Origin of the sequence: Bacillus sp. JHAA, assembly GCF_036961585.1 — a bacterium.
Lineage (GTDB): Bacteria > Bacillota > Bacilli > Bacillales > Bacillaceae > Bacillus > Bacillus velezensis.
The window spans coordinates 115,344-346,029 of record NZ_JBAMDE010000003.1; the positions used below are offsets into that span (position 1 = coordinate 115,344).

The 230,686-nt window shown below is 46.2% G+C and carries 200 protein-coding genes, 1 pseudogene, 2 riboswitches and 1 other annotated feature (2 of these 204 only partly in view); of the genes and pseudogenes, 185 read left to right on the plus strand and 16 right to left on the minus strand.

From position 1 onward, the window contains the following. From V7728_RS08135 to lpdA, 12 genes are all read left to right on the plus strand, one after another. A protein-coding gene (locus V7728_RS08135; protein ID WP_099566717.1) for an SDR family NAD(P)-dependent oxidoreductase crosses the window boundary here: on the plus strand, positions 1-2,654 show its end. It extends 9,607 nt beyond the left edge of the window; 2,654 of the gene's 12,261 nt are visible here — the last part of the coding sequence; its start codon lies beyond the left edge, outside the window; the stop codon is at positions 2,652-2,654. Beyond that, entirely contained in the window at positions 2,654-7,426 is a 4,773-nt protein-coding gene (locus V7728_RS08140) for a type I polyketide synthase (RefSeq protein WP_099566718.1), read from the plus strand. The genes V7728_RS08135 and V7728_RS08140 overlap by 1 nt, the downstream gene beginning before the upstream one ends. Before the next feature lie 47 nt (positions 7,427-7,473). Continuing rightward, entirely contained in the window at positions 7,474-16,182 is an 8,709-nt protein-coding gene (locus V7728_RS08145) for a type I polyketide synthase (RefSeq protein ID WP_099566719.1), read from the plus strand. Further along, positions 16,175-23,179 (plus strand): SDR family NAD(P)-dependent oxidoreductase, encoded by a 7,005-nt coding sequence (locus V7728_RS08150; RefSeq protein WP_099566720.1) that lies wholly within the window; start codon positions 16,175-16,177, stop codon positions 23,177-23,179. Before V7728_RS08145 ends, V7728_RS08150 begins: the two co-directional genes overlap by 8 nt. A 23-nt stretch (positions 23,180-23,202) precedes the next feature. Then, on the plus strand, positions 23,203-28,914 hold the full coding sequence (locus tag V7728_RS08155; RefSeq protein ID WP_099566721.1) for a type I polyketide synthase: 5,712 nt from the start codon (positions 23,203-23,205) through the stop codon (positions 28,912-28,914). Next, complete coding sequence (locus V7728_RS08160) at positions 28,914-36,296, plus strand: SDR family NAD(P)-dependent oxidoreductase (RefSeq protein ID WP_335371362.1); 7,383 nt, start codon at positions 28,914-28,916, stop codon at positions 36,294-36,296. The genes V7728_RS08155 and V7728_RS08160 overlap by 1 nt, the downstream gene beginning before the upstream one ends. Before the next feature lie 50 nt (positions 36,297-36,346). Beyond that, positions 36,347-40,198, plus strand: coding sequence for an alpha/beta fold hydrolase (locus V7728_RS08165; RefSeq protein ID WP_082997961.1), 3,852 nt, complete (start codon positions 36,347-36,349; stop codon positions 40,196-40,198). A gap of 32 nt (positions 40,199-40,230) precedes the next feature. Then, the gene (locus V7728_RS08170; protein ID WP_082997962.1) at positions 40,231-41,322 is read left to right on the plus strand and encodes a serine hydrolase domain-containing protein; all 1,092 of its coding nucleotides are present in this window, start codon (positions 40,231-40,233) and stop codon (positions 41,320-41,322) included. A 470-nt stretch (positions 41,323-41,792) separates the two neighbouring features. Further along, positions 41,793-42,908: a pyruvate dehydrogenase (acetyl-transferring) E1 component subunit alpha gene (gene pdhA, locus V7728_RS08175; RefSeq protein ID WP_007611171.1), complete on the plus strand. Its 1,116-nt coding sequence runs from the start codon at positions 41,793-41,795 to the stop codon at positions 42,906-42,908. Positions 42,909-42,911: 3 nt separating this feature from the next. Next, positions 42,912-43,889 (plus strand): pyruvate dehydrogenase complex E1 component subunit beta, encoded by a 978-nt coding sequence (pdhB, locus tag V7728_RS08180; RefSeq protein WP_003154528.1) that lies wholly within the window; start codon positions 42,912-42,914, stop codon positions 43,887-43,889. Positions 43,890-44,012: 123 nt separating this feature from the next. Beyond that, a complete protein-coding gene (gene pdhC / locus V7728_RS08185) occupies positions 44,013-45,341 on the plus strand; it encodes a pyruvate dehydrogenase complex dihydrolipoyllysine-residue acetyltransferase (RefSeq protein WP_015417397.1) in 1,329 nt (442 codons plus the stop codon). Positions 45,342-45,345: 4 nt separating this feature from the next. Then, entirely contained in the window at positions 45,346-46,758 is a 1,413-nt protein-coding gene (gene lpdA / locus V7728_RS08190; RefSeq protein ID WP_007409663.1) for a dihydrolipoyl dehydrogenase, read from the plus strand. Positions 46,759-46,805: 47 nt separating this feature from the next. Here lpdA and V7728_RS08195 read toward each other — a convergent pair whose 3' ends face one another. Further along, a complete protein-coding gene (locus V7728_RS08195) occupies positions 46,806-47,180 on the minus strand; it encodes a hypothetical protein (protein WP_007409664.1) in 375 nt (124 codons plus the stop codon). A gap of 248 nt (positions 47,181-47,428) precedes the next feature. Here V7728_RS08195 and V7728_RS08200 point away from each other — a divergent pair, with 248 nt between their 5' ends. Both V7728_RS08200 and V7728_RS08205 read left to right on the plus strand, forming a co-directional pair. After that, positions 47,429-48,229: a polysaccharide deacetylase family protein gene (locus V7728_RS08200; protein ID WP_082997963.1), complete on the plus strand. Its 801-nt coding sequence runs from the start codon at positions 47,429-47,431 to the stop codon at positions 48,227-48,229. Between the two features lie 113 nt (positions 48,230-48,342). Next, positions 48,343-48,462, plus strand: coding sequence for a GapA-binding peptide SR1P (locus V7728_RS08205; RefSeq protein ID WP_003154518.1), 120 nt, complete (start codon positions 48,343-48,345; stop codon positions 48,460-48,462). Between the two features lie 47 nt (positions 48,463-48,509). On the opposite strand, the gene V7728_RS08210 is transcribed toward V7728_RS08205, so the two are convergent. Then, a complete protein-coding gene (locus V7728_RS08210) occupies positions 48,510-49,982 on the minus strand; it encodes an aminotransferase class I/II-fold pyridoxal phosphate-dependent enzyme (RefSeq protein ID WP_015239787.1) in 1,473 nt (490 codons plus the stop codon). A 179-nt stretch (positions 49,983-50,161) separates the two neighbouring features. Between V7728_RS08210 and V7728_RS08215 the strand changes: the two genes are divergently transcribed. Continuing rightward, the gene (locus V7728_RS08215; RefSeq protein ID WP_007409667.1) at positions 50,162-50,428 is read left to right on the plus strand and encodes a UPF0223 family protein; all 267 of its coding nucleotides are present in this window, start codon (positions 50,162-50,164) and stop codon (positions 50,426-50,428) included. A gap of 34 nt (positions 50,429-50,462) precedes the next feature. Here the strand turns inward: V7728_RS08215 and V7728_RS08220 are convergent, their stop codons facing one another. Next, entirely contained in the window at positions 50,463-51,095 is a 633-nt protein-coding gene (locus V7728_RS08220; RefSeq protein ID WP_007409668.1) for a DUF1054 domain-containing protein, read from the minus strand. A 236-nt stretch (positions 51,096-51,331) separates the two neighbouring features. On the opposite strand from V7728_RS08220, the gene V7728_RS08225 reads away from it, so the two are divergent. From V7728_RS08225 to V7728_RS08235, 3 genes are all read left to right on the plus strand, one after another. Further along, positions 51,332-51,520 carry a hypothetical protein gene (locus V7728_RS08225; RefSeq protein ID WP_007409669.1) on the plus strand — a complete coding sequence of 63 codons (189 nt, stop codon included), beginning with the start codon at positions 51,332-51,334 and terminating at the stop codon, positions 51,518-51,520. 133 nt (positions 51,521-51,653) lie between these two features. Continuing rightward, the gene (gene suhB / locus V7728_RS08230; RefSeq protein WP_007409670.1) at positions 51,654-52,451 is read left to right on the plus strand and encodes an inositol-1-monophosphatase; all 798 of its coding nucleotides are present in this window, start codon (positions 51,654-51,656) and stop codon (positions 52,449-52,451) included. Continuing rightward, on the plus strand, positions 52,438-52,890 hold the full coding sequence (locus tag V7728_RS08235) for a GNAT family N-acetyltransferase (RefSeq protein ID WP_003154511.1): 453 nt from the start codon (positions 52,438-52,440) through the stop codon (positions 52,888-52,890). Before suhB ends, V7728_RS08235 begins: the two co-directional genes overlap by 14 nt. 51 nt (positions 52,891-52,941) lie before the next feature. On the opposite strand, the gene V7728_RS08240 is transcribed toward V7728_RS08235, so the two are convergent. Next, positions 52,942-54,507, minus strand: a complete 1,566-nt coding sequence (locus tag V7728_RS08240) for a M4 family metallopeptidase (RefSeq protein WP_025284686.1) — start codon at positions 54,505-54,507, stop codon at positions 52,942-52,944. Between the two features lie 322 nt (positions 54,508-54,829). Here V7728_RS08240 and V7728_RS08245 point away from each other — a divergent pair. The 4 genes and pseudogenes from V7728_RS08245 (at position 54,830) to V7728_RS08260 (ending at position 57,837) form a co-directional block, all read left to right on the plus strand. After that, a pseudogene (locus V7728_RS08245) lies at positions 54,830-56,766 on the plus strand (hypothetical protein). Continuing rightward, entirely contained in the window at positions 56,756-57,025 is a 270-nt protein-coding gene (locus V7728_RS08250) for a hypothetical protein (protein ID WP_007611185.1), read from the plus strand. Before V7728_RS08245 ends, V7728_RS08250 begins: the two are co-directional and overlap by 11 nt. After that, the gene (locus tag V7728_RS08255) at positions 57,026-57,547 is read left to right on the plus strand and encodes a sigma-70 family RNA polymerase sigma factor (RefSeq protein WP_099566723.1); all 522 of its coding nucleotides are present in this window, start codon (positions 57,026-57,028) and stop codon (positions 57,545-57,547) included. Beyond that, the gene (locus V7728_RS08260; RefSeq protein WP_099566724.1) at positions 57,544-57,837 is read left to right on the plus strand and encodes an anti-sigma factor family protein; all 294 of its coding nucleotides are present in this window, start codon (positions 57,544-57,546) and stop codon (positions 57,835-57,837) included. Before V7728_RS08255 ends, V7728_RS08260 begins: the two co-directional genes overlap by 4 nt. A 38-nt stretch (positions 57,838-57,875) precedes the next feature. On the opposite strand, the gene V7728_RS08265 is transcribed toward V7728_RS08260, so the two are convergent. Beyond that, a complete protein-coding gene (locus tag V7728_RS08265) occupies positions 57,876-58,493 on the minus strand; it encodes a hypothetical protein (RefSeq protein ID WP_099566725.1) in 618 nt (205 codons plus the stop codon). A 309-nt stretch (positions 58,494-58,802) separates the two neighbouring features. After that, entirely contained in the window at positions 58,803-58,991 is a 189-nt protein-coding gene (locus V7728_RS08270; protein WP_003154504.1) for a YlaF family protein, read from the minus strand. 111 nt (positions 58,992-59,102) lie between these two features. Between V7728_RS08270 and typA the strand changes: the two genes are divergently transcribed. Together typA and V7728_RS08280 are read left to right on the plus strand one after the other, a co-directional pair. Beyond that, a complete protein-coding gene (gene typA / locus V7728_RS08275) occupies positions 59,103-60,941 on the plus strand; it encodes a translational GTPase TypA (protein WP_015239792.1) in 1,839 nt (612 codons plus the stop codon). Positions 60,942-60,997: 56 nt separating this feature from the next. Continuing rightward, positions 60,998-61,318 carry a YlaH-like family protein gene (locus V7728_RS08280; protein ID WP_015239793.1) on the plus strand — a complete coding sequence of 107 codons (321 nt, stop codon included), beginning with the start codon at positions 60,998-61,000 and terminating at the stop codon, positions 61,316-61,318. A gap of 41 nt (positions 61,319-61,359) precedes the next feature. Here the strand turns inward: V7728_RS08280 and V7728_RS08285 are convergent, their stop codons facing one another. Beyond that, on the minus strand, positions 61,360-61,569 hold the full coding sequence (locus tag V7728_RS08285) for a YlaI family protein (RefSeq protein WP_007409677.1): 210 nt from the start codon (positions 61,567-61,569) through the stop codon (positions 61,360-61,362). Between the two features lie 102 nt (positions 61,570-61,671). Beyond that, on the minus strand, positions 61,672-62,295 hold the full coding sequence (locus tag V7728_RS08290; protein WP_012117484.1) for a YhcN/YlaJ family sporulation lipoprotein: 624 nt from the start codon (positions 62,293-62,295) through the stop codon (positions 61,672-61,674). A 154-nt stretch (positions 62,296-62,449) separates the two neighbouring features. Between V7728_RS08290 and V7728_RS08295 the strand changes: the two genes are divergently transcribed. Continuing rightward, complete coding sequence (locus V7728_RS08295; RefSeq protein WP_015239795.1) at positions 62,450-63,778, plus strand: PhoH family protein; 1,329 nt, start codon at positions 62,450-62,452, stop codon at positions 63,776-63,778. Here the strand turns inward: V7728_RS08295 and V7728_RS08300 are convergent. Next, on the minus strand, positions 63,773-64,249 hold the full coding sequence (locus V7728_RS08300) for a hypothetical protein (RefSeq protein WP_025284689.1): 477 nt from the start codon (positions 64,247-64,249) through the stop codon (positions 63,773-63,775). The two genes, V7728_RS08295 and V7728_RS08300, sit on opposite strands and share 6 nt — an antisense overlap. Positions 64,250-64,352: 103 nt before the next feature. On the opposite strand from V7728_RS08300, the gene glsA reads away from it, so the two are divergent. The 4 genes from glsA to pyc all read left to right on the plus strand — a co-directional run bounded on the left by glsA (position 64,353) and on the right by pyc (position 70,609). After that, complete coding sequence (gene glsA / locus V7728_RS08305) at positions 64,353-65,282, plus strand: glutaminase A (RefSeq protein WP_015239797.1); 930 nt, start codon at positions 64,353-64,355, stop codon at positions 65,280-65,282. A 106-nt stretch (positions 65,283-65,388) separates the two neighbouring features. Continuing rightward, complete coding sequence (locus V7728_RS08310; protein WP_003154494.1) at positions 65,389-65,670, plus strand: YlaN family protein; 282 nt, start codon at positions 65,389-65,391, stop codon at positions 65,668-65,670. Between the two features lie 205 nt (positions 65,671-65,875). Further along, the gene (locus V7728_RS08315; protein WP_015239798.1) at positions 65,876-67,087 is read left to right on the plus strand and encodes an FtsW/RodA/SpoVE family cell cycle protein; all 1,212 of its coding nucleotides are present in this window, start codon (positions 65,876-65,878) and stop codon (positions 67,085-67,087) included. A gap of 75 nt (positions 67,088-67,162) precedes the next feature. Continuing rightward, the gene (pyc, locus tag V7728_RS08320; RefSeq protein WP_099566726.1) at positions 67,163-70,609 is read left to right on the plus strand and encodes a pyruvate carboxylase; all 3,447 of its coding nucleotides are present in this window, start codon (positions 67,163-67,165) and stop codon (positions 70,607-70,609) included. Between the two features lie 96 nt (positions 70,610-70,705). On the opposite strand, the gene ctaA is transcribed toward pyc, so the two are convergent. Then, positions 70,706-71,632 (minus strand): heme A synthase CtaA, encoded by a 927-nt coding sequence (gene ctaA / locus V7728_RS08325; protein ID WP_099566727.1) that lies wholly within the window; start codon positions 71,630-71,632, stop codon positions 70,706-70,708. A 343-nt stretch (positions 71,633-71,975) separates the two neighbouring features. Here ctaA and cyoE point away from each other — a divergent pair, with 343 nt between their 5' ends. The 6 genes from cyoE (at position 71,976) to ctaG (ending at position 77,948) form a co-directional block, all read left to right on the plus strand. Then, on the plus strand, positions 71,976-72,893 hold the full coding sequence (cyoE, locus tag V7728_RS08330; protein ID WP_003154486.1) for a heme o synthase: 918 nt from the start codon (positions 71,976-71,978) through the stop codon (positions 72,891-72,893). 217 nt (positions 72,894-73,110) lie between these two features. Further along, on the plus strand, positions 73,111-74,181 hold the full coding sequence (gene coxB, locus V7728_RS08335; RefSeq protein WP_014417699.1) for a cytochrome c oxidase subunit II: 1,071 nt from the start codon (positions 73,111-73,113) through the stop codon (positions 74,179-74,181). Between the two features lie 31 nt (positions 74,182-74,212). Further along, positions 74,213-76,081, plus strand: a complete 1,869-nt coding sequence (gene ctaD, locus V7728_RS08340; RefSeq protein ID WP_007611227.1) for a cytochrome c oxidase subunit I — start codon at positions 74,213-74,215, stop codon at positions 76,079-76,081. Further along, on the plus strand, positions 76,081-76,704 hold the full coding sequence (gene ctaE, locus V7728_RS08345; protein WP_003154482.1) for a cytochrome c oxidase subunit III: 624 nt from the start codon (positions 76,081-76,083) through the stop codon (positions 76,702-76,704). Before ctaD ends, ctaE begins: the two co-directional genes overlap by 1 nt. Before the next feature lie 2 nt (positions 76,705-76,706). Then, positions 76,707-77,039, plus strand: coding sequence for a cytochrome c oxidase subunit IVB (ctaF, locus tag V7728_RS08350; RefSeq protein WP_099566728.1), 333 nt, complete (start codon positions 76,707-76,709; stop codon positions 77,037-77,039). Between the two features lie 24 nt (positions 77,040-77,063). Next, a complete protein-coding gene (gene ctaG, locus V7728_RS08355; protein WP_020953993.1) occupies positions 77,064-77,948 on the plus strand; it encodes a cytochrome c oxidase assembly factor CtaG in 885 nt (294 codons plus the stop codon). 34 nt (positions 77,949-77,982) lie between these two features. Here ctaG and V7728_RS08360 read toward each other — a convergent pair whose 3' ends face one another. Further along, positions 77,983-78,342: a YugN family protein gene (locus V7728_RS08360; RefSeq protein ID WP_099566729.1), complete on the minus strand. Its 360-nt coding sequence runs from the start codon at positions 78,340-78,342 to the stop codon at positions 77,983-77,985. A gap of 140 nt (positions 78,343-78,482) precedes the next feature. Here V7728_RS08360 and V7728_RS08365 point away from each other — a divergent pair, with 140 nt between their 5' ends. The 9 genes from V7728_RS08365 to coaD all read left to right on the plus strand — a co-directional run bounded on the left by V7728_RS08365 (position 78,483) and on the right by coaD (position 83,073). Next, positions 78,483-78,926 (plus strand): CBS domain-containing protein, encoded by a 444-nt coding sequence (locus V7728_RS08365; RefSeq protein ID WP_017417724.1) that lies wholly within the window; start codon positions 78,483-78,485, stop codon positions 78,924-78,926. A gap of 84 nt (positions 78,927-79,010) precedes the next feature. Then, on the plus strand, positions 79,011-80,051 hold the full coding sequence (locus V7728_RS08370) for a CAP domain-containing protein (RefSeq protein ID WP_007409690.1): 1,041 nt from the start codon (positions 79,011-79,013) through the stop codon (positions 80,049-80,051). Between the two features lie 164 nt (positions 80,052-80,215). After that, positions 80,216-80,626 carry a YlbD family protein gene (locus tag V7728_RS08375; RefSeq protein WP_025284691.1) on the plus strand — a complete coding sequence of 137 codons (411 nt, stop codon included), beginning with the start codon at positions 80,216-80,218 and terminating at the stop codon, positions 80,624-80,626. Positions 80,627-80,641: 15 nt separating this feature from the next. Continuing rightward, on the plus strand, positions 80,642-80,881 hold the full coding sequence (locus tag V7728_RS08380; protein WP_003154475.1) for a YlbE-like family protein: 240 nt from the start codon (positions 80,642-80,644) through the stop codon (positions 80,879-80,881). Positions 80,882-80,951: 70 nt separating this feature from the next. Continuing rightward, complete coding sequence (locus V7728_RS08385) at positions 80,952-81,401, plus strand: YlbF family regulator (protein ID WP_003154472.1); 450 nt, start codon at positions 80,952-80,954, stop codon at positions 81,399-81,401. Positions 81,402-81,459: 58 nt separating this feature from the next. Further along, the gene (locus V7728_RS08390) at positions 81,460-81,732 is read left to right on the plus strand and encodes a YlbG family protein (protein ID WP_003154470.1); all 273 of its coding nucleotides are present in this window, start codon (positions 81,460-81,462) and stop codon (positions 81,730-81,732) included. A gap of 90 nt (positions 81,733-81,822) precedes the next feature. After that, positions 81,823-82,032, plus strand: coding sequence for a hypothetical protein (locus tag V7728_RS08395; RefSeq protein ID WP_007409692.1), 210 nt, complete (start codon positions 81,823-81,825; stop codon positions 82,030-82,032). After that, entirely contained in the window at positions 82,032-82,586 is a 555-nt protein-coding gene (gene rsmD / locus V7728_RS08400) for a 16S rRNA (guanine(966)-N(2))-methyltransferase RsmD (RefSeq protein ID WP_025284692.1), read from the plus strand. Before V7728_RS08395 ends, rsmD begins: the two co-directional genes overlap by 1 nt. A gap of 4 nt (positions 82,587-82,590) precedes the next feature. Then, positions 82,591-83,073: a pantetheine-phosphate adenylyltransferase gene (gene coaD / locus V7728_RS08405; protein ID WP_007409694.1), complete on the plus strand. Its 483-nt coding sequence runs from the start codon at positions 82,591-82,593 to the stop codon at positions 83,071-83,073. Positions 83,074-83,091: 18 nt separating this feature from the next. On the opposite strand, the gene ylbJ is transcribed toward coaD, so the two are convergent. After that, complete coding sequence (gene ylbJ, locus V7728_RS08410) at positions 83,092-84,318, minus strand: sporulation integral membrane protein YlbJ (RefSeq protein WP_099566730.1); 1,227 nt, start codon at positions 84,316-84,318, stop codon at positions 83,092-83,094. Between the two features lie 179 nt (positions 84,319-84,497). On the opposite strand from ylbJ, the gene V7728_RS08415 reads away from it, so the two are divergent. Together V7728_RS08415 and V7728_RS08420 are read left to right on the plus strand one after the other, a co-directional pair. Beyond that, positions 84,498-85,277, plus strand: a complete 780-nt coding sequence (locus V7728_RS08415; protein WP_007409696.1) for a patatin family protein — start codon at positions 84,498-84,500, stop codon at positions 85,275-85,277. Positions 85,278-85,282: 5 nt separating this feature from the next. Continuing rightward, positions 85,283-86,305 (plus strand): SepM family pheromone-processing serine protease, encoded by a 1,023-nt coding sequence (locus V7728_RS08420; RefSeq protein WP_020955778.1) that lies wholly within the window; start codon positions 85,283-85,285, stop codon positions 86,303-86,305. 18 nt (positions 86,306-86,323) lie between these two features. Here the strand turns inward: V7728_RS08420 and V7728_RS08425 are convergent, their stop codons facing one another. After that, a complete protein-coding gene (locus V7728_RS08425; protein WP_061581563.1) occupies positions 86,324-87,571 on the minus strand; it encodes a nucleotidyltransferase in 1,248 nt (415 codons plus the stop codon). Between the two features lie 208 nt (positions 87,572-87,779). Here V7728_RS08425 and V7728_RS08430 point away from each other — a divergent pair, with 208 nt between their 5' ends. The 3 genes from V7728_RS08430 to gerR all read left to right on the plus strand — a co-directional run bounded on the left by V7728_RS08430 (position 87,780) and on the right by gerR (position 89,232). After that, positions 87,780-88,298, plus strand: coding sequence for a YceD family protein (locus tag V7728_RS08430; RefSeq protein WP_007409699.1), 519 nt, complete (start codon positions 87,780-87,782; stop codon positions 88,296-88,298). Positions 88,299-88,319: 21 nt separating this feature from the next. Then, on the plus strand, positions 88,320-88,499 hold the full coding sequence (rpmF, locus tag V7728_RS08435; RefSeq protein WP_003154457.1) for a 50S ribosomal protein L32: 180 nt from the start codon (positions 88,320-88,322) through the stop codon (positions 88,497-88,499). Positions 88,500-88,656: 157 nt separating this feature from the next. Then, a complete protein-coding gene (gene gerR / locus V7728_RS08440) occupies positions 88,657-89,232 on the plus strand; it encodes a sporulation-specific transcriptional regulator GerR (RefSeq protein ID WP_015239811.1) in 576 nt (191 codons plus the stop codon). Positions 89,233-89,271: 39 nt separating this feature from the next. On the opposite strand, the gene V7728_RS08445 is transcribed toward gerR, so the two are convergent. Beyond that, entirely contained in the window at positions 89,272-89,754 is a 483-nt protein-coding gene (locus V7728_RS08445) for an N-acetyltransferase (RefSeq protein WP_007409700.1), read from the minus strand. A 162-nt stretch (positions 89,755-89,916) separates the two neighbouring features. Between V7728_RS08445 and V7728_RS08450 the strand changes: the two genes are divergently transcribed. The 50 genes from V7728_RS08450 (at position 89,917) to V7728_RS08695 (ending at position 146,998) form a co-directional block, all read left to right on the plus strand. Beyond that, entirely contained in the window at positions 89,917-90,798 is an 882-nt protein-coding gene (locus tag V7728_RS08450; RefSeq protein ID WP_223252789.1) for a 2-dehydropantoate 2-reductase, read from the plus strand. A gap of 86 nt (positions 90,799-90,884) precedes the next feature. Further along, on the plus strand, positions 90,885-92,504 hold the full coding sequence (bshC, locus tag V7728_RS08455; RefSeq protein WP_015239813.1) for a bacillithiol biosynthesis cysteine-adding enzyme BshC: 1,620 nt from the start codon (positions 90,885-90,887) through the stop codon (positions 92,502-92,504). Between the two features lie 125 nt (positions 92,505-92,629). Beyond that, a complete protein-coding gene (gene mraZ, locus V7728_RS08460) occupies positions 92,630-93,061 on the plus strand; it encodes a division/cell wall cluster transcriptional repressor MraZ (RefSeq protein ID WP_007409703.1) in 432 nt (143 codons plus the stop codon). Positions 93,062-93,130: 69 nt separating this feature from the next. Continuing rightward, positions 93,131-94,066, plus strand: a complete 936-nt coding sequence (gene rsmH / locus V7728_RS08465; protein ID WP_007409704.1) for a 16S rRNA (cytosine(1402)-N(4))-methyltransferase RsmH — start codon at positions 93,131-93,133, stop codon at positions 94,064-94,066. A 39-nt stretch (positions 94,067-94,105) separates the two neighbouring features. Continuing rightward, entirely contained in the window at positions 94,106-94,459 is a 354-nt protein-coding gene (gene ftsL, locus V7728_RS08470) for a cell division protein FtsL (RefSeq protein ID WP_015239815.1), read from the plus strand. Between the two features lie 6 nt (positions 94,460-94,465). Continuing rightward, a complete protein-coding gene (gene pbpB / locus V7728_RS08475) occupies positions 94,466-96,610 on the plus strand; it encodes a penicillin-binding protein 2B (RefSeq protein ID WP_072589074.1) in 2,145 nt (714 codons plus the stop codon). 113 nt (positions 96,611-96,723) lie between these two features. Beyond that, complete coding sequence (locus tag V7728_RS08480; protein WP_003154438.1) at positions 96,724-98,643, plus strand: stage V sporulation protein D; 1,920 nt, start codon at positions 96,724-96,726, stop codon at positions 98,641-98,643. A 195-nt stretch (positions 98,644-98,838) separates the two neighbouring features. Further along, positions 98,839-100,311 (plus strand): UDP-N-acetylmuramoyl-L-alanyl-D-glutamate--2,6-diaminopimelate ligase, encoded by a 1,473-nt coding sequence (locus tag V7728_RS08485; RefSeq protein WP_003154436.1) that lies wholly within the window; start codon positions 98,839-98,841, stop codon positions 100,309-100,311. A 107-nt stretch (positions 100,312-100,418) separates the two neighbouring features. Continuing rightward, a complete protein-coding gene (mraY, locus tag V7728_RS08490) occupies positions 100,419-101,393 on the plus strand; it encodes a phospho-N-acetylmuramoyl-pentapeptide-transferase (protein ID WP_007409707.1) in 975 nt (324 codons plus the stop codon). After that, complete coding sequence (gene murD / locus V7728_RS08495) at positions 101,394-102,749, plus strand: UDP-N-acetylmuramoyl-L-alanine--D-glutamate ligase (RefSeq protein ID WP_015239817.1); 1,356 nt, start codon at positions 101,394-101,396, stop codon at positions 102,747-102,749. It begins immediately after the preceding gene. Between the two features lie 58 nt (positions 102,750-102,807). Further along, positions 102,808-103,908 (plus strand): stage V sporulation protein E, encoded by a 1,101-nt coding sequence (spoVE, locus tag V7728_RS08500; protein WP_015239818.1) that lies wholly within the window; start codon positions 102,808-102,810, stop codon positions 103,906-103,908. Positions 103,909-104,024: 116 nt separating this feature from the next. Next, complete coding sequence (gene murG / locus V7728_RS08505) at positions 104,025-105,116, plus strand: undecaprenyldiphospho-muramoylpentapeptide beta-N-acetylglucosaminyltransferase (RefSeq protein ID WP_003154428.1); 1,092 nt, start codon at positions 104,025-104,027, stop codon at positions 105,114-105,116. Positions 105,117-105,141: 25 nt separating this feature from the next. Beyond that, positions 105,142-106,053, plus strand: coding sequence for a UDP-N-acetylmuramate dehydrogenase (murB, locus tag V7728_RS08510; RefSeq protein WP_007409709.1), 912 nt, complete (start codon positions 105,142-105,144; stop codon positions 106,051-106,053). Positions 106,054-106,181: 128 nt separating this feature from the next. After that, positions 106,182-106,970 carry a cell division protein FtsQ/DivIB gene (locus V7728_RS08515; protein ID WP_007409710.1) on the plus strand — a complete coding sequence of 263 codons (789 nt, stop codon included), beginning with the start codon at positions 106,182-106,184 and terminating at the stop codon, positions 106,968-106,970. A gap of 549 nt (positions 106,971-107,519) precedes the next feature. Continuing rightward, entirely contained in the window at positions 107,520-108,833 is a 1,314-nt protein-coding gene (ftsA, locus tag V7728_RS08520) for a cell division protein FtsA (protein WP_003154425.1), read from the plus strand. Between the two features lie 35 nt (positions 108,834-108,868). Then, the gene (gene ftsZ / locus V7728_RS08525) at positions 108,869-110,017 is read left to right on the plus strand and encodes a cell division protein FtsZ (protein ID WP_003154424.1); all 1,149 of its coding nucleotides are present in this window, start codon (positions 108,869-108,871) and stop codon (positions 110,015-110,017) included. Positions 110,018-110,290: 273 nt separating this feature from the next. Further along, positions 110,291-114,586, plus strand: a complete 4,296-nt coding sequence (locus tag V7728_RS08530; RefSeq protein ID WP_099566732.1) for a S8 family peptidase — start codon at positions 110,291-110,293, stop codon at positions 114,584-114,586. A 215-nt stretch (positions 114,587-114,801) separates the two neighbouring features. Next, positions 114,802-115,731, plus strand: coding sequence for a sigma-E processing peptidase SpoIIGA (gene spoIIGA, locus V7728_RS08535; protein ID WP_025284698.1), 930 nt, complete (start codon positions 114,802-114,804; stop codon positions 115,729-115,731). Positions 115,732-115,788: 57 nt separating this feature from the next. After that, on the plus strand, positions 115,789-116,508 hold the full coding sequence (sigE, locus tag V7728_RS08540) for an RNA polymerase sporulation sigma factor SigE (RefSeq protein ID WP_007409714.1): 720 nt from the start codon (positions 115,789-115,791) through the stop codon (positions 116,506-116,508). Positions 116,509-116,648: 140 nt separating this feature from the next. Next, the gene (gene sigG / locus V7728_RS08545; RefSeq protein WP_003154420.1) at positions 116,649-117,431 is read left to right on the plus strand and encodes an RNA polymerase sporulation sigma factor SigG; all 783 of its coding nucleotides are present in this window, start codon (positions 116,649-116,651) and stop codon (positions 117,429-117,431) included. Between the two features lie 128 nt (positions 117,432-117,559). After that, entirely contained in the window at positions 117,560-118,357 is a 798-nt protein-coding gene (locus V7728_RS08550) for an ABC transporter ATP-binding protein (RefSeq protein ID WP_099566733.1), read from the plus strand. Between the two features lie 4 nt (positions 118,358-118,361). Beyond that, positions 118,362-118,467: riboswitch (TPP riboswitch) on the plus strand. Positions 118,468-118,543: 76 nt separating this feature from the next. Next, positions 118,544-119,824, plus strand: coding sequence for an acetylornithine deacetylase (locus tag V7728_RS08555; protein ID WP_025284699.1), 1,281 nt, complete (start codon positions 118,544-118,546; stop codon positions 119,822-119,824). 60 nt (positions 119,825-119,884) lie between these two features. Beyond that, on the plus strand, positions 119,885-120,136 hold the full coding sequence (locus tag V7728_RS08560) for a YlmC/YmxH family sporulation protein (protein ID WP_003154415.1): 252 nt from the start codon (positions 119,885-119,887) through the stop codon (positions 120,134-120,136). A gap of 154 nt (positions 120,137-120,290) precedes the next feature. Next, positions 120,291-121,127 (plus strand): peptidoglycan editing factor PgeF, encoded by an 837-nt coding sequence (pgeF, locus tag V7728_RS08565; protein ID WP_014304972.1) that lies wholly within the window; start codon positions 120,291-120,293, stop codon positions 121,125-121,127. Between the two features lie 4 nt (positions 121,128-121,131). After that, a complete protein-coding gene (locus tag V7728_RS08570; protein ID WP_007409718.1) occupies positions 121,132-121,824 on the plus strand; it encodes a YggS family pyridoxal phosphate-dependent enzyme in 693 nt (230 codons plus the stop codon). Beyond that, positions 121,821-122,279, plus strand: a complete 459-nt coding sequence (sepF, locus tag V7728_RS08575) for a cell division protein SepF (protein ID WP_007409719.1) — start codon at positions 121,821-121,823, stop codon at positions 122,277-122,279. The genes V7728_RS08570 and sepF overlap by 4 nt, the downstream gene beginning before the upstream one ends. A gap of 6 nt (positions 122,280-122,285) precedes the next feature. After that, entirely contained in the window at positions 122,286-122,564 is a 279-nt protein-coding gene (locus V7728_RS08580) for a YggT family protein (RefSeq protein WP_003154408.1), read from the plus strand. Positions 122,565-122,625: 61 nt separating this feature from the next. Further along, complete coding sequence (locus V7728_RS08585; protein WP_007409722.1) at positions 122,626-123,396, plus strand: YlmH family RNA-binding protein; 771 nt, start codon at positions 122,626-122,628, stop codon at positions 123,394-123,396. 94 nt (positions 123,397-123,490) lie between these two features. After that, positions 123,491-123,985 (plus strand): septum site-determining protein DivIVA, encoded by a 495-nt coding sequence (gene divIVA / locus V7728_RS08590; protein ID WP_003154406.1) that lies wholly within the window; start codon positions 123,491-123,493, stop codon positions 123,983-123,985. Positions 123,986-124,046: 61 nt separating this feature from the next. Further along, positions 124,047-124,275, plus strand: a binding site (T-box leader). 51 nt (positions 124,276-124,326) lie between these two features. Next, complete coding sequence (gene ileS, locus V7728_RS08595) at positions 124,327-127,092, plus strand: isoleucine--tRNA ligase (RefSeq protein ID WP_012117512.1); 2,766 nt, start codon at positions 124,327-124,329, stop codon at positions 127,090-127,092. Between the two features lie 150 nt (positions 127,093-127,242). Beyond that, positions 127,243-127,614, plus strand: coding sequence for a TraR/DksA family transcriptional regulator (locus V7728_RS08600; RefSeq protein WP_007409725.1), 372 nt, complete (start codon positions 127,243-127,245; stop codon positions 127,612-127,614). Positions 127,615-127,715: 101 nt separating this feature from the next. Continuing rightward, complete coding sequence (gene lspA / locus V7728_RS08605) at positions 127,716-128,177, plus strand: signal peptidase II (protein WP_003154398.1); 462 nt, start codon at positions 127,716-127,718, stop codon at positions 128,175-128,177. A gap of 1 nt (position 128,178) precedes the next feature. After that, positions 128,179-129,093 (plus strand): RluA family pseudouridine synthase, encoded by a 915-nt coding sequence (locus V7728_RS08610; protein ID WP_007409726.1) that lies wholly within the window; start codon positions 128,179-128,181, stop codon positions 129,091-129,093. A gap of 188 nt (positions 129,094-129,281) precedes the next feature. Further along, the gene (pyrR, locus tag V7728_RS08615; RefSeq protein ID WP_003154392.1) at positions 129,282-129,827 is read left to right on the plus strand and encodes a bifunctional pyrimidine operon transcriptional regulator/uracil phosphoribosyltransferase; all 546 of its coding nucleotides are present in this window, start codon (positions 129,282-129,284) and stop codon (positions 129,825-129,827) included. 153 nt (positions 129,828-129,980) lie between these two features. After that, the gene (pyrP, locus tag V7728_RS08620) at positions 129,981-131,291 is read left to right on the plus strand and encodes a uracil permease PyrP (RefSeq protein ID WP_025284702.1); all 1,311 of its coding nucleotides are present in this window, start codon (positions 129,981-129,983) and stop codon (positions 131,289-131,291) included. A 142-nt stretch (positions 131,292-131,433) separates the two neighbouring features. Beyond that, positions 131,434-132,348 carry an aspartate carbamoyltransferase catalytic subunit gene (locus V7728_RS08625; RefSeq protein ID WP_007409728.1) on the plus strand — a complete coding sequence of 305 codons (915 nt, stop codon included), beginning with the start codon at positions 131,434-131,436 and terminating at the stop codon, positions 132,346-132,348. Next, the gene (locus V7728_RS08630; RefSeq protein WP_033574589.1) at positions 132,332-133,618 is read left to right on the plus strand and encodes a dihydroorotase; all 1,287 of its coding nucleotides are present in this window, start codon (positions 132,332-132,334) and stop codon (positions 133,616-133,618) included. Before V7728_RS08625 ends, V7728_RS08630 begins: the two co-directional genes overlap by 17 nt. Next, complete coding sequence (locus V7728_RS08635) at positions 133,615-134,709, plus strand: carbamoyl phosphate synthase small subunit (RefSeq protein WP_007409730.1); 1,095 nt, start codon at positions 133,615-133,617, stop codon at positions 134,707-134,709. Before V7728_RS08630 ends, V7728_RS08635 begins: the two co-directional genes overlap by 4 nt. After that, positions 134,694-137,909 (plus strand): carbamoyl-phosphate synthase (glutamine-hydrolyzing) large subunit, encoded by a 3,216-nt coding sequence (carB, locus tag V7728_RS08640; protein WP_059367017.1) that lies wholly within the window; start codon positions 134,694-134,696, stop codon positions 137,907-137,909. Before V7728_RS08635 ends, carB begins: the two co-directional genes overlap by 16 nt. Then, positions 137,906-138,676 (plus strand): dihydroorotate dehydrogenase electron transfer subunit, encoded by a 771-nt coding sequence (locus tag V7728_RS08645; protein ID WP_099566734.1) that lies wholly within the window; start codon positions 137,906-137,908, stop codon positions 138,674-138,676. The genes carB and V7728_RS08645 overlap by 4 nt, the downstream gene beginning before the upstream one ends. Beyond that, complete coding sequence (locus tag V7728_RS08650; protein ID WP_007409733.1) at positions 138,676-139,611, plus strand: dihydroorotate dehydrogenase; 936 nt, start codon at positions 138,676-138,678, stop codon at positions 139,609-139,611. The genes V7728_RS08645 and V7728_RS08650 overlap by 1 nt, the downstream gene beginning before the upstream one ends. Then, positions 139,580-140,299, plus strand: coding sequence for an orotidine-5'-phosphate decarboxylase (gene pyrF, locus V7728_RS08655; protein WP_024085288.1), 720 nt, complete (start codon positions 139,580-139,582; stop codon positions 140,297-140,299). Before V7728_RS08650 ends, pyrF begins: the two co-directional genes overlap by 32 nt. Continuing rightward, positions 140,296-140,928, plus strand: coding sequence for an orotate phosphoribosyltransferase (gene pyrE, locus V7728_RS08660; protein WP_059367014.1), 633 nt, complete (start codon positions 140,296-140,298; stop codon positions 140,926-140,928). Before pyrF ends, pyrE begins: the two co-directional genes overlap by 4 nt. A gap of 101 nt (positions 140,929-141,029) precedes the next feature. After that, a riboswitch (SAM riboswitch) is annotated at positions 141,030-141,134 on the plus strand. A gap of 128 nt (positions 141,135-141,262) precedes the next feature. Beyond that, positions 141,263-141,964, plus strand: a complete 702-nt coding sequence (locus V7728_RS08665; protein WP_003154369.1) for a phosphoadenylyl-sulfate reductase — start codon at positions 141,263-141,265, stop codon at positions 141,962-141,964. 12 nt (positions 141,965-141,976) lie between these two features. Then, positions 141,977-143,041, plus strand: coding sequence for an inorganic phosphate transporter (locus V7728_RS08670; protein WP_012117522.1), 1,065 nt, complete (start codon positions 141,977-141,979; stop codon positions 143,039-143,041). Positions 143,042-143,089: 48 nt separating this feature from the next. Continuing rightward, entirely contained in the window at positions 143,090-144,238 is a 1,149-nt protein-coding gene (sat, locus tag V7728_RS08675; RefSeq protein WP_007409738.1) for a sulfate adenylyltransferase, read from the plus strand. A 13-nt stretch (positions 144,239-144,251) separates the two neighbouring features. Further along, positions 144,252-144,845 carry an adenylyl-sulfate kinase gene (cysC, locus tag V7728_RS08680; RefSeq protein WP_007611313.1) on the plus strand — a complete coding sequence of 198 codons (594 nt, stop codon included), beginning with the start codon at positions 144,252-144,254 and terminating at the stop codon, positions 144,843-144,845. A 124-nt stretch (positions 144,846-144,969) separates the two neighbouring features. Beyond that, a complete protein-coding gene (gene cobA / locus V7728_RS08685) occupies positions 144,970-145,743 on the plus strand; it encodes a uroporphyrinogen-III C-methyltransferase (RefSeq protein ID WP_007409740.1) in 774 nt (257 codons plus the stop codon). Next, a complete protein-coding gene (locus V7728_RS08690; RefSeq protein WP_099566735.1) occupies positions 145,744-146,529 on the plus strand; it encodes a sirohydrochlorin chelatase in 786 nt (261 codons plus the stop codon). It abuts the gene before it with no gap. Next, positions 146,510-146,998, plus strand: a complete 489-nt coding sequence (locus tag V7728_RS08695; protein ID WP_076424117.1) for a precorrin-2 dehydrogenase/sirohydrochlorin ferrochelatase family protein — start codon at positions 146,510-146,512, stop codon at positions 146,996-146,998. The genes V7728_RS08690 and V7728_RS08695 overlap by 20 nt, the downstream gene beginning before the upstream one ends. Positions 146,999-147,421: 423 nt before the next feature. Here the strand turns inward: V7728_RS08695 and V7728_RS08700 are convergent, their stop codons facing one another. After that, the gene (locus tag V7728_RS08700; protein ID WP_031378752.1) at positions 147,422-149,128 is read right to left on the minus strand and encodes an Rqc2 family fibronectin-binding protein; all 1,707 of its coding nucleotides are present in this window, start codon (positions 149,126-149,128) and stop codon (positions 147,422-147,424) included. A 119-nt stretch (positions 149,129-149,247) separates the two neighbouring features. On the opposite strand from V7728_RS08700, the gene V7728_RS08705 reads away from it, so the two are divergent. From V7728_RS08705 to spoVM, 17 genes are all read left to right on the plus strand, one after another. Beyond that, positions 149,248-151,920 carry a calcium-translocating P-type ATPase, SERCA-type gene (locus tag V7728_RS08705; protein WP_099566736.1) on the plus strand — a complete coding sequence of 891 codons (2,673 nt, stop codon included), beginning with the start codon at positions 149,248-149,250 and terminating at the stop codon, positions 151,918-151,920. An 81-nt stretch (positions 151,921-152,001) separates the two neighbouring features. After that, positions 152,002-152,877 (plus strand): YicC/YloC family endoribonuclease, encoded by an 876-nt coding sequence (locus V7728_RS08710; RefSeq protein WP_007409745.1) that lies wholly within the window; start codon positions 152,002-152,004, stop codon positions 152,875-152,877. 76 nt (positions 152,878-152,953) lie between these two features. Next, the gene (gene remA / locus V7728_RS08715; protein WP_003154355.1) at positions 152,954-153,223 is read left to right on the plus strand and encodes an extracellular matrix/biofilm regulator RemA; all 270 of its coding nucleotides are present in this window, start codon (positions 152,954-152,956) and stop codon (positions 153,221-153,223) included. 7 nt (positions 153,224-153,230) lie between these two features. Then, the gene (gene gmk / locus V7728_RS08720) at positions 153,231-153,845 is read left to right on the plus strand and encodes a guanylate kinase (protein ID WP_003154347.1); all 615 of its coding nucleotides are present in this window, start codon (positions 153,231-153,233) and stop codon (positions 153,843-153,845) included. Between the two features lie 3 nt (positions 153,846-153,848). Next, positions 153,849-154,052, plus strand: a complete 204-nt coding sequence (gene rpoZ / locus V7728_RS08725) for a DNA-directed RNA polymerase subunit omega (protein WP_003154346.1) — start codon at positions 153,849-153,851, stop codon at positions 154,050-154,052. Positions 154,053-154,142: 90 nt separating this feature from the next. Next, entirely contained in the window at positions 154,143-155,363 is a 1,221-nt protein-coding gene (coaBC, locus tag V7728_RS08730) for a bifunctional phosphopantothenoylcysteine decarboxylase/phosphopantothenate--cysteine ligase CoaBC (protein WP_003154345.1), read from the plus strand. Then, a complete protein-coding gene (gene priA, locus V7728_RS08735) occupies positions 155,360-157,771 on the plus strand; it encodes a primosomal protein N' (protein ID WP_039063083.1) in 2,412 nt (803 codons plus the stop codon). The genes coaBC and priA overlap by 4 nt, the downstream gene beginning before the upstream one ends. 24 nt (positions 157,772-157,795) lie before the next feature. Next, positions 157,796-158,278, plus strand: coding sequence for a peptide deformylase (gene def / locus V7728_RS08740; protein ID WP_012117530.1), 483 nt, complete (start codon positions 157,796-157,798; stop codon positions 158,276-158,278). A 4-nt stretch (positions 158,279-158,282) separates the two neighbouring features. Next, positions 158,283-159,236 (plus strand): methionyl-tRNA formyltransferase, encoded by a 954-nt coding sequence (gene fmt, locus V7728_RS08745; protein WP_012117531.1) that lies wholly within the window; start codon positions 158,283-158,285, stop codon positions 159,234-159,236. Continuing rightward, positions 159,223-160,566, plus strand: a complete 1,344-nt coding sequence (rsmB, locus tag V7728_RS08750; protein ID WP_043021074.1) for a 16S rRNA (cytosine(967)-C(5))-methyltransferase RsmB — start codon at positions 159,223-159,225, stop codon at positions 160,564-160,566. The genes fmt and rsmB overlap by 14 nt, the downstream gene beginning before the upstream one ends. A gap of 3 nt (positions 160,567-160,569) precedes the next feature. Then, positions 160,570-161,661, plus strand: coding sequence for a 23S rRNA (adenine(2503)-C(2))-methyltransferase RlmN (gene rlmN, locus V7728_RS08755; protein WP_003154339.1), 1,092 nt, complete (start codon positions 160,570-160,572; stop codon positions 161,659-161,661). A 5-nt stretch (positions 161,662-161,666) separates the two neighbouring features. Beyond that, positions 161,667-162,428, plus strand: coding sequence for a Stp1/IreP family PP2C-type Ser/Thr phosphatase (locus V7728_RS08760; protein ID WP_007409750.1), 762 nt, complete (start codon positions 161,667-161,669; stop codon positions 162,426-162,428). After that, positions 162,422-164,365 (plus strand): Stk1 family PASTA domain-containing Ser/Thr kinase, encoded by a 1,944-nt coding sequence (pknB, locus tag V7728_RS08765; protein ID WP_099566737.1) that lies wholly within the window; start codon positions 162,422-162,424, stop codon positions 164,363-164,365. The genes V7728_RS08760 and pknB overlap by 7 nt, the downstream gene beginning before the upstream one ends. A gap of 14 nt (positions 164,366-164,379) precedes the next feature. Then, positions 164,380-165,270: a ribosome small subunit-dependent GTPase A gene (gene rsgA, locus V7728_RS08770; protein WP_025284714.1), complete on the plus strand. Its 891-nt coding sequence runs from the start codon at positions 164,380-164,382 to the stop codon at positions 165,268-165,270. A gap of 1 nt (position 165,271) precedes the next feature. Further along, positions 165,272-165,922: a ribulose-phosphate 3-epimerase gene (rpe, locus tag V7728_RS08775; protein WP_025284715.1), complete on the plus strand. Its 651-nt coding sequence runs from the start codon at positions 165,272-165,274 to the stop codon at positions 165,920-165,922. Between the two features lie 68 nt (positions 165,923-165,990). After that, positions 165,991-166,635, plus strand: a complete 645-nt coding sequence (locus V7728_RS08780; protein WP_022553357.1) for a thiamine diphosphokinase — start codon at positions 165,991-165,993, stop codon at positions 166,633-166,635. A gap of 86 nt (positions 166,636-166,721) precedes the next feature. Beyond that, positions 166,722-166,802 (plus strand): stage V sporulation protein SpoVM, encoded by an 81-nt coding sequence (spoVM, locus tag V7728_RS08785; protein WP_003154329.1) that lies wholly within the window; start codon positions 166,722-166,724, stop codon positions 166,800-166,802. 77 nt (positions 166,803-166,879) lie between these two features. On the opposite strand, the gene rpmB is transcribed toward spoVM, so the two are convergent. Continuing rightward, positions 166,880-167,068 carry a 50S ribosomal protein L28 gene (gene rpmB / locus V7728_RS08790; RefSeq protein WP_003154328.1) on the minus strand — a complete coding sequence of 63 codons (189 nt, stop codon included), beginning with the start codon at positions 167,066-167,068 and terminating at the stop codon, positions 166,880-166,882. Positions 167,069-167,326: 258 nt separating this feature from the next. Here rpmB and V7728_RS08795 point away from each other — a divergent pair, with 258 nt between their 5' ends. The 69 genes from V7728_RS08795 to tsf all read left to right on the plus strand — a co-directional run. Then, entirely contained in the window at positions 167,327-167,689 is a 363-nt protein-coding gene (locus V7728_RS08795; RefSeq protein WP_003154327.1) for an Asp23/Gls24 family envelope stress response protein, read from the plus strand. Between the two features lie 15 nt (positions 167,690-167,704). After that, complete coding sequence (locus tag V7728_RS08800) at positions 167,705-169,372, plus strand: DAK2 domain-containing protein (protein ID WP_052827413.1); 1,668 nt, start codon at positions 167,705-167,707, stop codon at positions 169,370-169,372. A gap of 142 nt (positions 169,373-169,514) precedes the next feature. After that, positions 169,515-170,177: an L-serine ammonia-lyase, iron-sulfur-dependent subunit beta gene (gene sdaAB / locus V7728_RS08805; protein WP_003154325.1), complete on the plus strand. Its 663-nt coding sequence runs from the start codon at positions 169,515-169,517 to the stop codon at positions 170,175-170,177. A 20-nt stretch (positions 170,178-170,197) separates the two neighbouring features. Next, complete coding sequence (gene sdaAA, locus V7728_RS08810; protein ID WP_012117539.1) at positions 170,198-171,100, plus strand: L-serine ammonia-lyase, iron-sulfur-dependent, subunit alpha; 903 nt, start codon at positions 170,198-170,200, stop codon at positions 171,098-171,100. Next, positions 171,078-173,126: an ATP-dependent DNA helicase RecG gene (gene recG, locus V7728_RS08815; RefSeq protein ID WP_094032430.1), complete on the plus strand. Its 2,049-nt coding sequence runs from the start codon at positions 171,078-171,080 to the stop codon at positions 173,124-173,126. Before sdaAA ends, recG begins: the two co-directional genes overlap by 23 nt. Before the next feature lie 106 nt (positions 173,127-173,232). Then, a complete protein-coding gene (fapR, locus tag V7728_RS08820; protein ID WP_003154320.1) occupies positions 173,233-173,799 on the plus strand; it encodes a transcription factor FapR in 567 nt (188 codons plus the stop codon). 13 nt (positions 173,800-173,812) lie between these two features. Then, positions 173,813-174,811 (plus strand): phosphate acyltransferase PlsX, encoded by a 999-nt coding sequence (plsX, locus tag V7728_RS08825; RefSeq protein ID WP_007409758.1) that lies wholly within the window; start codon positions 173,813-173,815, stop codon positions 174,809-174,811. An 18-nt stretch (positions 174,812-174,829) separates the two neighbouring features. Then, the gene (gene fabD, locus V7728_RS08830) at positions 174,830-175,783 is read left to right on the plus strand and encodes an ACP S-malonyltransferase (RefSeq protein ID WP_007409759.1); all 954 of its coding nucleotides are present in this window, start codon (positions 174,830-174,832) and stop codon (positions 175,781-175,783) included. Further along, positions 175,776-176,516, plus strand: a complete 741-nt coding sequence (fabG, locus tag V7728_RS08835; protein ID WP_003154312.1) for a 3-oxoacyl-[acyl-carrier-protein] reductase — start codon at positions 175,776-175,778, stop codon at positions 176,514-176,516. Before fabD ends, fabG begins: the two co-directional genes overlap by 8 nt. 84 nt (positions 176,517-176,600) lie before the next feature. Then, complete coding sequence (gene acpP, locus V7728_RS08840) at positions 176,601-176,834, plus strand: acyl carrier protein (protein ID WP_003154310.1); 234 nt, start codon at positions 176,601-176,603, stop codon at positions 176,832-176,834. Between the two features lie 138 nt (positions 176,835-176,972). Beyond that, entirely contained in the window at positions 176,973-177,722 is a 750-nt protein-coding gene (gene rncS / locus V7728_RS08845; RefSeq protein ID WP_012117543.1) for a ribonuclease III, read from the plus strand. 101 nt (positions 177,723-177,823) lie between these two features. Beyond that, positions 177,824-181,384, plus strand: a complete 3,561-nt coding sequence (gene smc / locus V7728_RS08850; protein ID WP_069007005.1) for a chromosome segregation protein SMC — start codon at positions 177,824-177,826, stop codon at positions 181,382-181,384. 19 nt (positions 181,385-181,403) lie between these two features. Continuing rightward, positions 181,404-182,393, plus strand: a complete 990-nt coding sequence (gene ftsY, locus V7728_RS08855) for a signal recognition particle-docking protein FtsY (protein WP_025284720.1) — start codon at positions 181,404-181,406, stop codon at positions 182,391-182,393. An 83-nt stretch (positions 182,394-182,476) separates the two neighbouring features. Continuing rightward, the gene (locus tag V7728_RS08860) at positions 182,477-183,247 is read left to right on the plus strand and encodes a phosphotransferase family protein (protein ID WP_072589091.1); all 771 of its coding nucleotides are present in this window, start codon (positions 182,477-182,479) and stop codon (positions 183,245-183,247) included. Between the two features lie 121 nt (positions 183,248-183,368). Then, entirely contained in the window at positions 183,369-183,701 is a 333-nt protein-coding gene (locus V7728_RS08865; protein ID WP_003154299.1) for a putative DNA-binding protein, read from the plus strand. A gap of 13 nt (positions 183,702-183,714) precedes the next feature. Beyond that, the gene (ffh, locus tag V7728_RS08870; RefSeq protein ID WP_025284722.1) at positions 183,715-185,055 is read left to right on the plus strand and encodes a signal recognition particle protein; all 1,341 of its coding nucleotides are present in this window, start codon (positions 183,715-183,717) and stop codon (positions 185,053-185,055) included. A gap of 105 nt (positions 185,056-185,160) precedes the next feature. Next, entirely contained in the window at positions 185,161-185,433 is a 273-nt protein-coding gene (gene rpsP, locus V7728_RS08875) for a 30S ribosomal protein S16 (RefSeq protein WP_003154296.1), read from the plus strand. Further along, positions 185,433-185,678 carry a KH domain-containing protein gene (locus V7728_RS08880; RefSeq protein WP_007611392.1) on the plus strand — a complete coding sequence of 82 codons (246 nt, stop codon included), beginning with the start codon at positions 185,433-185,435 and terminating at the stop codon, positions 185,676-185,678. Before rpsP ends, V7728_RS08880 begins: the two co-directional genes overlap by 1 nt. Positions 185,679-185,768: 90 nt before the next feature. After that, positions 185,769-186,155: a YlqD family protein gene (locus tag V7728_RS08885; RefSeq protein ID WP_003154291.1), complete on the plus strand. Its 387-nt coding sequence runs from the start codon at positions 185,769-185,771 to the stop codon at positions 186,153-186,155. Positions 186,156-186,159: 4 nt separating this feature from the next. Next, entirely contained in the window at positions 186,160-186,684 is a 525-nt protein-coding gene (gene rimM / locus V7728_RS08890; protein WP_003154290.1) for a ribosome maturation factor RimM, read from the plus strand. After that, positions 186,681-187,412, plus strand: a complete 732-nt coding sequence (trmD, locus tag V7728_RS08895; RefSeq protein ID WP_060675461.1) for a tRNA (guanosine(37)-N1)-methyltransferase TrmD — start codon at positions 186,681-186,683, stop codon at positions 187,410-187,412. The genes rimM and trmD overlap by 4 nt, the downstream gene beginning before the upstream one ends. Before the next feature lie 140 nt (positions 187,413-187,552). Next, a complete protein-coding gene (gene rplS, locus V7728_RS08900; RefSeq protein ID WP_003154288.1) occupies positions 187,553-187,900 on the plus strand; it encodes a 50S ribosomal protein L19 in 348 nt (115 codons plus the stop codon). Positions 187,901-188,042: 142 nt separating this feature from the next. Then, a complete protein-coding gene (ylqF, locus tag V7728_RS08905) occupies positions 188,043-188,891 on the plus strand; it encodes a ribosome biogenesis GTPase YlqF (RefSeq protein WP_007409766.1) in 849 nt (282 codons plus the stop codon). A 72-nt stretch (positions 188,892-188,963) separates the two neighbouring features. Then, a complete protein-coding gene (locus V7728_RS08910) occupies positions 188,964-189,731 on the plus strand; it encodes a ribonuclease HII (RefSeq protein ID WP_094032433.1) in 768 nt (255 codons plus the stop codon). 16 nt (positions 189,732-189,747) lie between these two features. Then, positions 189,748-191,451, plus strand: coding sequence for a glycosyl transferase (locus tag V7728_RS08915; protein ID WP_094032434.1), 1,704 nt, complete (start codon positions 189,748-189,750; stop codon positions 191,449-191,451). Continuing rightward, complete coding sequence (locus V7728_RS08920) at positions 191,448-191,729, plus strand: FlhB-like flagellar biosynthesis protein (protein ID WP_007409769.1); 282 nt, start codon at positions 191,448-191,450, stop codon at positions 191,727-191,729. The genes V7728_RS08915 and V7728_RS08920 overlap by 4 nt, the downstream gene beginning before the upstream one ends. Positions 191,730-191,903: 174 nt before the next feature. After that, positions 191,904-193,061, plus strand: a complete 1,158-nt coding sequence (sucC, locus tag V7728_RS08925) for an ADP-forming succinate--CoA ligase subunit beta (protein ID WP_099566738.1) — start codon at positions 191,904-191,906, stop codon at positions 193,059-193,061. Between the two features lie 28 nt (positions 193,062-193,089). Further along, a complete protein-coding gene (gene sucD, locus V7728_RS08930; protein WP_003154281.1) occupies positions 193,090-193,992 on the plus strand; it encodes a succinate--CoA ligase subunit alpha in 903 nt (300 codons plus the stop codon). 65 nt (positions 193,993-194,057) lie between these two features. After that, entirely contained in the window at positions 194,058-194,957 is a 900-nt protein-coding gene (gene dprA / locus V7728_RS08935) for a DNA-processing protein DprA (protein ID WP_043021080.1), read from the plus strand. Positions 194,958-195,138: 181 nt separating this feature from the next. Continuing rightward, a complete protein-coding gene (gene topA / locus V7728_RS08940) occupies positions 195,139-197,214 on the plus strand; it encodes a type I DNA topoisomerase (RefSeq protein WP_007409771.1) in 2,076 nt (691 codons plus the stop codon). A gap of 64 nt (positions 197,215-197,278) precedes the next feature. Further along, entirely contained in the window at positions 197,279-198,586 is a 1,308-nt protein-coding gene (gene trmFO / locus V7728_RS08945; protein ID WP_032871468.1) for an FADH(2)-oxidizing methylenetetrahydrofolate--tRNA-(uracil(54)-C(5))-methyltransferase TrmFO, read from the plus strand. 69 nt (positions 198,587-198,655) lie between these two features. Further along, entirely contained in the window at positions 198,656-199,573 is a 918-nt protein-coding gene (gene xerC / locus V7728_RS08950) for a tyrosine recombinase XerC (RefSeq protein ID WP_032871470.1), read from the plus strand. 15 nt (positions 199,574-199,588) lie between these two features. Beyond that, complete coding sequence (hslV, locus tag V7728_RS08955) at positions 199,589-200,134, plus strand: ATP-dependent protease subunit HslV (protein ID WP_003154267.1); 546 nt, start codon at positions 199,589-199,591, stop codon at positions 200,132-200,134. Between the two features lie 16 nt (positions 200,135-200,150). Next, complete coding sequence (gene hslU, locus V7728_RS08960) at positions 200,151-201,554, plus strand: HslU--HslV peptidase ATPase subunit (RefSeq protein WP_007409775.1); 1,404 nt, start codon at positions 200,151-200,153, stop codon at positions 201,552-201,554. Positions 201,555-201,591: 37 nt separating this feature from the next. Further along, positions 201,592-202,371 carry a GTP-sensing pleiotropic transcriptional regulator CodY gene (gene codY / locus V7728_RS08965; RefSeq protein WP_003154263.1) on the plus strand — a complete coding sequence of 260 codons (780 nt, stop codon included), beginning with the start codon at positions 201,592-201,594 and terminating at the stop codon, positions 202,369-202,371. Positions 202,372-202,724: 353 nt separating this feature from the next. Then, the gene (gene flgB, locus V7728_RS08970; RefSeq protein WP_099566739.1) at positions 202,725-203,114 is read left to right on the plus strand and encodes a flagellar basal body rod protein FlgB; all 390 of its coding nucleotides are present in this window, start codon (positions 202,725-202,727) and stop codon (positions 203,112-203,114) included. Continuing rightward, a complete protein-coding gene (gene flgC, locus V7728_RS08975; RefSeq protein WP_015239851.1) occupies positions 203,114-203,566 on the plus strand; it encodes a flagellar basal body rod protein FlgC in 453 nt (150 codons plus the stop codon). The genes flgB and flgC overlap by 1 nt, the downstream gene beginning before the upstream one ends. A 10-nt stretch (positions 203,567-203,576) precedes the next feature. Beyond that, positions 203,577-203,897: a flagellar hook-basal body complex protein FliE gene (gene fliE, locus V7728_RS08980; RefSeq protein ID WP_007409777.1), complete on the plus strand. Its 321-nt coding sequence runs from the start codon at positions 203,577-203,579 to the stop codon at positions 203,895-203,897. Positions 203,898-203,939: 42 nt separating this feature from the next. Further along, on the plus strand, positions 203,940-205,550 hold the full coding sequence (fliF, locus tag V7728_RS08985) for a flagellar basal-body MS-ring/collar protein FliF (protein ID WP_012117551.1): 1,611 nt from the start codon (positions 203,940-203,942) through the stop codon (positions 205,548-205,550). Between the two features lie 12 nt (positions 205,551-205,562). Beyond that, on the plus strand, positions 205,563-206,579 hold the full coding sequence (fliG, locus tag V7728_RS08990; protein WP_003154256.1) for a flagellar motor switch protein FliG: 1,017 nt from the start codon (positions 205,563-205,565) through the stop codon (positions 206,577-206,579). Next, a complete protein-coding gene (fliH, locus tag V7728_RS08995) occupies positions 206,572-207,327 on the plus strand; it encodes a flagellar assembly protein FliH (RefSeq protein ID WP_099566740.1) in 756 nt (251 codons plus the stop codon). The genes fliG and fliH overlap by 8 nt, the downstream gene beginning before the upstream one ends. After that, positions 207,324-208,640, plus strand: a complete 1,317-nt coding sequence (gene fliI / locus V7728_RS09000; protein WP_007611430.1) for a flagellar protein export ATPase FliI — start codon at positions 207,324-207,326, stop codon at positions 208,638-208,640. The genes fliH and fliI overlap by 4 nt, the downstream gene beginning before the upstream one ends. 5 nt (positions 208,641-208,645) lie before the next feature. Beyond that, positions 208,646-209,089, plus strand: a complete 444-nt coding sequence (fliJ, locus tag V7728_RS09005; protein ID WP_003154253.1) for a flagellar export protein FliJ — start codon at positions 208,646-208,648, stop codon at positions 209,087-209,089. A gap of 11 nt (positions 209,090-209,100) precedes the next feature. Continuing rightward, positions 209,101-209,715 (plus strand): MotE family protein, encoded by a 615-nt coding sequence (locus V7728_RS09010; protein ID WP_007611432.1) that lies wholly within the window; start codon positions 209,101-209,103, stop codon positions 209,713-209,715. A gap of 6 nt (positions 209,716-209,721) precedes the next feature. Continuing rightward, positions 209,722-211,065, plus strand: a complete 1,344-nt coding sequence (locus tag V7728_RS09015) for a flagellar hook-length control protein FliK (RefSeq protein ID WP_099566741.1) — start codon at positions 209,722-209,724, stop codon at positions 211,063-211,065. Continuing rightward, positions 211,066-211,506, plus strand: a complete 441-nt coding sequence (gene flgD / locus V7728_RS09020; protein ID WP_015239855.1) for a flagellar hook assembly protein FlgD — start codon at positions 211,066-211,068, stop codon at positions 211,504-211,506. Positions 211,507-211,530: 24 nt separating this feature from the next. Further along, entirely contained in the window at positions 211,531-212,307 is a 777-nt protein-coding gene (flgG, locus tag V7728_RS09025; protein ID WP_007409783.1) for a flagellar basal body rod protein FlgG, read from the plus strand. Positions 212,308-212,346: 39 nt separating this feature from the next. Then, positions 212,347-212,562 (plus strand): flagellar FlbD family protein, encoded by a 216-nt coding sequence (locus V7728_RS09030; RefSeq protein WP_003154243.1) that lies wholly within the window; start codon positions 212,347-212,349, stop codon positions 212,560-212,562. Then, a complete protein-coding gene (fliL, locus tag V7728_RS09035) occupies positions 212,559-212,978 on the plus strand; it encodes a flagellar basal body-associated protein FliL (RefSeq protein WP_003154241.1) in 420 nt (139 codons plus the stop codon). The genes V7728_RS09030 and fliL overlap by 4 nt, the downstream gene beginning before the upstream one ends. A gap of 33 nt (positions 212,979-213,011) precedes the next feature. Next, complete coding sequence (gene fliM, locus V7728_RS09040; RefSeq protein ID WP_003154240.1) at positions 213,012-214,010, plus strand: flagellar motor switch protein FliM; 999 nt, start codon at positions 213,012-213,014, stop codon at positions 214,008-214,010. After that, positions 214,000-215,136 carry a flagellar motor switch phosphatase FliY gene (gene fliY, locus V7728_RS09045; protein WP_025284727.1) on the plus strand — a complete coding sequence of 379 codons (1,137 nt, stop codon included), beginning with the start codon at positions 214,000-214,002 and terminating at the stop codon, positions 215,134-215,136. Before fliM ends, fliY begins: the two co-directional genes overlap by 11 nt. A 24-nt stretch (positions 215,137-215,160) precedes the next feature. After that, a complete protein-coding gene (cheY, locus tag V7728_RS09050; RefSeq protein ID WP_003154238.1) occupies positions 215,161-215,523 on the plus strand; it encodes a chemotaxis protein CheY in 363 nt (120 codons plus the stop codon). 14 nt (positions 215,524-215,537) lie between these two features. Continuing rightward, a complete protein-coding gene (gene fliZ / locus V7728_RS09055; protein WP_003154237.1) occupies positions 215,538-216,191 on the plus strand; it encodes a flagella biosynthesis regulatory protein FliZ in 654 nt (217 codons plus the stop codon). Continuing rightward, entirely contained in the window at positions 216,184-216,849 is a 666-nt protein-coding gene (fliP, locus tag V7728_RS09060) for a flagellar type III secretion system pore protein FliP (protein WP_012117556.1), read from the plus strand. Before fliZ ends, fliP begins: the two co-directional genes overlap by 8 nt. A 14-nt stretch (positions 216,850-216,863) precedes the next feature. Then, entirely contained in the window at positions 216,864-217,133 is a 270-nt protein-coding gene (gene fliQ, locus V7728_RS09065; protein ID WP_003154234.1) for a flagellar biosynthesis protein FliQ, read from the plus strand. Between the two features lie 6 nt (positions 217,134-217,139). Further along, complete coding sequence (gene fliR / locus V7728_RS09070) at positions 217,140-217,919, plus strand: flagellar biosynthetic protein FliR (protein ID WP_052827426.1); 780 nt, start codon at positions 217,140-217,142, stop codon at positions 217,917-217,919. Next, complete coding sequence (gene flhB, locus V7728_RS09075) at positions 217,919-218,998, plus strand: flagellar biosynthesis protein FlhB (RefSeq protein ID WP_007409787.1); 1,080 nt, start codon at positions 217,919-217,921, stop codon at positions 218,996-218,998. Before fliR ends, flhB begins: the two co-directional genes overlap by 1 nt. Positions 218,999-219,031: 33 nt before the next feature. Then, complete coding sequence (gene flhA, locus V7728_RS09080; protein ID WP_007409788.1) at positions 219,032-221,065, plus strand: flagellar biosynthesis protein FlhA; 2,034 nt, start codon at positions 219,032-219,034, stop codon at positions 221,063-221,065. After that, positions 221,065-222,156: a flagellar biosynthesis protein FlhF gene (gene flhF / locus V7728_RS09085; RefSeq protein WP_099566742.1), complete on the plus strand. Its 1,092-nt coding sequence runs from the start codon at positions 221,065-221,067 to the stop codon at positions 222,154-222,156. The genes flhA and flhF overlap by 1 nt, the downstream gene beginning before the upstream one ends. Beyond that, a complete protein-coding gene (locus V7728_RS09090) occupies positions 222,153-223,046 on the plus strand; it encodes a MinD/ParA family protein (protein WP_015239860.1) in 894 nt (297 codons plus the stop codon). Before flhF ends, V7728_RS09090 begins: the two co-directional genes overlap by 4 nt. Further along, the gene (locus V7728_RS09095) at positions 223,043-224,110 is read left to right on the plus strand and encodes a protein-glutamate methylesterase/protein-glutamine glutaminase (protein ID WP_015239861.1); all 1,068 of its coding nucleotides are present in this window, start codon (positions 223,043-223,045) and stop codon (positions 224,108-224,110) included. Before V7728_RS09090 ends, V7728_RS09095 begins: the two co-directional genes overlap by 4 nt. Before the next feature lie 5 nt (positions 224,111-224,115). Then, on the plus strand, positions 224,116-226,137 hold the full coding sequence (cheA, locus tag V7728_RS09100; RefSeq protein WP_099566743.1) for a chemotaxis protein CheA: 2,022 nt from the start codon (positions 224,116-224,118) through the stop codon (positions 226,135-226,137). 22 nt (positions 226,138-226,159) lie between these two features. Beyond that, complete coding sequence (cheW, locus tag V7728_RS09105) at positions 226,160-226,633, plus strand: chemotaxis protein CheW (RefSeq protein WP_003154225.1); 474 nt, start codon at positions 226,160-226,162, stop codon at positions 226,631-226,633. A 15-nt stretch (positions 226,634-226,648) separates the two neighbouring features. Then, positions 226,649-227,278, plus strand: coding sequence for a CheY-P phosphatase CheC (gene cheC / locus V7728_RS09110; RefSeq protein WP_003154222.1), 630 nt, complete (start codon positions 226,649-226,651; stop codon positions 227,276-227,278). Beyond that, entirely contained in the window at positions 227,275-227,775 is a 501-nt protein-coding gene (gene cheD / locus V7728_RS09115; protein ID WP_015239863.1) for a chemoreceptor glutamine deamidase CheD, read from the plus strand. Before cheC ends, cheD begins: the two co-directional genes overlap by 4 nt. 26 nt (positions 227,776-227,801) lie before the next feature. Next, entirely contained in the window at positions 227,802-228,566 is a 765-nt protein-coding gene (sigD, locus tag V7728_RS09120; protein ID WP_025284732.1) for an RNA polymerase sigma-28 factor SigD, read from the plus strand. Positions 228,567-228,593: 27 nt separating this feature from the next. Beyond that, the gene (locus tag V7728_RS09125; RefSeq protein ID WP_012117563.1) at positions 228,594-229,061 is read left to right on the plus strand and encodes a DUF6115 domain-containing protein; all 468 of its coding nucleotides are present in this window, start codon (positions 228,594-228,596) and stop codon (positions 229,059-229,061) included. Between the two features lie 143 nt (positions 229,062-229,204). Then, positions 229,205-229,945: a 30S ribosomal protein S2 gene (gene rpsB, locus V7728_RS09130; protein WP_003154215.1), complete on the plus strand. Its 741-nt coding sequence runs from the start codon at positions 229,205-229,207 to the stop codon at positions 229,943-229,945. A gap of 99 nt (positions 229,946-230,044) precedes the next feature. Next, positions 230,045-230,686: the 5' portion of a translation elongation factor Ts gene (gene tsf / locus V7728_RS09135; RefSeq protein WP_007611455.1), read on the plus strand. Its footprint extends 240 nt past the window's final position; 642 of the gene's 882 nt are visible here — the first part of the coding sequence; its start codon is at positions 230,045-230,047; its stop codon lies off the right edge, out of view.

A 230,686-nucleotide genomic window follows, 5' to 3' on the forward strand; every position in this document is an offset into this window, starting at 1 on the left:
GTTGGAACTGGAAAGAGTTTGACGGCGATCCGATCAGGGACGTCAATAGAACAAAAATAAAAAAAGGCGGATTTATCAAAGGCGCGGACAGTTTTGATCCGTTGTTTTTCGGGATTTCTCCCGCCGAAGCAGAATTAATGGATCCCCAGCAAAGAATTTTTATGGAGACTGTATGGAAAACAATAGAAGATGCGGGCTATAAGCCGTCTGATTTGGCAGGGACGAAAACCGCGGTGTTTGCAGGGGTCGCCACAACGGATTATGCTGAACGTCTGAATGAAAATGGCGTCTCTGTTCAGGCGCAGACCGCAACCGGTTTAAATCATTGTATATTGGCAAATCGTATTTCTTACCAGCTGAACCTGACGGGTCCGAGCGAACCGATTGACACTGCCTGTTCAAGTTCGTTAGTTGCACTCCATCGTGCGGCTGAGGGGATTCAAAGAGGCGATTTTGAAATGGCGATTGCAGGCGGAGTGCATATTATGACAAGCCCTACTCTGTTTATAGCTTTTGATAAAGCAGGTATGCTTTCCAAAGACGGAAAGTGCAAAACGTTCGATAAAAGCGCTGACGGCTATGTAAGGAGTGAAGGGGCGGCTGCAGTATTGCTTAAGCCGCTCAGCAAAGCACAGGCAGACGGTGATCATATATATGGTTTGATTAAAGGGTCAGCTGTAAATCACGGCGGCCGCGCCAATTCTTTGACAGCTCCGAATCCGAACGCACAGGCGGACTTATTAACCGAAGCTTGGCGGAAGGCGGGAGTCAGCCCTGCCACTGCGGGATATATAGAAGCGCATGGCACAGGGACAAGTCTTGGCGATCCGATTGAAGTAAACAGCATCATAAAGGCATTTAAAACGTTATATCAAGACTGGGACATTCCTTTTGCGAAACAGAAATGCTGCGGAATCGGGTCTGTGAAAACAAACATCGGCCATCTCGAAACCGCTGCCGGAATAGCCGGAGTGATGAAAGTGTTACTGGCTTTTAAATATCGCAAACTTCCGGGACTCGCCCATTTTTCAGAACTCAATCCATACATCAAACTGGAAAATACGCCATTTTTCATCACAGAAACCGCTCAAAAGTGGAATCCGATAAAAGATAAAGAGAACAACGATCTGCCGAGGAGAGCGGGTGTCAGCTCATTCGGATTCGGCGGTGTGAACGCGCATATTGTTTTAGAGGAATATAGGGAACCTCAAAAAGAAGTGCCGGAAAACAACGGTAACACACATATTTTTGTTTTATCTGCGAAAACCAAAGATCAATTACTTGAGTATATCCGGCTTATGCTTCAGTACTTGGATCGCGTGATTGCCGGTGACATGACCGTTAATGCCAGTGACATGGAATTTACATTGCAAAACGGCCGGGAAGCAATGAACGAAAGAATTGCCGTATGTGCAGCGAGTCTGACTGAGCTGAGAGATAAATACGTCAGCTTTCTTGATGACAGCAAGGTGCAAAAAGGCGTATTTATAAGCGAAAACACTGAAGAGCCCACAGCTGTTTCTGAATATATGATTGAGGAGGCTCTTCAAAGCGGAAAAGAGGAGCTGCTCGCACAATGGTGGGCCAATGGAGCCGAGTTTGAATGGAAGACAATCGGCAATAAGAAATTGAATAGAGTGCCGCTGCCAACTTATCCGTTTGCAAAAGAGAGTTATTGGTTCACCCCGAAAAAGAACAAAAGTGAGGTTAAGGTTAATAGCAAAAGTCTTCACCCATTAATCAGCGAGAATGTCTCAACATTAAAGAAACAAGCATTTAAAACTGTTATTTCCGGAACTGAATTTTTCGTCACTGATCATCTTGTTTCAGGAGACTATGTGCTGCCGGGAGCCGCTTCGCTTGAAATGGCTCTTGTTTGTGCGGAAATAAGCGGAGAAAGTAAAGTATATAAAATAAAAGACGTGATGTGGAACAGACCTATATTATATAAAGGAAAAACGCTGCACATTTATACCGACTTGGAAATGAAACAAGATAAGTTGAACGTAACGATATGTAAAGAGGGTCCGGATGGCGTGCAGCAAATCTGCACACAAAGTGAGACAGTATTCGGAGACATAAACAGAAATGCTGAGTATGTCGATATTGATAAGTTCAAACGCAGCAGTAAGGCTGTCATAAGCCGGGAAGAGTGTTATCACCGCTTCAGTCGTATGGGCCTGACATATCATAGCAGTTTTCAAACGTTGAAAGCCGTATACCGCGGTGATATGGAGTTAATGGCAGAATTGGAGCTTCCGGCTCATTTAGCGAACGGGTTTTCACATTTTACACTTCATCCTTCATTAATTGACGGCGGTTTTCAAGCGGCGGCATTTTTGTTAAGAGATAATGAGAAAGACGGCTTATTTGTTCCATATTCACTTAGAGAGCTTCATATTAAGAGGGCGCTTACTGCCCGATGCCATGTCTCGGTGAGAGAAACCGGTTTTTATACGTATAACATTGATTTTATTAACGAGAGCGGCGAAATAGCCGTGAGCATGAAAGACTTTTCTGTCAGAAAAGTGACCGGGGGAGAATTAACCGCAGGACGTAAAAATGAAGATCAGGAAATTCTCTTCTTATTAGAACAATTGAAAAACGGTGAACTTTCTGCTGACCAAGTTTATCAGCTGCTGGAGGGAAAATAGTGCAGATCAAACAAATACTTTCCTTAATTGAAGAACAGCAAATGTCTCCTGATGCAGGACTGGAGCTAATTCGCACTTACAGAAAAGAACAAATGGAAAAAAAGGCGGAGCCGGAATCACAAGCTCCGTCCCCAACCATTTTTTTTAAGAACGATTGGGTAAGGACAAATAACATTGATATGCCGAATCAGCAGGCACCGGGGAATATGCTGATTTTTGATCAGGATAACCGTCTGTTTCAGCATGCCGAGATGATGAATGGAGATCATAACCGTGTCATTCTCGTAACGCCCGATTCTGATTATAGAATTGAACGGAATAGATGCACAATCAATCCTTCTGATGAAAATCATGTCGAAATGCTGCTGTCTGATTTGGCTGTAAACGGATTTACACCTGATGTCGTGCTTTATTTATGGAACGAAGAAATCAGAGAATTCACTGAAGAATCCGTTAATGAAACTCTTCGCAGAGGGATCAACTCGCTCTTTTTATTATCAAAAGCTTTAATGCGGAGAAACGAACCTGTTACATTATTGCATATTTATTGGACAAGCGGTCTGAATCAGCCGTTTCAGGAAGCTGTCGGAGGGTTCATGAAAACGGTAAACATGGAAAGCTCCAAGCTTCAAGCGAAAACCATACAGATTCGCCATGAGGATTCTGACAAAAATCCTCCGGTTTCCGAGATGTGGGATGCTGCAATCAGTGAAATACAGCGCTTTCAAACGGATGAATGTGAGATTTTAATAGACTCACATACCCGTTATGTGAAAGGGCTGCAGCATATTGATAATCCGGAACACGATAACGGATCTGTAACGTATCAAAAAGGCGGTATATATATCATTACCGGAGGAGCGGGAAAACTCGGGCTGCTGTTTGCGGAACACATCGCTAAAGAAAACCAAGCCGTGATTATACTTACAGGCCGTTCTTTTTTAACCGCTGATCAAAAAGAACGGATCAGTAAGCTTAATGAGAGCGGCTCTATTGTTGAATATCAGCGGACGGACATCACAGATCGAACAGAGGCAGAGCGATTCATTTTCGGCGTTAAACAGCGGTACGGCAGCATAAACGGGATCATTCATGCTGCCGGCATTCTTCGTGACTCATTTCTTGTAAATAAAAGTCTCAGTGATTTTACGGACGTACTGAAACCGAAAGTTTACGGGACAATCTGGCTGGATGAGCTGACAAAAGACGAAGATCTTGATTTTTTTGTTCTCTTTTCTTCTTTTTCCGCTTATGGAAATGCCGGCCAAAGTGACTATGCGTACGCAAATCATTTTATGGACAGTTTTGCAGTGCTTCGATCTCAGCTCTCCCGAAACGGAAAAACCCTTTCAATCAATTGGCCGTTATTGAAAGATGGCGGGATGAGTCTCGACAGCAGTGGAATCAACCAAATAAAAGAAAAATACGGAATGACTCCGATGCGAACTTCCTCTGTTTTGGAAGCGTTTCTAAAAATGCTGCGGTCTTCATTTACCAGCTTAATGCCTGCAGAAGGAAAGCGGGATAAAATGATAAAAGCGCTTTCTATTCAAAGAAATACAGCTGCAGCAGATCAAGATACACTCACGGCGGAACACGATGAAGAAGAGGAATATGCTGCGAAAGAAAAAGTCAATGACTATTTAATCAAGATCATCAGCGGTGTCTTGAAAATCCAAGCTCATAAAATAAATGCGAAGGACTCTTTTGAGAAATTCGGAATCAACTCACTTATGATCATGTCACTTATTTCAAAGCTTGAAGATACTTTCGGGGATCTTCCAAAAACAATCTTTTTTGAATATCAGAACATTGAAGAGCTTTCAAACTTCTTCCTAACATCTTTTAAAGAAAAAGTGCTTAAGGCCGCAGGGGCAGCTCCGGTAACAAGAGTGCCGAAGAAAAGAGAAAATCTGAGTAAAAAACAGCACCGGCAGCAGAGGGTTGCATCTGCACCGAGCATGGTTCAGCCGGGTGAGGATATTGCCATTATCGGTGTGAGCGGAAGATATCCGAATTCCGATACTCTTGAGGAGTTCTGGGAAAACATTGCCGGAGGGAAAAACTGTATTATTGAAATCCCCGAGGAACGTTGGGATTTCAGATCGAATTACAGTCCTGACAGAATGGAGAAGGGAAAAATCAACAGTAAGTGGGGCGGTTTTATCAGCGGTGTTGATCAATTCGATCCGCTGTTTTTCCACATTTCTCATAAAGAAGCTGAGCTGATGGACCCTCAGGAGCGAATTTTTCTCGAAACCTCCTGGCATACGTTTGAAGATTCAGGATATACAAAAGAGAAGCTTGACGGGATGAAAGCCGGTGTGTTTGTCGGAGCCATGTACGGACAATATCAATTATTCGGCGCAGAAGAAACTGCGCGGGGAAATCCGATTGCGCTCAGTTCCTTCTTTTCATCTATTGCGAACAGGGTTTCATACTTTTTTAATCTCTCCGGCCCGAGCATTGCACTGGATACGATGTGTTCATCATCGCTGACGGCCATTCACTTGGCATGTGAGAGCATTAAAAGAGGGGAAAGTGAAATTGCGCTTGCGGGCGGCGTTAATGTGTCCATACATCCCAGCAAATACCTTTGGCTGAGTCAAGGTAATTTTGTTTCCACCGAAGGATTGTGCAGAAGTTTCGGAGAGGGCGGAGACGGCTATGTCCCGGGAGAAGGTTCGGGCGCCGTCCTTTTGAAACCTTTGGAAAAAGCAATTGCTGATCAGGATCATATATACGGAGTAATTAAAGGAACATCTGTAAATCATGGCGGAAAAACCAATGGATTTACGGTTCCGAATCCGAATGCACAAGCTGAGCTGATTGCTGAAAATTTCAAGAAATCGGGCATCAGTCCGCGTTCCGTCAGCTACTTGGAAGCACACGGAACGGGTACCTCGCTCGGAGATCCGATTGAGATTGCAGGATTGACAAAAGCTTTTGAGAAATTTACGGACGATAAACAATTTTGTGCCATAGGTTCAGTGAAGTCTAATATCGGACATCTGGAGTCTGCCGCAGGTATAGCAGCCCTTACAAAAGTTCTTTTACAATTTAAGCATCAGAAATTGGCGCCATCCATTCACTCGGAACAGCTGAACCAAAATATCCGATTTGAAAAGACGCCTTTTTACGTTCAGCAGAACGAAGAAGAGTGGCGGAAAGAATCAGGCGCCTCCAACAGGAGAGCAGCAATCAGTTCGTTCGGAGCGGGCGGAGCAAATGCCCATGTCATTGTGGAAGAATATCAAAACCATGCGGACACACAAACAATAAGCGGTCCGTTTGCCGCAGTTCTCTCTGCCAAAAATGAAGACAGGCTGAAAGAATACGCCCGGCGCCTTCTGCAATTCACAGAGCGGGAGACAAAGGTCTCGGCAGCTGATATCGCTTTTACATTGCAGACATGCAGGGAACCGATGGAAGACAGACTTGCTGTTGTAGCTTCCGATTTGCCGGAACTAAAGGAGAAACTGAGAACTTTCTGTACTGAAGGAACAATTGGGGAGGGCGTATACAAAGGGAATGTTACGAAAGATTTTGATAAAGTCTTTATCTTTCATGATCAAAAGATGAAAGATAAATTCCTCGAGGTGATGATGGAGACAAAGGACTTGAATCTTCTTGCAAAATTATGGTCTTTCGGGGCTGATATTCAATGGAGAGAGTTATATGAAGAATATACCCCGCAAAAGGTCAAGCTTCCTTTATATCCATTTGCTGAGGAGTCTTACTGGGTGCCTGGAAGCCAAAGTGCAGTATTTCCGGAAATATTGCCGCAGCAGTCTTCACTGCACCCGCTTCTGGATTCGAATGAATCTACTCTGGAACAGCAGTTTTTTAAAACGACATTAAGAGACAAAGAGATTTGGTTAAAAGACCACATCGTAAAAAACAAGAGCATTCTCCCGGCAGCTGCTTTTCTTGAAATGGCATGCGCAGCGGGAACGCGGTCATATCGAAAGAAAAAGGTCACTCGTTTAAAAAACGTGATATTTGCCAGACCGGCCATGCTTTTGCAAGAGAGCCTGACCATTTACACTCACATTTCCGTAAAAGACGGCAGCATATTATTTAACATGTCACCTGACGAGGATGCTGCTGTAAGGACTGGATTTGTGACGGGGGAATTAGATTATGATCATCATTACAGTGATGATGATATAGAGAACATCGACAGACAAGAGATCATAAACAGAAGTGCTTTTGTCCGTGAACAAGATGAATGTTACGAGTATTTTCGGGAAAACGGGTTCCTGTATGGGCGCGCTTTTCAGCCGATTCAACGTTTATGGGGCGGAAAAACGGAAGCGGTTGCACACTTATTGCTGCCAAAAGAAGCCGCATATGCTCTTGAACATTATACATTGCATCCGTCTTTAATTGATGGGGCTCTGCAATCTTTGTTCGGCATTACGGACGGAAGAGAAGAGGCATCTGTTTATGTTCCTTTTTCAATAGGAGAGGTTACGGTTCGGAAAAAGGTTTCAGCAGAATGCTGGGTTTATGCGCGTAAAACAGGCCAAAAAGGTCAATCCGAGCTTATTTACGATATTCAGCTGCTTAATGAACAAGGAGAAAGACTTGCAGGTTTGAAGGATGTAACCATTCGTAAAAAAGAAACGTTTTCCGCGGAGGCACAGACTCGTGCAACAGCGGATTCCAATGGAAAGAACGAGAGAGTAAAAGAGCTCCTCAGACAATTAAAAGCGGGCGAACTGACTGCGGAGGAAGCAGATTATGCGCTGGAGCGTATGCAGGATTAGTTTATCATTTTGCGGCAGTGCCATTTGTAAAGGGGATGAAGATTTTTATGAAAGAAGCCCGTCATATTAGAAAAAAAGTACTTTCTGACATAGAAAGCGGCATCATTTCTTTGGAAGAAGGAGTAAAGCGGATACAGCAGCTTGGTTCTCATTCCGCAGGGGGTAGCGGACAGGCGATATATTATCAGACGGTCTGGCAGCGGACAGATCTCAGCATTCATGTAAAAGGCGGCCGACGTGAGGGCAGCCTTTTATTATTTCATAAAAATGAAGATGTGAGTAAAGAACTTGCTGCATTGCATGATACAAGGGTTATCTTGGTTAAGCCGGGGAAAGAGTTTCGAAAAACCGGGGACGGTGTATTTGAAATCGACCCCCGCTCTGAAAGAGATTACATAAACCTGTTAGGATGGCTTATAGAAGAAGAGAAGTCAGATATACGGGAAGCGGTGCATTTGTGGTCAGACATGCCGTTTGAAAAGACAGAGAGAGCGATTCGTGAACAATGCGACAGCGGAGTCTATTCTTTGTTTTTATTACAACAGGCGCTCTTCAAAAATAACTGCCGCAAACCGATCAAACTGTTATATGGATATTTTTCACATCTTTCTGGAGAACAGCCTCTTTACGCGGCGGCAAGCGGATTTTTGCGGACATTGCAGCTGGAAAATCCGTTAATCTCAGCAAAAAGCATTGAGATAGAGCAGTCAATAGCAGCTGTTCACGCAGCTGATATCATACGCAATGAGCTGAGTGATTTCCAGCCTTCAGATGTAGAGATTCGTTATAAAGACATGCAGCGTTATGTCAAACAGCTCAAAACGTATGAACCCGAAAAAAATTCCCGAAGCGGAGATGTGCCGCTGAGAGAAAATGGAGTATATATTATCGCAGGAGGCGCGGGCGGATTAGGATTTACCTTTGCGGAATATTTGGCTTTTCAAACAAAATGCTGCCTTGTTTTAACGGGGAGATCTCCGCTTTCAGATCATATAAGAAAACAGCTGAGACGATTAGAGGATGCCGGTTCTTCAGCTCTTTATGTTCAGGCTGATATTACCAATAAGGAAGAAGCCGAATATGTAGTCAAAAAAGCCAAAACTTCTTATGGAAAAGTAAACGGGGTCATTCAGGGCGCGGGAATCATCCGTGACTCTTTCCTTCTTAACAAGTCACGAGAGGAATTCGATCAGGTAATCAGACCGAAAGTATTGGGTACGATGTGGCTGAATGATGCTGTTGAGAAAGAAAATCCTGACTTTTTCATTTGCTTCTCCTCTACTTCCGCAGTGTTGGGAAATGTCGGGCAATCTGATTACGCGTTCGGAAACAGTTATATGGATCATTTCATGAATATGCGTTCTGCCCAGGATTCTGATACGATTTCTCTCTCTCTGAACTGGCCGCTGTGGAAAGAAGTCGGCATGCAAGTGGATGAGCGCACGGTAGAGACAATGAAAAAGGCGGGTTTTTATCCTTTAGAAAAAGAGGAAGGTAAAGAAGCGTTTGCAGTCGCATTGTCCTCCGGTTTTTCGCAATTTACTGTATTTTACGGAAATGAGCAAATTGACAATCATGTTCAGCAATTATATGAACGAAAAGACAATATTCAGGCAGATGAAGGAACAGGGAGAAATATCGAATCATTTGATTCAGAGAAACTGACAGCTGAAACATCTGATTTCATCATAAAAGTGATTGCTGCAGAATTCAGGATGCCTGCGGACAAAATAGATGCAGAAGAGGCATTGGAAAAATACGGACTTGATTCCGTTATGATTATCAATATGACGAATGAGCTTGAAAAACATTTCGGCGCGCTCTCAAAAACGCTGTTATTCGAATATCAGACTGCGGCAGAATTGTCACAGTATTTCGTTGAGGAGCACAGGGATACTCTTCTTCATAAACTCCGGTTAGGAGAAAACGGGAGCAGCACCCCATCACAGAAGAAAAAAGATCATGAACAGACAGCCGATGTTAACGGGAAACAGAAAATCCAGATGAAAAATCAGGTGCAGCAGGAGAAGTATCATGACAATGATATCGCGATTATCGGTATCAGCGGACGTTACCCGATGGCAAATGATCTTGATACTCTGTGGGAAAACTTATTGAACGGTAAGGACTGTATAACTGAGATACCTAAGGATCGGTGGGATTCGGGGCTGCACTATCAGCCTGCGGCGGGCGACGAAGTAAAAAACCAAAGCAAATGGGGGGGATTTATTGACGATGTGTATCATTTTGATCCGTTGTTCTTTAATATTTCTCCTGCCGAAGCTGAATTAATTGATCCGCAGGAGAGACTGTTTTTAGAGACGGTTTGGCACACCATAGAAGATGCGGGGTACGCAAAGAAAACGCTTGAACGAAAAAACGTCGGTGTTTTTGCAGGGGTTATGTACGGCCAATATCAGCTGTACAGCGTTGGTCACGAAGCGGCCGTTTCTTCCTCATATGCATCAATCGCCAACCGGGTATCGTACTTTTTTAATTTCAGCGGGCCAAGTATTGCTTTGGACACGATGTGTTCCTCATCATTAACGGCTGTTCATTTTGCCTGTGAAAGTTTAATCAGGAATGAATGTGAAATTGCAATTGCAGGAGGCGTCAATTTATCCATTCATCCTCATAAATATGAACTCCTGACTCAAGGCGGATTTTTATCCAGTGATGGCCGGTGCAGAAGCTTCGGTTCAGGAGGGGACGGCTATGTGCCGGGAGAAGGGACAGGTGCCGTGCTGCTGAAACCTGTAAAAAAGGCTATTGCGGACGGTGATCAGATTTATTCAGTTATTAAGGCAACAGCCATCAACCACGGTGCTAAGACGAATGGATATACTGTGCCGAATCCCAAAGCTCAAAGTGAGGTCATTACGAGAGCCTTAAAAAAAGGATTTATTGATCCAAACAGCATCAGCTATATAGAAGCTCACGGAACAGGCACCGCGTTAGGAGATCCGATTGAAATCACCGGTCTGACCAGAGCATTTTCAGGTGCCGAACGCGATAAGAAAACATGCGCGATCGGGTCGATTAAATCAAATATCGGACATCTTGAGGCTGCTGCAGGCATAGCGGGCATTACGAAAGTTATTCTTCAAATGAAACATAAAACGATTGTTCCGTCACTGACTCATTCTGCTGAATTGAATGAAAATATACCGTTTCAAAAAACACCTTTTTATGTACCGGACAGTGCCGAAAAATGGGAGTCATCCGTTCCCAGGCGTGCCGGAATCAGTTCTTTCGGGGCAGGAGGAGCTAATGCCCATGTTATTTTAGAAGAATTTGCGGATGAAGCTATCTCTCCTCTCGCGGCTGAAGAACCTGAACAGCTTTTATTTGTTTTTTCTGCAAAAAATGCCGACAGGCTGGCAGAATATGCAAAACGCGCAAAAGAACATATAGCAGCCAGAGATTATCCATTAGAAACACTTAGAAATACAGCATTTACTTTACAAACCGGCAGAGAAGAAATGCCGCACAGATTGGCTGTTATCGCCTCCACAAGAGATGAATTGCTTAAAAGACTGACAGACTATATTCTCGGAAACGCGACGGATCATATTTTTACAAGCGGCAAAGACACAACAGAAGCTCAAAGGATGAACATAGCTGAGATTGAAGAAGCAGCCGCAAACAGGGATCTTGTGAAGATTGCTGAATACTGGGTTGGCGGTAACGGAGTAGATTGGCCGTCACTTTATAAAGATGTCACTTTGAGACGGATTTCAGCACCCGGATATCCATTTGCCAAAGAGCTGTGCAGAATAGATGTGCAAAATATGGGAAGCCGCCGGATGAACGTTAATAACGATCTGCATCCTTACATTTCATGCAATATATCTGATTTTAAAGCACAGAAGTTTCTTATCAATGTAAGCGATACCGGTTTGTATATAAAAACAAAGTATCAAGACAAGGAAATGTTTCCGTTTCTCAGCCAGATTGAAATGGCGAGAGCTGCCGGAGCGATGGCTTCAGGGAATCCGATTATTAAATTAACAGAGCTCTCCTTTAGAGAACCGATGTTACAAAGCGGAAGCAATGAGCAGATCCGGATTGTATTAACCCCGGATAATCAGGGTGCATCGTATTCTATAGAAAAACAGAGCGACTCATCCATTTATTCCTCAGGGCGGCTCGAATTAGAAGGCGGGGCGTACGAGAACGGAAATGTTCATCTTGAGCCGTTTCTGTCTCAGCGCGCAGACCGCATACCGTACGAAGCGTTTTATCAGCGGCTTGCCGAATTCGGATACAGCTGCAGTGACAGTCTGAAAGCGGCAGAGTACTGCGTCAGCAGGAACGGACAGGTACTTTTAAAAATAAAAGCAAAGGCCGGGCCGAAAGGGTGCATAATCAAACCGGAAGTTATTGAGAGCGTATATCAAGCCGTCATATACCTTGCGGGGGAAAATGCCGGAGAGCTCCCGGAAAACATTAAGGAATGTACGATTTTTGATCATGAGACTGAACCCGTTTATGTATATGCAGAACAAACTGAAGAAAGCGATTCGGCTTATGATGTGTATGTATTAGACAATGCCGGCGGGATTTTGATGGAGCTGAGCGGGCTGGTTTTTGGCGAAAAGCCTAATAAAAATGTACGTTTTTATGAGCATAAGTGGGATCAAAAAAACCCTCTGATTGAAATCAAAGATAGGGAGCCAAAAACAATTCTGGTCTTTGCAAAAGATGAAGCATTAGCTGAAGCTCTGAAAAATCAATCAGACAGCCGTGTCATTCTCGTCACGCCGGATCAGCGGCAGACCGATCAAAATCTGCTGACATTCTGTGTAAAACCGGAAGTGACTTCAGATTACATTCGTTTATTCGAAGAATTGGAGAAAAAGGGGGTTGCTCCTGATGTCATCTTGCACACGGGAGAAACATTTTACGCGGGTGACCGCCTTCTCAGCGGCCTGGAATCAATTTTTTATTTATTAAAAGCCCTGAGCGCCCGCAGTGACGCCTCTCTTTATCTTCATTCTCTGCTTCTTGTTCACTCTTTTAAAGAAGGCGTGAATGATCCGTATACGGGCGCTCTTGCAGGCTGTTTAAAAACGGCAAATATGTTGGTGCCATCCGCAGAGAATGTGAAGTCAATCGGTTTTTCAGAACGTATATCAATTGAAAAAATGGCTGAATTTTGTCTTAACGAAATGGTTTCAGGCGCGGAACGGCAGGCTGAAGAAGTTAAATATATTAATGACAAGAGGTATGTTAAGACATTAAAAGACTATGTATTCAATCATACAGAGCACTCTCATCAGCTGAAACAGGAAGGGATTTACCTCATAACGGGCGGTTTGGGCGGTCTGGGCCTGATTTTCGCAAAATATTTGGCCTCTCAATATCAAGCAAAATTAGTATTGACGGGAAGGTCACCGTTAACAGCTGATAAACGCCATAACATTGACCGGCTGCAGGCGCTTGGAGGAGATGCGGTATATTATCAAGCTGATGCCGCAGATCAAAAGACGATGGGACGGGTCATAGAAGAAACGAAACGGACTTGGGGCTCCATTCAAGGCGTTATTCATTCAGCTGGTCATGCCGATGATCGGTTATTTACAGAGATGAATCTGGCTGATTTTTCAGATGGCATGACTGCTAAAATTGAAGGCACGGTATGTTTAGATGAATTAACGAAAGATGAGCCGCTTGATTTCTTTATCGTATTTTCTTCTATTTCTTCGGTCTTCGGAGATTTTGGACAGGTTAACTATGCGTTGGGCAATTATTTTCAAGATCAATATATAAATTGGAGATCCGAACAGAGCCGCCGGCAAGAGAGACAAGGCAAGAGCATTTCGATTAACTGGCCGTTGTGGCGTAAAGGCGGAATGCATTTAAACAAAGAAGCTGAAGAAGCATATCTTTCCGCATCCGGGTTTGATTATTTGGAAACGGAAGAAGGGATAGCGGCTTTTGAGACGATTTTGGCAAGTGACTGCCCGCAAATTTCGGTTGTTACCGGGGATGCCGAAACGACACCAGCAAGAAAAGATCTGCCGCATCAAAAAGTAAATACGCTTCCGGTTCGTCAAGAGGAAATTTCTTATACAGCACCGGCTTATACAGACAATGTCCTGGAAGAACTGAAGCAAATGGTATCGGAATTATTGAAAATTAACATTGAACAGCTGGATACGGCAGAGAATTTCGGCAATCTCGGCTTTGATTCTATCAGTTTGAAAACATTAGCTGTCCGACTGAATAAAAAATACAAACTAAAGCTGACACCTGCCGTTTTCTTTACTTACAGCCATATTAAGTCTCTTTCAGAATTTCTGAACAGTGAACTGCGTACTGTTGCAAAAGGGAATACAGATGCAGAAAAAAACATTTCTGAAAAAAGGAAAGTAGTGCACGCTGGGAAAACCACGGGGAAAACCGTGAAGCCGCCGCGAAGTTTTCCGTTTGAAAAAAAGACAACAAGACAGGCTGACCATCATCCGGAGAAGCAGCCAGTTGCCATTATCGGGATGAGTTGTGTTTTTCCGGGAGCAAAAAATGCAGATGAGTTTTGGCTCAATTTAATCAATGAAAAAGATTTGATCCAGGAAATTCCCCCGGATCGCTGGGATTGGAAAAAATACGCCGAAGGCAAAGGAAGCAACGAAGTATATTCGAAATGGGGCGGCTTTATCACAGATGCCGATAAATTCGATGAGGCGTTTTTCAATATTAATCCGCGGGAAGCAGAACTCATGGATCCTCAGCACAGAATTTATTTGCAGGAAACCTGGAAAGCGATAGAAGATGCGGGTTACAAAGCTTCAAAGCTGTCTGGCAAAAATATCGGGGTGTTTACGGGCATTCAATTTAATGATTACCGCCAGCTGCTGATGAGGCATTCGGACGGGGCGCACGCGTTTGCGGGAACCGGAAACAGCCAGGCGCTCATCAGCAATCGTGTATCCCACTATTTTAATTTCAGAGGTCCGAGTGAGTCCATTGATACAGCCTGCTCAAGCAGTCTTGTAGCAATCCACAGAGCTGTGCGCTCGATTCAAAATGGTGAAAGTGAGCTGGCGGTAGCAGGCGGGGTTTCGCTGCTTTTAGATCCAGTCACGCATATGTATACTGATAAACTCGGTATTTTGTCTAGGGACGGCCGGTGTAAGACGTTTGATAAACTTGCCGACGGTTATGTCCGCGGTGAAGGTGCAGCTGTTCTGTTATTGAAACCATTGCAAGCGGCAATGAATGACAGAGACAATATTTACGGAGTTCTGAGAGGAACCGGAGCAAATCACGGAGGAAGATCTGCTTCATTGACCGCTCCGAACCCGGAAGCTCAGGCAGAACTGTTAACGTCTGTTTACAAAAATGCCGATATTCCTGTTGATACGATATCTTACATTGAAGCACACGGAACCGGGACAGAACTGGGAGATCCGATTGAGATTGAAGGCTTGAAAAAAGCGTTTGGATCTTTTGAGCCGCATCCAGGAAAGAATCATGATCAATATTGCGGCATCGGTTCAGTAAAAACGAATATCGGTCATTTAGAGCCCGCCTCTGGAATGCCGGGGCTGATTAAAGTATTACTATCCATGAAGTATAAAACACTGCCTGCCACACTTCATGTCAAGGAACTGAACCCTTACATTCAATTAAGCGGAACACCGTTTCATATTGTCAATAAAACTATGAAGTGGGCCAGATTAATAGATCGAAAAGGAAATGAAATTCCGCGCCGTGCCGGAGTCAGTTCCTTTGGATTCGGCGGGGCAAATGCTCATGTCATCGTGGAAGAATTTGAATACGGACAAGATAAAGCAGTAACTGGCGAGCGGGAACAAATCATTGTTCTATCGGCCAAAACAAAGGAAAGACTGATGGTTAAAGCCAAAGAGTTAACAACGTTTTTACATGAAGAACTATCAGTTCAATTCAGTCAGCAAGAGGTGCAGGAACGTGATTTGCAAGAGGCGGTTCGGGAAGCGGCAGCGGGTATCCTGCGTTTAGATACCGCAGATATAGATGCAAAGACACCTCTTTCGGAATTCGGATTTGATCCGTTGGCTTATTCCGAATTAATCTCTTTTATAAACCAAATGTACGGCACAGAAATATCACTTGACATATTTCAGGAATTAAAGACACTGAGCGAGCTGTGCCGCTATATCAGCAGCATCCGGAATCGATCAGCTGATAAACCGTATAAGGGCAATTTTAGAGAGAAGTCCGGAATCAGTCTTGAAGAAATAGCATATACGCTGCAAACCGGAAGGGAACCATTTGAATGCCGCCTTGCGATCACTTGCTCGAATACAGGAGATCTTCTTGAAAAATTAAACGGTTACATCCAGGGGAGCAGGCTGCAAGGTGTTTATGAAGGAAATGTAACGGATTTTGATAGTCTGTACGCTCCTTTATTCGGCGGCCCCGAAGGTCATGCATATGTACAATCACTGATTCAGCAAAACAAGCCGGCCAAACTGGCTCAGTTGTGGACGATCGGTTGTGAAATCAGCTGGGAAGACTTGTATGAGGAGGAACTCAAACCGGTTAAACTGTCTCTTCCTCTCTATCCTTTCAGTAAGAACAGACATTGGATTCATTTAAATAAAGATGAAGCGCAGAAGGCTGAGGCTTTCTCGAACACTGAGCTTCACAACTCAAATAAAGATACAGCAGATGGAGAAATCATGTCGCTTCTTGAAAAAGCACAAACAGGTGAGATGAATACGAAAGAGACGTCAGAGCTGATAGAGGAGTTGCTTTTCCATGAATGAAAAAACGATGCAAATTGAGCAAATCGTGAAAAAGGTGAAAGAATGCAGCCTGACGCCTGAAGAAGGGCTGGAATTAATTAAGAGCTTGGGGACAACCCATCTATATGAAATGGTATGGGATAGACATGAATTTAAAGGCAGTAAAAAATTCCCGCATACGAAAGAGCCAATTTTATTTTTTTGCGAAGACGACAGCATGTATACCGTAATGAAGAGACAGCTTGAAGGTTATGAGGCGCCTTTCATTTACGTGACTTCCGGCGAGCGTTTCGAAGATTGCCGGAACGGTCGTTTTACAATGAACTTTGCAAAAGGTGAGGATTATGATGCGTTATGCGGGGTTCTGCGTTCTCAAAATATAAGACCCCGCCATATTATTCATTTTTTGGCTGCCGGGCTCTTCAAAAATACAGAAGATGCAATGAGAAAGCAGCTCAATAAAAGTCTGTATTCCTTGTTTCAAATGTTTCAGGCCTTCATGGCGAACAAACTTTGTCCGAAAGCAGAAATTTTGTATCTGTATGAAAATGCCGAGGGCGAGGTTCAGCCGATTTATAACGCGGTTGAAAGTTTTCTTAAGACCGTACAGGCCGAAAATCCGAATTTCACATGTAAGGCTGCAGAGCTGAAATCAATGTTTGACGAGCCGTTTACAAAGCAGCATATTGCAGATGTCATCTCTTTTGAATGGAACAATCAATGTAAGACGGACCACTTTACCTGTTATGAGCCGAGGCATTATTATAAAAGGCAGCTTCAAAGAGTAAAAAAAGAAGATGGGGAGAAACATAGTTTCAGTGTAAAAAAGAACGGTGTGTATTTAATTACGGGAGGAGCCGGCGGTCTCGGGTATCTGTTTGCTGAATATCTGGCGAAACAGGCAGAAGTCAAGCTGATATTAACCGGGCGTTCCCCGGCCTCCCGTGAAACGGCGCAAAAATTAAGTGCTCTTGAAAATCTCGGCGCTGAAGCCTTATATGTCCCGGCAGATATTTCAAAGGAAAAAGAGACGGACGCTTTGATTAAGCACATTAAGCAGACATTCGGAGAATTAAACGGAATTTTGCACAGTGCCGGACTTGTTAAGGATGCATTTATCATAAAAAAAACGAAAGAAAGCATAGAAGAAGTTATAGCGCCTAAAGTATTCGGAACCGTTTGGCTGGATAAAGCAGCTGAAGAAGAGCCTTTAGATTTCTTCGTTATGTTTTCATCCCTTTCGGCCGTTCTGCCTAATGCGGGTCAAAGCGACTACGCCTTCGCTAACGGATGTATGGACGGATTCACCCAGTATCGAAGCATTAAGGGACGTCCCGGGAAAACACTTTCTATTAATTGGCCGTTATGGGATGCGGGCAATATGACAGTCGGGCCGGGAGAGCTGCAGGCTTTAAGACATGCAGGGCTGGAACTTTTATCCGCCCAAGCAGGGCTTGCCGCTTTTCAGGACAGTATGAGCCGCTCTGCTTCTCAGCTGGCTGTTATCAGCGGAGACAAAGATAGAATAAGTGAATTACTCTCAACTGACCATAAAAAGATAGAGACTGTGCCTGAAAACAACAGTAATCTGCCGCAATTACATGAAAAAGATCTGAAAAAGCAAACGGTCCGTCTTTTGACAGAGATCGTCGGAGCGGAAACGGGAAGACCGGCGGACAGTATTTTACCCGAGGATACGTTTGACCGTTACGGAATTGATTCTCTAACGATTTTAGGTCTTAACTCCCGTCTGGAAAAGTATTTTGGAAGAGTGTCTAAGACTCTTTTCTTTGAATACAGCAGTGTTGAAGAGCTGTCAGAGTATTTTCTTGAACACTATCAGCATGAGTTGCAGAAGGCGTTTTTACCGGCAGCCGAACAGCGAATTGATCATTCGGCGCCGGCGAAACGGCAGAAGCTTTCCGTTTCCCGCATACCATCCGCACCTTCCGAGGAAGATATTGCAATTATCGGTATAGCCGGCCGCTACCCGATGGCGAAAGATGTGGAACAGTTTTGGGAAAATATTTCTTCCGGAAAAGATTGTATAACGGAAATACCGAAAGAGCGCTGGGATTTTCGGAAATATTATCACACAGGTGACAATGCCCGTCATGACAGCAAATGGGGAGGTTTTATAAAAGACGCTGATAAATTCGATCCGCTGTTCTTCTCAATTTCGCCTCGTGATGCCGAGTTAATTGATCCTCAGGAACGGTTATTTTTAGAGACAGCATGGCACACGTTTGAAGATGCGGGTTACACAAAGAAAAAGTTGAAACGGCATAAGACAGGTGTATTTGTCGGTGTCACCTACAGCCACTATCAGTTATTTGCAGCCGGTGCTTCAGATGATGAGGAACGTCAGGCGCTCTTGTCTTCTTATTCGTCTATCGCAAACCGGGTGTCATATTTCTTTGACCTGCACGGACCCAGCCTTGCAATTGATACAATGTGTTCTTCTTCACTTTCTGCTGTTCATTTTGCATGTGAAAGTTTAAAAAGGGGAGAATCCACCCTCGCCATAGCCGGAGGCGTGAATTTATCTTTACACCCGGATAAATATACTTTACTTTCCCAAAATCATTTTGTTTCAAGCGATGGGCGCTGCAGAAGCTTTGGAGCGGGAGGAGATGGATATGTGCCGGGAGAAGGAGTCGGGGCCGTTCTTTTGAAATCGCTTTCTGCCGCGAAGGCTGACGGGGACAGGATTTACGGTGTGATTAAGGGAACATCTGTAAATCACGGCGGAAAAACAAACGGATACACTGTGCCAAATCCGGGCGAGCAGGCAAACGTCATCAGTGAAACTCTTGATAAGGCGGGGATTGATGCAGACAGCATAAGTTATATTGAAGCGCATGGCACCGGGACATCTTTGGGAGACCCGATTGAGATTTCAGGTTTAACCAAAGCTTTGCACAGCTCGAAAAGCGATTATCGTTGTGCAATTGGTTCGGTTAAGTCAAATATCGGACACCTAGAGGCTGCGGCGGGAATTGCTTCTATTACAAAAGTGCTGATGCAAATGAAGTATAAACAGCTTGCTCCTTCCCTTCATTCCGATAACTTAAATCCTAATATTGATTTTGAGGAAACACCGTTTTACGTGCAGTCTGAACTGACTGATTGGGAGACGCCGCAAAATCAAGCCAGAAGGTCAGGCATCAGTTCTTTCGGCGCTGGAGGATCTAATGCCCACATTATCATCGAAGAGTATAAGAATGAAGAAAAGATGGAAACGGTAAAGAGCAACAAGACGCAAATTATTCTGCTTTCTGCCAAAAATGAAGAACGGCTCAGACTCTTGATTGATGCATATATAAAAGAATTGGAGCCAAAAACGTCACTAGCTGATGCTGCGTACACCTCGCAGACCGGGAGAAACGCTATGGAAGAGCGGCTCGCTGTTGAGGTTAGCAGCATTGACGATCTTCGCAATAAGCTGACGATGTATTTGCGGTCAGATCATAAGTTAAACGGTTTATATAGGGGAAAGGCCCGCCGAGGCGCTGGTCAAAAGAATGCCCTGTCAGCCGCCCACTTTAAAAGTGCAAGAGAAATGGCCATTCACTGGGTGAACGGAGGAGACGTTCAATGGGAAGAGATGTACACTGCGGAATTACCGAAGCTTGTCTCTCTTCCTGCATATCCTTTTGAACGGAACAGATATTGGGTGCCTGCCGCAAAAGCTGCACAGAAACAGAAAAAAACAGGTGCACCGCAAAGTCTGCCACACGCACCGACTGACTTATCATTTGATGTATTAAAAAAATCGTGGAAAAAACAAAAGGCTGCGCCTTCCGCTTTTACGAAAGGACAGGTGATGATCCTGGCTAATAGTGAAAGTGAGCGGCTTGCATTCGAATTGTTTGATTCAGATCCTCTGATTGAATCCGCTGTCATTTGCGCAGATAACTGGGATCATTCGGATGGAGAAGCCAAAAAAACGGCTCTAGCAGTCATAGAAGAAAATCCGGAAATCATCGGCATGATTGACCTGTCAGATTTGCGGAGTGATCAAAACGGGGCACGCACCGGCACAATCGGGAAGCTGACACTGCTGCAGGAAATCATAAAGACACGTAAACAGCTTTTCGTTTTACATGTGACCAGAGGGCTGCAGACATTTCTGAATGACAAGCCGTCGTTAGCCGGAGCCGAAACAGCCGGACTATATAAAATGCTGAGTGCGGAGTATCAAAAGATAAAATCAAAAACAATAGATGTAGACGGTCATGTCGGGACTGCGGCGGAATTGAGACAGGTAATCACAGATGAAGCTTACGCTGACGGGCTGTATAGTGAAATCTGCTACCGGAACGGTGAACGTTATATTCCATACGTCGAAAAATTACATGCAGCGGAAATAAACCGGAAACTATCCGGTCTGCCAGTATGCCGTACGGATCAAACCCTGATTATTACAGGGGGAACAAGAGGGATCGGAGCAGAACTTGCCAGACATTATGCCGGCAAGGGAGTCAAAAAACTTGTGTTGATGGGAGTAACCGACCTTCCGGAATCTGATAAAATAGCCGGCATGTTAAAAGACACCGATGAAAAGTCACCTCTTTATTCGAAATTACAACTGCTGCATGAGTTGGATCAAAAGGGAGTTCAGGTGGAAGTGTATTCCGGGCCGCTCACGGAAAAAGAAACATTACATCGCTTCTTTTCAGAGGTGAGACTGAAGTTCGGCAAAATCGGCGGGGTCATTCATTGCGCTGGTGCAGCCAATCATTCGAATCCGGCTTTTATTCATAAATCTGATCAAGAAATAAGAGAAGTATTTGAGCCAAAGGTGCAGGGGATGCAGGTACTTCATGACATTTTTATTGATGACAAACTTGATTTCTTCATTTTGTTTTCATCTGTTGCGAGCGCCTTTCCTTTATTAGGCGCCGGAACAAGTGACTATGCCGCGGCGAACGCTTTTATGGATTACTTTGCGGCGTATCAGCATGCAGCCGGCAGAACATATTATCAATCAATTAACTGGCCGAGCTGGAAGGACATTGGGATGGGCGAGGTGACAAGTCCATCATATCAGGCACTTGGTTTACTTTCACATTCAACAGAAACAGGTATTGCCATGCTGGATGAAATGATGACGATAAACGGATACCCATGCCTTATACCGGCAAAGACACATCCGGAGAAGTTCATGCTGCAGCAGCTGCTCCAGACAAGAATTCAAGCTGCTAAAAATAACCCGGATGCTGAGGAAAAAGTGATTTCTGGTCAGAGAGACAATGAAGCTATAATCAGGAAGTTAATGGAGATTTTTTCCGCGGAGCTGAAAATACCTTACGGGAATTTAGATCAGGATACGTCTTTTGCGGATTACGGAGTTGATTCAATCTTACTGGTTCAGCTTGTCAAAAAAGCGGAAGCTGCATTTCAAATAAAAATTGAACCATCAGCTTTTCTGGAGTATCCGAGTTTTTCACAACTGGGCGTCTATTTAAACGAATTATTTGCAAGTGAGGGGATCAGTCCTCAAATTGATTCAGAAAACATTGAGGTTCGGAAAAAAGAGCAACATATAAATCAAAATGCTTCCGAAGTACGGGACAGCGGATCTCAAATACAACAAACCAGTCTGAACCAAATCGCTATTATCGGAATGGGCTGTGAGTTTCCGGATGCTCCGGACACAGAAACGTTCTGGACAAACTTGAAGAAAAGACAAAATAGTGTCCGCGAAGTCCCGGCGTCGCGATGGGATATTTCTTCATACTACTCTGACACCTATGAAAAGGGAAAAAGTATCAGTAAGTGGGGCGGATTTCTTCAAGATATTGAGTCTTTCGATCCCGCGTTTTTTAATATGAACAAAAGTGAGGCATCAGAGCTTGATCCGTTAATCAAAAAATGCCTTGAGGTCAGCGTCCAGACATTGAGAGACGGCGGCTATACAAAAGAAGAAGTATCAAACAAAGAAGTCGGCGTCTTCATCGGTTCGCGGACCGGGACGTTTATGTCCAAAATAGGTTCCCCTTCAAAAAATACGATCGTGGGTATAGGACAAAATTTCATAGGCGCGCATATCTCACACTTTTTTAATCTGAAAGGACCGAATCTGGTTGTAGACACGGCTTGTTCTTCTTCATTGGTCAGCGTCCATCTCGCTTGTCAAAGCCTGATGTCAAAAGAGTCAGATATGGCGATTGCGGGCGGAGTTGACATTTTGCTGGATCAAAAGCCTTACGTCATGCTGAGTGAGGCTCGGGCGCTTTCACCTGAAGGAAAATGTCATACATTTGATGAGAAGGCAGATGGCTTTGTACCGGGAGAGGGATGCGGCGCAGTCCTTTTGAAAAGACTTGATGACGCCCTTGCCGAAGGTGACAGAATTTACGCGGTAATTGACTCATCCGCGGTTAATAATGACGGACAGACAATGGGAATGACAACACCTAATCCGAAAGCGCAAAGCGCAGTGATAAAAAAAGCCCTGAAAAAAGGCGGAATTGATGCAGATACTCTCAGTTATGTCGAGACGCATGGCACCGGTACGATGATAGGAGATCCGATTGAATTAAAAGCGCTGACAGAAGTGTTCCGGGAGGTTACGGAAGAAAGGCAATTTTGCGGAGTAGGCAGCGTAAAAACGAATTTCGGACATTTAATGAGCGCAGCGGGGATAGCGAGTATTATAAAGGTTGCCTTATCCATAAAAAATCAGATGCTCCCGCCGACATTACATTGTAAAACGCCAAATCCGCGTTTTAAATTTGATCAGTCGCCATTCTTTCCGAACACGTCTTTAAAAGAATGGCGTCCCAGAAAAGGGGTTTTGAGAGCCGGAATCAGTTCTTTTGGATTCGGGGGCACGAACGCACATATGATATTGAGCGACAGCCATCTCACATTAGGATATGGAGAGACAAAAAGACACCCGCTTTCTCCGGTTATATTCAATAAGGAACAATGCTGGATCGACAATGGAGAAACTCCAGAAAAGGAAGAGTCAGAATTGCTGATTCCTTTACTTGATTTCAAAGAATTATAAAGAAAAGAAAAGGAATGAGACAGGTGGCCAGTAATCAAAACTATCAGTTCACATTAACAATTAAACATACGGACTATATTGTCAGGGATCACCGGGTGCATGGCACCCGGATTATACCCGGTGTCACATTTTTAGATATGATATACCGTATGGCGATGAGCAAAGGTTTGCCTATTGAAGAACTTGAGTGCCAGAATATTTTGTATTTGGAACCTGTAGCAACATCGGATACCTTTGACAGAGAAATCCGCATCCGTTTTCAGGGATTGGAACAGGGATGGGAAATTCAGGCGAAGAGCAGAAAGGTAAAAGATGACCGCATCCTGGATGAAAGCTGGGATGAGAATATGACCTGCAGGCTCATGCAGAAATTCCCGGAAAGCATGAGGTCAATTCATATCGATGAAATCAAACATGCCTCCGTCCGTGAAGCCGATATGGAGATATGTTATGACTATTTAAAAAAGGTTGATATAGAGCATTTTGAATTTATGAAGAGTCTGGGGAAGGTTTATGCGTCTGATCATTCTGTACTTGCAGAGTTGTCGCTCAGCCAAATTGCCAATCAATATACCGGCTATTTTCAATTGCATCCCACTTTTCTTGATGCGTCTACCATCATATCGATCCTTTATCAGGCATGTCCCGAATATTTTACACAAGGATCTCCGGCAAGCCGGATGAAGACGTATATTCCCATCCATATTGAATCTTTCCGTATGGCGAAGCGCCTGGAAGACAGGTGTTATGTGTACATAGAGAAGCAAGACCAAAATCATGATTCAGGGGATGTCATCCAAGTAAGTTACGGTTTGTACGATGCATACGGGGAGGTGATCGCTTATTTTACGCGGCTGTCTGTGAAACATATTCGCTCAAAAGATTTAATTGAAAATCTGAAGCAGACTCGTTTGGAAACTGAAGCGGCTTCTCAGCCAAAAGACAGCCTGATCAGAAAAGATTCAATCATAAATCGAAGCGAAAGCATTGAGACACACCTTAAAGAATTAATATCCGGGGTTTCAAATATAGATCTGCGTGACATAAGGACAGACATTGGTTTTTATGAACAGGGCCTGGATTCAGCTTCTTTGCTTGCCATTGTCAAAGAACTTGAAAACAAAACAGGGGAACAGCTGTATCCTACACTCCTGTTTGAACAGAAAACGATCCGGGAACTCGCCGCGTATATTAAAGAAAATCAAAGAATGTCCAGTTATTTCTTAACGCGAAATCAACCGGCTGAAAAGCCTGACATGATAGAAAGTAAGAACGAAAATCTTTCCGCTCTTATAACAGAAGGAGACATTCAGCAGCTGATTGCAGATATCAAAGGGACTGCCCCTGAAACACTCTCTGTGGTAAAAGGTTTTTATGAACAAGGCCTCGATTCCGTAACACTTATGCAAGCCGTAAAGGCATTGGAAGAGAAAACAGGCAGGGAACTGTACCCTACTTTATTGTTTGAGTATCCGACGATTCAAAAACTTGCAAACTATTTTGCAGAGAGCGGCGAAAAAACTTCCGTTGAAAAAGACCTCCCTCTTCATCATGGAGAGAATCATACGGCTTTGACCTATTTAACGCCGCATTGGAGACAAAAGGCTGCGGCTTGGGACCCGAATTGCGGAAATAAAAAGAAAAGAACATGCCTGCTGTTTCAATATGACAGAGAGCTTTTTCATTTTATGCGGGAAAATGCTGAAAATGGATTCGAAAATACACAGATCATTCTCGTTTTATCAGGGAATCGTTTCTCCTATCACGGAGACGGTGTTTATGAGATAGATCACAGGGAGGAAGCTCACTTTGACAGGCTTGCAGCTGATCTGAAAAAAAGGGGGCAAATGCCCGACACCGTGGTTTACGGGTGGCCGGAAGGGTCATTTGCCGGCCCGGAAAAAATAAGTGAACAGCTTTCTAAGGGGGCTTACCCGCTATTCTTTTTCAGCCGGGCATTGATGCGCAGCAAGACGGAAAAAAAGGTTGTATCGCTTTTCCTTTATCCGGCGGATCATAAAAATGATCAGCCGCTTTACGCTTCAGTCCATGGCGCAGGGCAGTCTATTGTGCTTGAGAACCCGAAACTGGCCCTTAAGACAATCGGGATATCAGTTTCAGACAAGTCATCGTTGACGGAACTTACAGCTGAAATCATCAGAGTCGAATCTACGGAAGCTCATCCGGGAGAAACCGATCTTTATTATGAAGGAAATGTGCGCTGGGTCCGTGCCTTACGGGAAGCGGAACCGGCTCCAAACTCAGATTTCTCCTTTAAAGAAAACGGAGTATACATGATTACAGGAGGGGCCGGCGGCTTAGGCCTTATATTTGCTGAACATATCGCAGCCCAAACGAAAGCCAATATTATTTTAGCGGGCCGTTCTGAACTTACGGAAGACAAAAAGAACAAAATCAGCCGAATGAAAGCAGGCGGTTCTTCGGTTCAATATATAAGAGGTGATTTTTCAGATAGCCGTGATGCAGAGCGAATCATAAAAACCATTAAAAGGCAATTCGGAGAAATCAACGGTGTGATACACAGTGCCGGTGTGACGCACGACGCTTTATTGATTCAAAAATCAAAAGATGAAATTCAGGAAGTAATCGCTCCGAAAATAAATGGGACGGTCTTATTGGACAGCTTGCTGCAAACCGAACCTTTGGACTTCTTTGTGATGTTTTCATCAAGCACCTCGATGTACGGGAATATCGGACAGACGGATTACGCATTGGCCAACCGGTTCATCGATCTTTTCGCTGAGTGGCGTGAAGGAATGAGGCGGAAAAAAGAACGCTCCGGCGTCTCAGTAGCCATCGGCTGGCCGCTATGGGAAGACGGCGGCATGAAAGTGGATAAACAAACTGAAAAATGGATGAAACAAAAAATCGGTATGGTTCCTCTTAGTAAAACCAATGGGATCAAAGCTTTTCAAGATTCACTCTCTCTGAACGCATCACAGCTGATCGTGTTTGAAGGTGACAAAGAAAAATTGGAATCTGCACTTCAAGATACCTTCATAGAGGATGAAAACTGCGAGATCCAAATAAATGAGAAAGCTGATACAAGGCATGAGGACATTGCCATTATCGGATTAAGCGGAAAGTATCCGATGGCTGAAGACTTACCTGAATTTTGGGAGAATTTAAAGAGCGGAAAAGATTGTATTACAGAAATCCCGCCTGACCGCTGGAATATGGATGATTTCTTCAGCGAAGACAGAGATATGAAAGGGAAGTCTTACAGCAAGTGGGGAGGTTTTATCAGCGGAGCCGATCAATTTGATCCGCTTTTCTTTCATATTTCCCCAAGGGAAGCAGAACTTATGGATCCCCAGGAAAGGCTCTTTTTAGAAACGGCCAAACATTGTTTTGAAGACTCAGGGTACCCGAGAAACATGCTGGAAAAGATGAAAGTCGGTGTATTTGTCGGTGCAATGTGGGGCCAATATCAACTATTTGAAGGAGAAGAAAATGGAGTGGCTTTCTCGCCGGCGTCCGTCTATTCTTCAATTGCCAATCGGGTGTCTTATTATTTTCATTTAAAAGGTCCGAGTTTGGCTCTGGATACAATGTGCTCTTCATCACTGACCTCTATTCATTACGCATGCCAAAGCATACATTGCGGAGAGAGCGATATGGCATTAGCCGGCGGAGTGAATTTGTCAATACATCCGAATAAATATAAGTTCCTCAGCATGGGACAGTTTCTATCAAGTGACGGCAGATGCCGGAGTTTTGGAAAAGACGGAAGCGGTTATGTTCCCGGTGAGGGAGTCGGGGCCGTATTGTTAAAACCATTGAAAAAAGCAATAGAAGATCAAGATCAAATATACGGTGTGATTAAGGGAAGCGCCGTTAACCATGGAGGAAAGACGAGCGGATATTCCATACCGAATCCGGATGCGCAGGCGGAGGTCATTTCAGAAGCGCTTCGTAAAGCTGACATTGATCCGAATACCGTCAATTATATTGAAGCACATGGAACAGGGACGTCATTAGGCGATCCGATTGAAATTCAAGGACTGAAAGATTCCTATCAATTGAACCATCCTTGCGCCATCGGTTCGGTGAAATCAAATATCGGACATTTAGAATCTGCGGCAGGAATCGCTGCGGTAACGAAAGTGCTTCTCCAAATGAAGAATAAGCAGCTTGTTCCTTCTCTGCATTCCGATATTGTTAATCCGTTTATAGATTTTGATCAGGTTCCTTTTCAAGTGCAGCGGAAAGCGGCTGAATGGAATATTCCGCAAAACAGCAATGCTGTTCATCCTTTGAGAGCCGGGGTAAGCGCTTTTGGGGCAGGAGGAACAAACGCGCATCTTATATTGGAAGCGTATGAGCCGCCAAAAGCTTTTGATCATCAAAGCGGCCGAGTGATCTTTGTTTTATCGGCTCAAGACAAACAACGGCTGATAAAATATGCGGAGGTTATGGCTGATTTTCTATCAGAAAATGAATCGAAGGATAACAATGATAAACTGCGTCTTCAGGATATTGCCTATACACTTCAGACGGGACGCGATCATATGGAAGAACGGCTGGCGATAGTGGCAGATTCCGGGCGGGTCATTGCTGAAGAGCTCTCAGCTTATATCAGGGGTGAAAAAAGCAGCTTGAGCTATACCGGTAATACATTCGAATCAGAAGTTCACAATGAAATGCCTCACGTTTGTTCAGATTACGCCGAAGCAGCATCCAAATGGGTAAATGGAAGAAAGATAGATTGGGAGACTTTTGAGGTGAATCGGAATGCTCGCAGGATTTCTATTCCGGGACAACCGCTGATCAAACAGCGGTATTGGATAGCGGAAAAAGGGGAAGCACTTGTTTCAGCGGATATGAGTAAGCCGGGTCACCCTTTCTTGGGGAGTAACACGTCCGATTTTAATCAGTTCAGTTTCACGAAAAAAATCACCCGTAATCATCCGTTCGCACTAAGTCTGTCTGAAGGAAACGTGTCCTTTTTCCCTTATGCATCTTTGGCTGAAATGGCTATCGTCAATGCAGCGGCGGCATTTGGACAACCAGTTCATACATTGACTGATTTATTGTGGACCGAAAGCATGAACGGAATAACTGATATACGGGAACTGATGATTACGCTGACGCCTGAGCGCGACTTTGCGCGGTTTGACATATATGCAAACACAAAAGATGAGAATAAAGTACGTCTTGCCAGGGGAAATGCGCATATTGTTAAGCCTGAAAGCGGTATGCTTCCTGAAGCGCTTGATATTGCTGAAGTCAAATCAAAAATGACTGAACATCCGGCTGAAGCGCCTTTTGTCATTGAATCAGCGAAAAACAGTGACGGAATGCTGGCGCTTCATTCATTGCCGGATGAGCTTTATGCAAAAAGAGAGAATTTTACGATCTCTCCTGAAGCGCTTGAGTCCGCGATTTTTGCCAGTGCGTTTTTTGTCAGCGGAGAAACCTTCCCGGAATTGATCGGAATGGGAGCGGCGGATGTCTATCACCCTCTCGCTCAAAATTTTTATGTCTATACTCAAAAAGAGAACCGGCAGAACAGCTGTGATGTAACGTGTCATATGACGTTTACAGATGAAAACGGAAGCATTCTGGCAGAGTGCAGAGATGTGAGATTCAGATATGGTCATGAAAAAGACACTGTTCAGACGGACGACGAACTCATTCGTCTCCTGCGTCAATTGGAAACCAATGATATTGATCAGAAGGCTGTATTGAAACAATTAATGGGGGAAGAATGATGAACGGAAAACGTGAACAACTCAGCGATATTCTTGATCTGATTCAAACAGGACAAATGTCGGCTGACGAAGGCTATGCCCGTGTGACATCCATTCAGAATCAAAAATCACGGGCATCGAACCATCCGCTTTTATATTACAAGCCGGAATGGACAGAATCGTTCATTCCGAGTAAGAAGAGCGTACCCTTGACGGGATTGCTCCTGATTTTTGCAGAAAATGAACGGCAAATACAAGAATTGAGCGGTTTGTTTAAGGACTGTACTCTCTTGTTTGTTATCCGCGGAAAAGAATTTGCTGTTTTACATGATGATACGATTTGTATGAACCACGTGAAAAAAGACGATTATCTAAAGCTGTTCCGATACATTCATGATCATTATCAGCTGCCCGAAAAGATTCTTCACTTGTGGTCTGATTCTCAGGCTGACATGAGTAAGGAAGGTATACAGAAACAATTGGAAAACGGATTGTTTTCTCTTCTGTATATTACACAGGCGCTGATTGAACTAAAATGGAAAAAGATAATAAAGCTGACGCATATTTTTCAAACAGAGAATAAAGAACAACTGCCGCTGCATCATGCTCTCGGCGGATTGGTGAAAACCGTTCACCAGGAACACCCCAATTTTCACTATCAGATTATCAATATTACGCAATCAGAGGGTGCGGGAGCCGCTCTTCCAGCAATAGCGGATATATATCAGAGAGAGTGTGACGAAAAACGGGATATCCATTTTGAAGTGCGCTATGAAAACGGGAGACGTTTTACGAAAAGCTATAATAAAGCCGGCTCATTCGATTTAACCCAGCCGCTGAAACATCATGGGAACTATCTGATTACAGGAGGCCTGGGCGGTCTCGGTTATATTCTGGCAAAACATCTGTCGGAACAATGGAAAGCGAATCTCATATTGACAGGGCGCTCTGATTTAACTGAAGAGCAGGAGAAAAAGATCGAATATTTAAGAAGTTCAGGTTCAACAGTTGAATATATCCGATCTGATGTTTCAAAACAAAGTGATGCTGAACGGATGTTTGCTTTTGCAAAAGAGCAGTTCGGCACCTTACATGGAGTATTTCACAGTGCCGGCGTACTCCGTGACTCTTTTATCTTAAGAAAGACAAAAGAAGAAATTGATCAAGTCACAGGTTCGAAAGTTTATGGCACGCTGTGGCTGGCGGAAGAAATCAAAAAAATGAAAGTTGAATTACTTGTCTTGTTTTCATCCACATCGGCAGTCTTCGGCTCAGCCGGCCAATGTGACTATGCTTTCGCCAATGCCTGTTTGGATCAGTATGCAGCAGTTATGACCGCAAAAGAGTCTGCCGGAAGGGTAGTGTCAGTCAATTGGCCGCTATGGACTTCCGGCGGGATGAATATTGACGATGAAGGAATATCCTACATGAAACAGGAACTCGGTCTTGACCCGTTAGATGACGGTGACGGAATACAGGCTCTGGAGAACAGCTTGTGTCAATCATCTGAACAGCTGATTGCCCTGAAAGGCCGTAAAGAAAAGATTGAGGATGTGCTGAAGCGTGCCGGCACAATCAGCTTACATTCAGACCAGCAGGAAGATGCCGATTTGCAAAACGATGAATTAAGACAAAATATCATCAGTTATCTGAAAAATATAATGTCAGAGGAATTGAAATTACCGGCCTCACTCATAGATGAAAAACAATATCTGGAGAAATACGGCATTGATTCAGTGATGATCATGCGTCTGACCAAAAAGCTGGAGCAAAGTATCGGCAGATTGTCGAAAACATTATTTTTTGAATATCATTCAATATCGCAGTTAGCTGAATATTTCCTGAGTCATCACAGCGAACGAATGATGAAACTGCTGAAACCGGCCGGCACATCTGAACTTGTTTCATATCAAAAAAAGCCAAAAAGAAAACCAGTGGAAACAAAAGCGCCGGTACGCTCTGAAGGAGAAGATTCAAAAGAGCACATGGCGGCCGATCCCCTTTCTGCTGATATAGCCATTATCGGTGTCAGCGGCAGGTATCCGGGTGCGGAAAACATCAGGGAGTTCCAGAATGTGCTGATGAATGGACGGGATTGCGTAAGCGAAATTCCTGATGACCGGAAAGAAATGCTGGAGGGAAGCTGCTATAAGTGGGGAGGTTTTCTGAAAAATCCAGACCGGTTTGATCCTTTATTTTTCCGGATATCACCGAAAGAAGCGGCTTTTCTTGATCCTCAGGAACGTCTCTTTTTAGAGACAGTGTACAATACCATAGAGGATGCGGGTTATAAACCTTCAGATCTGACCCGCAAAAAGGTCGGAGTATTTGCAGGCGTCACATATGGAAGCTATCAATTTTTCGGCGTTGAAGAATCACTTAAAGGAAATGAACTGGCCGTCGGGTCTCCATTTTCTGCAATAGCAAACAGAATATCATATTTCTTTAACTTTAAGGGCCCGAGTATGGCGGTTGATACAATGTGTTCATCCTCTCTTAACGCCATTCACTTAGCCTGTGAAAGTATACGAAGAGGAGAAAGCACACTTGCTGTTGCGGGCGGGGTCAATCTTACGCTTCATCCGAATAAATATACATTATTAAATCAAAGCCGCTTCTTTGCAAGTGATGGCCGATGCCGGACATTCGGCGAGGGCGGTGACGGTTATGTACCGGGAGAAGGAGTGGGATCCGTACTTTTAAAGCCGGCGGCGGAAGCGGTAAGGGACGGAGATCATATTTATGCGCTGATTAAAGCGACAGCGGTCAATCACGGAGGGAGAACAAACGGTTTTACGGTTCCTAATCCAAATGGTCAGTCTGAACTGATACAGGACGCGCTTCAGAAAGCTTGTATTGATCCTCGTACAATTAGTTATATTGAAGCTCACGGAACGGGAACTTCTCTTGGAGACCCGATTGAGATCACCGGGTTAACAAAAGCGTTTCGGGAATTTACGGAGCACACTCAATATTGTTCCATCGGTTCTGTCAAATCAAATATCGGCCATCTTGAGGCCGCAGCGGGAATTGCCGGTTTGACAAAGGTTCTTTTGCAAATGAAACTGAAAAAACTGTTTCCTTCCATACATGCGGAGACGTTGAATCCAAATATTGATTTTAAAGCCTCTCCCTTTTATGTACAGCGGTCATTGCAAGATTGGAAGAAACCGAAACTGCAGGAAAACGGAAAAACAGTAACTGTTCCGAGAAGAGCGGGGATCAGCTCATTCGGAGCGGGAGGAACGAATGTTCATATCATTATAGAAGAATATGAAGAAACAAACGTCTCAACAGAACATGTTGAGAACGAACCGCATTTTGTCCTGTTATCTGCCAAAGACAATGAACGTCTTCTTGAGTATGCCGAAAACATGAGAGATTTTATCCAGCGTTCACTAAGTCCTGAAGTAAAGGATAAGCAGCCTGATATGAGAGAAAAGGTGTATGAAGTACTCAAACCGTTTGTTTCGGAATTGCTTCATATCCATCCGGAAGAAATTAATATTGCTGATCACCTGAGTGAATTTGGCGTAGGGCCTTTGGAATTAAGTCGGATGGCGGATTTTATTAACGAAATGTTTCATATTGAACTCACGATGTATGAATTAACTGTTTGCCCCTCCATTCAAGCGGTTACTGAATACGTATTGAAGGAATATGCCGGAGCGATAAGAAACCTGTTCCCGAATGAAGTGATGGAAGGCAGCCAATCGGAAAGCGTCGTTTTACGGGATCTGGCATACACTACACAATCGGGCAGAGAAGCGATGGAGGCCAGAGCGGCGATTACCGGTACCTCTCTTAAAGAAATCAAAGATAAATTATTTGAGTTTTGCCGCGGTGACAAGCACGTTCCAGGCGTATATGTTAATCAGCAATCAGCAGATGCATTTGCTGAAAAAATGAAGGCGTTAACGGAAGGCACAGCAGGTGAATTGTTTGTAAAGACTATTATTGAGAACGGTGAAGCGGAAAAGCTGGCTCAATTATGGGTTTGGGGGGCGGATATCGACTGGAAATCCGTTCATCAACATTTACAGCAGCCGGGTAAACGGATCTCAATTCCGACTTATCCGTTTGCAAAAGAACGTTATTGGGTTCCGTCCAGGACTGAGAAGACAGAGATCCCTCAGCATTCTTTTCAACATCACTTGCAAAAAAAATGGAGGGAGAATCCGTTTGTAAATTCATCCGAAACAAAAGAGTACGGACTGACAGTAGCATTTGTAAATCAAGACACAGAATCAATTGCCCGCACCATTTGTTCGGATATAGATCAGGAGAATCTGATTGTCATCAAACATCACTCTTCATTTATAAAACACTCTGATCAAATGTTTGAGTGTTCTTTATTAGATGAAAACCACGCATACGACGTTATCCGTGAGATCTTCTCGGGCGGTGAGCGGCAGGTCCAAAATATATTTGATTTCTCAGATATCGGAAACCAGAGTGACAATCAGAACGGCATCCCATATGGTAAATTCTTATTTATACAAGAAATAATTAAGCGGAGTAAAAAGGAAACACCATTATCCATTTTACAAATCACCAATGGCTTGCAGGTATTTAAAGCGGAAAAACCAAAGCTGACGGGTGCAGAATCAGCGGCTTTTCTGAAAGCCCTTTCTGCGGAATACGGCTTTGTTCATGTGAAAACAATAGATATAGACAGCATGAAAGAAACGCATGAGCTGAAACAAATCTTTGAGAATGAAAGGGCGCAATGTACCGGAGAGAATGAAGTATGCTACCGCAGCGGCGTCAGATATGTTCCGTATTTTGAAGAAGAAAGAATCCATACCGGCGAGCCTGTTTCATTTCCTGCGGATAAAGCCATCGTGATTACCGGCGGGACAGGGGGCATTGGCAGAGCAATAGCTGAAGATTTGGTGAAACGGGGAGTGAAAAAACTCGTGCTGACGGGTACGCGTCCATTACCTTTGCGAAGTGAATGGGATCATTTGCTGAAAGAGGGCAGACAGGACGAAAAGACAGTCAGCAATATAAAACTGTTTCAAAGTTTTGAAGAGAAAGGTGTCAACTATCTGTATTACAGCGGTTCTCTCACAAATGAAGAGAAGCTGCGTTCATTCTTTCACCAAGTAAGCCTTGAATTTAAAGATATAAGCGGTGTCATACACTGTGCCGGACTGCACAGCGGCGGAAATCCGGCCTTTATTCATAAAAGAATGAGTGAATTTAAGACGGTGTACGGGCCGAAAGTCACTGGACTTCAGAATTTGGAGCGGATTTTTAATAATAGGCCGCTGGATTTCTTTATTCTATTTTCATCAATTGCAGCACAGTCACCCAAACTGTCGAAAGGAATGACTGATTACGCGTCTGCAAACGCATATATGGACTATTTCGCGGTTTATCATTTTCAAAAGGGGAGAACGTATTTCACGTCCATCAATTGGCCGAGCTGGAAAGAAGTCGGAATGGGTACTGTGACGAGTCCTTTATATGATGAATTGGGATTGGACTCTCTTTCCACACGGGAAGGACTGGCGATTTTGTATCATGCACTGGAGAAAAAATCGGCCAATATCATTCCTATCGTGAAAAAAGGAACAGTGTTTCATGCAGACAGTCTCCTGAACATCAATAAAACCGGCGGAGCTTCGGTTCCAGTCCGAAGACAGGAGACTCCCGACACTTTTGATCATTCAGAAGGGCTTGTCAGTGAACTTTCTGCCGTATTTGCCGAGGAATTGAGCATTCCCCTTGAAAAGCTTAACCCAAATACGGATTTTCAGGAATACGGTGTGGATTCTATACTTCTTGTCAGCATTATACATCGAATAGAAGCAATGATTCAGAAAAAAATTGACCCTACTGTGCTTCTTGAACACAACACGGTTCATGGTCTTGCGGAATATATCGGTAAGACGGCGCCGCCGTTGAAGAAACAAATCGAACAGACTGATTCTCAAAGCAGCAATCAGCAAGATATGCAATCTGTGACGAGCCGAAATACAGAACCGCAGACGGCTTCCACTGCAAAGATAGCTGTTATCGGAATCGGATGTAAGTTCCCTGGAGCGGCTGATAAAGAGGAATTTTGGGACAATCTGAGAAAAGGGAAGAATCATATTAAAGAAGTACCTGATTCCCGGTGGAATATAGAAGAAAATTACTCTCCGGTCAAACAAAAGGGAAAAAGCATCAGCAAATGGGGAGGATTTATCAATGGAATCGGCAGCTTCGATCCGGAGTATTTCCGCATGGAAGAGGAGAAAGCCATCCAAACGGACCCGCTGATAAGACATTTCTTAGAAACGAGTGTACAGACTGTACGGGATGCCGGTTATGAAGAAACGGAATTATCGGGAAAAAAAGTCGGCGTATTTGTCGGTTCCAGAATGGGCGGTTACGGTCACAAACTGCCGAAAGAAAGCAGCAGCCACATCGTCGGGCTTAGTCAAAACTTTATTGCTTCACATGTGTCGCATTTCTTTAATTTTCACGGTCCAAGCATGGTTTCTGATACCGCTTGTTCTTCTTCATTAGTCAGCATTCATTTAGCCTGCCAAAGCATAAAAAACGGTGATTCAGAGATGGCGCTGGCCGGAGGGGCGGATCTGCTTTTGGATGAAATTCCTTACCTGATGTTAACAGAAGGAGGAGCTCTTTCGCCGGACGGTCAGTGTTTTACTTTTGATGAAAGGGCAAACGGCTTTGTACCCGGAGAGGGTTTTGGCGCTGTTCTGTTAAAACCGCTGGAGAAAGCGAAAGCTGACGGAGATCGGATATACGGTATCATTGAAGCATCAGCTATTAATAACGACGGTGCGACAATGGGAATTACGACTCCGAATCCTAAGCTTCAAGAGCAGGTTATTCAAGATGCATTTGAAAAAGCCGATATCACTCCCGGATCAGTCAGCTACGTCGAAACTCACGGCACAGGCACGATGATTGGAGATCCGATTGAGCTTCAGGCTCTGACAAAAGTATTCCGAAGAGACACAAACAAAACGCAATTTTGCGGAGTAGGAAGTGTGAAAATCAATATCGGACACTTATTAAGCGCTGCCGGAGCGGCAAGTTTCATTAAAGTGATTTTATCAATATGGCATAAGGAAATTCCGCCTACATTGAATTGTGAAACGCCAAATCCGCGCTTTGAATTTGAAAAGTCGCCTTTTTATCCGAATACAGAGCTGAGAAGCTGGAAGGATGGAAAACGGAGGGCGGGCATCAGCGCTTTCGGTTTTGGCGGAACAAACGCCCACCTTTTGGTAAGCGGCCTGGATGATTCATATCATTCCGTCAGAACTCCGCTGCCGCCTGCTGAGTTTGTCAGAAAAGAGTACTGGCCGGATTCAAATCGGAAAAAACAAATCAAACAGAATAAAAAACGGCTTCTTGAAATTATTGATGAAACAGAGTAGCACCTGCTCTGTTTCTTTACTTTGTAAAAGAAGAAAGGTTGTCGAGTTGCATGAGGTTCAGCGTATTAGTCAAACATGACGATTATATTGTTTCAGACCATGTCCTTCATCAAGTGCGTACGATACCCGGCGTAACGTATCTGGATTTAATAACACGATTTTTAGCTGAGAAAGGGATATCCCCCCGAAGTTTTGAAATCAAACATGTTTTATTCCGTGAACCTGTTGCGACGTCAGTCCATTTTGATAAAAAAGTCACCTTCCAGTTTACGGAACAAGAAAACGGCTGGCTTGTTGAAACAACAAGCAGGAAATGGGTCGCTGAAAAGGCGGAAGGTGAAGCGTCAGTCAACTTGCAGGCGGAAATCATAAGAAAAAATGCGATAAACGAAAAGACAATTTCAATCGAAGAATTAAAGAAAGGGGCCGTCCGGACTTCGGATGCTGAATCCGCCTATCGTAATTTGCGCAGAGGCGGCCTGATTCATAAAGATTTTATGAAATTGGAAGGTACGGTATATGAAGGTGAAAATTATATTCTGGGAGAGGTCGGTTTAAGCGGACTTTCAAAAGAATATACAGATGACTTTTACATGCATCCCGCATTTTTGGATGGGTCTCTCAGCTTGTTGGGAATCCTTACATCAGACTTGCCGGATGAAGGAACAAATGCGTTTATCCCAATATATATTGAGACATTCCGGGCACTGCATAAAACAACTGGGTCTTGTTTTGTGTATATTAATAAAACCAGTATAACGCAGCCGCCTTCTAAAGACATTTTATATGCGGACATAGAAGTATACAGGCCTGATGGAGAGCTTGCTTTTTATTATGAGCGATTCGGTGTGAAAAGAGTCAGAAATGAAAAATCAATACAAAGGCTGGAGCATTCCCAAAAAGCTAAAGAAGTCGGCAGCGTAGCGAACAATAAAGAAATGATCAGAAATAATTTGATCCAAGAGATAGCCGGCATGATTGAAAAACCTGCTGAAACAGTGAAGAATGATATTTCCTTTTACGAGATGGGCTTGGATTCTAAACAATTATTAGACTTATCCAAAAAATTAGAACTGATGTTAGGTTCAAAGCTGTACCCGACTTTATTATTTGATTACTCCACAATCGGTGAATTGACGGAATTTCTGCAGGAGAAATACGGAGCTGACATTACAGACTCTATCTCTGATACAGTTCAGCACCAAGACAGTCATAAAACATTAACAGATGAGCTGTCATCCATTATTGGAGAGGTTACAAACACACCGCCAAATAAAGCGGACAAACACCAATCTTTTTACGAACTGGGTCTTGACTCAAAACAGCTGCTGCATATATCGAAAATGCTCGAGGAAAGATTGGATACACAATTGTATCCGACATTGCTTTTTGATTATAACAATATTCATGATTTAGCGGCTTATTTAGAAGAAAAATATGATGTGCGTAATACGCCGGCCGCAGCTTTTAAAGAAAAAACGCAAACGAAAGAGCCGTCTGAAAAGCCGGTGTTTGATTCCTTGTATTTACAAAAAGAATGGATAGAATCGCCATTAAAGTCCGGAGAAGTACCTAAGGAAAATACATTGATTTTCGATTTCGGCAGTTCATTGAGTGATGAAATCCGAAAGTACATCGGCAGTGAAAATGTTATTTATGCGGAAGCCGCCGCTGAATATGAAATAGTAAATGAAAAGCATTATAAATTTAATCCGGAGCAGTCTGCTCATTACTCCAGACTGTTAGAAGATATGAAAAAGTCCGGAGCATTTCCGGCGTCAATCATTCATTACCTGTCAAAAAAAGCTTATACTGAGGCAGCGTTAGATTTGACTCACAGCTTTTATTCAATCCTTTATTTAAGCAAAGCGTTGATTCGTCAAAAAACAAAAGAAAACATCAACATTTTGTACGTACATGACAAGGGTCAATATACAAATCCGGTTTACGCCGCGATTGGAGGCTTTTTTAAAACGCTGAATGCGGAGCAGCCGAATATAAAGTGTAAAACGGTTGAGATTTCTTCAAGACAAACCATTGAAAAAGCACCTTTGCTTCTCAATGAATTAAGTGCCGGACATCATCAGGCTGTGAAATATGACGGCGATCAAAAAAGGCGGGTGACAGCATACAAAGACGCTTCGCCGCAAACAGGACAAAAGGCCGCAAAGTTTGCAAAAAACGGGGTGTATCTCATCATCGGAGGATTAAGCGGCATCGGCTGGATTATTTCAGCGTTTCTTTATGCAAATCACGGAGCCAGCGTTATCATTGCCGGGCGATCGAAAATGACAGCAGACATGGAAGAAAAATTAGACAGCATCCGATATGACGGGGCAAGCATTTCTTATATCCAGGCTGACATGTCAGATAAGCAGCAGGTCATCAAGTTAGCGGAAAAAATTCGTGCTGATTTTTCCGAAATCAACGGGGTCATTTACAGTGCAGGCGTGTTAAAAGACTCTCTCATTATGAATAAAACAGACGCGGAAGCTCAAGCGGTGCTGCAATCAAAGGTCAATGGTGTGATTCATTTGGATGAAGCGCTCAGAGATATGCCTTTAGACTTTTTTGTTTTGTTTTCTTCCATCTCCTCAGAAATCGGAAGTCTGGGTCAAGCCGATTACGCTTACGCCAATCGTTTTCTGGAGCATTTTGCCGAGTGGAGGGAATGTATGAGAAAGGCGGGGGGAAGATCAGGAAAAACCATCGCTGTAAATTGGCCTTTCTGGAAAGACGGAGGCATGTCAGTTGATCCCGGCATTCAAGATATTATGAAAAGGGAGTACGGACTTCACCCATTAGAAAATACTGCCGGAATCAAAGCTTTTGAACACTCGCTTCTCGGCCGAGGCCACCAGCTGATCGTGTTATACGGAGAAAAAGAAAAAATACAAAACGATTTCAAGCCGTTATCCGCCCGTTCAGCACCGCCTCTGGTAAGAGATTCAGCGATTGCAGCCGATTTTGATGCTTCGTCAGTCGTTACGGAAGAAGCCGAGAGTCCTTTCCGAATACTCGGCACGGCTTCCAATCGTCATCTCGACGATTATTTGCATTATTGGAGCAGACTGAAGAAAGGAGCCCTTCAGCACAATCAAAGCGATGCCGCAAAAAAACTCATCGCTTTTTACCAGACAGAAGAAACGGAAACCGTTCATTTTCTGGCAAACACAGAAAATGCCCGGCATATGGAAATATTGATGAGCGGTAAGGGTGAAACAATTTTACTGATTTGCGGTTTTGCTACCACTGCTTACATGTGGAAAGAACAAATGAAGGAGTGGGCAGATCAATTTAATGTAATTGTCATACACACACCGGGTTACGGGCTGAGTGAGGGGAGCGCCGATTTTACACTGAGCGGGCTGGCTCAGACTTTTATCGAAGTGCTGAACGAGATAGGGGTTGCTTGGCCGATCCACATTGCGGCAGCTTCTTGGGGAGGCATGATAGGGCAGAGGATAGCCTATGAATACCCTGAAAAAGTAAAAACGCTCATTCTTTCCGGAAGTTACACCGCATACGAAGAAGACCCTGAAAGCAGTGTCGAGGAAAAACTGAAAAATGATTTTATAGCTATAGGAAAGTCGCATGAATATGAAAGTTTATACAGTAATCAATTCTTAAATGCTTCTATTGAACGTTTTATGAAGATACATCAACAAGAAGGCTATTCTACGATCGGCTTTTTAAAAGACATTCATACAAGAACGCTTATCCTTACGGGTGAGAAGGAAAGCGTAGTTGATCAGAAAGAAACAAAAAGGCTGCAGAAACTGCTGAGCAATGCAGAATTAAAGAAAATTAAGGGAGCGGGGCATCTTCCGAACATCACACATCCGGAAGAATTTAATAAAGCGGTGTCAGAATTCATCAAGAAATCAGTAAGTAAGGGATGAAAACGATACATACAGTACAGGGGGAGAAAACAATGAAACAAACATTAAGCAATCCGGCATTTGATATGAAACAAATTAACGCTCTTAACGGCCATTATCAGACGATGATAGACAATGGAGATCTGCAATGTGCGAGTTATATGATGTCAAGAGGAGGTGAGGTTTTTGCAGCTGAGTCGTTAGGGGAATTTACCGGCGGACAAAAAGAAAAGCAAACATTTCAGCTTGATACAATCAGAGAAATCGGTTCTTTGACAAAAGTGTTTACCGCTGTAGCCGTCATGCAGCTCGTCGAAAAAGGTTTGCTCGATCTGAAAATGCCGGTCAAGCTCATTTTGCCAGCGTTTGATAAACCGGGTTTCGGAGAAATTAAAATTTTGCACCTTTTGACTCATACGGCGGGATTAAGTTTTGAGCTGGATATTCAAAAGGCTGAAGGCATTGACTTAACGAATGAGGAAGAATGGATAAACTATCTGGTTCGTACGCCTTTGGAGTACGGAGTGGATGAAGCATGGAACTATTCCAGAACCGGCTTTGTTATACTTGGCATCATTATTTCAAAAGTAACAGGCGTATCCTACGAACAGTATGTAACAAAGCATATTATTGAAGCGCTCGGATTAGAAAGAACGTATTTTTATGTGCCTGATGCTTTAAAAGAAGAAGTTTGTGTGATCAATGAGCACGAGTGCGTACAGCTGGAAAAAAGTCATCACCCGTATTTTCCGAATAAAGCGACAAGCGGTCTGTACTCTTCATTGCGAGATATTTGGAAGTTAGCTGAAATGTTTAGAAATAAAGGCAGATTGAAAGATAAGAAGCTGCTTGGAAGAAAAACAGTCGAAGCGATGCTGAGAAATCAAATAAAGCCCGGTCTTCCTTTTTACTTCTTCGGAGCGCCCAGAGAGGAAGGCGGCTTTGGTTTAGGCATTAATTTGTGGCCGGCCGGTGACCATTATTTCATGACAGAAGGCACCTTCTCACATCTTGGAATGGGGTGGTGCGGCATGTTTTCTGATCCAGCCGAAGATTTTACGTATGTATTTTTCACTCCGATTTCCGAGTTTCATCCTCATGCCGTGCTGACGCCGCTGAATATCGTGTGGGCGGGTATTGAATAATTAGACAAAAGCATCGTCCCGTCTGTTCGGCAGGCGGGACGATTGCTAACTGCCCGTTTTTATCCCGCGGCATCTTTTCAAAGCCCGCCCCTAAGTTAAATAACTTAATTTACACTTTGTAATTTTTTTTAATTATAGTACAGTAGAGCATTTTTATAATACAGTTTAAAGTCTTTTATAGTACAGTTTGGCGCAATATGATCTTAAGTTTTATAAGCGGTTTCAAAATGAGGTTATAAATGATTGACGGCTTTGTTTAATTACTGTAAACTATGGTTGTTGATCATATTGTACTAATAAAAAATCTTTTTTTATTAGTACAGTTTAAACGTCATTATCTTTGCTTAAGCGCTATGTGAATTTCTGAATGATTAATTTTAGAATTGCAGAGCATGATAAGACTGTTTTTAATACGGATGGCTAAACGGTATCCTAACCCTGTTAAATCAAAAGAAGAGGTGGTTTAAAAAATGGCTGCAAAGACAAAAACTTCAATTGTTGATAGCAAAAAACAATTTGATGCTATTCATAAGCAGTTTGAAACGTTCCAAATTTTAAATGCTGAAGGAGAAGTCGTAAATAAAGACGCAATGCCTGATCTTTCAGATGATCAGTTAAAGGAATTAATGAGAAGAATGGTGTATATCCGCATTTTAGACCAGCGTTCAATTTCTCTTTCCCGTCAAGGACGTTTAGGTTTCTATGCACCGACAGCGGGCCAGGAAGCTTCTCAAATTGCATCACACTTCGCGCTTGAACAGGACGATTTTATCCTTCCGGGTTATCGTGACGTTCCTCAGCTGATTTGGCACGGTCTTCCTTTACACCAGGCATTCCTGTTCTCAAGAGGCCATTTTAAAGGTAATCAGATGCCTGAGGGAGTAAATGCTTTATCACCTCAAATTATTATTGGTGCTCAAATTATCCAAACCGCAGGTGTAGCTTTAGGTCTTAAAAAGCGCGGTAAAAAAGCGGTAGCTATTACTTACACTGGTGACGGCGGAGCTTCTCAAGGTGACTTCTATGAAGGAATGAACTTTGCCGGAGCATTTAAAGCGCCAGCGATCTTCGTTGTTCAGAATAACCGCTATGCGATTTCAACTCCTGTAGAAAAGCAATCATCCGCACAGACAATTGCCCAAAAAGCAGTTGCCGTCGGTATTACAGGTGTTCAAGTAGACGGAATGGATGCACTTGCCGTTTACGCTGCAACCGCAGAAGCACGCCAGCGCGCAATTAACGGTGAAGGTCCGACTCTGATTGAAACTCTTACATTCCGTTACGGACCTCATACAATGTCCGGTGACGATCCGACTAAATATCGTACGAAAGAAATAGAAAATGAATGGGAGCAAAAAGACCCGCTCGTACGTTTCCGCAAGTTCTTGGAAAACAAAGGACTATGGTCTGAAGAAGAAGAGAACAAAGTGATTGAACAGGCCAAAGAAGAAATCAAACAAGCTATCAAAAAGGCTGACGGCGAATCAAAACCGAAAGTAACAGAGCTGATTGAGAATATGTTTGAAGAGCCGACGTTCAACTTGAAAGAACAACTTGAAATTTACAAAGCGAAGGAGTCGAAGTAAGCCATGGCGCAAATGACAATGATTCAAGCGATCACTGATGCGTTACGCACAGAACTGAAAAACAATGAAAACGTTCTGCTTTTCGGGGAAGATGTAGGCGTTGCCGGAGGCGTATTCCGTGCAACTGAAGGCCTTCAAAAAGAATTCGGTGAGGACCGCGTATTTGACACGCCGCTTGCTGAATCCGGTATCGGCGGTCTCGCTCTCGGTTTAGGCCTGCAAGATTACCGTCCTGTTATGGAAATCCAATTCTTCGGATTCGTATATGAAGTAATGGATTCAATCTCAGGACAAATGGCTCGTCTCCGCTACCGTTCCGGCGGACGCTGGACTTCTCCGGTGACAATCCGTTCTCCATTCGGCGGAGGGGTTCATACACCTGAACTTCACGCTGACAGTTTGGAAGGCCTTATCGCTCAGCAGCCGGGTATTAAAGTTGTTATCCCTTCCACTCCTTACGATGCAAAAGGACTGCTGATTGCCTCTATCAGAGACAATGATCCGGTTGTTTTCTTAGAGCATATGAAACTTTACCGTTCTTTCCGTCAGGAAGTTCCTGAGGAGGAATACACAATTGAGCTAGGCAAAGCTGATGTGAAACGCGAAGGTACTGACCTTTCTATCATCACATACGGCGCGATGGTTCATGAGTCGCTTAAGGCTGCTGAAGAGCTTGAAAAAGAAGGCGTTTCTGCTGAAGTTATCGACCTTCGCACTGTAAGTCCGCTTGATATTGATACGATTATTGCTTCTGTTGAAAAAACAGGCCGCGCAATTGTCGTGCAAGAAGCTCAAAAACAAGCCGGCATCGCTGCCAACGTTGTAGCTGAAATCAATGACCGCGCGATTCTGAGCCTGGAAGCTCCGGTTCTGCGTGTTGCGGCGCCTGATACAGTATTTCCTTTCTCGCTTGCTGAGAGCGTATGGCTTCCAAACCATAAAGACGTTCTTGAAACTGCGAAAAAAGTTCTTGAATTTTAATCAGGCATCATAAAAGACGGTAAAGAGAGTCCTTTTCTCTTATATGAAGGAGTCTGTTTACTAGGTTCAATGCTTGCGAATGCATAACTAAAATTTGCTTAATCAACTAGGAGGTCGAAAACTGTGGCATTTGAATTTAAACTTCCGGATATCGGGGAAGGTATCCACGAAGGCGAAATCGTAAAATGGTTTGTTAAGCCGAACGACGAGGTAGAAGAAGACGATGTTCTGGCTGAAGTGCAAAATGATAAAGCAGTGGTAGAAATTCCTTCACCTGTTAAAGGAAAAGTATTAGAATTAAAAGTTGAAGAGGGAACAGTTGCAACTGTTGGACAAACGATTATTACGTTTGACGCACCTGGTTACGAAGATCTTCAATTTAAAGGAAGCCATGATTCAGGAGAGGCGAAAACTGAGGCTCAAGTTCAGTCGTCTGCTGAAGCAGGGCAGGATATCTCTAAAGAAGAGACTCCTAAAGAGCCTGCAAAAGAAACCGGTGCAGGACAGCAGGACCAAGTGGAAGCTGATCCGAACAAACGCGTGATCGCCATGCCTTCCGTACGCAAATATGCCCGTGAAAAAGGCGTGGATATCCGTAAAGTAACAGGTTCAGGCAATAACGGACGTGTTGTAAAAGAAGATATCGACAGCTTTGCAAATGGAGGAGCGGCTCAAGAAGCGGCACCGCAAGAAACAGCTGCACCTCAGGAAACAGCTAAACCTGCAGCGGCTCAGGCTCCTGAAGGCGAATTCCCTGAAACACGCGAAAAAATGAGCGGTATCCGTAAAGCGATCGCGAAAGCAATGGTGAACTCTAAGCATACTGCACCGCACGTAACTCTTATGGATGAAGTTGACGTAACAAATCTTGTTGCTCACCGCAAACAGTTCAAACAAGTTGCTGCTGATCAAGGCATCAAGCTGACTTATCTGCCTTACGTCGTCAAAGCATTAACATCCGCTTTGAAAAAATTCCCTGTTTTAAACACATCTATTGATGATAAAACAGATGAAGTGATCCAAAAACATTACTTCAACATCGGAATTGCAGCGGATACCGAAAAAGGCCTGCTTGTGCCGGTAGTGAAAAATGCCGACCGTAAAGCCGTTTTCGAAATCTCTGATGAAATCAACAGCCTTGCTACAAAAGCGCGTGAAGGCAAGCTTGCACCTGCGGAAATGAAAGGCGCTTCTTGCACGATCACAAATATCGGTTCTGCCGGAGGCCAATGGTTCACACCGGTTATCAACCATCCAGAGGTTGCGATTCTCGGTATCGGCCGTATTGCTGAAAAAGCAATCGTCCGTGACGGTGAAATTGTAGCTGCTCCTGTCTTAGCTCTTTCTCTCAGCTTTGACCACCGTATGATTGACGGAGCAACTGCACAAAATGCGTTAAACCACATCAAGCGTTTACTGAACGATCCACAACTTATTTTAATGGAGGCGTAATGTTATGGTAGTAGGAGATTTCCCTATTGAAACAGATACTCTTGTGATTGGTGCGGGACCCGGCGGCTATGTAGCTGCCATCCGCGCTGCTCAGCTTGGACAAAAAGTAACAGTCGTTGAAAAAGCAACTCTTGGAGGCGTTTGTCTGAACGTCGGCTGTATTCCTTCAAAAGCGCTCATCAATGCAGGCCATCGTTACGAGAATGCAAAACATTCAGATGACATGGGGATCACTGCTGAGAACGTAACGGTTGACTTTACAAAAGTCCAAGAATGGAAAGCTTCTGTTGTAAATAAGCTTACCGGCGGTGTTGCAGGTCTTTTAAAAGGAAATAAAGTGGACGTTATAAAAGGGGAAGCTTATTTCGTAGACAGCAACTCTGTCCGTGTAATGGATGAGAACTCTGCGCAAACATACACATTTAAAAACGCAATCATTGCTACCGGTTCTCGCCCTATCGAATTGCCAAACTTCAAATATAGCGAACGCGTTCTGAACTCTACAGGCGCACTTGCGCTTAAAGAAATTCCGAAAAAGCTCGTTGTTATCGGCGGCGGATATATCGGTACTGAGCTTGGAACAGCGTATGCGAACTTCGGAACTGAATTGGTTATTTTAGAAGGCGGAGATGAAATTCTTCCTGGCTTCGAAAAACAAATGAGTTCTCTCGTTACCCGCAGACTGAAGAAAAAAGGCAACGTTGAAATCCATACAAGCGCCATGGCTAAAGGCGTTGAGGAAAGACCTGACGGCGTAACAGTTACATTCGAAGTAAAAGGCGAAGAAAAAACGGTTGATGCTGATTACGTATTAATCACTGTCGGACGCCGTCCGAACACTGATGAGCTCGGCCTTGAGCAAGTCGGTATCGAAATGACTGACCGCGGTGTCATTAAAACAGACAAGCAGTGCCGCACAAACGTACCGAACATTTACGCAATCGGTGACATCATTGACGGACCTCCATTGGCTCACAAAGCGTCTTACGAAGGTAAAATCGCTGCCGAAGCTATTTCAGGAGAGCCGGCTGAAATCGATTACCTCGGTATTCCGGCGGTTGTATTCTCTGAGCCTGAACTGGCTTCTGTCGGTTACACTGAAGCACAGGCGAAAGAAGAAGGCATTGAAGTCGTTGCAGCTAAGTTCCCGTTTGCAGCAAACGGACGTGCGCTGTCTCTTAACGAAACTGACGGCTTCATGAAGCTGATCACTCGTAAAGAAGACGGTCTTGTAATCGGTGCGCAAATTGCCGGCGCAAGCGCTTCTGACATGATTTCTGAATTGAGCCTGGCGATCGAAGGCGGAATGACTGCTGAAGATATCGCAATGACAATTCACGCTCACCCGACATTGGGCGAAATCACTATGGAAGCTGCCGAAGTAGCAATCGGAAGCCCGATCCATATCGTAAAATAATAATGCAACAAAGAAACAGCCCCCGTTTGTAAAAGCGGGGGCTGTTTTTATTGTGCAAGCACATGCTGCATAGGTTTGATGATATCCTCTTTTTTCTTTACGGATCCCTCAATCTTCATGACCACATGCCGATGATTGATCACCATCAGCGCAGGGAACGTGTTGATTTCCTCTTCCCATCCCTTTCTGTTGTCATAAACCTTCATTTGATCGACATGATGGGGATATTTCTTTTCTAAATCAAGAATCGCATCGTAATAAGGCACTTCTTTATCTATATGATTTTCATCGGAAAAAAACAAGATTTGAGTGTGATGAATGCTGTCGATCCGGTTTTTTGTGAATGGACTGACAGTAGAAACCGAACAGCTTGACAGAACGAACAGCATCAAAAAAAAGGGAATCACCGTACGGTAGCGCATCTATCTTACTCCTCTGTTTTATATAATATATGGGTTCATCCATTTATAAGGACTATATCAAGTGTATCACGAGAGGTGAAAAACCTAAGGCTTGTTACTGAATTGTTATATAATTGAAACCGTTTTTAATGAAGAAATAATACGTGTGACAACTTGCGCAGCCGATGTGTAAAAAAGGCACATTGTTTTTCGTGAGAGCGCTGTTTTTTCGTTATACTGGGAGCAAAACCATATCAGGAGGGATTGTCATGTATAAAGCCGCTGCAGCCGTCATATGTATGTGCTTACTCGCCGGCTGCCAATCAAATGAAAAGATGCAAACAAACAAACCCCATTCTCAAGCCGCGGCCAATCATGCCAAACGGGAAAACCACCATACAAAAGAGGAAAAACAGAAAAAACAGAAGGCGGAGCCCCGTTACTATATCAATCCGAATAGCTTTTCTGTGGAAAAAATGGATGAACAGAAAGAGAAAAAACCGATCGCATTGGTAACGATCGATGACGCGCCTGATCAGCATGCCGCTGAGATTGCGGACAAACTGCACGATCTCAATGCGTCAGCGATCTTTTTTGTAAACGGACATTTTTTGAAAAAAGATGAAAATAAGAAAGCGCTTAAGCATATTCATGAGTTAGGTTTTATGATCGGTAATCATACAATGACTCATCAAAACTTAAAAGATCTTTCCGAACAAAAACAACGGGAAGAAATCATCGGCGTCAATAAAGCGGTTGAAAAGATAATAGGAGAGAAACCCGCATTTTTCAGGGCGCCTTTCGGAAGCAATACGGACTACAGTGACAGACTTATAAAAAAAGAAGGTATGGTGAAAATGAACTGGACCTTCGGGTATGATTGGGATCAGAAATATCAATCCAAAAAAGCGCTTACCGATATCACACTGAACAGTCCTTATCTGCGGGACGGGGCCAACATATTGATGCATGACCGGAAATGGACGGCGGAAGCCATGCCGGACATTGTAAAAGGATTGCGTCATAAAGGATATACTGTGATTGACCCTCGAGCTATAAAAAGACCGTAAAAAATAAATGTGTTATACAATTTATCAGTTGACATATTAAATGTGACATAATAATATAATAACAACAAGTGAAAATTAAGCGTTTTCAAATTCTGAGAAATGGGGAATGACAGATGGGTACAATTGTTTGCCAAGACTGTAACGAAGCGATTCATTACTTTGAGGATGAGAAGGTCACGACGTTATACGGAACATGCTGCGGACAATGCCAGTGTCATCTTGAAGAAGAGTAAAAAGCGTAAAAAGGCCCGAAACGATTTCGTTTCGGGCATCTTTATGTTTATTGGATGGCTTTTTGCTCTTTGATGACTCTGATCATTTCAAGCGTTGCATCTTCGGGACCCTGCACAGGAAGGCCGGCGTCCAAGTTTTTAAAAATGTAGCTGATATTTTCTTCAGTAATGATCTCACCCGGAATAAAGATCGGAATTCCCGGCGGGTACACCATGACAAACTCTGCGATGATCCGTCCCGCGGATTCTTTTAACGGAATGACTTCCGTATTTGCGTAAAACGCGTCTCTTGGCGTCATCGCTAACAGAGGAATTTCAGGAAGCAGAACTTCGGTTTGCTGATGAGCATAGTCATTGTCGGAAGCCTGCTTTGAAATGTCTGTAAGCGCGCTTACAAGACGGTCGGCATCTCCCGCTCTGTCGCCGGGGGTGAAAATACATAAAATATTATACAAATCGGACAGCTCGACTTCGATATTATATGATTCGCGGAGCCATTTTTCAACGTCATGACCCGTCAGTCCGAGGTTTTTGACCGAAATGATTAATTTAGTCGGATCATAACTGAATGCAGCTTTAGACCCTGTGATTTCTTCGCCGACACAGCGGATGCCTTCAATTTGATTGAGGCGTTCCCGTGTCTGATCCGCCAGCAGAATCGTATCTTCAAGAAGATCGCGGCCTTCTGTAGCGAGGCGTTTTCTTGCGACATCAAGTGAAGCGAGAAGCAGATAGGATGTTGACGTTGTCGTCAGCATGCTTAAAATCGACTGTACTCTTTCTTTGGAAACAAGACCTTCTCTCACATTTAAAATGGAGCTCTGCGTCAGGGAGCCTCCCAATTTGTGCACGCTTGTGGCTGCCATATCAGCGCCCGCCTGCATGGCGGACAGAGGAAGCTTATCATGAAAATGAATATGCACGCCGTGCGCTTCATCGACAAGCACAGGCACATCGAAAGAATGCGCGAGCTTTACAATGCTGCTCAAGTCAGCTGCCACACCGAAGTACGTCGGATTTATGACAAGCAGGCCTTTTGCGTCAGGGTGCTCCGTCAAAGCCCGCTCGGCGGACTCAAGCGTAATGCCGTGAGAAATTCCGAGCTCATCGTCAATTTCCGGGTGAATAAAAATCGGCACCGCTCCGGAAAATACAATGGCCGACATAATGGATTTATGAACGTTTCTAGGGATGATGATTTTATCTCCGGGTCCGCATACGGCCATGACCATCGTCATAATGGCGCCGCTCGTCCCTTGTACGGAAAAGAAGGTATGGTCTGCGCCGAATGCTTCCGCGGCCAGATCCTGGGCTTCTTTAATGATGCCCTTTGGCGCATGTAAATCATCCAGGGGTTCGATATTAATTAAATCTATGCTTAACGCGTTTTCTCCGATAAATTGTCTGAATTCCGGATCCATTCCCGCGCCTTTTTTATGGCCCGGAATGTGGAATTGGACAGGCTGTCTGTCCGCGTGCTTTTTCAGTCCGCTGTACAGGGGTGTTTCATGTTGCGGCAATTGTTTTCCCACCTTTATCATAATACCTACGGATTAGTTTGTATTACATTCAGTTTTATTACCCGTTTTTTAAACGTAAAACAAATGAATTATATTATGAACTTGAAAGAAAGTAAAGAACAATTTATGATCTATGGAAGATGCTTATTTTGAGCATGATTATAAAGGAGTGAAGACATTTGGAATATCAATATCCGATGAATGAGGACTGGACGACAGAGGAGGCCGTGGATGTCATTGCTTTTTTTCAGCAGGTGGAAAACGCCTATGAAAAAGGAGCTGACCGAGACAGACTTCTGAATGCGTACCGCCGCTTTAAAGAAATCGTTCCCGGGAAAGCGGAAGAAAAGAAAATCTGCAGCCAATTTGAAGCTGACAGCACCTATTCCCCGTATCGGACTGTGAAACAGGCGAAACAATCAGATCAAGCGATTATCAAAATGTAGACAAAGCGAGCCGGCAATCGGCCCGCTTTTTATGTTATGAGACTTTCTGAGTCAGTGTGTATAAAAAGGAAAGCTTCCTAAAAGCATCTTCAATGGTTTGCAGGAATTCATTGTTGTTCATGTTGATCACGTCTTCTTTTTGCAGCTGAATGCCGCACAAAAGCTCTGCTTTTTTCACTGTCTGCAGACGTTCAAATAATGTTTTCAGCTGCTCCTGATCCATGTCGGACTGCTTGTACGCCCCTGGCTTCGTATGATCCGGCGACCATACAAAATGACCGGGAATCTGTTTTGTGATGTCCTCCTGCTTCGCTTCCAGCAATCTGCCGTATTCCTCTTTTATCGGAGATTCATAAATGATGGCAAACCATACAAACATATGGGTGTCCCATAAACCGATCTGAAAGTGAGGGAGTTTCTTATACCCGCGTTTGCTGTTGGCAAAGGCAACCCAGCTGTCAGCCGGCGGGTTGACAGATCTTCTCGCGTGCTTGGCGACATGCGGGAACATTTCATCGCCCGTCAATGCTGACAATGTCGGTGCGAAATGCTCTCCTAACAAGGTCAGCTTCGGGCGGACTTGTTCTTTTAACACCTCCATGCGCGGATCTAAACCTTCTATTGTAAATGTATCGAAGTCTTCTTTTGTAAAACGCATCTGAGTCATCTTTTTCCTCCTTATCGTAAGTATTCATATTTTACCACAGCCGCCGCCGGCCGCAAAAACATTGAGAACGTTTGAGCCGAGAGGATTGGTGGTAAAAAACGAATAGGTAAACACACAATTTTAAGAATGTTGTTACAGCCGAATATAAGTTTCCATACGATATAAGAAGTATCATTAATAAATTGGAAAAATGGGATGCTTTTTTAACAAATGATCTCTGGAAGGGGCGAAAGACAATGAGGCAAGTGGTGAAGGAAGGATTCAGGGAGGAAAAAAATAACCGTGTAGCTGTCTGGAGACTAGAGGTTGATTATGAATTGGCAACCCTGTATGAGGCCATGCAAAAAGAGAATGCAGATCAAATCGATCTCAGCAAAAGAAAACTGGAACGTCTCAGAAAAGAATGGATTCGGCTTAACGGATAAAGAATAGTAAAAACGAACCGCAGGAAATGGTTCGTTTTTACGTGAGAAGGCATTTTTTTCATTTTCCTTGCTTTTTCATCGCCTTTATCAGTATGCTATAGAATAAGCTATACATAGAAAAGAGGTACACGGTATGACAAATTGGACGGAAATTGATGATATCGCAAAACAATGGGTAAAAGAAGCCGGAACGAGAATCAGACAATCCATGCAGGAAAGCTTGACGATTGAAACAAAATCAAATCCGAATGATTTAGTCACAAATATTGATAAAGAGACGGAGCGCTTTTTCATTGACCGTATACAGGGAACTTTTCCCGGACACCGGATTCTCGGAGAAGAAGGGCAGGGGGATAAACTCCGCTCCCTTGACGGAATCGTCTGGATTATTGATCCGATTGACGGAACGATGAATTTTGTCCATCAAAAGCGGCATTTCGCGATCTCCATCGGCATCTTTGAAGACGGAAAAGGCAAAATCGGCTTAATTTATGATGTGATGCAGGACGAACTGTATCACGCATTCAGCGGAAAAGGGGCTTATCTGAACGACACGCCGCTTGCTCCTTTAAAAGAAGCTTCCATTGAAGAAGCCATTATTGCAATCAATGCCACATGGGTGACGGAAAACAGAAGGATTGACCCGAGTATTTTGGCGCCGCTCGTAAAACGGGTCAGAGGAACGCGTTCCTACGGTTCGGCGGCACTTGAGCTGGCCAGTGTTGCGGCCGGCCGCATTGACGCATACATTACGATGAGGCTCGCGCCGTGGGATTACGCTGCCGGCTGCGTGCTGCTGAACGAAGTCGGGGGCATTTACACGACCACAGACGGCGAACCGTTTACGTTTTTAGACAACCACAGCGTGCTTGCGGGCAATCCGGCAATACATAAAATTATCTTTGACGACTATTTACATGCTGACAGGTAGAGATTTTGAAGAAGAAGATCTCGGGTTTCTGGAGCAGCTGGCGGCATCACACCCGGTGTGGAAAAACGAAGAGTTCGGAACAAAAAATGCGGCGGAGTTTATGCTTGCATACTCCATGTACAATGGAACATGGCTCGTATGGGAGATTGACGGCGCTCCTGCCGCCGTCAGTTTTCATTTGGAATGGGCGCCTTCAAACGGAAAACCGTGGCTCGGAACCGTGGCCGTCGCTCCGGAGGCAAAAGAGAAAGGAATCGGACGCGCGGTCATTGAAGAGATTGCGGGCCGGCTGAGAGGGGAGCATAAAGCGATGTTTTCAGCTGTTCCCCTGGACAGGCAGGAATGGGTTTTGTTTTTAAGCCAATGCGGCTTTGAACAGCTTAAGCTTGAAAAAGACGATCGTGAAAAGACATATATGATCATGGTGAAGCCATTGTGAAATGTTTCAGATATAAAAAAGAGACCGGATTTCTCCGGTCTCTTTTCTTGTTTACAAGCCGACCGCATTCCAGGCCGCTTCTACGCTTGCAGCGTCTTGAGAGCCGTAAAGGTCCCGCGCTGATTGAATCAAAGCTGCTTTTGCATCTTTAAAGTTTGATGACGGAGTGAGATATACCGTTAGTGCGCGATAGTAAATCTGCTCCGCTTTTTTCACGCCGATTTTTGTAATCGTGTTGTAAGCGGCTTTGTTCGGAATTCCGCTGTTTGTATGCACGCCGCCGTAGTCGCCGGCATCAGTGTTCGGAAGGTTTTGATAATTTTTGTAATGGTCGGGCTGTCCGTATTTTGTCGGAGTGGATAAACTGCGGAGAGCCGGCTGGCTGACCGTAATATCTTCACCGATATCCCAGTCCTCAGTATCATTGAAGTATCCGAATACATCAGAGAAGGATTCGTTTAAAGCGCCCGGCTGATTTTCATAGTTCAGGTTGGCTGTTTCCTGTGTAACACCGTGTGTCATTTCATGGGCCGTTACGTCCATTGAACCGGAAAGAGGCGAGAAGAATGAGCCGTCACCGTCACCGTAAATCATTTGGTCGCCGATCCAGGCCGCGTTATTGTATTTGCTGCCGTAATGAACGGAAGATACGATTTTGCCGCCTTTATTGTCGTAGCTATTGCGTTTAAACGTCTGATAGAAATAATCGTACACTTTGCCGAGATTGTAATGCGCATCAACGGCAGCGCGCTGAGAAGAAGTTGTGAACTGGTTGGTAGTGCTTGATACGAGTGTGCCCGGCAGGTTATATTGTCGGTTTTGCAGATCGTACGTAATAATTTGCGTTCCGGTAGGTTTAGAAAGATCACGCATTACATATTTGCCGCTTTCAGAAGAAATATTTAATGAGACCGTTTTTCCTTTAAGAGTCGTACCTGTTCCGGTTGCAGCGGCATGCTCCACTTTGTTTTGCTTTTTCAGGACTTTCCCTGTTTCCGCATCAACGGTTACTTCCCAGTTAGCTGGTTCCGGTTCGATGTAGCGGATGGTTACATCATAGGCGAGGCGGTATTTACCGTCTTTTGTGGCCGCTGCTTTCAGCTCGGCTTTGTTTTTGTTTGTAACGTTGCCGTTAGAGACGGCTTCAGGTGATTTGCCGATTGCTTTAAAAGCATGATCCAGCGCCTGATTTGCAGATAATTTTTTGCTGTTTGCCGTTTTGGCAGAAGCATCGTTGTTTAATTCACCGTTAATCGCATAGACATTGTTGGATTTATCGACGTGAATAATGACTTGCGAGTCTTTCACAGGCACACCGTTAACGACAGGCACATAACGGAAGTGCTTGTAGCCGAGATCATCGGTCGTGTGGTCAATCAGCTTCAGTCTCTCAGAAGGGTTGCCTTTGAAGACTTTGCCGTTTTGTTTCAAGTATTGCTTGATTGCTTTGTCACTGACTGAAGGCAACTCAGACTGCACCAAAGAATGCTTCGGCACAAAGTTCGTCAGGTTTTCTTTAAGCTGAGGATTCTCAGCGGCCTGAACACCCGGAAGACTGATAGTTAAACTCATAAAGGAAGCGGCGACAGCAACAGACAATTTCTTACCTAAACCCACAATAAATCCCCCTTTTTGAAAATAATGAAAACTTATATTGTTATAATAAACCAGCATTCTCTCATTCTGCAATATAAAACTAGACTCCGCTGATGAATTGATAGAATCGTCCCGGAAAGGCTTCCGGCGGCCAGCATCGGGGGATAAGCCGAGAGGCACGTGTTGAATCAGACATGAGTCGAATGATGCGATTTATTCTGAAAAAAATGACAAATGAAGTCGGGAAAAATGATAGGGGAAAAATGTTCCGATCTGTAAAACTTTTTTTATAGCCGTTTGTCTAAATGGGTGAGGCCTTAATAAACGAAAAGGATTGTTTCAGATGTCAGAGATTTTCAGTCATTTTATTCAGCATTTCGACAGATATTTCATTTTAAGCAGACAGAGCGTGTTGATCATTCAGTGGTCAGCCGTCTGCCTTGCTGTTTTATACGCGCTGACTTTTCATCCGAAAATCAGCCGTGAGAGAGTTTGGTTTTATTCAGGAATTCTGTCAGGGCCGTATTATTAGCGGGCATAACAGTTGAATTGGTTCATCAGGTGCAGAGTACTTACTTTAGCGCGCACTATTTGATATCGGAAGAAAGAGAGCTTCTTCCGATCGTTCATCTCTTAATGTATGGGTATGTGCTGCTCACCGCGTTTCACTATATGCTCATGACGCGGGAGCAGAGGGGAAAGGGCATGTTTTATACGTTTGATCTCGCTGTGGTGACACTGCCCGTCATTCAGCTGATCTTCAGCTTTTTCACTTTCTGGAATATCAGTCCCGATGCGATGGCGGGGGAGGATATAGTTTCGATGCTATGTTTTATTACGATTGTTTTACTTCTGCTGATTTCTATGAATGTTTTATTCTTTAAAATGTATTGGAAACCGAGACCTGTTTTTATCGGAGTGTTTTATGTTGGAGTCATCGGGCTGTTGGTGTGGGTGCTCGCTGCGCCCTCGGCAGGTGTAACAAAAGATTACGGCAGACTTCTCCCATTTACGGTGTATTTAACGATGGCCGGTTTTCTGATGACCCATCATTTATTTCATCGGTCAGACAGGATCAGACAGCGGAAGAAAAGCTTTCTTGCGGGAGCAACGGCCGCTGGTTTTATTGTCTTTTTGAATCCGGTATACAATGCGGGAGATGCCGCTTTTGCGGTTTCAAAGCCAATGGCTGAAGATACTGTTGAGGATGTTGGTGGACATATCACTTCAGACCAAGCGGAACGGATCCTTACATCATTTTTTCCGGCAGAGAATCCGATTTATTTAACAGAAACCAATCAGGATCTCCATTACTTTTACCGTTTTAAAACGAAAGATTATGAAGCGGAAGTGGACGAGGTTTCCCGATTGATTACAAATTACCAATATCTTAAAAAACCGGAAGGCCGCACTTTAACAGAAGAGGAATACCGGAAAAAGTCGCTGGATTTCTTGTCGGCACACGGCCGAAAAATAAAAACACAAGGCATTCAGACAACAGTGAGAAAAGAAAACGGACAGTTTGTCGTGGAGATTGCGCCGAAAACACAAGGGACGAAACACGAAGATTCGGGCACAGTATTTTACTGGGAAAAAGACACCATTATGGGTTTTTCAGAAGACCCGTCTATTTATCAGCTTGAGTCACTGCCGCAGGTGCATATGACGGAAAAAGACATAGTGAAAGCATCAAAAGCCGCCTTTCGTACGCTTCAAATGCCTGATCAGACATTTGAAATCACAAATACAGATATAAACAGCCTGATCGGCAGCAGTTTGACCGTAACTGCGAATAACGGAACGGAGCTGATATTTGATGCAGTATCCGGACGTCTTATGAAAATCAGAGTCTCACCTGACAGCACCGTTTTAACAAAAACAGAACTTCAGAAGAAGCTTTTTTCATTGCTGGACGCGGATACTTCAAAGCTTAGACAAATTGATAAATCGGAAGGCAATCTCGTTTTTGAAAACTCTGAAGGCACATTCGTTTATACGCTCCGGAATGAAGAAGGCATGAAAGAGGCCTCATTCTACGGACAGGTAAGTGCCAAAACATTCCCGCATACATACAGAGACGGACAAACAGCCTTCAACAAAGTGGCGGCAGCTTATAACGGCACCATTTACAAAAAGCGGGTGAAGCCTGTCATAGCGGTGAAAGACGGCGTAACATATAAAGCATGGCTCGTCATTATTCAGCCGTTCGGTTCAAACCGTCATGACGCATATGTAGTGAACGCGGATACTTACGAGGCGGTGAACCTTTATGAACAATAAAGAAAAAAAGGCTGTCTTCTTCGATTTATACGACCTATATAAGGAGGGGGAACTTGAAGGCGGCACGCTCCAGTGGATGAAAGAACATGAGCATTTATTCGGAGCTGAGGCGGAAAACAGAAAAGGGCAGTATGAACATGGTTTGAATGCGCCGTCCGGCGATATCCGCCAGATTAAATACATGAAATGCCTGACGTATGGATTGTACGGATTCTTCATTGTGCTCTCAATCTGGATGACAGTGTGGTTTTATTTTTAAATGAAAAACAAGATGTCAATTGAACAGCTGTATCGTGAACATTATCAAGATATTATGTATTACCTTTACAGACGCACACATCATGCTGAGACCGCTAAAGACCTCGCTCAGGATACATTTATGAAAGCATTTAACGGGCTTGATTCGTTTAAGGGCCATTCGTCTATCAGAACGTGGCTCTATGCAATTGCGCATCATACCTTCATCAATTGGTACAGACGTGATAGAAAATATCAATTTTCAGATATCACCCTGAATGAAGGGCTTCAGCAAACAACATATGAACTGCCGGAGCATTACGTCGCCCGGACAGACACTCAGAATGCGCTGACCGGGCAGATTCAGCGTCTGAAAAGCGATCAGCAGACCGTTTTAATTTTAAGGGAATTTCAAGAGCTGTCTTACGAAGAGATTGCTGATGTTTTGGACTGGAGTCTTTCGAAGGTGAAGAGCACCCTGTACAAGGCGAGAATGCAGCTGAAACAGCACTTGGCGGAAAAAAGGAAGGACGGACAGATATGACTTGCTGTTTAGTGAGAGATTTACTCCCTTTATATATTGAAGGCGATTGTGAAACAGAAACGGAGCGGTTTATTTTCCGCCATCTTGAATCATGCGGTAAGTGCGGGAGTTTATATCATATGATGAAGGAGCCGCTTGACCTCGGCAGCCCTGAGATGAAGGCGCCAGCCTGTTATGCAGAAGAAGAAAGGCGGTTTAAGGAACGGTATTACGGGAAACTGCTGATAAAAGCAGCCTGTATGTTCGGCGCTGTTTTCTTTATCATGCTGATCCTTAAACTGCTGATTTAAAAAAACGCCCGGCTGAATGACCGGGCGTTTTAATCCGTTTACTCAGCCGGATGAAAGGCTGTATAAATGCCTTCAAGCAATTCCTGGGGCAGTGAATTAAAGAATCCGGCACACAGCTTTGCTTCTTTTTTTCCTGCTCCTGCTTTTTCAGCAAGTTCCTGATCAAATGTATACACACCGTCTTCTTCAATCAGCGCAGATTGAAGGATATGAAGACTTTGGGAAAAAGCGGTGAACAGCTGATCAACGATAAGGGCCTCTTTTTCCGTAAAGCCGAGCTCCACCGCTTTTTCTTTATTAAATGTATATTCGCCGTCCGTTTTCTCAATACATTGGGAAAGTACGGTTAAAAATTCGGTTGAACTGTCCCACAGCTTTTGAATGATCTGGGCTTGTTCTTGATCTAATCCCAATTCAACCGCTTTTTCGCCGTCAAAATAATAGATACCGTCTTTTTCGTAAATCGATTGGCTGATGATGTCAATGAGTTTTGCCGCGTCTTCCGGTGTTTTCTCTGCGGAAGCCTGCAGGACATGCGGTTCATTTGCCTGAATCGTTTTTGCGCCGGCAGAATCAAGCGGACTGAATGCAAGCAAGGCGGCTGAGACGGTTGCGGCGGCAGTTACAGCGGTTTTCTTCAAAAAAGGTGTTTTCATTTCGTTCTCTCCTTGTCATGTGTATTTGCTTACAGCCACAAGTATAAAAAGACAATGATGGAATTGAAATAGGAGGTATGGTATTTTCTGCATAACGATGCCGGACTATTTCAGACTGCATATTCTGAGGGAATCTGCTGATGTAACTAGAATGGGAGCTGTCATTTCCGGCTTCCTGACTAGGCGGCGGGGGAGATAAGCCTTACATCTCAGCCTGTTTTGAGGATGTAAAAAAGCCTGAATCTTTGATTCAGGCTTCATTAGATATTTTCTTTCCATGTTTACGGAATTTTGCAAAGGGTCATGCTTTTAATCAAGCAGTCCCTGTTCGCGCATTTTTTTCTTTACGGTGAAACCGCTTCCCATCATGGCGATAACGAGAACAATGCTTCCGATGATGCCCCATGCGCTTTTCTCAGCGATTGATACGCCGATCAGCATCATGCTGAAGACTGCTGCGAATGCAAATAATAATAAGAGCCAATTCAATTTTTTCATATTTCCATCCCCTTTAACGTCATACTTTCAGTTTACAGAAAAACGTAACGCTTTTAAAGAGGATGTGTGGTATAATATGAAAGTTATCTAATTTTTTTAGGAGATGAAAATGTGAAACTTCGAAACGATCTTCGCAACATCGCGATTATTGCCCACGTTGACCATGGGAAAACGACTTTGGTAGACCAATTGCTTCACCAAGCCGGAACATTCCGTGCCAACGAAAATATTGCCGAACGCGCAATGGATTCAAACGATCTTGAACGTGAACGCGGTATTACAATTCTTGCGAAAAATACTGCGATTAACTATAAAGATACACGCATTAATATTTTGGACACTCCGGGACACGCCGACTTCGGCGGAGAGGTAGAACGGATTATGAAAATGGTTGACGGTGTTCTGTTAGTCGTTGACGCATATGAAGGCTGCATGCCGCAAACCCGTTTCGTACTGAAAAAAGCTCTTGAGCAGAACTTAAATCCGGTTGTCGTCGTAAACAAAATCGACCGTGATTTCGCCCGCCCGGAAGAAGTCATTGATGAAGTGCTTGATTTGTTCATCGAGCTTGACGCAAACGAACAACAGCTTGAGTTCCCTGTCGTCTACGCTTCTGCGATTAACGGAACGGCAAGTCTGGATCCGAAAAAGCAGGACGAAAATATGGAATCACTGTATGAAACGATTCTTGAACATGTCCCTGCCCCGGCAGATAACGCCGAAGAGCCTCTTCAATTCCAAGTGGCGCTGCTTGATTACAATGATTATGTCGGCCGTATCGGTATCGGACGCGTTTTCCGCGGCACGATGAAAGTGGGTCAGCAGGTTTCATTGATGAAACTTGACGGAACGGTAAAATCATTCCGCGTAACGAAAATCTTCGGTTTCCAAGGATTGAAACGCGTGGAAATTGAAGAAGCGAGAGCGGGAGACCTCGTTGCCGTTTCGGGCATGGAAGACATCAACGTCGGTGAAACGGTTTGTCCGGCTGACCACCATGAGCCGCTGCCGGTTCTGCGCATTGATGAGCCTACGCTCCAAATGACATTTGTCGTAAACAACAGCCCGTTTGCAGGCCGTGAAGGCAAATATGTCACAGCCCGCAAAATTGAAGAGCGTCTGAACGCGCAGCTTCAAACAGACGTCAGTCTTCGTGTCGAACCGACTGCATCACCTGACGCATGGGTTGTTTCAGGACGCGGTGAGCTTCACCTGTCCATTTTAATTGAAAACATGCGCCGTGAAGGCTATGAGCTTCAAGTGTCTAAACCTGAAGTTATCATTAAGGAAATCGACGGCGTAAGCTGCGAGCCTGTTGAGCGCGTGCAGATTGACGTGCCTGAAGAGCATACCGGTTCTGTTATGGAATCAATGGGTGCGAGAAAAGGCGAAATGCTTGATATGATTAATAACGGAAACGGCCAGGTCCGCCTGATCTTTACCGTACCTTCACGCGGACTCATCGGCTATTCTACTGAGTTTCTGTCACTGACACGCGGTTTCGGTATCCTGAACCACACGTTTGACAGCTATCAGCCGATGCAAAAAGGCCAAGTCGGAGGCCGACGTCAGGGTGTGCTCGTTTCCATGGAAAACGGAAAAGCGACATCTTACGGAATTCAAGGTATTGAAGACCGCGGCGTCATCTTCGTTGAGCCCGGAACAGAAGTATATGAAGGCATGATTGTCGGCGAACATAACCGTGACAATGACCTTGTCGTCAATGTCAGCAAAATGAAACAGCAGACAAACGTCCGTTCCGCTACGAAGGATCAAACGACTACGATTAAGAAAGCGCGCATTATGTCGCTGGAAGAATCACTCGAGTACTTAAACGAAGATGAATACTGTGAAGTAACGCCGGAATCCATCCGTTTAAGAAAGAAAATCCTGAATAAAAACGAACGTGAAAAAGCGGCGAAAAAGAAAAAAACAGCAGGAATGTCTTAATCACTTGCAGAATTTGAAAAGGTAGAACCCGAACGGAAAAGGGGAGGGGGATCCTTTTGAATGAAGTAAGTGAACGGCTGTCGTTCTTTGCGGCTCTTTACCAAGTGGATGAGCATCCGCTGACGGGAATGTGGCTGTTATACGGAACGATCGTCGTGCTTTCGGTGATTGTATTTAAACTTGGCTTTGCCAAACGGCTGCCGGTGTTGAAGGCTGCGGCAGTTTATCTCTTTCTCGTGCTCGGCTGCACCGTACTGACTTTTTTCGGTGTGTTTCTGCCGGTCGGAGAAGGGCTTGTTGTCGCCGCCTTGATTTTGATCATTTACAAAATCCGTCTGCACCAGTCCAAAAAAAGCCAGTCAGCTAAACCGCAATAAAAAAATGACCTTGCCTTCCGGCGGGTCATTTTTTATTCGGTTTATTTTTTCAGTTTATCTTTTTTCGCTTTTTGTCCGGGATGAAAGGAAAAGTGTCCGGTATTCAGCCGCGCCTCCGTTTTGACTTTGATTCGGTCATGGCATTCCCGGCACATATATGTATGAATCGGACGATTGCGGAGGCGTTTGGCTGTCAGTGTTTCATCATCAATTTGTTCGATTTTGTCGCAAATGGAACATTTTACTCTCATTGATTTTTCACCTCTTTCACTATGACAAGCATTATAACATGGATGCCCCTCCTGCCAAAGGGAAAGAAAGCAGCGCCCTTCCTTTGGAGCGGGCGCTGCTTTTTACCGGCGGTTTTTCATATGATGATCCGATTGATCGTTCTGTTCGTTTTGCAGCTTGTTCTGGTCTCTTTGGTTCAGCTGATCATCATTCGATTGAGTCGGTGATTCTTTTTCATTGTCGGTCACATCATTCGGGACTTCCGGCATGACACGGCCGACGATGGCGGCAAGTTCGTCCAAAATGCCTGAAACGGGGCGGCCGGCCTTAATGTCGCTGCCCATGCCTCTCAGACGGGAAACCGTATCAGGATCAGCCACGACAACGGCATTGGCGCCGTAAGGATCGTTTTTTAACGCCTGGGCAACCGTGTATTTAATGCTCTCCACTTTGCTTCTTTCTAAATTGTCATCCACATCGATACCGACAACGGAGTATCTTCCGAGTACAACCGCGGTGGCATCTGAAATGCCGGGGATTTTTTCGGTTACCTCGACGAGATGCTTAGCGATGTCTGTCCGGCCGGGATTTTCAGCTGTCTCAGGAGCCGTATTTTTCACATGGATCGGTTTTGCATCGCGCTGATCGGCTGATTCGTTCTGAATATTGCGGCCGCGGCCGTCCTGTACAGCAGTGCAGCCGGTAAGGATAAACAAGGCTTGTATGATAATGAAAAGAATTCGCACGTCAGATTTCCTCCTTGAATGCTTTCATTTATTTTATTGTTGAATTAACCTTCTATCTTTATTCACCAAATCATATATTTTAGCAGGCATCCCCGTTATTCGCGGAAAGAGAAGCACACGATGGGCTTTGATCCTTATTTCAGGAGGCTGAGACTTGAGTAAAATTTATGTGTTAGATACGAATGTACTTTTGCAGGATCCTAACGCCATTTTTTCCTTTGAAGAAAACGAAGTTGTCATCCCCGCCGTCGTGCTGGAAGAGGTCGATTCAAAAAAGCGGTATATGGACGAGGTCGGGAGGAATGCGAGGCACGTATCTAAGCTGATAGACGGGCTCAGGGAGAAAGGAAGGCTGCACGAGAAAGTTCCGCTTGAAAGCGGAGGAACGCTCAGAATTGAACTGAACCACCGGTCATTTCACCAGCTCCAAGAAATTTTTATCGAAAAAACGAATGATAACCGCATTTTGGCGGTGGCAAAAAATTTAAGCCTTGAGGAGGAGACGAAAGAAAACGGCCGCCTCGTCATCCTGGTCAGCAAAGATGTGCTTGTCAGGGTAAAGGCGGATGCCATCGGGCTTTTGGCGGAGGACTTTTTAAACGACAGAGTCGTTGACCATGATGAAATATATAGCGGGTACAAAGATATATTTATGAATAAAGAGCGGTTTGCCTCGTTTTATAGAGACAAACAAATTTCAGTCAAGGAGCTTCAGCAGCATCAGGTTTATCCGAATCAATTTGTGCTGATGAAAGATGAATTAGGAGGATCTTCGTCTGCGGTCGGCATGACAGATAAGAAAGGCGAGACCGTAAAAAGACTCGTTTTCGATGATGAGCACGTATGGGGTATCAGGCCGAAGAACGTCCAGCAGACAATGGCGCTTGAACTCCTGCTGAGGGAAGATATCCCGCTTGTCACCCTGATCGGAAAAGCGGGAACGGGAAAAACCTTGCTTGCTCTCGCGGCAGGGCTTCTGCAGACGGAGGATCTCGGTATTTATAAAAAACTGATCGTCGCGCGTCCCATCGTCCCGGTGGGAAAGGATATCGGATATTTGCCGGGCGAAAAAGAGGAAAAGCTCAAGCCGTGGATGCAGCCGATCTTTGATAATCTTGAATTTTTATTCAATGCGAAAAAGCCGGGTGAACTTGAAGCGATTTTGGCAGGAATCGGATCGATTCAGGTGGAGGCGCTGACATACATTCGGGGGAGAAGCATTCCGGATCAGTTTATTATTATTGATGAGGCTCAGAATTTGACGAGGCACGAGGTCAAAACGCTTTTGACTCGGGTGGGAGAGGGCAGCAAAATTGTCCTGATGGGCGATCCGGAGCAAATAGATCACCCATACTTAGACAGTTTAAACAACGGACTTGCTTATGTTGTAGAACGGTTTAAAGAACAAACCGTCTCCGGCAGCGTGAAGCTTGTGAAAGGTGAGAGATCCGGCCTTGCACAGCTCGCCGCCGATTTGTTATAAAACTTCGATTTCTGTGACGCCCGTTATCGGGTTTTCAAAGTCTCCGTCCACGTAAAAATGGACCGGGCCGCCGTCTTGAAGGGGTTTCCCCGCATCGCTGAAATGCGCGATTGCGTCCATCGCCTTTTCGAGCGGCACTTCGGTTCTTTCTGATTTTGAAATAAATGCGCACAGGACAGCGCTTTCTTTCGGCTCGGCATTTGCTAAAACAGCGCCGAGCTTCATGGCGAAGCTGCCGTTCATCAGTCTTTCTTTTTCATAACGTTTTTCGCTTTTTAAAGTCGGCGGCGAAATGCGCCCTTCTCTGATCACCCGTTCCGGATCAAGCGTATGCTCCTGGGTTTCTGCAGAGCCGTCCGGATGAACAGGCTGATTTTTTTCAAACGGAAACTTACGGTCATCGAAAATCCAGACACTCGGATCAATTGTAATCGGGTATGTAACATTGCCTTTTACTTGAATAACGCTCATGGTGAAGCCCCCCTTTACTTAAAGTATAAAAGTTTTCGCATGAATTGTCACTTTGCGTCGCAAATTAGATGTATACAACGGCAGCGAAGTGAGGATGATCGACATGGTATGCCGGCATTACCAAGAGCTGGACGCATTAGTTCAAGAAGCGAAAAAAAGGACCGAAGAAGGCAAAGTGGCAGACTATATTCCGGCTCTGGCTGAATCTGAACAAGACAGCCTTTCGGTCACAATTTATCATGCGGAAAATACATGTCTGACGGCAGGAGACGCCGACCGGACATTTACGCTGCAGAGCATTTCGAAAGTGCTTTCTCTGGCGCTCGTACTGATGGATTACGGAAAGGAAAAGGTGTTCAGCTGCGTGGGTCAGGAGCCGACCGGCGACCCGTTTAATTCCATGATTAAGCTTGAAACAGTGAATCCGGGCAAGCCTTTAAATCCGATGATTAATGCGGGAGCTCTCATCGTTACGGGTTTCATTAAAGGGCATTCGCCGAAAGACCGCCTGGATTACCTGCTCGGATTCATCAGAAGACTTGCGAATAATCAGGACATTACATATTGCAGACATGTCGCGGAATCGGAATTCAGTTCATCCATGATTAATCGGGCCATGTGTTATTACATGAAGCAGTATGACATTTTTAAAGGCGATGTTGAAGAGGTCATGGATTTGTATACAAAACAGTGCGCGATTAAGATGAGCAGTCTGGATTTAGCCAAAATCGGCTGTGTATTCGCCCTTGACGGCAAGCATCCGGAAACCGGGGAGCAGGTCATTAAAAAAGATGTGGCGAGAATCTGCAAGACGTTTATGGTGACATGCGGCATGTACAATGCGAGCGGGGAATTCGCGATTAAGGTCGGCATTCCCGCTAAAAGCGGCGTTTCGGGAGGGATCATGGGCATTTCGCCGTACAACTTCGGAATCGGTATATTCGGCCCGGCGCTTGATGAAAAAGGCAACAGCATCGCGGGTGTGAAGCTTTTGGAAATCATGTCTGAGAAATACAGGCTGAGTATTTTTTGAAACATTTTTATCATAACATCTGCTTAAATCCTCTTGCAATTTCATCTGATACCCTTTATGATAAATAGAAGAATTAGGTACTCGCCTGGGGAACGGAGGGATACTTTTGGCTTCAGAGATTATAGTTGACCATCAGCAGAAAGCATTCGAGCTGTTGAAGTTAGATGCTGAGAAGATTTTGAAGCTGATCCGAGTACAAATGGATAACTTAACGATGCCTCAATGTCCTCTGTATGAAGAGGTCTTGGATACTCAGATGTTCGGACTGTCGAGGGAAATCGATTTTGCTGTCCGCCTGGGATTAGTTGACGAAAACGACGGCAAAGAGCTGCTGGACAGACTTGAAAGAGAACTGTCTGCTTTGCATGACGCGTTTACAGGAAAATAAATGATCAAACTCAAACTATTTAACGGTTTGGGTTTTTTTATAACCGTAAACCGTTTTTTTTGCATCTTCTTTTCGTAAGACGGTCTCTTAATCTGCATTTCATCCGAAAAACTATAAAGAAACTGCGTAAAATGTTTATGAATTATAGTAAAATATAATACGCAATAGGTATTAAACGTAAGCTTTAAGCAGGAAAGAGGATGTTATGTTTAAAAGAATGTTAAAATCTTACGATTATTCATTGATATGCGCTATCATTCTGCTGTGCTGTTTCGGATTGGTAATGGTATACAGCTCAAGCATGATTACCGCCGTTATGCGTTACGGCGTGAGCAGCGACTATTTCTTTAAACGGCAGCTGTTCGCCGTCATCGCGGGGTTTGTGCTGTTTATCATCGCGGCCGTTTTTCCGTACAAAGTGTTCGCCCATCAAAAGATTCAGAAATTCATACTGCTTGCGTCAGTGGCTGCGCTTTGCGCGCTGTTTGTTTTCGGACATGTTGCCGGAAACGCGCAAAGCTGGTTTAAAATCGGCGGAATGGCCATTCAGCCGGGGGAATTTGTCAAGCTGACCCTGATACTGTACCTTGCCGCGGTATACGCAAAGAAACAAAGCTACATCGATCAGCTTTTGACGGGGGTTGCTCCGCCGGTGATCGTCACCGTAGTCATTTGTGCGCTTATCGCCATTCAGCCCGACTTCGGAACGGCGATGATTATCGGTCTGATCGCGTTTTGCGTCATTATGTGTTCGGGATTCAGCGGAAGGACCCTGCTCAGGCTGGTGCTCATGGCGGGAATCGTATTGCTCCTTGTCAGCCCGATCATCTATCTGAAATGGGACGATATTTTGACACCCGGGCGTATGAGCCGGTTTGAAAGCCTTGAAAATCCATTTAAATACGCCAGCACATCAGGCCTGCAGATTATAAATTCGTATTATGCGATCGGCTCAGGCGGTTTTTTCGGTCTCGGTCTTGGAGAAGGCATTCAAAAATACGGTTATCTGCCTGAATCGCATACAGACTTTATTATGGCGGTTATTTCAGAGGAGCTCGGCATTTTCGGCGTCCTGTTTGTCATTGTGCTGCTGGCTTTTGTCGTGTTAAAAGGTTTTTATATTGCGAGAAAATGTGAAGATCCGTTCGGGAGCCTTTTGGCAATCGGGATATCCAGCATGATTGCGATTCAGACCTTTATCAATCTCGGCGGTGTCAGCGGCTTAATTCCGATTACAGGTGTTCCGCTGCCGTTTATCAGCTACGGGGGCTCATCAATGTTGTTGTTATTAATGAGCGCCGGTATATTGGTGAATGTCAGCATGCATGTCAAGTACTCAGAAAAGAAGAAAAAGAGGGAGCCCGTTCCGTCTAAGGGGGTAAAAAGACGGCAGACGGAAAAATCTGTGTATCTCTAAAAAACAAGTGTATACACAGGACGGATATTCCTTTATTATAAACTACATATTTATTAGGCCAAGGGGGAGAAAAGTTTGTCACAACAATCCATCCAAAAAGTGTTAGTAGCAAACAGGGGAGAAATTGCGATTCGGATTTTCCGGGCGTGCACAGAATTGAACATCAGAACGGTAGCCGTTTATTCAAAAGAAGATTCGGGCTCCTATCATCGCTATAAAGCGGATGAAGCTTATCTTGTGGGAGAAGGCAAAAAACCGATTGATGCGTATCTTGATATTGAAGGGATTATTGAGATCGCAAAAAGAAACGGCGTAGATGCCATTCATCCGGGCTACGGATTTCTCTCTGAAAATATCCAATTTGCGAGACGCTGTGAAGAAGAGGGCATCGTATTTATCGGACCGACGTCAGCGCATTTGGATATGTTCGGAGATAAGGTAAAGGCGAGGGAGCAGGCAGAAAAAGCCGGCATCCCCGTTATTCCGGGGAGTGACGGACCGGCTGAAACATTAAAAGATGTCGAACAATTCGCAAAAGTCCACGGATTTCCGTTTATTATTAAAGCATCGCTCGGAGGCGGAGGCCGCGGAATGAGAATCGTCCGAAACGAAAGCGAATTGAAAGAATCGTTTGAGCGGGCCAAATCAGAAGCGAAAGCCGCATTCGGAAACGATGAAGTGTATGTTGAAAAACTGATCGAAAATCCTAAGCATATTGAAGTTCAGGTGATCGGAGATAAAGAAGGCAATGTCGTCCATCTGTATGAGCGGGACTGTTCCGTTCAGAGACGCCATCAAAAGGTCATTGAGGTGGCGCCTAGTGTATCTTTGCAGCCTGAATTAAGGGACGAAATCTGTGAAGCGGCTGTGGCGCTTGCGAAAAATGTCGGCTATATCAACGCAGGGACCGTGGAGTTTCTCGTAGCGGGCGGTGAATTTTACTTTATTGAAGTGAACCCGCGCGTGCAAGTGGAGCATACGATTACGGAAATGATAACGGGGGTTGATATCGTTCAGACGCAAATCCTCGTGGCGCAGGGCCACGGACTGCACAGCCGTGCCGTCAATATCCCTGAGCAGAAAGACATTTTTACAAACGGGTATGCGATACAATCACGTGTGACCACTGAAGATCCGCTGAATGACTTTATGCCTGACACGGGTAAAATTATGGCTTACCGCTCAGGCGGCGGCTTCGGCGTCCGCCTTGATACGGGAAACAGCTTCCAGGGCGCCGTCATCACGCCTTATTATGATTCACTGCTTGTCAAGCTGTCGACATGGGCGCTGACGTTTGAACAGGCATCAGCGAAAATGGTCCGCAACCTGCAGGAATTCAGGATCAGGGGCATTAAGACCAATATTCCGTTTCTTGAAAACGTGGCAAAGCATGAAAAATTCCTGACGGGCCAATATGACACATCGTTTATCGACACAACGCCTGAGCTGTTTGTTTTCCCAAAACAGAAGGACCGCGGAACAAAAATGCTTTCCTATATCGGCAATGTCACGGTGAACGGTTTTCCGGGAATCGGGAAAAAAGAAAAACCTGCATTTGATAAGCCTCAGACCGTTACGTTAGGTATCGAAGAAAAGCCGGCAAGCGGTACGAAACAGATCCTTGAGGAAAGAGGCGCCGAGGGGCTTGCAGACTGGGTGAAAGAGCAAAAATCCGTGCTCCTGACCGATACAACGTTCAGGGATGCCCATCAGTCCCTGCTTGCAACCCGGATCAGATCCAATGATTTGAAAAAAATCGCGAATCCTACGGCTGCCCTGTGGCCTGAACTGTTCAGCCTTGAAATGTGGGGAGGCGCGACATTTGATGTAGCGTACCGTTTCTTAAAAGAAGACCCTTGGAAACGCCTTGAAGATCTCCGCAAGGAAGTGCCGAACACATTGTTCCAGATGCTGCTTCGTTCATCAAATGCCGTCGGTTATACAAACTATCCGGACAATGTCATCCAAAAATTTGTCCGGCAGTCAGCGGAGTCAGGTATTGACGTATTCCGGATCTTTGACAGCCTGAACTGGGTAAAAGGGATGACGCTGGCCATCGATGCCGTCCGTGAAACCGGAAAAGTGGCGGAGGCTGCGATTTGTTACACGGGAGATATTCTTGATAAGACCCGGACGAAATATGATTTGCAATATTATCTTTCTATGGCGAAAGAGCTTGAGGCGTCTGGTGCGCACATTCTCGGCATTAAAGACATGGCCGGTCTTTTGAAACCTCAAGCCGCATACGAACTTATCTCAGCGCTGAAGGAAACGATTGATATTCCCGTTCATCTTCACACGCATGATACGAGCGGCAATGGCGTCTTTCTCTATGCCAAAGCTGTTGAAGCGGGTGTGGACATCGTGGATGTCGCCGTCAGCTCAATGGCGGGTCTGACTTCACAGCCGAGCGCAAGCGGATTTTATCATGCCCTTGAAGGAAACAGCCGCCGTCCTGAAATGGATGTCCGGCAGGTGGAAAGACTGTCGCAATACTGGGAATCCGTCCGTCAATATTACAGTGAATTTGAAAGCGGGATGAAGTCTCCGCATACTGAGATTTATAATCATGAAATGCCGGGCGGCCAGTACAGCAATCTGCAGCAGCAGGCAAAAGGAGTCGGCCTGGGTGATCGCTGGAATGAGGTGAAAGACATGTACAGCGTCGTCAACCGCATGTTCGGCGACGTCGTGAAAGTAACACCTTCTTCCAAAGTCGTCGGAGACATGGCGCTTTACATGGTGCAAAACAATTTAACAGAACAAGATGTTTATGATAAAGGCGAAACGCTTGATTTTCCGGATTCAGTCGTTGAGCTCTTTAAAGGGCAGATCGGCCAGCCGCACGGCGGATTTCCGGAAAAACTGCAAAAGCTCGTTCTGAAAGGACAGACGCCGATCACGGTAAGACCGGGTGAGCTGCTTGAACCGGTATCTTTTGAAGGTATTAAAGAAGAATGGAAAGAAACGCATCAGATGGAATTGAGTGATCAGGACGCAATCGCGTATGCTCTTTATCCGAAGGTGTTTACTGAATATGTTAAAACGGCGGAACGCTTCGGTGATATTTCCGTATTGGACACACCGACTTTCTTCTACGGCATGACACTCGGTGAAGAAATCGAAGTGGAAATTGAGCGCGGAAAAACGCTGATCGTGAAGCTTGTATCTATCGGTGAACCGCAGCCAGATGCGACACGTGTCGTTTATTTCGAATTGAACGGCCAGCCGCGCGAGGTGGTCATTAAAGATGAAAGCATTAAATCGTCCGTACAGGAAAAATTAAAAGCAGATCGGACAAACCCGAGCCACATTGCGGCATCCATGCCGGGAACCGTCATTAAATTGTTAACGGAAACCGGGGCAAAGGTGAATAAAGGCGATCATCTGATGATTAATGAAGCGATGAAAATGGAGACGACGGTACAGGCGCCGTTCTCCGGGACGATACAGCAGATTCATGTGAAAAACGGTGAACCGATTCAGACAGGCGATTTACTGATCGAAATTGAAAAAGCGTAAAAAATGAACCTAAAAAAACCTGATCCGCCCCCGTGTGCGATCAGGTTTTTTATGTGTAAAGGCCGAAGCTCTAATGCTTCGGCCTTTTCATGTGCCTCAGATGTTCCGCTGTTTTGATTCATAGCGGAAGCGGGCGATTAATAATAAGAAATAGCATAAGACGCCGAACAGGCCGGCAATAAAGAGCGAATGGGCAAGTGCAAAGCCGGTGGCCATTTCTGAATAAACAACCATGATTCCGGAGAGCGCCTGTAATACAACAAAGGCAAGAGCCGCTATCCAGCCCCCAAGAATCTGTTTTTGGTCTTTGTAAGAGCGCACCGCATGTGCAAAAGCGACAAGAATCCATACGAACAGAAGCAGCGCTGCCGTTCTGTGGCCCATCTGCACCCATTCCTGAAAATGGGACGGAAGCCCGTGATTCAGCCTGCTGCAAAGCGGAACGTCAGGGCAGGCAAGGCTTGATTTCGTATGGCGTACATAAGCCCCCGTATAAACGACGATATACGTGTAAATCGAAAGGCCGATCATATGAAACTGCATTCTTCTGCCGATTCTGAGCGGCTTGACGAGCTTTTTGTCTGATTTATCAGCTTCGAATATGAGCAGCGTCAAAATCAGAACAGAAGCGAAAGAAATCAGCGATATGCCGAAATGAAGCGCCATAACGAGCGCATTTGATCCGAAAACAACCGCTAATGCGCCGAGAAGCGCCTGTAAAAATAAAAAGATAATGGACATAATGGCGAGAAAGGTTGTTTCACGGAAAACAGGCGTGACTTTTCTCCATGCCCAAAAAGCGAGACTCAGCACGAGAACGATTGAGACACCGCTTGCGAGTCTGTGGCTCCATTCAATGATAGAAGCGGCGTTAAGCTCCGGGAAAAACCGGCCGTGGCAAAGCGGCCACTGCCTTCCGCATCCGAGACCCGATCCTGTCTTTGTGACAAGAGCGCCGCCGATCAGCACGACGAGCATAACGAATGTCGTCAGCACGCCGAGCGCTTTCAAAGCTTTATTCATTTTACATTCACCTTCTTAACAAACTGGACAAAATGATATACGTACCAAGTGTAAGCGAATATGTGTTTTGTGGCAATTCTCAATTCTGTTTGTTCACAAAAATATAATAGAATCAGGACTTCTTAGATAATGGGGTTGATTATTCCAGATGGGTCTGATAGAAATAAAGTAACCGCTTTATTATGAAACCGGCGGATTTGGTAAAATTCATAAAAAGTTCACAAATAAATTCCTGTTTCTCGTTTAATATTTAAGAGGATGTTTTTTTACAGGTCATTATCTTGTATGATAGAGTTGCAGGTCTTAAAAAACCTGCTTTAGGTTTGTAAGGGAGGTTTACGTTATGGCTAATTCCAGAATTTTAAACGATACAGCTATAGACGGACAGATTGAAGAGACGACGGCATGGAAGGATTTCCTTTCGCTTATCAAAATAGGAATCGTCAATTCGAATTTAATTACGACTTTTACCGGCATGTGGCTTGCGTTACATATATCCGGTCTGAGTTTTTTAGGCAATTTAAACACCGTGCTTCTTACATTAATAGGATCTTCTTTGATCATCGCCGGTTCTTGTGCGGTTAACAACTATTACGACCGTGATATTGATCATTTAATGGAACGCACGAAAGTAAGACCGACGGTAACCGGAAAGATTCAGCCGAATCAAGCGCTGTGGTCAGGAATTTTACTCATTGCTTTAGGACTTATCATGCTTTTGATGACCACCGTGATGGCAGCAGTCATCGGTTTTATCGGCGTGTTTACGTACGTTGTTCTTTATACAATGTGGACGAAACGCCGTTATACGATTAATACGGTTGTCGGAAGCGTATCAGGCGCCGTGCCGCCGTTAATCGGCTGGACAGCGGTTGAAGGGCACATCGGTGTTGTCGCGTGGGTTTTATTCATGATTTTATTCATCTGGCAGATTCCGCACTTTTTAGCGCTTGCGATTAAAAAGACGGAAGATTACCGAGCTGCGAATATTCCGATGCTTCCGGTAGTGCACGGCTTTGAAGTGACGAAAAGACAGATTATCGTCTGGGTCGCATGCCTGCTGCCGCTTCCGTTTTTCCTCGGCAGTCTCGGTCTTCCGATCGTCATTCTCGGCACTTTGCTGAATGTCGGATGGCTTGTTCTCGGACTGATGGGATTCCGCATGAAAAACATCATGAAGTGGGCAACTCTTATGTTTGTCTATTCGCTTAATTACATGACCATTTATTTTGTAGCGATGGTGGTCTTTACGCTGTTTTAATTGAATAATGAGCTTGTTTGATCGCCAAAACAAACAATGACAACTAGTAAACGCCGCCTTGACCTTTTGTTTAATCAGGCGGCTTTGCTTTTATACATAGATGGAATTTTAAGTAAAAAATCTCATATTTTAAGAAATGAGGAAAAGAAGTATTTCGGCTGGAAGCAGATTTACTGCTTGTGCATCTCGTACTGATTCAAAAAAGGGGTTGGGTGAAATGTTAAAGCGTTGGCGTCTTTTATCATTATTAGCCTTAGTGCCGCTTTTATTGAGCGGCTGTGGAAAACCGTTTCTGTCCACACTCAAGCCTGCCGGCGAAGTGGCTGATAAACAATATGATCTGACGGTGCTCAGCACACTTATCATGGTTGTCGTCGTTGCGGTCGTAGCAGTTATTTTCTTTTACGTCATTGTGAGATTCAGACGGTCGCGTGTAGGGGAAGACACGATACCGAAACAGGTGGAGGGGAACCGTTTTTTAGAAATCACCTGGACCGTTATTCCGATCCTGCTTCTGATTATTCTTGTCATTCCGGTTGTCATCGATACATTGGCGCTGGCGGATACGTCGCCGATGGATAAGAAAAACCGTAAAGCAGAGGATGCGCTCGTGATTAATGTAAGGGCGAATTTATACTGGTGGGAATTCGAGTATCCTGATTACGGGTTTGTGACAAGTCAGGAGCTGATCGTTCCCACAGATGAACGCGTCTATTTCAAGCTGAAGTCCTCAGATGTGAAACACTCTTTCTGGATTCCGTCAGCCGGGGGAAAAATCGATACGAATACGGATAATGACAATACTTTCTTTCTGACCTTCGATTCTAAACGCAGCAAAGAAGCGGGAGAATATTTCTTCGGGAAATGCGCAGAGCTGTGCGGACCTTCACATGCGCTGATGGATTTCAAAGTGAAACCGCTGCCGTCAAAAGAATTTAAACAATGGACGAAAGCGATGAAAAATTATAAGCATACAACAGACTCCGGTTTAGCCGCGCAAGGAGAAGAGCTGTTTAAGGAAAAAAACTGCCTGAGCTGTCATGCGGTTGAGCCCAATGATAAACGGGCTGAAGCGGCAAGAACGGCTCCGAACCTCGCTACCTTCGGTGAACGGGTCAAAGTGGCCGGCATTAAGGATGCGAATAAAGAGAATATAAAAGCCTGGCTGAAAAATCCGGACAGCATTAAACCGGGCAATAAAATGACAGGCACTTATCCGAAGCTCTCGGACGCTGAAACGGATGCGCTGTATGAATATTTAAAAGGGCTGAAAGCGGAGAACAAGTGAGGACAGGGAGATATCAGGGGGGAGGTCGTAAATGATGAATACGCTTACAGGACAGCAAAGAAAAAGCTCTTTGCTTTGGGATTATTTGACGACGGTTGACCATAAGAAAATCGCGATTTTATATATGATCGCCGGGGGATTTTTCTTCGTCGTCGGCGGACTTGAGGCCATGCTTATCAGGATTCAGCTCTTGAGGCCGGGGAACGATTTTATGGGTGCGCAGCAGTTTAATGAAATTATGACGATGCACGGCACGACAATGATCTTCCTGGCGGCGATGCCGCTGTTATTCGGGCTGATGAACGCGGTTGTGCCCCTTCAGATCGGGGCGCGTGACGTATCGTTCCCATTTCTGAATGCGCTCGGATTTTGGCTGTTTTTCTTCGGAGGCATCTTTTTGAATCTGAGCTGGTTTTTAGGAGGCGCTCCTGATGCAGGCTGGACGTCGTACGCGTCGCTTGCGCTGAATTCGAAAGGGCACGGCATAGACTTTTTCGTGCTCGGCCTGCAAATATCAGGCTTAGGTACGCTGATTGCGGGGATCAACTTTCTCGCCACGATTATTAATATGAGGGCGCCGGGTTTGACGTATATGAGACTGCCGCTGTTTACGTGGACGACATTTGTGGCGTCGGCACTCATTTTATTCGCATTTCCTCCGCTCACCGTCGGTTTGGCGCTGATGATGCTGGATCGTTTGTTCGGAACGAATTTCTTTAATCCTGAATTGGGCGGCAATACGATAATCTGGGAGCATCTGTTTTGGATTTTCGGGCATCCGGAAGTATACATTTTAATTCTTCCCGCCTTTGGGATTTTTTCAGAAATCATTCCCGTATTTGCGAGGAAACGTCTGTTCGGTTATTCATCTATGGTCTTTGCGATCGTGCTGATCGGCTTTCTCGGGTTCATGGTTTGGGTTCACCATATGTTTACGACGGGACTCGGACCGATCGCTAATGCGATATTTGCGGTTGCGACGATGGCGATCGCGGTGCCTACCGGCATTAAAATTTTCAACTGGCTTTTGACCATCTGGGGAGGAAACGTCAAATTCACTACGCCTATGCTGTATGCCGTCGCCTTTATTCCTTCTTTCGTACTCGGAGGAGTCACGGGTGTCATGCTGGCGGCCGCAGCGGCAGATTATCAGTTCCACGATACGTATTTTGTCGTAGCGCATTTCCACTATGTCATTATCGGCGGCGTTGTGTTCGGCATCCTGGCGGGGGTGCATTTCTGGTGGCCGAAAATGTTCGGGAAGGTGCTTCATGAAACGATGGGGAAAATTTCGTTCGTCTTATTTTTTATCGGGTTTCATCTTACCTTCTTCATTCAGCATTTCCTCGGTTTGATGGGAATGCCGCGGCGAGTTTACACATATCTGCCCGGCCAGGGGCTTGATACCGGCAACCTGATCAGTTCAATCGGCGCGTTTTTCATGGCGGGCGCGGCTGCTTTACTCGTCGTCAATATTATTTATACCTCAATAAAGGGGAAATACGTCGGGAACGACCCGTGGCTGGACGGTCGTACGCTTGAATGGGCGGTCTCTTCACCGCCGCCGGAATATAATTTTAAACAGCTTCCGTTTGTCCGGGGACTTGACCCGCTGTGGATTGAAAAGCAGGCCGGAAATGAAGGGATGGCGCCTGCAGAGCCTGTAGAGGACATTCATATGCCGAACGGATCCATCATGCCGTTTATCATATCTTTCGGTCTGTTTGTCGCAGCGTTCGGGTTTTTATACCACTCCGATTATTCATGGGGGCTTCCGGTTATCTTCATAGGGCTCGGCATCACATTCTTTACCATGCTGCTTCGCTCTGTGGTTGATGATTACGGCTATCATATTCACAAAGAAGATCTGCCGAATGATGATAAAGGGGTGAAGGCGTAATGCAGCTGCAGGAAAAAATGACGGCTGAAACCTTTCCGGCTTCTCCTGAAAAAGCAACGCTGGAGGGGAAAAATAAGTTTTTGGGATTTTGGCTGTTTCTCGGCGGGGAAACGGTTCTGTTCGCCTCGCTATTTGCAACATTCCTTGCTTTACGGGAATCTAAAGCCGGAGGGCCGTCAACGGCTGAGATGTTTGAGCTGCCGATCGTATTTATCGCGACGATGCTTCTTTTAACGAGCAGCTTAACGAGTGTGTATGCGATGTATCATATGAAAAATTTCTCCTTTAAAAAAATGCAGGTGTGGCTTTTGGTTACCGTTTTATTGGGAGCAGGATTTTTAGGGGTAGAAATCTATGAATTTATGCATTACACTCACGAATTCGGCTTTACCATTACAAGCTCTGCGCTCGGCTCAGCGTTTTACACGCTCGTCGGCACACACGGAGCACACGTGGCGTTCGGGCTGTTATGGATCAGCGCGCTGATGATCCGAAATGCGAAAAGAGGGCTCAGCCTTTATAATGCGCCGAAATATTATGTGGCCAGCTTATATTGGCATTTTATCGATGTCGTGTGGGTCTTTATCTTTACCGTTGTATATTTGATGGGGATGGTGGGATAACGATGGACGATAACAAAAACAGAGTGACTGTCAGTACGGATCTCGAATATCGGAAAAAGAAAAATGCCGAGGAGATGAAATATCAGGTCATATCCTTCGGCTTGATGATCGGTCTTACGCTTGTCGCGTTTTTGACGGTGGCTGCAGACGGCATTGCCGGATGGTTTACGATGCCGTTTCTGATCCTGCTTGCGGTCATCCAGGTCATCTTTCAGCTGTTTTACTTTATGCATATGAGCCAGAAGGGGCATGAAGCGCCGTCATTATTTCTGTATTCGGGAATATTTGTCGCGTTTATCACCGTGCTTGCATTTGTCACGATTATTTGGTGGTAATCGGGACGGCGGGGAGTGAGAGATTTGATTAATTTGGAAATGTTCGGGTTTCGCGCAATGTGGAGCCCGTATCTGTTTTGTATAACTGCCGTGATAACAGGTGTTTACTTTTACTGGTGCAGCCGGCATAAAGGACGTGTGTCCGCTAAGGAGAAGGTGCTGTTTGTGCTTTCCGCGCTATTTTTTTACGCGGCTGCGGGAAGTCCGGTTGATTTATTGGGCCATGTGATGTTCAGCGCCCATATGACGCAGATGGCGGTTCTGTTTTTAGTCGTACCGCCGCTGTTGATTTCCGGAATTCCCGGCTGGGCATGGAAAAAACTGATCTTCCGTCCTGTCGTAAAGCCGCTGTTTTCGTTCTTTTCAATGCCGCTTATCGCATTAGTGCTGTTTAACGGTATTTTTTCACTGTATCACATCCCGTTTATATTTGATTTCGTCAAAACGGATTCGCTGTATCACACGCTGATGAACGGACTCATCTTTGTAACGGCGTTTTTTATGTGGTGGCCGCTTGTGCATAAGGTGGACGGTCTGCCCCGTCTCAGCGGTTTAATGAAGCTGGGGTACATTATGGCAGACGGGATTTTGTTAACGCCGGCCTGCGCGCTCATTATGTTCAGCGGGGCGCCCATGTATGCCACGTATACAGATCCGGCGGCTTGGGCCGAAGCAATGAAGCTTTGCGTTCCTTTAGATTTGCTGGAGGAGATCCCTTTATCCGGGCCGGAGATGTTTAACACGCTTCCTCCTCTGGAAGATCAGCAGCTTGGGGCAGTACTGATGAAAATCATTCAAGAGGCGGTCTACGGAACATATTTGGCTGTCATCTTTTTTCAGTGGGTCAGAACGGAACGGGAAAAAGATACGCTGTCAGAGCCGCCGTATATCGAGCATACCGTCTCATGAAAAAAAGTACAGCAGAATATGCTGTACTTTTTTATTACATTTGCACTGTTTTTAATAACTCTTCCAATTCAAGCAGTAAAGCTTTGCTTTCAGCGACGACATGTTCCGGAAATTCTTCAGCGCTGCCGTATTCTACGCCGTGCGGATAATAATGCTTTCCTAAAAGAGGGGCCTTCAGCTGAATCACGGCCCGGCTGCCGCCGACATCGCCCTCTTTTGCCGTTCCTTGAATCCGCAGATAAAATGTCCCCTCAGGTACTGAAAACTTTTTGTCGTAAGTCACTCTTTCATAATCCCATTGTCCAGCCAGAATGAGCCCTTTACCTTCCATCAGATCATTCAAGCGGCTGAGCTCCGCTGTTACCCCTTCAAGACCGCTGTTTTCAAACTTCAAACCTTCCCCCTCCTTTTAAAAATGCCCTTTCCTGACAATCATAGTATGAAAGCGTTACACTTTCAATGATTCATACGGTGAAAGTATGCAAAAAGAAAAATTTGACGACAATAGTAGCAGAAAAAAGGAGGAATTCCGCAATGACAAAGATCAATAAGCTCATGACGTCAGACTTGCAATATTGTACAGTATTAGATAATGTATATGAAGCTGCGGTGAAGATGAAAGACGCAGATGTCGGCGCCATTCCGATAGTGGATGAAGACGGCGCCACACTTGTCGGGATCGTGACAGACAGAGATCTCGTATTACGGGGAATTGCTTCAAAAAAGCCGAACTCTCAAAAAATAACCGACGCAATGACAGAGCGGGTTATCAGTGCAGAAGAAGACGCCTCTGTGGAGGAGGTGCTCCATTTGATGGCTGAACATCAGCTCAGAAGAATTCCCGTCACAAAGGATAAAAAACTGGTCGGCATTGTTACGCTCGGCGATCTTTCGTTGGCCGAGCAATCAAATGAGCAAGCAGGCCGAGTGCTGTCTGACATTTCTGAAGACGGCGGTCCGGAGGGGTTTATCCATTAAACATAAATCACGGACGATGCAAATAGGCTGTACTGTATAAGAGTAAACAAAAACAGAACGGTTTGAACATATGGGGGTGAGAGGTTGAAAAATATCGCAAGGGCTCTCGTTATCCTTTTGCTTATTTACGGAGCGTATGTTCTGTTTATACAATATGGATCGGCTCCTCAGAAAAAGACGGATCAGGAGGAGCCTCAGGTTTCCAATGAAGAAGAGAGCGGAAAACGGCTGAAAATGCCGTCATCCGGACTGCTTTCTCTCATGGGGAAATCTGCCGCCGATGTGAAAAAGAAACTTGGGGAACCGTCCCGGAAAGATCCTTCTGCCTACGATTACGAGTGGTGGGTGTACAACCAGGGGAAAGACCAATACGTACAAGTCGGTATTTTGAATGATAAAGCCGTGACTTTATACGCTTCGGGAAGCGGCATCAACGCAAAACCGTTTAAGATCGGCGAATCGACGGGCGAAGTTTTTAAAACGACTCAGGTTTCTCCTTTTGTCAATGTGACTGACAAGGGAAACACGTATCGGTTCGAGTTTTCTGAAGAAGATATCAATACCCGTCCCACCGTCAAGATAGGCGGAATGTATGTTCAGCTGTACATGGACAAATTTGACGGGAATCTGTCAAGCATCAGGGCATTTGATGCGGAAACACTTGTGAAACAAAGGCCGTATGAAGTCATGTACAGAGGAAAGCTGACAGAACCCGAGCCTGTTTCTGATAAAAAATGGAACGACATTGAACGAGCGAGTGAACAGCAGATTCTCGATATTACAAATGTCATCCGCGTGAAACACGGACTTGCAAGGCTGAAATGGGACGAAGGCGCCGCAAAAGTGGCATTCGGCCACAGCAAGGACATGAAGGATAACAAGTATTTCTCTCACGTCTCAAAGAAATACGGGACTCTGAAGGACCGCTTGGAAAAAGGCGATGTGAAATACCGGGAGGCCGGTGAAAATATTGCCTACAACTATGTGGACGGTCCTGCAGCCGTGGAGGGCTGGCTGAACAGCGAAGGCCACAGAAAGGCGCTGTTAAGCCCGGATTATACGCACCTCGGTGTCGGCGTTGATCAGAAGTATTATACGCAAAACTTCATTAAGCCTTGGCAGTAAAAAACCGCAGAGGGGCGCGTCCCCCGCGGTTTTTTTATGTTTTTTCGCGAGCGGCGCTCCTGCTGAAAAAAATATACCTGCTTTTTTTCGCAATTTAGGCGAACATTAAGGCGCATGAACCGATACATTATAGCAGGCAAAACTTTTCGGAGGGGGTGAGAATTGTGGCGAATCAGCAATCACGGCAATCAATCGATGATTTTAAACAATTCGTAAAAAAGCATCCCAAACTGATCCAAAATGTTCGCAAGGAACAAAGAAGCTGGCAGGAAGTCTATGAAAATTGGGTTCTTCTGGGCGAGGATGATCCGATATGGAACCCTTTTAAAGACGAGGCCGTTCAGCCTTCTTCCGACGCGGAAACCAAACAGGAACCAGCTGAAAAAAACGATTTCGTTTCAAAAATGGTCACTGCCGTCAAAAAGATGGATATCAACCAAATGAATGAGCAGATCAATAAAATGAGCCAATCCATTTCATCATTGCAAAGCCTTTTAAGCCAATTTTCGGGGAGCAGCACGAAGCAGCCCCGGCAAGGCTCCGGACAACATCCTTTTTCGTTCAGAAAGGATTAAAGAAGGGGATCGTGTATGCGAAAAGAGGTTCAGGAATTCATATCCGCAGATGAGGAACGGAAACGGTTTATACGGCAGCGTCCCGTCTGGTACCGCAGACTTGCGAGAAAACCGGACGATCTCAATTCCTTTCAGCTTGACATGATGAATTTTTATGAAAAGACGATACCGCATCGGGTAAGCCAATTCTCAAACGGGATTCAAATGGCGCAGATGATGATGCAGATGGTTCACGCCATGCGTTCACAGGATTAAAAAGCGTTTAAACGCCGCATTTTCCAATTGGGTGGTTTCATGGTAAACTAGCAACTGGAGGTGCGTATTTATGTATGCAACAATTGAGTCCGTCAAGCTTCAAAGTGAAGCGGAGCAGCTTGCCGGCATGATTCTGCAGTCTGAGACGGCTGAAAATTACCGCGATTGTTACAAGCGTCTCCGTGAAGATGAAGAGGCAGGGCGGATCATTCGTTCTTTTATGAGCGTTAAAGAGCAGTATGAGGATGTGCAGCGTTTTGGCAAATACCATCCTGATTATAGAGAGATTTCCCGCAAAATGAGAGAAATGAAGCGGGAACTGGATTTAAACGATAAGGTGGCCGAATTTAAAAAAGCGGAGACTGAGCTTCAGTCGCTGCTTGACGAGATCAGCATTGAACTCGGAACGGCCGTCTCGGAGCATGTAAAAGTTCCGACGGGGAATCCTTATTTTGACGGCCTGTCATCCTGCGGCGGCGGGTGCGGTTCCGGCGGCGGCTGCGGATGCAAAGTTTCCTGACGAGACGGCCGTCTCGTCTTTTACATAAAATGAACAGAAAGTCAGGCGGGTGATCATGATGGAAAATAAGCGCCAAGGCATAATCGTATATCTGCATTCCTTAAAACACAGCAAAATGCTGAGAAAATTCGGCAACGTTCATTATGTTTCCAAGCGGCTGAAATACGTTGTGCTGTATTGCGATATGGACCTAATCGAAAAAACAATGGAAAAGATTTCTTCTTATTCTTATGTGAAGAAGGTAGAGCCTTCTTATAAACCTTTTTTAAAGCTGGAATTTGAATCAAAGCTTGATAAGGCGAAAGAGTACGATTATAAAGTCGGTATATAAAAAAATCCCCGCAGATACCTGCGGGGTCCTTCTATTCCTTAACAAGTTAAGGAGAAGGAAAAGGGAGAGGAGAAACCGGAGGAAGAACTTATGGGGAAACGTAAGTCTTCTCCGCGGTTGGCAACAACATCATTCATTGATGCTGTTACACGTAGTCTTGACAGGAATGTGAATATGTATACACGTTTTTCACGTTCATTGTTTGAAAGAATGCTTTATGATAAGATAGGGATTGTTTTGATACATAACGGCTCAGCCGATGAGAAACATCAAAGTTTTCAGAAAAAGTGGTGTGAATAATGAGAGTAATTTCCGGTTCAAGAAAAGGACGAGCCTTAAAGGCTGTGCCGGGCACATCAACAAGGCCGACGACGGATAAAGTAAAAGAGTCTATTTTTAATATGATCGGCCCGTATTTTGACGGAGGAACGGGGCTGGATTTGTTTGCGGGGAGCGGCGGTCTCGGGATTGAAGCGCTGTCGCGCGGATTTGACCGCTGTATCTTTGTGGATCGTGATTTCAAAGCCATCCAAACGGTAAAAGCGAATATCAAAGCGCTTGATCTGCTGTCATCAGCGGAAGTATACCGCAATGAAGCAGAGCGGGCCCTCTATGCCGCGGCGAAACGGGAAAAAGGTTTTGACGGAATTTTCTTAGATCCTCCGTATAAGGAACAAAAGCTGAAAGCGCTTATCGAAATGATTGATGAGCAGAACATGCTGAATGAAGACGGTTTTGTCGTAGCCGAGCATGATAAAGCCGTTGCGCTTCCTGAAGCCGTCGGCGCGCTTTCTGTAACAAGAAGGGAAATTTACGGGCTTACAGGAGTGACGATATACCGAAATAGGGGGTAATGATGTGGCAAGTATAGCTGTATGTCCCGGAAGTTTTGATCCCGTCACCTACGGACATCTGGACATTATCAGACGGGGGGCAAACGTGTTTGAGCAGGTGTACGTATGCGTGCTCAATAATTCTTCTAAGCAGCCGCTGTTTACAGTTGAGGAACGATGTGAGCTGTTAAGAGAAGTGACAAAAGACATACCGAATGTTACGGTCGAGACGTCACAGGGACTGTTAATCGACTATGCGAAAAAAAAGCGGGCGAAGGCGATTATCAGGGGGCTCAGAGCCGTTTCTGACTTCGAATATGAGATGCAGGGGACTTCCGTCAACCGCGTGCTCGACGAATCAATAGAAACTTTTTTTATGATGACGAACAATCAGTACTCTTTTTTAAGTTCAAGCATCGTAAAAGAAGTCGCAAAATATAACGGGCCTGTTTCAGAGTTTGTTCCTCCGGAAGTTGAACAGGCGCTGATGCAGAAATTTAAAGGATGAGAAGCGCTGATTGGCGTCTCATCCTTTTTTTGTCCGTGCTGACAGCTTGTAACAATAAATCAATGCGTATACGGCGAGAGCTGTCAGCGTGATGGCGGGACCGGTTTCAACAAGTGTATTCCATCCGCTGACGGCAGCAGATACCGCGTCCTGATCGCGGAAAGGGAGGAATACGGACTGGTAAGGTTCGTCCAATGCAAGGTAAAGCGGCTTCCACAGTAAGAGAATAAAGAGTGCGGCATAAATGCCCTGAAGGATACGCGCCGCGAAAAACGGTTTAAAGCGGATATCTGTTTCCGATAAAATGCCGGCTACCTGGGCCTGTACGGAAAGGCCGCTGAACCCGAGAATAAAACTCACAATCATGGCTTTCGGCAGCAAGGCGGCATCAGCTTCACTGACCAGCTTGCTCCCAAGTGTAATTTCAAACATTCCGCTGATAAGAGGGATGTCCAGATTTGCCGGAAGATGAAAAAGCGAAAGCAGCGCGTTTGTAAATACAGAAAGCACATCCATGACTTGTACGATTGATAATAACCGGCTGAAAACCGAAAACAATATAATAAAACCGCCCACCATCAGCAAGGTTTGTACAGAAGAGGTGACGGCGTCGCCCAAAATTTTTCCGAGCGGCCGCTTTTCCGAAAGCCGCGCCTTGTGGAGGGCCAGAAATGCTTCCTTCAGAGAAGGGAGAGCGATCGTCTTTTTACCGGTATACGCCGCTTCTTCTTTCCGTCCGTATGAACGCATCGTCAGGCCGACGGCGATGTTTCCGAGATAGTGAGCCGATGCCAGCAGAATGCCGAGAGACGCGTTATGAAAAAAGCCGACTGCCACAGCAGCGAATATAAATAACGGATTGGATGAATTGGTAAAAGAGACGAGGCGTTCAGCCTCTACTCTGGAGATTTGTTTATCCTGGCGCAGCCGTGCAGTCAGCTTCGCGCCGGCCGGATTGCCTGAAGCCATGCCCATAGCCAGTACAAATCCGCCGACCCCCGGCACTCTGAAAATGGGACGCATAAAGGGTTCGAGTAAAAGGCCGACAAACTTGACAATGCCGAATCCGATTAAAAGCTCAGATAGAATAAAAAACGGAAGCAATGAAGGAAAAACTACCTCCCACCACATGGAAAGACCGGTTTTGGAGGCTTCGAATGAGGCCTGAGGGTGTGAAATAACCGTAGCCGTCAAAAAAATGAAAAACAATGAAATCAAAAATGTATGAAACTTAGACAAATTCATTCTTACCTCCCCGATGCTAAAATTGCACACTGACATTTATATCATGATAAAATATAGAACAGACCTTAAAGGCGGCCGGGCAAGTACCTATTTGTCATCCTGTACTAATATACGAGCATAGGGGTTCAATTTAGACCATAGAATTCATGTATAGGATGTCTATTAGGGGGTTCGTCGCGTTGGCCAAACCTACAATCGGGTTAGCGTTAGGTTCGGGAGGGGCAAGAGGCATCGCTCATCTCGGAGTGTTATCCAGTTTACATAAGCATCAGATTCCAATTGATATGATTGCCGGCAGCAGCATGGGAGCATTAGTCGGAAGCTTTTATGCGGCCGGGCATGACGTGGCCACGATGAAAAAAGTCGCTAAAGCATTTAAGCGGCGGCTGTACGCGGATTATACGATGCCGAAGCTCGGATTTTTAAAAGGAGACCGCATCAGGCAGCTCGTTCATGCCTATACGTACGGCAAGCCGATAGAAGAACTGCGGATCCCGCTCGGCATCGTGGCCTGCGACCTTCAGACCGGCGAAAAACTCGTTTTTACGAAAGGTTCAGTGTCCGAAGCCGTCCGCGCGAGCATCAGCATACCGGGCGTTTTCGTCCCGCAAAAAATGAACGGACGTATGTTAGTCGACGGCGCGGTGGTCGACAGAATCCCGGTTTCCGCCGTAAAAGATATGGGTGCTGATATCGTCATCGCCTCTGACGTATCCCGGGTGAAAAAAACGGAAAAGGCGGCACATATTTTTGATGTAATCATGCAAAGTATGGATATACTGCAAAATGAATTGGTCCGTCACCAGACCATTGCCGCAGACGTCATGATCCGCCCTTCTCTTGAATCATTCAGCTCAAGTTCTTTTGCCAACATTGATCATATGATCACAGCGGGCGAAGAAGCCGCAGACCGGATGATCGGCCGGATTAAACAAGAAATAGAGAACTGGGAGGGCTAACTCATATGAAAGCAAAACATTTTCGCTGGGTGTTTATCATCCTGATCTTATTAATCGCTGTTACATTTATTAAGCTTCCGTATTACATCACACAGCCGGGAGAAGCATCAGAGCTGAGACCGCTGATTAAGGTGGACGGAGGCTATCCTGAAAAAGGAAGCCTTTCCTTGATGACTGTCAAAGTAGGCCCCGCCAATCCGTATACATATCTTTGGGCGAAAGTGCATCCTTACGAAGAAATCGTCCCTGATGAAAGCATAAAAGAAGAGGGCGAATCGGACTCGGATTATATGAAGCGCCAGCTGCAAATGATGAAAAGCTCCCAAGAAAACGCGGTCATTGCCGCTTATCAAAAAGCCGGGAAACAGGTGAAATACTCATTTAACGGAATTTATGCCAGCTCAGTCGTCTCTGACATGCCGGCAAAAGGAAAAATAGAGGTCGGTGATAAAATCATCAGCGCGGACGGGAAAACATACGAATCCGCTGAAAAGCTGATTGATTATATCAGCAGCAAAAAAGCAGGGGGAAAAGTAACGTTTCACATTGAACGGGACACGAAAGAAAAGACCGTTGACATTGTGCTGAAATCATTCCCGGACGACCCGAAAAGAGCGGGAATCGGTGTCGCATTATATACGGACCGGAACGTGAAAGTGAAGCCGGATCTTCATTTCAGCATTGAAAACATCGGCGGGCCTTCTGCGGGTCTCATGATGTCTTTAGAAATTTACAACCAGCTGACAAAACCTGACGAAACAAAAGGCTATAATATAGCCGGAACGGGGACAATCGACGTGGACGGCAAAGTCGGACCGATCGGCGGAATCGATCAGAAAGTCGTCGCCGCAGACAAAGCGGGAAAAGATATTTTCTTTGCGCCGAATCAAAACGGAGCTGAAAATTCTGATTACAAAAATGCGGTAAAAACGGCGAAAGCAATCAAGTCCGATATGAAAATCGTCCCTGTCGACACCATGCAGGACGCACTTGACTATTTGGATCAGCTGAAAGTAAAAAGCACCTGATACAGACAGGTGCTTTTTTTACGCATTCAAAAAACGCTTTTCGTCTTCATCATAGCGGATCGGCGCTTGTGAAAATTCCTGTTTCTCAAACAATGTGCGTTCAGGTTCGTTTATCGGCAGGCTGTAAACCCGTCCCGCCAGTATGTCCAGATCCAGAGCGGGATGAGAGAAAGAAGAGAGCTTGCTGACGAGAGGTGCGGTAAGCTCTTTTTTCTTTGCCGACAGGTACGCCTGTCCTTTTTTCGTCATTCCGAGAAGACGGATATAAGGAGCGCTTGAAGGCTTTAAGAGCCGATGCATGTCTTCTTTTTTCGTCCGTGTCAGAATGTGCGTGTTTATCCGCTGCAGCCTCGTCCACGTGTATCGTTTTGTTTTCAATCGTTCCATCATTTCGCGATAGGATCGGGCTTGTCTGATGGTGCGCAGAATTCTGTGCTCAAGGCCTTCTTCCACTTCATAGATTCGGCTCAATTCTTCAGCGGAAAGAGTGCTGAGGCTGTATTTTACATATGAAAAATAGTCTTCCGTGCTGTGCCATATGCCGTATGAATTTCTGTATGCCTCCAGCTCACGCGCAGACGCTTCCGGGAGAAAGCTCCTTGCGGCCGCCGTTCCTTTTTCTATCAGCGCTTTCCGGATGCTTGTTGCGCTGGCTATCCGGCTGTTATCTCCGGGAAGCTCGGCGTCATGATATTGGGAAGCGATTCTGGCTGTCGTATAAGGCTTCATAGCGGAATCGGAGGTGTGTATCGCTCTAACGTAGTGAAAACCGAGAATATTGTTCGGCTTGGACAAATCGAGCATGTCCCGCCCTTTGAATATGTGTGAAAAAGCTTTTGAGGCGGCGGCCGGATAGCTGAGACCCTTTTTCAGCTCCTCTTTCAGAATCAGGCTGCAGTCATCTTCCTTTCGGCTGAACGCTTCAGACGCTTCAAGAAAGGATTCGATCCGCCCGTTTTCGCTGCCGAAAAACAAGCTGCTGCATCCTAAATGATGAAGAAGCGAAACGCTGCCGCGCGCGAATAATTCCGCTTTTTGTACGGCATATATATAAGGGAGCTCAATGACGATATCCACGCCGTTTTCCAGCGCCATTTTTGTCCGGGCCCACTTTGAGACGGCGGCCGGTTCCCCGCGCTGCAAAAAAGGGCCGCTCATCACCGCCGCCGCGACGCTGCTGTCCGTTTTGATTTTTGCTTGTTCCGCATGATAGCGGTGTCCGTTATGAAAGGGATTATATTCAACAACCAGGCCGACTGCTTTCATATTTGTCCCGCCTTTCTTGCTATGTTTTGCTTCGTGTGGTACATTTGCAAATGAAGTGCATATTTTAGTCCGTTTCGTTTAGTGTATGCATAGCCTATCCGGCTGTCAACGATTGCATGACGGCGGCATTATGCTGTAAAGAAAAAATATTGACAAAAACATTCTGAAAAGCTATAATCATGTTTGTTGCTTTCCTGAGGTGATACAAATGAAATGGACGATTTATCAGCTTCATCAAATGGCGAAAAAGAGCTTTGAATTTGATGAAACAGTTGAGTTAAATGAGCTGACAAAATTGAATTCTGACATCCGCCGCATTTCTCCCGTCCGGGTGAAGGGCCGCGCGGAGATTGAATCCAAGCAAGTTTCGTTTGACTTTACGATTTCAGGCGAAATGGTTTTGCCGTGCTCAAGAACTTTAGTTGATGTGCCGTATCCATTTACAATCGCGACAAAAGAACTGTTTAGATTTCATAAGTCGGATGATATAGAAGATGAGGACGTTCATTTTGCTGAAGACGATACCGTCGACTTAACTCCGATCATAAAAGAAGAGATTCTTTTAGAAATTCCTATGCAAGTCTTTTGTGAAACTGAACAAAAAGAAGGAGCCGCTCCCCAAGTGGGGAAAGATTGGCAAGTGATTTCTGAGGAAGACAAGAAAAATCAAATCGACCCCAGACTTGCGGATCTGAAAAAGCTCTTAACACAAGATGATGAATCTTAACTCTTTAAGGAGGTGGGAATAATGGCTGTACCTTTTAGAAGAACTTCTAAAATGAAAAAAAGATTGCGCCGTACACATTTCAAACTAAATGTACCTGGTATGACAGAATGCCCGTCATGCGGAGAGATGAAATTGTCTCACCGTGTATGTAAAGCATGCGGATCATACAACGGCAAAGACATAAATGTTAAAAGCAATTAATGTATGAAGAAAAGCGCGGGAATCTCGGTTCCTGCGCTTTTCTTTTTTTTGCCCCTCCAGCCTGCTCCCGCCGAAAAAATTGTGAGCCCCAGTAGTCTATCTAATCTATCAGCGGCATATGTATGAGGTAAATGAGCAAATATGGAGGGAGATACGATTGACGATAACGAGACAAGACGCGTGGACGCAAGATGAAGATTTGCTGCTGGCAGAAGTGGTGCTCAGGCATATTCGGGAAGGCGGGACCCAGCTTTCCGCTTTTGAAGAAGTCGGCAGAGCGCTGACGAGAACGGCTGCCGCCTGCGGGTTCAGATGGAATTCTTATGTCAGAAAACAATATCAGTCAGGGATAGAACTGGCGAAAAAACAGCGGAAGGAATTAAGAAAGCAGATCGGGGTGCATTCCGCCAATCTGCCGGGAACCGTCAAACAGCCTCCGATCCGCAGGGCTGAAGGAGAAAAAGAGCTGTCCATTGATGATGTCATTTTGTTTCTGCAGCAATTTAAAGAGTCGCCAGCCGCAGCGGATATGCGTCATGAAAAAGAAAAACTCACAGAACAGCTGACCGCGCTGCAAAAAGAAGTCGAGGATCTGCGTGAGGAAAATGAAAGCTTGAGAAACAAGCTGGAGATGACGGAAGAAGATTATAAAGCGTTAATTGATATTATGGACAGAGCGAGAAGGATGGTCAATTCAAAAGAAGACGACAGAAAATCGGCGCAGAGCCTGTAAAATGAACCGGCCTGGGGGCGGCGCCCCGCCGGTTTTTTATTATGCCGTTTCTCCGGATGTCATTTCACCGTCCATATCGGGATGCCAGATATAAGGATTTTCTCCTTTATCACGCGCCATATCATATTTAACGGGCTCAAAATTCATCTTATCCCAGAAATCTGCTGATTTCATGCGTGAATTCGTCCTGATCGGCATTCTGAAGGATTTTGCAAAATCAACAAGCGCTTTTCCGTATCCGTTGTTTTGATAGCCCGGAAGAACCTCAAGCTTCCAAAGTTCCAAAAAGTCCTGACGGTGATCAAAATACGGATTCGCGCCTCCGTTTACCTGATATAAACTCATTCTCGCCACTAGTTTATCCCCGAAGTAAATCCCGTAAAAAGGCGAGGTGCTGTCATTTTCAATGATATTATCCTGAAGATCTTCAAGCATCGACAGCTCCTGCATCCCGTATTCCTTAAACCTTTTAAATTCTTCGAGTGTCTTAAAGTTGATGAGCAGTCGCTCTATTTTCAACACAAACTCCCCCTTTGTTGTGTTCTACCATTATTGTAAACGCTTTAATTGAAAATTCCAACTATAATATGCTTGCCAGTCTTTTTGCTCAAAACGAAATTGAAGTAATTTGCGGCGGCTTCTGCTATGATAATATGGAAAAATGCAGATATAGGGTGTGACAGTGTGAAAATCGGAATTATCGGCGGCGGAGCGGTAGGCCTTTTATGTGCTTACTACTTATCGTCCCGCCATCAGGTAACGGTCATTACGCGGCGGACGGAGCAGGCTGATGCGATTAACTCAGGCGGTATACGGCTTTTGAAAGACGGAATAGAATGTACGGCGGCATGCAGAGCGCAAACAGGCATCACTTCCGGATTCGACCTCTTAATCGCAGCCGTTAAACAGCACCAGCTAAGTGCTGTGTTGCGGGATCTTGAGACGATAAAAGGGACGAATGTGCTGTTTTTGCAAAACGGCATGGGACACATACACGACATTAAAGATTGGCATACGGATCATTCGCTTTATGTCGGCACTGTTGAGCACGGAGCAAAAAAGATATCAGATCATGCCGTTGAACATACGGGAGCGGGAGCCGTAAGATGGAGTGTATTCAGCGCATCCCGGCCGGAAACGCTCCAAAGCATCTTTTCCGGCATGCACCGGGATTTTCCCGTATATGATGAAAACGACTGGTATCGGCTTTTAACGGGAAAACTGATCATAAATGTATGCATCAACCCGTTAACTGCATTGCTGCGCGTGAAAAACGGAGAGCTGGTAACAAATGACGCTTACAAAAAATATATGAGAAACGTGTTTGAAGAAGCGGAGACAATACTTGGCCTCGCCGATAGAGAAAAAGCGTGGAACAAGGTTTGCGAAGTTTGCAGACTGACGGAAAAAAATCATTCCTCCATGCTCGTCGATATCATGGCAGGCAGGCGGACAGAGGCCGATGCGATTATCGGCTACCTTGTAAAAGAAGCGGAAAGCCGCGGATTGCCGGCCGTTCATCTCCCATTTTTACACCGCAGCATAAAAGCGTTAGAAAGAAACTGAAACAAAGTCTTTTGAGGTTTTCCGGTAACATGCTATACTCATTTCGGAAACCTAACTATTTATTGGAGAAAGGAAGTTCCAGACAGATGCAGCTAACTGAACTTTCCATCAAAAGTCAAAATAAGTTTGTGCAGCACTATATAGATGGAGAAAACATGTCTTCATTTTTTGATTATGATATTCATTCAGAGGACGTATGGCAAAAGCGGCTTCATGACCTGTCTTCGCGGCCGTTTGCCAGAGAAGAATTAGCGGATTATTTATCCTCCTATCACGAAAAATTTCACTCCGCCGCCATGCAGGCCTCCATCGAAAAACTGAGAGATCCAAAAAGCGCAGCGGTAGTAGGCGGCCAGCAGGCCGGTCTTTTAACGGGGCCTCTTTACACCATACATAAAATTATCTCCATTATCGTACTTGCCAGACAGCAGGAAGAGGCGTTGCAGATTCCTGTCGTTCCGATTTTCTGGGTGGCGGGTGAAGATCACGATCTGGAAGAAATCAATTTTGTGCATACGTCAACAGAGAATAAAGGTCCGGTGAAACAGAAACTGCCGCAGTCGTACTGGAAAAAAACATCGGCGGCTAAAACCGAGCTTGATCAGGAAAAATGCGCGGCTTGGATTGATGAAGTGTTCGCTGCTTTTGAGGAGACGGATCACACAAACACACTCCTTCAAAACGTGAAGCGATGTTTACGCTCATCAGAGACATTCACGGACTTTTTTGAACTGTTGATCGCCGACTTGTTTCAAGAAGAAGGCCTTATTCTGATGAATTCGGGAGATCCGGGGATTAAAAAGCTGGAAACGGGTATGTTTCAGCAGATTTTAAAACACAATCATGAGCTTGCCAAAGCCGTGTCAGACCAGCAGCGTCTTATGCGGGAAGCCGGTTATCACCCGATTATTGAATCGGACAAAGATCAGGCCAATCTGTTTTACGAACACGAGGGAGAGCGTTTCTTAATTGAAAAAGAAAACGGCGTTTTTGTCATTAAGGAGCTTGATCTGAAGTGGACGAACGACGAGCTTCATACCCATATGGAAGAAAAACCGGAATGTTTCAGCAATAACGTTGTGACAAGGCCGCTTATGCAGGAGTTTCTCATCCCGACTCTGGCGTTTATCGCGGGACCGGGGGAGATCAATTATTGGGGTGAGCTGAAGCGGGCTTTCTCATTAATGGGCTTTCGCATGACCCCGGTAATGCCGAGACTGAACATTACGATTTTAGAGCGCCATATTGAAAAGAAGCTTTCAGAACGGAATATCCCGCTTCAGGAAGCGATCGAACACGGCACCGGACACCTGAAAGACACTTATTTTGAAGAGCAGATTCCGGAAGAGTTTTCTTCTGTAATGGAACAGGCGAAGTCGCAGATTGAAGCTGTCCATAAACGCGCAAGGGACGAAGCGCTGAAGGTCGATTCAAGCCTTGAGCCGCTCTTACAGAAGAATGCCGCCTTCATTCAAGATCAGCTCTTGTTTTTAGAACGGACGGTAACGAAAAGAATTGAAGAAAAAGAAGGCTTTGTGCTGCGTGACTATGAAAGAATCCAAAACAGCATCAGACCGCTCGGCGCTCCGCAGGAACGGATTTGGAATGTGATGTATTATCTGAACCGCTACGGTCCAAAATTCTTCACAACCTTCAAACATCTGCCATTTTCTTTTCAAAACCAACATCAGATTGTCAAACTTTGAAATAAAGTTTTAAAGAACCCTGAATAGTTCAGGGTTTTTTTTTATGTGTAAACAGTGTAAAATGAGGTTGTGGAGAGAAGTGGCGGATAGTGGTGAGTTTAGGGGAGAAAGTGGGGGTCCTTATCATGTTTATGGGTGAATACCGGCATACTGTTGATGCAAAGGGCCGCATGATCGTACCCGCAAAATTCAGAGAAGGCCTCGGTGAGCAGTTTGTGCTGACAAGAGGACTTGACCAATGCCTTTTCGGCTATCCGATGAATGAATGGAAGCTGATTGAAGAAAAGCTGAAGGCTCTGCCGCTCACCAAAAAAGACGCCCGCGCATTTACCCGATTCTTTTTTTCCGGTGCGACCGAATGCGAACTGGACAAGCAGGGAAGGGTTAATATTGCGTCATCTCTTCTGAATTACGCAAAACTGGAAAAAGAATGTGTTGTCATCGGGGTTTCCAATCGAATTGAATTGTGGAGTAAGGTAATATGGGAACAATACACAGAAGAGCAAGAAGATTCATTCGCTGAAATTGCTGAAAACATGATTGGATTTGATATATAATGGATCTTCGTGCATCACAACAACAACTGACAATTCAATTCATTTCTGATAAAGGTGGGACCGACACAAATGTTTCAGCATAAGACAGTACTTCTTCGTGAAACCGTCGACGGTTTAAATATCAAACCGGACGGAACCTATGTGGACTGCACCCTTGGCGGCGCCGGGCACAGTACATATTTATTGCAGCAATTATCGGAAAAAGGACGCTTGATCGCCTTTGATCAAGATGACACGGCACTTGAAAACGCAAAGAAAACATTGTCCGAATACAAAGGACAGCTCATTCTGGTGAAAAGCAACTTTCGTTATTTAAAAGAGTGTTTACATGAACACGGCATTACGAGTGTCGACGGAATTCTATTTGATTTAGGAGTATCCTCTCCGCAGCTTGATACACCGGAACGGGGATTCAGCTATCATCATGACGCACCGCTGGACATGAGGATGGACCAGTCGGCCGCCCTTACGGCGAAAGAAGTCGTAAATGAATGGCGGTATGAGGACCTTGTGAGGATTTTCTTTAAATACGGAGAAGAAAAATTCAGCAAGCAGATCGCCCGAAAAATTGAAGAGGCAAGAGAAAAATCGCCTATTCAAACAACCGGCCAACTGGTCGATCTAATAAAGGACGCGATACCGGCTCCGGCAAGAAGAAGCGGAGGTCATCCGGCCAAACGTGTATTCCAAGCCATTCGAATCGCCGTAAACGACGAGCTTCAAGTATTTGAAGAGGCCCTCTTGCAAGCGATAGAGGTGCTGAAGCCGGGCGGAAGGGTGTCTGTGATCACTTTTCACTCGCTGGAAGACAGAATGTGCAAGACGACATTCAAGGAAAAATCATCACTTCCCGAACTGCCTCCGGGTCTTCCTGTGATACCGGAAGAATTTGAACCGGAATTAAAACTGATTACAAGAAAGCCCATTACGGCATCAAAAGAGGAGCTTGAAGAAAATAACCGCGCCCGGTCAGCGAAGCTCCGCATTGCGGAGAAACGAAAATAACGGGCAGCAAATGACAACATTAAAGGAGGTCATCAGCCTATGAGCAACTTAGCTTACCAGCAGGAAAAACAACAACGGCCAGTGATAAGTCCCGAAAAAAAGGTGATTGTCAAAAAGAGGGCTTCCATTACACTCGGGGAAAAGGTGCTGCTCGTCCTGTTTGCCATTGCCGTTCTCTCCACATCAATGTTTATCGTATCAAAGGCATACGCGGCGTACCAATCCAATATTGAGGTGCAACAACTGGAGGAGAAAGTATCTGAGAAGAATAAGCAGATCGGTGATCTCGAAAAGACGGCTGCTGACTTAAGCCAGCCGCAGCGCCTGATGGATATCGCTAAAAAGCACGGTTTGAATCTGAAAGATAAAAAAGTGAAAAACATACAGGAATGATAACCCATGCCGAAAAAAAATAAGTTTATGAACAGAGGAGCAGCGATACTCAGTATTTGTTTCGCTCTCTTTTTCTTTGTCATTCTCGGGAGAATGGCGTACATTCAATTAACTGGTAAAGCAAACGGTGTAGAACTTGCAACAAAAGCGACCGAGCAGCACGAAAAAAAGCGGACGATAGAAGCGAGCCGCGGCTCTATTCTTGACCGGAACGGCAAAGTGCTTGCAGAGGACACGGCGACATATAAGCTCATTGCCGTGCTTGATAAAAAAATGACAAGTGATCCGAAGCATCCTCAGCATGTCAAAGACAAAGAGAAAACGGCGGAAAAACTGGCGACCGTTATCAATCTTGATAAAAGCGAGATTCTGGACATCTTAAACAGGGATGGCGCGAAGCAGGTGGAATTCGGTTCAGCCGGCCGCGATATCTCTTATGCGAAAAAACAAAAGATCGAAAAAATGAATCTTCCGGGTATTTCTTTCTTAAGAGATACGAAGCGCTACTATCCGAACGGCGTATTTTTGTCAAATGTTCTCGGGTATGCCGATGTGAATGAAAAAACAAACGAGATACAAGGCTCTTTAGGGCTTGAAAAAATACTGAACAACTATCTGACGGAACGCGACGGATCCGTCACTTACGAAAGTGATAAATCCGGCTGGAAACTTCCGAACAGCAAAGAAAAAATCACCGCACCTAAAAACGGTGACAATGTATATTTAACCATTGATCAGAAAATTCAAACCTTTTTAGAAGACAGCATGACGAAAGTAGCGGAAAAATATAAACCGAAAAAAATTATGGCGGCTGTCGTAGAACCGAAAACAGGCAAAGTGCTTGCGATGGGGCAGCGTCCGAGTTTTGACCCGAATATCAGAAACGTCACCAATTATTACAACGACTTAGTGTCGTACGCGTATGAACCGGGTTCAACGATGAAGATCTTTACGCTTGCCGCGGCGATTCAGGAAAATGTGTTTTCTGCAAACGAGAAATATAAATCAGGAACATATAAAGTGGGAGGCAAACCTGTTAAAGATTGGAACGATGGCGCCGGTTGGGGTATGACAAGCTTCCATGACGGCCTCATGAGGTCATCGAATGTTGCTTTCGCCAAACTGGCCAACGAAAAACTGGGGTTTGACCGGTTTAATGAGTACCTGCACAAATTCGGGCTCTATCAAAAAACAGGGATTGATCTGCCCGGTGAAGTATCAAGTAAAATTAACTACAAATATGATTTTGACAAAGCGTCTACGGCTTACGGCCAAGCATCGGCGATAACGCCGATCCAGCAGCTTCAGGCCGTCACGGCGATTGCCAATAACGGCAAAATGATGAAACCTTACGTCATTGATCATATTGTCGACCCCGATACGAAAAAAGTCGTCAAGCAGACAAAACCAGAGCAGGCAGGCACGCCGATTTCAGCCGATACGGCTAAAAAAGTCCGGAATCTGCTCGGAGAAGTCGTGACGTCAGACATCGGAACCGGAAAACCTTATAAAATTGAAGGATTTGACGTCGCGGGTAAAACGGGAACCGCACAAATTGCCGGGACGGGCGGATATTTAAGAGGAACGAGCAACTATGTGTTTTCATTCATGGGCATGGCGCCGAAAAATGATCCTAAGCTTGTCATCTATGTAGCCGTGCAGCAGCCGCAATTAAAAGCGGGGCAAAGCAGCTCTGATCCTGTCGCGGAAATCTTTAACCCGACGATGAAAAACAGCCTCCACTACATGAATATCGAACCGACGGAAAAAACAGATTCCGGTCAGGAAGAAACGAAAAGCCAAAAGATGCCTGACCTGACAGATAAGACGGTCAAGAGCGCTGAGAAGGAAGCGAAAAATGAACATCTCACACCGATTGTCATCGGCAGCGATGTTGCCGTAAAAGAGCAGTATCCGACAGCCGGAGAAGATGTGATCACCAATCAGAAAATCTTCTTAAAAACAGACGGAAAGATGACGATGCCGGATATGTCCGGATGGTCGAGGCGGGAAGTGCTTCAATTCAGCAAAGTATCAGGCATTCACATTGATGTGAGCGGTGAAGGTTACGCTTCAAGCCAAAGTGTGAAAAAAGGCAAAGAACTGAAAGGAAATACCGTGATCAAGGTGAAATTTAAAAATCCTGATTAACGGGACAGAGAAGTCCGCGGATGCCCGCGGGCTTCTTTTTTATGCGCCGCCGTTCTATGTGTCCAAGCTGAGGCATAAATTGAAACAAGCCTAAATAAGGAGTGGACGGTCCCTTGCGCGTTTCAAATGTAACGGTTCGAAAACGTTTATTACTGGTTTTGCTTTTTGGCGTAATCATTTTTTTGATCATTGACAGCAGATTAGGCTATGTCCAATTTGTGATGGGAGAAAAGCTGACTTCACTGGCTAAGGATTCCTGGAGCCGGAATTTGCCGTTTGAGCCTGAGCGGGGAGAGATTCTTGACCGAAACGGCGTGAAGCTGGCTACTAATAAAAGCGCGCCGACCGTCTTTGTCGTACCGCGCCAGATCCAAAATCCCATAAAAACGGGCAAACTTCTCGCGTCAGTTTTAAATATGTCGGAAGAGAAGGTCTACAAACACATTACTAAGAAAACCTCCATAGAAAAAATCTCACCCGAGGGGCGGAAAATTTCCAATAAAAAAGCGAAAGAAATCAAAGCGCTCGACTTAAAAGGGGTGTATGTGGCTGAAGACAGCATCCGCCATTATCCGTACGGAAGCTTTTTGTCCCATGTTCTCGGTTTTGCCGGTATTGATAACCAGGGTCTTCTCGGTTTGGAGGCTTATTATGATGATGACTTAAAAGGTGTAAAGGGATCCGTGAAATTTTATACGGATGCCAAGGGGAAGAAAATGCCTGATGAAGCGGATGATTACACCCCTCCGAAAGACGGACTTGATATGAAACTGACGATTGACGCCAAGGTTCAGACGATTATAGAAAGAGAGCTCGACAATGCAGCGGCGAAATATAACCCGGACGGAATGATTGCGGTCGCAATGAATCCGAAAAACGGGGAAGTGCTCGGCATGTCAAGCCGTCCTGATTTTGATCCGGCTGACTATCAATCGGTGGATCCGTCCGTTTACAACCGGAACCTGCCGGTATGGAGCACATATGAACCGGGTTCGACCTTTAAGATTATTACGCTTGCGGCGGCTCTTCAAGAGCAAAAAGTAAACTTGCAAAGAGACCACTTTTATGACAAAGGATTTGCCGAGGTCGACGGCGCCCGCCTCCGATGCTGGAAAAAGGGCGGCCACGGTTCGCAATCTTATCTTGAAGTCGTTCAAAATTCCTGCAACCCCGGGTTTGTACAGCTGGGGGAACGGCTCGGAAAACAAAAGCTGTTTCAATATATTAAGGACTTCGGTTTTGGAAAGAAAACAGGCATTGATCTGCAAGGGGAAGGAACGGGGATCTTATTCCCGCTTGACAGAGTCGGCCCGGTCGAACAGGCGACAACCGCTTTCGGACAAGGGGTTTCCGTCACGCCGATTCAGCAGGTGGCAGCCGTTTCCGCAGCAATAAACGGCGGAACGCTTTATACTCCGTTTATTGCCAAAGAGTGGGTTGATCCCGTTACGAAAAAAACCGTTAAGAAACAATCGCCGATTGCGAAAAGGCAAGTTATTTCCCAGGAAACGTCAAAGCAGATCAGATATGCTTTAGAAAGCGTCGTCGCTCAGGGAACGGGGCGGAATGCCTTTGTGGAAGGATATCGCGTCGGCGGAAAAACAGGTACCGCACAAAAGGTGAAAGACGGCAAATATCTCGAAAACAACCATATCGTCTCCTTTATCGGTTTTGCGCCGGCCGATGACCCGAGCCTTGTCGTGTATGTCGCGGTTGATAATCCGAAAGGCACGATTCAATTCGGGGGAACCGTCGCCGCGCCGATTGTCGGAAATATGATGAGAGACAGTCTGCCTGAGCTCGGCGTGAAACCGCGAAAAAATCAAATCGAGAAAAAATATCAATGGAACGACACAAAAACAATAGAGGTTCCGAATGTTGTAGGGATGTCTGTCTCTGATCTTGAGTCGCTGCTTGTCAATTTGAATATTGACTCCTCAGGAAAAGGAAGCAAAATTGTGAAACAATCACCTGCAGCCGGAACGAAAGTAAAAGAAGGCTCAAAGATCCGTGTTTACTTGAGTGAAGAATGAGTCTTTTTGAGGCAGCCGATTGTTTTCGGCTGCCTCTTATCATAAAGAGAAAAAAAGAAGATAACTTTTAAGATTAACTGGATGTATCCTTTTATTTACGCTAAAATATGAACTGTATGTTTAAAAGCCATTCTGACTTTTATAAACGGTTATCATGATAAAAGAATGAATAGAATTTCTGAGAGGTTTGATACAATGAAACTTACAAAGCTGCTTACATATTTAATGGCCGAACCTGTTCAAAATGACTTTCATGACCCTGACATAACTTCAATTGAGATGGACTCCAGGGAAGTGAGAAAAGGGAGTCTTTTTGTGTGTATAAAAGGGTATACGGTAGACGGACATGATTTTGCCCAAAAAGCCGCAGAAAACGGCGCAGCGGCCATCGTTGCCGAGAAAGAGCTTGACGTCGATGTTCCTGTCATTATTGTCCGCCGGTCACAGCGGGCGCTCAGCGTTCTTTCTGACGCGTTTTACGGGCAGCCGACAAAGCAGCTTCAGCTTATCGGCATCACCGGCACAAACGGCAAAACATCAACGACGCACATGGTTGATGAGATTTTCAAAAAAGCGGGAAGACAGACCGGTTTAATCGGAACGATGTACATTAAAATCGGGGATGAGACATTCCCGGTCAAAAATACAACGCCCGAAAGCGTCACACTGCAAAAAACGTTCAAGAAAATGAATGATGAGCATGTTGACACAGCTATTATGGAAGTGTCTTCTCACGCTCTGTCACTCGGCAGGGTTCACGGCTGCGATTATGATATCGCCGTATTCACGAACCTGACGCAGGACCATTTAGATTATCACAAGACGATGGAAGACTACAGACAGGCTAAAAGCCTCCTGTTTTCCCAGCTGGGCGGCTCCTTTAATCACGAAAAGCCGAAGCGGGCCGTTTTAAACGCAGATGACAAAGCCAGTGCTTATTTTGAAAAAGTGACGGCGGCGCACATCCTTACATACGGAATCGAGAATGATGCCGATGTCATGGCGAAACAAATCGAGATCTCTGCGCAAGGCACAAGCTTTGAACTTGTTACGCCAAAAGGAACAAAGCAGATCACAGTTTCACTCGTCGGCCGCTTCAACGTGTATAACGTACTGGCTGCAGCGGCGACAGCGATCGCAGCGGGTCTGCCGTTTGATACGATCACAAGCGCTCTTGAAGAGCTGCAAGGTGTCAGAGGCCGGTTTGAACTGGTGAATCATAATCAGCCGTTTCCTGTGGTTGTCGATTACGCGCACACGCCTGACAGTCTGGAAAACGTCCTGAATACATGCAAAGACATGACAGAGGGCAAGCTTTTCGTCGTCGTCGGCTGCGGCGGTGACCGGGACAAAACGAAACGCCCGAAAATGGCGGAAATTGCGGTGCGGATTGCCGACGAACCGATTTTCACTTCAGATAACCCGAGAAGCGAGGACCCGCTGGCCATATTAAGAGATATGGAAAGAGGGGTAGAAGGCACTTACTATCACAGTATCGCAAATCGCGAGCAGGCTATCTTTTTTGCCATTGCCAACGCGAAAAAGGGAGATGTGGTTCTGATTGCCGGGAAAGGGCATGAAACCTATCAGCAAATCGGCAATGAAACATTCGACTTTGATGACGCCGAAGTAGCGGGAAGAGCTATTGTTGAGCTGAATAAAAAGTAAAACAGGAAAGAGTGTTAGAATGAGGGAAATGAAAAGAATTACGGGGACACAATGTGAATATGATAAATACGTATGTCGTTTGAACGAAACGGGAGGAGAAAAGAGCAATGCTTGAGCAAGTGATTTTATTTACAATAATAATGGGATTTTTAATCAGTGTTCTGATATCTCCGATTCTTATCCCGTTTTTAAGACGTTTAAAATTCGGCCAAAGTATCAGGGAAGAGGGGCCGAAATCACATATGAAAAAATCAGGGACGCCGACGATGGGCGGGGTCATGATTATTGTATCCATCGCCATTACGGCGATTGTCATGACGCAGAAATTTTCGCATCTGAGCGCGGAAATGTTTCTTCTGCTGTTTGTCACGATCGGATACGGCCTGCTCGGCTTTCTGGATGACTATATTAAAGTAGTAATGAAACGGAATCTCGGATTGACGTCGAAGCAGAAATTGATCGGCCAGATCATTATTGCCATAGTATTTTACGGAGTATATCATTATTGCCATTTTTCAACCGGCATCAGGGTGCCGGGCACACATCTGTCAATCGATCTCGGCTGGGGATACTTTATCCTCGTTCTCTTTATGCTTGTCGGAGGTTCAAATGCCGTCAACCTGACAGACGGTCTGGACGGTCTCTTGTCCGGTACCGCGGCTATCGCATTCGGCGCTTTCGCCATCCTTGCGTGGAACCAGTCACAATATGACGTTGCGATTTTCTCGGTTGCCGTTGTCGGCGCCGTTCTTGGTTTTCTTGTATTCAACGCCCATCCCGCCAAGGTATTTATGGGGGATACCGGTTCGCTTGCGCTCGGAGGAGCGATCGTGACCGTTGCCATTCTGACGAAGCTTGAAATTCTGCTCGTCATTATCGGCGGAGTATTTGTTATTGAGACCTTATCTGTTATCTTACAAGTCATCAGCTTTAAAACGACAGGAAAACGAATCTTTAAGATGAGTCCGCTTCACCACCATTACGAATTGGTCGGATGGTCTGAATGGAGAGTTGTCGTCACATTCTGGACTGCGGGACTGCTGCTTGCCGTTTTAGGAATTTACATCGAGGTGTGGTTATAAGTGGAAAACGAACTTTTTTTGCAAAAACAAAACTTTCTGGTCCTCGGACTGGCGAAAAGCGGATATGCGGCTGCGTCGATTCTTCATGAAAAAGGCATTAACGTCGTCGTGAATGATCAAAAAGCCTTTGAAGAGAACGAACCTGCCCAAAGGCTTGCAGAAAGAGGAATTGAAGTCATCTGCGGTGAGCATCCGACGTCACTTTTTGATCAGCATCACATTACCATTCTGATCAAAAATCCCGGAATCCCGTATGAAAATATCATGGTGGAGGAAGCACAAAGAAGAGGCATCCCGGTCTGGACGGAAATCGAGCTTGCGTATTATATCACCAATGCAAAATTCATCGGCATTACAGGTTCAAACGGGAAAACAACAACGACGACCCTGATTTATGAAATGCTGAAAGCTGATTCGATAAAGACGCTGATCGCAGGGAATATCGGCACTGTCGCCAGTGAAGTGGCTTATCATGCTGACGGTGATGAATGGATCGTCACAGAGCTTTCTTCGTTCCAGCTGATGGGGACTCATGCATTCAGACCTGAAATCGGCCTGATTTTAAATGTGTTCGACGCTCATTTGGATTACCATCACAGCCGTGAAAACTATGAAAAAGCCAAGCAGAACGTGTATCTTCATCAGCTTGAGAGTGATACGGCCATCGTGAATCAGAGCGATGAAACAGTCGTGCGGCTTGCCGAAAGCGGAAAAGCCGGCACCGTTCCGTTTTCAGTTCACCAGGAACTGTCAAGCGGCGCATTCATTAAAGACGGAATGCTGATGTTCGGCGATGAAGCGATTCTGCCTGTTGATGACATCGTACTGCCGGGCGCGCACAATTTAGAAAATATTTTAGCCGCTGTAGCCGCGGCAAAAACGGCGGGCGCGTCTAATAAAGCGATTCAGAAGGTGCTGACAAGCTTTACCGGTGTCAAACACCGTCTGCAGTATGTAACTGCGATCCAGAATCGTAGATTTTATAATGACAGCAAAGCGACGAATATTTTGGCCACAAGCAAAGCGCTCTCCGCGTTCAAAGCACCGGTTATTCTGCTTGCAGGCGGACTGGACCGCGGCAACGGTTTTGACGACCTGAAACCGTATATGGACAATGTCAAAGCGGTCCTGACGTTCGGACAGACAGCGCCGAAGATAGAAAAACTGGGCAATGAGCTGGGAATACAACATGTCAAACGTGTCGATAATGTTGAACAAGCAGTATCTGCGGCGTTTGCGCTCTCAAATGAAGGAGACGTCATCCTCTTGTCACCCGCGTGTGCAAGCTGGGATCAATTCAAAACATTTGAAGAACGCGGTGACATGTTTATAGATGCCGTGCATATGCTTAAGTAAGGGCTTGTCTCTGTTCATCGGCAGCCCTAAATGACTTATGCTTGGGGTGTCGATTGCTTTGACTACTAAAAAAACAGCGCCTGATTTGTTATTAGTTATCATTACGTTATTGCTTTTAACAATAGGATTAATTATGGTCTACAGTGCAAGTGCGGTATGGGCGGATTATAAATTTGACGACTCGTTTTTCTTCGCGAAACGGCAGCTGCTGTTTGCGGGGATCGGCGTCATTGCCATGTTTTTCATTATGAATGTGGATTATTGGACATGGCGCACATGGTCGAAGCTGCTTCTGATCATTTGTTTTTTTCTGCTTGTGCTTGTGCTGATTCCGGGAGTCGGAATGGTGCGGAACGGTTCAAGAAGCTGGATCGGAGTGGGAGCGTTCAGCATTCAGCCTTCGGAGTTTATGAAACTGGCGATGATTGCGTTTCTGGCTAAATTTCTTTCTGAAAAACAGAAGAATATTACGTCATTCAGACGCGGATTCGTTCCCGCGCTCGGAATCGTGTTTTCTGCATTTATTATTATTATGTGCCAGCCAGACCTGGGAACGGGGACGGTAATGGTGGGCACGTGCATCGTGATGATTTTTGTTTCCGGTGCGCGAATCGCTCATTTTGCGTTCCTCGGACTCATCGGTTTAAGCGGATTTGCGGCGCTAGTTCTGTCCGCTCCTTATCGGATTAAACGGATTACCTCTTACTTAAACCCGTGGGAGGATCCGCTTGGAAGTGGATTTCAGATCATTCAGTCGCTCTATGCCGTAGGTCCGGGCGGACTGTTCGGGATGGGGCTCGGCCAAAGCCGGCAAAAGTTTTTTTACCTGCCGGAGCCGCAAACCGATTTCATTTTTGCTATTTTATCTGAGGAACTCGGCTTTATCGGCGGTTCGCTCATATTGCTGCTGTTCACTATTTTATTATGGCGGGGCGTCAGAATTGCCCTCGGCGCGCCGGATTTATACGGAAGCTTTGTCGCCATCGGTATTATTTCTATGATAGCTATTCAAGTCATGATTAATATCGGCGTTGTGACGGGGCTGATCCCGGTAACAGGAATTACGCTGCCGTTTTTAAGCTACGGAGGCTCATCACTGACGCTGATGCTCGCAGCGGTCGGCGTGCTTTTAAATGTCAGCCGGTACTCGAGGTATTGATCTGTATCTTGCCTCATCACTCATGATTTATTCGTTATCTATAAAAAAACAGACAACATCAATAACCCTGTCCTAAAAAACAGGGTTATCGCTATGTGATTAAGGGGGACATACGAATGCGTATTGCAGTAAGCGGAGGCGGAACCGGAGGACATATTTATCCGGCCCTGGCCTTTATTAAAGAAGTTCAGCGCCGGCATCCGGATGTGGAATTTTTGTATATCGGAACAGAGAACGGTCTTGAGAAAAAAATTGTTGAACGGGAAAATATTCCGTTCCGCGCCATTGAAATTACAGGTTTCAAACGAAAACTTTCTTTTGAAAATGTAAAAACCGTCATGCGCTTCTTAAAAGGCGTGAAGAAAAGCAAATCATATTTAAAAGAGTTTAAACCAGATGCCGTTATCGGTACAGGCGGCTATGTATGCGGTCCGGTCGTATACGCGGCGGCAAAAATGGGAATTCCGACGATCATTCATGAGCAAAACAGCCTGCCCGGCATCACAAATAAGTTTCTCTCGAAATATGTTAATAAGGTAGCAATTTGCTTTGAAGAGGCAAAATCGCATTTTCCTGCTGAAAAAGTTGTGTTTACGGGAAACCCGAGAGCCTCTGAAGTCGTCTCAATTAAGACAGGCCGCTCATTAACTGAGTTCGGGCTGAAAGACAATCAAAAAACGGTGCTCATTTTCGGCGGAAGCAGAGGCGCGGCTCCCATTAACCGTGCCGTTATAGATATGCAGGAAGAATTGAAAACGAGACCTTACCAAGTGCTTTATATTACCGGGGAAGTACATTACGAGAAGGTAACGGCTGAGCTGAAAGGCGGAAAAGCCGCTGATAATATGGTGACAAAACCGTTTTTGCACCAAATGCCGGAGTACTTACAATCAATTGATGTCATTGTGGCCAGAGCCGGAGCGACGACGATTGCGGAGATCACCGCTCTCGGCATTCCGAGCGTGCTTATTCCGAGCCCGTATGTGACAGCCAATCACCAGGAAGTCAATGCGAAGGCGCTCAGCCAGCATGACGCTGCAATCGTACTGAAGGAAACCGAGCTCAGCGGAGAAAAACTGATCGCTGCGCTGGACAAAATCGTCATGAATGAAGAAACCTTAAAAGACATGAGTGAGCGGACAAAATCACTCGGTGTTCCGGATGCGGCAGCCAGACTGTACAGTATCATGGAAGACATAAAAAAATAGAGCAAATGGAATGCGGAGGTTTATGATGGAGAACGTAATTCAGGAATTAAGAGACCGCGAAGTCGGCAAAGTGCTGGAACAAGAACCGCTCGCGAACCATACAACGATGAAAATCGGCGGTCCGGCGGACATTTTGATCATCCCCAACCGTGTGGAAGCGGTCAAAGATATCATGGATATTGTGAAGAAACATGATCTGCCATGGACGGTTATCGGCCGCGGTTCAAATCTGCTCGTGCTTGATGAAGGCATAAGAGGAGTTGTCATCAAACTGGGCGCGGGTCTGGATCATTTGGAGATTGACGGTGATCAGGTGACGGTCGGAGGCGGCTATTCGGTCGTCCGGCTTGCGACTTCCATGAGTAAAAAAGGAATGTCCGGTCTCGAATTTGCAGCGGGCATTCCCGGATCAATCGGCGGAGCCGTCTATATGAATGCCGGGGCGCACGGATCTGATATGAGTGAGATTCTTGTGAAAGCCCGTATCTTATTTGAAGACGGCACAATCGAATGGCTGACGAACGAAGAGATGGATTTCAGCTACAGAACGTCTGTTTTGCAGAAAAAACGTCCCGGCGTCTGTCTCGAGGCAGTTCTTCAGCTTGAGCAAAAGGAACGGGAAGCCATTACGGCGCAAATGCAGCAGAACAAAGATTACAGAAAAAACACTCAGCCGTATTCAAGCCCATGCGCCGGGAGCATATTCAGAAATCCGCTGCCGGATCATGCCGGAAACCTCGTTGAAAAAGCGGGATTAAAAGGACATCAGATCGGCGGAGCGAAAGTGTCCGAAATGCACGGGAATTTTATCGTCAATGCCGGCGGAGCGACTGCCAAGGACGTTCTCGACCTGATTGAATATGTGAAAAAGACAATCCGTGAGCAGTATGATGTTGACATGCATACAGAAGTTGAAATCATCGGAGGGAATCGTTAAAAGGTTCTCTGATTACATGAGCTCATGTGATATACTTTTAACAAATGTCAAACGGCATCACAGCATGCCGTTTGTTTTTCAATCAGACGAATGTCAAGCTGTTTCATTCTTAGTGAGGTGGACAGGCAGTGAACCCAAATCATGAAAGAGAAAAAATTGTAAATATTGAAGAGCGGATTCCGAAAATCAAAGAGCAGCGGAAACAAAAAGCAAACCGCCGGCTGATTTCATTCATTGTGCTCTTTTTTATGATGGTGCTGATCATCGTGTACTTGCAGATGCCGATCAGCAAAGTGTCTTCTGTCACCGTTTCCGGAAACGAAAACGTGTCTGTAAAAGAGATCAACGCGCTTTCTGATATACATAACGGACAAACCGAGTTCTGGAGTCTGAACAAGAAACAAACAGAAGAAAAGATTGAGCAGAATAAGCTGGTGAAAAAGGCGGAACTTTCAAAAGTATTTCCTAACAAAGTCAGCATTCACATTGAAGAATACAAGACGATCGCGTATCTGCAGCGACATGATGTATATTATGAAGTGCTCGAAAACGGCACTGTGCTGCCGAACGAAGTCACGCCGGATGACGCGGGCCCGATTTTGGTTGACTGGACAAACGCGAAAAAGCGGGTCAAAATGGCGGAGCAGCTTGATAAGCTTTCCGGTTCGCTAAAGCAGTCGATTTCTGAAATCTATTATACACCGGTAAAAATGGATCAGGACCGGATCAAGCTGTATATGAACGACGGGTATGTAGTTACCGCTTCTATTAAAACGTTTGCCGGCCGGATGAAGACCTATCCTTCTATCGTTTCCCAGCTGGACGGCGGGAAAAAGGGGATTATCCACTTAGAAGTCGCTACGTATTTTGAAGAATTTAACAAAGGTAAATCCGGCAAGAAAAAAGAAAATGATTAATAGTTCTAAAGAACTAATTTCAAGGTGGTTCAAAAGAATCTATTACAATCAGCGGGGCAGCCGATATAACCGATAGCGGAATCATTATGACTATGTTTGTTTTTGCCCGGGATATGGCTGCCGGACAAGCGGAAAATTCTCAATGCAATGGGCGTGTCTTCTGCAATGAGCATTGCATTTGGAATTTTCCTCCTGTTTCTTCTTTTTTCGGATGTTTCTGGCAATATCTATAGCTTTTCTGGAGGTTCATCTTAGTGTAGACTAATGGAAAGCGGGTATATTTGCATCTGGTTTGCACAGTATGGCACCGTGACAGGAAATCTTACGGTAAGGTGGGCCGTCTCTAAAAAAAATAAAAAAAATACGATATAAAAGAGGATATACATAGAATATAACGAATAGTTTCATTAAACATAAATTGTGAGAAATCAGATAAGAATTTGTTGATGCTGTTGTTTTTGTTACACACTTGTAAAGCCACATTCATTGTATTGTTGTTCCGCAAATAATAGAATAGAATTTGATCGAAATGTGAGGAGGTGCCATAGAATGAACAACAATGAACTTTACGTCAGTCTTGACATCGGTACGTCCAATACAAAAGTGATCGTCGGAGAAATGACAGATGATTCCCTTAACATTATCGGAGTGGGAAATGTACCGTCTGAAGGGTTGAAAAAAGGCTCAATCGTTGATATAGATGAAACCGTTCATTCTATAAGAAAAGCGTTTGACCAAGCTGAAAGAATGGTAGGTTTTCCGCTGAAAAAAGCCATTGTCGGCGTTAATGGAAATTATATTCATATTCAAGATACGAACGGCGTTGTCGCTGTTTCCAGTGAAAACAAAGAAATTCACGTTGAAGACGTCCGCAGGGTAATGGAAGCGGCACAGGTCGTGTCAGTTCCGCATGAGCAGCTGATCGTAGACGTCGTTCCGAAACAGTTTATCGTTGACGGAAGAGACGAAATTACCGATCCGAAAAAAATGCTCGGCGTGCGCCTGGAAGTAGAAGGCACGCTGATTACCGGCTCCAAAACGATCTTACATAACTTACTTCGCTGTGTGGAGAGAGCGGGCGTTGAAATTACTGATATTTGCCTGCAGCCGCTTGCGGCCGGTTCGGCGGCTTTGTCAAAAGACGAAAAAAACCTCGGAGTCGCCATGATTGATATCGGCGGCGGCTCGACGACGGTGGCGGTATTTGAACAGGGGCACCTGAAGGAGACAGCCGTCATTCCGCTCGGAGGCGAAAACATCACGAAAGATGTATCGATCGGATTGCGCACTTCCACCGAAGAGGCTGAAAGAGTAAAAAAACAATTCGGACATGCATTCTACGATGAGGCTTCAGAAGATGAAGTATTTGAAGTCACCGTCATAGGAACGAATCAAAAGCAATCTTTTACACAGCAGGAAATTGCCAATATTATTGAAGCAAGAGTGGAAGAGATTCTTGAGATTGCCGCAGCCGAAATTGAGCATATGGGAATTACAGATCTGCCCGGCGGCTTTGTGCTGACCGGCGGACAGGCCGCAATGCCCGGAGTGCTTTCATTGGCACAGGAAGTGCTGAGGCACAATGTAAGGGTCGCAAGCCCGAATTATATCGGTGTAAGAGACCCTCAGTATATGACGGGTGTCGGCTTGATACAATTTGCCTGCCGAAATGCCAGAATTCAGGGAAGAAAAATAGGCTTTCATATGCCGGAAGAAGCCGTGCAGGAAATCGCGGTCTCTCACGAAGAAGAACATCATCAGCGGCCAGAGGCGCAGCAGCGTCCAAAAGCAAAACAAAAAACACAAGCCGAACACAACAAACCGAGCAAAATGAAAAAACTATTAAGCATGTTTTGGGAATAGATTGATAGTCATTCGGCAGATTAGGAGGATTTAGCATGTTGGATTTCGAAACAAACATAGACGGCTTAGCATCAATTAAAGTAATCGGAGTAGGAGGCGGCGGTAATAACGCGGTCAACCGAATGATTGAAAATGAAGTGCAGGGTGTAGAGTACATTGCGGTAAACACGGACGCGCAAGCTCTTAACCTGTCAAAAGCGGAAGTGAAAATGCAGATCGGGGAAAAGCTGACCCGCGGTCTCGGAGCGGGAGCGAATCCGGAAGTCGGCAAAAAAGCCGCTGAAGAAAGTAAGGAACAAATCGAAGAAGCGCTAAAAGGCGCTGACATGGTGTTCGTTACAGCCGGAATGGGAGGCGGTACCGGAACGGGAGCCGCACCGGTTATCGCGCAAATCGCAAAGGACTTAGGCGCTTTGACTGTCGGTGTCGTAACAAGACCGTTTACATTTGAAGGAAGAAAACGTCAGCTGCAGGCTGCAGGCGGTATCACGGCAATGAAAGAAGCCGTTGACACACTGATCGTTATTCCGAATGACCGCATTCTTGAAATTGTCGATAAAAACACACCGATGCTTGAAGCATTCCGTGAAGCTGATAACGTGCTTCGCCAAGGGGTGCAAGGTATCTCTGACCTCATCGCGACGCCTGGTTTAATCAACTTGGACTTTGCCGATGTCAAAACCATCATGTCCAACAAAGGTTCAGCATTGATGGGTATCGGGATCGCTACGGGCGAAAGCCGTGCTGCTGAAGCCGCCAAAAAGGCGATCTCCAGTCCGTTACTGGAAGCGGCAATCGACGGAGCGCAAGGTGTTTTGATGAACATTACGGGAGGTACAAACCTGAGCCTCTACGAAGTGCAGGAAGCAGCCGACATCGTCGCTTCTGCATCCGACCCAGATGTCAACATGATTTTCGGTTCAGTTATCAATGAAAATCTGAAAGATGAAATCGTCGTCACCGTTATTGCGACCGGTTTTATCGAACAGGAAAAAGATGACTCAAAACCGCAGCGACCGACTTTAAACCAAGGATTGAAGTCTCAAAGTCAAAACGCTGCGAAACGTGAGCCGAAACGAGAAGAAACACAGCATCAAAACACGGTGAACCGCCATACATCACAGCCGGCGGATGATGCCCTCGACATTCCTACATTTTTAAGAAACCGCAACAAACGCGGCTGATGTAAAAAAGGACAAGACCACATGGTTTTGTCCTTTTTCTTTTTTGTGTACAGTCTTCCTTCCTATCCCCATAATCTATACAGTGAAAAAAGCAACTTTATACCTATGACGAATTGATTGTTTTTTAGTTTCATACGGCTTTCTACAGAATGCGACAATATCTGGATGGAAGATTGTCTACATTTAACGTACAGCATCGAAATGACAAACGATTCCAATTATGAAGGAGGGATACACATTTTATAGGGCGTTACCAAATAAGGGGGGATACGATTGAAGAAAAAAACAAGAAACAGATGGACAGGCTCCGTTTTAAGCGCGATTGTCGTCAGTTCCCTGTTGTTTCCGGGTGCAGCCGGAGCGAACAGCACACCGGGGGCAGTTTCTTTCACCAAAGATCTTTCTTCCTCTAAGAGCATTCAGCATAAGATTTCCGATTCAGTCAAGAAGCGTTTTGAAAAAAATGATAAAGTCACGTTTCTTATCAAATTTAAAGAGAAAGCCAATACGAAAAAAGCGGTCAAAGAAGCAGAAAAAAACGCCAAGTCTCAATCGCTTTCCGCAGCAAAAAACGAATATCAAAAGCGGTCAGCCGTCGTTTCTTCTTTAAAACTGGCGGCTCATGATGCGCAGCAGAATCTGAAAACATATTTGGAAAAACAAAAAAAGAAAGGCAAGGCTGATCACATCCATTCCTATTATATTGTTAACGGAATGGCAGTCACTGCTTCGAAAGAGGTAATGGAAAAAGCCGCCTCATTTCCTGAAGTAGAAAAAGTTCTTCCGAATGAAAAACGTCAGCTTACTCAACGACAATCAAAAGCTCCTTTTCAAATGAAGAAAAAACAAAAAGAGATCAAAGCAAAGGAAGGCATCGAATGGAATATCAGCCAAATTGATGCGCCGCAGGCCTGGGCCTCAGGATACGACGGAACCGGCACGGTTGTCGCCTCCATTGATACGGGAGTTCAGTGGGATCATCCGGCGCTTAAAGAAAAATACCGGGGTTACGATCCTGAAAATCCCGCAGCGCCGAATCATGAAATGAACTGGTATGATGCCGTGTCCCATAAAGACGCTCCCTACGATGATCTTGAACACGGCACTCATGTAACAGGGACCATGACGGGTTCAGAACCTGACGGCTCAAATCAAATCGGTGTGGCTCCGGGGGCGAAATGGATCGCAGTAAAAGCATTTTCAGATGACGGAGGAACCGATGCCGATATTTTGGATGCCGGTGAGTGGGTGCTCGCGCCTAAAGATAAAAACGGCACGCCCCATCCCGAGATGGCGCCGGATGTTGTCAATAATTCCTGGGCAGGCGGTTCGGGAATGGACGAGTGGTACCGCGATATGGTGAATGCGTGGAGAGCGGCAGGGATTTTTCCGGAATTCTCTGCGGGAAATGAAGACTTATTTACACCGGGAGGACCGGGTTCAATCGCAAACCCGGCCAATTATCCTGAAGCATTTGCGACAGGTGCGACTGACATCGACAAGAAACTCGCTGATTTCTCACTTCAAGGCCCCTCACCGTATCATGAAACAAAACCGGACATTTCGGCTCCGGGAGTGAATATCCGTTCTTCGATTCCTGGAGGAACATACGAAGGCGGCTGGGACGGAACTTCAATGGCCGGGCCGCATGTGGCGGCGACGGCGGCTTTGTTAAGGCAGGCGAACGCCTCTATTACGGTCGATGAAATGGAAGACGTTTTGACGCGCACCGCGGAAAAGCTGACAGATTCCGTTTTTCCGGAATCACCGAATAACGGTTACGGCCACGGTCTCGTTAACGCTTTTGATGCCGTTTCTGCCGTAACGGACGGAATCGGAGGCGTAGAAGGCAAGGTCTCTTCTGCGGGCGAAGATCACAATCCGCCCAGCTTTCACCATGAACCGGTCTCAGCGGCTTACAAAGGGGCAAACCTTCCGTTAACGGTTACAGCAGAAGACGATGTAAGCGTAACTGAAGTCATCCTTTCCTATCAGTTTGATGAAGGAAAGTGGAAAACGACAGCTGCCGTTCAAAAAAGCGGTGATGAAAAAAAGGGAACATACCAGGCGGAGATTCCGGATGTAACGGGAAGCAAGGTAAGTTATAAATGGACCATAAAAGATTTCGGAGGTCATTCTGTAGAATCTGATACGTACCGGGCTGACGTGAAACCGAGCATTACGGCGGGATACAAAGAGGATTTTGAATCACAGCCGGCGGGCTGGTCCAGTTACGGGACACATGACCAATGGGAATGGGGTATCCCGGGTTCAGGGCCCGGCACCGCATTTTCCGGAGATAAAGTGTATGCGACGAATCTGTCCGGCCCTTATGCCGATTCAGCCAACATGAATTTGGTGATGCCTCCGATTCAAGTTCCGGAAACAGGACGGCTGTTTTTGCAATTTAAAAGCTGGCACAAGCTCGAAGAATTTTTTGATTACGGGTATGTGTTCGTTCTTCCGGAAGGAAAATCACATTGGGAGCAGGCGGCCGTTTACAATGGTGACTCCGCAGGATGGAACGATGAAGAGGCAGATTTATCTGCGTATAAAGGCCAAAACATAAAGCTCATGTTTAATATGCAGTCAGACGAAGTACTCAATGAAGACGGATGGTATATCGATGATGTCCGGCTTTCAAGCAGCCCTCTCGGCAAGGCGGCTAAAAAAAGTAAACACAATAGACAAACACCTCCCGGCCACCTGAAGAAAAAAGCAGTCAGTCCGAAACAGGCCAAACCGGCAGTGAAATCACCCGGAAAAAGAGTAAAACGTGAAACAAACCTCCTGCCTCTCAGAGCGCAAATCAGTGTCGCCGAGACGGGGAAATCCGTATATTCCGACCCTGCAAGCGGAAGCTACAGCCTGTCGCATAAGGCGGGAAGCTATACGCTGAAAGCCGAGGCTTACGGATTTAAGTCCGCTTCGAAACAAGTTTCTATTCAATCAGACAAAACCGCACAGGCAGACTTTACACTGGAGCAAATGCCGTCCGGCACGCTAAAAGGAACCATCACCAATCAGTCAACAGGCGAACCGGTAAAAGGGGCTGCGCTTTATGTGGCTGAGGATGCCGCAATTGAACCGGCGGTGACAAACGATAAAGGGGAATATTCGCTTAAGGCGTACGAAGGCTCCTACACAATCAAAGTAGCGGCAAAAGGCTTTTACAATAGCGAATTTTCCGTTGACATCAAAGGAGATGCTGAAAAAAACGTCAAGCTTAAGCCGTATATCGGTTATGAAGGGGAAATTGCATATGATAACGGAACGGAAGAAGCCGCGCTGTCATATTTTAAAGCCGGCAGCAAATCTGCCGTTAAGATGACGCTCAAAGACGGAAAAGAACACGGTATGCTGACGGGAGGCCTTTTTAAATTTTGGGGCGCCGACTGGCCTGATCCGGGCGGTACCGAATTTCAAGCAGAAGTATATGATGCATCCGGCCCTGATGGAGCTCCGGGCAGCAAAATTGCCGGCCCGTTCCAAGCTGAAGCGCTTCGAAACGGCGAATGGACCAAAGTGGATCTCAGCTCAAAAGGAATCGCGGTCGGAAAGGATTTTTATCTTGTGTTCCGCCAGACGAAACCCGATCCTTATACACCTGCCCTGTCATCTGATGACGGCAGTCCGTACTCGAACAGAAACTGGCAATACCTTGACGGCCGCTGGTCAAAAGCCGATAAATCAGACGGAAACTTTATGATCAGGGCTTTGGTCGACTACGAAGCTTCTGTGCCAGAAATAACGTCGCCTGAAGACCGGTCATTTACAAACAAGAAGTCAATCACGGTGAAAGGAACAGCTTCACCAAAAACCGCTGTCCGTCTTACCAATAACGGTAAAACCGCCGCAGAAACGAAAGCAGATGCAGACGGCAATTTCCAGGCCGGCGTCACACTCACTGAAGATGCCAATCGGCTGACGGCGGCATCTGTGACAGACAGCGGGTCAACCGATGAGTCACGCCCTGTCACGGTCATACTGGATGAGGATAAGCCGGATGTGACGATTGACAGTCCGGCAAACGGTGATAAAACAAATAAAGAAGCAGTGACCGTAAAAGGAAAAGTGCACGACACCCATTTAAAATGGGTAAAGGTGAACGGAAAAAAAGCTGAAGTAAATAACGGTTCTTATCAAGCGAGAACTCTTCTGGAAAACGGCAGCAATGAGATCAAGGTCACGGCCTCAGATGAAGCGGGTAACAAAACAACGAAAAAGACGGTAATCGATGTCAATTACAATGCTCCCGTCATTTCCGGATTGGTTCCCGGAGCGGATAAGGAATTAAAAGCCGGAGAATCAGTGAAAATCGCTTTTTCAAGCGGAAAGAAATTAGACGCTTCCTTCGTTATCCGTCTGCCTCTGACAAACGCCCGGGCAGGGAGCCAAAACGCAACAGAGCTTCCGCTGAGAGAAATTTCTCCGGGACGATATGAGGGTTACTGGACGGCGACTTCTTCCATCAAAGCAAGCGGAGCAAAAATTGACGTTATCGCTAGAGATGACTACGGAAATGAAACGAGACAGACGGCTAAAGGAAAACTTTATATCAATGAGTAAAACAGAGCGCTGCCAGATCACGGCAGCGCTTTTTTAGTTGAAGCGGACAATAGGAAAGCAACCCTTTCGGCCCTCGACAAATAAAACGGTTATCCCTTAAAAATTGTACTTTACCCTCAACATTAATTGACAGACTTTCCCACAGAGCTTGCTTTATACTTATGAAACAAGAGAGAGATACAGATAAGTAAGACAAAAGAGGAAAGGGGTCAGATGTGAAAATCTATCTGGATGTCATTTGGCTGTTGAACTTTTGTTTTGATTCTCTTTTGCTTTTATTGACCGCCTTTATTTTAAAACGCCAGGTGAAAAAAAGAAGAGTGGCCGCCGGCGGTTTCATCGGGTCAGCCATTGTGCTTCTGATGTTTACGCCTGTTTCTCCCTTTGTGGAGCATCCGGCGGGAAAAATGGCGTTTTCAGTAGTCATCGTGCTTGCGGCTTTTGGCTTTAAACGGTTCCGATACTTTTTTCAAAATTTGTTCGCCTTTTATTTCGCGACTTTTCTCGTCGGCGGGGGAATGATCGGCGTACATTCCCTGCTGCAGACAGAATCAATTGTGCAGCAAGGCGTAATGGTCACAAGCCAGACCGGATTCGGCGACCCGATCAGCTGGATGTTTGTAGTTATCGGATTTCCGGCCATATGGTTTTTTTCGAAAAAGAGAATTGAAGACATCGAGACGAAGTCCATTCAGTACGATGAACTTGTCATGGTGCAGGCGGAATTCAGCGGACAGACAATCCGCGCGAAAGGATTGGTGGATTCCGGGAATCAGCTGTATGATCCGCTGACGAAAACGCCGGTCATGATCCTTCACATTGACAAATTCGCTCCGATTCTCAGCGAAAAGGAAACGGCCCTCATCAAATCCGCCAGTCCGCTTGAAGTGATAGAGCAGCTTGATGATTCGTTCCGCCATGCGGATAAGCTGAGGCTGATTCCGTACAGGGGCGTCGGCCAGGACAATCAATTTTTACTCTGTTTAAAGCCGGATTACGTCACGATTTTAACAAAAGACGAAATGATCGCTTGTGAAAAATGCCTGATCGGCATCAGCACGAAACCATTATCCGCGGACGGTGAATTTGACGGAATCGTTCATCCGAAGATGCTGACAGGGAAGGCTGTAAAACATGTTTCCTGACGAAAAGTCTGTTATTCATCATACTCAAAACGCGTTGTATTTAGAAGGGGGAGGAAGATGAAAAAACTTAAGCTGCGTCTGACATATTTGTGGTATAAATGGCTGATGAAACTCGGACTGAAAAGCGATGAAGTGTATTACATAGGAGGAAGCGAGGCGCTGCCGCCGCCTTTGTCTAAAGAAGAGGAGCAGGTGCTCTTATTAAAGCTGCCGAGCGGGGATCAGGCGGCGCGGGCCATTCTGATTGAGAGAAACTTACGTCTTGTCGTTTACATTGCCCGCAAATTCGAAAATACCGGCATCAACATCGAGGACTTAATCAGCATCGGCACCATCGGTTTGATCAAAGCGGTAAACACTTTTAATCCGGAAAAGAAAATCAAACTCGCCACCTACGCGTCGCGATGTATCGAAAACGAAATTTTAATGTACTTGCGCCGAAACAATAAAATCCGTTCAGAGGTGTCCTTTGATGAACCGCTGAATATTGATTGGGACGGAAACGAGCTGCTGCTTTCGGATGTGCTCGGCACAGACGATGATATTATTACAAAAGACATTGAAGCCAATGTGGATAAAAAACTTTTGAAAAAAGCGCTTGAGCAATTAAACGAAAGAGAAAAGCAGATTATGGAACTGCGTTTCGGGCTTGTCGGAGAAGAAGAAAAAACTCAAAAAGATGTAGCCGACATGATGGGGATTTCACAATCTTATATCTCCCGGCTCGAAAAGCGGATTATCAAAAGACTGAGAAAAGAGTTTAACAAAATGGTGTAAAATTTTTTCCAACTGACAGCCCTTACTGCTGCAAGGATTGCCGCAGCCGGATGTTTATTTCTGTAAAATGGCGGTGCATATTTTTCCCACCCGAGGAGATACTTAACGTTGTACAGCAGCTCCTAGTGGGAGGGAAAAACGTGTCAAGAAATAAAGTCGAAATTTGCGGGGTGGATACCTCCAAATTACCGGTGCTCAAGAATGAAGAGATGAGAAAGCTGTTTAGGCAATTACAGGATGAGGGCGATGATTCAGCGAGGGAAAAGCTTGTAAACGGCAATCTGCGCCTTGTCTTAAGCGTCATTCAGAGGTTTAACAACAGAGGAGAGTATGTTGATGACTTATTTCAGGTCGGCTGCATCGGACTAATGAAATCCATTGATAATTTTGACCTAAGCCATAATGTTAAGTTTTCAACATACGCTGTACCGATGATCATCGGAGAAATCCGCAGATATTTGCGGGATAACAATCCGATCCGCGTCTCGAGGTCGCTTCGCGATATCGCATATAAAGCGCTTCAAGTAAGAGAGCGGTTAATCAGTGAGACAAGCAGGGAGCCGACAGCAGAGGAAATCGCCAAAGTTCTTGAAGTGCCCCATGAAGAAATTGTGTTTGCCCTTGACGCCATCCAGGATCCGGTTTCACTGTTTGAGCCGATTTATAATGACGGCGGCGATCCGATTTACGTGATGGACCAGATCAGCGATGAGCGCAATAAGGATACACAATGGATTGAGGAGCTCGCTCTGAAAGAAGGCATGAGAAGACTGAACGAACGGGAAAAAATGATTTTGCGAAAGCGCTTTTTCCAAGGGAAAACCCAAATGGAAGTCGCTGAAGAAATCGGCATATCCCAAGCTCAGGTCTCAAGGCTTGAAAAAGCAGCCATTAAACAAATGAATAAGAATATCCATCAATAACGGAAAAAGCCTTTAAACCTTGTTTAAAGGCTTTTTTCATGCGATGGTTTACGTTTGCAAAAAAGTGATGTATTCTAATGTGTAAAAGTTTTTAGAAAATTTAAACAAAGTAAACGGGGGAAACTGCAATGATTTTACAGCTGGACAGTGTGTCATTAAAAAGAAACGGGAAATGGATTTTGAAAGATATCAACTGGCGCGTCGAGAAAAACGAAAATTGGGTGCTGTACGGATTAAACGGAGCCGGAAAAACGGCTTTGCTGAATATGTTATGCTCTTATTACTTCCCCACTTCAGGAGAGATGCAGGTGCTCGGCCATCAATTCGGCAAAACAGAGCTCGGTGACAGGCTCAGAAGGAAAATCGGTCTTGTTTCGGCAGGTCTTCAGCACAAATTATATGCCGCGGACTCCGCTTTTGAAATCGCCCTCAGCGGCGCGTACGCCTCAATCGGGCTGTACGCAACTCCGAGTGAGCAGGTAAGGGAAAAAGCGATCGGACTTCTGAAGGATTTGGGCGCCATCGGTTACGCCGACAGACGGTATGAAACATTATCACAAGGGGAAAGACAAAGAGCGCTGATTGCGCGGGCGCTTATGGCTGATCCGGAACTGCTGATTCTGGACGAACCCGTGACGGGTCTTGATTTTATGGCAAGGGAGCAGCTGCTGGACACGATTACGTCGATCGCCGAAAAAGAAAATGCGCCGTCCATCCTTTATGTCACCCATCACGCTGAAGAAATTCTGCCGGTATTTGATCAGACGCTGCTTTTAAAACAGGGCGAGGTGTTCGCCTCCGGGAAAATCAGGGACATGCTTTCTGACGAGCGGCTTACAGCGTTTTTCGATATGCCTGTCAATGTCTTATGGAACAATGGCCGCCCGCTTTTAACACGTGCAAAAGAGGCATCATCTGTAAAATAACATAAATTCACCCTGGGGGTGCTGCCATGCGGCTGAGAGAGACGTTTGTCTCAACCCTTAACGGACCTGATCCGGATCATGCCGGCGGAGGGAAGCGGTGAAAAAAGCGGAGGAAGATCCGTTTTTTACCCGTTTCATTTCATGAATGAAACGGGTTTTTTGATACAGCCAAAGGGGAGATTTCCAATGCATCAGATTGATATGCTGTTACACCAGGCGGAGAAACGGCGGCACGACTTCATACATATTGCTGAAAGACTGATAGCTTTTCCCACTCCGGCCCCGCCAGCAAGAAATACGGCAGAAGCCCAAAAGTGGGTGGCCGGATTTTTAAAAGAAACGGGCTGCTCGGTCGATATGTGGGATGTGTATCCGGAAGATCCGAATGTAGTCGGTGTTTTAAAAGGGACAGATTCAAGCAGGCATCAAAGCCTGATTTTAAACGGACACATTGATGTGGCAGAAGCCGGGGGCGAAGACTGGCACTCTGACCCGTTTCAGCCGCACGTAAAAGATGGCATGCTGATCGGAAGGGGTGCCGCTGATATGAAAGGGGGTTTGGCGTGTGTTCTTTTCTCTCTGAAGCTGATCCATGATGCCGGCATTAAGCTTCCGGGCGACCTCATTGTACAGTCTGTAATCGGAGAAGAAGTCGGTGAGGCGGGGACGCTGGAATGCTGCAAACGCGGCTATCACGCGGATTTTGCCGTTGTCGCGGATACGAGCAGCCTGCATATTCAAGGGCAGGGCGGAGTCATCACCGGCTGGATAGAATTGAAAAGCAAACAAACATTTCATGACGGCATGAGGCGCAATATGATTCATGCGGGCGGAGGCACATTCGGAGCGAGCGCCATCGAAAAAATGGCGAAAATCATCACTGCCTTGGGAGAGCTGGAGCGCCACTGGGCGGTAACGAAAAGCTATCCCGGTTTTGCGCCCGGCACCAATACGATCAACCCCGCCGTCATTGAAGGCGGAAGACACGCAGCGTTTGTTGCCGATGAATGCCGGTTATGGATCACCGTCCACTTTTATCCGAACGAAACGCACGAACAAGCAGCCGCAGAAATCGAAGACTATATTAATCGTGTCGCTGACAGTGATCTGTGGCTCAAAGAAAACAGGCCGGTGTTCAAATGGGGCGGATCTTCGATGATTGAAGACAGAGGAGAGGTGTTCCCGGCGCTGGAAATCGACCCGGATCATCCGGCAGTTTCTGTCTTGGCTGCATCACACTCAGCCGTCAGAAAACAGGAGCCCGTCATTGATGTTTCCCAAACCGTAACTGACGGAGGGTGGCTTTATCATGCCGGGATTCCGAGCGTCATATACGGTCCCGGCGATTTAAAAAACGCCCACTCCGTAAACGAGGAAGTGTCCGTTGATGAGCTTATGGACTATACGAAAATTATGCTGAGATTTATCCTCGGCTGGTGCAGCCGCAAAAAAGATTGCCCGATGTGACAAGGTTCAGCCCGGCCGTTCATATAATAGGAAAAAGAACGGGCAAAGGGCGTGATACGGATGATCAGCATATCTGAATTTCAAATAAAAGATGTGGTAAACGTGTCGAACGGAAAAAAACTCGGAAGCATCGGTGATATTGATATTAACGTGACAACGGGAAAAATTCAGGCGATTATTTTAGGCGGCAGCGGAAAAGTTCTCGGTTTTTTCGGAAAAGAAGAGGAAATGATCATTCCTTGGCGAAATATAGTTAAAATTGGGGAAGATGTCATCTTAGTGCGTGTAAACGAACCAAAGGGGGGAGCGTAATCCTCCCTTTACTTGTAAAAAGCCGGAAATCTCAATGTTTCCGGCACATTTATTTATCTCATTTTTCAATCAGCCGCTAAACGTATGCTCAAAATTGTGTTAAAATGAGTGGGAAATTACGCTTTTTTAATGTTTGTCGAAAGGTTGGATCTCCATGAATACATATCACCCGTTTAGTCTTACCACCCCCTCGGCACTCATGATAGAAGACTGGAACTGTGTGAATCAGCTTAACACAAAGGTCATCGCCGGATTCACAACGAAAAACGGCGGGGTCAGCAATCCTCCGTATGAGTCATTAAATACCGGATTGCACGTCCGGGACGAAGCTCATGATGTTGTGACAAACCGTGAAGTCATAGCGTCCTTATGCGGTACTGATCTGGATTCCTGGGTGTTCGCCGACCAGACACATGAAAACCGCGTCCGGCGCGTGACAGCCGGGGATAAAGGAAAAGGAGCGAGAGACTATTCTTCCGCATTCCGCGGGACGGACGGGCTCTACACGAAAGATGCGAATCTTTTTTTGGCCCTTTGTTTTGCGGACTGTGTGCCCTTGTATTTTTATGACCCGGTGAAATCCATTATCGGCGCTGCCCATGCCGGATGGAAGGGGACGGTCAAACAAATCGGACGCATCATGACGGAACGCTGGGTAAACGAAGAAGGCTCCCGTTTAACAGATATTCAGGCTGTCATCGGTCCGTCCATCAGCGCGGGAAGCTATACAGTCGACGACCGCGTCATCAATGAAGTGCGGGCGCTGCCTTTTACGGCTGAATCCGCCATATGCGAAACGGAAAAAGGCCAGTATCAGCTTGATTTAAAAGAGGTCAACCGTCTTCTTCTGATACATTGCGGCATTCCGGAAGAAAACATTTCAGTCAGCGGTTTATGCACCGAACGAGAGCGTGAACTATTCTTTTCACACCGCCGCGACAAAGGGAAAACGGGACGCATGATGTCCTTTATCGGAATGAAGGAGGCGTAAGATCTTGCGTGTTGCTGATCAATTACGACATATAAACGAAAGAATAAACGAAGCATGTAACAGATCGGGCCGAAGCCCCGAAGATGTTACCGTCATCGCGGTTACAAAATACGTATCAGCCGAAAGGGCTCAAGAGGCCGTTGATGCCGGTATTACAAGTCTGGGAGAAAACCGGGATGCCGAGCTTATCCATAAGCAGGAAGTCATCAAAGGCAGCCCGGAGTGGCACTTTATCGGCAGTCTTCAGTCCAGAAAGGTGAAGGCCGTCGTTGACCGTGTATCTTATATTCATTCCTTAGACAGACTGTCATTGGCAAAAGAGATTGAAAAACGGGCGCAGCATGCGGTTCGCTGTTTTGTGCAGGTGAATACTTCGCTTGAGCCGTCTAAGCACGGTTTGAAAACAGAGGAGGTCATCCCCTTTATCAGAGAGCTTTCTGAGTTTAGAAACATTTCTGTAGAGGGCCTGATGACGATGGCTCCCCTGACAGACGATACAGAAACGATCAGAGCCTGCTTCCGGCAATTGCGTGATCTGAGGGATCAGGTGCAAAAACTGCATCAGACAAACGCACCGTGCCGGGAACTGTCAATGGGCATGTCAAATGATTATGAAATCGCTGTTGAAGAGGGCGCAACTTTTATCAGAATCGGCTCTTCATTAGTCGGAAATGAACCGGGGGGTGTAAACAAATGAGCATGAAAAATAAACTGAAAAACTTTTTCTCAATGGATGAGGAGGAGTACGAGTACGAATACATTGAAACGGAGCAGGATCATCCGGAAGAGCATGAACAGCAGAAAGATAAACAGCCTGCTTACGCTCAGAAGCCGCAGGGCAAGCAGAACGTAGTAAGCTTGCAAAGTGTTCAGAAATCCTCTAAAGTGGTGTTGAGTGAACCGCGTGTATATGCGGAAGCGCAGGAAATCGCCGATCATTTAAAGAACAGGCGGGCGGTTGTCGTCAATCTGCAGCGCATCCAGCATGATCAGGCGAAAAGAATCGTCGACTTTTTAAGCGGTACCGTCTACGCCATCGGCGGCGACATTCAGAGAATCGGTTCAGATATTTTTCTGTGCACGCCTGATAATGTCGACGTTTCCGGCACGATTTCGGAGCTTATAAATGAAGACGAACATCAGAGGTGGTAAAGCAGGATGATTCTTTATCAAATTTTTTCCGTTCTGAGTTATTTAATTTACATCTACTCGTTTGCCCTGATCATCTATATCTTTATGTCATGGGTGCCGAGTACGAGAGAAACGGCGGTCGGACGGTTTCTCGCAGCGATTTGCGAACCGTATTTAGAGCCGTTCAGAAGGATCATTCCGCCCATTGCCATGCTGGATATATCCCCGATTGTAGCGATTATCGTGCTTCGGTTTGCCACGACGGGACTTTGGGGCCTATACCGCATGATCGCAATGTATACTTGAATGCGACAGTTTGATACGGGCTTGGCACCAGCCAAGCCTCTTTACATAGAAAGGAAAGAACATGAGCGATATTTACCAGCACTTCAGACAAGACGAGCGGCCTTTTATTGATCAGGCGCTTGAATGGAAACAGATTGTCCTGGACCAGTATCGGATGAAGCTGACTGATTTCTTAGATCCCAGAGAACAGGTCATTGTAAAAGCCGTTATCGGCGACGCCTGCGGTCTTGCGTTTTTCGGAGGATATGACAGAGCTGAGCGCAAGCGCGCGATTTTATACCCTGAATATATGGAACCTGAACAGGATGATTTTGAGCTTCGGGCTTTTGACGTTCAATACGCTGAAAAATTCGTCAGCATTGACCACCGCTCTCTTCTCGGATCATTAATGGGGATCGGCTTAAAGCGGCAGAAATACGGCGATCTGATTTTCTCTGAGGAAGCCGTGCAGCTGATCGTCTCCGGTGAAATCGCCGATTTTGTCAGCACTCAGCTGACCAAGGCGGGCAAAGCGCCGGTAAAGCTTGAGAAAATCGAGCTTTCCGCTCTTCACATTCCCGCTTCAGATGTCGAAATAAGGGATGACACGGTTTCTTCATTGCGTCTCGACGCCGTCTGCGCTTCAATGAGCAGGCAATCCAGGCAGAAAGCGCAGGCGCTTGTGAAAAACGGGCTCGTTAAGGTGAATTGGAAAGCCATTGAAGATCCGTCTTATCAGGTTGCTGAAGGGGACATGCTTTCGATTCGCGGCTTCGGACGATGCAGTTTGGCAAAAGTTGACGGAAAAACGAAAAAAGACAAATGGAAAGTTACATTTGAACGGCAAAAATGAGTCGTTTTTTCAGTTTTTTTCTCCATCTGTGCCGTATTTGTTTTATAATGTGAACTAGATAACCGTACTGAAATGTAAAAATGGAGGTGGCAATATGCCATTAACGCCGAATGATATCCATAACAAAACGTTTACAAAAGGTTTTCGCGGATATGATGAAGATGAAGTAAATGAATTTTTAATGCAGGTCAGAAAAGATTACGAAATCGCACTCCGTAAAAAAACGGAGCTTGAGGCGAAAGTGAACGAGCTGGACGAAAAAATCGGCCACTTTGCCAATATCGAAGAAACGCTGAATAAATCAATTCTCGTAGCTCAGGAAGCCGCAGAAGACGTAAAGCGCAACTCGCAGAAAGAAGCGAAGCTGATCGTCCGTGAAGCAGAAAAAAATGCTGATCGCATCATCAATGAGTCGCTTTCCAAATCAAGAAAAATCGCAATGGAAATTGAAGAGCTGAAAAAACAGTCTAAAGTCTTCAGAACACGTTTCCAAATGCTGATTGAAGCGCAGCTCGACCTGCTGAAGAACGATGATTGGGATCATCTGCTGGAATACGAAGTCGACGCGGTATTTGAGGAAAAAGAATAATTTTCTGATTTTCTTGACATTCTCCGGCCCGTTCGAATATAATACGTTCATAAATTCAGATGAAAAGACGATTGAAAGGGACCGGCATGACTCAAAACAGGCTATAAAGCGACCCGGGGAAGGTGAAAGCCCGGGATGGCCGGAATCATGCAGATCAGCCCTTTAGTTTCCTTTCTGAACCGAGAGTAGGAAAGGACGTTCCATCACGTTACGATGTTCGAGAGGAAAAGACGGATGATCCGTTTTTTCTAAAAGGGTGGTACCGCGAGATAAGCTTTCTCGTCCCTTATGGGATGAGAGGGCTTTTTTTATTTTCTGAAAAATGTTGTGGAGGAATGAAAATGGATTACAAAGATACGCTGTTAATGCCGAAAACAGATTTTCCGATGCGCGGAAATCTGCCGAATCGTGAGCCGGACATGCAAAAAGACTGGGAGGAGCAGGACATTTACCGTCTTGTTCAAGAACGGACGAAAGACCGCCCGAAATTCGTGCTGCATGACGGACCTCCTTATGCAAACGGAGACATCCACATGGGCCATGCCCTGAACAAAATCCTGAAAGACTTCATCGTCCGCTATAAATCAATGAGCGGCTACAACGCACCGTACGTGCCGGGCTGGGATACGCACGGACTGCCGATTGAAACGGCGCTGACGAAAAACAAAAAAGTAAACCGGAAAGAAATGTCAGTAGCAGAATTCCGCAAACTATGTGAAGAGTACGCTTGGAAGCAAATCGAGGGACAGCGTGAGCAATTCAAACGTCTTGGTGTCCGCGGTGACTGGGAAAACCCATACGTGACATTAAAACCGGAATACGAAGCGCAGCAAATCCGCGTATTTGGTGAAATGGCAAAACGAGGCTACATTTACAAAGGCCTTAAACCGGTTAACTGGTCACCTTCAAGTGAGTCTGCTCTGGCTGAAGCCGAGATCGAATATCAAGACAAACGTTCAGCATCTATTTACGTCGCTTTTGGTGTAAAAGACGGAAAAGGCGTTCTTGAAAACGGCGAGCGCATCATCATTTGGACAACAACGCCTTGGACAATTCCGGCGAACCTCGGAATCTCAGTGCACCCTGATCTTGAGTACAGCGTGATTGCAGTAGGTGAAGACCGCTTTGTCGTAGCAAGTGCCTTAGTCGAAAGTGTTGCATCAGCATGCGGATTTGATCAGTATGAAGTGACAAGAACGGTCAAAGGAAAAGACCTTGAGAACATTATCGCTGAACACCCGCTATATGGCAGAGACTCTCTCGTTATGCTTGGTGAACACGTAACAACTGATGCCGGAACAGGCTGTGTTCATACAGCGCCAGGACATGGGGAAGATGACTTTATCATTGGCCAAAAATACGGTTTAGATGTGCTTTGCCCGGTCGATGAAAAAGGTGTAATGACAAGCGAAGCTCCTGGGTTTGAAGGCATGTTCTATGATGATGCAAACAAAGCGATCACACAGCAGCTCGATGAAAAAGGCGCACTTGTGAAGCTTGAATTCATTACTCACTCTTATCCGCATGATTGGAGAACAAAAAAACCAACCATTTTCAGAGCGACAGCGCAATGGTTTGCGTCTATTAAAGATTTCAGATCAGACCTGCTGGATGCCATTAAAGAAACCAAATGGGTTCCTGAATGGGGTGAGCAGCGTTTGCACAACATGGTTCGGGACCGCGGAGACTGGTGTATTTCCAGACAGCGTGCGTGGGGTGTGCCGATTCCGGTATTTTACGCTGAAAACGGAGAACCGATTATTACAGATGAAACCATTGAACATGTTTCTGAATTGTTCAGACAGCACGGATCAAACATTTGGTTTGAAAAAGAAGCAAAGGATCTTCTTCCGGAAGGCTTTACGCATCCTGGCAGCCCGAACGGCACATTTACAAAAGAACAGGATATCATGGATGTTTGGTTTGATTCAGGCTCTTCACATCAAGCAGTGCTTGAAGAACGTGATGACCTCGTTCGCCCGGCTGATTTATACCTAGAGGGATCTGACCAATATCGCGGCTGGTTTAACTCTTCTCTTTCTACAGCAGTAGCCGTAACAGGAAAAGCGCCGTATAAAGGTGTGCTCAGCCATGGGTTCGCACTGGATGGAGAAGGACGCAAGATGAGTAAATCAATCGGTAACGTTGTTGTTCCGGCTAAAGTCATGAAACAGCTTGGTGCCGACATCTTAAGATTATGGGTATCGTCAGTGGATTATCAGGCGGACGTTCGCGTGTCTGACGCCATTCTGAAGCAGGTCGCGGAAGTATACCGGAAAGTCCGCAACACGTTCCGCTTCCTTCACGGCAACCTGTTCGATTTCAATCCAAGCGTCAATGCCGTGGATGTAAAAGATCTCCGCGAAGTGGATCAATATATGCTGATCAAGCTGAATAAGCTGATCGATAAGGTGAAAAAAGCGTACGATGAATATGAATTTGCGGTTGTTTATCACAGCATTCACAATTTCTGTACGATCGAGCTCAGCTCCTTCTATCTTGATTTTGCAAAAGATGTTGTGTACATCGAGCATGCGGATCATCCGGACCGCCGCAGCATGCAGACGGTCTTCTATGAAACGCTGCTGGCGTTAGTGAAGCTGACGGCGCCGATTCTCCCGCACACGGCGGATGAAATGTGGTCTCACTTATCATTTGTTGAAGAAGCGAGCGTGCAGCTGACAGATATGCCGGAAACCATTGCTGTTCCGGACAGTCAAGCGACAGAAGAAAAGTTCGACCGCTTCATGGAGCTTCGAAACGACGTGCTGAAAGCTTTGGAAACAGCCCGTAACGAAAAAATTATCGGAAGATCATTGGAAGCGAGCCTGACTTTGTATCCGAACAAAGAAAACCGCGACCTCTTGTCATCCATTAAAGAAAACATCGCGCAGCTGTTTATCGTCTCAGAACTGACAGTAAAAGACGAAAGTGAAGCGCCGGAAAACGCGCAAAGCTTCACAACAGGAAAAATGACCGTAGAAAAAGCGGAAGGCCAGATGTGTGAACGTTCCCGCGTAATTTCTAAAGATGTCGGAGCCAATCCGAAATATCCGACGTTATCACTGCGCAATGCGGAAATCGTTGAAAAATATTATCAAAAATAATAAATGAGAAAGCGCCCGGTGACAGCCGGGCGCTTTTTTTACATGCCACTAATGTCATCGATTAGAACGACAGGAAAAATCTTATGGGCTTCAAATGGCGCTCTGGGGGCAACAATAAAGCTATAACATCAAGAGCAGGAGTTGTGATGAATGAATGATCAACTGACCGCAATCCACACGGAGCTTCTCATGATGAAAGAAGAACTTCAATCAAGATTATTCGAATATTCTTGCTTTCAAATGTCAGCATCTGTTGAACCTTCAATGAACGACCAAGAAGCAACTCTGATCTATCATATAAAAGAAGAACTTCAGGACGTTCTTCTTGCCCTGTCTAAGTTTGAAAACAATACGTACGGTTATTGTGAAAAAACAGGCGACCCCATTCCGATTGAAAAACTTGCGGTGCTGCCGACGGCCAGAACCGCTGATGATTTTTATTATCCCGCTCAATTTGAAAAGAAAACCCTTCCATATTGGGAACCCGGAGATTATGCATATGATCAGGCGCTGTATGAGTGACAGCGTCTGTTTGCATGCGCTTATGATCTGCCTTTACTCTGGCATCTTTTACTGATAAAATTCATAAAGGATAAAAGTAACTGTATACTGGAGGAACGTGTGTGCTTTATTATCTAATCGCTCTTTTTATTATTATTGCCGACCAATTGACCAAATGGCTTGTCGTCAGCCATATGGAATTGGGACAAAGCATACCTGTCATCGATCAGGTGCTTTATATCACATCTCATCGCAACACGGGAGCGGCGTGGGGGATTTTAGCCGGCCAAATGTGGTTTTTCTACGTCATTACCATCGCCGTGATTATCGGAATCGTTTATTACATACAGCGTTATGCAAAAGGGCAGATGTTACTCGGAATTTCTCTCGGCTTAATGCTGGGCGGTGCGGCCGGAAACTTTATTGACCGGGCGGCGCGCCAGGAAGTGGTGGATTTTATTCATGTCATCATCGTGGATTATCACTATCCGATTTTTAATATCGCGGACTCCTCACTGTGCGTCGGTGTAATACTTTTATTTATTCATATGCTGTTTGACAGCGGGAAAAAGAAGGAGCAATAACATGAATCAATTTGAGATAACCGTTCAGCCTGAACAAAAGAGCGAACGGATTGATAAATTTTTGGCTTCAACGGGAGAAAACTGGTCACGCACTCAAGTGCAGCAATGGGTAAAAGAGGGATTGGTATCCGTTAACGGCAAATCCGTAAAAGCGAATTATAAAATGCAGCCCGGCGATCAGGTAAACGTCACCATTCCTGAACCGGAAGAATTGGACGTGCTTGCAGAGCCGATGGATTTGGACATTTACTATGAGGATCAGGACGTCTTGGTTGTGAACAAACCGCGGGGCATGGTTGTACACCCGGCGCCCGGCCATGTGACTGGGACGCTTGTAAACGGACTGATGGCTCACTGCAACGACCTTTCCGGCATTAACGGCGTCATGCGCCCGGGAATCGTCCACCGGATTGATAAAGATACTTCCGGTCTGTTAATGGTCGCTAAAAACGATATGGCGCATGAATCACTCGTTAATCAGCTCGTCAATAAAACCGTGACCAGAAAGTACACAGCGGTTGTCCACGGGGTGATTTCACATGATGACGGAACGATTGACGCTCCGATCGGGAGAGATAAAAAAGACCGTCAAAGCATGACCGTAACAAGAGAAAGCAGCAAAAACGCCGTCACGCATTTCCACGTGCTTGAGCGTTTTCAAGATTTCACGCTCGTAGAGTGCCGTCTTGAGACCGGAAGAACGCATCAGATCCGTGTTCATATGAAATATATCGGGTTTCCTTTGGCAGGCGACCCGAAGTACGGACCGAGAAAAACCATTGATTTCAATGGTCAGGCGCTTCATGCCGGAATATTAGGTTTTGATCATCCGCGGACGGGCGAATACATGGAGTTTGAAGCGCCCCTTCCTGAAGATATGAAAAAACTCATTGAAGATTTAAGAAATAGCCATTGACAGCGACTTTCTTTTCTGAAATAATAAAAACAAGCTGAATAGATTCTTTAACACAGTCCAGAGAGGCTGAGAAGGATAACGGATAGGACAGAAGAGATACACGTGTGTCTTCGTCCTGGAAAGGAACCCCTCTATGCTCTGGCAGGAGGGGTTTTTTCTTCTTATATACGAATGGAGAGGTGTCACGAGTGAATCAAAAAGCTGTTATTCTCGACGAACAGGCGATCAGGCGGGCGCTGACAAGGATAGCCCATGAAATGATCGAACGGAATAAAGGAATGAATGACTGCATTCTTGTAGGGATTAAAACAAGAGGCATTTATTTAGCGAAGCGGCTGGCCGAGCGGATCGAACAGATTGAAGGGAATCCGGTCACCGTCGGGGAAATCGATATCACCCTTTACCGTGACGACCTGACGAAAAAAACGAGCAATGAAGAGCCGCTTGTAAAAGGCGCGGACATTCCGGCCGATATTACAGACCAAAAGGTCATTGTGGTTGATGATGTGCTTTATACCGGCCGGACGGTGAGAGCTGCGATGGATGCCCTCGTTGATGTCGGACGGCCGTCATCGATACAGCTTGCCGTGCTTGTCGACAGAGGGCACCGGGAGCTGCCGATCAGAGCGGACTATATCGGAAAAAACATTCCGACCTCAAAAGCTGAAAAAGTGATGGTTCAGCTGAGCGAAGTTGATCAGACTGATATGGTCGCCATTTACGAAAATGAATAATCACCTTTTTAAATGCATTCCAGAGAGTTTGCAAAGAGGATTTTAAAACACAAAGCCGGGCGGATCGACGCGGCCGGGTTTTGTATGCCTCTTTGCGCAAAAAGCAAAGAGGTTTTTTTATACCATTTGAAAGTCAACCGGGAGGAAAACGCCATGAGTAAGAAAAAAGTAAACCTGGGAGTCAGGGACGTCCCCAATCCATTGTCCTGGCTGTCATTCAGCCTGCAGCATTTATTCGCCATGTTCGGTTCAACCATACTCGTGCCGAAACTGGTCGGAATGAGCCCGGCAGTGGCGCTTGTCACGAGCGGAATCGGGACACTCGCCTATCTCTTGGTGACAAAAGGCCAGATTCCCGCTTATCTCGGCTCATCATTCGCCTTTATATCACCGATTATCTTGGTGAAGGCGACGGGAGGGCCGGGGGCTGCCATGGTCGGCGCTTTCCTGGCGGGAATTGTGTACGGCCTGATCGCGCTGCTCATCAGGCAGCTTGGAACGGGGTGGCTGATGAAGCTGCTGCCCCCGGTGGTCGTCGGGCCGGTCATCATCGTCATCGGCCTCGGACTGGCAAGCACAGCCGTCAATATGGCAATGTATGCTGATCCGAATGCGAAGGAACTCGTCTACAGCTTGAAACATTTCAGTGTAGCCGGCGTCACTTTGGCCATCACCATTATCTGCGCCATCTTTTTACGGGGATTTTTAAGCCTGATTCCGGTATTGATCGGCATTATAGGCGGATATCTGTTTGCGCTGACACAGGGCATCGTCAATTTTCAGCCGGTCATTGATGCAAAGTGGTTCGCCGTTCCTGAATTTATCATCCCTTTCAAAGACTATACGCCGTCAGTGACATTGGGCATTGCGGCTGCGATGGTGCCGGTCGCTTTCGTGACGATGTCAGAACATATCGGCCACCAAATGGTGCTGAGTAAAGTCGTCGGACAGGATTTCATTAAAAAGCCGGGACTGCACCGCTCCATAATGGGGGACAGTGTTGCGACGATCATCGCTTCGTTAATCGGCGGCCCGCCGACGACGACATACGGCGAGAACATCGGAGTACTGGCAATTACGAGAGTTTTCAGCGTCTTTGTCATCGGCGGCGCGGGTGTGATTGCGCTGTGCTTCGGATTTATCGGAAAAGTATCAGCGCTGATCAGCTCTGTTCCGTCCGCGGTTATGGGCGGCGTTTCCTTCCTGCTCTTCGGAATTATCGCCTCCAGCGGCTTAAGAATGCTGATTGACAACAACATTGATTATGAGAACAAGAGAAATTTGATTATCACATCCGTCATCCTCGTGATCGGCGTCGGCGGTGCGTTCATTCAAGTATCAAAAGGCGGGTTCCAAATATCCGGCATGGCGCTTGCGGCAATCGTCGGAGTCATCCTGAACCTTATCCTGCCGCATGCAAATGAAGAAGACGCGATGGCATCAGAAAAACAAAATCATATGTAAAACCTTTTAAAGAAAGTCCAGAGAGGCTTGGAAGGGTTATAACGGGAAGAAGCTGTACGCTGCTTCTCTCTTTAACCGCACCCCGAGTCTATAGACCGGGGTGTTTTTTTACGGCCTTCAAGCGGAAACGGAGGAGAAAAACATGAATCATTTAACGGCGATGTCTGAACTGAGCGCAGCTGAAATTACAGAACTGCTGCGTGAGGCAAAAGCGATAAAAGAGGGAACAGTCCGCCCCGATCTCGCGGGAAAATTTGTTGCGAATCTGTTTTTTGAACCGAGCACGAGAACGCGGTTCAGCTTTGAAGTGGCGGAAAAGAAACTCGGGATGAACGTGCTCAGCTTAGACGATACGAGCACAAGCGTTCAAAAAGGCGAGTCCTTATACGACACGGTCAAAACTCTGGAATCAATCGGAGCGGACGCCTGCGTCATCAGGCACAGCACGGATGAATATTACAAAGATCTGACCGGCAGAGTCAATATTCCGATCTTAAACGCCGGCGACGGCTGCGGCCAGCACCCGACTCAGTCATTACTCGATTTAATGACGATTCAAGAGGAATTTGAGACCTTTCAGGGCCTGACGGTTTCCATTCATGGCGATATCAAACACAGCAGGGTGGCAAGGTCAAATGCCGAGGTGCTGACAAGGCTCGGCGCACGCGTGCTGTTTTCAGGGCCGCCGCAATGGCAGGATGAGAAAAACGCCTTCGGCACCTGTGTACAGACGGATGAAGCCATACAAGCTTCAGATGTCGTCATGCTGCTCCGCATCCAAAATGAAAGGCATCAGACAGAAGCCGACCAAAAAGGCTACCTGGAAGCATACGGGCTGACCGCAAAGCGGGCGGAGAGCATGAAGCGGCATGCCATCATCATGCATCCCGCACCGGTGAACAGAGGAGTCGAAATTGACACAACATTAGTGGAATGCGGAAAATCAAGAATCTTTAAACAAATGGAAAATGGTGTGTATATCAGAATGGCAGTCTTAAAAAGAGCACTGCAAACCAATGTGAAAAGGGGAGAAGCGGCTTATGTCTTATCTCATTAAAAACGGCTGGATGTTAAATGAACAGGGAGAAAAAGTGGCACAGGATATCCGGGTAACGGGTGAATTCATTTCGGAAACCGGGCTTCTGACAGCGAAAGACGGAGAAACGGTGATCGACGCTGACGGACTGTTCGTTTCACCGGGACTCGTAGACCTTCATGTTCACTTCAGAGAACCGGGCGGCGAGAAAAAAGAAACCATTGAGACGGGCTCTAAAGCCGCGGCGCGGGGCGGCTTTACCACAGTCGCAGCCATGCCGAATACAAGACCGGTGCCGGATACGAAAGAGCAGATGGAATGGCTGCAAAACCGGATCAAAGAAACCTCATCTGTCAGGGTTCTTCCTTACGCATCCATTACGATCAGACAAACCGGCGAAGAAATGACAGATTTTGAGGCGCTTCATGAAGCCGGCGCATTCGCCTTCACCGATGACGGCGTCGGCGTTCAGACGGCCGGAATGATGTATGAAGCCATGAAACGGGCGGCTTCAATGAATAAAGCGATTGTCGCTCATTGTGAGGATAACTCGCTTATTTACGGAGGGAGCGTGCATGAAGGTTCTTTTTCAAAAGCGAACGGCCTGAACGGCATACCTTCCATTTGTGAAGCGGTACATATCGCCCGTGACGTGCTGCTGGCGGAAGCGGCGGGCTGCCATTACCACGTGTGTCATATCAGCACGAAAGAGTCCGTCAGAGCCGTAAGAGACGCAAAAAAAGCGGGAATCCGCGTGACGGCGGAAGTATCGCCGCACCACCTGCTGCTTTGTGACGAAGATATCCCGGGACTTGATACCAATTTTAAGATGAATCCGCCGCTTCGCAGCAAAGAGGACAGAGAGGCGCTGATTGAAGGGCTTTTAGACGGTACGATTGATTTCATCGCCACTGACCATGCGCCGCATACAGAAGAAGAGAAAAACACGGATATGAAGCTTGCGCCTTTCGGTATCGTCGGTTTAGAAACAGCCTTTCCGCTTCTGTACACACATTTTGTGAAAAACGGGGCGTGGACGCTGAAGCAGCTGGTTGATTTCATGACGTCAAAACCTTGCGAGGCATTTGATCTTCCGTACGGAACGCTTGCACCGGGGGCGCCGGCTGACATCACCCTGATTGATCTGGAAAAAGAAGCAGCCATTGACAAAGATACATTTTTATCTAAAGGAAAAAATACGCCATTCAACAAGATGAAGTGCTTCGGCTGGCCTGTTGCAACGATGGCTGCCGGTAAGCTTGCATACGAAGAAGGGAGACTCGTCAAATGAAAAGAAGACTAGTGCTGGAAAATGGAGCGGTATTTGAGGGTGAAGCATTCGGGAGCCTGGAGCATACCGCGGGTGAAGTCGTATTCAACACGGGAATGACCGGTTATCAGGAAATTTTATCAGACCCTTCTTACTGCGGGCAGATCGTGACGCTGACGTATCCTCTGATCGGCAACTACGGAATTAACAGAGATGACTTTGAATCCATCACTCCTTTTGTAAAAGGGCTGATCGTAAAAGAACTGTGCGAGCTGCCTTCCAACTGGCGTTCGGCTTACACGCTTGACGAGTATTTGAAAATGAAAAATATTCCCGGCTTACAAGGGATTGACACGAGAAAGCTCACAAGAATGATCCGCACGGCCGGCGCATTAAAAGGAACGTTTGCTTCAAGTGAGGAGAATGTCGGAGAGGTTCTGGCAAGGCTGAAAGAAACGGAACTGCCGAGAAATCAAGTCGCTCAAGTATCTGCGAAAACGGCTTATCCGAGTCCGGGCCGCGGCAAACGCATCGTACTCGTCGATTTCGGTATGAAGCACGGCATTTTAAGAGAGTTAAACAAAAGAAAATGCGATGTCATCGTTGTGCCGTACAATGTAACGGCGGAAGAAGTGCTTCAGCTCAAGCCGGACGGCATCATGCTTTCTAACGGACCCGGAGATCCGAAAGATGTGCCGGAAGCCATTGAAATGATAAAAGGCATACTCGGGAAGGTGCCGTTATTCGGAATCTGCCTCGGCCACCAATTATTTGCGCTGGCATCCGGAGCGGAAACGGAAAAAATGAAATTCGGACACAGGGGTTCCAATCATCCGGTTAAAGAGCTTGCGACAGGGAAAGTCGCTTTAACCGCCCAAAACCACGGATATACAGTTTCTTCAATAGATGAGACAGAGCTTGAAGTGACGCACATTGCGATCAATGATCAAACGATCGAAGGACTCAAGCATAAAACATTGCCGGCATTTACGGTTCAGTACCACCCTGAAGCTTCACCGGGGCCGGAAGACGCCAATCATTTATTTGACAGATTCATTGACTTGATCGAAACAACTGAGAAAGAAGGGGAAGCGGTATGCCAAAACGCGTAGATATTAAAAAGATTTTAGTGATCGGATCAGGCCCGATTATTATCGGACAGGCGGCGGAATTTGATTATGCGGGCACACAGGCGTGTCTCGCTTTAAAGGAAGAAGGCTATGAAGTTATTCTCGTCAACTCGAATCCGGCAACGATTATGACGGATACGGAAATGGCTGATCGGGTATACATAGAACCGCTGACGCCGGAGTTTCTCACGCGTATTATCAGAAAAGAACGGCCGGACGCCATCCTGCCGACTCTGGGAGGACAGACCGGACTGAATCTTGCCGTCGAGCTGTCTGAACTCGGGGTTCTTGAGGAATGCGGAGTGGAAGTGCTCGGCACAAAGCTGTCCGCCATCCAGCAGGCGGAAGACCGCGACTTATTCCGTACGCTGATGAATGAGCTGAATGAACCGGTGCCGGAAAGTGAGATCATCCGCACTTTACAGGAAGCCGAGGAATTTGTCGGCCGGATCGGGTTTCCGGTTATCGTGCGCCCCGCTTACACATTAGGCGGAACGGGCGGCGGCATCTGCTCGAATGAAGCAGAACTGAAAGAGATCGTCGAAAACGGATTAAAACTCAGCCCCGTCCATCAGTGCCTTCTTGAAAAAAGCATTGCCGGTTACAAAGAGATCGAATATGAAGTCATGAGAGACAGCAGAGATCACGCGATCGTCGTCTGCAACATGGAAAATATCGATCCGGTCGGCATCCATACGGGCGACAGCATCGTCGTTGCCCCGAGCCAGACTTTGAGCGACCGGGAATATCAGCTTTTGCGCAATGTTTCATTAAAGCTGATCCGCGCGCTCGGCATTGAAGGCGGCTGTAATGTTCAGCTCGCGCTCGATCCCGACAGCTTCCAATATTACATTATCGAAGTGAATCCGCGGGTGAGCCGCTCATCTGCCCTCGCCTCAAAAGCGACGGGTTACCCGATCGCAAAGCTTGCGGCGAAAATCGCAGTCGGGCTTTCTCTTGATGAAATGATGAATCCCGTAACGGGAAAAACATATGCGGCTTTTGAGCCCGCGCTTGACTATGTCGTTTCTAAAATCCCGCGCTGGCCGTTCGACAAATTTGAGTCGGCAAACCGCAGGCTCGGGACGCAAATGAAAGCCACCGGAGAGGTCATGGCTATCGGACGCACCCTTGAAGAATCGCTGTTAAAGGCGGTCCGCTCACTGGAAGCCGATGTCTATCACCTGGAACTGAAGGATGCGGAAGAGATTTCTGACGGGCTTTTGGAAAAACGGATCAGAAAGGCCGGAGATGAACGGCTGTTTTATCTTGCTGAAGCGTTCAGAAGAGGCTATACAGTCGAGCAGCTTCATGAGTTTTCTGCAATTGACGTATTCTTTTTGCACAAGCTCTGTAAGCTGGTCGCTTTTGAAACAGAGCTGAAAGCGGAAAAAGGCAGCCTTACCGTTCTGCAGACAGCGAAGGAATTCGGTTTCTCCGACAAATATATCAGCCGGGAATGGAATATGCCGGAACAAGAGCTGTATCAAATGCGAAAAGAAGCAGACATCAAGCCTGTATATAAAATGGTGGATACATGCGCGGCGGAATTCGAATCAGAAACCCCGTACTTCTACAGCACATATGAGGAAGAAAATGAGTCTGAGGTTACATCAAGAAAAAGCGTCGTCGTCCTCGGTTCCGGGCCGATCCGTATCGGACAGGGCGTCGAATTTGACTATGCGACCGTTCATTCTGTCTGGGCGATCAAGCAGGCAGGCTATGAAGCGATTATTATCAACAACAATCCTGAGACGGTGTCCACTGATTTCAGCATTTCAGACAAACTGTATTTTGAACCGCTGACGGTAGAAGATGTCATGCACATCATCGATTTGGAACAGCCGGAAGGCGTTGTCGTCCAATTCGGCGGCCAGACGGCGATCAATCTTGCGGAAGAATTGAGCGCCCGCGGCGTCAAAATCCTCGGCACATCACTTGAAGATTTAGACCGTGCGGAAGACCGGGATAAGTTCGAGCAGGCGCTTGAGGCGCTGAATGTGCCGCAGCCGCTCGGAAAAACCGCCGTATCGGTGAACGAAGCGGTCAAAATTGCCGCATCCATCGGCTATCCGGTACTTGTCCGCCCTTCGTATGTGCTCGGCGGCCGGGCGATGGAAATCGTCTATCACGAAGAAGAGCTGCTTCACTATATGAAAAACGCGGTCAAAATCAACCCGCAGCATCCGGTGTTAATCGACCGTTATCTGACAGGGAAAGAAATCGAAGTCGATGCCGTATCTGACGGCGAAACAGTCGTTATTCCGGGAATTATGGAGCATATCGAGCGGGCCGGCGTCCATTCAGGGGATTCAATCGCCGTCTATCCGTCTCAGTCTTTAAGCGAAGACATTAAGAAAAAAATCGAACAATACACTGTAGCCTTGGCAAAAGGCCTTAACATTATCGGGTTGCTGAACATCCAGTTCGTACTGTCGCAAGGTGAAGTGTATGTGCTTGAGGTAAATCCGCGGTCAAGCAGAACCGTGCCGTTCTTAAGCAAAATCACAAAAATCCCAATGGCGAACCTGGCGACAAAGGTCATTCTCGGCCAAAAGCTTGCTGATTTCGGCTATCAAGAGGGGCTGCAGCCTGAACAGCAGGGGGTATTCGTGAAAGCGCCTGTCTTCTCATTCGCGAAGCTGAGAAGAGTAGATATTACGTTAGGCCCTGAAATGAAGTCGACGGGAGAGGTCATGGGCAAAGATTCAACCCTGGAAAAAGCGCTCTATAAAGCGCTGATTGCTTCTGGCATTCAAATCCCGAACTACGGCTCAGTGCTGTTGACTGTTGCCGATAAAGATAAAGAAGAAGGACTGCTGATCGCGAAGCGGTTCCACGCCATCGGCTATAAAATCTTGGCGACGGAAGGAACGGCGGCTTATTTGAAAGACGCTCAGATTCCGGCTCAGGTCGTCGGAAAAATCGGCGAAGAAGGGAAAAATCTGCTCGATGTCATCAGAAACGGCGAAGCGCAATTTGTCATCAATACGCTGACAAAAGGCAAACAGCCGGCCAGAGACGGCTTCAGAATCCGCCGCGAATCCGTTGAGAACGGAGTCGCCTGCCTGACATCTTTAGATACGGCCGAAGCCATTTTGCGGGTATTGGAAAGCATGACATTCCGGGCGGATCATATGCCTGCATCCGAAACCAATCAAAAGGCGGCAGCCACGATATGAAGAAAGCGCATTTGACTGTTCAATCCAACTTAGAAATTGCCGACCGGATTTATAAGATGGTGCTGAAAGGAGAGCTTGTCCGGCACCTTACCGAGCCGGGTCAATTTCTACATCTGAAGGTGAGTGACGCGGTCACGCCGCTATTAAGAAGACCGCTCAGCATTGCGGACGTCAATTTCGCCGCGGATGAAGTATCCGTTATCTACAGAGCTGACGGTGAGGGAACGCGTCTTTTGTCCGAGAAAAAAGAGGGCGGCAGGATAGACGTTCTCGGCCCTCTCGGCAACGGATTCCCCGTCCGGCGGATTGAACCCGGCAAAACCGCGCTGTTAGTCGGAGGCGGAGTCGGGGTTCCGCCTTTGCAGGAACTGTCAAAGCGCCTGACGGAAAAAGGCGTAAACGTCATTCATGTGCTTGGATTTCAATCAGCAAAGGATGTTTTTTACGAACAGGAATGTCGTGCGTACGGAGACACCTATGTGGCGACGGCTGACGGAACATATGGAGAGAAAGGGTTTGTCACCGATGTCATCCGTGAAAAGCAGCTCGAATTCGATGTCCTGCTAAGCTGCGGACCGACACCGATGCTGAAAGCTCTGAAGCAGCAGTACGGCCATAAAGAGGTTTATCTTTCGATGGAAGAGCGTATGGGCTGCGGCATCGGGGCCTGCTTCGCCTGCGTGTGCCGCACGGGTGAAAGCGATACATCCTATGTAAAGGTCTGCCTTGACGGGCCGGTATTTAAAGCTGAGGAGGTGGCGCTGTAATGTTAGAGGTGAATCTGCCGGGTCTCCAATTGAAAAACCCGATCATCCCCGCTTCCGGATGTTTCGGTTTCGGGAAAGAATATGCCGGATTTTACGATTTATCATGCCTCGGAGGCATTATGATTAAAGCCACGACGAACGAAGCCCGCTTCGGAAATCCGACGCCGAGAGTGGCGGAGACAAGCGCGGGAATGCTGAATGCCATCGGACTGCAAAATCCCGGCCTTGAGCATGTGCTCAATCATGAGCTGCCTTGGCTCGAACAATTTGACACGCCGATTATCGCAAATGTCGCCGGTTCTCAGGTGGACGACTATAAAGAAGTGGCCGAGCACATCAGCCAAGCGCCGAATGTGCATGCGCTTGAGCTTAACATTTCATGTCCGAATGTCAAAACGGGGGGGATTGCTTTTGGTACTGATCCCGTCATGGCGGCCGAACTGACAAAAGCGGTGAAAGAAGTTTCCGCAGTGCCTGTGTATGTGAAGCTTTCGCCTAATGTCGCAAACATAACCGAAATTGCCAAAGCGATTGAAGCGGCCGGTGCTGACGGTCTGACGATGATTAATACACTCATCGGGATGAGGCTCGATCTCAAGACGGGACGGCCGATCTTAGCAAATAAAACGGGCGGACTGTCAGGCCCGGCGATCAAACCGGTCGCCATCCGGATGGTATACGAAGTCAGCCAGGCCGTTCAAATCCCGATTATCGGGATGGGCGGCGTTCAGACCGCAGAGGATGCATTAGAATTTCTTCTTGCGGGAGCGAGTGCGGTTGCCGTCGGCACGGCAAACTTCGTCAATCCGTTCGTCTGCCCGGAAATCATAGAACAGCTCCCCCGTGTACTGAGCCAACACGGCTTTCAATCTGTAAGTGAATGCATCGGAAGGAGCTGGAAACATGAAAAACAACCTGCCCATCATCGCGCTTGATTTTGCATCAGGGGAAGAGACTTTAACGTTTTTAGACTTGTTTGAAAAGGAAAGGCTTTTTGTCAAAACGGGGATGGAACTTTTTTATCAGGAAGGCCCCGCCATCATTCACCAATTAAAAGAACGGAACTGTGATATATTTTTAGATTTAAAGCTTCATGATATCCCGACTACGGTCAATAAAGCGATGAAGCGGCTGGCCGGCCTCGGCGTTGATCTCGTCAATGTGCATGCGGCAGGGGGCGCACGCATGATGCGTGCGGCCCTTGAGGGGCTTGAAGAAGGCACGCCGGCAGGCAGAAAACGCCCGTCTTTAATCGCGGTGACTCAGCTGACCAGCACTTCAGAGCAGGTGGCGAAGGAAGAGCTTCTGCTGCATAAGCCGCTGTTAGAAACGGTCGTGCATTACGGCAAAATGGCGGAAGAGTGCGGGCTGGACGGAGTGGTATGTTCGGTACATGAAACAAAAGCCATTTATGAAGCGGTCCGGCCTTCATTTCTGACAGTCACACCGGGCATCCGCACGGCCAGTGACGCAGCTGACGATCAAGTCCGGACGGCGACTCCGTCATTTGCGAAAGAAAACGGTTCGTCAGCCATCGTTGTGGGCCGCTCAATTACAAAAGCGGAAAACCCCGTTAAAGCATATGAAGCAATTAAACTGGAATGGGAGGGCGTTCGCCGATGAAACAGGCTATCGCAAAACATCTATTACACATTGAAGCTGTCTTTTTACGCCCGAATGAGCCGTTTACGTGGGCGAGCGGTATTTTATCACCGATCTATTGTGACAACCGTCTGACATTGTCGTATCCAAAAGTGAGAAATGATGTGGCGGACGGGCTCGGCAAACTGCTGAAAGAGCATTTTCCCGAGGCGGAGATGATCTCGGGCACTGCAACGGCGGGCATTCCGCATGCTGCGCTTCTCGCAGACCGTGCAGGCGCACCGATGTGCTACGTCAGAAGCAAACCGAAAGCGCACGGCAAAGGAAATCAAATAGAAGGCGCCATTAAGAAAGGACAAAAAACAGTCGTGATTGAAGACTTGATTTCTACCGGGGGCAGCGTGCTTGAAGCTGCGGCGGCCCTTCAAAGAGAGGGCGCGGAAGTCCTCGGCGTCATTTCCATTTTTACATACGGACTGCCGAAAGCAAAAGAAGCCTTTAAAAAAGCGGGTCTTCCTTATTACTCGTTAACGGATTATGACACGCTGATTGAAGTCGCGCTTGAAAACGGTACGATTCATTCAGATGACATTGAGAAACTGAAATCATGGAAACAGAATCCCGAGTCAAAAGATTGGTTTAAAAAATAATGACAATAAAAACAGGCCTCAGGGCCTGTTTTATTATTCCTATCAAAAAACTCGGGTTGACTTCTGTTAGAATTGTGCTAAAATTTAGTACAAATCTAAAAAGCTTATCAAGAGCGGCTGAGGGACTGGACCGATGACGCCCGGCAACCTGCGTGTCATGCAAGGTGCCGCATCCAGAAAAATGCACAGCATTTTGAAGATAAGGGCTATACCGGGTCACTGTCTTTCATTCCGCTGGATTGAAAGTTTTTTATATGAAAAAAAAGATTGAGGGATAAGACAACCGGCAGAAAACAACAGCTGTTTGATTGTCTCCGGGAGGAGGAAAGGAAAAATGCTAACGTATGACACATGGGAAGAGCCGGCGATTACATTTCCGGAAGACGATTCCTATAAAGGCGCGCTGTCCGTTTTAAAATGGGCATACGGCCACTACGGAGACCAGCTTGTTTACGCGTGCAGCTTCGGGATTGAAGGGATCGTCCTGATCGATTTAATTTCTAAAGTAAAGAAAGACGCGGAAATCGTGTTTCTTGATACGGGTCTTCACTTTAAAGAAACATATGAAACGATCGAAAAAGTGAAAGAGCGTTACCCGGGACTGAACATTATCCTGAAAAAGCCAAGCCTTACTCTTGAAGAACAGGCCGAGGCTCACGGAGATAAACTGTGGGAAAGAGAACCGAACCAGTGCTGCTACATCAGAAAAATTCTGCCGTTAAGAGAAGCGCTCGCGGGACATCCGGCATGGCTGTCCGGTCTTCGCCGGGATCAAGGGCCGAGCCGGGCGAATACGAATTTCCTGAATAAAGACGACAAGTTTCAATCGATTAAAGTATGCCCGCTGATCCATTGGACATGGAAAGACATCTGGAGATATACTTCCAAGCATGAGCTGGATTACAATATCCTCCATGATCAGGGGTATCCGAGCATCGGCTGTGAACCGTGCACTTCACCTGCGTTTACCGCGGAAGATTTGCGGAGCGGCAGATGGAACGGCATGGCGAAAACAGAATGCGGACTGCATGAATAAAGGAGCTGCACGATGGAATTAGCCGCTATTTTATTCTGCCTGTTTTTTGCCATGAATATCGGAGCCAGCGGAGCCGCGGCTTCAATGGGAGTCGCTTACGGGTCCGGCGCCGTTAAAAAGAAAACGTATGCGCTGATCATCTGCGCGGCCGGAGTCCTGTCAGGGGCGGTTATCGGCGGCGGTGAAGTCGTTAAGACGATCAGCGGCGGAATTATTCCCGAACAAACCATTACGCTCACCATTGTCTGCATTATTATCGGATCGGCGGCGCTATCGTTATTCACGGCGAATGTGCTCGGCATTCCGCTGTCGACGAGTGAGGTCACTGTCGGGGCGATTGTCGGTGTCGGCGTCGCGTACAAAGTATTGTTTTTACAGCATCTTTTAGTCATCGTGAGTTTTTGGGTGCTTGTACCGTTCGTCGCGTTCTGTTTCACGTTTCTCGTCTCAAAGGTATTCAGTTCTCTGAATATTCGAGTCATTTCGAATCGGAAACAGAAGATTTTAGGGATTGTGCTGCTGATTGCGGGGTTTTGGGAAGCTTTTTCAGCCGGAATGAACAATGTCGCAAATGCGGTGGGCCCTTTGGTTGCTGCGGGCGTGCTCAGCGTGTCCAAAGGAACGCTGTACGGAGGCATCTTTGTCGCTCTCGGCGCTCTGCTTTTAGGACGCAAAGTGCTTGAAACCAACGGGAAAAAGATTACGAGATTTTCAGCCGGAGAAGGCATACTGCTTTCAGGAACCGGCGCGGGGCTTGTCATTATCAGTTCAGTCTTCGGTCTGCCGGTCCCATTGGCGCAAGTCACATCATCATCAATTATCGGTATCGGAATGGCCAAAAACGGGCCGAACGTTTTTCATAAAGAAGTCGTGAAAACGATGCTCAAAGTATGGGTCGTTTCGCCGTTTTTGTCACTGTCGATTTCGTATTTGCTTGTCTCCCTGCTGTTAAAAGGAGATTACTATTCCATCTTTATGATGGCCAGCGTGCTTTTGGCAGCTGGCGGAGCCGCCAGTCTGATGAAAGCCATCCGAAAAGAGAAACGCTCTGTCCATGAACAAGGCGGAGGCATTTAACTATTAATCTGAGTTTATTTATCTGTTAACTGGGAGGAATCATGTATTATGAGTTTAGCACCGCACGGAGGAACATTAATTAATCGGGTAAATGAGCAGTATGATCTTACATCCGTCCAAAAAGAAATTGAGCTTGATTTGATTTCGTTCGCTGATTTAGAGCTGATCGGGATCGGGGGGTACAGCCCGATTGAAGGATTTTTCACAGAAAAAGATTACGTGTCAGTCGTTGAAAATATGCGTCTGGCATCCGGGGTTGTCTGGTCCCTGCCGATCACGCTTCCGGTCGATTCAGAAAAAGCGGCTGAGCTTGCCGTCGGCGACACGGTGAAACTGACTTACGGCGGAGAAACATACGGCGTAGTCGACATCGAAGATATTTATACGCCGGATAAACAAAAAGAAGCCGTTCACGTATATAAAACCGATGATGCCGCGCATCCGGGCGTGAAAAAATTATTTTCACGCGGCGATACGTATGTCGGCGGGCCGATCACATTAGTTAAAAAAGCGTCAAAGCAGTTTCCCGAGTTTACATTTGAACCTGCCGATACAAGACGAAGCTTCGAAGAAAAGGGCTGGAAAACCATTGTCGGTTTCCAAACGAGAAATCCGGTCCACCGCGCCCACGAATATATCCAAAAAACCGCGCTTGAGACGGTTGACGGCCTGTTTTTGAACCCGCTCGTCGGTGAAACAAAATCAGATGACATTCCGGCGGATGTCAGAATGGAAAGCTACCAGGTGCTGCTCGATCATTATTATCCGAAAGACCGCGTGTTCCTCGGCGTATTTTTGGCGGCTATGCGGTATGCGGGGCCGAGAGAAGCCATTTTCCACGCGCTTGTCCGCAAAAACTACGGCTGCACGCATTTTATCGTCGGCCGCGATCATGCCGGCGTCGGTGATTACTACGGCACATATGAAGCGCAAGAGCTTTTTGATCAATTTACAGCGGATGAACTCGGGATTACACCGATGAAATTCGAGCACAGCTTCTTCTGCCAGAAATGCGGCAACATGGGAACGGCCAAAACATGCCCGCATGACAGAGAAGACCACGTCATTCTGTCAGGAACAAAGGTCAGAGAAATGCTGCGAAGCGGCGTCATGCCGCCGGCGGAATTCAGCCGTCCTGAAGTTGTCGAGGTGTTGATTAAAGGGCTGAAAACGAAAGAAGAAGCAGGCGTTTCTTAAGGAGGAAAATAGAGTGACAAATCGTGATATCGTGTGGCATGAAGCCTCAATAACGAAAGAAGAATACCAGCAGAAAAACAAGCATAAAAGCTCTATCCTCTGGCTGACGGGCTTAAGCGGTTCAGGAAAATCCACGATTGCAAACGCCGCAGCGCGCGAGCTGTTTGAACAAGGCTATCAAGTCATCGTGCTTGATGGTGATAACATCCGCCACGGCTTAAACAAGGACTTAGGTTTTTCCGATGATGACCGCAAGGAAAATATACGCCGCATCGGGGAAGTGGCGAAGCTTTTCGTTCAGCAGGGAACCATCGTCATCACGGCTTTTATTTCTCCGTTCCGTGAGGACAGAGATCAGGTGAGAGAGCTTGTGGCGGAGGGCGAATTTAATGAAATCTATGTGAAATGCGACCTCGATATATGTGAAAAGCGCGATCCGAAAGGTTTATATAAAAAAGCAAGAAATGGTGAAATTCCGTTCTTTACGGGGATCGACTCACCGTATGAAGAGCCGAAAGCGCCTGAGCTCGTACTTGATTCAGGCAAATGTGAACGCGAAGAATGCACCGGAAGACTGGTTGACTTTGTGAAAAACAGCTTAGCATAATAGGTCCAAAAAGGCCGCGCAATCAGCCGGATATCCCCCGCAATGGCGGGATATGGTAAAATAGCTGAAGTGCGGCCTCGCGGCTGTTCTGGGAAGATTTCAAAACGGATCGGGGAGACATGCTATGGGGAAAGTATTTATCGTTGGAGCCGGTCCGGGAGATCCGGACTTATTAACGGTGAAGGCAATGAAAGCCATACAGAAAGCGGACGTTATATTATATGACAGATTGGTAAGCAAAGAGATTTTACAGTATGCCGGAGAAGAAGCGGATCTGATTTACTGCGGCAAGCTCCCGGATTTTCACATTATGAAACAGGATACGATCAACCGTTTCCTTGTGAAGTATGCGAAAAAGGGGAAAACCGTTGTAAGGCTCAAGGGGGGCGACCCGTTTGTTTTCGGCCGCGGAGGCGAAGAAGCGGAGGCTCTCGCACAAAACGCCATTCCGTTTGAGATCGTTCCCGGCATTACATCAGGAATCGCGGCTGCTGCTTATGCCGGCATTCCCGTGACGCACAGAGAGGCGAGCTCCAATGTCGCATTCGTTACGGGACATTATAAACAAGAAGACGACTTTGAAGAAAAATGGAAAGCGCTGGCGACGGGCATTGATACGCTGGTGATTTATATGGGAATTAAAAATATCCGGCAGATTGAAAGAATGCTGCTGGAAAACGGCAGAGACGCCGGCACCCCGGCAGCCTTTATTCATTGGGGAACGACGGACAGGCAAAAAACAGTCGTCTGCACCGTCGGCACGCTTTCAGACACAGTGATAAAAGAAGAAATCAAAAACCCGAGCTTAATTGTTATCGGCGATGTCGTCAATTATCACTGCAAACTGGACTGGTATGCATCTGAACAGAAAAATCTGGATTTGAGCGAGGCGTTGTAAATGAAGCAGGCGATTTTATACATCGGGCACGGAAGCAGGCTGAAAAAAGCGCAGACAGAGTCGGCGGCGTTTTTAAAAGGGTGCATGCCGCACGCTGACGCTCCCATTCAGGAAATTTGTTTTTTAGAACTGCAGGAACCGTCTATTGAAGCGGGATTTGAAGCATGTGTCAGACAAGGCGCCACTCATATTGCGGCCGTGCCTTTGCTGCTGTTGACCGCTGCCCACGCAAAACATGACATTCCGGCTGAAATCGCCCGTGCGGCGGCCCTGCATCCCGATATAAAAGTGACATATGGTGTTCCGATCGGAGTGGACGATGAAGTCGTAAAAGCGGTGCATCATCGCATTGAAGATACCGGAGTGCCCATTGAGCAGGCGAAAGTGGTGCTGATCGGAAGAGGAAGCACAGATCCGGCAGTTAAGAACGCAGTCAGTGAGATTGCCGGAAAACTTGAGGCGATTACACCTGTTAAAGAAGTCATCCCTTGTTTTTTAACAGCATGTGATCCGCACTATAAAGAAGTGTTTGCCGGCTTTGAAGAGGATGACGGAGCACCCGTTTTTATCGTTCCATATCTTCTGTTTACCGGGCTTTTAATGACTGAGATTGAACGGGAAGTTCAAAAGCTTCAAACGGTCAATCAAAATGTTCATCTCGCTTCATACTTAGGTTTTCACCCGCATATTAAGCAGGCGTTTTTGAACCGTGTGTCAGAAGCTGTTCGAAACCCCGGCGGTCAGTTTGATTTTAAGGGGGGACAGTATGCTGCCTCTGCACATTAATTTAAGCGGAAAAAGAATTATCATCGCGGGCGGAGGCAATGTTGCCTTAAGAAGGCTCAAAACGGTGCTTCCGGAAGGCGCGGATATTACTGTAATCAGTCCCGATGCCCTGCCCGAAATTAAACAGCTGGCGGATGAAGGGCGCATCCGCTGGGTTTCCCGTAAAATTGAAATGAAGGATCTCGCGCCCGCTTTTTTCATCATTGCCGCGACAAATGACCGCAGCGTGAATCAGGAGATAGCCGCGAGCGCTTCTGAAACGCAGCTGGTCAATTGTGTAAGCGATGCTGAACAGGGCAGCGTGTATATGCCGAAGATCATCCGCAAAGGGCGCATTCAAGTATCCGTATCAACAAGCGGCGCAAGCCCGGCACATACGAAAAGACTGGCTGAGGACTTAGAGCCTCTCATTACTGCTGATTTGGCTGAAGAAGTGGATCGATTATTTGAGAAAAGAAGAAGACCATAAAAAACACCTTGTCTGTCATCAGGCAGGGTGTTTTTTATACTGTCCTCACAGTCCCCGAATGTGAACAATTCAAAACGAAAGCGGGCAGTTTGAACGGTATATGCCGGCAAGCGGTCAGGGTTGCGAAGTGATGCGGAATATGTATCTGATCCCAATTCCGCCTGGATTCCGCCCGCATACAAAGGAAAGGTCAGAGACCCGCCCGGATGTGCTCAGGTGCGGCGAGGGAAGGTGACAGTATCCGCCGCCAAATCAGGTGTGACCGCTTTAATCAGAGACGGCCCCCGGCGGATCAGGCAGACATGACGGGAAACTGATCAGATACTGTATAGATGGTTCTGACGGCTGGGAGAGTGTCGTCTCCGTTTATAAGTAATAAAAAACACCTCCAAGCTGAGTGCGGGTTTCAGCTTGGAGGTGCGTTTATTTTTTCAGCCGTATGACAAGGTCGGCATCAGGTGTGACAAATACGGTATGCTGGCTGTCATAGGTGACAAATCCGGGCTTTGCGCCGTTTGGCTTTTTCACGTGTCTGATTTTTGTATAATCAACGGGAACGGAGCCGGAATCTTTCGCCTTGGAAAAATAAGCGGCGATCGCAGCCGCCTCCAGTATGGATTGTTCATCCGGATCGCTGCTTTTAATCACAACGTGGGAACCGGGAATGTCTTTCGTGTGGAACCATAAATCATCCCTTGCGGCAGCTTTTGTCGTTAAGTATTCATTTTGTTTATTGTTTTTGCCGACAAGAATCGTCAATCCCCGTGAAGATTCATATTGCTCCAAAACAGGAACGTGCTGCTTCTGTTTTTTCTGTCCTCGCTGCTGTTTCGGTCGCAGATATTTGCCTTCCACAAGCTCTTCCCTTATTTCGTGAATATCCTTTGTGGAGGCGGAGGAGAGCTGCTGGATCAGCTGATCGAAATAAGCGATTTCCTCCTCGGCCAGACGGATCTGTTCTTTTACCACCTCGACGGAATTCTTCGCCTTTTGATACTTTGTAAAATACATCTGCGCGTTTTCTGAAGGTGTTTTGTTCGGATTTAAAGGGATGGTCACTGTCTTACTTTCTTCATCATAATAATTGATGACTTCCGCTTCTTTGTCACCTTTTTTCAGCATGTACAAATTCGCCGTCAGCAGTTCGCCGTATAGCTGGAATTCCTTCGCATTTTCTGAGTAGTCGAGCGTCTTTTCCAGCTTTTTTATCTTATTGGCGTTCTTTTTCCGTTCATTTGCGACAAACCGCTCGAGATCCTGAGCCTGCTGTTTGACGCGGTCGCGTTCCGCCTTGCCGAAATAAAACCGGTCCAACAGCTCACTCAGTGAGTGAAAGGTGCGCTCCTCACCGTTTACATGTGTGAGAGACAGGAGATAAAAGTATTCCTTTCCGCCGGCTGTCGTAATGTTCGGTGTAAACCTGCAATCTTTCACGGCATGGAACATTTCAATCAGCGTCTTCGGCAGCGTTATTTTGTTAGCGAGACCCGCTCTGTGCACGGCTTCTTTTGCAAACAGCGGAGAAACACCGGAGAAGTGTCTGACGATCTGCTGGTCAAGCCGTCCTTCCTGAAAACTGAGATAACGCAAAACGTCCTCTTCATCCGCGGCAAGCGGCGAAATTTTTTCCTGAGCGGGAGGAAGCTTGTAATCATATCCCGGCAGAACGGTCCGGTAGCTGTTCATCGACGGAGATAAATGCTTCAGTCCGTCGATGATGGCTCCTTCTCCGTCAGTCAGGATAATATTGCTGTGCCGTCCCATAATTTCAACATACAGTGTTCTGACGGTTTCGTCGCCGATTTCATTTCTGCTTTTTATCCGGAATATCATAATCCGGTCTAATCCGGCCTGTTCTATTTTCTCAATAAATCCGCCTTCTATATGCTTTCTGAGCAGCATACAAAACATCGGCGGCTCGCTCGGATTTTCATAGGCCTGGTTTGTCATGTGCACCCGTGAATAGCTCGGATGCGCCGATAATAATAATTTATGGTTTTTTCCGTTAGCGCGGATATGAAATATCACATCGTGCTTAAAAGGCTGATGGACTCTCGTAATCCGGCCTCCGGCGATCCGGCTGTTTAATTCATGTGTCATTCCGTATGTAAACATGCCATCAAAAGACATATAAAACACCCTTTCCTTCTTCCTGCATTCGATAATTATAGCATGAAAAGGGACGAGTCAGAATAAGCTTGTTTACAGAGTGACATCTCTAAAGCGAGGCAGGGGAGTGGACGAGAAGAATGAAGTTTCATGAAATGGGACAAACCGATTTGCTGAAAGCAACAAATACGTCCATTAAACAGGGGTTGACCGAAAAAGAGGTGAAAAAACGCCTTGAAAAGCACGGACCGAACGAGCTTCAGGAGGGCAAGAGGACACTGGCGATCGCCGTGTTTTTCGCCCAATTTAAAGATTTTATGGTGCTCGTGCTGCTGGCGGCAACCTTAATATCCGGGTTTTTAGGCGAATATGTAGATGCCGTAGCGATTATGGCGATTGTATTTGTCAATGGGGTTCTCGGTTTTTTTCAAGAGCGGCGGGCGGAAAAGTCTTTACATGCATTAAAAGAGCTGTCAACGCCGTATGTGTCAGCGTTGCGGGACGGGAGCTGGAAGAAAATTCAGTCCAAGGAGCTCGTTCCCGGCGATATCATGAAATTTTCAAGCGGCGACCGGATTGGCGCGGATGTGCGGATCGTTGAAGCGAAAAGCCTTGAAATTGAGGAATCAGCGCTGACCGGGGAATCAATTCCGGTGGTTAAACAAGCTGATAAACTGAGAAAGCCGGATGTTTCGTTAGGCGACATCAGCAATATGGCGTTTATGGGTACGATCGTAACGCGCGGCAGCGGTGTCGGCGTCGTCGTCGGTACAGGAATGAATACGGCAATGGGGAAAATCGCCGATATGCTGGAATCCGCCGGCAGCCTTTCGACACCGCTGCAGCGAAGACTTGAAGAGCTCGGCAAAATTTTAATTATCGTCGCGCTCCTTTTAACGGTATTGGTCGTTGCAGTCGGCGTCTTACAGGGACATGAGCTTTACAGCATGTTTTTGGCCGGGGTGTCATTGGCCGTCGCTGCGATTCCGGAAGGGCTTCCCGCCATTGTTACGGTGGCATTATCAATCGGCGTCCAGCGCATGATCAAACAAAAATCAATTGTCAGAAAGCTCCCGGCGGTTGAAACATTGGGCTGCGCCTCTGTCATTTGTTCTGATAAAACCGGCACGCTGACACAAAACAAAATGACCGTCACCCATATGTGGTCAGGGGGAAAAACATTTAAAGTGTCAGGCATCGGCTATGAGCCGGAGGGCGTTTTCACCCGAGATGAGCGGGAAATCAAGCCGAAAGATGAGAAGATTCTTGAACAGATGCTGGTTTTCGGCGCGTTGTGCAACACATCCGAAATCGCACTGAAAGACGGCCATTATGTACTCGACGGCGATCCGACAGAAGGAGCGCTGCTGACGGCTGCAAGAAAGGGCGGCTATTCAAACGATTGGCTCAGCGGGCACTACCGCGTGGTTGCCGAGTTTCCGTTTGACTCCGTCCGCAAAATGATGACCGTCATTGTAGAGGATCAGGAAAAAAAGCAGTTCGTCATCACTAAAGGAGCGCCCGATGTGCTGATTGACCGCTCGTCACATCTGATGTACGACGCAAGAAGCGCGCCATTTTCAGGAGAAAAGAAAGCAGAAACGGAAGCGGTTCTGAAAGAGCTGGCGTCGCAAGCTTTGCGTACGATCGCGATTGCTTATAAACCGCTTAAGCCCGGAGAAAAGCCGACAATGGAGCAGGCGGAAAAAAATCTGACGATACTCGGCTTGTCAGGCATGATTGATCCGCCCCGTCCGGAGGTCAGACAGGCGATTAAAGAATGCCGTGAAGCCGGCATTAAAACGGTTATGATCACAGGGGATCACGTCGAAACGGCAAAGGCCATTGCAAAAGATTTGCGTCTTCTTCCGAAAAAGGGGCGTGTGATGGACGGCAAGACGCTGAATGAGCTTACGGAGAAAGAACTTATCGAAACGGTCGATGATGTCTACGTCTTCGCACGCGTGTCGCCTGAACATAAATTGAAAATCGTCAAAGCGTTCCAGGAAAACGGACACGTCGTCGCCATGACGGGAGACGGGGTTAATGACGCGCCGGCCATAAAGCAGGCAGATATCGGCGTTGCCATGGGCGTGACGGGAACGGATGTGGCAAAGGAAGCCTCTTCTCTCATTCTGGTAGATGATAACTTTGCTACGATTAAATCAGCCATAAAAGAGGGACGGAATATCTATGAAAATATAAGAAAATTCGTCCGTTATTTGCTCGCCTCCAACGTCGGTGAAATTTTAGTGATGCTGTTTGCGATGCTTCTCGCTCTGCCGCTGCCGCTCGTTCCGATTCAGATATTGTGGGTGAACTTAGTCACTGACGGGCTGCCGGCGATGGCCCTCGGTATGGATCAGCCGGAAGGAGACCTGATGAGGCGGAAGCCGCGGCATCCGAAAGAAGGAGTGTTTGCGAGAAAACTGGGCTGGAAAGTCGTATCAAGAGGGTTTTTAATCGGAGCTGCAACCATTTTAGCGTTTATCATCGTCTATCACCGCAATCCTGAAAATCTGCCCTACGCACAGACCGTTGCATTCGCGACTCTTGTCCTGGCTCAGCTTATACACGTGTTTGACTGCCGGAGCGAAACGTCTGTTTTCTCCCGGAATCCGTTTGAAAATATCTATCTGCTCGGGGCCATCATTTCTTCTATCTTCCTGATGGTCATCGTCATCTATTATCCGCCGCTGCAGCCGATATTCAAAACAGTGCCGATTACGCCGGGCGATTGGATGCTGATTATCGGTATGTCGGGCATACCTACTTTTTTGCTGGCGGGTTCACTTTTGACAAGAAAAAAATAATTCCATATGATATAATCTTAGGGGTAATAGCATGTCTATTGCCCTTTTATTTTGATAACGGGAAAGAATTGGGTGTTTCATATGATACGGAGTATGACAGGCTTCGGCAGCGCAAGCAGCACAAAAGGCGATCTCTCGGCAACCGTTGAATTGAAATCCGTCAATTACCGGTTCAAAGAAGTGAACGCCCGCCTGCCACGGCCTTTGCTATATGTAGAGGATAAGCTGAAACAAACGATATTGCAGCATATACAGCGCGGAAGAGTAGAGCTGTTTCTCACTGTAAACAGTGACGCGCTCATAAAAAGAAGCCTGAACATCGATTGGGAGCTCCTTGATGAATATGTGAGCGCCGCACGCGTCATGAAAGAGCGCTACAGCCTGGCCGCAGAACCCGATGCAATGGAGTTCTTTAAATTTGAACATATTGCGCAGATACACGAAGAACAGATGCGTGATGACAAGCTTGAAGAAGTCATCAGGGAAGCCGCTGAGCTGGCTGTAAAGGAACTTTGTGACATGAGGGAAAAAGAAGGACGGCTTTTGGCGGAAGACTGCTTTCTGCACATCGAGCGGCTTGAGACGCTGTCCGAACAGGTGAAAGAGCGCGCTTCTGCCGTTGTTATTCAATACCGCGAGCGTCTTTACGCCCGAATGAAGGAATGGACGGAGGATGCGCTCGACGAAAGCAGGCTGATCACGGAATGCGCCATTTTCGCCGATCGTTCTGATATAACGGAAGAAATTACCAGATTGAAGAGCCATTTTGTTCAATTCCGTGATATATTAAAAGAAGGCGGGGCAGTCGGCCGCAAACTTGATTTCCTTGTTCAGGAGCTTAACCGGGAAGCAAACACGATCGGCTCAAAAGCCAATGATCATCAAATCACAAAGCTTGTCGTTGAAATGAAAAGTTCTATTGAAAAATTGAAGGAACAAGTGCAAAATATAGAATAGCGACTGTGCGTATTGTTTACAGACGGCCTCTTCAGGTTACACTAGAGACGTCTATTTTACAGGGGGAACGTAGAAGATGACGATTAAACTGATTAATATCGGATTTGGCAATATCATCTCCGCCAATCGGATGATTTCGATTGTCAGCCCGGAGTCTGCGCCAATAAAGCGAATGATCCAGGATGCAAGAGACCGCGGAATGCTAATAGACGCTACATACGGACGAAGAACCCGTGCAGTTGTCGTCATGGATAGTGATCACATTATCTTATCTGCCGTCCAGCCTGAGACAGTTGCACACAGACTTTCTGTGAAAGAAGAAATTATGGATGAAGGGCAGGGGTAATTGCCGCATGAAAGAAAGAGGGTTATTAATCGTTCTCTCAGGTCCCTCCGGAGTTGGAAAAGGAACGGTTCGGCAAGCAATATTTTCACAACAGGACACGAAATTTGAATACTCAATTTCAGTCACGACGAGAAACCCGAGAGAGGGCGAGGTCGATGGCGTCGATTATTTCTTTAAATCTAGAGATGAATTCGAACGCATGATTGAAAACAACAAACTGCTTGAGTGGGCAGAATATGTCGGCAACTATTACGGAACGCCCGTTGATTATGTCGAACAGACGCTTCAAGAAGGAAAAGACGTCTTCTTAGAGATTGAAGTGCAGGGCGCGCTCCAAGTGCGGAATGCATTTCCGGAAGGCCTGTTTATCTTCTTAGCGCCGCCGAGTCTTTCTGAGCTGAAAAACAGAATCGTGACAAGAGGAACTGAAACCGACGATTTAATCGAAAACAGAATGAATGCCGCAAAAGCTGAAATCGAAATGATGGACGCGTATGATTATGTCGTTGAAAACGACGATATCCAAACGGCTTGTGATAAGATTAACGCAATCGTTCTCGCCGAGCACTTAAAACGTGAACGCGTCGCTCCGAGATATAAGAAAATGCTGGAGGTAGAATAACTTATGTTAGATCCGTCAATTGACTCTTTAATGAATAAATTAGATTCTAAATATACGCTGGTGACCGTGTCTGCAAGACGCGCGCGTGAAATGCAGATCAAAAAAGACCAGCAGATTGAACATACCATTTCTCACAAATATGTAGGCAAAGCTTTAGAAGAAATTGACGCGGGCCTGCTTTCGTTTGAAAGAGAAGACAGCGAATAACAAGCACACGTAGCAACCTATCTCTACATAGGTTGTTATTTTTTTCCGTTTGGGATTTGTCCAATGCTTTCATAAAGGGGAGAAGACTTCATGAAAAACCGAAACATTTTGCTATGCGTAAGCGGAGGAATTGCCGTTTATAAAGCTTCCGCACTCACGAGCAAGCTGGTTCAGGCCGGCGCAAACGTCAAAGTGATTATGACTGAGTCCGCGCGTGAGTTTGTTTCTCCGCTGACATTTCAGGCGCTGAGCCGGAATGAAGTATATACAGATACATTTAATGAACAAAATCCGAAGGTGATATCTCATATTGATGCCGCTGACTGGGCGGATTTAATTATTGTCGCGCCCGCTACGGCAAATATCATCGGAAAGCTTGCCAACGGAATTGCTGACGATATGCTCACAACGACGGTGCTGGCGGCTGAGGCCCCGGTCTGGGTGGCGCCTGCGATGAATGTCCATATGTATGATCATCCGGCGGTGAAACGGAACATCTCTGTGCTTTATCAGGACGGGGTCCGCTTTATCGAACCGAGTGAAGGCTATTTGGCATGCGGATATGTCGGCAAAGGAAGGCTGGAGGAGCCGGAGCTTATTGTTGAGCGTGTCAGAGAGCATTTTAAGGAGCCTGAAGACGATGCGCCGCTGAAAGGAAAACATATTGTCATTACGGCCGGTCCGACGCGCGAAGCCGTGGACCCTGTCCGCTTCTTCACAAATAAATCCACCGGCAAAATGGGCTACGCCGCTGCTGAAGCCGCCGTCCGTCTCGGGGCACGGGTGACGCTGATTTCAGGCCCGGTGTCAATAGAGCCGCCAGTCGGGCTGTATCAGTTTCTTCCTGTGCAATCGGCAGCCGATATGAGAGAAGCCGTGCTTTCTGTGTTTGATTCATGCGACATGGTGATTAAGACGGCGGCCGTGGCCGATTTTACGCCGGCGGCTGTTTCTGATCACAAAATGAAGAAGAAAGACGGTTCGCTCGTGATCGAATTCAACCGTACAGCAGACATACTGAAAGAACTCGGCGAACGGAAAACACACCAGCTGCTGGTCGGTTTTGCGGCTGAAACGCAAGACGTCGAACGCTATGCGCGCAGAAAACTCGAACAGAAAAACCTTGATATGATCGTTGCGAATGATGTGAAAGCAGAAGGGGCCGGATTTGGCACGGATACGAATGTCGTCACCTTCTATTTCCGGGACGGAAGAAAACGGGAGCTTGCGCTTATGTCTAAACTTGACGTTTCCTTTGAAATGCTGAAGGAAATGACCGCTTTGAAAGCCGAGGACCGAAAACCCGTATGAATGTAGCAGAAGTCATTGTCGATGTCAGCTCCAAAAACATTGACAGACCCTTTGATTACAAAATTCCCGATCATTTAAAAGGGATGATCGAAGTCGGCATGCGGGTGATTGTCCCGTTTGGCCCGCGCAAGCTTCAAGGATTTGTGACCGGTTTGAAAGATTCGTCTGAATTAAACGGCGGCTCAATGAAGGAAGTCGAGAAGCTTCTTGATTTGACGCCCGTTCTGACTGAGGAACTGATGCAGCTGTCTTCATGGCTTTCTGACAAAACGCTGTCGTTTAAAATCACGGCGCTTCAGGCAATGCTGCCCGCCGCACTGAAGGCGAAGTACGAGAAAGAGCTGAAAGTCGTTGACGAAGAAGCACTGACACCGGACATCAAACAGCTTTTCAGGAATCAAAAAAGTCTTTTGTACTCGGATATTACCGATGAAAGCATTCTTTCGTCACTTCAGAAATTCGTGCGCAAAGGAAGCATTGATGTCACATATAAAGTCGCCCAAAAAACGAATAAAAAAATGATCCGCATGATCGAAGCGGGGGCGGACAAAGAAGAACTCGCCCGGCACGCAGATTCATTGACAAAGCAGGCTTCTAAACAGCTCGCCGTACTTACTTATTTTATCGGCGGGGGAGCAAAGATTTCCGCGGCCGAGCTTTGCAAAAAGACCGATTCCAGTTCCGCGACGCTGAAAACGCTTCTTAAAAAGGGGCTTCTTACGGAAAGCTTTGAGGAGGTTTACCGCGATCCTTATCAGGACAGAATGTTCAAAAAAACAGAGCCGCTCTCTCTTACAGAAGAGCAGCAGGCCGCTTTTGAGCCGATTAAACAAGCTGTAGCCGATCATGTCCATCACGTCTTTCTGCTTCACGGCGTCACGGGAAGCGGCAAAACGGAAATTTACCTGCAATCCATTGAGAAAGTGCTGGCAAAAGGACAAGAAGCCATCGTGCTCGTTCCGGAAATCTCGTTGACACCGCAAATGGTCAACCGTTTTAAAGGCCGCTTCGGCTCACAGGTTGCGGTCATGCACAGCGGATTATCCACAGGTGAAAAATACGATGAATGGCGGAAGATTCAGCGCAAGGAAGTCCGGCTTGTCGTCGGAGCCAGATCGGCCATCTTTGCCCCGTTTGAAAATCTCGGCATGATCATTATTGATGAAGAGCACGAATCTTCCTATAAGCAGGAGGAAATGCCGCGGTATCATGCAAAGGACGTAGCCATCCGCCGGGCCGAGCATCACAGCTGTCCGGTCGTCCTCGGGAGCGCCACGCCGACATTGGAGTCATTTGCGCGGGCGAAAAAAGGCGTTTATGAGCTGCTTCCGTTAAAACATCGCGTGAATCGCCAGCTCATGCCTGACGTTTCTCTCGTTGATATGAGAGAAGAACTGAGAAACGGCAACAGATCAATGTTTTCAAGAGAACTGATGGAACAGCTGGAAGAGAAGCTTGCAAAAAAAGAGCAGGCCGTCCTTTTTCTGAATAAACGGGGGTATTCCTCGTTTGTGATGTGCCGGGACTGCGGTTATGTGCCGCAATGTCCGCATTGCGACATTTCGATGACTTATCACCGCTACGGACAAAGGCTGAAATGCCATTACTGCGGCCATGAGGAACCTGTCCCGGGAACATGCCCGGAATGCGGCAGCGAACATATCCGCTTTTTCGGCACGGGAACGCAGCGTGTGGAGGAGGAGCTTACCAAAGTGCTGCCTCAGGCGCGCGTGATCAGGATGGATGTGGACACCACTTCAAGAAAAGGCGCCCATGAAAAACTGTTGTCAGCGTTCGGTGAAGGGAAGGCGGATATCCTGCTCGGTACGCAAATGATCGCAAAAGGGCTTGATTTTCCGAACGTGACGCTCGTCGGAGTATTAAGCGCAGATACGACGCTTCACATCCCTGATTTCAGGGCCGCGGAGAAGACATTCCAGCTGCTGACGCAGGTAAGCGGCCGGGCCGGGCGGCATGAAAAGCCGGGAACGGTGGTCATTCAAACGTATACACCGTCTCATTACAGCATTCAGCTGACGAAAACGCACGACTATGAAACTTTTTTTCAGCAGGAAATGGCGCACAGACGGGCCCAGTCATACCCGCCTTATTATTACGTGGCGCTGGTGACCGTTTCTCATGAAGAAGCGGCAAAAGCCGCGGTCACCGCAGAAAAGATTACAAACTATTTAAGAGCGGGATGCGGGCCTGATACGAAAATTCTCGGGCCGGCGGCTTCCCCGATCGCCAGGATCAAAGATAGATATCGCTATCAATGCGTGATAAAATACAGACAGGAAAACGAGTTGCAGATTCAGTTGAAAAAGATACTGGAGCACTATAAACGCGACATTGCGCAAAAGCATGTCATGATTTCAATCGATATGAATCCGTACATGCTAATGTAACATTAGTTTTTGGAGGGCAAAATTTTGGCTGTGAAAAAAATCGTCACACACCCGGCGGAGGTTCTGGAAACACCCGCTGATGAAGTGACAGTGTTTGATAAAAAATTAAAAAAATTGCTTGACGATATGTACGATACGATGCTCGAAATGGATGGCGTCGGCCTCGCCGCGCCGCAAATCGGCATTTTAAAAAGAGCGGCCGTCGTGGACATCGGTGAAGAAAGCGGCCGGATCGACCTTGTAAATCCGGTTATTCTTGAAAAGAGCGGTGAACAGACCGGAGTCGAGGGCTGCTTAAGCTTTCCCGGGGTTTACGGGGATGTCACCCGCCCGGATTACGTAAAGGTAAAAGCCTATGACCGTAAAGGAAAACCGTTTATTTTAGAAGCGGAGGGTTTTTTGGCCAGAGCCGTTCAGCATGAAATGGATCATTTAGACGGCATTTTATTCACATCAAAAATTACGGCTTACTACACTGAAGAAGAACTGGCAGAAATGGAAGGATGATTGGATGACAAGGATCGTTTTTATGGGAACGCCCGATTTTTCAGTTCCCGTCCTGCGCACGCTTATTGAAGACGGGTATGAAGTGGTTGGTGTCGTTACGCAGCCTGACCGCCCGAAAGGCAGAAAAAAAATCATGACGCCCCCTCCTGTTAAGGCTGAAGCTGAACGTCACGGCATTCCCGTGCTTCAGCCCGAAAAAGTAAGGCTCGAAGAAGAAATAGAAAAAGTGCTCAGCCTGAAGCCGGACCTGATTGTTACGGCGGCATTCGGACAGATCCTGCCCAAGCAGCTGCTGGACGGCCCGAAATACGGCTGTATCAACGTACACGCGTCACTATTGCCTGAATTAAGAGGCGGAGCGCCGATACATTATTCGATTCTCCAAGGCAAGAAGAAAACGGGCGTGACAATCATGTATATGGTTGAAAAGCTTGATGCGGGCGATATGATTTCGAAAATCGAAGTGGAAATTGATGAAACGGATAACGTCGGCACGCTTCACGACAAATTAAGCATAGCGGGGGCAAAGCTTTTGTCAGAGACCGTCCCGAACGTCATTTCCGGAAATATTAAACCGATCAAACAGGACGAATCAAAAGCGACTTACGCGCCTAACATTAAGCGTGAGCAGGAGCGGATTGATTGGGCAAAGCCCGGAGAAGAGATCTACAACCAGATCAGAGGTTTAAACCCTTGGCCTGTCGCCTATACAACTTTGAACGGTCAAAATATGAAAGTATGGGCTTCTGAAAAAGTTGCGGCAAAAACTGAAGCTGCGCCCGGAACAGTCATCCGCACGGAGCAAAACGGCATTGTCGTCGCATCAGGAAACAGCACCGCCCTTTTAATCACAGAGCTGCAGCCGGCGGGAAAAAAACGGATGAAGGGCGAAGATTTTGTAAGAGGCAAAAATGTGCAGCCCGGTGACGTGTTAGGAGAAGCAAATGAAGAAAATTAATGTCCGGGAGCTCGCCCTTGAAGCGCTTGAGAAGCTTGAGCAAAATCAGGCATACAGCAACCTGCTTCTTACATCGGTTATCAAAACGAACACGCTCAGCGATCAGGACAGAGGACTGCTGACAGAGCTTGTCTACGGAACACTGCAAAATAAAATCGCCTTAGACTACATGCTGAAGCCTTTTATCCGCAAGCCGAATAAAGTGAAGCCATGGGTGATTCAGCTGCTTCGTCTGTCCGCGTATCAAATGGAGTATTTAGAAAAAATACCGGATCGCGCCGCCATTCATGAAGCGGTTGAGATCGCCAAAAAACGCGGGCATAAGGGCATTGCGTCCTTTGTCAACGGCATCCTCCGCTCCCTGCAGCGTGAAGGGGCGCCGTCATTCGCTGAAATTGAAGACCCGGTTCTCCGTCTTTCCACAGAGACAAGCCATCCCGAGTGGCTCGTAAAAGAGTGGGTCGAGGCGTACGGCTTTGAGGCAGCTGAAAAGATCTGCCGGATTCATCTCATTCCGCCGAAGCAGACGCTCCGTGTCAATCACATAAAGAGCGACAGGGAAACGGTGCTGAATGAGATGGAGAATGCCGGTCTTGAAGCTGAAGCCGGAGACCTTTCTCCTGATGCGATTAAGCTTTTAAAAGGAAGCATCGCGAACACGGCATTTTTCCAAAACGGCCGGGTATCCATACAGGATGAAAGCTCAATGCTTGTCGCGCGGGCGCTGGACCCGAAGCCGGGCGAAACCGTTTTAGACGCATGCGCCGCACCGGGCGGAAAGTCGGCTCACATTGCGGAACTGATGGAGAACGAGGGGAGCCTCACATCGCTTGATCTTCACCGCCATAAAGTGAAGCTGATTAAAGAGGGCGCAGAACGGCTCGGGCTTACGATCATCGACGCACAAACGATGGATGCGCGAAAAGCGGGAGAGGCCTTTGGCGCAGAACGGTTTGACCGTGTTCTCGTTGATGCCCCTTGCTCAGGTTTCGGCGTCATCAGAAGAAAACCCGATATGAAATATACGAAGACGCCGGAGGACAGCAGACGGCTGTCAGAAATCCAGCTCGGCATTTTAAGGGAAATCGCCCCATTAGTAAAAAAAGGTGGCACACTCGTATACAGTACGTGTACAATGGACCGGACAGAAAATGAAGAAGTTATGCATGCGTTTATACAAGAACACCCTGAGTTTGAACCCGATTTGTCTCTTGAAAAGCGGCTGCCTGAAAAGGCGAGACCCTTTGTTCAGGATGGAAGCCTTCAAATTCTTCCGCATTATTTCGGAACAGACGGTTTCTTTATTAGCAGCATGAGAAAGAAGGGATAAAAAATGACACAATTAAAAAAGACAAGCGTACGGAAAGAGCTGCGGACTGAGCAGCCGTCCATTTACTCTTTTGAATTAGATGAAATCAAACAATGGCTGACCGAGAATGGCGAAAAGCCGTTCCGCGCAGCACAGATTTTTGAATGGCTCTATGAAAAGCGGGTTTCTTCATTTGATGAAATGACAAACCTCTCAAAAAGCCTGCGTGAAAAACTCGAGAGCAATTTTGTGCTGACAACGCTGAAAACGGCTGTAAAACAGACATCTCAAGACGGCACGATGAAATTTTTATTTGAGCTTCATGACGGTTATACGATCGAAACGGTTTTAATGAGACACGAGTATGGTAATTCTGTATGTGTAACGACACAGGTCGGCTGCCGGATCGGCTGCACATTTTGCGCGTCAACGCTCGGCGGACTGAAACGGAATCTTGAAGCGGGAGAAATCGTCGCTCAAGTCGTGAAAGTGCAAAAGGCGCTTGATGAAACGGATGAACGCGTCAGCTCAGTCGTCATCATGGGAATCGGAGAGCCGTTTGATAATTTCAATGAAATGCTCGCTTTCTTAAAAATCATTAACCACGATAAAGGGCTGAACATCGGAGCGCGTCATATCACAGTTTCCACCAGCGGAATCATTCCGAAGATTTACGATTTCGCCGATCAAAAAATGCAGATCAATTTCGCGATTTCTCTGCATGCTCCGAATACGGAAATCAGAAGCCGTCTGATGCCGATTAACAAAGCCTATAAGCTTCCTGACCTTATGGAGGCCGTCAAATATTACATCGAGAAAACAGGCAGACGGATCAGCTTTGAATACGGGCTGTTCGGCGGCGTTAATGATCAGGTCGAACATGCAGAAGAGCTTGCAGAACTGTTAAAAGACGTGAAATGCCATGTCAATTTAATTCCGGTAAACTATGTGCCTGAACGGGATTACGTCCGCACACCGAGAGATCAGATTTTCGCATTCGAAAAAACGTTAAAATCCCGCGGTGTAAATGTCACGATCAGAAGAGAGCAAGGCCATGACATTGACGCGGCCTGCGGTCAGCTTCGCGCGAAGGAGCGTCAAGACGAGACGAGGTGAAGAGGTTGATTACAGCCTTGAAAACAGATACAGGTAAAGTCCGCCGGCATAATGAAGATGCGGCGGGCATTTTCACAAAAGAAGACGCGGTGCTTGCGGTTGTCGCCGACGGCATGGGCGGTCATCTTGCCGGAGATGTAGCGAGCAGGATGGCGGTTGCGGCGATGGAAGAGCAGTGGAACCGGACCGAAACGGTTCCATCTCTGCCGTCTGCTTGCGAGGATTGGCTGAAAGACCGGATTCATGAGGCGAATGTCAAAGTACATGACCACGCTAAAGCGAATGAAGAATGCCGGGGAATGGGCACCACTGTTGTTTGCGCCTTATTCACCGGGAAGTTTGTCACTGTGGCTCATATCGGTGACAGCCGGTGCTACCTGCTTCAAGAGGGGGAATTCACTCAGCTGACTGAGGACCATTCGCTTGTGAATGAGCTGGTCAAGACAGGAGAAATTTCAAAAGAGGACGCCGAGCACCATCCGCGGAAAAATGTATTGACGAGAGCGCTGGGGACAGATGAAACCATCAGTCCCGACGCCCGTTCTTTTGAACTGTCTGACGGCGATCAGCTGCTTTTATGCTCTGACGGACTGTCAAATAAAATAGAAGATCACGAGATCAAACAAATGCTTCAAGCCGAATCTGATCCTCAGGAAAAAGTAGACCTTCTCATCAGCAAAGCGAATCAAAACGGCGGCGAAGATAACATCACGGCTGTGTTGATTGAGTTTTCCGCAGATGCAAAAGAGGGTGAAGACAAGTGCTAACCGGCAAGCGGATCAGCGGGCGTTATCATATCCTCCGGCCCATTGGCGGCGGCGGTATGGCAAACGTTTTTTTAGCTGAGGACATCATTCTCGAACGTGAAGTCGCAATTAAAATTCTGCGGTTTGACTTTGTGAATGACATTGATTTTATCAGGCGTTTCAGAAGAGAAGCACAGTCGGCATCAAGCCTCGATCATCCGAATATCGTCAGTATTTACGATATCGGGGAGGAAGGCGATATTTATTACATTGTCATGGAATATGTGGAAGGCATGACATTAAAGGAATACATAAACGCACACGGACCGCTTCATCCGAAAGAAGCGCTGTCCGTTATGGAGCAGATCGTCTCGGCCATCGCCCATGCCCATCAAAACCATATCGTGCACCGGGATATTAAACCGCACAATATATTGATAGATCATTTAGGGCATATCAAGGTGACGGATTTCGGCATCGCCACAGCGCTTACGTCTACGACAATCACACATACGAATTCTGTGCTGGGCTCGGTTCATTATTTGTCTCCGGAGCAGGCGAGAGGCGGTCTGGCAACGAAAAAATCAGATATTTACGCGCTCGGCATCGTGCTGTTTGAGCTTTTAACAGGTAAAATCCCTTTTGACGGAGAATCAGCCGTCAGTATAGCGCTAAAGCATCTGCAAACAGAAACGCCTTCCGCCAGAAAGTGGAACCCTTCCATTCCGCAGAGCGTCGAAAACATTATTTTAAAGGCAACCGCTAAAGACCCGTTTCACCGCTATGAAAGCGCCGAGGACATGGAAGCGGACATCAGAACGGCTTTTGACGCCGGCAGGCTGAATGAACAAAAATTTTCCGTGCCGGATGATGAGGAAATGACAAAAGCCATTCCCGTTATTACTGACGGCGCAAAAGCCGCGCCTCAGGCGGAAACGCCGGGGGAGACGGATGATAAGGAACAGCAGCCCGCCAAAAAGAAAAAACGGAAATGGCCGTGGGTTTTGCTGGCCGTCTGTTTCATTTTCATTATGGCGGCTGTTCTTGCGGTCACCGTGTTTCCGTCTTTGTTTATGCCTAAAGATGTAAGCGTCCCCGACGTACGGGGCATGAAGTACGAAAAAGCGGAAGCCCTGCTTGAAAAGAACGGGCTCCGGGCGGATCCTGATATAACGGATATTGAAGATGAAAAAATAGAAGAGGAATTAATGGTCAAAACGGACCCAAAAGCGGGGTCTACCGTTAAAGAAGGCTCTTCTGTAAAACTGTACAAAAGCATCGGAAAACCGAAAACCCAGCTGATCGACGTGAAAGGGCGGCAGATCGGCGACGCAAAAAAAGCGCTGAAGGAAAAAGGCTTCAAACATGTCAATGTCAAAGAAGAGAACGATGACAGCGAGGCCGGCACTGTAATTGATCAGAACCCGTCAGCCGGCACCGATATGGTCGCAAGCGACGATGAAGTCAATCTAACGGTCAGCCTCGGCCCCGCGGATGTTACGCTGAGGGACTTAAAGACTTACAGCAAAGAAGCGGCTTCAGGGTATCTTGAAGATAACGGCCTGCAGCTTGTTGAAAAACAAGCCCATTCAGATGACGTGCCGGAAGGACAAGTCATGAAGCAAGAGCCGGCAGCCGGCACTGCGGTTAAGCCGGGAAGTAATGTTGAAGTGACGTTCTCGCTCGGACCTGAAGAAAAACCGGCGAAAACGGTAAAAGAAAAAATCAGCATTCCTTACGAACCCGAACATGAAGGGGACGAGCTTGAAGTGCAAATCGCCATCGATGATAAGGACCACAGCATCTCTGATACGTATGACTCATTTAAAATAAAAGAGCCGACTGAAAAAACAATCGAACTGAAGATTGATCAGGGACAGAAGGGGTATTATCAAGTGATGGTCGATCATAAAGTCGTCAGCTACAAAACGATTGAATACCCGAAAGATAATGACTGACAAGGAGGGACCCTATGCCTGAGGGCAAAATTATAAAAGCGTTAAGCGGATTCTATTATGTCTTGGATGAATCACAGGACAAGATCATTCAATGCAGGGGCCGGGGCATTTTCAGAAAAAATAAAATAACGCCCCTGGTCGGCGATTATGCCGTTTATCAGGCTGAAAATGATAAAGAAGGCTACCTGCTGGAAATCAAAGAACGAACAAACGAGCTGATCAGGCCGCCGATTTCAAATGTCGATCAGGCCGTTCTTGTCTTTTCTGCCGTTCAGCCGGCGTTCAGCACGTCTTTATTGGACCGTTTTCTCGTCCTTGTGGAAGCCAACGGCATTCACCCGATCATCTGCATAACCAAAATGGACTTAGCTGCAGAAGGGGAATCGAAAGAGGCGATACTTTCTTACGTGAAAGACTATCAGGCGATCGGTTATGACGTATATGTGACGTCATCAAAAGAAAACAGCGGCTTAACAGGCATTGTGAAACACTTCGAGAACAAAACAACGGTGTTTGCCGGTCAGTCCGGAGTCGGAAAATCTTCGCTTTTAAATGCGATCAGCCCGGAGCTTGAGCTGAAAACAAACGAGATTTCCACGCATTTGGGACGCGGAAAACATACGACGCGCCATGTGGAGCTCATTCATACATCAGGCGGTCTGGTTGCGGATACTCCGGGGTTCAGTTCGCTTGAATTTACCGGCATTGAGGAAGAAGAGCTGGGCAGCACGTTCCCTGAGATCAGAGAAATAAGCGCCTCTTGCAAATTCAGAGGCTGTCTGCATCTTAAAGAGCCGAAATGCGCGGTAAAGCAAGCGGTGGAAGAAGGAGAGATTCAGCCGTACCGCTATGAGCATTACAAAGAATTTATGCAGGAAATAAAAGAGAGAAAGCCGAGGTATTAATATGATTAAGGTTGCGCCATCAATTCTTTCCGCCGATTTTGCTTCACTGGGCGAGGAAATTAAAGACGTGGAAAAAGGAGGGGCGGACTATATCCATATTGATGTCATGGATGGCCATTTCGTCCCTAACATTACAATCGGGCCGCTTATCGTTGAAGCCGTCCGTCCGGTGACTGATCTGCCGCTGGATGTCCATCTTATGATTGAAAACCCGGACCGCTACATCCCGGCATTCGCAAAAGCCGGTGCGGACATCCTTTCCGTTCATGCTGAGGCGTGTCCGCATCTTCACCGGACCATTCAATTGATAAAAGAGCAGGGAGTAAAAGCGGGAGTTGTGCTCAATCCGCATACGCCCGTCCAAATGATTGAACATGTGATCGAGGAGCTTGACCTTGTGCTGTTAATGACGGTTAACCCCGGTTTTGGCGGACAGCGCTTCATTCATTCGGTTCTGCCGAAAATCCGTCAGGTCAAACAGCTGGCTGAGGAGAAAGGCCTGTCTGAGCTTTTAATCGAAGTGGACGGAGGCGTTAATAAAGAAACAGCCCCTTTATGCACTGAAGCGGGCGCCAATCTGCTTGTTGCCGGGTCTGCCGTATATAATCAGCCGGATCGGAAAAAAGCCATCGCTGACATCCGAAACGCGTAATAAACATGCTGAAAAAGAGCCCGGTGAAAGCCGCCGGCTCTTTTCGCGTCTAAGAGAGAGGAAAACATATGAAGACAATCAATATCGTTGCGGGCGGCCCGCGGGAACTTATTCCCGATTTATCCGAATACACAGACGGAGATACAACGTGGGTCGGAGTCGATAAAGGGACGGTTGCTCTTTTGGAAGCCGGAATCATTCCGCAGGAAGCTTTCGGTGATTTTGACAGCATTACGGAAGAGGAGCTCATGCAGATTCAAAAAGCGGCGCCGGCCCTCCATGTGTATCAGGCGGAAAAAGATTATACCGATCTTGAACTCGCCCTTGACTGGGCTTTACAAAAAGAACCGGAAACCATTCGGATATTCGGTGTGACGGGCGGAAGAGCCGATCATTTTTTAGGGAACATCCAGCTGCTGTATAAAGCCTTACATAAGAATACCGATGTCGAGCTGATCGACCGGCAGAATGACATTCAGATGTTCGGGCCCGGCCGTTATACAATTGAAGAAAAAGCGCGCAGACGCTATATTTCTTTCATTCCGTTTACGGAAGCGGCAGACGGCCTGACACTCGACGGTTTTAAATATCCCCTTGATAATTGTCATATTCCTCTGGGTTCCACACTATGTATTAGTAACGAACTCATTCATTCACGAGGTACTTTTTCGTTTGCAAAAGGCATATTAATAATGGTAAGGAGCGCGGATTAGAAAAGCGGCTTCTGCCATATGCGGAAAAAACCATGAATCCTAAAGTGATGAACGCAGCGGATACGGGACTTATAGGAGGGGACAAAATGAAATTTTATACCATTAAATTGCCGAAGTTTTTAGGAGGAATTGTCCGGGCGATGCTGGGCTCATTTAGAAAAGAGTAAGCCCAAGAAGCTGAAATTGCCCTCTTTGAACGCATAAAAAACGCCTGCCGCATAAAAGGGCAGGCGTTCATTTTTGCTTATACACGCTCAACTTTACCGGATTTTAAAGCCCGGGCAGATACATACACTTTTTTAGGTTTGCCGTCAACAAGGATGCGGACCTTTTGAAGGTTGGCGCCCCAAGTACGCTTAGAAGCGTTCATTGCGTGAGAACGGTTGTTTCCGGCTTTTGTTTTTTTACCTGTAATAAAACATTTACGTGCCATTTGTTTCCCTCCTAACTGCGCGAAACATCTTTTCAAACATAGTGTCTCAGATGCTTTCGTTATACAATACTTTAAATAATTTACCACAGCTAAAAACCGTTTGCAACTATTGTTTCCCTTACTTTCAAGAAAAATCACTTGACATGTAAAACCAATCACATTTCCGCGCTGAAGGCCGCTGTCTGTATCTTTTCTTTTCATAATGGGATACATATAGTAGAATAATGATAACTCTATGCATCTGAAGGAGGAACCTGTGTGTCCATTGAAATGAAGACAAAATACGGACAGATTGATATATCCAACGAAGTCATCGCAATGGTTGCCGGAGGCGCTGCCATTGACTGTTACGGAATAGTGGGGATGGCCTCAAAAAACCAGATTAAAGACGGTTTGTCTGAAATCCTCCGGAGAGAGAACTTCGCAAAAGGCGTACATGTCCGTCAGGAAGCCGAACAAATACATATCGACATGTACATTATTGTCAGCTACGGCACTAAAATATCCGAAGTAGCCCACAATGTTCAGACGAAGGTAAAATACACAGTAAATCAAACAATCGGACTTGCAGTTGATTCTGTAAATATTTATGTCCAAGGCGTACGAGTAACGAACCCGTAGTGAGGAGGATGAGTATTGTCTAGACGAAACTTAGATGGGAGAGCTTTTGCGGCAATGATTCTGGCGGGGGCTGAGACATTGTCTCAAAACGCGTCCGCGGTGGATGCGCTGAACGTGTTTCCCGTGCCTGACGGCGATACCGGAACAAATATGAATTTATCGATGTCATCCGGTGCAAGAGAGGTAGAGCACATTGACTCACCCGACATCGGCAAAGTCGGCATCGCCTTGTCAAAAGGCCTGCTTATGGGAGCGAGAGGAAACTCAGGGGTGATCTTGTCCCAATTGTTCAGAGGTTTCACAAAGAGCATTGAAAACAAAAATCAAATAGACGCCCAAGAATTTGCCGCAGCACTCCAAGCGGGAGTGGATATGGCATATAAGGCGGTCATGAAACCGGTTGAAGGAACGATTTTAACCGTGGCCAAGGATGCGGCTAAAAAAGCGGTCGCCTCGGCCAAAGAAGAAACCGATATTATTTCGGTCATGGAGGCCGTTATTGAAGAAGCGGAAGCGTCGCTGAACCGCACGCCGGATCTGCTTCCTGTTTTAAAGGACGTCGGTGTCGTTGACAGCGGCGGAAAAGGTCTGCTTTGTGTATATGAAGGCTTTTTGGCTGCTTTAAAAGGAGAGGCCGTACCGAAAAAAGCGGTTCTTCCGGCACTCGATGATATGGTGAATGCCGAGCATCATAAAAGCGCGCAGAGCATGCTGAGTACAGAAGACATTGAATTCGGATTTTGTACGGAAGTGATGGTGAGGCTGGATCAAGATAAACGGACGTTCAAGGAAGAGACGTTCAGAAACGAACTGAGCCGTTTCGGCGATTCATTGCTGGTCGTGGCTGATGATACGCTTGCGAAAGTTCATATTCATGCCGAAGAACCAGGGAACGTACTCAATCTCGCACAGCGTTACGGCGATTTGATTAAAATTAAAATTGAAAACATGAGGGAACAGCATACTTCAATCATCAGCCAAGAACATGATGAAAAAAAGCCGGCCGGCGTTATGAAAGAAGCCCGCAAGCCTTTTGGCATCGTGACTGTGGCAATGGGAGAGGGCATTTCTGAATTGTTTACGAGCATCGGCGCTTCACACGTAATCGAAGGCGGCCAGACAATGAATCCGAGCACGGAAGATATTGTTGAAGCCGTTCAGTCTGTCAATGCGGAGACGGTTTTCATTCTTCCGAACAATTCCAATATTGTGATGGCTGCCAATCAGGCGGCGAGCGTGGCTGAAGAAAATGTCATTGTCATTCCGGCAAAAACGGTCCCTCAAGGCATGACTGCCCTGCTTGCGTTTAACCCTGACCAGCCGGCTGACGTAAATGAAGCTAATATGCTTGAGGCCATCCGGAATGTGAAAAGCGGACAGGTGACATATTCAGTCAGAGACACCCATATCGACGGCAAAGATATTAAAAAAGGTGATTTTATCGGCATTTTAAACAGTTCAATTATCGGCAGCGCCGAAGATCGGATAAGTGCGGCGAAACTGCTGCTGGATGAAATGATCGGGGATGAAGATGAAATCGTCACCATTTTGTACGGAGAGGACGCGACGGAAGAAGAAGCTGAGAAACTCGCTGAGTATATTGCAAGCGTCTGTGAAGATATCGAGGTTGAAATCCATAACGGCAGACAGCCTCTGTATCCATATATATTTGCGGCAGAATAGAAGGGCTTATCAGGCCCTTCTATTCTTATGCCTTTATTTACCTGCGGCAGTGCGGCAGTGTGCCTGCTTGCCAATTGAGAAATGTTCAATTAGTCTAAAGAAAAGCGCTGAATGAAGTGATGTTAAGGAGGAGCAAACCAGCATGAAGTATAGAAGCGTTTTTGATATTATCGGCCCGGTAATGATCGGTCCGTCCAGTTCACATACCGCAGGCGCCGCCCGGATCGGCAGAGTGGCCAGAAGCTTATTCAGGCGGGAGCCCCGCCGAATCGTTGTGTCTTTTTACGGATCATTTGCGGAGACGTATAAGGGTCACGGCACTGATGTCGCGATTATCGGCGGCCTGCTTGATTTTGATACATTTGATGAGCGGATTAAAACAGCGATTCAAATTGCGGAAGAGAAGGGCATATATGTAGAGTTCCGTACAGAGGATGCCGTGCCCGTTCATCCGAATACAGCGCGCATCGTCATTTCTGATGATGAGGGAGAGCTTGCCCTTACCGGTATTTCCATCGGCGGCGGAAAAATAGAAATCACGGAGCTCAACGGCTTTGAGCTGCGTTTGTCCGGAAACCATCCGGCTATTTTAGTCGTTCACAATGATAAATTCGGCACGATTGCAGGCGTTGCCAATGTGCTTGCGAAATTCTCCATCAATGTCGGACATATGGAAGTGGCGCGTAAGGACGTCGGCCAGCTTGCGCTGATGACGATTGAGGTCGATCAGAATATTGAAGAAGAAGTGCTTGACGAGCTTTCAACACTTCCTAATATTATACAGGTTACTAAGATAGCTGACTAAAAAGTCAGGAGGAAAATGACATGTTTCGTAATGTAAAAGAATTAATAGAAATCACTCAAGAAAAACAAATTCCGATTTCGGAAGTGATGATCACCCAAGAGATGGAAGTGACGCAAAAAACGCGGGAAGAAATCTTTCAAGGAATGGAGCGCAATCTCTCCGTCATGGAAGCAGCTGTTGAAAAAGGGCTGAAGGGCGTCACGAGTCAGACCGGTTTAACAGGCGGAGATGCCGTGAAACTTCAGGCATACATCCAATCTGGAAGAAGCCTGTCGGGCAATCTGATTTTAGACGCCGTTTCTAAAGCTGTGGCGACAAATGAAGTCAATGCGGCGATGGGAACGATCTGCGCTACACCGACTGCCGGCTCTGCCGGGGTCGTGCCGGGAACGTTATTCGCCGTAAAGCATAAGCTGCACCCTACGACAGAACAAATGATCCGTTTTCTGTTTACAGCCGGCGCGTTCGGTTTTGTCGTAGCAAATAATGCGAGTATTTCAGGAGCGGCAGGAGGCTGTCAGGCGGAAGTCGGGTCAGCATCAGGCATGGCAGCGGCTGCGATTGTGGAAATGGCGGGCGGAACGCCTCAGCAATCAGCGGAAGCAATGGCGATTACACTGAAAAATATGCTCGGTCTCGTATGTGACCCGGTCGCCGGATTGGTAGAAGTGCCGTGTGTCAAACGAAACGCAATGGGAGCATCCAACGCAATGATCGCGGCGGATATGGCGCTGGCCGGGATTACAAGCCGCATTCCTTGCGATGAGGTGATTGACGCGATGTACAAAATCGGCCAGACAATGCCGACAGCACTGCGTGAAACGGGACAAGGCGGTTTAGCCGCGACACCGACGGGAAGAGAATTAGAGAAAAAAATTTTCGGAGGAGCGCTGAAATCAAGTGACACACCATCAGCAAACTAGTATAGCGGAAATTAAGGGCATTGGGCCGGAAACAGAAAAAACATTGCACGAACTTGGTATCTATGACATTTCTGATCTTCTGAATTATTTCCCTTACCGTTATGATGACTATGAGCTGAGGGATTTAGAAGAAGTAAAACATGAAGAAAGAGTGACGGTAGAAGGGAAGGTTCATTCAGAACCTTCTCTTACCTATTACGGCAAAAAACGAAACAGGCTGACATTCAGAGTGCTTGTCGGCAATTATTTAATTACCGCGGTCTGCTTTAACCGTCCCTACTTAAAAAAGAAACTGACGTTAGGTTCTGTCGTCACGATATCAGGGAAATGGGATAAACACAGACAGACCGTTTCCGTGCAGGAATTAAAAAACGGTCCTCATCAAGAAGATAAAAGCATTGAGCCTGTTTATTCCGTTAAAGAAAACGTCACCGTAAAAATGATGAGACGGTTTATTAAGGAAGCGCTGCAGCATCATTTGGACAGTGCGGCCGATCCGCTTCCTGAAAAATTGAGAATCCGCTACAAGCTGCCTGATTACAAACATGCCCTGCAGACGATGCATCAGCCTGAAACGAGGGAATCGTTACAGCAGGCAAGACGCCGGTTTGTTTACGAGGAATTCTTATTATTTCAGCTGAAAATGCAGGCGTTCCGTAAAGCGGAAAGGGAACAGTCAAAAGGCATCAGCCATGTGTTTCCTGCTGAAAAACTCGCCGCTTTCACAAACAGCCTGCCGTTTTCGCTCACGACCGCACAGACGCGCGTGCTTCGGGAAATTACCGCTGATATGACATCCCCTTACCGAATGAACCGTCTGCTGCAAGGTGATGTCGGTTCAGGGAAAACGGCCGTCGCCGCCATCGCTTTGTATGCTGCGATTTTGTCGGGGTATCAGGGGGCATTAATGGTGCCGACTGAAATTTTGGCCGAACAGCATGCAGATTCTCTCGTATCGTTGTTTGCAAATGAAGATGTAAATATCGCGCTTTTGACGAGTTCTGTCAAAGGAAAGCGGCGCAGGGAGCTTTTGGAGCGGCTTGCTCTCGGAGAGATTGATATTTTAGTAGGGACCCATGCTTTAATCCAGGATGAAGTGGAGTTCAAAGCGCTGAGCCTTGTTATTACGGACGAGCAGCACCGGTTCGGGGTCGAACAGCGCAAAAAACTCAAGAATAAAGGTCAGGATCCGGATGTGCTGTTTATGACAGCTACTCCGATTCCGAGAACGCTGGCCATTACCGTCTTCGGAGAAATGGATGTTTCCGTGATAGATGAAATGCCCGCGGGGCGAAAACAAATCGAAACGTATTGGGTGAAACACGACATGCTGGAGCGGATTTTGGCTTTTATAGAAAAAGAGCTGAAGCAGGGAAGGCAAGCCTATGTTATCTGCCCGCTCATTGAAGAGTCGGATAAACTGGATGTACAGAATGCGATTGACGTATATAACATGCTGTCTGACGTTTACCGCGGTAAATGGAATGTCGGCCTGATGCACGGGAAGCTCCATTCTGATGAAAAAGATCAGGTGATGAGAGAATTCAGCGCCAATCAATGTCAGGTACTTGTGTCAACAACCGTCGTAGAAGTCGGCGTGAACGTGCCGAATGCGACGATTATGGTCATCTATGACGCCGACCGTTTCGGGTTATCTCAGCTCCATCAGCTCCGCGGCCGGGTCGGGCGGGGAGACCACCAATCTTTCTGCATCTTGATGGCAGATCCGAAATCCGAAACCGGGAAGGAACGGATGAGAATCATGTCGGAGACAAACGACGGCTTCGAACTGTCTGAAAAGGACCTTGAACTGCGCGGCCCCGGTGATTTCTTCGGAAAAAAACAGAGCGGTATGCCCGAGTTCAAGGTGGCGGATATGGTTCATGACTACAGAGCTTTGGAAACGGCCCGCCAGGATGCGGCCAATCTGGTGTCTTCAGAGGCGTTTTGGAAAGATGACGAATACCGCATGCTGCGCGGTCAATTACTTTCAAGCGGCGTCCTGGAAGGGGAGAAATTAAGCTGATTCTGCAAAATTCGGCGGCTTTCAAAAAACAATCATTGCATTCCAATCTATGAGATTATATACTACTATTAGTACCTAGTCTTAATTGTCCGGATGGTGTTTACAGATGAGAAGAAGCAAGAAAGAACGCCAAAAATTATTGCAGCAGACGATCAAATCGACACCCTTCATCACAGATGAAGAATTAGCGGGGAAATTCGGCGTCAGCATTCAGACGATCCGTTTAGACCGCTTAGAGCTCTCAATACCGGAGCTGAGGGAAAGAATTAAAAACGTGGCAGAACAAACGCTTGATGATGAAGTGAAATCACTGTCTTTAGACGAAGTGATCGGTGAAATTATTGATCTGGAGCTTGACGGCCAGGCCATTTCCATATTAGAAGTAAGACGCGAGCATGTCTTCAGCCGCAATCAAATTGCGCGGGGGCATCATTTGTTTGCGCAGGCGAACTCACTCGCCGTAGCCGTCATTGATGATGAGCTGGCGCTGACCGCAAGCGCAAATATCCGCTTTACAAGACAGGTGAAAGAAGGCGAGCGCGTCGTTGCGAAAGCCAAAGTGACGGCAGTCGAAAAAGAAAAAGGCAGAACGGTAGTTGAAGTCAACAGCTATGTGGGAGAAGAAGTCGTGTTCTCCGGCAGCTTTGACATGTACCGTTCAAAACAATCATAAAGGTGGAGCATGCATGAGAATAGCTGTAGATGCAATGGGAGGCGACAACGCACCCAAAGCTGTTATTGACGGAGTAATGAAGAGTATTGAGGCATTTGACGATCTTCATATTACGCTGGTCGGTGACAAGACAACGATAGAATCACACTTGCCAACAACATCAGACCGCATCACTGTGTTGCACGCCGATGAAGTGATTGAACCGACGGATGAACCGGTCCGCGCCGTACGCAGAAAGAAAAACTCTTCTATGGTGCTGATGGCGCAGGAAGTGGCTGAAAACAGAGCGGACGCCTGCATCTCAGCGGGGAATACGGGTGCACTCATGACAGCGGGACTGTTTATCGTCGGCAGAATTAAAGGAATCGACCGGCCTGCGCTTGCGCCGACGCTTCCGACCGTTTCAGGCGACGGTTTCCTTCTTTTGGACGTGGGAGCCAATGTCGATGCCAAACCGGAGCATCTCGTCCAGTACGGAATTATGGGATCTGTATATGCCCGGCAGGTTCTCGGAATCAGCTCGCCCCGCGTCGGATTGTTAAATGTCGGCACGGAAGAAAAGAAAGGAAACGACCTGACAAAAAAGACGTTTGAACTATTAAAAGAAACAAACGTGAATTTTGTCGGAAACGTTGAGGCGAGAGACTTGCTCGAAGGCGCTGCTGACGTCATCGTCACAGACGGCTTTACGGGCAACGTCACGTTGAAAACATTGGAAGGTTCAGCGTTATCGATTTTCAAAATGCTGAAAGATACACTGACTTCAAGTTTTGTTTCTAAGCTCGCAGCTGGAGTGCTGAAGCCGAAGCTGATGGAAATGAAACTGAAAATGGACTATTCTGAGTACGGCGGGGCGAGTCTTTTCGGTTTGAAAGCGCCCGTCGTTAAAGCGCACGGCTCTTCTGACGCACGCGCTGTTTACCATGCGCTGCGCCAGGCGAGAGAAATGGTCAGCCAAAACGTGGCCGCATTTATAGAAGAAGAAGTAAAAGAAGAAAAAACAGATGAGTAGTCTGGAGGTTACCGCATCATGAGTAAGATTGCATTTTTATTTCCCGGACAGGGATCACAATATATCGGTATGGGAAAAGACCTGTACGAACGCGAAGAAGCGTCAAAACGTATTTTTGATGAAGCGGATGAAACGCTTGAAACAAAGCTGAGCTCGCTCATTTTTGAAGGTGACGCCGAAGAATTAACCCTTACATACAATGCGCAGCCTGCACTGTTGACAACGAGCATCGCCGTATTGGAAAAGTTTAAAGAATCCGGTATCACCCCTGATTTCACCGCCGGCCACAGCCTCGGAGAATATTCGGCGCTTGTTGCGGCGGGAGCGATGACATTTAAAGATGCCGTTTACACGGTAAGAAAACGGGGAGAATTCATGAATGAAGCCGTGCCGGCCGGAGAAGGCGCCATGGCCGCTATTCTCGGCATGGATGCGGAGTCATTGAAAAAGGTGACGGATCAAGTGACGGAAAACGGTCATCTCGTACAGCTTGCAAACTTGAACTGCCCCGGCCAGATCGTAATTTCCGGAACGGCAAAAGGTGTGGAGCTGGCTTCAGAGGAAGCGAAAAACAACGGAGCAAAACGGGCAATCCCATTAGAAGTAAGCGGACCGTTCCATTCTGAATTAATGAAGCCGGCAGCGCAAAAACTCGAGGAGGTGCTCAGCGCCTGTGAGTTAAAAAATGCGGCTGTTCCCGTGATTTCAAACGTTTCGGCTGACGTTATGACAGAAAAAGACGATATCAAGAAAAAACTGATCGAACAGCTGTACTCACCTGTTCGCTTTGAAGAAACCATTAACAAACTGATTGACGAAGGCGTCACGACGTTTGTTGAAATCGGGCCGGGAAAAGTGCTTTCAGGCCTTGTGAAAAAAGTGAACCGCCGCCTTAAAACAATCGCGGTTTCTGACCATGAAACCATCGAACTGGCGATTCAAACGCTGAAGGAGGAGAATCAGGATGCTTAATGAAAAAACAGCAGTGGTAACGGGAGCGTCTCGCGGAATCGGGCGGGCGATCGCGCTTGATCTTGCGAAAAACGGCTGTAACGTAGTAGTCAACTACTCCGGGAATGAAGCGAAAGCGAACGAAGTCGTAGATGAAATCAAATCTTTGGGCCGAAACGCGATCGCGGTAAAAGCCGATGTATCAAATTCCGAAGAAGTACAAAACATGATGAAAGAGGCTGTCGCTGCATTTTCTTCAATCGACATTCTCGTGAACAATGCGGGGATCACAAAAGACAATCTTCTGATGAGAATGAAAGAAAATGAATGGGATGATGTCATTAACATTAACCTAAAAGGTGTATTCAACTGCACGAAAGCCGTGACAAGACAGATGATGAAACAGCGGTCCGGCCGGATTATCAACGTATCATCAATCGTCGGCGTCAGCGGAAACCCCGGCCAGGCAAACTACGTGGCGGCAAAAGCCGGTGTAATCGGCTTAACGAAGTCATCAGCCAAAGAGCTTGCGAGCCGAAATATTACGGTCAATGCCATTGCTCCGGGCTTTATTTCCACGGATATGACGGACAAGCTTTCTAAAGAAGTCCAAGATGAAATGCTGAAGCAGATTCCGCTCGCGCGTTTCGGTGATCCTTCCGATATCAGCAGCGTTGTTACGTTCCTTGCTTCTGAAGGATCGCGTTATATGACGGGCCAAACCCTTCATATTGACGGCGGAATGGTGATGTAAAGATTTGTTTTTAAAATTTCATCCTAGTTTCTCTAGTTTTTTAAAAACGAATCCTCTATAATACTTGAGGGGAGGTGAATTGCTATGGCAGATACATTAGAGCGTGTAACGAAAATCATCGTAGACCGCCTTGGCGTTGATGAAGCTGACGTCAAACTTGAAGCTTCTTTCAAGGAAGACTTAGGTGCTGATTCCCTAGATGTAGTTGAGCTTGTTATGGAACTTGAAGACGAGTTTGATATGGAGATTTCTGACGAAGATGCTGAAAAGATTGCAACAGTCGGCGACGCTGTGAACTACATACAAAACCAGCAATAAGCTGATGCTAAAAGTCCCGCCTGACAGCGGGGCTTTAGCCCTTTAATCGTTCGGTTACCGGCGTCTGACGCTGTACGCGCTGCCGATCCCGTTTACGGCGGGGAGCGCGGTGAACCTGATGTGCCTATGGAGGTTACTATGTCAAAACACTCACATTTTAAAGATAAAAAAAAGTTCTATAAAAAAATAGAGCAATTTAAAGAGTTCCAAGAACGGATTTCGGTTCATTTTCAAAACGAGAAACTTTTGTATCAAGCATTTACACATTCATCTTATGTGAATGAGCATCGGAAAAAGCCGTATGAAGACAATGAAAGGCTTGAATTTTTAGGTGACGCTGTTTTGGAACTGACGATCTCCCAATTCTTATTTGCCAAATATCCGGCCATGAGTGAAGGAGATTTGACGAAGCTGAGAGCCGCTATCGTATGCGAGCCGTCACTCGTCTCACTTGCCCATGAATTGTCATTCGGCGATCTTGTTCTCTTGGGAAAAGGAGAAGAAATGACGGGCGGCAGAAAGCGTCCTGCGCTTTTAGCGGATGTGTTTGAAGCGTTTATCGGCGCACTGTATCTGGATCAGGGCCTTGACCCGGTTCAGCAATTCCTGAAAGTGTACGTGTTCCCTAAAATAAACGATGGTGCTTTTTCTCATGTGATGGATTTCAAAAGCCAGCTTCAAGAATTTGTACAGCGGGACGGAAAAGGATCGCTTGAGTACAAAATTCTCAATGAAAAAGGGCCTGCCCACAACCGGGAATTCGAGGCGCTTGTCTCTCTTAAAGGTGAGGCGCTCGGTATCGGGAACGGACGTTCCAAAAAAGAAGCCGAGCAGCATGCGGCACAGGAAGCTCTTGCGAAAATGCAAAAACATCATACGAAACAATAAAATCCCCCTGTTTCCCTAGGGGGATTTCAGTATGTCTGCGCCTGATATAAGCGGGTGATTATGATAATATTGAGATACTTATACGATAAGGAGGATCTGGGATGTTCCTCAAACGTTTAGACGTTATAGGATTTAAATCATTTGCAGAACGGATATCCGTTGACTTTGTAAAAGGCGTCACGGCCGTTGTCGGTCCGAACGGCAGCGGAAAGAGCAACATTACCGAAGCCATCCGCTGGGTGCTCGGCGAACAATCAGCCCGCTCGCTTCGGGGCGGAAAAATGGAAGATATCATTTTTGCGGGAAGTGATTCGCGCAAGCGGCTGAACCTTGCCGAAGTCACGTTAACGCTTGATAATGAAGATCATTTTCTCCCGATCGATTACCACGAAGTCAGCGTGACGAGACGGGTGTACCGTTCCGGAGAGAGTGAATTTCTCATCAACAATCAGCAGTGCCGTTTGAAAGACATCATTGACTTATTTATGGACTCCGGGCTCGGAAAAGAAGCATTCTCTATTATCAGCCAGGGGAAAGTCGAAGAGATTCTCAGCAGCAAAGCGGAAGACCGCCGCAGTATTTTTGAAGAAGCGGCCGGCGTGCTGAAATATAAAACAAGAAAGAAAAAAGCGGAAAACAAGCTGTTTGAGACGCAGGATAACTTAAACAGGGTGGAAGATATTCTCCATGAGCTTGAAGATCAGGTCGAACCGCTGAAAATCCAGGCATCAATCGCCAAAGACTACTTAGAAAAAAAGAAAGAGCTTGAGCATGTCGAAATTGCCCTTACCGCCTTTGACATCGAACAACTGCATGGCAGATGGTCGGGTTTAAAAGACAAGGTGCAGGCTGCTAAAGAAGAAGAATTGGCGGAATCATCGGCTCTATCCGCAAAAGAAGCGATGATAGAAGAGACGAGAGATAAAATCCACGCGCTTGATGAATCCGTCAACGAACTGCAGCAGGTTCTGCTCGTGACAAGTGAAGAGCTGGAAAAGCTGGAAGGCCGGAAAGAAGTGCTGAAAGAGCGCAAAAAAAATGCCGCGCAAAACCGGGAACAGCTTGAGGAATCCGTTACACATTACACGAACAAAGAAGCCGAACTGAAAGCCGACATTGAAAAACAGTCTGCCGTCTATGATAAGCTGCGTGCGGAAGTGAAGCGGTTAAACGCCCAAGTGAAAGAAAAGCAGCAGGCTCTCAGTCTGCATAATGAAAATGTAGAAGAGAAAATTGAACAATTAAAAAGCGATTACTTTGAATTGTTAAACAGCCAGGCGTCGATTCGCAACGAGCTGCAGCTTTTAGATGACCAGATGTCCCAATCTGCGGTCCAGCAGGCGAGACTGACCGCAAACAATGAAAAATATCTTGAAGAACGTAACGATATTGCAGTCCGCAAAGCGACGTGCGAAGAAGAATTGGCTGCCGTTGAAGAGGATATTCACAATCAGGTCGTCCGCTTTCGCGAAGTCCAGACAGCATATGAACAGAAAAAACGCCAATATGAAAAGAAAGAATCTGCGCTGTATCAGGCATATCAATTCGTCCAGCAGGCCAGATCCAAAAAAGATATGCTTGAAACGATGCAAGGCGATTTTTCAGGATTTTACCAAGGCGTAAAAGAAGTGCTGAAGCAGAAAGAGAAGCTCGGCGGCATCCGCGGCGCCGTTCTCGAACTGATTGCCACCGAACAAAAGTATGAAACGGCGATCGAGATTGCACTCGGCGCAGCGGCGCAGCACGTTGTCACAGACGACGAGCAGGCGGCGCGGAAAGCGATTCAATATTTAAAACAGAATTCCTTCGGCCGCGCGACGTTCCTGCCGCTTACGGTTATGAAACCGCGCCAGCTCCAAACCCGTGATGAACAGACGGCTCAGAAGCATCCGTCTTTCCTCGGCACAGCGAGCGGGCTTGTCACATATGATGCCGCGTATCGGAATGTCATTCAAAACCTTCTCGGCACCGTGCTGATCACTGAAGATTTAAAAGGTGCGAATGAACTGGCCAAGCTTCTCGGGCACCGCTACCGCATCGTGACGCTTGAGGGCGATGTCGTCAATCCAGGCGGATCAATGACAGGCGGCGCGGTCAAAAAGAAAAACAATTCTCTGCTCGGCAGAAGCCGTGAGCTTGAGACGGTGACTGCGCGGCTTGCCGAAATGGAAGAAAAAACAGCTTTGCTCGAAAAAGAGGTCAAAACGCTGAAGCAGGCCATTCAAGAGCTTGAACATACGCTGAGCGGTCTCCGTGAAGACGGTGAAGCTTTCAGAACAAAGCAGCAGGATGTAAAAGGCAGGCTGTATGAACTCGAAGTCGCTGAAAAGAACATCAATACCCATCTGGAGCTTTACGATCAGGAGAAAGCATCACTGACCGAAAGCAGCCGGGAAAAAGAGACGCGCAAATCAGCTCTGGAAGAACAGCTGAGTGAGGCATCCGGCCAGCTGAAAGAGCTTGAGGAAGAGATGGAAAGGCTGACAAAACAAAAGCAGACCCTATCCTCAACAAAAGAAACGCTCTCTCATGAACTGACGGAATGTAAAGTGGCTGCTGCGAAAAAAGAACAGGCGTGTTCGAGTGAAGAAGACAACCTCAAACGGCTGAAAAAAGAGCTTGAAGAAACGCAGCTCGCTCTGAAAGAAACACGGGAAGATTTAAGCCTCCTGACCTCAGAGATGACGTCCAGCACAAGCGGTGAGGAGCAGCTTGAAAAAGCAGCCCATCACAAGCTTCACGATAAAACGAGAACGATCGAATTGATCGCCAGCCGGCGCGACCAGCGGGTGAAGCTCCAGCGGGCTCTTGATACGAACGAGCTTGAACTGAAAGAGATGAAGCGTCTGTATAAGCAAAAAACAGACATTCTGAAAGATGAAGAGGTAAAACTCGGCCGGATGGAAGTTGAGCTTGATAATCTCTTGCAGTATTTACGCGAGGAATACAGCTTATCCTTTGAAGGGGCAAAAGAACAATATCAGCTCGAACTCGAGCCTGAAGAGGCGAGAAAACGGGTCAAACTGATCAAGCTTTCAATTGAAGAGCTCGGAACGGTCAATCTCGGCAGCATCGATGAATTTGAAAGAGTAAACGAACGGTATCAGTTTTTAACAGAGCAGAAAAATGACCTGACGGAAGCGAAAAACACACTGTTTCAAGTCATTGAAGAAATGGATTCTGAAATGACGAAGCGATTCCATGAAACGTTTATCCAGATCCGTTCTCAATTCAACGACGTGTTCCGTTCTTTATTCGGAGGAGGACGGGCTGAACTGAAGCTGACTGATCCGAATGATCTTCTTAACTCCGGGGTGGACATTATCGCGCAGCCTCCGGGCAAAAAACTGCAAAACTTAAATCTTTTGTCAGGGGGAGAACGGGCGCTGACTGCCATTGCCCTTTTATTCTCCATTCTGAAAGTAAGGCCCGTGCCGTTCTGCGTCCTTGATGAAGTGGAAGCTGCGCTTGATGAAGCCAATGTATTCAGGTTTGCGCAATATTTAAAAAAATACAGCGGCGACAGCCAGTTTATCGTCATCACCCACAGAAAAGGCACCATGGAAGAAGCGGATGTCCTCTACGGTGTTACGATGCAGGAATCCGGCGTTTCCCGAATGGTTTCGGTCAAACTGGAAGAAACAAAAGAATTCGTTCAGTAACGAGGAAAGAGGTTGAAAGATGAGCTTTTTTAAAAAATTAAAAGAGAAAATCACGAAACAGACAGACTCCGTCTCTGAAAAATTTAAAGATGGTCTTGAAAAAACAAGAAATTCCTTCTCAAATAAAGTGAACGAACTCGTCTCCCGCTACCGAAAAGTCGACGAGGATTTCTTCGAGGAGCTTGAGGAAGTGCTGATTGGCGCTGACGTAGGTTTTACAACCGTTATGGAGCTGATTGATGAGCTCAAAAAAGAAGTGAAGCTGAAAAACATCCAGGATCCTCAGGAAGTGCAGTCCGTCATTTCTGAAAAGCTTGTCGACATTTATAACAGCGGCGACGAACAGATTTCTGAATTAAATATTCAGGAGGGGCGCCTGAACGTTATTCTGCTTGTCGGGGTAAACGGCGTCGGAAAAACGACAACGATCGGAAAACTTGCCCATAAGCTGAAGAATGAAGGCAAATCCGTTGTGCTCGCTGCCGGAGACACCTTCAGAGCCGGGGCGATTGAACAGCTTGAAGTGTGGGGGGAGCGTACAGGCGTGCCTGTCATTAAACAGGCTGCCGGAAGCGACCCTGCTGCGGTTATTTATGATGCCGTACACGCGGCTAAAGCAAGAGGAGCGGATGTGCTGATTTGTGATACGGCCGGCCGCCTTCAGAATAAAGTAAACTTAATGAAAGAGCTTGAAAAAGTCAAACGCGTCATCGAACGCGAAGTGCCTGAGGCTCCGCATGAGGTTCTCCTTGCGCTGGACGCGACGACAGGCCAAAATGCGATGGCGCAGGCGAAAGAATTCTCCAAAGCGACGAATGTGACGGGTATCGCGTTAACGAAGCTTGACGGCACCGCAAAAGGCGGTATCGTCCTGGCGATCCGCAATGAGCTTCACATCCCCGTGAAACTGGTCGGCCTCGGAGAAAAGGTTGACGATCTCCAGCGGTTTGATGCAGAATCTTACGTATACGGTCTCTTTTCTGATTTAGTTGAAAAAGCCGAGGATTAATGAATAAAAAACGAGTATAAAATGGACGGTTTTATACTCGTTTTTTTATACGCATTGATAGATCGGAATGGAGGGGGCAATTGTTGGACAAATGGCTGAAAGCTGAATTGGAAAGTAAGGTCGGAGCGATAAACCATATGTCGCTGCTGGATGAACAGGGAGGCACTTCAACCGTTCGAAAAATAGTGGCCGGCCAAGACGCATTTCTGCTGAAAAGTTCTTTTCAACAGAAGTATCGGGAATGGTTAATGAGAGAAGCCTTCGTTTTACAAAAACTGACGGAAACTCGTCGTCTGCCTGTTCCTATTTATTATGGGATGATACAGGAACAGCATGCCAGCCATATCATCATGTCATTTGAGGATGGAATCACCCTGACTTCGGCTTTAAGAAAAGCAAAAGGGGATACTGAAAAGAAAAAGCTGATCAAAAGTTTCGGCCAGTTTCTGCAACGTCTGCATGAAACCGAAATGGTCCCTGGTTTACAGCCGGAATCAGACTGGCTCGATCTGCAAATCAAACGAGCCGGGGAATATGTCAAAAAAGGACAGGCTGAAGGAAGTGCAGAGCTTTTGAAGGAATTGGACAGGTACAGGCCTGTTCCTGTTCAGCAGACAATGATACACGGTGACTGCACGACTGATAATGTGCTGGTGAAAGACGGAGAGGTCTATCTGTTTATCGATGCTGCGGGAATATCGGCGGGAGATCCGCGATATGATGAATCATTAGCGATCAGTCATTTTGTCACAAATGAAGCATGCCTCAATGCTTTTTACGAAGGCTATTGCCGCTATCGTGTATCAAAACAAGAATTCGAGTATTTTAACGACGGTCTATATGAATTTTTTTGAAAAAACTTATTATGTAAAAAGAGCATCATGCTTTGACAAGATAAAAACTTGACACACGCTCTGAAACCATGTAAACTAAGTTTTTGTAAAGGGATTTGACTTAACAAAGGGGAGAGCTCAAATGTCGCTCGAAAAAACGACGAGAATGAACTATTTATTTGACTTCTATCAGTCGTTGCTGACGTCAAAACAAAAGAGCTATATGTCGCTTTATTATCTGGACGATTTCTCCCTTGGTGAAATAGCCGAAGAGTATGACGTTTCAAGGCAAGCCGTTTACGATAACATCAAACGGACTGAAGCGATGCTTGAACAATATGAAGAAAAACTGCTCCTTTTTAAAAAGTTTCAGGAGCGTAAAGAAATGTTTACAAAGCTGAAAGAGCTTGCTTCCGGGTTGCAGGAAGAGGAAAAAATGACGGCTCTGATTGAAGCGCTTGAGAAATTAGATTAGGAGGCGGCAAACAATGGCATTTGAAGGATTAGCCGACCGACTGCAAAAGACGATTTCAAAAATCCGCGGAAAAGGAAAAGTCAGCGAACAAGACGTAAAAGAGATGATGCGTGAAGTTCGTCTTGCGCTTCTTGAGGCTGACGTTAACTTTAAAGTCGTAAAGGATTTTGTGAAAAAAGTAAGTGAACGGGCTGTCGGACAGGACGTTATGCAGAGTCTGACACCCGGTCAGCAGGTTATTAAAGTCGTAAAAGAAGAGCTTACCGAGCTGATGGGCGGCGAAGAAAGCAAAATTGCCGTCGCCAAACGCCCGCCGACCGTTATTATGATGGTCGGGCTCCAAGGTGCCGGTAAAACGACAACCACGGGGAAGCTTGCCAACCTGCTGCGCAAAAAACATAACCGCAAACCGCTGCTCGTGGCTGCGGATATTTACCGCCCCGCCGCGATTAAACAGCTGGAAACCCTGGGGAAACAGCTTGATATGCCGGTCTTTTCGCTTGGCGATCAGGTCAGCCCGGTGGAAATTGCCAGACAGGCGATTGAAAAAGCGAAGGAAGAGCATCATGATTATGTGATTTTAGACACCGCCGGACGGCTGCACATCGATCATGAACTGATGGATGAGCTCTCCGGCGTAAAGGAAGTCGCAAATCCTGAGGAAATTTTCCTTGTCGTCGACTCAATGACCGGTCAGGATGCGGTAAACGTCGCCAAAAGCTTTAATGACCAGCTCGGTTTAACGGGTGTCATTTTAACAAAGCTTGACGGGGATACCCGCGGAGGTGCGGCGCTTTCTATCCGCGCGGTCACCGAAACGCCGATTAAATTCGCCGGAATGGGAGAAAAGCTCGATGCTCTTGAAGCGTTCCATCCTGAACGGATGGCATCCCGGATTCTCGGAATGGGTGACGTGCTGACCTTGATTGAAAAAGCTCAGGCGACTGTTGATGAAGACAAAGCCAAAGAGCTTGAGCAGAAAATGAGAACGATGAGCTTCACATTGGATGATTTTCTGGAGCAGCTCGGCCAGGTCCGAAACATGGGGCCTCTTGACGAACTGCTGCAAATGATGCCCGGCGCAGGCAAAATGAAAGGCTTAAAAAACATCCAAGTCGATGAAAAACAGCTGAATCATGTGGAAGCGATCATTAAATCAATGACTGTTCTTGAAAAAGAACAGCCGGATGTCATTAACGCCAGCCGGCGGAAGCGGATTGCCAAAGGAAGCGGAACATCCGTTCAGGAAGTCAACCGTCTTTTAAAGCAGTTTGAGGAAATGAAAAAAATGATGAAGCAGATGACCAACATGACAAAAGGGAAGAAAAAAGGCTTTAAATTACCTTTTATGTAATCGGTTATACATGATAAAACCGTTGTTAAGAAAAAACACTTTACAAACACTTTTATCATTGTTAATATACTATCTTGTTGAAATATTTTCGGAGGTGCTAGTAAAATGGCAGTAAAAATTCGTTTAAAACGTATGGGAGCAAAAAAATCTCCTTTCTATCGTATTGTTGTAGCAGATTCTCGTTCACCGCGTGACGGCCGTTTCATCGAAACAGTCGGCACATACAACCCGGTTGCAAAGCCGGCTGAAGTGAAAATCAACGAAGAGCTTGCTCTTAAATGGCTTCAAACAGGAGCTAAACCTTCTGATACAGTCCGCAACTTGTTCTCAAGCCAAGGAATTATGGAAAAATTCCACAACGCTAAACAAGGCAAGTAATGACTGATCAGAACTTGGAAGATTTGATTGTCAGCATTGTGGCTCCGCTTGTCGACCATCCGGAAGACATAACGGTCACAAAGGAAGAGACTGATCAAAAGATTGCGCTGCGCTTATCTGTCAATAAGTCAGATACCGGTAAGATTATCGGAAAGCAAGGCCGGACTGCAAGAGCGATTCGAACCGTCGTTTTTGCAGCTGGCGCACAGTCTTCTAAGAAAGTTCAATTTGAAATATTTGACTGAAAAAGGGAGAGGGCCGGCACCTCCCCTTTTTTTACACGTAAAAAAGGCAAATGAACAGAAATATGTTGGAAGAGTGGGGAGTCTGGTCCTATGCAGATTATTCACAGGGTAACCGTTATGCAGGTTCTGACCGAGCAAAGCAAGGAAAAGCTTTTGGCCTCTTTTGCAGAAAAAAAGCAAACGCTTGAACGAGAATGCAGCCAGCTCTATTTTCAGCTTAGAAAACATGAAAAAGATCAGCAGAATCCCGATGTAGCGGAATCTTTTAAAAAAGCCATTGAGAAAAGACAAGACAAAATCAAAATGATCGATTTCCAAATAAGCCAGACAGAGTCGCTCCCGCTTGGAAGCGAAGTGAAGGAAAAGGAGATCGATGCGCTGCTTTCAATCAATGTCGGTGATAACTGGCATGAAAAAACAGCGGCAAATACCATCGTCATAAAAGACGGGGTAGTAATTGAAATCCGCCCGAGGTGATAATATGACAAACAGATGGTTTAATGTAGGCAAAATTGTAAATACCCACGGCATTAAAGGCGAAGTGCGGGTCATTTCTAAAACGGACTTTGCCGAAGAACGGTACAAGCCCGGCAATACGCTCTATTTGTTTGCGGAAGGGGCTGCGGAGCCAATCAAAGTAACGGTAAGCGCCCACAGGCTTCACAAGCAGTTTCACCTGCTGCAATTCAAAGAAATGCCGAGTCTCAATGAAGTCGAACACCTAAGAAACATGGTGATCAAAGTCCCTGAAGAAGACTTGGGAGAGCTTGAAGAAGATGAATTTTATTTTCATGAGATCATCGGCTGCGAGGTTGTGTCAGAAGACGGGGAACTGATCGGCACAGTGAAGGAAATCTTGACGCCAGGGGCTAATGACGTATGGGTGGTTGCAAGAAAAGGCAAAAAAGATGCGCTCATTCCGTATATTGCTTCTGTGGTAAAGGATATTAATATAAATGAGAAGAAAATTAAGATTCATGTAATGGAAGGGTTAATAGACGAATGAAAATCGACTTTTTAACACTGTTTCCCGAAATGTTTCAAGGGGTGCTCGGCTCCTCCATTCTGCAAAAAGCACAGGAAAAAGAGGCTGTCCGTTTTGACGTCATCAATTTCCGGGCTTTTTCGGATAATAAACACCAAACGGTTGATGATTACCCGTACGGCGGGGGAGCCGGGATGGTGTTAAAGCCGCAGCCTGTATTTGATGCGGTTGAAAAGCTGACAGCCGGTACGGACGCCAAGCCGCGCATTATTCTCGTCTGCCCGCAAGGTGAGCGTTATACGCAGAAGAAAGCCGAGGAGCTGGCACAAGAGGAACATCTCATGTTTATTTGCGGACATTATGAAGGGTATGATGAACGGATCCGGGAACATCTTGTCACTGATGAAATCTCCATCGGGGATTTTGTGCTGACCGGGGGAGAGCTCCCTGCCATGATGATTGCCGACAGCGTTGTCAGGCTTTTGCCGGGCGTCCTCGGAAAAGAAGCATCCCACGTGGAGGATTCCTTCAGCACGGGGCTTTTAGAGCATCCGCACTATACGAGGCCTGCAGATTATAGAGGCTTAAAAGTGCCTGAGACCCTTTTGTCGGGCAACCATGCCAAAATACAAGAATGGCGCAATAAAGAATCAATCAGAAGAACCTTTTTAAGACGTCCCGATCTTCTTGAAAACTATCCTCTCACTGATGAGCAAAGAAAATGGATTTCCGAGTGGGAAAACGAATAGATTCTATTGCGCAGGCGATGAAGATATGATAAGATACTACTTGTGGCTTAAGGAGGCTTATCCTTCAGAAGCTTGAAAACGATGTTCCGCTGTGCCTTGCAGTTGTGGCCAAGAGCATCTGTTGGAAGGAGTTGAAAACGATGCAAAAACTAATTCAAGATATCACAAAAGAACAGCTTCGCACTGATCTTCCTGCGTTCCGTCCTGGTGACACTTTACGTGTACACGTAAAAGTTGTTGAGGGTAACCGTGAGCGTATCCAGATCTTCGAAGGTGTTGTGATCAAGCGTCGTGGTGGTGGAATCAGCGAAACGTTCACAGTTCGTAAGATTTCTTACGGTGTTGGCGTTGAACGTACATTCCCTGTACACACACCAAAAATCGCGAAAATCGAAGTTGTACGTTACGGTAAAGTACGTCGCGCTAAGCTTTACTACCTGCGTGAACTTCGCGGAAAAGCGGCTCGTATTAAAGAAATCAGACGATAATGATAACGAACGAAAAGAGCTTGTTACCCGTAACAGGCTCTTTTTTTATATGAAATTTGTAAAAGCAGAACAAGCAACGTAAAATACATAAGAGATCATCGGAACATCCGGTTCCGGTAAATAAGGCAGGTGTCGAAGTCACATGACCATTCAATGGTTCCCAGGCCATATGGCTAAAGCGAGACGGGAAGTAACAGAAAAACTGAAATTAATTGATATCGTATACGAATTGGTGGATGCGAGAATCCCGATGTCATCGAGAAATCCGATGATTGAGGAGATTTTAAAAAATAAGCCGCGCATTATGCTTTTAAATAAAGCCGATAAGGCGGATGCGGCTGTGACTGCCCAGTGGAAGGACCACTTTCAGGAACAGGGCATTCCCTCTCTTTCAATAAACTCCGTTAACGGGCAGGGACTGCATCAAATCGTGCCGTCCTCAAAAGAGCTGCTGAAAGATAAGTTCGATAAAATGAAAGCAAAAGGTGTTAGGCCAAGAGCAATCCGCGCATTAATCATCGGCATTCCGAATGTCGGCAAGTCTACGCTCATTAACCGGCTGGCCAAAAAAAACATTGCCAAGACGGGAGACAGGCCCGGCATTACCACTTCACAGCAGTGGGTAAAGGTAGGCAAGGAATTAGAGCTGCTCGATACACCGGGAATTTTATGGCCTAAATTTGAAGATGAGCTTGTCGGCTTGCGTCTGGCGATCACCGGGGCGATTAAAGATACGATTATCAACCTGCAGGATGTGGCCGTCTTCGGGCTGCGCTTTCTGGAAGAGCATTATCCCGACCGCTTGAAGGAGCGCTACGGACTTCAGGAAATCCCTGAGGATATCGCCGCTCTTTTCGACGCGATCGGTGAAAAACGCGGCTGTTTGATGGGCGGCGGAATGGTTGACTATGATAAAACAACGGAAGTCATCATTCGGGACATCCGGACGGAAAAATTCGGCAGGCTTTCATTTGAAACACCATCAGAATAAAGACGCGCAGCGATGCGGGTCTTTATTTTTTCCGCAGAATACCGATATACATAATGTAAGGGAGAAGAGAACGTGAATACATTAACCGTAAAAAGCGTAAAAGAACGCCTGCAAGAGGTCAGGGACGAAAGCGACCCCTTCCTTGCCCAATGTGAGAAAGACCCGAGAAAAAGCGTACAGACGCTTTTAGAGCAATGGCTGAAAAAGCACGCGAAGGAAAAAGCTCTTAAAGAGCAATGGCTGAACATGACGGCATACGAAAGACTGTCATCCAAAAAGGGCTTCCGCCTGATTGCGGGTGTTGACGAAGCCGGAAGAGGGCCGCTTGCCGGACCGGTTGTCGCCGGCGCCGTCATTTTGCCGGCAGAATGCGAGATTCTCGGTCTCACGGACTCGAAGAAATTGTCTGAAAAGAAGCTCGAGGAGTATTACAGCCGGATCACGGAAGAAGCGGCGGCTGTAGGAGTCGGCATTGTCCATGCGGACGTCATTGACCGGATCAACATTTATGAGGCCGCGAGACTGGCGATGGTAAAAGCCGTCAATGCTTTAACGGAAACACCTGATTATCTGCTTGTTGATGCCATGACCCTTCCGCTTGACATTCCGCAGTCATCAGTTATAAAAGGGGATGCCAAAAGCGTGTCAATTGCCGCCGGAGCCTGCATCGCAAAAGTAACGCGGGACCGTCTCATGGCTGAGTACGCCAAAACCTACCCCCTGTACGGCTTTGAAAAAAATAAAGGCTACGGAACGAAAGAACATCTTGAAGCTCTTCAGGCATACGGACCGACAACTATTCACCGAAAAACGTTCGCTCCCGTTCAATCTTATTGTTAGAAAAGAGGCTTAAGACATGAACATAAGCGGCGAAATCCAAGCGGCTTTCAGACAGCTGACGGCGGAAATCCCTCCGGACCGGCAAGACGGCGGTAAAGACAGCGGCGCTCAAAGGCTGCTGTTAGGGAAGGTTCTCCGTTTGCTGGACGATCAAAGCGCTCTTATCCAAATCGGCGGCCGGACGATGCAGGGAAAACTTGAAACCCCCCTTCGTCCGCAGGCGTATTACTGGTTTTCTTATGACAAACAGCCGGCGGAAAAAACGGGCCGGCTTCATGTAATTGACCAATTCGAAGGAAGCCCGAAAACCGTTCAGGAAGCGGCGGGAAGACTGTTAAACGCTCTTTCTGTCAAACCAGGCCCTGTGTCTCTGCAGATTGCCGAAACGTTTATGCAGCAGAAGCTGCCGATGACGGAAAACAGCCTCAAAGCTTGCATCCGCTGGGCTGAATCGTTTCCGGCCGCCGAATTGAAAAAAGCGGCGGAAACAATCGTATTTGCGCTGAAACGGGAACTGCCCGCACATCCGGAAGTCTTGTCAGCCATTCATGCTGTTAAATATCCGGTTCCGACCCGGCGTCTCCTCTCAGGACTGCTTCAGGCAATCAATCAGGCTCCGCAATCGGCAAAAGAGCTGTCTGTGCTCAAAGAGGCGGTTTCTGACGTGTTAAACGCGGAAACGGATCTTCATGCAGAACGTCTCCTGAAGAAGCTTGCCGAGGCTGCACGCATGCCGCTCTCAGAAACCGGGCTGATGGATGAAGGAGAACGGACGGAATCAAAACAATCACCATTTGTCCGAGAGACTCGTGAAAACGGAAAGGCAGTCTCAAGCCAGCCTTCTCCTCCGAGTGCACGCACACATCCGGAACTGCCTGAAAAAACGGCAAAACAGATTATAGAGAAATTAATGACATCGGCAGAAAAAACTGAAAACCGTCCCGTAAAAGTAACGGCGGAGATCATTAAGGCTTTCATTTCTCAAGAAAAAACATTTAAAACAGCACCTGTTCTTCAAAACGCACATCTGACAGAACAGGAGGCGGCTGTTTTTGAAAAAGCCGCTCAGCTCACCGAATTGAAATATGCAGAAAAACATGATGTATTAAGCCTTTTGCAGAAAATCAAAAAAGGACTGGGCACGCGTGATGAATTATCATTCATTACAGCGCTTGAAAAAGGCGTATCTCCGCAGCCGGAGAAACAAGCGCTGAAAACAGCCCTCCAAGCCGTCCGGACGCTTCAAGAGGCGCCCCAATCCGTTAAACAAGAGGCGGAACCGCTTATTCATAAATTAAACGGCCAGCTGTTTATTGAGCAGCATAATCCTTCTTTTACGCAGATGGTGTTGTCATTTCCGCTGGGAGCGTCCGCGTATGAGAATGACATCACAGTTCTCTTTAAAGGACGGAAGAAGCCGGACGGAAAACTCGACCCGTCACATTGCAGGCTCCTGTTTTTGCTGCATCTTGAAACACTGCAAGAAACCGTTGTGGACTGCATGATTCAGCAAAATGTAATGACCATTACGGTTGAGACTGATTTTGAGCTTCAGGCGGCCATCGACCCTCTCGTACCGGCTTTAAAAGAAGCTGTAAAAGAAACGGGCTTCAGCCTGTCAGGCGTCACGGCTAAAAAACGGCGCCCGAAAGACCAGAGCGCTCTTGTGGAAGAGTTTATAGAAAAAGACGGCGGAAGAAAAGTGGATGTGAAAATATGAAAGAGCAAACGCCGTTAAGAAGAGCTGTCGCCCTGCATTACGACCGGCAGAAAGACCAAGCCCCGAAGGTTGTCGCAACAGGCAGGGGGCACGTGGCGGAAAATATTATAAAAGAAGCTGAGAAGGCTGGGGTCCCCATTCAGGAAGACCGAACCCTTGTCGAATTAATGCGCCATTTGACGGTTGACGATCAGATACCGGAGGCGCTTTATGAAACCGTTGCCGAAATTTTTTCATTTGTTTACAGACTGGACGAAACCCTGAAAAACGAAAAATAAGGACCATTCATTTCCCGGACTCCGTTTAAATTTATATTTTCAATAAAATAAAAGTTAGAATGTTTGGAAGGATATAAAGATTTTGTTTTGAACCCTAGACAATTCTTCCAGTATTATATAGAATGAAAGCGCAGTCTATTTTTAGTTTTGCTACATAAGTTAGGAGGATGGGAAATGAATATCCATGAGTACCAGGGAAAAGAAGTCCTCAGAAAATACGGGGTGTCTGTTCCTGAAGGTAAAGTGGCTTTTACAGCAGAGGAAGCAGTTGAAAAAGCAGAGGGCCTGTCAAGCTCGGTTTATGTCGTAAAGGCGCAAATCCATGCTGGCGGCCGCGGCAAAGCTGGTGGGGTAAAGATTGCAAAAACAAAAGATGAAGTGAAAGAGTATGCCGAAGAACTGTTAGGCAAGACGCTCGTCACACATCAAACGGGTCCGGACGGACAAGTAATAAAACGCTTACTTATTGAAGAAGGCTGCGATATTAAAAAGGAATACTATGTCGGGCTTGTACTTGACCGCGCTACTTCAAGAATCGTTTTAATGGCGTCTGAAGAAGGCGGAACGGAGATTGAAGAAGTAGCGGAAAAAACACCTGAAAAAATTAAAAAAGCGGTAATTGATCCGGCTGTCGGCCTTCAGGGCTATCAGGCAAGGGAAATTGCATTCGCAATTAACATCCCGAAAGAGCTTGTCGGCAAAGCCGCTAAATTTATGCTCGGTTTATATAAAGCATTTGTTGAGAAGGACTGCTCCATCGCCGAGATCAACCCTCTCGTCGTTACGGGGGACGGAAACGTCATGGCGCTGGATGCTAAGCTGAACTTCGACAGCAATGCGTTATACAGACAAAAAGACATTATGGAATACAGAGATTTAGATGAAGAAGATCCGAAAGAAATCGAAGCGTCAAAATACGATTTAAGCTACATTTCCCTTGATGGAAATATCGGCTGCATGGTAAACGGCGCGGGTCTTGCAATGTCTACAATGGATATCATTAAACACTACGGCGGAGAACCTGCAAACTTCCTTGATGTCGGGGGCGGCGCAACCGCAGAAAAAGTTACGGAAGCTTTTAAAATCATTCTTTCCGATCAAAACGTAAAAGGAATTTTCGTCAATATTTTCGGAGGCATCATGAAGTGTGATGTCATCGCCGAGGGCGTTGTTGAAGCGACGAGACAAGTCGGATTGACATTGCCGCTGGTCGTGCGCCTTGAAGGGACAAACGTAGATTTAGGAAAGAAAATCCTGAATGAATCAGGCTTAAACATCACATCTGCGGAATCAATGGCAGACGGCGCACAGAAAATAGTATCCTTAGTTTAGGAAAGAATGAAAGGCAGGGGACCAGATAATGAGTGTTTTTATCAATAAAGATACAAGAGTTATTGTACAGGGGATTACAGGTTCTACCGCTTTATTTCATACAAAGCAGATGCTGGAATACGGCACGAATATCGTTGGCGGTGTAACACCTGGAAAAGGCGGAACGGAAGCGGAAGGCGTACCGGTATTCAATACGGTCGCAGAAGCGGTTCATACAACGGGCGCAGATGCGTCAGTTATTTACGTGCCGGCTCCGTTTGCGGCGGACGCAATTATGGAAGCGGTTGACGCGGAAATTGATCTTGTCATTTGTATCACTGAGCACATTCCGGTTTTGGACATGGTGAAAGTGAAGCGCTTTATGGAAGGCAAGAAAACGAGATTAATAGGGCCGAACTGCCCTGGTGTTATTACACCTGAAGAATGCAAGATCGGCATTATGCCGGGATACATTCATAAAAAGGGTCATGTAGGCGTTGTGTCCCGTTCAGGAACATTGACATACGAGGCCGTCCATCAGCTTTCAGAAGCCGGCGTAGGCCAATCTACCGCTGTAGGGATCGGCGGCGATCCGGTCAACGGCACGAACTTTATTGACGTGTTAAAAGCGTTCAATGAAGATCCTGAAACACATGCCGTCATCATGATCGGAGAAATCGGCGGAACAGCTGAAGAAGAAGCGGCTGAGTGGGTGAAAGCGAACATGACGAAGCCTGTTGTCGGCTTTATCGGCGGTAAAACCGCGCCTCCGGGAAAACGCATGGGCCATGCGGGCGCCATCATCTCCGGAGGAAAAGGCACGGCAGAAGAAAAAGTCAAAACGATGAACGCCTGCGGAATTGAAGTCGCGGAAACCCCTTCTGTAATGGGTGAAACGCTGATTAAGGTGTTAAAAGAAAAAGGCTTGTTTGAAACGTGCAAAACTCACTGATCGAAGCAGGGGCAGCCGTAACGGCTGTTCCTGTTTTTGCTGAAAAAAAGAGGAGGTTTCCAGATTTGGATCAAGCATCGCGCTGTTTAATGGTCTGCAGTATTAATCAAATCATCTCCCCGTCTCTTCTATTAAAATGGTGGAAAGCTGATCATTCTCTGTCTTTTTTACCGGATCCGCATCCATTAACTGTTTTATCAGAAGGGAAAACAGCCCCGGAAGCAATTTTTCGGGAAATAGAGCGCAAGGATCCGGAACTTGATGAAGTTCTGTCCGATTACCGCCGCGAAGGCATTACTGCCATTCCGATTTCATCAAGCCGCTATCCAACATGGCTTAAAGCGATTTATGATCCGCCGGCTGTCTTGTATGCAAAAGGGAACCCGCTGCTTCTTGAAAAAGGCAGAAAAATCGGGATTGTAGGAACGCGGAAACCGACGGAAGACGGAATAAAAGCGGTTGGGCATCTTTCCGCCGAACTCTCAAAAAAAGGCTGGGTCATTGTAAGCGGGCTTGCATCCGGTATAGACGGATTGTCTCATAAGGCGAGCATCAGGGCAAAAGGGCTTACGATCGGCGTGATAGCGGGCGGATTCCATCACATCTATCCCCGGGAAAATCTCCTGTTAGCAGAATACATGGCTGAACACCATCTCCTACTCTCAGAACATCCTCCTGAAACAAAGCCGAAAAAATGGCACTTTCCGATGAGAAACCGCATAATCAGCGGATTAAGTGAAGGAATTGTGGTCGTGCAGGGAAAAGAAAAAAGCGGTTCATTAATCACAGCTTACCAGGCTCTCGATCAAGGCAGAGAGGTATTTGCCGTTCCGGGTTCCATATTTAATCCATATTCCGGAGGACCTATAAAACTCATTCAAGAAGGGGCGAAAGCTGTATTATGCGCAGAGGATATTGACGGAGAGCTGACCGCCCGATGCGTTCAGTATACGGAACCCTTTTGAAATATCGTTTGACAAACGGTATTGTAATATTTAATAATAGTGAGGATTTAAAGTTGCACATTATTTTCATGTATAAAATGACGTTCATCATAAAGAATGAAATGTTGAAAGCCATAAAAAGGCAGCTCTAAAATGAATTGATACTTGAAAAGAGAGAGAACACCTCTTGAGGGGGATGAAAATGTCTGATTATCTAGTCATCGTGGAATCGCCGGCAAAGGCGAAAACGATTGAACGTTATTTAGGGAAGAAATATAAAGTCAAAGCTTCAATGGGACATGTCCGGGATCTTCCGAAAAGTCAAATGGGAGTTGACATCGAACAGAACTTTGAACCGAAATATATTACGATCCGCGGAAAAGGCCCTGTTTTAAAAGAATTAAAAACAGCGGCAAAGAAAGCAAAAAAAGTCTATCTCGCGGCCGACCCCGACAGAGAAGGGGAAGCGATTGCATGGCATCTCGCACACAGTCTTGATCTGGATCTCAGCTCGGACTGCCGGGTCGTCTTTAATGAAATAACGAAAGACGCCATTAAAGAATCATTTAAACATCCGCGCATGATTAATATGGATCTTGTCGATGCGCAGCAGGCGCGCCGCATACTAGACAGACTCGTCGGATACAAAATCAGCCCGATTCTTTGGAAAAAAGTAAAAAAAGGCCTCAGTGCGGGCCGTGTGCAATCCGTTGCACTCCGGCTGATCATCGACCGGGAAAAGGAAATCAACGACTTTAAACCTGAAGAGTACTGGACGATTACCGGCTCATTTTTAAAGGGAAAAGAGACGTTTGAAGCCGGATTTTTCGGAAAAAACGGCAAAAAGCTTCCTTTAAAAAGCGAAGAAGACGTAAAAGCCATCCTTGCTCAGCTGAAAGGTAATAAGTATACAGTTGACAAGGTTACGAAAAAAGAGCGCAAACGAAATCCCGCTCTGCCGTTTACAACGTCCACTCTGCAGCAGGAGGCTGCAAGAAAGCTGAATTTCAGAGCGAAGAAAACGATGATGATCGCGCAGCAATTATATGAAGGAATTGATCTCGGCAAAGAAGGGACAGTCGGGCTCATCACGTATATGAGAACGGACTCAACGCGGATTTCCAATACAGCCGTTGAAGAAGCGTCAGCTTTTATTGATCAGGCGTACGGAAAAGAGTACTTAGCGGGAAAACGGAAACCGGCAAAGAAAAATGAAAACGCACAAGATGCCCACGAAGCGATCCGCCCGACTTCGGTGCTCAGAAAACCTGCCGACTTAAAAGCGGTGCTTGGAAGAGACCAGCTCAGATTATACAAGCTGATTTGGGAGCGCTTTGTTGCAAGCCAGATGGCCCCTGCCGTCCTTGATACGATGAGCGTCGATCTCAGCAATAACGGATTGACATTCCGGGCAAACGGAAGTAAAGTCAAATTCGCCGGCTTCATGAAAGTCTATGTAGAGGGTAAAGACGATCAGCTGGAAGAAAAAGACCGCATGCTTCCGGACCTTAAAGAGGGAGACACGGTTTTATCGAAAGATATTGAGCCTGAGCAGCACTTTACTCAGCCGCCTCCGCGTTATACAGAGGCGCGCCTGGTTAAAACGCTTGAAGAACTGGGGATCGGCCGTCCTTCGACATATGCGCCGACTCTTGACACCATCCAGCGCCGCGGTTACGTGGGATTAGACAATAAACGGTTTGTGCCGACTGAGCTTGGGCAGATCGTGCTGGATCTTATCATGGAGTTTTTCCCGGAAATCATTAACGTTGAATTCACGGCTAAAATGGAAAGAGACCTTGACCATGTTGAAGATGGCCAGACAGAATGGGTTCAAATCATTGACAGCTTCTATACCGATTTCGAAAAACGCGTGAAAAAAGCGGAAGCCGAAATGAAAGAAGTGGAAATTGAACCTGAATACGCCGATGAAGATTGTGAGTTATGCGGCTCCCGGATGGTTTATAAAATGGGCCGATACGGCAAATTTATGGCGTGCTCCAATTTCCCTGACTGCCGGAATACAAAACCGATTGTCAAACAAATCGGCGTAAAATGCCCTAAGTGCCATGAAGGAAACATTGTCGAACGAAAATCAAAAAAGAAACGCATCTTTTACGGCTGTGACCGTTATCCTGAATGTGACTTCGTATCTTGGGACAAACCGATTGAACGAAAATGCCCGAAATGTGAAAATATGCTCGTAGAGAAAAAGCTTAAAAAAGGCATACAAGTCCAATGCGTCGAATGCGATTATAAGGAAGAACCACAGAAGTAGCGGTGAGCAGAGCCTTGCTCACCTTCTTTGTGTGGAAGGGACAAACAACAGGAGATGAAAAGAAATGAACCAGCAAACAGTTAATGTAATCGGAGCAGGCCTTGCCGGAAGTGAAGCGGCATGGCAGCTTGCAAAACGAGGAATTCAAGTGAAACTATATGAAATGCGGCCCGTCAGGCAGACGGCAGCCCATCATACTGATAAATTCGCCGAACTGGTATGCAGCAACTCCCTCCGTTCAAATACACTCGCCAATGCGGTAGGCGTATTAAAAGAAGAAATGCGGGCCCTTGACTCGGCAATCATTCAATCTGCTGATAAATGCTCGGTTCCGGCCGGGGGAGCGCTTGCCGTTGACCGTCATGAATTTGCGCAAAGCGTGACGGATCTCGTGAAAAACCATCCGAACGTAACGGTTCTTACTGAGGAAGTAACAGAGATTCCGGAAGGCCCGACTGTTATCGCGACCGGACCGCTTACGTCAGAATCGCTTTCACAGCAGCTGAAAGAGCTCACGGGAGAAGAGTATCTGTATTTTTATGACGCGGCGGCGCCGATTGTCGAAAAAGACAGCCTCGATATGGAGAAAGTGTACTTAAAATCCCGTTATGACAAGGGAGAAGCGGCGTACTTAAACTGCCCGATGACAGAGGAAGAGTTCGACCGTTTCTATGAAGCATTGACGACGGCTGAGACGGTACCTTTAAAAGAATTCGAGAAAGAAATCTTCTTTGAAGGCTGCATGCCGATTGAAGTCATGGCGAAAAGAGGCAAGAAAACAATGCTGTTCGGACCGATGAAACCGGTCGGACTGGAAGATCCGAAAACAGGCAAGCGCCCTTATGCAGTCGTTCAGCTCAGACAGGATGATGCGGCGGGAACGCTTTATAATATTGTAGGTTTTCAGACACATTTAAAATGGGGAGACCAAAAAGAAGTGCTTAAACTGATCCCCGGTCTTGAAAATGTTGATATCGTCAGATACGGCGTCATGCACAGAAACACATTTATCAACTCGCCGAGCCTTTTGAATCCGACATATCAATTTAAACAGCGGAACGATCTGTTTTTCGCGGGCCAAATGACCGGCGTAGAGGGTTATGTTGAATCTGCCGCTTCAGGTCTTGTAGCGGGAATCAATGCCGCCAAACTTGTGCTCGGTCAGGATCTTGTGACATTCCCGCAGGAGACGGCGATAGGAAGCATGGCTCACTACATTACGACGACAAATCAGAAGAACTTCCAGCCGATGAATGCAAACTTCGGCCTCTTAAAAGAATTGCCTGTAAGAATTAAAAACAAAAAAGAACGAAATGAAGAATACGCTAAACGCGCAATTGAGACTATTCAAACTATTTCGAAAACGATATAGCTTTTCATTGCAACTTCGATGCATTATATGATACCATTTAAAAGCCCTTCGGAGAGGGAGGTCTTCATAATGACTGAGAATGTTAACTTTTTTTTAAAGTTATTCGTTGAATATTTACAAATTGAAAAAAATTATTCACAATATACTATTGTGAATTATGTTAATTCGATTGAAGAATTTGGGATGTTTCTGCATGCTCAAAATATAAATGGAATGAAAGAAGCTGCATATCATGATGTGAGAATATTTTTGACAGAGGCTTATGAAAAAGGCCTGTCAAGAAAAACAATCAGCAAGAAAATTTCAGCTTTGAGAAGCTTCTATAAATTTTTAATGAGGGAAAAGCTTGTTGAAGAGAATCCGTTTCAGCTTGTTCATCTGCCGAAACAAGAGAAACGGATTCCGAAGTTTCTTTATGAAAAAGAACTTGAGGAACTATTCGCTGTTTCAGACAGAAGTCAGCCGTCAGGGATGCGCGATCAGGCCCTGCTTGAGCTTCTTTATGCGACCGGAATGAGGGTCAGTGAGTGCTGTACGCTCACTGTCAGCGATCTTGACCTGTTCATGGATACGGTGCTCGTTCACGGGAAAGGCAAGAAGCAGCGCTATATCCCGTTCGGCTCATATGCCCGTGATGCGCTGGAGCTGTATATCAACAGCGGAAGGCAGTGCCTGCTTGAAAAAGCAAAGGAGCCTCATGATGTGCTGTTTGTCAATCAAAGAGGCGGCCCGCTGACCGCCAGAGGAATCCGGTATATTTTAAGCGGGCTTGTAAAAAAAGCATCCGGCACTTTACATATACACCCGCATATGCTTCGGCACACGTTTGCGACTCATCTGCTGAATGAAGGGGCTGATTTAAGAAGCGTCCAGGAGCTTTTGGGCCATTCCAATCTGTCTTCTACGCAGATTTACACGCATGTATCGAAGGAAATGCTGAGAAACACATATATGTCCCACCACCCGAGAGCTTTTAAAGAAAATTAAAAGGAGGCCCTTCTCATGTCATCTTTTCATGCGACAACGATTTTTGCCGTCCAGCATAACGGGAAAAGCGCTATGTCAGGAGACGGCCAGGTCACATTCGGTCAGGCTGTAGTCATGAAACATACTGCAAGAAAAGTGAGAAAGCTGTTTAACGGAAAGGTTCTGGCCGGATTTGCGGGATCTGTTGCGGACGCTTTCACACTTTTTGAAATGTTTGAGGCGAAGCTTGAAGAATACAACGGCAATTTAAAACGTGCGTCGGTTGAGCTTGCGAAAGAATGGCGCAGCGATAAAGTGCTGCGCAAGCTGGAAGCCATGCTGATTGTCATGAACCAGGATACCTTGCTTCTCGTATCGGGAACAGGTGAAGTGATTGAGCCGGATGACGGCATTTTGGCAATCGGCTCCGGCGGAAACTACGCCCTGTCAGCAGGAAGAGCGCTGAAAACCTATGCCGGAGAGAATCTGTCCGCCAAAGATATTGCAAAAGCCGCTTTGAAAATCGCGGGCGAGATTTGTGTGTACACAAACGATCAGATCATTTTGGAAGAACTTGAATAGAAAGGACTTGAGGCGCATGGAAAACAAACCGTTAACACCGAGACAAATCGTAGATCGGTTGGATCAATACATTGTAGGACAGCAGGATGCGAAAAAAGCTGTCGCCGTGGCATTAAGAAACCGCTATCGCAGAAGTCTTCTTGATGAAAAACTGAGAGACGAGATCGTTCCCAAAAACATCCTGATGATGGGCCCGACCGGGGTGGGGAAAACAGAGATCGCCAGACGGATCGCCAAGCTTACCGGTGCGCCATTTATAAAAATTGAAGCGACAAAATTTACAGAAGTCGGCTATGTAGGCAGAGATGTCGAATCAATGGTCAGAGACCTCGTTGAGACATCCGTGCGGCTCATTAAAGAAGAAAAAATCAGCGAAGTGAAAGAACAGGCTGAAGAAAATGCAAACAAACGTATAGTGCGGCTTCTCGTTCCGGGAAAGAAAAAACAAGCGGGTGTGAAAAATCCGTTTGAAATGCTTTTCGGAGGAAACCAGGCGGCAAATGATGATGAAGCCGACCAGCAGGAAGAAGCAAGCCTTGAAGAGAAAAGAAAGCGCATGGCGCATCAGCTCGCATTGGGAGAGCTCGAAGACCATTACGTCTCCGTAGAGGTGGAAGAGCAGCAGCCGTCGATGTTTGACATGCTGCAAGGCTCCGGGATGGAGCAGATGGGCATGAATATGCAGGATGCGCTGAGCAATCTGGTGCCAAAAAAGAAAAAACGCCGCAAAATGACGGTCAGAGAAGCAAGGAAGGTTCTGACCAATGAAGAGGCAGGCAAATTAATCGATATGGATGAAGTCGGCCAAGAGGCCGTGTTAAGAGCTGAAGAGGGCGGCATTATCTTTATTGACGAAATAGATAAAATCGCAAAAAACGGAGGGGCTTCTTCCTCAGCAGATGTATCGAGAGAAGGCGTTCAAAGAGATATCCTTCCGATTGTCGAAGGATCTACCGTCGTCACGAAATACGGCTCCGTCAAAACAGATCACGTGCTGTTTATCGCAGCCGGGGCATTCCATATGGCCAAACCGTCTGATCTGATTCCGGAGCTGCAGGGCCGCTTTCCGATTCGTGTAGAATTGAGCAAGCTGACGGTAGATGATTTTGTGAAGATTCTCGTCGAACCCGATAACGCGCTGTTAAAACAATATCAGGCTTTATTGCAGACAGAAGGTATATCTCTTGAATTTTCTGACGAAGCTATTCGTAAGATCGCCGAAGTGGCTTATCATGTGAATCAGGATACGGACAACATCGGAGCGAGAAGGCTTCACACGATATTGGAACGTCTCTTGGAAGACCTGTCGTTTGAAGCGCCGGACGTAACGATGGAAAAAGTCGCTATCACGCCGCAATACGTTGAAGAAAAGCTCGGAACGATTGCAAACAACAAAGATCTAAGTCAATTTATATTGTGAAAATTTAATAAGAGGAATTCTAGGAGGATTATTTATCATGGCTTTACTACAAAAAACACGAATTATTAACAGCATGCTGCAGGCTGCGGCAGGCAAACCCGTAAACTTTAAAGAAATGGCTGAAACGCTTCGTGACGTCATTGATTCTAATATTTTCGTCGTCAGCCGCAGAGGAAAGCTTTTGGGCTACTCTATTAATCAGCAGATTGAAAATGACCGCATGAAAAAAATGCTTGAAGACCGCCAGTTCCCGGAAGAGTACACGAGAAATCTGTTCAATGTTCCGGAGACGTCTTCAAACCTTGATATCAACAGCGAATACACGGCGTTTCCTGTAGAAAACAGAGACCTGTTCCAAGCGGGCTTAACAACGATCGTGCCGATCATCGGCGGAGGAGAGAGACTGGGCACGCTCATTCTGTCCCGTCTGCAGGATCAATTTGAAGATGATGATCTCATTCTTGCTGAATACGGAGCAACCGTTGTAGGAATGGAGATTTTAAGAGAAAAAGCGGAAGAAATCGAAGAAGAGGCGCGAAGCAAAGCGGTTGTTCAAATGGCGATCAGTTCTCTGTCTTACAGTGAACTTGAAGCGATTGAGCATATCTTTGAAGAGCTTGACGGAAACGAAGGCTTGCTTGTGGCAAGTAAGATTGCCGACCGTGTCGGCATTACGCGTTCAGTAATCGTTAATGCGCTGAGAAAGCTGGAAAGCGCAGGTGTCATTGAATCCAGATCACTGGGAATGAAGGGGACGTACATTAAAGTTCTGAACAACAAATTCCTTATCGAATTGGAAAACCTTAAATCTCATTAAGACAAAAGCAGGATCCCTAAAAATGGAGGTCCTGCTTTTTTTATGGACAATAGGTGAAAAGTTGCAGTTTAAAGTTGCTTATTGGAATCTGATCTGAGATAATCCATCTTGCTGTGTGAAAATAAGGGGAAGATACAGAAATTCGGCTATTTTCAGTCTTATATTAATCAAATATTTGTAGTCCAAATACTCTAGGACTTTATACCTATGTGTAAAATGGATACAAATGAGTACTTTTTTTTAGCCTAACTTCATAGACTTTAAGCCTGTTATTTCTTACAATAAGCATATGGTTTTACAATTCTCGACAAGGATTTTTAGGAGAAAAATATCTGAAATGGAGGTAAGTGGATTTGGACTTATTTTCTGGAACTATACAAAATCTTGAGAATGCCTTGGGGAGAGCGGACATTAAGCAAAAAGTCTTAACTAATAACATCGCCAATATAGATACACCGAACTATAAGGCAAAAAAAGTCTCTTTCCGAAATTTGTTAGATCAGGAAACATCCAATCTTGAGGCGGTAAAAACCGACTATCGGCACGTTGACTTTACGGGTTCAGGGGACGATTATTCTATCGTGTCCGGCAGTGATACATCGTACCAGCAAAACGGAAACAATGTCGATATCGACAAAGAAATGACAGATTTAGCCGAAAACCAAATTAATTATCAGGCTTTGGTTGAAAGAATGAGCGGCAAATTCAATTCTCTGAAAACCGTCTTGACAGGAGGAAAATAATGAGTGGCTTTCAAAGCTTAAATATTTCGGGCTCCGCTTTAACTGCACAGCGTGTCCGGATGGACGTCGTATCGTCCAACCTGGCCAATATGGATACAACGAGAGCGAAGCAGGTAAATGGCGAATGGGTGCCTTACAGAAGAAAGCTGGTATCTCTCCAATCCGGAGGCGAATCATTTTCGTCCCTTTTACATTCCAAGATGAACGGAACAGGAAGCGCGGGAAATGGCGTAAAGGTATCTGGTGTTACGGAAGACCCGTCCGCTTTTAATCTCGTTTATGATCCGGAGAATCCTGATGCGAATAAAGACGGATATGTACAAAAACCAAATGTAGATCCATTAAAAGAAATGGTGGATCTTGTCAGCAGCTCGAGATCATATGAAGCAAACGTAACTGCATTAAACGCCTCCAAAGGCATGCTTTTGAAGGCGTTAGAAATCGGAAAGTAAGGTGATGTAAGTGGTTAACGCTATTACTCCTTTTCAGCTTCAACAAACCCAAAATACTCAAAACGTAACGAATCAATTAAACCAAACTCAAAAAACTGATTCTTCAAACCAAACAAGCTTTTCGGAGCTTTTAAAAAACTCTATTGATTCGTTAAATGAGTCACAAGTGAAATCTGACCAAATAACGAACGAACTGGCTGCAGGAAAGGATGTAAACCTTGACGAGGTCATGATCGCTGCCCAAAAAGCAAATATTTCTCTGACGGCCGCTACCGAATTCCGCAATAAAGCCGTGGAAGCCTATCAGGAAATCATGAGAATGCAGATGTAGTGGTCAGATTGAAGAGAATGACTGGAATGACCGGGGGTTAACATGAATCGTACTCTAATGCAAATGAAAACCAAAACGGCAGCGTTTTGGAACAACAGATCAAAAACACAGAAGATACTCATGGTAAGCGGCTTGGCCGCATTCATTATTTTACTCATCGTCGTTATTATTTTTACTTCGTCTGAAAAGATGGTGCCTCTTTATAAAGATTTGTCCGCGGAAGAAGCGGGGAAGATTAAAGAAGAGCTCGATACGAAAAAGGTGTCTTCTGAACTTGCTGACGGCGGCACGGTCATTAAGGTTCCTGAGAGCCAAGTGGATTCGCTTAAAGTCCAGCTTGCCGCGGAAGGCCTGCCGAAAACGGGATCAATTGATTATTCGTTTTTCGGACAAAATGCGGGCTTCGGCCTGACGGATAATGAGTTTGACGTTTTAAAGGTTGAGGCGACTCAGACCGAATTGTCAAACCTGATAAATGAAATGGACGGTATTAAAAGCTCGAAGGTCATGATCAATATGCCGAAAGAAGCCGTGTTCGTCGGTGAAGATCAGCCGGCAGCGTCCGCATCAATCGTTTTGCAGATGAAACCGGGCTACTCGCTTGATCAAAACCAGATCAACGGGCTGTACCATCTCGTTTCTAAAAGTGTTCCGAACTTAAAAGAAGATAATATCGTCATAATGGATCAAAATTCTACATATTATGACAAAAGTGACAGCGGTGCAGGGTCCGTTTCTGACAGTTATGCTTCTCAGCAAGGTATTAAGTCGCAGGTCGAAAAGGACATTCAAAAACATGTTCAGTCACTGCTCGGCACAATGATGGGGCAGGATAAGGTCGTTGTTTCCGTGACGGCGGATGTTGACTTCACGAAGGAAAAACGCACTGAAGACACTGTCGAACCTGTCGATAAAGATAACATGGAAGGCATAGCGGTAAGCGCCGAAAAAGTTGCGGAAACGTATAAAGGCGACGGCGCGGCCAACGGCGGCACGGCCGGAACGGGAAGCAATGACACCGCGAACTATGCCGAGACAAACGGCGGTTCAAACAGCGGGGACTACGAAAAAAGCAGCAATAAAATCAACTATGAAGTCAACCGCATTCATAAAGAAATCGCGGAAAGCCCGTATAAAGTGCGTGATTTAGGCATTCAGGTCATGGTGGAGCCGCCTAATCCGAAAAATGCCGCTTCCTTATCAGCACAGAGACAGGCTGATATACAGAAGATTTTAGGAACGGTCGTCAGAACGTCTCTTGATAAAAACGAAACGCAAAATCAAAACCTGACAGACAATGATATCAACAATAAAATCGTTGTATCCGTTCAGCCGTTTGACGGAAAAACAAGCCTGAACACAGATTCGGCACAATCTTCAGGTCTTCCGATCTGGGTATACATTACAGGCGGCGTACTGCTTGCGGCCATTATTCTGCTTATTATTCTCCTCATCAGAAAGAAACGCTCACAAGAGGATGAATACGAAGAATATGAATATGAAACACCGCCCGAGCCGGTTCGATTGCCTGATATCAACGAAGAGAAAATTGAAACGGAAGAAACAGTCAGACGAAAACAGCTTGAAAAAATGGCTAAAGAAAAACCGGAAGACTTTGCTAAATTGCTTCGAAGCTGGCTGGACGAGGATTAGGGGGAATGGAAAATGGCGAAACGTGATCAGAACAAGCTTACAGGAAAACAAAAAGCAGCCATCCTCATGATTTCCTTAGGCCTTGATGTATCAGCTTCTGTGTACAAGCATTTGTCTGAAGAAGAAATTGAAAGATTGACACTCGAGATTTCGGGAGTCAGAAGCGTCGATCATCAAAGAAAAGATGAAATCATTGAAGAATTTCATAATATCGCAATCGCTCAGGACTATATTTCACAAGGCGGTTTAAATTACGCCCGCCAAGTGCTTGAAAAAGCGCTCGGAGAAGACAAAGCGGTAAGCATTTTAAACAGGCTCACCTCTTCTTTGCAGGTAAAGCCGTTTGATTTCGCGAGAAAAGCGGAGCCCGAACAGATTTTAAATTTCATTCAGCAGGAACATCCGCAAACGATGGCGCTGATTTTATCCTACCTTGACCCGGTGCAGGCCGGACAGATTTTGTCTGAGCTGAACCCGGACGTTCAGGCTGAGGTGGCAAGAAGGATTGCGGTTATGGACAGAACGTCTCCTGAAATCATAAATGAAGTGGAGCGGGTCCTTGAACAAAAGCTGTCCTCCTCCTTTACGCAGGATTATACGCAGACCGGCGGCATAGAAGCCGTTGTTGAAGTGTTAAACGGTGTAGACAGAGGAACGGAAAAAACGATCCTTGATTCATTAGAAATCCAAGATCCTGAATTGGCGGATGAAATCAAAAAACGAATGTTTGTCTTTGAAGATATTGTCACCCTTGATAACCGTGCGATTCAGCGCGTGATCAGAGACGTTGAAAACGACGACCTCCTGCTTTCATTGAAGGTTGCGAGCGAGGAAGTCAAAGAAATCGTCTTCAGCAATATGTCACAGCGTATGGTTGAAACGTTTAAAGAGGAAATGGAAATTATGGGGCCTGTGCGTTTGCGTGATGTGGAAGAGGCGCAATCAAGAATCGTGGGCGTCGTCCGCAAGCTGGAAGAAGCCGGAGAAATTGTAATCGCGCGAGGCGGAGGAGACGATATTATTGTCTAATATCATTAAACAGCAATCATCATTTTCTCCTGAACAAAAACGGCGCAAGCTTTCCTTGCAGGAAGTCAGGAAAACACATTCCCATCCAGACCGGGAGGAACCCGAAAATCCGGAGGCTCTCATGGCTTTTGCCAAAGCAGAAGCCGACAGGGTGTCTGAAGAAGCGAAAAATCAATTTGAGCACACTCTTCGGCAGATTGAAGAAGAGAAAAACCGCTGGGCGGAAGAAAAACAAAGATTGATAGAAGAAGCAAAGGCAGAAGGATATGAAGAAGGCATGGCATTGGGAAAAGCCGAGGCTCAAGCTGAATACGCCAATCTCATCAGCCGGGCCAATGCCGTTATGGAAATGGCGAGACAGTCAGTCGAGGAAAAACTGGAAAGCGCTGAGGAAGAAATCATTGAGCTTTCCGTTGCGCTCGCTAAAAAAGTATGGCGGCAAAAAAGTGATGATAAAGAGGCTTTTCTTCTGCTGGTCAAACAGGTAGTAGCCGAAGTAAAAGATTATGATGACATCTCCATCTATGTGGACCCTGAATATTATGAGACGGTTCATCAGCATATGGACGAAATTCAGCAGCTGTTATACAAAGAATGCAGATTAAGCTTATATGCCGATGAAAAAGCCGCGAAGGGAGCGTGCTCGATAGAAACTCCGTTCGGACGTGTTGATGCAGGCATAGACACCCAGCTGATGCAATTAAAGCAAAAACTTTTAACGGCGCTTGAGGCGGGAGCGGAGCAATGAAGACACAGTATTTAATAGACTCAATTGAAACAGCGGATCCGTACAAGCGCTACGGCAAGGTTAAACGGGTCATCGGGCTGATGATTGAATCAAAAGGGCCCGAAAGCTCAATCGGAGATGTTTGTCTCATTTATCCGAAAGGCCATGCGAAAAAAGCGATTAAAGCTGAGGTTGTAGGCTTCCAAGATGAAAACATTCTGTTAATGCCTTATCTGGAAGCGGCCAGCATTGCGCCGGGCAGCATTGTGGAGGCCACTGGGGAGTCGCTCCGCATCAAAGTAGGCGCGGGTTTAATCGGACAAGTTGTCGACGCGTTCGGCGAACCTCTTGACGGCCGGGCGCTTCCGAAAGGTTTGTCCCCCGTTTCGACGGAACAGCCGCCGCCAAACCCGATGAAACGCCCGCCGATACGGGAAAAGATGGGTGTCGGTGTCAGATCGATTGACAGTCTGCTGACGGTAGGAAAAGGGCAGAGAATCGGGATTTTTGCCGGAAGCGGAGTCGGAAAAAGCACCCTGATGGGAATGATCGCGAAGCAGACTGAAGCTGATTTAAACATTATCGCACTCGTCGGGGAACGGGGGCGCGAGGTGCGTGAATTCATCGAGAAGGATTTAGGCGAAGAAGGCCTGAAACGCTCGATAGTCGTAGTCGCGACCTCTGATCAGCCTGCCTTAATGCGTTTGAAAGCGGCGTATACGGCCACCGCCATTGCAGAGTACTTCCGGGATAAAGGCCGGAATGTGATGTTCATGATGGACTCTGTCACGAGGGTCGCGATGGCTCAGCGGGAAATCGGCCTGGCAGCGGGAGAACCGCCGACAACAAAAGGATATACACCTTCTGTGTTCGCTATTTTGCCCCGTTTGCTGGAAAGAACGGGCGCGAATGAACAAGGAACGATAACCGCTTTTTATACGGTTCTCGTAGACGGAGATGACATGAACGAACCGATTGCCGATACGGTGCGCGGAATATTAGACGGGCATATCGTTCTCGATCGGGCGCTTGCCAACAAAGGGCAGTTCCCGGCCGTGAACATCCTGAAAAGCATCAGCAGGGTCATGTCTAATATTTCAGACACATCGCATATAGAGGCGGCCAACAAATTCCGCGATCTTCTGTCAACTTATCAAAACTCTGAAGATCTCATTAATATCGGAGCTTACAAAAGAGGGTCATCTAGAGAAATTGATGAAGCGATTCAGTTTTATCCGCAGCTTATTCAATTTTTAAAACAAGGAACGGAAGAACCTGCTCAATTGGAAGACAGCATTGCGGCATTGACGAGTCTGACAGGAAAAGAGGAATAAACATCGTGGCATACCAATTCAGATTTCAAAAGCTGCTGGAATTAAAAGAAAATGAAAAAGACCAAACATTGACTGAATACAGACAATCGGTTTCTGAATTTGAGACAGTGGCTGAAAAACTATATGAAAATATGAGCAAAAAAGAATTGCTCGAAAAAGACAAAGAATCAAAGCTGAAATGCGGGATGAGCGTTCAGGAAATGAGACATTATCAGCAATTCGTTTCCAATCTTGAGAACACCATCTATCATTATCAAAAGCTTGTCATCATGAAACGAAATGAAATGAATGAGAAGCAGGAACAGCTCACCGAAAAAAACATTGAAGTAAAGAAATTTGAAAAAATGCGGGAAAAACAATTTAATATGTTCGCACTTGAAGACAAAGCTGCAGAGATGAGGGAAATGGACGACATTTCAATCAAGCAGTTTATGATTCAGGGGCATTAGGAGCGAATGAAATGGCCGATAAAGAAAAGAGATCTGGAAAGTTCGGTTCAATCCTGCTTTTTATCATGATCCCGCTGATTTTTCTGATCATCGTCGCAAGCATCATCCTTTGGGCTGCCGGCGTTGATGTGATGAAGCCGATTCAGGAAACAGCCGCTAAAACGCCTGTTTTAAAAGAATTGGTTCCCGAAACGAAAGAAATGAAAAGCGCGGCGGAAAAGCAGAAGGAAGACAGAACGGCTTCTCTTGAAAAGACCATAAAGGAACAAAAAAGTGAAATTAACATTTTGAATAAAGATTTAGACACAAGCAAGTCCGAAATCGATAATCTGAATCAGAAAATCCGTTCACTGAAACAGGAAGCTGAACAGCAGCAGAAAACGAAGACGGATGAAATGAAAAAAGACGCTTCGGAATCAGCCGGAAAAGATAAAATGATCAACATCTATAAAAGTATGGACAGCGGTAAAGCGGCAAGCATTATCGTAAAGCTGAAAGAAAAAGAAGCCCTCGATATTTTAAACGGATTAAGTAAAAAGCAGCTTGCTGAAATCTTGACGAAAATGACTCCTGAACAAGCGGCTAAATATACAGAAAAACTATCCGCTGACGGAAATAAGGAGTGATGTAAGTTGAAGCTGCTTGAATTAACGGGTAATCGTACGCAGACTGTGCAAAACAGCAATGTGAAGATGAATGTAAACAGCTTAGGTCTATTTCAGAACTGGCTCCTGTCGGAAATCACTTCTCCCCGGCAGCCCGGAGATGAAACAAAAACAAGTGACGCAGAGCTGAATGATGCCTTATCGAAAATCGGTGATTGGCTGAAAGCCGGCCCGGAAGATAAAGAATTGCAGCTAAAACAGCTGCTTGAGGCGGTAAAAGCTCTTGAAGGAAAGCAGACGGCTGAAACAGCTCTTCCTTTATTGAAACAGCTTGCCGAATCTGTTGAAGACATGTTAGCGGGAAAACAGCATGGAGCGAAGCCTGAAACGGATGAGCCGGATTCTTCCGCAAAAGACGGGGATTCCGTCAAGGATGCGCTTGAGAAGGGCCTGCTTTTCATTCAAGAAGCCGTATCCCAGCTCTTCACATCTCAGCAGGAACTGCCGGACAGCGCGCAGGCAAAGGCGGTTTACCAGGAAGGCGCCCGTTTATTAGAGGCATTGAAAAAACAAGGTGTCCCAGACCGCGTGATTCAAGACCTGCGGCAGACATTTTTTCCGAAAAACGAATCTGCATCTAAACTTTACTCCATGACAGCCGCTGAGCTGAAGAGCTTTCAAAGCGTCGCGGAGCAGCTTGCGGGCCTTTCTCAAAAGGGAACAAAGGAATGGGATATGGCTGAAACTGAGCTGAAAGCTTTTGTGTTATCTCAATCATCTGAATCATCCCAAGAGTCAGCCGGGAAAACAGAACAGCAAAACGGCGGCACGGTTTCTCACGCAAAGGCGCCTGACAGCAAATTGTCTGCACATATACTGTTTTCGGGAACGAGAAGCCTTGCCGGCATTCAGCAAACGTCCGCAGGAACTGAACAGCAGCCGGCAGAAAATAAACCGTTAACGGATCAGGTCATAAGCGGCTGGAAACAGATGAAATACACGCCTTTCGGGAAAACAACCGGAAGCTTTACGATTCGTCTTAATCCCGAGAACCTCGGATTTGTCACAATTAAGGTGACAAACGAAAACGGGATGTTTCAAAGCAAAATAATCGCATCCAGCCAGTCCGCGAAAGAGCTGCTGGAACAGCATCTTCCTCAGCTGAAACAATCGCTTCCGAATATGTCGGTCCAGGTCGACCGTTTTACAGTCCCCCTTCAAAGCGGGGATCAGCAGCCTGTTTACGGGCAGACGGCCGATCACAATAAACAGCAGCATCAGGGACAGAGAGAGCAGAAGAACCAGCAGCAGTCAGGCGATTTCGGAGATATGCTGGAGGAGCTTTCTCTCAATGAAATGGAGGAAGAATAGTTGACATCAGTAAACTCGGATTATGCCGCGGCGGGCGCTTCAACCACTTCAAGCGCGAAGAGCACCGCCGCAGTAAACAGCAGCACGAATTTAGGGAAAGACGAATTTCTGAAGATCTTAATGACACAGGTTCAAAACCAGGACCCGCTCAATCCGGTTGATGACAAAGAATTCATCAGCCAGATGGCGACATTTTCTTCATTGGAGCAAATGATGAATATGAATACGACGATGACTAAATTTGTAGAAAATCAAGATCCGTTTACGATGTATGTGAACTGGATCGGCAAAAATGTCACATTCAGCGACAGCGACGGGAAGGATCAGACAAGCCCAGTCAATTCAGTCAAGCATTCAAACGGCAATTACGTGCTCGTGCTTGAAAACGGCAAAGAGGTCAGTCCGTGGAATGTCACGGCCGTCAGCGAAACATCTAAATAATAAGAAACTCAGGGGGAATTTAACATGTTACGTTCATTATATTCCGGTATCAGCGGCATGAAAAACTTTCAGACAAAACTAGATGTAATCGGCAATAACATCGCCAACGTCAACACAGTGGGATTTAAGAAAAGCCGCGTTACATTTAAAGATATGATCAGCCAGACAGTCGCCGGCGGTTCAAACGTGACCAATTCAAAACAAATCGGCTTGGGTGCCGCGACTTCTTCCATTGATGTTGTTCATTCAACCGGCGCCCCGCAGGCTACACAGAATAAAACCGACCTAGCCATTGACGGAGACGGCTACTTTCAGATTAATACAGGTGCGGGAATTGTTTACACACGTGCGGGGAATTTCGGAAAGGACAATCAAGGGAACCTTGTTACGACTGACGGGTACTACCTTGAAAAAATCGGCGGCGGTAAAATCAATATTCCGACTGATGCGAAAGATTACAGCATCGGTGCAGACGGAACCGTTACATACACTGATGCAGGGGATGAGGTTCATGATGCCGGACAAATCGGTCTGGTCACGTTCCCTAACAGCGCAGGTCTGGAAAAAATCGGAGGAAACCTTTACAGAGAATCATTAAGTTCAGGAGCTGCGAGCGCAGTCACCACTCCGGGCGAAAACGGAACGGGTAAGCTTTTGGCAGGCTATCTTGAAATGTCAAACGTAGATCTGACAGATGAATTTACCGAAATGATCGTTGCTCAGCGCGGTTTCCAATCAAACTCAAAAATCATTACGACTTCAGATGAAATCCTTCAGGAGCTGGTTAATCTGAAACGGTAAGGAGGGAGGAGAGGCGGTTAGGCCGCTTCTCCGGATTGCATGATTCAAGTCACCCGTTTAAACGGCCAGCCTTTTACGCTGAACGCGCTGTTTATCGAACAGATTGAGTGCTTCCCCGACACGACGATTACACTGTCCAACGGCAAAAAGTTCGTAGTGAAAGAACCGGAAGAAGCAGTTCTCAAAAAAGTCATATCGTTTTACCATAGCATACAAATATTTTCACTGGATCAGGGAATAGAGGAAGAAGAATGAAGAAAAAATTAGTCATCATTTTGCTGATTATTTTAATTGTCATCGCCGGCCTCGGAACGGCAGCATATTTTGTCGTCAGCGGACATTCCGGCAAAGATAAAAAGCCGACAATTGACGAAGTCGTTGCAGCCACTGTGTCTGTCGACGATATCACGACAAACTTAAAGTCTGACAGCATCATCCGTATCGGCATCAAGCTTGAAACCGACTCGGCTAAAGCGAAGGAAGAACTTGAAAAACGCGATTTTCAGGTGAAAGACAACATCATTTCCATTTTAGCTGACACAAGCGCCGGAGAGATTGAGGGAGATAAAGGAAGAGAAGCGTTTAAACAATCATTAAAAGAGAAAGTAAACAGCTATCTCCAAGAAGGAAAAGTTCAGAAAGTGTACATTACCTCCTTTAATCTGCAATAAAAACAAATTTGACAGAATACGGAGGTGAAGAAAATGTCAGGAGAAGTTCTCTCCCAAAATGAAATAGACGCACTGCTTTCCGCCATTTCCACGGGTGAGGCGGATGCGGAAGAGCTGAAAAAGGAAGTTAAAGAGAAAAAAGTAAAGGTATATGATTTTAAACGGGCTCTCAGATTCTCGAAAGATCAGATACGCAGTTTAACCCGGATACATGATAACTTTGCGAGGCTTCTCACAACACACTTTTCCGCCAAGCTCAGAACGTATATTCATATATCCGTCAGCTCAGTTGACCAGGTGCCGTATGAAGAATTTATCCGTTCCATACCGAACATGACGATTTTAAATTTATTCGATGTTCATCCGATGGAAGGCAGAATCATGATGGAGGTTAATCCCACCATCGCATACGCAATGCTTGACCGCGTCATGGGAGGCATCGGCATCACTCATAACAAAGCTGACAGCCTTACGGAAATTGAAACGAATATTATTTCTAACTTATTTGAAAATGCACTGGGCAACTACAAAGAAGCTTGGCAATCGATTGCTGATATTGACCCTGAAATGACTGAATTTGAAGTGAATCCTCAGTTTGTGCAGATGGTTTCCCCAAATGAAACAGTCGTTGTCATTTCTCTCAATACACAGATAGGTGAAATCAGCGGTGTCATTAATCTTTGTATTCCCCATGTCGTACTTGAGCCGATTATCCCTAAGCTTTCCGTACATTATTGGATGCAATCAGACCGGAATGAAGCGAAGCCCGAAGAAACGAAGTTGCTTGAAAAGCGCATCATGACGGCTCAAATTCCCGTTGTGGCTCTCTTGGGCGCTTCTGAACTGACAATAGAAGAATTTTTAAGTTTGGAAGTCGGGGACTGTATAACTCTGGACAAATCAGTGACTGATCCTCTTACTGTATTGGTCGGAAACAAACCGAAGTTTTTAGGGCAGGCCGGCCGGGTGAATCGAAGACAGGCAGTGCAAATTTTAGATCACGACATAAGAGGTGAACAAGATGAACAATAGATTATCTCAAGATGAAATCGATGCTCTTCTTAACGGCACAAGCAGTCAGTCAGAGGATACAGAACAGCCTCAAGGGGCGAACTTGTCTGAACTTGAGCGCGATGCGATCGGAGAAATCGGGAATATTTCGTTCGGCAGCTCGGCTACGGCGCTGTCCACTCTTTTAAATCAAAAAGTGGACATTACGACGCCGAGTGTGACCGTCATTTCAAAAAGCAAAATCAGTGATGAATTTCCTCATCCGTATGTTGCCATTGAAGTGAACTACACAGAAGGCTTTGACGGCAGCAATTTGCTCGTCGTCGAACAAAGCGACGCGGCCATCATCGCGGATTTGATGATCGGCGGGGACGGCCGGGGCGCCGATCCGTCACTCGGTGAAATCCACCTGAGCGCCGTGCAGGAAGCAATGAATCAAATGATGGGCTCGGCTGCTACGTCAATGTCGACCGTGTTCAGTAAAAAGATTGACATTTCTCCGCCAAGGGTTGAACTTCTGGATGTGACGGAAGAAAAAGGGACTGACAGAATACCTGAGGATGACCTGCTCGTAAAAGTGTCATTCCGTCTGAAAGTCGGCGAATTAATCGATTCGAGCATCATGCAGCTTTATCCGATTACGTTTGCGAAAGATCTGATCGCAGACCTGATGACTGCAGACCAGCATGAGTCAGAGGCCGCAGAAACCGTATCAGAACCACAGGAAACATACGAAACGCCGCAGCCGGAACCTGCCATGCAGCCGGAGCCGCAGGCAAAACCCGAGCTTCCGAAGAGACAGGGAACCGCAAAAAAAGCTGCTCCTGTTCAAGTCGCTCCGGTAGAATTCCAGGCGTTTGATCATAACGAAGCGGCGCAAGGATCAAGGAATAACCTTGATATGCTGATGGATATTCCGCTTTCCGTTACGGTTGAGCTCGGCAGAACGAAGAGAAGCGTCAAAGAAATCCTTGAACTTTCTGCGGGAAGCATTATTGAGCTTGACAAGCTGGCTGGTGAACCTGTTGACATCCTGGTCAACCAGCGGATCGTGGCAAAGGGCGAGGTCGTTGTCATAGAAGAAAACTTCGGCGTGAGAGTCACTGATATTTTAAGTCAGGCAGACCGCCTTAACAATTTAAAATAAGCGAACATAGAGGAGAGAAACATTATGGCACACAGAATTTTAATTGTAGACGATGCAGCATTTATGAGAATGATGATCAAGGATATTTTAGTGAAGAACGGTTTTGACGTTGTAGCTGAAGCTTCAGACGGAGCGCAGGCAGTCGAAAAATTCAAAGAGCATTCCCCCGACCTTGTGACAATGGATATTACAATGCCTGAAATGGACGGGATTACAGCTTTAAAGGAAATTAAACAAATCGATCCGCAGGCGAAAATCATCATGTGTTCGGCTATGGGCCAGCAGTCAATGGTTATTGACGCGATTCAAGCCGGCGCAAAAGACTTTATCGTGAAACCGTTCCAAGCGGACCGCGTGCTTGAAGCTATTAATAAAACATTAAGCTAAAGGGTGTACGACTGTTGAAAAAGAGTCATGGTTTACTAGCTTTGATTTGTTGTTTCGTTTTACTCAATGTACATCCGTTCCCTGCTTTTGCGGCGGAGTCTGACAATTCCACCGTCAACGAATGGTTTGACAAACAATCAACAAACAAAACAGAGAAAAAAAGCGATACATCGAAACAAACGGCTGATCAAGAGATAGGGGATGCTTCTGCATCTTCTGTCTCCGCTTTTGATTTTGTAAAGATGATTGGGGCGTTACTATTCGTCATTCTGCTGATCTATGGATTTGTCAAACTGATGAATAGAAGAAACCGTCTGCTGAAGCCGTTTCAATATGTAGAAAATATCGGCGGAACGTCAGTCGGCCAAAACCGTTCCGTGCAGCTGATCAAAGTGGGAAACAGCGTTCTCGTAGTCGGTGTGGGCGAAACGATACAGCTTTTAAAAGAAATTGAAGATGAAAAAGAGCGCGAGGCGATTCTGAGCCAATACGAAGAGTCGATGTCTTCAAAAGTGGAATGGACCAAGCTCGTAAATCCGCGTAAGGATGGAGAAAAAAAGCCGCAAACGATGCTTCCGTCGTTTTCAAAAGCGCTGAAAGAACAGCTGAACGAGCTGAAACAAAGCCGTTCTGAAGGAAAGAAGAAAGGCCCTTATCACCATGAATGAATTCATTAATCTTTTTAATTCAAACAGTCCGACCGAAGTCAGCTCCACTGTTAAATTACTGCTGCTTTTGACTGTCTTTTCAGTGGCGCCGGGGATTCTGATTTTGATGACCTGCTTTACGAGAATCGTCATCGTCCTGTCTTTTGTAAGAACCTCACTGGCGACGCAGAACATGCCTCCCAACCAGGTTTTAATCGGCCTTGCGCTGTTCTTGACGTTTTTTATTATGGCGCCGACTTTTTCAGAGATTAATAAGGAAGCCTTAACGCCGCTGATGGACAACAAAATCAGTCTCGATGAAGCATATACAAAAGCCGAGAAGCCGATTAAAGAGTATATGAGCAAGCATACAAGGCAGAAGGATCTGGCGCTGTTTATGAACTATGCCAAAATGAAAAAACCTGAATCGATTCAGGATATTCCTTTGACGACGATGGTGCCCGCTTATGCGATATCAGAACTCAAAACCGCTTTTCAAATGGGCTTTATGATTTTTATTCCGTTTTTAATTATCGATATGGTCGTGGCGAGCGTCTTAATGTCAATGGGAATGATGATGCTACCGCCGGTTATGATCTCTCTGCCCTTTAAAATATTGCTTTTCGTTTTGGTCGATGGATGGTATTTAATCGTGAAATCTTTGCTTGACAGCTTTTAGGGTAGGTGCTAATTGTGAGTTCAGAATTTGTAATTTCCATGGCGGAAAAAGCCGTATATGTAACACTAATGATCAGCGGGCCGCTGCTTGCGATCGCGCTGATCGTCGGTTTGCTCGTCAGTATCTTTCAAGCGACAACTCAAATCCAGGAACAGACGCTTGCGTTCATTCCGAAAATCGTGGCGGTAATGCTTGGACTGATCTTTTTCGGTCCTTGGATGCTGTCGACGATTCTTTCGTTCACAACTGATCTGTTCTCTCATCTGAACCGATTTGCAGGGTAGAATCAAATGAATTCCATCATTGATTTATTTCCCGCTTTTTTATTGGTCTTTATCAGAATCTCTGCTTTTTTTGTAACGGTGCCGGTGTTCGGGCATCGGAATCTGCCGGCGGTTCACCGAATCGGCTTTGCTTTTTTTCTTTCGGTGATCTGCTTCAGCACGCTGAAACATGCGCCGGAAATAGAAATAGGGGAACAGTATATGCTTCTTGTCATAAAAGAGGCCGTTGTGGGCTTGAGCCTCGGGCTGATCGCTTTCATGATGCTGACAGCCATTCAGATAGCAGGTTCCTTTATTGATTTTCAGATGGGCTTTTCCATCGCCAATGTCATTGATCCGCAATCAGGAACGCAAAGCCCGCTGATCGGACAATTCGTTTATACGCTGGCGCTGTTATTTATGCTCAGCATAAACGCCCATTATCTTTTGTTGGACGGGATTTATTACAGCTTTCAGTATATCCCGCTTGATCAGGCATTTCCGTCGTTTGGAAATGATCACTTTGGACTTTTTATCGCAAAAAGCTTCAATGCCATGTTTATTATCGCTTTTCAAATGTCTGCGCCGGTTGTGGCCAGTCTGTTTTTAGTTGATTTGGCGCTCGGTATCGTGGCGAGAACGGTGCCGCAGCTGAATGTTTTCGTTGTCGGGCTTCCTCTGAAAATAGCCGTGAGCTTTATTATGCTGATCGTTTGTATGGCGGTGATGTTTGTCGTTGTCCGCAACATCTTCAGCCTTACCGTTGAAACCATGCGGAATCTATTGGCATTGGTCGGTGTGACATGATGAGGCTCAGACTGAATCTGCAATTCTTTGCCGGTGAAAAAACGGAGAAAGCCACGCCGAAAAAACGGAAGGATACAAGAAAGAAAGGACAGGTCGCGAAAAGTACGGATGTGAATACAGCCGTTTCTTTACTGATTATCTTTCTTTCGCTGATCGCGCTCGGTCCTTATATGCGGGACAGGCTGCTGTCCTTTATTAAAACGTTTTATACGAAATCGATATCATTACATCTGTCTGCATCTGCCGTGCATGAACTGTTCGTGGATACGGTGAAAGATATCAGCCTCATCCTCGCGCCGATTATGCTGGTCGCGCTTGTGGCAGGTGTCGTGAGCAATTACATGCAGGTGGGTTTTCTGTTTTCTGCGGAAGTCCTCAAGCCTGACTTGAATAAGCTCAGCCCGCTGAAAGGATTTAAGCGGATTTACAGCATGAGGGCGATTGTTGAACTGGTCAAATCCATTTTGAAGATTACTGTGGTCGGTTTTGCCGCCTTTATGGTGCTCTGGCTGCATTATGGCGATATTCTCCGCCTTCCGCTTTTGACTCCTGCGGAAGTGCTCACTTTCGTTTCCAAGCTCACTCTTTGGATGGGGCTTGCGGGATCAGGGGCTTTAATGCTGCTGGCCGGGCTTGATTACTTATATCAGCGTTTTGATTATGAGAAAAATATCAGAATGTCAAAACAGGATATAAAAGATGAATACAAAAAATCGGAGGGTGATCCGATAATCAAGTCCAAAATTAAGCAGAAGCAGCGGGAAATGGCGATGAGGCGGATGATGCAGGAAGTGCCGAAAGCGGATGTCATCATTACCAACCCGACCCATTATGCGATAGCTTTAAAATATGATGAAAAGAAAATGGACGCCCCTTACATTGTTGCCAAAGGGGTCGACCATCTCGCATTAAAAATCAGACAGATCGCCAAAGAACACGATGTCATGACGATTGAAAACAGGCCGCTCGCACGTGCGTTATATGATCAGGTTGACATTGACCAGGCCGTGCCGGAAGAGTTTTTCAAAGTCATTGCGGAAATTTTGGCTTATGTATATAAAACGAAACAAAAAGTATAGTGAATTTCAGATTCAAAAGGAGAGAAAAACAGCATGTCAACAAGAGATTTATCGGTTTTAATAAGTGTTGTCCTCATTGTGGCAATGCTGGTGATTCCATTCCCTCCATGGTTGTTAAGTATTTTGATCATCATTAATATCTCTCTTGCGTTGATCGTGCTTCTCACCACAATGAATATGCAAGAACCGCTGCAATTCTCGATATTCCCGTCATTGCTGCTGTTATTGACGCTGTTTCGGCTTTCGCTCAATGTGTCGACGACACGTTCGATTCTTTCTCACGGAGAAGGGGGAAAGGTTGTTGAGACATTCGGGAATTTCGTTGTCGGCGGAAATGTGCTGGTAGGGCTTGTTGTCTTCATTATCTTGATTATTATTCAGTTTATCGTCATTACAAAAGGCGCCGAGCGGGTATCGGAAGTGGCGGCGAGATTTACGCTCGATGCGATGCCCGGAAAGCAAATGAGTATTGACGCGGATTTAAATGCCGGCATGATTACGGAGCAGGATGCAAAGCACAGACGTGAAAAAGTCGCCCGGGAAGCGGATTTTTACGGCGCCATGGACGGTGCGAGCAAATTCGTCAAAGGGGATGCCATCGCGGGGATCATCATCGTGATGATCAATATTATTTTCGGAATCGTAATCGGCATGCTGCAGCAGGGGATGAGCATACAAGAAGCTGCGTCTCACTTTACAATGCTGACGGTCGGTGACGGTATCGTTTCTCAAATGCCGGCCTTGCTCATTTCAACGGCTACGGGGATTGTCGTGACGAGAGCGGCATCTGAAGGAAACCTCGGTCATGATATTACAGGCCAGCTGTTTGCTTATCCGAAGCTCTTGTATGTAGCCGCGGGAACTGTACTTTTGCTCGGTCTTCTTACACCGATCGGCATTCTGCTGACGGGGCCGATCGCCGGTCTGCTTGCATTCGGCGCTTACATGCTGTCCAAAGCGGATAAGCCGAGCGAAGAAGAGGAAGAAATTCTTGAAGAAGAGGCTCAGGCGGATGAACTGAAAAGCCCGGAAAGCGTTGTGCAGCTTTTACATATTGATCCGATTGAATTTGAGTTCGGATACGGACTCGTGCCGCTTGCAGACGCGGGGCAGGGCGGTGATCTTCTTGACCGCATCGTCATGATCAGACGTCAGCTTGCGCTTGAATTGGGACTTGTCATTCCGGTTGTGCGCATCAGAGATAACATCGCGCTCCAGCCGAATGAATACAGATTGAAAATTAAAGGCAATGAAGTCGCTAAAGGAGAGCTCCTGCTAGATCATTACTTAGCGATGTCACCGACGCCTGAAGATGACGTCATTGAAGGAATTGAAACGATAGAGCCGTCGTTCGGACTTCCCGCAAAATGGATAAGTGAAGCTGCAAAAGATGAAGCGGACATGCTGGGGTATACAGTTGTTGATCCGGCGTCAGTCGTATCTACGCATATTACAGAAAAAATTAAGCAGCATGCCCATGAACTGGTCGGCAGACAGGAAACAAAGCAGCTGATCGATCATCTGAAGGAAAATTATCCTGTGCTTGTTGAGGAAGTCACGCCAAACCCTCTTTCTGTCGGCGATATTCAAAAGGTGCTTGCCAAATTGCTGAGAGAAAAAGTTTCAATCAGAAACTTGGTGACCATTTTTGAAACTCTTGCCGATTACGGAAGATTAACGACAGATTCAGACCTTTTGACAGAATACGCGAGACAGTCGCTTGCCAAACAAATCACGGCACAATATGCGAGAGAGCATGAAACGCTGAAGGTCATCACATGCTCAGGCCGGGTGGAAAAAGCGATTGCAGACGGGGTTCAGCAGACTGAACAGGGCAATTACCTGTCACTCGACCCTGAGGTTTCAGACAGCATCATCCGTTCTGTCGCTAAAGAGGCCGAGCAGCTTTCCATCCGCCAGGAGTCGGCGATTCTTCTTTGCTCGCCTGCTGTCAGAATGTATGTAAAACAGCTGTTAGAACGGTATTTCCCTGATCTTCCGGTTCTTTCTTATAATGAGCTGGAAGCAAATGTTGAAGTACAGAGCATTGGAGTGGTGGATATTTAATGAAAATAAAAAAATTTACAGCCGCTTCAATGCAGGATGCCGCGAAGCAAATCAAAAAGGAACTCGGCAATGATGCCGTTATTTTACATTCCAAACAAGTAAAGAAACGAAAATGGCTGGGGCTGCGGTCGCAGCAGGCCGTCGAAGTGATAGCGGTTTTAGATCGTGACGTCAGGGAAGCGAGAAAAACGCCGCCGGCTGCCGCTGAAGAAGTGAAAAAGACGAAAACGGCGGAGAAAGCTGAGCCTGTTCAGCCGCCGCGTCTTCCGGATCAAAGTATTTCCGGCGAACTGGCGCATTTTAAAGAAGTGCTCCCTGAACCATTAAAAAAAGCCGAGAGACTATTGAAGCAAGCCGGGCTTCCTGATCATACGCAAAACGCCGTACTCAGTGAACTGCTCCGTTCTTCAATTGTTTCCGGAGATTTAACTGAAGATAATGTCAGCTCCAAACTGCAGGATTTGTTAGTGAAAAAACTCCCTTCGGCAGACAGGTGGCAGGAAGGGATTCAATCAAAATACGTCGTGCTTTTCGGTTCAACCGGGGCCGGCAAAACGACTACACTTGCGAAACTCGCGGCCTCATCAATGCTGACAGAGCATAAAAAAATTGCCTTTATGACGACGGATACTTACCGGATTGCCGCGGTCGAGCAGCTGAAGACATATGCGGAGCTGCTTCAGGCTCCTCTTGAAGTATGCTATTCAAAGGAAGAATGTCTGAAGGCACTGGAAAAATTCGCTGAATATGACCATGTTTTCATTGATACAGCCGGTAGAAACTTTAAAGAAGAGCAGTATATTACGGAATTACAAGAGATGATTCCGTTTGAATCAGGCTTACAATCCTTTCTCGTATTATCGGCATCTGCAAAATATGACGATATGAAACAGGTGCTGAAACAGTTTTCAGGTGTGCCGGTCAATCAATTCATTTTCACGAAAACGGATGAAACCGCCTCACTCGGCTCCGTGTTTCAAGTGCTGTCGGAATCAAGGATCGGCGCCGCCTATTTGACAAATGGACAGGATGTGCCTGAAGACATCCTATCGGCTTCACCAAAAGAGTTTGTAAGGATGCTTTTGACATGAAACCCGATCAGGCAGAGTCATTAAGAAGGAAAATGAGAGAGCGGCAAATGATCAAGCCGGAGCTTTATGAGAAAAAAGCGAAGACATTAGCCGTCATCAGCGGTAAAGGCGGCGTCGGAAAATCTAATTTAACATTAAACATGGCAGTTGCCCTGCAGGAAAAAGGAAAAAAAGCACTCATCATTGATCTTGACATCGGAATGGGCAACATTGATGTGCTGATCGGCGCTGCTTCTTCCCGCACCATTATTGATGTGATGGAGAATCGGCACGCATTGGCGCAATCACTGTCCTCCGGTCCGAAAGGCCTTCGCTACATATCCGGAGGAACGGGGCTTGAGGCGATCTATCAAGCAGACGGAGAGAAGTGGGCGGCTTTTATGAATGGTCTTTCCGCTGTATTAAGCGATTTTGATTACGTTCTGTTTGATATGGGAGCGGGACTTTCAAAAGAACAGCTGCCGTTTATTTTATCGGCGGAAGACATTCTCGCCGTGACAACGCCTGAGCCGACGGCCATTATGGATGCCTACAGCGCGATCAAACATCTCTTGCTCGCGGATGAACGGCTGACCGTAAACATTGCCGTCAATCGCGCCCGCGCCCAAAAACAGGCGCTGGACACGTACAACCGCCTTTCTCATGCAATTCACACGTTTTTAGGCGCGGAGGTGCGTTTCGCCGGCTCCATACCCGATGACCCGCTAGTAAGTCAAGCCGTCATTGACCAGGTGCCTTTTTTAATAAAAAGTCCTCAAGCAAAAGCCAGCAGGTCCGTCCGTCTTCTGACGGATGTCTTGTTTCAAACGGAAGAAAACAAACCAAGAGAAGAGAAACCGGCATTTATTGAGAGATTATCTTCTTTTTTATTGAGGAGGACTTTACAGTGATTCGTGTGCTTGTCGTTGATGACTCAGCTTTTATGAGAAAGATGATTACCGATTTTCTGGCTGCGGAAGTGCAGATAGAAGTCATCGGGACAGCCAGAAACGGGGAAGAGGCGCTGAAGAAAATAGAGCTTCTCAAGCCTGATGTTGTCACGCTTGATATTGAAATGCCGGTCATGAACGGAACGGACACATTGCGGAAGATCATCAGCATATATAAACTTCCCGTAATCATGGTATCGAGCCAGACACAGCAAGGGAAGGACCAAACGATCAACTGTCTGGAAATGGGCGCTTTTGATTTTATCACCAAGCCTTCCGGAGCGATTTCACTTGATCTTTATAAAATTAAAGAGCAGCTGATTGAGAGGGTGATTGCAGCCGGGCTGTCCTGCGCACAAAAACCTGAGGCGGCAGTGAAAGAGTCTTCTATCCCGGAACGTCCGGCTTTGGCGGGATTTGAAAGACCGAAAGCAAAATCCGCCAAGCAGGCCGTATTCATCGCGACCTCTACAGGCGGACCGCGGGCTCTGCAAAAGGTGATTCCGAAACTGCCGAAGGATTTAAAGGCGCCTGTATTTGTCGTTCAGCACATGCCTGAAGGCTTCACCGCTTCACTTGCAGACAGACTCAACCATTTGTCAGATATTCAGGTCAAAGAAGCGGAAAACGGTGAAGAAGCGAAAGACGGATGGGTGTACATCGCGCCCGGCGGAAAAAATATGACGGTTGCAGAGGAAGGCGGAAGGCTCCGCATCATTCTTGACGTTCATGATACGGAAAGCCGGCATAAACCGTCAGCCGATTATTTGTTTCGGTCGGCAAGCCGCTTATCCGATTACGAAAAGGTAGCCGTCATTATGACCGGCATGGGCAGCGACGGAACCGAGGGCGTAAAAGAAATGCTCAGAACAGGCGGCGTTAAAACGATTGCGGAATCGGACGAATCCTGTGTTGTGTTCGGAATGCCGAAGTCAGCGATAAAGGCGGGTCTCATTCATGAGATTAAACATGTGGAAGATATCGCGGCATCCATCACCGGATGTGTGAAAAAAGAGAGGGTGTGAATCAATTGGATATGAATCAATATTTAGATGTCTTTATTGATGAAAGTAAAGAGCACTTACAGACATGTAACGAAAAGCTGCTGCTGTTGGAAAAAGATCCGGCAGACCTTCAGCTTGTGCATGACATCTTCAGAGCTGCCCATACGCTGAAAGGCATGAGCGCAACGATGGGATATACAGATCTGGCGCATTTAACCCACCTGATGGAAAATGTGCTGGACGCTATCCGCAATGGAGAAATGCCCGTTACATCAGATTGGCTGGACGTGCTGTTTGAAGCGCTTGATCATCTTGAAGAGATGGTGCAGTCCATTATTGACGGAGGAGACGGCAAACGTGATATTTCTGAAGTGAGTGCGAAGCTCGACGTAAATGCGGTGGTGCATGAAACTGCGGCTTCAGCCGAAACAGCAGAACCGCCGGTTTCAAAACAACAGGCTTCAACTGAATGGAATTATGATGAGTTCGAACGGACTGTTATTGAAGAGGCGGAAGAGCAAGGATTCAGCCGCTATGAAATAACGGTTTCCCTGAATGAAAGCTGCATGCTCAAAGCCGTGCGCGTGTACATGATATTTGAAAAGCTGAATGAAGCCGGGGAAGTCGCAAAAACGATACCCGCCGCGGAAGTGCTTGAGACGGAAGATTTCGGAACGGATTTTCAGGTGTGTTTCTTAACAAAGCAGCCTGCTGAAGAAATTAAAGAACTCATCAGCGGCATTTCAGAAGTGGAGAATGTCGAAATTTCTGCCGGTGCGCCGTTAAAAACGGCCGAAAAACCGCAAGCGGCTGAACCGGTGAAGGAAGCTCCGGTTAAAAAGGCTGAGAAACAGCCTAAGCCGCAAGCGAAAACGGAAGAACAGCCGAAGCATCACAGCGGCTCGAAAACGATTCGCGTCAACATTGAAAGACTGGATTCTTCAATGAACCTTTTTGAAGAACTTGTCATTGACCGCGGACGTCTTGAGCAGATCGCCAAAGAGCTTGACCACAATGAGCTGACTGAAACCGTTGAACGCCTGACCAGAATCTCGGGCGACCTTCAGTCTATTATTCTTAATATGCGGATGGTGCCGGTAGAAACCGTCTTTAACCGTTTCCCGAGAATGATCCGCCAGCTTCAAAAAGAATTAAACAAGAAAATCGAATTGTCCATCATCGGAGCTGAAACGGAGCTGGACCGCACGGTGATTGATGAAATCGGCGATCCGCTTGTTCATTTAATCAGAAACAGCATCGATCACGGCATTGAATCGCCTGAAGTACGGGTGAATAAAGGAAAACCGGAATCAGGTCATGTTGTGCTTAAGGCATATCACAGCGGCAACCACGTCTTTATTGAGGTTGAAGATGACGGGGCCGGCCTGAACAGAAAGAAAATTCTTGAAAAAGCGCTCGAGCGGAGTGTAATCACCGAACGTGATGCTGAAACGCTTGAAGATAATGAGATTTACGAGCTTATTTTTGCTCCGGGCTTCTCGACTGCCGATCAAATTTCTGACATTTCAGGGCGGGGCGTCGGCCTGGATGTCGTAAAAAATAAACTCGAATCACTCGGCGGCTCTGTCAGTGTCAAATCCGCGGAAGGTCAAGGTTCTCTTTTCAGTATCCAGCTTCCGCTGACACTTTCAATTATATCCGTTCTTCTCATTAAACTGGAAGAAGAGACGTTTGCGATACCGATTTCTTCTATTATAGAGACGGCTGTTATTGATAAGAAAGATATCCTGCAGACGCATGACAGAGAAGTGATTGATTTCAGAGGCCAAATCGTTCCGATCGTCTATCTGAAAAAAGAATTCGGCATTACGGATTCAAAACAGGATGCCGATCAGTTCCATGTAATCGTCGTGAAAAAGGGCGATAAATCCACTGCTTTTGTCGTGGACTCTTTTATCGGACAGCAGGAAGTCGTACTGAAATCACTCGGCGACTATTTAACAAGCGTCTTTGCGATTTCCGGCGCTACGATTCTCGGAAACGGAGAAGTGGCGCTGATTATTGATTGCAATGCGCTGATCTACTAAAACGACACGAGGAGGTGCCCGAATGACTGCTGAAATCAAAACAGGTGAAAAAATGATTGTGTTTATGATAAACGGGAAAGAATACGCTATCTCAGTTTCCCAGGTGAAATCAATTGAAAAGTGGCAAAAACCGACGAGGGTCCCGGGTGTGGAATCTTATATCCGCGGTGTTATCAATCTGCGCGGAGTGATTACCCCGGTTCTTGATTTAAGAAAACGTCTGAATCAGCCTGAACAGGACATCACAGAAGAGACTCGGATTATCATCATTTCTTACCGTGACGCCGATGTCGGATGGGTCGTGGATGAGGCCAATGACGTCATCACCGTGCATGAAAATGAAATCGAATCCGCGCCTGAAAGCCAGACAAAGGAAACGGATGTGTGGATTAAACAGATCGTCAAGCAAGATAACAGGCTCCTCAATATTATCGATGCGCATGCGGTGCTGGATAAAGGTGCTTCGGCATCTGCGTCCGGAGAGCCTAATGCTTAAAGGGGAAAAGACAACATGAGTAAGTTTGAAGCGATCAAAGAAGAGCAGATGGATATTTTGCGGGAAGTCGGAAATATCGGGGCGGGTCACTCGGCTTCTGCAATGGCTCAGCTGCTGAACAGAAAGATAGACATGGAAGTGCCGTTTGCGACTTTATTGACATTTGATGAGCTTGCTGATTTTTTCGGCGGGGCTGAAACGCCGGTCGCCAGTATCTTTTTAAGAATGGAAGGCGACATGACCGGCTCTATCTTTCTCATCATGCCTTTCCATCAGGCGGAACAGTTTATCAGAGAGCTGATCGGAAATCCGGATTTTGATATTGACCAGTTGGGCGAAGATCATTTGAGTTCTTCTGCTTTACATGAGTTCGGCAATATTTTAGCAGGTTCCTATTTAACGGCATTGGCTGATTTGACAAAACTTGAGATTTACCCGAGCGTGCCGGAAATCTCACTTGATATGTTCGGCGCGGTTATCAGTGAAGGGCTGATGGAGCTCAGCCAAGTCGGAGAGCATGCCATTGTCGTGGATACTTCTATTTTTGACCAGGGCAGCCGGCAGGAGCTCAAAGCTCACATGTTTATGCTCCCGGACTATGATTCTTTTGAAAAGCTCTTCGTCTCATTGGGTGCGGCTTTATGAGCCGTGCGGAAGCCGCAGTCGTTAAAGTGGGGATTGCGGATGTTCAAGTCGCGCGTTACCCGGATAAAATCCGGACCTCGGGACTCGGTTCATGCGTGGGGCTGGTTTTATACGATAAAGACAAACAAACGGCAGGACTCGTTCACGTCATGCTGCCGGACTCCGGTTTATCAAAAACGGCGGAGCTCAACCGTGCAAAATACGCGGACACCGCCGTTAAGATGACGATTGATATGCTTTTGAAAGCCGGCTGCCGCAAGTTTGCCCTGAAGGCAAAACTCGCCGGGGGAGCGGAGATGTTTAAGTTTAAAATGACAAACGACCTGATGAAAATCGGTCCGAGGAATGTAGCGGCCATCAAAGAGCAGCTTTCATTGTATAACATTCCGGTCATCAGTGAAGATACGGGCGGCTCAAGCGGCCGGACGATTGAATTTGAGCCAAGGTCCTGCATGCTGCACATTCGAACTGTTAAACAAGGTGAAACAACGATTTAATAAAGGTATGAGGTAGGGGGATAACAATGCAATCCTTGAATTATGAAGATCAGGTGCTTTGGTCGCGCTGGAAAGAGTGGAAAGATCCTAAAGCCGGTGATGATTTAATGCGCCGTTACATGCCGCTGGTCACATATCATGTCGGCAGAATTTCCGTCGGACTGCCGAAATCGGTGCATAAAGACGATCTAATGAGCCTTGGTATGCTTGGTTTATATGATGCCCTGGAAAAATTTGACCCCGGCCGGGATTTAAAATTTGATACCTATGCCTCGTTTAGAATTCGCGGTGCAATCATCGACGGGCTGCGTAAAGAAGATTGGCTGCCCAGAACTTCACGGGAGAAGACAAAAAAAGTCGAAGCGGCGATCGAAAAACTTGAACAGCGCTACCTTCGGAATGTGACGCCTTCAGAGATCGCAGAAGAGCTGGGGATGACGGAGCAGGACGTAGTATCAACGATGAATGAAGGGTTTTTTGCCAATCTCTTATCAATTGATGAAAAGCTTCACGACCAGGATGACGGTGAGAATATTCAAGTGATGATCAGAGATGACAAAAATGTGCCGCCGGAAGAAAAAATCATGAAGGACGAGCTGATCACTCAGCTTGCGGGCAAAATTCACGAGCTCTCCGAAAAAGAGCAGCTTGTCGTCAGTTTATTCTATAAAGAAGAACTGACTTTGACCGAAATCGGACAAGTCCTGAACCTTTCGACGTCGCGGATTTCACAGATTCATTCAAAGGCGCTGTTTAAATTAAAGCATCTGCTTGAAAAAGTAATTCAATAATGAACTCATGGTTAGCGAGTGAAAAACATGTCAACACTATTATGGCTTTTAAGCTTTGTGCTTCACGGCGTACTGCTTTATGCCGTCATTATTCTGTACACGAGGTTTTCAGCCCTCAAGGAGACGGAGCGCCAGCAGAAGAAGATTCTTGAAGAGACGGAAAACACCCTTGCAGCGTTTCTGCTTGAGCTGAAAGAAGAAAATGAAAGACTCGAAGACGCAAAAAGCCGTCAAGCGCCGGACGCAGAAGACGCCGAACCCCTGGCGGAACCGAAAGAAGAGCCTGATATTCCGGACCACATGGAAAAGCTCATCAGTGCAACGGAACGGGCTGAAAGTGATGAAAACAACGGCGCGCATTCGTTTGAAGAACGTGTTTCAGAATTATATGAACAAGGGCTCACCCCCGCGGAAATCGCCAAACGGATGCAGAGCGGAAAGACAGAAATCGAGCTGTTTTTAAAATTTCGCGGCAAAGCTGTAAAGGATTCTTGATTGTCGCATAAAGCTGTGTTATATTATGTCTTGGTGTTAAATACACACGCTTAACGATTTATGCAGAGGGTGCTGCAAACGGCAGTTCTGCACAAAAATGACCTAAGCGGAGGAAAAAAACCATTTTATTAGGAGGAAATCACATGTCAGTTATTTCTATGAAACAATTGCTTGAAGCTGGTGTTCACTTCGGCCACCAAACACGCCGCTGGAACCCAAAAATGAAGCGTTACATTTTCACGGAGCGTAACGGAATCTACATCATTGACCTTCAAAAAACAGTGAAAAAAGTAGAGGAAGCTTACAACTTCACGAAAAACCTTGCTGCTGAAGGCGGAAAAATCCTTTTCGTCGGCACAAAAAAACAAGCTCAGGATTCTGTTAAAGAAGAAGCTGTACGCTCTGGCATGTACTATGTCAACCAACGCTGGTTGGGCGGTACACTGACAAACTTCGAAACAATCCAAAAACGCATTAAGCGTCTGAAAGACATCGAGAAAATGCAAGAAAACGGTACATTTGAAGTACTTCCGAAAAAAGAAGTTGTTCAATTGAAAAAAGAATTAGAGCGTCTTGAAAAATTCCTCGGCGGAATTAAAGACATGAAGGATCTTCCTGATGCATTATTCATCATCGATCCTCGCAAAGAGCGCATCGCTGTTGCGGAAGCTCGCAAATTGAACATTCCTATCATCGGAATCGTAGATACAAACTGTGATCCTGATGAAATTGATGTCGTAATCCCTGCAAACGATGACGCAATCCGCGCTGTCAAACTTCTTACTTCTAAAATGGCAGATGCTATTCTTGAAGCGAAGCAAGGCGAAGAAGAAGCGGAAGCTGCTGAAGAGACTGCACCTGAAACAGAAACGACAACTGCGTAACCTAATCAAAAGGTGATAAGAGGGACTGCCTTTTATCACCTTTTTTCAAGAAAAATGTATCTATACATATCTTGTTTACACATATAAGGAGGAATTCAAATGGCTATTACTGCACAGCAGGTAAAAGAACTGCGTCAAAAAACAGGCGCTGGTATGATGGACTGTAAAAAAGCATTGACTGAAACTGACGGAGATATGGACAAAGCAATCGACCTTCTGAGAGAAAAAGGAATTGCGAAAGCAGCTAAAAAAGCTGACCGTATCGCTGCTGAAGGTTCTACTCTTATTAAAACTGACGGCAACAAAGGCGTTATCTTAGAAGTAAACTCTGAAACTGATTTCGTTGCGAAAAACGAAGGCTTCAAAGAGCTTCTGAACACGCTTGCTGACCACCTTCTTGCAAACGCTCCTGCTGATCTTGAAGAAGCAATGGGTCAAAAGATGGAAAACGGTTCTACTGTTGAAGAATACATCACAAGTAACGTTGCTAAAATCGGAGAGAAAATCACTCTTCGCCGTTTTGCTGTTATTTCAAAAGAAGACAGCGAAGCGTTCGGTGCTTACCTTCACATGGGAGGCCGCATCGGCGTATTATCCGTTCTTAGCGGAACAACTGACGAAGATCTTGCAAAAGACATCGCGATGCATGTTGCAGCGGTAAATCCTCGTTACATTTCCCGCGACCAAGTGTCTGAAGAAGAAGCAAACCATGAGCGTCAGATTCTGACTCAGCAAGCTCTT

Bases quoted from the DNA above. Each gene is read 5' to 3' on its own strand.
- V7728_RS08145 (WP_099566719.1), top strand. From the start codon at position 7,474: ATGAAAGAAGCCCGTCATATTAGAAAAAAAGTACTTTCTGACATAGAA.
- V7728_RS08150 (WP_099566720.1), top strand. From the start codon at position 16,175: ATGAATGAAAAAACGATGCAAATTGAGCAAATCGTGAAAAAGGTGAAA.
- V7728_RS08160 (WP_335371362.1), top strand. From the start codon at position 28,914: ATGAACGGAAAACGTGAACAACTCAGCGATATTCTTGATCTGATTCAA.
- V7728_RS08165 (WP_082997961.1), top strand. From the start codon at position 36,347: ATGAGGTTCAGCGTATTAGTCAAACATGACGATTATATTGTTTCAGAC.
- V7728_RS08170 (WP_082997962.1), top strand. From the start codon at position 40,231: ATGAAACAAACATTAAGCAATCCGGCATTTGATATGAAACAAATTAAC.
- pdhA (WP_007611171.1), top strand. From the start codon at position 41,793: ATGGCTGCAAAGACAAAAACTTCAATTGTTGATAGCAAAAAACAATTT.
- pdhB (WP_003154528.1), top strand. From the start codon at position 42,912: ATGGCGCAAATGACAATGATTCAAGCGATCACTGATGCGTTACGCACA.
- lpdA (WP_007409663.1), top strand. From the start codon at position 45,346: ATGGTAGTAGGAGATTTCCCTATTGAAACAGATACTCTTGTGATTGGT.
- V7728_RS08195 (WP_007409664.1), bottom strand. From the start codon at position 47,180: ATGCGCTACCGTACGGTGATTCCCTTTTTTTTGATGCTGTTCGTTCTG.
- V7728_RS08200 (WP_082997963.1), top strand. From the start codon at position 47,429: ATGTATAAAGCCGCTGCAGCCGTCATATGTATGTGCTTACTCGCCGGC.
- V7728_RS08205 (WP_003154518.1), top strand. From the start codon at position 48,343: ATGGGTACAATTGTTTGCCAAGACTGTAACGAAGCGATTCATTACTTT.
- V7728_RS08220 (WP_007409668.1), bottom strand. From the start codon at position 51,095: ATGACTCAGATGCGTTTTACAAAAGAAGACTTCGATACATTTACAATA.
- V7728_RS08225 (WP_007409669.1), top strand. From the start codon at position 51,332: ATGAGGCAAGTGGTGAAGGAAGGATTCAGGGAGGAAAAAAATAACCGT.
- suhB (WP_007409670.1), top strand. From the start codon at position 51,654: ATGACAAATTGGACGGAAATTGATGATATCGCAAAACAATGGGTAAAA.
- V7728_RS08235 (WP_003154511.1), top strand. From the start codon at position 52,438: ATGCTGACAGGTAGAGATTTTGAAGAAGAAGATCTCGGGTTTCTGGAG.
- V7728_RS08250 (WP_007611185.1), top strand. From the start codon at position 56,756: ATGAACAATAAAGAAAAAAAGGCTGTCTTCTTCGATTTATACGACCTA.
- V7728_RS08255 (WP_099566723.1), top strand. From the start codon at position 57,026: ATGAAAAACAAGATGTCAATTGAACAGCTGTATCGTGAACATTATCAA.
- V7728_RS08260 (WP_099566724.1), top strand. From the start codon at position 57,544: ATGACTTGCTGTTTAGTGAGAGATTTACTCCCTTTATATATTGAAGGC.
- V7728_RS08265 (WP_099566725.1), bottom strand. From the start codon at position 58,493: ATGAAAACACCTTTTTTGAAGAAAACCGCTGTAACTGCCGCCGCAACC.
- V7728_RS08270 (WP_003154504.1), bottom strand. From the start codon at position 58,991: ATGAAAAAATTGAATTGGCTCTTATTATTATTTGCATTCGCAGCAGTC.
- V7728_RS08285 (WP_007409677.1), bottom strand. From the start codon at position 61,569: ATGAGAGTAAAATGTTCCATTTGCGACAAAATCGAACAAATTGATGAT.
- V7728_RS08300 (WP_025284689.1), bottom strand. From the start codon at position 64,249: ATGAGCGTTATTCAAGTAAAAGGCAATGTTACATACCCGATTACAATT.
- glsA (WP_015239797.1), top strand. From the start codon at position 64,353: ATGGTATGCCGGCATTACCAAGAGCTGGACGCATTAGTTCAAGAAGCG.
- V7728_RS08315 (WP_015239798.1), top strand. From the start codon at position 65,876: ATGTTTAAAAGAATGTTAAAATCTTACGATTATTCATTGATATGCGCT.
- ctaA (WP_099566727.1), bottom strand. From the start codon at position 71,632: ATGAATAAAGCTTTGAAAGCGCTCGGCGTGCTGACGACATTCGTTATG.
- cyoE (WP_003154486.1), top strand. From the start codon at position 71,976: ATGGCTAATTCCAGAATTTTAAACGATACAGCTATAGACGGACAGATT.
- coxB (WP_014417699.1), top strand. From the start codon at position 73,111: ATGTTAAAGCGTTGGCGTCTTTTATCATTATTAGCCTTAGTGCCGCTT.
- ctaD (WP_007611227.1), top strand. From the start codon at position 74,213: ATGATGAATACGCTTACAGGACAGCAAAGAAAAAGCTCTTTGCTTTGG.
- ctaE (WP_003154482.1), top strand. From the start codon at position 76,081: ATGCAGCTGCAGGAAAAAATGACGGCTGAAACCTTTCCGGCTTCTCCT.
- ctaF (WP_099566728.1), top strand. From the start codon at position 76,707: ATGGACGATAACAAAAACAGAGTGACTGTCAGTACGGATCTCGAATAT.
- V7728_RS08365 (WP_017417724.1), top strand. From the start codon at position 78,483: ATGACAAAGATCAATAAGCTCATGACGTCAGACTTGCAATATTGTACA.
- V7728_RS08380 (WP_003154475.1), top strand. From the start codon at position 80,642: ATGCGAAAAGAGGTTCAGGAATTCATATCCGCAGATGAGGAACGGAAA.
- V7728_RS08385 (WP_003154472.1), top strand. From the start codon at position 80,952: ATGTATGCAACAATTGAGTCCGTCAAGCTTCAAAGTGAAGCGGAGCAG.
- V7728_RS08390 (WP_003154470.1), top strand. From the start codon at position 81,460: ATGGAAAATAAGCGCCAAGGCATAATCGTATATCTGCATTCCTTAAAA.
- V7728_RS08395 (WP_007409692.1), top strand. From the start codon at position 81,823: ATGGGGAAACGTAAGTCTTCTCCGCGGTTGGCAACAACATCATTCATT.
- rsmD (WP_025284692.1), top strand. From the start codon at position 82,032: ATGAGAGTAATTTCCGGTTCAAGAAAAGGACGAGCCTTAAAGGCTGTG.
- ylbJ (WP_099566730.1), bottom strand. From the start codon at position 84,318: ATGAATTTGTCTAAGTTTCATACATTTTTGATTTCATTGTTTTTCATT.
- V7728_RS08420 (WP_020955778.1), top strand. From the start codon at position 85,283: ATGAAAGCAAAACATTTTCGCTGGGTGTTTATCATCCTGATCTTATTA.
- V7728_RS08425 (WP_061581563.1), bottom strand. From the start codon at position 87,571: ATGAAAGCAGTCGGCCTGGTTGTTGAATATAATCCCTTTCATAACGGA.
- V7728_RS08430 (WP_007409699.1), top strand. From the start codon at position 87,780: ATGAAATGGACGATTTATCAGCTTCATCAAATGGCGAAAAAGAGCTTT.
- rpmF (WP_003154457.1), top strand. From the start codon at position 88,320: ATGGCTGTACCTTTTAGAAGAACTTCTAAAATGAAAAAAAGATTGCGC.
- bshC (WP_015239813.1), top strand. From the start codon at position 90,885: ATGCAGCTAACTGAACTTTCCATCAAAAGTCAAAATAAGTTTGTGCAG.
- mraZ (WP_007409703.1), top strand. From the start codon at position 92,630: ATGTTTATGGGTGAATACCGGCATACTGTTGATGCAAAGGGCCGCATG.
- rsmH (WP_007409704.1), top strand. From the start codon at position 93,131: ATGTTTCAGCATAAGACAGTACTTCTTCGTGAAACCGTCGACGGTTTA.
- ftsL (WP_015239815.1), top strand. From the start codon at position 94,106: ATGAGCAACTTAGCTTACCAGCAGGAAAAACAACAACGGCCAGTGATA.
- pbpB (WP_072589074.1), top strand. From the start codon at position 94,466: ATGCCGAAAAAAAATAAGTTTATGAACAGAGGAGCAGCGATACTCAGT.
- V7728_RS08485 (WP_003154436.1), top strand. From the start codon at position 98,839: ATGAAACTTACAAAGCTGCTTACATATTTAATGGCCGAACCTGTTCAA.
- mraY (WP_007409707.1), top strand. From the start codon at position 100,419: ATGCTTGAGCAAGTGATTTTATTTACAATAATAATGGGATTTTTAATC.
- murG (WP_003154428.1), top strand. From the start codon at position 104,025: ATGCGTATTGCAGTAAGCGGAGGCGGAACCGGAGGACATATTTATCCG.
- murB (WP_007409709.1), top strand. From the start codon at position 105,142: ATGGAGAACGTAATTCAGGAATTAAGAGACCGCGAAGTCGGCAAAGTG.
- ftsA (WP_003154425.1), top strand. From the start codon at position 107,520: ATGAACAACAATGAACTTTACGTCAGTCTTGACATCGGTACGTCCAAT.
- ftsZ (WP_003154424.1), top strand. From the start codon at position 108,869: ATGTTGGATTTCGAAACAAACATAGACGGCTTAGCATCAATTAAAGTA.
- sigE (WP_007409714.1), top strand. From the start codon at position 115,789: ATGAAAAAACTTAAGCTGCGTCTGACATATTTGTGGTATAAATGGCTG.
- V7728_RS08550 (WP_099566733.1), top strand. From the start codon at position 117,560: ATGATTTTACAGCTGGACAGTGTGTCATTAAAAAGAAACGGGAAATGG.
- V7728_RS08555 (WP_025284699.1), top strand. From the start codon at position 118,544: ATGCATCAGATTGATATGCTGTTACACCAGGCGGAGAAACGGCGGCAC.
- V7728_RS08560 (WP_003154415.1), top strand. From the start codon at position 119,885: ATGATCAGCATATCTGAATTTCAAATAAAAGATGTGGTAAACGTGTCG.
- pgeF (WP_014304972.1), top strand. From the start codon at position 120,291: ATGAATACATATCACCCGTTTAGTCTTACCACCCCCTCGGCACTCATG.
- sepF (WP_007409719.1), top strand. From the start codon at position 121,821: ATGAGCATGAAAAATAAACTGAAAAACTTTTTCTCAATGGATGAGGAG.
- V7728_RS08580 (WP_003154408.1), top strand. From the start codon at position 122,286: ATGATTCTTTATCAAATTTTTTCCGTTCTGAGTTATTTAATTTACATC.
- V7728_RS08585 (WP_007409722.1), top strand. From the start codon at position 122,626: ATGAGCGATATTTACCAGCACTTCAGACAAGACGAGCGGCCTTTTATT.
- divIVA (WP_003154406.1), top strand. From the start codon at position 123,491: ATGCCATTAACGCCGAATGATATCCATAACAAAACGTTTACAAAAGGT.
- ileS (WP_012117512.1), top strand. From the start codon at position 124,327: ATGGATTACAAAGATACGCTGTTAATGCCGAAAACAGATTTTCCGATG.
- V7728_RS08600 (WP_007409725.1), top strand. From the start codon at position 127,243: ATGAATGATCAACTGACCGCAATCCACACGGAGCTTCTCATGATGAAA.
- V7728_RS08610 (WP_007409726.1), top strand. From the start codon at position 128,179: ATGAATCAATTTGAGATAACCGTTCAGCCTGAACAAAAGAGCGAACGG.
- pyrP (WP_025284702.1), top strand. From the start codon at position 129,981: ATGAGTAAGAAAAAAGTAAACCTGGGAGTCAGGGACGTCCCCAATCCA.
- V7728_RS08625 (WP_007409728.1), top strand. From the start codon at position 131,434: ATGAATCATTTAACGGCGATGTCTGAACTGAGCGCAGCTGAAATTACA.
- V7728_RS08630 (WP_033574589.1), top strand. From the start codon at position 132,332: ATGTCTTATCTCATTAAAAACGGCTGGATGTTAAATGAACAGGGAGAA.
- V7728_RS08635 (WP_007409730.1), top strand. From the start codon at position 133,615: ATGAAAAGAAGACTAGTGCTGGAAAATGGAGCGGTATTTGAGGGTGAA.
- carB (WP_059367017.1), top strand. From the start codon at position 134,694: ATGCCAAAACGCGTAGATATTAAAAAGATTTTAGTGATCGGATCAGGC.
- V7728_RS08645 (WP_099566734.1), top strand. From the start codon at position 137,906: ATGAAGAAAGCGCATTTGACTGTTCAATCCAACTTAGAAATTGCCGAC.
- V7728_RS08650 (WP_007409733.1), top strand. From the start codon at position 138,676: ATGTTAGAGGTGAATCTGCCGGGTCTCCAATTGAAAAACCCGATCATC.
- pyrF (WP_024085288.1), top strand. From the start codon at position 139,580: ATGAAAAACAACCTGCCCATCATCGCGCTTGATTTTGCATCAGGGGAA.
- pyrE (WP_059367014.1), top strand. From the start codon at position 140,296: ATGAAACAGGCTATCGCAAAACATCTATTACACATTGAAGCTGTCTTT.
- V7728_RS08665 (WP_003154369.1), top strand. From the start codon at position 141,263: ATGCTAACGTATGACACATGGGAAGAGCCGGCGATTACATTTCCGGAA.
- V7728_RS08670 (WP_012117522.1), top strand. From the start codon at position 141,977: ATGGAATTAGCCGCTATTTTATTCTGCCTGTTTTTTGCCATGAATATC.
- sat (WP_007409738.1), top strand. From the start codon at position 143,090: ATGAGTTTAGCACCGCACGGAGGAACATTAATTAATCGGGTAAATGAG.
- cobA (WP_007409740.1), top strand. From the start codon at position 144,970: ATGGGGAAAGTATTTATCGTTGGAGCCGGTCCGGGAGATCCGGACTTA.
- V7728_RS08690 (WP_099566735.1), top strand. From the start codon at position 145,744: ATGAAGCAGGCGATTTTATACATCGGGCACGGAAGCAGGCTGAAAAAA.
- V7728_RS08695 (WP_076424117.1), top strand. From the start codon at position 146,510: ATGCTGCCTCTGCACATTAATTTAAGCGGAAAAAGAATTATCATCGCG.
- V7728_RS08700 (WP_031378752.1), bottom strand. From the start codon at position 149,128: ATGTCTTTTGATGGCATGTTTACATACGGAATGACACATGAATTAAAC.
- V7728_RS08705 (WP_099566736.1), top strand. From the start codon at position 149,248: ATGAAGTTTCATGAAATGGGACAAACCGATTTGCTGAAAGCAACAAAT.
- V7728_RS08710 (WP_007409745.1), top strand. From the start codon at position 152,002: ATGATACGGAGTATGACAGGCTTCGGCAGCGCAAGCAGCACAAAAGGC.
- remA (WP_003154355.1), top strand. From the start codon at position 152,954: ATGACGATTAAACTGATTAATATCGGATTTGGCAATATCATCTCCGCC.
- gmk (WP_003154347.1), top strand. From the start codon at position 153,231: ATGAAAGAAAGAGGGTTATTAATCGTTCTCTCAGGTCCCTCCGGAGTT.
- rpoZ (WP_003154346.1), top strand. From the start codon at position 153,849: ATGTTAGATCCGTCAATTGACTCTTTAATGAATAAATTAGATTCTAAA.
- coaBC (WP_003154345.1), top strand. From the start codon at position 154,143: ATGAAAAACCGAAACATTTTGCTATGCGTAAGCGGAGGAATTGCCGTT.
- priA (WP_039063083.1), top strand. From the start codon at position 155,360: ATGAATGTAGCAGAAGTCATTGTCGATGTCAGCTCCAAAAACATTGAC.
- fmt (WP_012117531.1), top strand. From the start codon at position 158,283: ATGACAAGGATCGTTTTTATGGGAACGCCCGATTTTTCAGTTCCCGTC.
- rsmB (WP_043021074.1), top strand. From the start codon at position 159,223: ATGAAGAAAATTAATGTCCGGGAGCTCGCCCTTGAAGCGCTTGAGAAG.
- rlmN (WP_003154339.1), top strand. From the start codon at position 160,570: ATGACACAATTAAAAAAGACAAGCGTACGGAAAGAGCTGCGGACTGAG.
- rsgA (WP_025284714.1), top strand. From the start codon at position 164,380: ATGCCTGAGGGCAAAATTATAAAAGCGTTAAGCGGATTCTATTATGTC.
- rpe (WP_025284715.1), top strand. From the start codon at position 165,272: ATGATTAAGGTTGCGCCATCAATTCTTTCCGCCGATTTTGCTTCACTG.
- V7728_RS08780 (WP_022553357.1), top strand. From the start codon at position 165,991: ATGAAGACAATCAATATCGTTGCGGGCGGCCCGCGGGAACTTATTCCC.
- spoVM (WP_003154329.1), top strand. From the start codon at position 166,722: ATGAAATTTTATACCATTAAATTGCCGAAGTTTTTAGGAGGAATTGTC.
- rpmB (WP_003154328.1), bottom strand. From the start codon at position 167,068: ATGGCACGTAAATGTTTTATTACAGGTAAAAAAACAAAAGCCGGAAAC.
- sdaAB (WP_003154325.1), top strand. From the start codon at position 169,515: ATGAAGTATAGAAGCGTTTTTGATATTATCGGCCCGGTAATGATCGGT.
- sdaAA (WP_012117539.1), top strand. From the start codon at position 170,198: ATGTTTCGTAATGTAAAAGAATTAATAGAAATCACTCAAGAAAAACAA.
- fapR (WP_003154320.1), top strand. From the start codon at position 173,233: ATGAGAAGAAGCAAGAAAGAACGCCAAAAATTATTGCAGCAGACGATC.
- plsX (WP_007409758.1), top strand. From the start codon at position 173,813: ATGAGAATAGCTGTAGATGCAATGGGAGGCGACAACGCACCCAAAGCT.
- fabD (WP_007409759.1), top strand. From the start codon at position 174,830: ATGAGTAAGATTGCATTTTTATTTCCCGGACAGGGATCACAATATATC.
- fabG (WP_003154312.1), top strand. From the start codon at position 175,776: ATGCTTAATGAAAAAACAGCAGTGGTAACGGGAGCGTCTCGCGGAATC.
- acpP (WP_003154310.1), top strand. From the start codon at position 176,601: ATGGCAGATACATTAGAGCGTGTAACGAAAATCATCGTAGACCGCCTT.
- rncS (WP_012117543.1), top strand. From the start codon at position 176,973: ATGTCAAAACACTCACATTTTAAAGATAAAAAAAAGTTCTATAAAAAA.
- smc (WP_069007005.1), top strand. From the start codon at position 177,824: ATGTTCCTCAAACGTTTAGACGTTATAGGATTTAAATCATTTGCAGAA.
- ftsY (WP_025284720.1), top strand. From the start codon at position 181,404: ATGAGCTTTTTTAAAAAATTAAAAGAGAAAATCACGAAACAGACAGAC.
- V7728_RS08865 (WP_003154299.1), top strand. From the start codon at position 183,369: ATGTCGCTCGAAAAAACGACGAGAATGAACTATTTATTTGACTTCTAT.
- ffh (WP_025284722.1), top strand. From the start codon at position 183,715: ATGGCATTTGAAGGATTAGCCGACCGACTGCAAAAGACGATTTCAAAA.
- rpsP (WP_003154296.1), top strand. From the start codon at position 185,161: ATGGCAGTAAAAATTCGTTTAAAACGTATGGGAGCAAAAAAATCTCCT.
- V7728_RS08880 (WP_007611392.1), top strand. From the start codon at position 185,433: ATGACTGATCAGAACTTGGAAGATTTGATTGTCAGCATTGTGGCTCCG.
- V7728_RS08885 (WP_003154291.1), top strand. From the start codon at position 185,769: ATGCAGATTATTCACAGGGTAACCGTTATGCAGGTTCTGACCGAGCAA.
- rimM (WP_003154290.1), top strand. From the start codon at position 186,160: ATGACAAACAGATGGTTTAATGTAGGCAAAATTGTAAATACCCACGGC.
- trmD (WP_060675461.1), top strand. From the start codon at position 186,681: ATGAAAATCGACTTTTTAACACTGTTTCCCGAAATGTTTCAAGGGGTG.
- rplS (WP_003154288.1), top strand. From the start codon at position 187,553: ATGCAAAAACTAATTCAAGATATCACAAAAGAACAGCTTCGCACTGAT.
- ylqF (WP_007409766.1), top strand. From the start codon at position 188,043: ATGACCATTCAATGGTTCCCAGGCCATATGGCTAAAGCGAGACGGGAA.
- V7728_RS08915 (WP_094032434.1), top strand. From the start codon at position 189,748: ATGAACATAAGCGGCGAAATCCAAGCGGCTTTCAGACAGCTGACGGCG.
- V7728_RS08920 (WP_007409769.1), top strand. From the start codon at position 191,448: ATGAAAGAGCAAACGCCGTTAAGAAGAGCTGTCGCCCTGCATTACGAC.
- sucC (WP_099566738.1), top strand. From the start codon at position 191,904: ATGAATATCCATGAGTACCAGGGAAAAGAAGTCCTCAGAAAATACGGG.
- sucD (WP_003154281.1), top strand. From the start codon at position 193,090: ATGAGTGTTTTTATCAATAAAGATACAAGAGTTATTGTACAGGGGATT.
- topA (WP_007409771.1), top strand. From the start codon at position 195,139: ATGTCTGATTATCTAGTCATCGTGGAATCGCCGGCAAAGGCGAAAACG.
- trmFO (WP_032871468.1), top strand. From the start codon at position 197,279: ATGAACCAGCAAACAGTTAATGTAATCGGAGCAGGCCTTGCCGGAAGT.
- xerC (WP_032871470.1), top strand. From the start codon at position 198,656: ATGACTGAGAATGTTAACTTTTTTTTAAAGTTATTCGTTGAATATTTA.
- hslV (WP_003154267.1), top strand. From the start codon at position 199,589: ATGTCATCTTTTCATGCGACAACGATTTTTGCCGTCCAGCATAACGGG.
- hslU (WP_007409775.1), top strand. From the start codon at position 200,151: ATGGAAAACAAACCGTTAACACCGAGACAAATCGTAGATCGGTTGGAT.
- codY (WP_003154263.1), top strand. From the start codon at position 201,592: ATGGCTTTACTACAAAAAACACGAATTATTAACAGCATGCTGCAGGCT.
- flgC (WP_015239851.1), top strand. From the start codon at position 203,114: ATGAGTGGCTTTCAAAGCTTAAATATTTCGGGCTCCGCTTTAACTGCA.
- fliF (WP_012117551.1), top strand. From the start codon at position 203,940: ATGAATCGTACTCTAATGCAAATGAAAACCAAAACGGCAGCGTTTTGG.
- fliG (WP_003154256.1), top strand. From the start codon at position 205,563: ATGGCGAAACGTGATCAGAACAAGCTTACAGGAAAACAAAAAGCAGCC.
- fliI (WP_007611430.1), top strand. From the start codon at position 207,324: ATGAAGACACAGTATTTAATAGACTCAATTGAAACAGCGGATCCGTAC.
- V7728_RS09010 (WP_007611432.1), top strand. From the start codon at position 209,101: ATGGCCGATAAAGAAAAGAGATCTGGAAAGTTCGGTTCAATCCTGCTT.
- flgG (WP_007409783.1), top strand. From the start codon at position 211,531: ATGTTACGTTCATTATATTCCGGTATCAGCGGCATGAAAAACTTTCAG.
- V7728_RS09030 (WP_003154243.1), top strand. From the start codon at position 212,347: ATGATTCAAGTCACCCGTTTAAACGGCCAGCCTTTTACGCTGAACGCG.
- fliL (WP_003154241.1), top strand. From the start codon at position 212,559: ATGAAGAAAAAATTAGTCATCATTTTGCTGATTATTTTAATTGTCATC.
- fliM (WP_003154240.1), top strand. From the start codon at position 213,012: ATGTCAGGAGAAGTTCTCTCCCAAAATGAAATAGACGCACTGCTTTCC.
- fliY (WP_025284727.1), top strand. From the start codon at position 214,000: ATGAACAATAGATTATCTCAAGATGAAATCGATGCTCTTCTTAACGGC.
- cheY (WP_003154238.1), top strand. From the start codon at position 215,161: ATGGCACACAGAATTTTAATTGTAGACGATGCAGCATTTATGAGAATG.
- fliP (WP_012117556.1), top strand. From the start codon at position 216,184: ATGAATGAATTCATTAATCTTTTTAATTCAAACAGTCCGACCGAAGTC.
- fliR (WP_052827426.1), top strand. From the start codon at position 217,140: ATGAATTCCATCATTGATTTATTTCCCGCTTTTTTATTGGTCTTTATC.
- flhB (WP_007409787.1), top strand. From the start codon at position 217,919: ATGAGGCTCAGACTGAATCTGCAATTCTTTGCCGGTGAAAAAACGGAG.
- flhA (WP_007409788.1), top strand. From the start codon at position 219,032: ATGTCAACAAGAGATTTATCGGTTTTAATAAGTGTTGTCCTCATTGTG.
- flhF (WP_099566742.1), top strand. From the start codon at position 221,065: ATGAAAATAAAAAAATTTACAGCCGCTTCAATGCAGGATGCCGCGAAG.
- V7728_RS09090 (WP_015239860.1), top strand. From the start codon at position 222,153: ATGAAACCCGATCAGGCAGAGTCATTAAGAAGGAAAATGAGAGAGCGG.
- cheW (WP_003154225.1), top strand. From the start codon at position 226,160: ATGACTGCTGAAATCAAAACAGGTGAAAAAATGATTGTGTTTATGATA.
- cheC (WP_003154222.1), top strand. From the start codon at position 226,649: ATGAGTAAGTTTGAAGCGATCAAAGAAGAGCAGATGGATATTTTGCGG.
- cheD (WP_015239863.1), top strand. From the start codon at position 227,275: ATGAGCCGTGCGGAAGCCGCAGTCGTTAAAGTGGGGATTGCGGATGTT.
- sigD (WP_025284732.1), top strand. From the start codon at position 227,802: ATGCAATCCTTGAATTATGAAGATCAGGTGCTTTGGTCGCGCTGGAAA.
- V7728_RS09125 (WP_012117563.1), top strand. From the start codon at position 228,594: ATGTCAACACTATTATGGCTTTTAAGCTTTGTGCTTCACGGCGTACTG.
- rpsB (WP_003154215.1), top strand. From the start codon at position 229,205: ATGTCAGTTATTTCTATGAAACAATTGCTTGAAGCTGGTGTTCACTTC.